The organism is Spiribacter salinus M19-40, assembly GCF_000319575.2.
Classification (GTDB): domain Bacteria; phylum Pseudomonadota; class Gammaproteobacteria; order Nitrococcales; family Nitrococcaceae; genus Spiribacter; species Spiribacter salinus.
In genome coordinates this window covers 850,191-1,075,278 of the sequence record NC_021291.1, presented here as the reverse complement: position 1 = coordinate 1,075,278, position 225,088 = coordinate 850,191, and the positions used below count along the sequence as shown (strand labels likewise).

The following is a 225,088-nucleotide window of genomic DNA, read 5'->3' as shown; positions in this document are numbered from 1 at the left end:
CCCCACGGTCGCATGACGGATGTGGGCATCGCGATGGGCGAGGCTGGCAAGCACGACCAGTAGCGCAATGATACTGAGGTAGGCGAACAGCATTTAAACGCCGTCCGGCTCGGTAAGCCACTGGGTGAGGAGCCCGGCAATTAGTGGAAGCGGGAGTGAGACCAGCAGTCTCAGCACAACGAAGTCGAGTCCGAAGAAAGGAAGCTCCCAAATCAGCACGCGCTGAATGCCGAGTACCGACCAGGCCGTGAGATACGTGGTACAGATCGGTAAAGATGCCCCGACCCCACGGAGGCCCAGGACCAGCGGGAAAGCCATGAAAGGCCCACCGGGCGTAACGGCGCCGGCGAGCGTGGCGAGGCCGATGCCTTTAAGCCCCGCCCCACGCCCCAGCCAGCGCTCTGCGAGATCGCGCGGGATGAGCGCCTGCGCATAAGCCGCCATGAGGACTGCGATAACCACCAGGGGCAGCACGACGAGCATCAGCTCACCAGCGCCAAACAGGGCCTCGACGACGGCTGGCAGGCCTTGGCGATAGGCGAGTAGGGCGCCGGCGGCAACCCCCAGGACCAGAAAAAAGCCGGTCATGGTTGAGCCTGGTTGCTGTCAGCCCCGCCGGTTTCGGTGATCAGGCGGCGCCAGTTCATCAGCCGTTGGGGGTCAATTTGCCCCTGTTTGATGGCTGACTGAACCGCACATTGTGGCTCTTCGAGATGGTGGCAGTCCCGAAACCGGCATGCGTGGGCCTTCTCCGTGATATCCGGAAATCCCGCGGCCACATCCCGCACGCTCAGATGGTCGAGCCGCAGCGTGCGGACGCCGGGAGAGTCGATGAGACAGCCGCCTTCGGGGCGCGGGAAAAGCCGTGTGTCGGTGGTGGTATGACGGCCTTGGCCGCTGGCTTCCGAGATCTCGCCCGTTCGCAGTGCAAGCGCGGGGATCAGGTGCTGGGTCAGTGATGTTTTCCCCACGCCGGATTGTCCGACCAAGATCACGGTTTCGGCATGGATCCATGTCTTCAGGGCCTCAATACCTGCACCGGTTTCAGCGCTTCCGCGCAGCATGGGAAGCCCCAGCTCGGTCTGTTGGTCGGTCAGTCGCTGTAACGGCTCCGAGCCAGCGCCCTCAGCCCGATCCGTCTTGTTGATCCATATCATCAGGGGGATATCGGCAGCGCCCGCCAATACGCGATAGCGATCGACAAGCAGTAAATCCGGCGTGGGTGCCGGGGCGACGACCAGGATCAATCGGTCAATGTTGGCGGCGAGGGCCCGCGGGCGGCCGCGGAAGTCCCCGCGCTCGATGACATTGCGCCGGGGGTGAATCTGTTCGATATACGCGGTGCCGTCATCGGCATGCCAGTCGACGCGATCGCCGCAGACGGGGCGCGCCCCTTGTCGGTGACGCAGTTGGCAGCGCTGCAGCGTCCCAGCCTCATCGGCGACGACGCAGTGATTACCGGTGCTGCTGACAACACGGCCGGTGTGCAGCTGACTCATTGGCCCACCGCGGCACGATACTGGCTCTGATAGACTTTCGGATTTGGTTTGACTGGCATGAAGGGCATGACATGAGCTATTCGGACAACAACCTGATCTGGATCGATCTGGAGATGACTGGCCTCGATGTCGATCATGACCGGATCATCGAAATTGCCACGATTGTGACTGATCCCGAGCTCAACATTCTGGCGGAAGGCCCCGTTCTCGCCATTCATCAACCCGAATCGGTGCTGACGGCCATGGACCAGTGGAATCGAACGCAACACGGTGGCTCCGGGCTCTGGCAACGGGTGGTTGACAGTGATATCGACGTGGCTGAGGCCGAGCGCCAGACGCTCACCTTCTTGCAGGACTGGGTGCCCGCCGGTGTGTCGCCCATGTGTGGTAACAGCATCTGTCAGGATCGGCGTTTCCTGCATCGCGGGATGCCGCAGTTGCTGCGGTATTTCCATTACCGGCATATCGATGTCAGCACACTCAAGGAGCTCGCCCAGCGGTGGACGCCCCGGATCGCGAATGGGTTGACCAAACAGTCGTCTCACCTCGCGCTGGACGATATTCGCGATTCCATCGCGGAGCTGCGCTACTACCGCAGCCATTTCCTCTGCGCCGCGGCTCAGCCAGCCTCATAATCACTCGGGGGCAGCGCCGGTCACCACGGGTGTGTCCGTGCGGTTGCCCCACTCCGACCACGAACCATCATAGCCGCGGGCGCGGTCATAGCCCAGATAGCGCAGCACGACATAGCTCAGCGCAGAACGATGGTGGGTCTGGCAGTGGGTAATGACTTCCTGGCCTGGGCTTAGACCGAGGGCCTCGTACATTGCTCTCAGGGTTTCTTTGGGGCGCAGTCTGGCGGCATTATCCACGTCGATATTCTCCGTCCACTCCAGGTTAACAGCCCCGGGAATATGACCGCCGCGAGCAGCGCGCACATCATCGCCTTGATACTCGCCCGGGGACCGGGCATCCAGAATGGCGACGTCCGGATCGCCCAGATGCGACTGCACATGGGCCAGATCAGCGCGGGCCGATGAGGCGTTGACGTCGACGGGGTAATCCGCCACCGCAACGTCGGGGCCTGGCCCCTGCTCGAAACGCAAGCCATCGGCTTGCCAGGCAATGACGCCGCCATCGAGAAGTGACCAGTTGTGGTGTCCGATGCAATCGAGTGTCCACAGCAGGCGTGAGGCCCGACCGTTTCCCTCGGCATCACAGGCCACCACGTGGGTTTCCGGCGTGATGCCGGCTTGACCCAGCAGACGGGCCAGGCTTGTCGGGGAGGGCAGCTGACCCATGGCGGGTGGGCCACCCGCATTGAGCGCAGCATATTCGATCTGCGTGGCCCCGGGGATATGGGCTTGCTCGTAAAGGGCCCGATCGCCCACAAACACGATGCGGAGCCCTGGCGACCCCAGTCGTTCGGCGAGCGTGTTGGTATCCACGACCAGTAGCAGATTCTGTTGCGCCATGGCTTGCTCCGGCGGCCTGGACATGACCGCACAGTATAGCAGCCTCAGGTCTGCTCAGGCCGCCTGAATGAGCTCCAGCCAGTGACGTACCGGGATATCGGAGGCCTCATCAAGATGGACCAGACAGCCGATGTTCGCCGTGGCAATCAGCTCCGGTGCGCCGCTGGCGAGGTTGTCCAGCTTTTGCGTTCGCAATTGCTCGGCAAGCTTGGGCTGGAGCACGGAATAGGTCCCCGCTGAACCGCAGCAGATATGGGAATCAGGCACCGGGGTGAGCTCAAAGCCGATGCGCGCAAGGAGCTTATCGACCCGTCCGTTCAACTTTTGGGCATGCTGCAGGGTGCAGGGCGTTTGGAAAGCCACGCGCCGGGGCGTGCCGTCCGCCGGTGCCAGGGCGTCGGCGTGACGCTCCAGAAGCTCGATGGGATCAACCGCCAGTTCTGTGACCTTCGCCGCCTTGTCGGCATAGTCGGAGTCATCGGCGAGGAGGTGGGCATAGTCTTTGACCTGTGCACCGCATCCGCTGGCGTTGACCACAATGGCTTCCGCGCCGGCCTCAATCTCGGGCCACCAGGTGTCGATATTAGCGCGGATTTGGGCCTTGGCCGCATCAGGCGCGCCCAGATGCTGGTCGATTGCGCCACAGCAAGTCACCGCGGGTGTGCGGTGCACGCCAATCCCCAGGCCATCCAGGATGCGCGCGGTCTGCGGGTTGATCGGCGGCTCCAGGGCCGGTTGTACGCAGCCCTCGAGCATCAGGACGAAACGGCTTTGAGTCGTATCACCGGGCCAGTTCCCCGGACGCCGACGCGGCCGGATTTTCTTGCGCAGGATGCCGGGCGTCAGAGGCCGCGCCAGGCGGCCAAGCGCCAGCAGCGTTCCGAACAGCCGTGGCCGCGGCAGGACGGTCCTCAGCGCCGTCCGCAGCCAGCGCTGGGTCGGTGGCCGAGGCACCTGCTGCTCGACGATCTCCCGACCGAGATCGGCCAGTCGTCCATACTCCACACCCGAGGGGCACGTCGTCTCGCAGGCCCGACAGGTCAGGCAGCGGTCCAGATGCAACTGCGTACTCTTTGTCGGCGTTTCGCCTTCGAGCACCTGTTTGATCTGATAAATCCGGCCCCTCGGGCTATCCAGCTCGTCCCCGAGCAGTCGGTAAGTCGGGCAGTTGGCCAGGCAAAAGCCGCAGTGCGTGCATTTGCGCAGAATGGCATCGGCTTCCTGCCCGGCCGCTGTGTGTTTGATGGGTTCAGCCAGTTGGGTCTGCATGCTCAGGCTGCCTCCAGCATGGGATACAGCCGCCCGGCATTGAGAATGCCGCGCGGGTCAAATGCCGCTTTCAGTGACTGATGGAGCCGCATTTTAACGGCGTCCAGCGGATGAAAAACGCTGACATTGGGGAGTTCGCCACGAAAGAGGGTCGCACTGCCGCCGGCCGCTGTCGCCGCTTCGCGGATGGCATGGGCGTCGGCGCGCTCTCGCACCCAGAGCTGCTGGCCGGCCCACTCGATCAGGCTGGGTGTGCCAAAGGGGGTCAGATCGGCGCCAGGCGGCAACGAGAGGCGCCACAACGGCTCGGCTGAGGGGTCAAAAAACGGGTGCGTCTGATCGCGCAGGGACTGCCAGAACGCCCGGGCTGTCGACTCGGGCAACGGCTCACCGCCAATATCGCTCACCGCATCGGCCACGGCGGATGTGGTACCGGACAGGCGCAGGTAGAGACGCTCGCCATCATGGGCAACAGCGCTGACTGGACGGCCTGATCGCAGCCAGGCCTCGGTGCGGGGATGACACTCGCTGGCCGGTATCTCGAGCGCCAGGGTGGCCGTGGAGGCCGGCGCCGGTAGGACCTTGAGAGAGACTTCCGTGATCACGCCCAGCGTGCCCAGTGCGCCCACATTGAGCCGGGCCACGTCATAGCCCGCCACATTTTTCATGACCTCACCACCAAAGCGCATCAGTTCACCCTGACCATTGATCAGGCGAAGGCCGAGCACCATGTCACGGACCGATCCGGCATAGGGTCGGGCGGGGCCGGCCAGTCCGGCCGCAATCGCACCGCCAAGCGTGCCAAGACCACTGAAATGCGGTGGCTCGAAGGGCAGCTGCTGTCCCTGCTCGGCCAGCGCGGCCTCTATCTCGGCCAGCGGCGTACCCGCCCGGGCAGTGAGTACGAGCTCGGTCGGTTCGTGATTAACGATCCCGGTATGACCTGTCACCGAGAGCGTCTCGCCCGGGGTGGCGTGGCCGTAAAACGCTTTAGAGCCGCTGCCGACAATCGACAGCGGCGAGTGGCGGTCATGGGCCGCGACGACCTGCTCGACCAGCGCGTCAGCCTGATCCTTGCCCGACACTACAGTCGCTCCAGCTCGGGGTGCGGCAACTCGCCATTGTGCACGTGAAGTCGTCCGAACTCCGCGCAGCGATTCAGCGTGGGAATGGCCTTGCCGGGATTCAGAAGTCCAGCCGGATCAAATGCCTGTTTGATCGCATGGAACTGCTCGATTTCACTGGTTGCGAACTGCACACACATCTCGTTGATCTTCTCAACACCCACGCCGTGCTCGCCCGTGACGGTGCCGCCCACCTCCACGCAGAGCTGGAGAATTTCGCTGCCGAGTGTCTCTGCGGCCTCGAGTTGCCCAGGCTTGTTGCCATCAAACAGGATCAATGGATGGAGGTTGCCGTCGCCGGCGTGGAACACGTTGACTGTCTCCAGGCCCTGCTCGGCGCTGAGCTCGCTAATGCGGCGCAGGACATAGGCGAGCTGTTTGCGTGGAATCGTGCCATCCATGCAGTAGTAGTCTGCAGAGATCCGTCCCACGGCGGGGAAGGCAGCCTTGCGGCCAGCCCAGAAACGCGCCTTGGCTTCATCATCCTCAGCAACCTGAATGCGCGTAGCGCCATGTTCGCGTAGGCAGTCCTGAACGGCCGTCATCTGATCAGCGACTTCCGCTTCACTGCCGTCGAGCTCACAGATCAGGATGGCTGCGGCGTCCGTGTCATAACCCGCATGGACGAAATCCTCAGCCGCCTGAATGGCGGCCCCGTCCATCATTTCAAGTCCGCCCGGGATGATGCCTCGGGCAATGATGCCCGCCACGGCGTGACCGCCATGCTCGACGTTGTCGAAAGAGGCCATCAGGACCGCTTTGGTCAACGGGTGAGGTAGCAGCTGAACCTTTACCTCAACGATGACGCCAAGCATGCCCTCAGAGCCGTGCATAAGCGCGAGTAGATCCAGGCCCGGGGCATCGAGCGCTTCGCTGCCGATCGTAGTCAGCTCGCCTTCCATGGTCACCACGGTCAGCTCGAGGACGTTGTGTACCGTCAAGCCGTACTTCAGGCAGTGCACGCCCCCGGCATTCTCACCCACATTGCCGCCAATGGAGCAGGCGATTTGCGAGGAGGGGTCGGGTGCGTAATACAACCCATACGGGGCAGCCGCCTCCGAGATCGCCAGATTGCGAACGCCTGGGTCAACGCGGGCAATGCGGCGGTCGGCGTCAATATCGTGGATTCGGTTGAACTTGCCCATGGCCAGCAGCAAGCCCTGCGGGTGGGGAAGGGAGCCGCCTGACAAGCTGGTGCCCGAGCCCCGGCTGACTACCGGTACGCCGGCTTCATGACATAGCCTGAGTACGGTCTGTACCTGCTCGATGGTCTCGGGTACGGCGACCAGCAGCGGCAGCTGCTTGTACGCGGAGAGGCCATCACACTCGTAGGCCCGCCTGCCGGCTTCGTGGACGATCAGCCCCTCGTCGGGCAAGACCCTCGTGAGCTCGGCGATGAGCGGGTCGACATCCACCTCGAAGCGGATGTCCTCCGGCCGGAACATGGCATGCGCGGGCATGGTTCGCTCTCCTCACCAAATTGGTCTGACCAAGTTAAAGGAGAATGCGCGCCGACTCAAGTCAGGCGTCGGCATGCTCCTTGCCCAGGTAAAGCCAGGTTTCCACCACGCTGTCGGGGTTCAGTGAGACGCTCTCGATGCCCTCATCCATGAGCCAGCGAGCGAGGTCCGGATGATCGGATGGCCCCTGGCCACAGATACCGACGTATTTGCCTTTGCGCCGGGCCGCCTGAATCGCCATGTGCAGCAGCGCCTTCACCGCCGGATCCCGCTCTTCGAACAGGTGCGCAATTAGACCTGAATCACGGTCGAGTCCGAGCGTCAGCTGGGTGAGGTCGTTCGATCCAATGGAGTAACCATCGAAGATATCGAGGAACTCATCAGCGAGCACCGCGTTAGAGGGCAGCTCGCACATCATGATGACTTTCAGGCCATCCTTGCCTTTTTCGAGGCCCTGAGCGGCCAGCAGATCGACGACCTGACGGCCTTCGGCGGGTGTACGCACGAAGGGGATCATGATCCAGACGTTGGTAAATCCCATGACATCCCGAACGCGACGCAGTGCCTCGCACTCAAGCTCAAAGCACGGGCGGAAGTCTTCGGAGACGTAGCGCGAGGCGCCGCGGAAGCCGATCATCGGATTTTCTTCCTCGGGCTCGTAGGCGGCTCCACCGATCAGGTTCGCGTACTCGTTTGATTTGAAATCGGACATCCGCACGATGACGGGCTTATCGGGGAAACTCGCCGCCAGGGTGCTGATGCCCTCGGTCAGCTTCTCAATGTAAAAGCCGACGGGATCGTCGTAGCCGGCAATCTGGTTGCGGATGACCGCCTTCAGGTCATTGGGCTGCTGGTCAAACTCCAGCAGGGCACGCGGATGGATGCCGATCATACGGTTGATGATGAATTCAAGCCGCGCCAGGCCAACCCCCGCATTGGGCAGCTGGGCGAAGTCAAAGGCCCGGTCTGGGTTGCCCACGTTCATCATAATTTTGAACGGCAAGGCCGGCATATCTCCCAGCGCCACCTCACGGATTTCGAAGTCCTTCAGTCCGCGGTAGATATAGCCGGTGTCACCCTCAGCACAGGACACGGTGACCTCGGCCCCGTCGCTGACATGCTCGGTGGCATCGCCAGTGCCCACCACCGCCGGAATACCCAGTTCCCGAGCAATGATGGCCGCATGACAGGTCCGGCCGCCGCGATTGGTCACGATGGCGGCGGCGCGCTTCATGATCGGCTCCCAATCGGGATCGGTCATGTCGGTTATGAGCACATCACCCGCTTCGACCTGGTACATATCGTCAATGGAGTCTACAACCCGCGCTTTGCCCGCGCCGATGCGCTGGCCAATGGCGCGCCCCTCCACGAGGACCTCGCCCCGCTCGTGTAGCTGGTAGCGCTGCAGACTCTGGCCCCCGTCACGGCTTTTAACCGTCTCAGGCCGAGCCTGGAGGATGAATAACCGGCCTGTTTCGCCGTCCTTGCCCCACTCAATGTCCATTGGGCGGCCATAGTGGCGTTCGATGATCATGGCCTGGGCAGCCAGCGCCTCGACCTCCTGATCCGACAGACAGAAACGCATCCGGTCGGCCTCGTCAGTTTGGACGATCTCGACGGTTTCGGTGGCGTTTGGATCGGTGGCGTAGACCATCTTGATGGCTTTCTCACCGATCATCCGGCGCAGTACGGCGGGACGGCCCGCATCCAGCGTGGATTTATGGACGTAGAATTCGTCCGGGTTGACCGATCCCTGCACAACCGTCTCGCCCAGGCCGTAAGAGGCGGTCACGAAGACGACATCACGGAACCCGGACTCGGTGTCCATCGTGAACATGACACCGGACGCGCCGGTGTCGGAGCGCACCATCTCCTGAATGCCGGCAGACAGGGCGACCTGTTCGTGTGCAAAGCCGTGATGAACGCGATAGGAGATCGCCCGGTCATTGAACAGCGAGGCGAACACTTCGCGGATATGATGCAGAACACTGTCCAGGCCGCGAACGTTCAAAAACGTCTCTTGCTGGCCAGCAAACGAGGCATCGGGCAGATCCTCAGCCGTGGCGGAGGAGCGCACGGCCACGGAGAGGTCCTGCTTGCCGGCACGGGTCAGCAGCTGCTCCCAGGCCTCAGCGATCTGTTCGTGCAAGCTGGCGGGAAACGGGGTCTCGACGATCATTTGACGAATGCGAGCGCCTGTCTCGGCGAGCTGACGCACATCCTCCACGTCCAGTCCTTCCAGTGCGGCCTCGATCCGCGCCCGCAGCCCGCTCTCGTCGAGAAACGCCCAATAGGCGTCCGCGGTTGTGGCAAAGCCGCCAGGCACCTGTACGCCGGCATCGGCGAGGTTGGCGATCATCTCGCCCAGCGAGGCATTTTTGCCGCCCACGCGCTCGACATCGTTCATGCCGAGCGACTCGAACCAGACTACGTACTCACTCACTTGCGCTCACTCCTACAAAGATGATGGCTGACCGGTAAACTTGTGACCCGAGTTCCGACACCAGAGTAACGAACGCCATGTCCAGCGCCCGCAGCGTTTTCTTCATTTCCGACCGCACCGGCATTACCGCTGAAACCCTCGGGCAGAGCCTGCTTACGCAGTTTCCGCTGGATTGCCTGCCGATCAGCCTGCCGTTCACGGACAGTCCTCAGGCAGTTGATGATGCCATTACTCGCATCGAGGCGGCAGGTGAGGCGAGTGGTGAGCGGCCGATTGTCTTTAGCACCATTATTGATGCGGGACTGCGAAATCGGTTGCGACGGGTCAACGCGGTGGTGTTCGACTTCTTCGATACGTTCATCGCCCCGCTGGAGAGCGAACTGGGAATGGAGTCTAGTCACACGATCGGGCGCAGCCACGGCATGGCCGACCCGGGGGCCTACAATCTGAGAATTGACGCGATGAACTACGCGTTGTCGGCGGACGATGGTGGTGTGGTGCGCCATTACGAACAGGCGGATGTCGTGCTGGTCGGGGTTTCGCGCTCCGGCAAGACGCCGACGTGTATCTACCTGGCGCTGCACTACGGGATTTTCGCTGCCAATTATCCGTTGACCGACGATGACCTGCTCAGCGGCCGACTGCCGGAGGTGCTGAGGCCTCATCGTCATCATCTGTATGCCCTCACCATCAGGCCGGAACGGCTTGCGCAGATCCGGGCCGAGCGGCGACCGAACAGCCGCTATGCCTCATTACGCCAGTGTCAGTACGAGACTGCACGGGCCGAGGGGTTGTATCACCAGGAAAAGCTGCCCTGGTCGGATACCACCACCATGTCCATTGAAGAGCTTGCAGCCACAATCATCCAAACCTGCAAACTGCCGCGCAGACTCTATTAGAACCGAGGCGGAATTTCCACTGCCGACAGGGGATGCGCGCTACCAGGCCTGTGCTACCATTTCCGCATGGTTTTGCAGACGCGTGCCAACCCCCTCGAGTCTCCTGATCAGGGCAGTTTCGCTGCCCTGATGGAGCTGTACGAGATGAATTACATCTACTTGCGTCGACTCGTCCCTCAGCTCGATGGGCGCCGAGACGCGCAGGTCTCGAGCGTCGATCGGGGGCCTGATCTTCATTTGGAAGTGACCGAGCGCTGTCCGTATACCACTAGCCTGCTGCTGACACATCGCTTCGAGGCACGCGACGGTGAGGAATCGCTGCCCGACCTCCGGGTGCGGATCTATCACGATGCGCGTGTCGCCGAGGTCATGGCCGAGTTCCCGCCGGCAGCACCGGCGTTGCTCTGGCGCTGGGAGTCCAATCGCTTCCTGAATCGCTGGCTTCGCTATTGCCTTGGTGAGGGGCATGCCTTCGATGCGAATAACGATCGTCCCGTCGTCGAGCGACCACAGGCTCGTCGCTGGGCTGTCTAAGGGGCGCCGATGAGGCTGTCCACCAAGGGTCGATACGCTGTCACCGCCATGATGGATCTCCACCTTCACGAGGGGGTGGGACCCGTCACGCTCGCTGAGCTCTCTGAGCGTCAGCATCTTTCACTGTCTTACCTGGAACAGCTGTTCGCCTCGATACGTCGCCATGGGTTAGTCAGCGGGGTTCGCGGGCCAGGGGGTGGGTATCGGCTCGCGCGTGGGGCGGATCGAATCAGCGTCGCCGACATCATTCTGGCTGTGGATCAGCCTGTGGATGCCAAACGGGTTCAGGACGGGCAAAGCGATGAGACGGGTGGGCACTGCGTGACTCACGATCTCTGGGAGGAGCTCTCCAGCCAGATACAGGGCTTTCTTGGCGAGATCACCCTGGCGAATCTGGCCGCAGAACCCGCACTAAGTCTCCACCGGCACGAGCCCTAGCCTGACGGCGGCGAGGGTAGCCTCAGCCCGCGTTGAGACATCCAGCTTGAGGTAGATCGATTTGATGTGTCCCGCCACCGTGGATGGGCGAATACTGAGCGCCTCGCCCACGTGATAGCGATCCTGTCCCAATGAGAGCAGGCCCAGCACTTCGATCTCGCGCCCGGTCAGCCCGATGGCCTCGGCTTTCGCCAGCGAAATGGGGTGATGATCTCCGCTGGGGTCGACACGGGCAACGAACTGCCGGAGCACTTGTCGGGTAATCTCGGGAGACAGCCCCGGCTCGCCTTTGCCAATCCCGCGGAACAGCGTCTTGATACTGCCATCGCTCTGATCTTTCAGGATATAGCCGTCGACGCCGCGCTTCAGTGCCGCGAGCACGTGCGGCGTGTCGTTATGGCGGGTCAGGAGGACACAGGGTGTTGTGGGGTCCAGGCGCCTGGCCTGTTCCAGAAGATCAAGCCCGGAGCCATCCGGGAGGTAGAAGTCTGTCACCAGCATGCTGGGCATCATTTGACTGAGCTTGGCAGACCCGTCGCGCAGAGACGCCGCAGCCGTGCTCACCAGCGCAGGCCAGATGCTGGTGAGAATCTGGGCGAGTCGGCTCTGCTCGCTCGGATCAGGATCGATGACGAGTGCGCGGTTCATGGCGTGATCCTTGCCGTACCGTTAAATTTTGCGCTTTAACGAAAGGGGGGCGCGTAAAGAATGCCACCTTCCGTCCACAAGGCATTAATGCCTCTTTCCAGGCCCAATGGCGTGTCCGGGCCGACATTGCGATCGAACATCTCACCGTAATGACCGACCTGCGAGATGACGTCGACCATGAAGTTGTCTTCAAGCCCAAGGATCTCGCCAGTGCGTGCGTCACGGCCGATGAGCCCCTGAATCGCCGGGTTGCTCGAATCCCGCATCGCCTCGATGTTCTCGGAATCGATGCCATGCTCTTCCGCGTTGATTTGCCCGTATAGCACCCATTTGATGATGTTGAACCACTCATCATCGCCCTGGCGGACGACTGGCCCGAGGGGTTTTTTGGAGATCCGATCCGGCAGAATCTCGGTATCGTCGGGATTATCCAGTTGCTGGCGCAGCGCGGCTAGCTTAGAGATATCAGCGCTCAGCACGTCACACTGGTCACGCTGAAATCCCTCTGCGCTGGCCTCGAAACTGTCGGTCATGACCGCCTCGTAGCGCATGTCATTTTCACGAAAATAATCCGCGATATTGAGCTCGGCCATTGAGCCGGATTGCATACAGATAGCGGTGTTATCAAGCTGGTCAGCGCGTTCAGCGCGTTCAGCGCCCAAGGCTGCTTTGACCATAAAGCCCTGACCATCATGGAAGTTGATCCCAGTGAAGTTGAGTTCAAGGGCGCTGTCACGGGTAGCCGTCCAAGCGCTGCTTCCGGTGAGCACATCGATCTCGCCTGTCTGGAGCGCTGTGAACGCTTCCGCCTCAGTTAGGGGGGTAAAGTTAACCGCGTCAGCATCACCAAAGAGGGCGGCGGCAAATGCCCGGCACGTATCGACATTCAGCCCTGCCCAGCGACCGTTGCGGTCTTTCTGAGAGAATCCGGGTCGATCGTCGCTCACGCCACACTCGAGTTCGCCAGCGTCGAGAACCTTATCCAGCGTAGCGGCTTGCGCTTGACTGCCGAGGACCATCATTCCTAAAACCGCCAGTTTGGCGGCGATGAGCGAGCGCGTTTTCATCTGTGGTTATCTACTTCTTAAGTAATCGATGATCAATTCACGCATTTATGTCACGAATGTGCCTATATGAACAAGTGCTGCAGGGGTGAAACCCTCGGCGGCCCGTTACACCGAGACCACCAGCGGAAAAACCCATGAAATCTTCACCCTTTCGTCTCAACTTGCCCTCGTCCATTGAGTTTGGGCGTGGCTGTGCCAACGGCGCCGCCGCCGCGATTCGCTCGCGCGGCCAGCGAATTCTACTCGTGCATGGCGGCCGCTCCGAGCGCGCTGGCTGGTTGGTCGAGTCACTTGCAGCCGAGGACGCGGCCCTCGAGACCATGGCCTGCCCAAGAGAGCCGGACCTCGCGCTCGTGGAAGCGGGTGTCGAGGTCGGCCGCGCGCAGGGTGCGGAGGTGGTCGTTGCGCTAGGCGGTGGGGCGGCTATTGATCTAGCGAAGGCGCTGGCTGGCCTGATTCCGGCTCGCGGGGCGGTCCTAGACTATCTCGAAGTGTTGGGCAGCGGTGCCGCCCTGGATGCGACGCCGCTGCCATGGGTCGCCCTGCCAACGACGGCTGGAACTGGCGCGGAAGTCACCGCGAATGCCGTGATCGGTGTGCCAGAGGCCCAGCGCAAAGTGTCTCTCCGGGATCCTCGATTGCTGGCGGATCTGGCGCTGGTCGATCCTGCGCTCACGGATGACACGCCCCGGTCTGTCACGCTGGCAAGCGGGCTGGATGCGATCACTCAGGTGATCGAACCGTACATCAGTCGCGAGGCCAATCCGTTCACTGATCTGCTGTGCCAAGATGCAGCGCCGCGTGGTTTGCGGGCGCTGCAAGTCCTAATGGAATCTGAATCGTCCGCCGCTCGGGATGGGATGGCCTGGGTCAGCTTGTGCGGTGGGCTTGCGCTCGCCAATGCCAAATTGGGTGCCGTCCATGGCCTTGCCGGGCCGCTCGGCGGTGTGTTGAGTGCGCCGCACGGTGCGATCGCTGGCGCCCTGCTGCCGCCGGTCCTCCAGGCCAACCGAGAGGTCTGCCAGGGCGAGTCAGCGCGGCGCATTGACGAGGCCCTGGACTGGATTGGCGAGGCGTTCGATGTCGACCGCCCAGGTGCCCTTGAGGCATTGACGCATTGGTCCCGTCGCCATGGTTTGCCGGGCCTGGAGGCCATGGGGCTGCGCGTCGCGGATCGACGCGGCATCGCTGAGGCTGCGACGGGTTCATCGTCAATGCGCGGAAACCCCGTTGCGTTGTCGGTCAGCCGGCTGATTGAGGTTATGGAGGCCGCCGCCTAGGCCCACTGGCTTGTGGCCGACGGGGCGCATCGCCATACTTTGCGCCTTATGACTGCACTCCGGGCGTTCAGCCATTGTATTGACGCGATCAGCGAGGCTGTCGGCCTGGGACTGCGCTGGGTCGCGTTGTTGTTGATCGCCCTCGGCGTGGTGAACGTATTCGGTCGTTATCTGGGTGCGCAGATCGGCTTTCAACTGAGCTCCAATGCCTTGCTCGAGGCACAGACCCAAGCCTTTGCTGTGCTCTTTTTGCTTGGGGCGAGTGACCTGCTTCGCCAGGATGGCCACATCCGTGTCGATATCGTGCATAGCCATCTCAGCGCTCGGGCGCGAGGCTGGATCGATCTGATCGGCGGACTGCTTGTGGTCATCCCGTTTTCACTCGTGATGCTTGTGTTCGGCCTGGATTATGTCGAGCGCAGCTGGTCTCGGCTCGAGGTCAGTCCCAACCCTGGGGGGCTGCCGCTCTATCCGATTAAAACCCTGATCCTGGTGGGCTTTACGCTGTTGCTGTTGCAAGGCCTGAGTCAGGTCATCAAGGCAGCGAGCTGGCTGCGGGGTGAGACGTGATCGCGGAGTTTCTGCCCCTTGGCATGTTCGCCGTGCTGCTGGTGTTTTTGCTAACCGGTTATCCCGTGGCCTTCGCCCTGGCGGGCACAGGGCTTTTGTTCATTGTGATTGGCAGCGACTGGCTGCCCTCGCTTGGCGTGGCGTTGCCCTGGGAGCCGAGCTTCCGCCTTGCTCGGCTGAATATCCTGCCCCAACGGCTCTATAGCTCCGTGATGGATAACTACACGTTGGTGGCAGTGCCTTTTTTCATTTTCATGGGCACGATGCTCGAGCGCTCGGGCCTGGCTGAGGATCTGTTGCAGACGATGGGCCGGCTGTTCGGCCGTCTGCGGGGTGGTCTGGCCATCTCGGTGGTTCTGGTGGGGATGTTGCTGGCCGCCGCTACGGGTGTAGTGGGCGCCTCGGTGGTGACCATGGGCGTCCTCGCGCTCCCGGTGATGCTCAAGTACGGCTACGACACCCGTCTGGCGACCGGGACCATTGCGGCCAGTGGCACGCTCGGACAGATCATCCCCCCGTCGATCGTGCTGATTATTCTCGGCGATCAAATGGGTGTGAATGTCGGCGATTTGTTCCTCGGCGCCATGGGCCCGGGCATCCTGCTGGGTATTGCCTACATGGTCTGGGTGTCGCTGGTTGCCTGGCGACGCCCCCTGGCCGCGCCGGCTTTGCCCCCTGGCGCGGAGGATATAGGGACCACGGGGCCGCTTCTGGGGGCCGTGGTGCGCTGTCTGCTACCACCGCTAGGGCTGGTCGCAGCGGTACTCGGGACCATCTTTTTCGGGATTGCGACGCCGACGGAGGCCGGCGCCATGGGGGCGCTGGGCGCCACGTTGCTGGCGCTCGCCTACGGCAAGCTCAATATGACCAACTTGATGTCTGTTGCCGAGACAACGGTACGGCTTACGGCCATGGTGTTCACCATCCTCGTGGGCGCAACGGTTTTCGCCACGGTTTTCAGCGCCATGGGCGGGAAATGGTTGGTCGAGGATTTTCTGATGGCACTGCCTGGTGAAACGGCGGGGTTTGTGCTGTTTGTGATGCTGACGATCTTTTTGTTGGGCTTCTTTCTCGACTTCATCGAGATTACGTTCATCGTGGTGCCGCTGGTTGCTCCGATGGCCTCGGCGTTCGGCCTTGACCCGATCTGGTTCGGCGTATTGATCGCGATGAACCTGCAGGCCTCGTTTCTGACGCCGCCATTCGGGTTTTCTTTGTTTTACCTGCGCGGTGTAACGCCCCCGGCGATTCCGACAGGGGCGATTTACCGGGGCATCGTGCCCTACATCATCATCCAGCTGCTCATGCTCGGGCTCATTATCGCTGTGCCAGAGATTGTCACCTGGTTGCCTTCGCTCTCCGCGAATTAGCGGTGGATGAACGCGCGGTACCGGAAGCTGTTCGCCGCATCCCAGTCACGCGTCAGATCTCGAAAGGCCTCCCATTCCGGATAGATGCGCGCGTAGTCCGCGTTGTCCATGTCCTCGTCGTGGACCTCTGCCGCGCCAGTCTGGAAGGCCTCCAGCACAGAGTCCGGGAAATATCGGACCTCGACGCCCTGGTCCTGCAACTCCTGTAGGGCCACCGGGTTCCGGGAGAGATAGCGCGCCGCCATCCAGGCATTGGCCTCGGCGCAGCAGGCGCGGATCTGGGCCTGGATATCGGCCGGGAAGGTGTTCCAGACATCGAGGTTGAAATAGAAGCCGAGCATGGCGCTCGGCTCTGCCCAACTCGGCATGTAGTAATACTGGGCGACGTCCTGCATTCCCAGGATCTGGTCGTCGTATGGGCCGACCCATTCGGCGGCGTCGAGTGCGCCGCGCTCCATGGCGGTGAACACTTCACCACCCGGCAGTTGCTGGATGTTGACGCCAGCCTTGGCCATCACCCGACCGCCGTGCCCCGGGAAGCGCATCCGCAGTCCATTGAGGTCATCCGGGCTGTTCACCTCGACGTTAAACCAACCACCGCACTGTGCGCTGGTATTGCCGCCCGGGAAGGCGATGAGGTTGTCCTTGGCATTCAGCTCGTCCCAGAGCGCCTGACCGCCGCCGCTGACCATCCAGGCGTTCTGGGCTTCCATGGTCATGCCAAAGGGCAGCGCCGTGAAAAAGCCATGTGCCGGGTTCTTGCCAATGAAGTAGTAAGGCGCGGTGTGACAGCATTCGAATGCGCCATTCGACACGGCGTCGTAGACCTCGAGCGCGCCAACTTCGGCTCCACCTGGCGAGGTTCGCGCCTGCACGTCCCCATCCGTCATTGCCTCGATACGCTCGGCGAAGTACTCCGCTGTGCCGTACAAGTTATCGAGTGCGGCCGGCCAGGACGTGACCATGTTCAGCCTAAACCGGGTGGGCTGGGCAATCACAGCTGGGGCATTGACGGCGCTGGCGGCGACGAGTCCGGTGCCGGCGCCTTTGATAAATCCACGACGATCCATGGGTTTCTCCTGATAGGTATTTACGACCAAACAATTCGCTGCGCAGATTAAGGCGGTGGCGTCACCGCGGCAAGACCACACAAGGCCAGGCGGGTAGGTTGCTGACGGGGTCGGCCAGCTCTGCTATTTTCGGCCAATAGAAATACGTACAAGGGGGATTTAATGAACACTGCAACCCACGCCGTTATCGGCCATTGGGCACAGGCGAGTCTGACGCGCCAAGTCGTCTCGGTGCTCGCCGGGACGCTGCTGCTCGCGCTCTCCGCGCGCGTCGAGATTCCTTTCTGGCCGGTCCCGTTCACCATGCAGACCTTTGTCGTCCTGGCACTCGGCATGGTCTACGGCCCGGTGCTGGGTGCGGCCACAGTGTTGACCTATCTGGGTCAGGGGCTCATGGGCTTGCCCGTTTTTGCCGCTGGGGGTGGTCCGGCGTATCTCGCAGGTCCCACCGGTGGCTACCTGCTCGGAATGGTGCCGGCGGCCTGGATCGCGGGTCATCTGGCCTTGCGCGGCTGGGCGCGCAATCCCGTATTCGCCATCGGGGCGGCCGGGCTGGCCAACCTGGCGGTTTATGCACTCGGTGTGGCGTGGTTGTCCGTGTTCCTTGGTAGCCTGGAGCAAGCCGTCATGGCCGGCATTCTGCCGTTTCTGCCAGGCGCAGCAGTCAAGATCACGGCGGCTGGATTGATCGCCTGGGCGCTGACCCGCTTTAGCCAACGACGCTGAAGCGCCACGGCCAAGGGCCGGACAAAAAGGAGGAGAGCGCATGATGGCCAGCGTAGCCGGGCATGCATTGGAGCTCATCGCCCCGGGGCTTTACCGGTTCGATACGGGCTACCTGCGTAAGAACCACACGGCGGTCTATCTGCTCGTCGACCAGGGACAGGTCGCTATCCTGGATACCGGTGTGCCAGCCAACGTGCCCGGCCTGCTTGAGGTGATTGAGGTACTGGGCTGTTCGGCCGATAACGTCGCCTACGTCATCCCAACCCATGTCCATCTTGACCATGCCGGAGGTGCCGGTGCGCTGATGCAGGCCCTTCCTCAAGCGCGGCTTGGCGTTCATCCCTCGGGCGCTGATCACATGGTGGATCCGTCTCAGCTCGAGGTGGGCGTGCGCGCGCTTTACGGTGATGCATTCTTCGACCGCGAATACACCCCCGTCACCGCGGTGGCGGCGGATCGCGTGGAGCCGCTGGATGATGGCCGCGTACTGCAGATCGGTGGGCGGACGCTGGAGGTGGTCTACACCCCGGGGCACGCCTGGCACCAGCTCGGGTTGCTTGATCACGACAGCGGCAAGTTCATTGCGGGCGATGCCTTCGGGGCTGGCTATCCGGGGTTTGGAGACGAGGGCGCTCCCTTTGTTGTACCGGTGGTACCCCCGCCCCAGTTCAAACCCGAGGCCTACCGCGACACGCTCGCGCGCATCGTCCAGTCTGCCCCCGCCCAGGTGGCCCCAGCGCATTTCCCCCTGATTACGGAGGTGGCCAGCGTCGCCGCGACGCTTGAGGCCATGCTGGATGCCGGCATCGAGGCTACCTGGGCCGCGGACTCGGTAGACGATCTGGAGCGTCGACTGCAGACAGTCTGGTACGACTGGCTAACCACTGGAGCCGACTGGTCGGCCTACATTAAAGCCTACGGAAAGGACATCTGGCTCACGGCCGAGGGCATGTGGCTCTGGCGTGAGAAGCAGCGATAACGAGGAGAGGAGACGGCCATGACCAAGCGCTACGATGAGCTGTATGAGCGCTCACTCAAAGACCCGGAAGGCTTCTGGGGCGAGCAGGCACAGGCCATTGACTGGGACCAGCCGTGGGATCGGGTGCTGGATGATAGCGATGCGCCGTTCTACCGCTGGTTTGCGGGGGGGCGCCTCAATACCTGTTACAACGCGATTGACCGGCATGTGGCGGCTGGTCGCGGTGATCAGACGGCGCTGATCTGGGATAGCCCGGTGACCGGGCAGAAGGCCCAGTACACCTACAGTGACTTGCAGGATCAGGTGGCTCGACTTGCCGGTGCCCTAAGGGATTTGGGGGTTGAGGCCGGTGACCGAGTGATCGTCTACATGCCAATGGTGCCGGAGGCAGCGATGGCGATGCTGGCCTGTGCGCGCATCGGAGCCATCCACTCGGTGGTCTTTGGCGGCTTTGCCGCGCCCGAGCTTGCCAAGCGCATCGATGATGCAACGCCGCGTGTCATCTTGTCGGCCTCCTGTGGTGTCGAGCCCAGTGGGGTGGTGGATTACAAATCGCTACTCGATCAAGCCATCGAGCTTGCCGATCACCGGGTGGAGCAATGCCTGGTGCTGCAGCGGCCCACCCAGCCCTGCACCCTTGTGGCGAATCGCGATCACGATTGGGAGGCGGCCGTTGGGGCGGCTGCACCAGCGCAGTGCGTGTCAGTTGATGCCAACCATCCGCTCTACATTCTCTATACCTCAGGCACGACCGGTCGGCCCAAGGGCATCGTGCGTGATCACGGCGGCCATGCGGTGGCGCTGCAATGGACACTCCCGAATGTCTATGGCGTGGCCCCGGGAGAGGTCATGTTCACGGCCTCCGATGTGGGCTGGGTTGTCGGGCATTCCTACATCGTCTATGGCCCGCTGATTAATGGCTCGACGACCGTGCTCTATGAGGGCAAGCCGATTGGTACGCCCGATGCCGGCGCATTCTGGCGTGTCGTGGAAGAGACCGGTGCCAAGGCATTGTTTACGGCACCCACGGCACTGCGGGCCATTAAAAAGGAAGACCCTGAGGGCGAGGGCATTGCTGCACATAACATCCAGTCGCTGCGGGCCTTTTTCCTGGCGGGTGAGCGCTCTGACCCCGACAGCGTGCGTTGGGCCGAGCGCACGCTTGGTGTGCCGGTGCTCGATCACTGGTGGCAGACCGAGACTGGCTGGGCGATCGCCGGCTATCCATTCGGTGTTGAGTCGCTGCCGGTGAAAATTGGTGCCGCGGGCCGGCCCATGCCGGGCTATGACGTGCGCGCGCTGGATGAGGCTGGCACGGATATGCCCGCGGGTGAGCTAGGCAACATCGCCATACGCCTCCCGCTGCCACCGGGCACATTGTTAACGCTCTGGGGTAATCGAGCGCGTCATCGCGACGGTTATCTAAGCCACTACCCTGGGCACTATTTGACCGGTGACTCGGGGATTATCGATACCGATGGCTATGTGCACATCATGAGCCGCATCGATGATGTGATTAATGTCGCCGGACATCGTCTGTCCACCGGCGGCATGGAGGAGGTGCTCAGCAACCATCCCGAGGTGGTTGAGGCCGCGGTGTTTGGGGTTAAGGATGACTTCAAGGGCCAGATACCGATGGGCCTGGTGGTGGTGAACAGCGGATTCAGCGGTGATGAGTCTGCACTCGTGGCTGAGCTTATCCAGTGTGTGCGTGACCAGATCGGCCCCGTGGCAGCGTTCCGACACTGCGCGGTCGTCAAGCGTTTGCCCAAAACGCGATCTGGCAAGACCCTACGTGGGACCTTGCGGAGCATGGCAAACGAAGAGGCCTGGAATATGCCCGCCACCATCGATGACCCCAGTGTGCTGGATGAGGTGGCAGCCGAGCTCGAACGCCTGCGCAATCGCTAAGGCGGCTAGGTTACGCCGAGGATCCAGCCCTCGATATTCGCGATGCGCGCGGTCTCTGCGTCCAGTTCAGGCTGGAGTAGTGCGGTAAGTGTGCCGTTGCGATCGGCCGTCTGCAGAGCGGCGGCGACCACGTAGGCGTCGTGCTGATCGCCGGTGCGGTCCTCGCGGGCATAGTCTGCGCTCCAGATGGCCGGGTAAATCTCGGCAATCGCCGAGCGCCCCGCCGGGATGGTCCAGCCGTCGAATGGCCAGCAGTGCAAACGCGTGCCAGCCCGTCGGCGCACATGCTGTATCCAGGGCAGGCCGGCATGGGTTGATTTGGCAACCGAGCCGGGGACGTCGAAGTGGAAGACGGATTTCGCGCCGATGCGCTGCTCGGCCAGGCGTCTCCAGCGCGGGTTGCCCGCCCTTTCGACGCCCGCGCCAGCGCTCCCATAGCGCACCTGATCCACGCGTAGTCCGGCGCGATCTGTGGGCCAATGGGCACAGAAGTCCTCGATGAAACTTGGCCAGTTCGCAGGCAGGCCATGCGTTTCAAAATAGATCTCGGGAAACGAAAAGCCGTGGTCGATGCCGACCAGCGTAGGCACAGGCTCGGCCAGGCGGTCGGCCAGCCACTCCGCGAGGGCCGCCCGGTTCCAGTATTTGCTGCCGCCGGAGTCCGGATGAATCTCCTCGGGCAGTGCAGCGAAGCCGGCGCGATAAACCCGTAGCCCGGTCAAACCAGTCTGTGGTGTGCCGGCCCCGGAGTAGTCGATGCCGATATAACGGGCGAAGGCGGGGGCTGCCGGGGTCATGGACTTCCTCAGGCCGGGCGACATGAAAGCATACTGCTTTATACAGCATGCGCTATGGCGTCACCGCGGGTCGATCCCTACACTCTGCGCCACAAACTGAAAGCAGGAGACCGTTCATGAAATCACGTGCTGCCCTGGCATTCGAGGCGGGTAAGCCCCTGGCCCTCGAAGAAATCGATGTTGAAGGACCGCGGCAGGGTGAGGTGCTCGTCCAAATCGCGGCGACCAGTGTTTGCCATACCGATGCCTACACACTGTCGGGCGCTGATCCGGAGGGGCTCTTCCCGTCCGTACTGGGTCATGAAGGCGCTGGCGTCGTCCAGGAAGTCGGGGAGGGCGTGACCAGTCTGCGGCCCGGTGATCACGTGATTCCGCTTTACACAGCGGAGTGTGGCGAGTGCAAGATGTGCCGGTCGGGCAAGACCAACCTATGCAGTGCGGTACGCGCCACGCAGGGTAAGGGCGTTATGCCCGATGGCACGTCGCGCTTTTCACTGAATGGCAAACCGTTGCATCACTACATGGGCACCTCGACGTTCAGCGAGTACACCGTCCTGCCCGAGGTCTCGCTGGCGAAGGTGTCCGAGAACGCGCCCATGGACAAGATCTGTCTGCTCGGCTGCGGTGTGACCACCGGCATCGGCGCGGTCATGAACACGGCCAAGGTCGAGGCCGGGTCCACTGTGGCCGTGTTTGGTCTGGGCGCGATCGGACTGGCCGTGATCCAGGGGGCGCAGATGGCCGGGGCGGAGCGCATCATTGCGATTGACGTCAATCCGGACAAATTCACGCTCGCTGGGCAGTTCGGCGCCACTGATTTTGTGAACCCGAAAGACTATGACGACCCCATCCAGCAGGTAATTGTCGAGCTCACCGATGGCGGGGTGGACTACTCGTTTGAATGCATCGGCAATGTGAATGTCATGCGCCAGGCGCTGGAGTGTTGTCACAAGGGCTGGGGAGAGTCCGTGATCATCGGTGTCGCCGGAGCCGGTGAGGAAATTGCGACGCGGCCGTTCCAGTTGGTGACCGGCAGGGTCTGGCGTGGATCGGCCTTTGGTGGCGTGAAAGGCCGCAGTGAGCTACCGGGTTATGTGGATCGTTACATGAACGGTGAAATCCGGATAGATGAGTTCATTACCCACGATATGCCCTTCGAGCAGATCAACGAGGCATTCGACCTGCTCCACGCAGGCGAGAGCATTCGTACGGTCCTGCATTACTGATAACTGGGAGACTGGACTGCATGCCGTCTGATGCGCTTGAACTGATTGCCGAGAACCGCAGCTTTGGTGGCTGGCATCGGCGCTATCGCCATCGCTCGGCGGTGCTCGATTGCGAGATGATCTTTGCCGTGTATCTGCCACCCCAGGCCGAAAGCACGCGAGTGCCTGCACTCTGGTGGCTCTCGGGGCTGACGTGTACCGACGAGAACTTCATGCAAAAGGCGGGGGCGCACGGCGTTGCTGCGGAGTTGGGCGTGGCCATTATCGCCCCGGATACGAGCCCACGCGGAACCGATTTACCGGGTGAGCATGATCGCTATGACTTTGGCTCGGGGGCCGGGTTTTACGTCAATGCAACCCAGGCGCCGTGGAACGCGCACTACCGCATGTACGACTACGTGACAGAAGAACTCCCCGCTCTGGTGGGTGAACACCTGCCGCTGAACGGGCGACACGCCATTAGCGGTCATTCCATGGGCGGTCATGGTGCACTGGTCTGCGCCCTGCGCAATCCGGGGCAGTACACCAGCGTCTCGGCGTTTGCGCCCATCGCCAACCCGACTCAATGCGCCTGGGGGCAGAAGGCATTCAGTGGTTATCTGGGCGACGATCCAGCGGCCTGGACAGCCTGGGATGCGAGTGAATTGATTCGCGAACACGGGAGCGAGTTGTCCTTGCTGGTCGACCAGGGGGAAGCGGACAACTTCCTGGCGGATGGCCAGCTGCGTCCCGAGGCACTGGAGACGGCCTGTCGGGAGGCCGGCGTGCCACTGACGTTACGTCGACAGCCTGGCTATGATCATTCGTATTTCTTTATTGCGACGTTTATTGCTGATCACCTGCGGCATCACGCCGCAGCCCTGCGCTAGCCGCGTGACCGGCGGCTTCGCCGGCGAGTAGCGCGCCTTCGATGAGTCCGGGGCTCTGTGCGGCGGTCTCTGCAGCGCAAAACCAGAGTCGATGATCCAGATGCCCGCTGCGGAGGCGCTCGGAGCCGACATTGGGATGCGCTTGCGGGCCGGTGCGATCGGCCTCACTGCAGATCCATTCGTCCTTGGCCCAGTCCTTGACCCGCAATTCGACGGGTCGGCCACCCTCTGGGCCCAGGCAGCGCTCAAGCTGAGCCAGGATGGCCTGTTCGAGTAACGCCGGGTCGCGATGCCCCACCGGGGTACCGACAAAGCCGAAAAGCGCGGCATCACCCCGGGCGCTGGTGTGGTCATGGGCTTCGAAGAGCGGTCCCTGACGGCTTGCAATGCGCCCGGATAGGCCACGCTCACGCCAGAAGGGCCGCTCGTAACGAACGACAGCCTTGGCCTGCGCGGCCATCCAGGTCGGCGTTTTCTTTAGCTCCTCGCGCAGGCGATCTGGCAAGGCATCGGGCAGGATGATGCGCTCGGCGGCCAGACGAAGCGGTACCGCCAGGATGACCCGATCAGCACTGAGGGCCAATCCGTTGTCGCCTTCAATGCGCAGTGATCCATCGTTTTGCAGACGCACCGCCGACACCGGGCTCTGTGTTTGCACAACGCCATCGGATAAACCAGCGGCCATCGCCTTGACGAGGGCGCTCGGCCCACCGACGAGGCGGGCCATGCCGTACTGTCCGGGCAGCGGCTGTCGGATCGGGGTGTCCTCGAAGCCATCCAGAATGGCATCGCCCGCGTCGTACTGATCAAACGATTCGACCGCCAGAGCGTCCAGCCAGCGCGGCACGGCGGGTTGAAAGGGTGGCCAGACCCAGGACGGGCCGAGGTCAGCCAGGGGTTGCCCATCCTCGGCGCGGAGCGAATCGATTCGCCCACCCAGGCGATCAGACGCCTCGAGTACGATGGGCTTAATGCCGGCGGCCTGGATGGTGCGGGCCGCGGTAAGGCCGGCGAGGCCGGCGCCTATGATAACGATTGGGGTATCGGTCATGATGCAGCGGGTGTTACGCCGGGGACTTGGTATTCACGCCGCAGGGCTCGCAGCAGGCTGAAGCAGCACACGATCAGGATCATGGCCACGGGGAGCCCAGCGGTCAGGGCGCCGGTCTGCAGGCTTTCCAGGGCCTGCTCGCCGCCCATAATCAGGAGTGTCGCCGCCACTGCCCCCTCCGTAATGCCCCAGATCACCCGCTGGCGTCGCGGTGATCGCCGGGCGCCGCGCGAGACAAGCGCGTCGACAACAAACGTGCCTGAGTCCGATGACGTCACAAAGTAGGTTCCAATTAGCAGGGTGGCCAGTCCGGACGACAGTGTCGACCAGGGCAATTCCGCCAGTGTGACATAGAGCGCCACCGTGGTATCCCGGTTCACCGCCTCGGCAATGCCGGCGCCCTCACTGAACAATTCCAGATGCAGTGCCGTACCGCCAAACACGGTAATCCAGGCAAACACGAACAGACTCGGCAACGCCAGAACACCGACGATGAACTCACGAATCGTGCGCCCGCGGGAGATCCGGGCAATGAAGATTCCGACAAAGGGTGACCAGGCAATCCACCAGCCCCAGTAGAACATGGTCCAGTTTTCCTGCCACGCCGAGCCCTCGACGGCGCCGGTGTGCAGGCTCATGCCGATAATCTGCTGAAAATAGCCACCGACGGAGTCCAGGAAAAACCGAATCAAAAACAGGGTCGGCCCCACCGCGAAGACAAAGGCCATAAATGAAAGCGCGAGGCCTAGATTGAACAGGCTAAGCCATTTCAGCCCGCGATCCAGGCCGGAGAGGACCGAGATAACGGCCAGGCCCGTGATCGAGCCGATGATTCCCACCTGGATCCAATGGGAAACGGGCAGGCCAACGAGCACATTCAACCCGGTATTGAGCTGCATGGCACCGAAGCCCAGTGATGTCGCCAGTCCAAATAGCGTGCCGAACACCGCCAACACGTCAATGACATGGCCGATGGGACCGTAGATGCGATCGCCCAGCAGCGGGTAGAAAATCGAGCGAATCGTGAGCGGCAGTCCATGCCGAAAGCTGAAGTAGGCCACGGACAGGCCCAGCACCACATAAACCGCCCAGGCGTGGAGCCCCCAGTGGAAGTAGCTGTAAATCATCGCCTGTCGGGCGGCCTCTGGCGTGCTGCCCTCCCCAGTCGGTGGGTTCTGATAATGCAGGACCGGCTCGGCGACGCCCCAAAACACCAAGCCGATGCCCATACCGGCACTGAATAACATCGCAAACCAGGCACTGAAACGAAACTGGGGCCGGTCACTGGGTTGGCCAAGGCGTATCGAGCCGAACCGACTGAATGCCAACCACAGCAAAAAGCCCAGAAAGAAGGTAACCGCGAGCAGATAGCTCCAGCCAAAGTATTCTGTGATCAGGGCGTGCAGGCGGCTGAACAACTGCTCTGCGGTCTCTGGCGCCAGGATCCCCAAGGCGACGAATGCCCCAATGATGAGCGTCGAGGCGATGAAGACCGTCGGGTTAACCGTGGCAAAGAACGCGTTGGCTCGGCGTGTCTCAGCCATCCGTTAGCCCTGGCTACCGCTGCGCTCGATACTGCCCTCGAGCGTCGCCCAAGCCATCACATGATTTTTTGCCGCCGCTTGGAACTGCTTGCGGGTGGCTCCCTGAGGCAAGTCCAGCATGCAATCAAGCGCGGAGAGCGTAAAGCGGTAGATATGGCGCCCCTCTGGGGGTGTGGGGCCGAGATAGCCGATTTTGCCGAAAGCGCTCAACCCAATGCGCCCATGCCCGGGAAACGTCAGGGCATCGAGATGGGTGGTGTCGGGTGGCAGGTTCCAGGCGAGCCAATGCGTCAGCGCACCCACGGGTGAGTCCAGGTCTTCCAATACCAGTGCGAGACTTTCTGCGCCTTCAGGCACCTCATGGAGTTCGAGCGCCGGCATGCGATTTTCATTCGCCGCGGACATAGTCCACGGCAGCTCGCCACCGTCACTGAATTCGGGACTGGTCAGTCGCATACCCCATTGTGGGGTCAGGCCCGGATGTATTGCCAGCCGTTCGCTTGGCACCGGGCGAGCTCAACAACACCAGCCGCCACTTCAGGGAGGCCACGGGTGTTTTCCAGGCCCAATGTCTGCAGCGTGTTCAAACACACACGCAGGTAGGGATCCGTCTCGGGATCCGGAATATCCAAAGCCGCCGGGACGGCTGGGCCATTGGCGATGAGTCGCAGCCTGGCATCAGGCTCGGCGGCTCGAAAGTTCAACAAATTACGCCGGGCCCGCGTGAGGGCCTCAGCCGTAGGGGCGTGAAAAACGACCTGCAGTGTCATTGGCCTGGTGCTCCGAATAAGCGGTCGATGCGCGAGGTCCCGTGCGAATGAGCGCCTCTATCTCCTGGATCAATGGCCGAAAGCCCGAGTGGTCTCGCCGCGCCTCAAGGGGCAGTTCGACCGCTTGCTGCGCACGGACATGAGCCGGCCCGCCTTGCGGATGATCACCGAGTACGATGATCCGATCGCTGAGCACGGCAGCCTCCTCGATATCATGCGTTACAAAGACGATGGCCGCTGGTGTCTGCCGGCGCAGATCCACCAGTGCCTGTTGCAGTCGCCGGCGGGTGATCGCATCCAAAGCCGAGAAAGGCTCGTCCATGAACAGGACCTTCGGCTGCACGGCCAGCGCCCGAGCCAACCCGACACGCTGTTGTTGTCCGCCCGAGAGACTGTGTGGCCAGCGATCCGCATAATCCGCAAGGGCGACTTGCTCGAGGTAGCGCTCAGCGCGTTGGCGGCGTTCCTCCCGACTCAGCGCCAAGCCCTCGAGGCCCAGCTCGACATTGGCTCGAACCCGCCGCCAGGGCAGCAGACGCGGCGACTGAAAAACCATGGACCAGGGCCGCGTGCCCGGGTCGCTGTCGGGTGGGCGATCCACGGTGCCCGCCAGTGGCGGGAGCAGGCCAGCCAGGGCGCGCAGGAGCGTGGATTTGCCAACACCAGAGGGTCCGACGACGGCGATGAGGGACTGTGCGGGCAAATCGAAGGTGACATCCGTCAATACGGACTGATTATCAAACCCAACGGCAAGCCCGTGGGCACGCAGTACCGGCTGAGCATGGTGATTCATGGCTGCCATCTCAGCAGATAGCGTTGAATCGAGACGAATAGCGCATCGATGAGGGCATAGAGTCCAGCGATCGTGAGCATGTAGACAACCACCACATCGGTGGCCAGCAGACTTGACGCCTCCATCATGCGTTGACCGATGCCCGTGATGCCAAACAGCTCGGCGGCAACGACGGTCATCCAGCCCTGTCCGAGGCCAGCCCGCAGCCCACCGAGGATGCCTGGAGCGGCGGCTGGCAGCGTGATTTTGAACAGTCTGGCAAATAGACGGACCTGCCCAAATGCAGCCGCGACTTCGTCATAGCCCGGGTCAATGGCCTCTACGGCGCTGTAGCTGGCGAAGTAATTAATCCAGAACACACCGATGCTGATGATGAAAGCCGCGGCCGTCGGCGTAATGCCGAACCAGATGATCGCGAACGGAATCCATGCAAGTGGTGGGATAGGTCGAAGTAGACGCGCCAGCCAGGCATGCAGCGCATTAAACGTGGGCAGTAGTGCTGCGCAAACCCCGACCAGGATGCCCAGGCTGGAGCCAATCAGCAGCCCGATGCCGTAGTGCTGAAAGCTCGAAAACACCATGGTCTGCCAGATGCCATCGTTGATTTCGGCCACGAGAACCGCGGGGATCGCTGAGGGCAGGGGCACCAGCGCCCCCGGGAGCAGCCCGGCACGGAGCGTCAGTTCCCACAGCGCAAGGAACCCGACCAGTCCAGTGAGGCTGGCCAGTAGACGCCGTCGTCTAGTCATCATCCGGGGTCGCTTCCAGGGCTTGCTCGTAGAGGGAAATTTCGAATAAGGCATCGAGATTGACGGCGCGGCCAAGACTGCCCTGAGCAATCTGGAAATCATGCATCCGCTGCGTTCCCTCTCGAATGGCCTCCGGGTCGGCCACGTAGTTGGATGCGGGTGAGCGCAGGGCGCGTGCCACGGTGGCCTCGGGAATAAGACGTTGGCCAACGAATGCACGTACATAAGGCGCCGTCTCGTCCGGGTGGGCATTCAACTGTTCAGTTGCCCGAATGTGCAGCGCGAGCAGATCGACTAGCGCGTCACGATGCTCACGGATCGCCGCTTCCCGAGCGGCGAGAACGGCACCGGGTTGGCCGGGGAGCATGGCATCCGCCCGGGCGACAACCCGAGCACCGTCTACACGCTCTTGTACCGTGGTAAGAATCGGCTCGAGGATTGAGGCGCCATCGACCGCACCGGCCAGCAGCGCCTGCTGAACTCGATCAGCCCCCATGGACACGATATCGACGGCATCTGTCCCAATCCCCAGCACCTCGATCAGCCAATGGCGAAGAACGGTATCTGGCACAGATCCTTGGGGAAAGGTTGCAAGGCGCGGGCGTTTGCCTTCGGATTCGGTGAACGCCGCGATGGCGGCTTTGGCATCACCGTTGTGCGCTGCAAAGCTGTCAGCGAGCGTGCCGCGCGCCACCAGGCCGATCTGCTCTTGAATGCTGGCCGCGAGGACTCGAATTGGGACGTCCTGTGAGCGCGCTACCATGGCAGGCCCGATGCCAAAATACATCACGTCCAGCTCCCCCGAGGCCAGGGCCTGGACCATTGCTGGGCCGCTTGAGAATCGGGTCAGTTCAAGCTCGAGCCCAGCGTCCTCGGCCCAGCCAGCTTCCTCCAGCACGAAGAGTTGGGCAACCGGCAAGATCGGCATGTAGCCCACCTCGAGCCGCGTCTCATCCGCCTGCGAGGCGACCGGGTTACTGATGAAAAGCGCGGTCAGGAATAAGCTGACCATGAGCTTGGCGTGATGCATGGAAAGACCAAAGGTTGCTGTCATCGCCTTATAGTGTGAGGCGATGAGCCGAGGAGCCTGAAATATTTTCTGGCTATATCCTTATGACGAATCCGTGGCGTATTGGCGCAGGATGTCGAGATCGATCACGGCCAGGGTCTCTTCATGCGTGGCGGCGAGGTCAACGAGTGGCGCAACCCCCGCCTGATACGCCTCGAGCCAGCGGCCGGCACAAAGACACCAGCGATCACCTGCGCTCAGGCCCGGGAAATCGGCAAGCGGCACGGCGCGCGTCAAGTCGTTGCCTTGGTTGCGGGAAAACTCGAGGAAGGCATCGGTGACGACGGCGCATACGGTATGCATCCCGCCATCGGCATGACTGGTGTTGCAGCAGCCATCCCGGAAAAACCCGGTGATCGGGTCCATGCCGCAGGGTGTCAGCGTCTCTCCGAGAACGTTAATGCTGTGAAATTTATCCATGCCCGCAGTCTATGAGACATACGCCCCGGACAACAGGGCCCGTTGTGCCGGCTCCCAACATCGGCTTAGACTGTCGTGTCTTGGCGATACAGCAGGACAAAGTATGCCCATTCCACGCGCAGCCGCCGTCGCAATCACCATGGCCTTTGGCCTGATGATGGCCGTGCCGCCTGCCCTCGGGCATTCCGAGCAGCAGGTGACGCACCCGGAAGCGGGGGAGCAGCTCGATACCACACCTGATGCCATTACGGTGGAATTTGATGCGCCAATGCGCATCACAAGCGTGACCCTGAAAGATGGGGATGGCACGGCGTTTCCGGTCGAGGCCGCGAGTGGCCGTGATGCGGTGACCACGCTCGAGGTGCCGCTACAGCCCCTGCCGGATGCGGCGTATACGTTCTCCTGGCGCGGGTTATCGGAAGATGGCCACACGATGTCTGGGGAGCTCTCCTTTTCGATCGAGGCACGCTGATTGATTGAATCACTGCTGTCACTATCGGTGATCGACCTCACCGCTATTGCGGTGAAGGCGGCCGGTTATCTCGCTTTCTTGCTCGCAGCGGGCTCGGCGCTTGTGCTGATGGCTCTGGCCGGATTACCAGGCAGTGAGGTGCGATTCCTGCGGCGACTGGTTCCTGCCATGGCGTTGCTGGCAGCGGTTCTCGCGGCTGCTCGACTTGGTGTTGAAGTGGTCATCCTGGCGGGCGACGACTGGGGAGCCATTTTCGATTTCGAACTCATGATGTTAATACTCCAGGGGTCTACCGGGCTTGCTCTTGGTGTCCAGGGCCTTGGTTTGCTGCTGCTGATGGGGGTGATGTTGCCCGGCGTGATTGGCCTGATCGCTGGGTTTCTGGGCGCGCTTGCCGTCGCGACAGGGTTCGGGCTCACCGGTCATACCGCAAGCGTGGATGGGTGGTGGCTGAACGCTTTGATCATCGTGCACCTACTCGGGCTATCGTTCTGGGTGGGTATTTTTATCCCGTTATACCGGGTCGCCCGTTACGATCTGGGGCATGCCGGTCAGGTTGCCGCTGCGTTTGGGCGAATCGCCATCTGGGTAGTCCCCATTTTGGTGGCCGCTGGCGTCCTGACTTTTCAGCAACTCACGGGCGGTGTCGGAACGGCAATCAAAACGTCGTACGGGCAACTTTTTGCCATCAAAATCGCTTTGTTCAGTGGTGTTTTGCTCCTGGCGGCGATCAATAAACTCTCGTTGACGCCCGCACTGGCGCGGGGTGAGCGTTTGGCGCCAGCAAAAATGCGTCGCTCGCTGATGCTGGAGTCTCTATTGATCGTTGGGATCCTGGTGGCAACCGCCAGCTTTACAACGCTCACCGGCCCGCAAGGCTGACATGAACGCGGCAGTCAGCGTAGACTCGTTAACACGCTATAGCGGGAGAGTTCGGTTCGACGCAGCGCGAATCGACGCCGAAGGAGCAACGGCCCCGGAATCTCTCAGGCAAAAGGACCGCTGGCGCGTGATCAATTCCGAAAAGAAGCTGACACAGGCGTCTGTCGGCTCACCGAAGGAGCAAGCGGCCCCCCGAGTGGCGGTTCCGTGAATCTCTCAGGTACCAGGACGGAAGGGGAGATCGCTGCCGCATTGCGGCAACCGTAACCCGACGCGCCTGGAGACAATCGGATGCAACACATTGCTGTGATCGGTGGTGGGATTACAGGTGTCACCACCGCTTATGCCCTGCAAAACCATGGCTTCGACGTCACGCTCTATGAGCGCAACCGCTACGCCGCTATGGAAACGTCCTTTGCCAATGGTGGGCAGCTGTCGGCCTCCAATGCCGAAGTCTGGAACCACTGGCCGACCATTCTGAAGGGGCTGCGATGGATGCTTCGTGCCGACGCCCCGCTGCTGGTTAATCCCAAGCCCTCCTGGCACAAGCTCAGCTGGTTTGCCGAGTTCATGGCGGCGATTCCGCAATATGCCCACAACACCACTGAGACGGCCCGACTGGCGATTGCGGCGCGGGCCTACCTTTTTGATTGGGCGCAGGCAGAGGGGATTGATTTTGATCTGCAGCGCCGCGGCATCTTGCATATTTACCGCGATCGCAAGGGCTTTGAGCATGCCGCGGAGGTCACCCGACTACTGGCTGCCGGTGGGCTTGAACGCCAACCGGTAACCCCGGATGAAATGCGAGGCATCGAGCCCAATCTCGCCGGTGAGTACTACGGTGGCTACTACACGGAAAGCGACGCGACGGGCGATATTCATCAGTTTACGAAAGGCCTTGCGGATGCGGTGGCGCGCCGTGGCGGACAGATGCGCTTCGGCGAAGCCGTGTCGGAACTGAGCGCCAATGGCAAGGCGACCTGGGTGGCCACTGAGGTTGACCGCCAGGTCTATGACGGCGTGGTCGTGTGCGCTGGCGTAGCGAGTCGCTATCTCGCCGCCCAGCTGGGTGATCGCGTGAATGTTTACCCGGTGAAAGGCTACTCCATCACCGTCAATCTTGAGGATGAGGCGTCTCGCCAGGCGGCACCGCAGGTAAGCCTGCTGGATGATGAGACCAAGCTTGTTTCAAGCCGACTGGGCCCAGAGCGTTTTCGAGTGGCCGGTACAGCCGAGTTCAACGGCTACAACCGAGATATTCGCAATGATCGGACGCGACCGATCATCGACTGGGTAGAGCAGTGCTTTCCCGGCGTTGAGACGCGCCAGGTTGTGCCCTGGGCTGGCCTTCGGCCGATGATGCCGAACATGATGCCGCGCGTGGGTGAGGGTCGTCGGCCTGGCGTGTTTTATAACACGGGTCATGGTCACCTCGGCTGGACGTTGTCAGCCATCACCGCTGAGCAGATCGCTCAGCAAGTCGCTCACGCCCGCGTTGAGGCTCCGATAAGTGCGCCGACCGTCTCTGGCTTTAACCATCATGGGGACGGTGATACCAGAACCAGGTCAGGCGCTTGAATCGACCGGCCCAAGGGAAGAACAAAAATGTAAGCAGTACGATCGCGTGCTGCCAGGGCCTGAACCATGTGATTTTTCGAGATGAACTGACGACGGGCTGTATATCGAGGATACGAAAGGCTCGGCCCTGATGCTGGGCGAGGCGTTTAAGTGCGCGTGAATAGGCAATCTCTTCCCCGGCATACACTGCTTCGCTGAATCCGCCCACAGCGCGGTGCAAGTCCGCACGCGCAAAAACAAAGCAGCCCGCGGCCCAGTGGGCTCGGCGTGAGAGGGCATTCCATGCCCGAAGTCCGGCCCTTTGCAGGGCGCCTTCAAGGTGGTCGAAGTCGATGGGCACGCCGCCACCCGCAAGGCCCGCCCTGAGTCCTGCGACAACCGCTGTAAGGTGAGTAGCACGGATGCGCGTATCTGCATCCAGAAACACGAGCCCGTCGCCTTTGGCGGCCTCTGCGCCCGCATTTCGCACGCGGGCAATGCGGCGTTCTGGCTCGAAGATCACGCATGCGCCCCGAGATAGCGCAATCGAGCGGGTATTATCGCTCGAGGCGTTATCAACCACGATCACCTCGCAGGCCACCTCATTGGGCAGCGACTGGATGGCATGTTCGAGCGAGGCGAGCGTATCCGGCAGATAATCACCCTCGTTCCACGCGGGGATAATAACGGACAAGGTAAACTGATCGGATGACATTGATGGTCAGGATACGCATGGGACGGTGCCGGCATAAGGGGCTGATGGCCACCTTGCTGTACGCGGTCTTGTTGACGGGGTGTGGTGGTCAGGGCGAAGCCGAAGGAGAGGGGCTGGCGCTGGTGGGTGAGCCACGCACCAGCCAGGGGCTGGCGCTCGATACGCAGGCGCTCGCCGAACCCCGAGGCGTCCTTAGCAATCTCGCGATTGAGACCGGCCCGACACCTCACCAGGTCGTTATGCCGGATGGGACGCCCCTGCCGCTGCGGCGGTGGGGGCCAGCCCCGGAGGCAGGCGAGGCGCCTTCCGCCGTTGTGATCGGCGTTCACGGCTTCAACGATCATGCTGGCTCTTTCCTGCCAACGGCTGCGGCGCTGGTGCCCGATGACGTGGCCGTTTACGCCTGGGATCAGCGTGGCTTCGGTGCTAGTCACCAGCGTGGCCGCTGGCCTGGAACAGAACAACTACTCAGTGATGCACGCTGGGTCATTGATCAGGTTCGCGCGCGCTATCCCGATACCTCCGTCCACTTGGTAGGACTGAGCATGGGCGGTGCGATTGTTGGCTTGTTGCAAGCCAGTGAGTCCCCGCCACCGGTCTCCAGCGGCGTGTTGGTGGGCCCTGCGTTCTGGGGTACGCAGGCCATGCCCTGGTACCAGCGCGCAGGCTTGTGGATTGTCAAACGGCTCGCACCCGGTCTGACGCTGTCAGGGCGCGACCTGGGCGTGGAGCCAACAGATGATTCGGCGGTCATGCGGCAGCTAGCGAGCGATCCGCGCCGGATCTGGGAGACACGGGTTGAGGCGGTAGCGGGCGTATCGGATTTAATGGATGCTGCGCTGGCGGCGGTCCCCGATTTGCGGGGGGCGCCCACGTTCATCTTGATCGCTGGCGAGGATGAGGTGATTCCGGCGTCGGCGGCCTGCGCCATGTTCAGGCGCCTCCCACCAAGCCAACGCTGGCGTACTGCCTATTACCCGGCGGGCTACCACATGCTCACCCGGTTCAGTGGCTCTGATGCGGTGCTTGCGGATGTGCGCCGCTTTTTGAGCGACGCCGACGCCCCGCTACCCTCCGGAGCAGAGGTCGATCGTGACGAGGGGCTGGAGCAGACCTGTGCCGGATCTAGCTGAAGAGCTGGCTCTGTCGGGTTACCTGACGCTGAATCGCCTGGGTTAGAACCCGGTCGCTGGCGCATAGCAGGGTGAAGCGCTCCCGGGCGCGCGTCACGGCCGTATAGATCAGCTCGCGCGTCAGGACGGGGGGCGCGGTGTCGGGGACGATCAGCGCGGTGTGCGCAAACTCCGAGCCCTGGGATTTGTGCACCGTCATGGCATAGACCGTTTCCACATGCTGCAGTCGGCTTGGCAGCACCCACCGGACTCGGCCCTCGCTGCGGAAGGCCACGCGCAGATCCTCCCCTTGTTCTGGATCGCCAAAGGGGGCCGGGACGCGCAGGGTGATCCCGATGTCGCCGTTCATTAGCTTCAGGCCGTAGTCATTGCCTGTCACCATCACGGGCCGGCCCGCGTACCAGCGACCGGGCGGCCCTGCTGATCCCAGCTGGCCAGTCCGGGCCAGCGCCTGCTCGATCTGCTGATTCAGGGCATCGGCACCAAAAGGTCCGCGGCGTAGGGGTGTGAGCATTTGGAACTGGCCTGCCGTCTCGAGAATGGCGGTCGCCCACGCATCCCACTCGGCGCGTTCGGCATCGGCTGCCGGTCGCATCGGATAATCCGCCCGGCTGGTGATCAGGCGCGCCACGGTCGGGTCGTCAGCGCCGTGCAGGCCGCGGTAGTCCAGATCGTCGTGATCCTGGGCCTTGAGAATATTCAGGGCGGTCTGCGCGTCACCGGTATTAATGGCGCGTGCGAGCTGGCCGATACCCCCGCCCGCATCGAATCGGAATGAGTGGCGAAGCATGGCGATGGCCTGATCCAGTGGCCTGCCCGTGTCATCGCGCAGGCTCGAGTCGACGGCCTCACCGGTGGCGGCTTGCAGCCACTGGGCCGTCTCGGCCTGGTAATGACCGCCTTCTGCCTGGGCACATAATCGCCCGAGAACGGCGCCCGCCTCGACGGAGGCCAGCTGGTCACGGTCACCCAGCAGCACCAGGCGAGCGTGCGCAGGCAGGGCATCCAGCAGAGCGGTCATCATTTCGATATCGACCATGGACGCCTCATCAACCACCACCATGTCCAGGGGCAGTGGATGACCGGCATGGTGTCGAAAGTGTCGGGTCCCTGGTCGGGCCCCGAGCAGCCGATGCAACGTGGTTACCTCTCTTGGGATAGCCTGATGCAACGCCTCACCGCCGGGCAGGTCGAGCGTGCGCAGCTGATCAATCTGGCCACCGATCGCTTCATCAAGCCGCGCAGCCGCCTTACCGGTTGGCGCGGCGAGGCGGATGCGCAACGTGGGGTGGCCCGCATCAAGCGCACTGGCCTGCAACAGGCCCAGCAATCGAATCACGGTATTGGTCTTGCCGGTTCCCGGGCCACCGGTGATCACGGCGAATTGGGAGCGCGCTGCCAGTGCACAGGCCATTTTCTGAGTGGCATTCGCTGCCGCCTCGGCCGGATGATCGGCAGGCGGAAAGAGGCGATCGGCGATTGGACGGACCGCATCCGCCGACAGGCGCGGTGCCTCGGCCAGACGATGCGCCACGGCCTCGGCGACCGCGGTCTCGTGACGGTAATAGCGGCGCAGGTACAGGGCATCATCGATCAGCACCAACGGCGTTGAACCGGCGCCATCAGTGACGGCCGCCCAGGCCGTCAGTTGACTGGCCCAGGGCTCAACCAGTGCATCAATGAGCGCCTCGGGGGTCGGCCAGTCCGGGCGGTCGGTGTCTGGATCGACGGCAATCACAGCGCGCGGCCGTCGCTGGGTGTCGGTCAGGTTAAGCAGCAGATGGCCCTGGCCGGCCTGGTGGCTGACCAGCACACTGGCCAGCAGGCAGCTACTGCAGGGGGCAGGCGCCAGGGTGTGCAGCTGTTCGGCAAGGGCCACGTCAAGCGCTCTGACCCAGCCGAGATCAGCCCAACCGCGGGCAATTCGCAGGAACTCCTCCGGGGCAGGCAGGCTCACGATATGGCCTCCGCGGCGCCGGCGAAGGCGTTATCCAGTGCCTCGATGAACGCCTTCGATGGCTGAATGGCGGCAACCCCGCGCGAGGGGGCCTGTATTCCGCGTAAAAAGACCAACTGAGCACCGCCGACGTGACGTTCGTAGTCGTAGTCCGGCAGGGTTTGGCGCAAGTGGCGATGCAGGGCCAGTAAGTAAACGGCGAGCTGCAGGTCATGGCGTTTTTCGAGCATGGCCTGCCGCAGGGCGTCGGTTGAATAGGCGGCATCATCCGGGCCCAGCCAGTTCGATTTCCAGTCAATAATCCAGTAGCGCCCCGCATGCTCGACAAGCAGATCGATAAATCCTTTCATCAGGCCGTTGAGTGTCTGATAGCCGAGGGTAGGCCGAGGTGCGTCAGGATGAATGGCTGTTCTCACCAGCCGGTCGATGGCGGGTGTTGGCGTCTGATGGGTGGTAAACCAGAAATCTGGTTCGGCGCGGTAGCGCGTGAGCTGACCGAGGACAAGCCCACTGTTGTCGGGCGCCAGCGGGGTGGTGAGCCATGCCTGCAGCCCCGCCTGAAGCGCGTCGCTGTGCTCGCCCCAACCCCGTCGTTCACAGCGTTGCACCATACGCCGCTGGAACCCCGGGTCTGCCAGTGCCTGGTTAAACCCAATGCTCGCTGCGGCTTCCAGGACACCATGAAGGAACGTGCCCGGCTCGGGCCCCCGAGGGAAATCATGCAACGTGCCTGCCGCTGGACGCTGGTCGATGAGCGGCGATGATGCGGCCTCGAGTGCCTCGTGCTCCTCGCCGCGGATCTCAGCGGCCACGGTGTCTGGCGCCCCCGTACCGAGTTGTTTGAGCGCTGAGTAGCTGGCGATCCACCATGACAAATAGGCCGGCGGCTTTGGTGTGAGCGCGGTGCGCAGCGAGTGGGGGGGCTCCGTGGGCTGATGGGTGGTCCACTCGCTCTCTCCCGGGGCGACCGTGATCGCGGGGCACTGGTCGGCGTGTGCCTGCCAGAGGCGGCGCAGGGTCGGGGCATCCGGGATGGCCTCGCCACCGCCCAGCAAATAACCGAGCGCGGATTCATGAAGGGTTGAGGTCTTCTTGGTGCCTTTTACGATGGGGGCAATGCCGAGGAATGTCGCGTAACGCGCTCGCGTGAGCGCGACATACAGAAGACGAAGTTCCTCGGACAGGCGCTCGCTGTCCGCGGCCTCGACGCTCTCCTCGGCGAGCGTGTTTTTGGGTGCGAGCTCGAGCATGGGTTGATCGCCGGCATGGAAGAGGCCGCCGCCCTTGCTGAGATCAGTCGATCTATAGCTGCAGACAAAAGGCAGGGCGACCACCGGGTACTCCAGGCCCTTTGACTTGAACACCGTGACGACCTGGATCAGGTTCGCGTCACTCTCCAGGCGCAGGATCTGCTCATCTCCAGCGGGGTCATCAATGTGCTCGCTGAGTACTCGGACCAGCGCGTGTTCGCCATCAAGGGAATCGCTGGCTTGCTGGGCCCATTCGGCCAGATGCAGGAGGTTGGTCAGGCGCCGCTCACCGTTGGGACGGGCAAGCAGGGCGGCCGGTACTTCATGGTCGTGCATCAACGCGCGAAGGGCCGGCAGAACGCCATGGCGCTGCCAACGCTGGCGATAGTCGACGAACCGGGCCTGGGCTGCTTCCCAGGCCAGCTCATCCTGCTGGAGGTTGTCTAGCGTATTGAGTGACTGGGCGAGTGAGGCGCTCGCCATTGCGCTACGTACCCGGGAGACGGACTCCGGGTTGGCCATGGCCTGTAACCAGGCCATCAGGTCCCGAGCCTCCGGTGTCGCGAAGACACTTTCCCGATCCGAGAGATAAACACTCGAAAGCCCGCGATCTGACAGCGCCTGCCGGATGCTATCCGCCTCCGCTCGATCGCGCACCAGGATAGCGATGTCACTGGCCTTCAGTGGCTCGAGTGGGTTGTCGTCAGGTTGCTCAAAACCCGCTTCACCGGCCTCAGCGGCATTGAGCCAGTGCGCGATGCGGTTGGCACAGTGCGCGGCGGCTGCATCGCGATAGGTCTCAAAGTTAATGACGCCCCTGTCGTCCTCCGGTTCGAGTATCCAGCCAATGATCCCGGCAGCGGGCTCCTCACCCAATTGAAGCCGCTCGCGGCGGCCTGCTGCACTGACCGTCTCAAAGGGTAGGGCGTCTCCCAGGCGAAAGGCGCGTTGTGGATGGCGAGCCTCGGCGTGAGCGAAAAGCTGGGTGACGGCCTCGACCGCCTCGACACTCGAGCGGAAATTGCGATCGAGGCTGTGGTGGCGCCCCGCGGTGGCGGCCCGGGCTGCGAGGTAGGTGTGGATATCGCCTCCTCGAAAGCCGTAGATCGCCTGTTTCGGGTCGCCGATCAGGATCAGTGCTTGATCGGCATCGTCTGCAGACAGGTCATAGATCCGCTTGAAGATCCGGTACTGTGCCGGGTCGATATCCTGAAACTCATCGATCATGGCCAGCGGGAATTGCTCACGGATGCGGGCGGCAAGGGCATCACCCGAGGGGCCCTCAAGCGCATCGGCAAGATCGCTGATCATGTTGTCAAAGCCCATCTGGGCGTTGGCCTCCAGGGTTGAGGCCATGCGCTCAGCGACCCACTGTCGGGCATCGGCCAGGCCGCGGGGTGGGAGCGCCTCGCGGGCCGCTTCCCAGTGCGCCTGGTGGTCATGCCAGACTTGAAGGTCATCAAAAAGGGCAAGCGGCGGGCACTCGTAACCTTTGTTCAACTTGAGTCGGTCGCGGGCGAGTTTTTGCACAAACGTTGCCTCGGTGAGGGGCAGATCGCCCTGGCCCCAGGCCCGAAGCGTTTGCAGATAGCGCTCGAATTCCGCGTCATCTGCCTTATTGCGAAAGACACTGGCGTTCATGCCGGGACGGAGCGCTTGCAGCGCTTGTTCAATGCCCGCCGGATCCCGCTGCCAGGTCGCTCGCGCCCGGGTCTCGGCCTTTTCCATGTCCGCCTTGCGGTCGGTAATGGCTTGCAGGGCGTCCGTTAAGCTGCCCTCGGTCAGCGGCGTCCCCTTGAAAACGGGCAGCGCGTCGGGTCGGTCCAGGAGCTTTTTCAGTTGTTTAGCCAGTTTAGCGGGCCCGCCAAACGCGTTGACCATTTCGGCAGCGTGAGACTCGTCGAGGGGGTAGACCCGTGTGCGCCAGTAGTCGGTAACCGCCTCTAGCTGCAGATCACGCAGATCTTTTACCAGCTCCCGGTGGAATAGCTGGCCGCTGTCAAAGGCGTGTTCGCGCAACATGCGCTGAGCCCAGCCATGGATCGTTGAAATGGTGGCATCGTCCATCCAGTCGGCAGCCAATTCCAGACGCCGGGCACAGGCCGGCCAATCGGCCTCGGGGTAGCGGTCGCGCAGGGCCAACAGAAGCGCGTCATCGGCGGCGGATTCCGTTTCAAGCGGTTCGCGGAAGGCCAGTGCGGCCTCCACCAGGCGCTGGCGAATGCGCTCGCGTAGCTCCAGGCTGGCGGCCTCGGTGAAGGTCGTCACCAGGATGTCCGGTGGGTCGAGCGGGGGCAATACGGCGTCGGCGCCTCGCCCCTGTCCCAGGATCAATCGCACATAGAGCAGCGCGATTGTGAAGGTTTTGCCCGTGCCGGCGCTGGCCTCAATGAGCCGCGTGCCCCGCAATGGAAGATCGAGGGCGAGCGTCATGTCCTGACCACCTGTCGGCGCTCGAGGTGGGCATGGAATGCGCCGTATAGGCGGTGGCTGAACGCGTTAAACGCGTCGTCCTGCACCAGGCTGTCGAGGCGCGGGTATTCCCGAACAAACAACGGGCTGCGCTCGCGAAGTGTGTCGTAGGCGTTCTCCCAGTCCCGGGGGCACTGCTTCGAGCCCACAAGCAGCGGCCGCGCGAGATCGGGATGCGTCGGGGTCGGTTGATGCATACCGAGGAGCCATTGCTTGATGAGCGCGGACAGGGCCGCACGCGCCTCGGCTGCGGGCAGACCCGGCAGCGTCAAGGTGCTGCCCGGAGAGACCAGATGGGTGTCCGTGGCAGGGTAGAGGCACTGCGTGGCCAGATGCGCTGGCCAGTGCTTGAGGAGCTGCCGCCAGTGCAGCTTGTCCTTGTTGCCCAACAGTGGGCTGGTGACCAGGGCAAGTCGGGCCCGGCGGGGCTCACCGGTCATCGTTTCTGCCATGCTGATCCCCTCAAGGCTATCCTCAAGCATGACGGTGTGCGTCTCGCCTTGCAGGGCCACTGAGACACGCAGTTCGATACGGGGTGAAGTTGTGGGCCGTTCAGGATAGTCCGCGAGCAAGGCGCGGTAGCGCATCAGTGTCTCGGGGACCCGATCGAGCAATCGGCCGCGGATCGCGTTTGCCACGGGGGCTGGCGGATAGTCACCCGCACGCTGGTGGCGGTCGATGCGTCGCTCAAGCTCGGCCATCGGATCGATGTCTACGCCGTGGCCAAGCGACTGGCTGATCGGCTCCAACAGGGTGTTACGGGCTTGCCAGCCGCCGAGGGCATCAAATTCAAATGGCTCCTCGTCGGGCGTGACGGCGGCGTCTTCCCCGGCGTAAGTGCCCAGACGCTGCTGGAACAGCGCGGTGACCGGGTCGCGTAGAAATCGAACCAGGTTCGTGAGCGTGATCGGCCCCTCCGGTATCCAGAGGGATAGCGGGTTGGCCTCGATTTCAGGGATCGCTGTACGCAGGGAGCGCCACTCATTGGCATAGGAGAACAAGGGGGATCCATCGCGAAAATAGGCTTCGGCGAACGGCTGCAGTGGGTGATCGGTGGTCAGTGCCTCGGCGACTGAGGCATCCAGCTCGTTTGTGTCCAGCCGCCAGCCGCGATCCAGATGATCCCGTAACTGCCCAACGAGGACGCTGGGGGGCTGTTCACTGTTGTCGCGAACGCTGCGGGCACACCAGCTAATGGTCAGGCGGTCACGGGCGGAGAGCAGGGCCTCGAGGAACAGATACCGGTCGTCATCGCGGCGGGCGCGGTCCCCGGCTCGATAGTGCCCTCGGCGCGCCATCAAATCGAAGTCCGGGGCCTCCGCTCGGCGGGGGTAGGCGCCGTCATTCATCCCGAGTAGCACCACGTGCTTAAAGGGGATCGCCCGCATGGGCATGAGCGTGGCAAAGGTGATGCCCCCCATCTGAAAGCCCTGCGAGAGAGCCGGCTCGTCGAGCTGCGCGAGCCAGCTCTCGCGGACCACTGCGAGCGGGAGGTCGTCGTCCACCGCCGCTTCCTCGATTTCTTGCTGCCAGGTTTCCAGGCCGGTCACTATTTGTCCCAGCAGGGCCTGCTCGGCTGCCGTCTGAGGGGTCAGTGTCGCGTCGATCATGGTCCGCACGGTCAGCGCCCAGTCGGCGGCTGGCTTGGGCTTGGCCAAGTGCACGCGGTAGTCGTCGAGGGTGGCGATGAGCTGATAGAGCGGGCCAACCAGCCCGGCATCCAGCCCTGCCACTTCGTCATAGGGCACGATGTCCTGCCAGTCGGGCTCAGACGGATCACCTGAGCCCACCGCATAGCCCATGAGCATTCGTTCAAGGCCGAAGCGCCACGTGTGCAGGGCATCCTGATGAGGTAGGCCCAGATCGGCGCGCTGCTCCGCGCTAAGGCCCCAGCGGATATTCGCGCCCTCGATCCAGCGCTTGAGCGTGTCCAGATCACCCTCTGCCAGGCCAAAGCGCGCGCGCAAGGGTGGAATGTCCAGCAAATCGAGGATCTCGCTGGCACGAAACCGTGAGCGTGGAAGGGACAGCAGGGCCTCGAGTGCCACCAGCAGTGGTTCGCGATGACGTCGGCCCTGATCCGCGATGTGATAGGGCACATACCGGCGGTCGCGATAGGTGAACTGACCAAACACCGCATCGATTATCGGAGCGTATTCATTAATGTCGGGCACCATGACCATGACGTCCCGGGGCGTTAGCTCGGCATCCTGGTCGAAGGCCGCCAGTAGCGTGTCATGCAGTACTTCAAGCTCGCGCTGCGGGCTGTGGCAGCGGTGGAACCGGATGGCGTTGTCCTGGTCGGCGCTCACTGGCGGCCAAGCGTCACGGGTCTCGTCTAAGGGCCGGAGGTTGAGGATGTCTGACTGAAGTTGGCCAAGCAGCGTGTCCGTCGTCGGCTCACTGAAAAAGTCCACGGGCTGCTGAAGCGCCTGCATCGCGGTGAGATCGGTGTGATCGTGCTCGCTGAGAAGCTGCAGGTAGTCCCGGCCTTGCTTGCCCCAGGCCGCGAGCAGTGGATGGGCATGAAGATGCAGCTGCTCGGGTTGACGATGCAGGCCCGTCGGCATGCCCTGACGGCGGCGGAGTCTGCGCTGCTGGCGCAGAACCTCCTGTGTCTCGATAATCTCGCTCCAGTCGTACTGGCAGGGGTTGAGAAGGCACAGGATGACCTCGCTTACCCCGGACAGCGCGCCCAGCGTCTCCAGCATTGGCTGCGGCAAAGAGGAGATCCCGAACACGACAATGCGCTCAGGGAGCGCCTCGGGACGTTCACTGAGGTGATGCGCCGCACCCAGGAACCGCTGATGGATTGCCGCACGGTGCGTGTCCGCACGCCCAGTGCCGAGCGACTCCCCGATTCGTCGCCACAGCGCCGGTTGCCAGCGCTGCTCATCAGGTACCGGTGTCGCGCGGCCGCCTGCGAGGCGGAGTTGATCCCGCCCCGCATCCCAGTCGTTCAACCAGTCGGCGCGATAGACCTGATACTGGTCGAACAGGTCGGCGAGCTGCTCCGCCAGCTGAAATTGCCGGCTTTTTTCCTGATCGTTGCGCAGGTAATGGGCCAGGGGCGCAAACAGCGGCTCGGTGAGCAGCGTGGGCAGTAGCGCCATGATGCGCCAGCGCAGTCGATTTTTGTCGTACGGGGAGGTGACGGGCACGGCGCCCACGCCCTCGTTGGTCTCGATAACGCTGCGGTAGGCCTGCCACTGAAAGCGCGCCGGCAGGCTGACCTCAATGCCCAGGCACACGCCATGACCGTTGCCGTCGCCTGTTGTGGCAATAGAGGTTTTCAGCCACTGAGCAATGCCATTGCTTTGCACCAGGAACAGGGTGCGCCCGAGCGGGTGCAGCGGATGTCGCCGGATCCACTGCAGGGTGAGATCGCGCAGATCCTCCATGCGGTTGCTCTGCAGCATGATCGGGCCATTGGCAGTGTGCGGCGTCATGCCCGTTAGCGTATCAACATCGGCGGTTAGCGCCCCGGATGCAGCGTTATGCCGGCGAGGCGCTGACGCAGCGGGCGTATCCCGAGGGTAAGTAACGCCAGGGCTGCCGCCACCTGAATCCATACGGGTAGCAGCTCCCCGGCGGTGCCGCTCTGGGCAGCCACATTGAGGCCCGTACCAGCGATCAGGCCATCCGTTGCCAGCCCGAGCAGGACCGTGGTCACGATGATGCTCGCGAGATACCCGGTCAGCGCGCGCACACCGAACTCGCGGCGCAGGACGCCGAGGGTGGCGAGGCTGGTGACTGGTCCAGCAACGAGAAAAACCAGCGCGGTGCCCGGGGAAACACCAGCGAGCAGCATCCCCGCGGCAATGGGCGTGGCGGCCGTCGCGCAGATGTACAGCGGGATACCAATCACGGCCATGAGCAGCATGGGCCATACGCCGCTGCCAATGCCCGCCAGTGTCTCCGCGGTGGTTAGCCCGGTCAGGACGCCCGCGAGCAGCAGTCCCACGGCGAGCCACGGTGCAATGTCATCCAGGATGTCCACGAAGGCGTAGTGCATTCCATCGCTGAGCCGAGCGCCGAGCGACGCGCGTTCGCGGTTGGCGGCTGTGCGGTTTGGGTCCGCCCCGCAGTCTTCGTTGCAACCGGCGTTACACGGCGTCGATGTCGCTGCTTGCGTTGCCGGCCGCCGGTCCGCCCCGGTGAGGGCGACGGTAATGCCTGTGCTGATTGCCGTAGCGACCGCTGACGTGGCGCGTGCCAGCATCATAAAAGGCCCGAGCAATGCATAGCTGATCGCGAGCGAGTCAACGCCGATGCCCGGCGTGCCAATGAGGAACGCGGTGGTCGGTCCGCGCCCTGCGCCACCGCGGTGCAGGGCGATGGCGGTGGGGATTGCTCCGCAGGAGCACAGCGGCAGCGGCGCACCAATCACGGCGGCCCGTGAGATCCCTGCGAAGCCATCCCCGCCAACCAGACGCTGGAGCTGGTTCGTTGGCACCAGTGCCCGCACCAGCCCGGCCATCAGCAAGCCTGCAACCAGCCATGGCGCGGCCGTCAGCGTCAGCTCAACAATCGCCTCGACGATTTTCATGTCTCCACCGTAACGCCGGTGGCCCTCACCTGGCGAGCGATTCAGATTCCCCGTGATCCTGATGCAGCATCAGTCAGGCCAGGCGTAGGCCTCGATCCCATCGAGGGCCTCTGCCATGTGCTCGAAGCGGTGACTGCCGCCGTCGAACACGAGGGGCGGCGCAAGATGCCCATATTCTCGCAGGGTGGCTCGTGCATCGAGCAACTCGTCTTCCAAATCCAAGACGAGCATCGGCGGAACCGCGTAATCCACGGCCTTCGCGGAGAGTGCATGACCGGCGTACGACGCCACCGTTGCCCGATCCAATGCGCGCAGTGGAGCCTCGGGTAGCTTCGGGTTGGCCAGTGACCGGTCCAGATATTTGCCAAGACCCCAGTGCGGGTCGCCGCTCGGATTCACCATGATGGCGGGCCGGGCCGTGCGCTGACCCATCACCGCCGCAAAATAGCCTCCGAGTGACGTGCCGATGAATGCAACGTCAGCCCCCGAAACCGACTGCGCCTCGATCTGTTCAATGATCGCCTCGCGCGAGGCGAAGCTGTCGTAGTTGATCAGATTGACGTTGAAGCGGCGCCGAAGATCCTGGACCTTCGTATCGCTGTCGAGTGCGGCCGAGTTAAAGCCGTGCAGGTAGTTCAGTGTTTTCGCCATCACTGGAGAATAGCACCGCGCAATGGAGCGCCCAATTGCTTTGACTTCACTGCACTGAAACTCGATACTCGAAATAACGGCAGGAGAGAGAAAAGGCGCTGAATATGAGCGACCATCGCCACGGGGATATTTACCCCGACGAATTCGTTCGCGAGATCCTCGATTCGGTCAAAACGATCGCGTTGGTTGGCGCCAGTGCTAACCCGAATAAACCCAGTCATGCCGTTTTAAAAGATCTGCTTTCAAAAGGCTATCAAGTCCTTCCCGTTAATCCCCGCCCCGATGTCACCGAGATTGCTGGGCTGCCGGTTTACGACACGCTCGCTGCAATCGACCGATCGGTTGATATGGTCGATGTCTTCCGTCCGGCAAACGAGCTGGCCGGTCTTGCCCGTGAAGCCGTCGCGATCCAGGCCCGCGTTCTTTGGGGCCAGCTCGATATTGTCGATGAGCAGGCGGCAGCCATCGCACGCGCTGGCGGACTGCAGGTCGTCATGGATCGTTGCCCGAGCATTGAACTGGCCCGAACACACTGACAGGAGCTTCGAGATGGCCTCACAGAACGCCCCGGAGACAGAATCGATTCTGCGTCGCGCCCCCATCGAGTCGGGTGTGCTGCGGCTCACGCTCAACGATAGCGCCCGACGCAATGCGCTGTCTGACGACATGCTGGATGTGCTCTCGAAGGCACTCGCGGATGCCCAGTCGGACCCCTTGGTGCGAGTGATCGTGCTTGCCGCCACCGGTCCAGCCTTCTGCGCGGGCCATGACCTCAAGGAAATCACTCGAGCACGGCAATCCGACGATCGCGGACGGGCGTTTTTTACCTCCACGCTAGAGCGCTGCTCGGCCATGATGCAGGCCATCGTGAATCATCCCAAACCGGTCATTGCCGAGGTGGCTGGCGTAGCGACAGCTGCCGGCTGCCAGTTGGTGGCCAGCTGTGACCTGGCCTACGCCTCCCCCCAGGCGCGTCTGGCTGTTCCTGGCGTGAACATTGGGCTTTTCTGCTCGACGCCGATGGTCGCGCTCTCTCGCAATGTCGGGCGCAAGGCCGCCATGGAGATGTTGCTGACCGGCGAGCTGATCGACGCTGCGCGCGCGGTCGAGATCGGGCTGGTTAATCGGGTGATCGACGAGGACGCGCTGACCGAGCACACAATGGGTATGGCCCGCCAGATCGCCGGGAAGTCGAGCATGACACTGGCAACGGGTAAGAAGGCCTTCTACCACCAGCAGGAGCTGCCGCTGGACGAGGCTTATGCCTACACAGCGGCGGTGATGGTCGACAACCTGCTTAAAAAAGACGCTGAAGAGGGGATTGGCGCGTTTATCGAAAAGCGCCCGCCTCAGTGGTCAGATCAGTGAATCTGTTCAATCAGGATCTCGACAAGAATCCGGCCAACCACCAGCCGCTGACGCCCCTGACGTTCCTGGAGCGCGCGGCGGCGGTCATGCCGGATCACACGGCCATCATTCATGGCACTGAGCGCATTGCCTATCGCGATTTCTATCGGCGCGCCTGCCAGCTCGCTTCCGCCTTGGTGCAGCGGGGATTCGGGTCCGGTGACACGGTCTCGGTGCTGCTGCCCAACGTCCCACCGATGCTCGAGGCCCATCATGGCGTGCCAATGGCCGGCGCGGTCATTCATGCGATCAATACACGCCTTGATGCGGCAACGATCGCATTTCAGCTCGATCATGCCGGCGCCTCCATGCTCATCGTTGATCGGGAGTTCCTCGACCTCGCTGAGGCTGCCCTTGCCCTTACCGAGGTCGAGCCGACACTGGTGATTTACGATGATCCGCAGCATCCGCACTCAGCGGCTGGGCAGTTGCCCGCCGAGACGTATGAATCGCTGCTCGCAGCGGGTGATCCCGATTTTGATTGGGCTCTGCCCGCCGATGAATGGGATGCGATTTCGATCGGCTATACCTCCGGGACCACTGGCAATCCCAAGGGGGTCGTCTCCCACCATCGCGGTGCGTACTTGCTTGCCCAGGGCAATGCGCTAATCGCCAACATGCCACGGCACTCGGTGTATCTGTGGACCCTGCCGATGTTCCACTGCAACGGCTGGTGTTTTCCTTGGACGCTGTCGGTGGTCTTCGGTACGCATGTGTGTTTGCGTCAGGTTCGCGCCGAGCCGATCTGGGAGGCGATTCACGCGCATCAGGTCACGCACTTGTGCGGGGCCCCACCCGTCATGGCGCTCCTGGTCTCTTCCGAGGCGGGGGCGGGGCAGCAGCTGGACCACGCAGTCGATTTTTTCACGGCCGCCGCACCCCCACCCGAGCGGGTGCTCGCCGATATGGAACAGGCCGGTTTTACCGTGACCCAGCTCTATGGGCTCACCGAGACGTACGGCCCAGCCGTCGTCAATGAGTGGCACGCGGAGTGGGATGGGTTGGATATCGAGGCACGCACCCGCCAAAAGGCGCGTCAGGGGGTGCGCTATCTGCCACTCGAGGCGCTGAGTGTAATGGATCCGGATGCCATGACGCCCGTGCCGAAGGACGGCGAGACCATCGGTGAGGTGATGTTCCGTGGCAATGTGGTGATGAAGGGCTACTTCCGCAACCCCAAGGCCACCGAGGAAGCCTTTCGCGGCGGGTGGTTTCGCTCCGGTGACCTCGGCGTCATCCATCCCGATGGCTACATTCAGCTCAAGGATCGCTCCAAGGACATCATTATCTCCGGCGGCGAGAATATCTCGTCTATCGAGATCGAGGATGTCCTCTACAAACACCCAGCAGTCGCCGTTGCCGCAGTGGTCGCCATGCCGCATGCGCGCTGGGGCGAGACACCTTGTGCGTTCGTAGAGTGTCTTGCTGGTGTCGAAGTCGACGCAGAAGAACTAACACGCCACTGCCGAGACAATCTAGCGGGCTATAAAATACCGCGGCATTTTGTCTTTGAATCGATCCCTCGAACGGCGACGGGAAAGATACAGAAAAACGAGCTGAGAAAACGCGTTAATTAAGTTGAATTGCATCGCCTTTGATATCGAAATCTCCCCGCGTGACTGAGCAGGCCCAGGCGGCGGTTTTTTCGAAATTCCCGAAGGAATAAAAATGGAATCCGGCGACGCTTTTCTCCGCGTTAACTAAATGCGCAAGGCTCGCCACGAGTACCTCGGTGGTGTCATGGCCCATCGCTGTTTTTGCCAACCGTCGTCCGCTTTTTCGAAGCATGCCCAGACTGCCGGATAGCCCGCAGGAGCTGGCAAGCTGAAGTAGTCGTCGGGTGCTGACCACACCGGGTACGCCGATTTGCAGCGCGGTCTCGCCAGCGGCCTCGCGGTATGTCTGGGTGTGCCAGTCCACGACGGCGTCCGGCTCCAGAACAAACTGAGAGACCACGCGAACGGCGATGCCTGCCTGCTGGGCGAGGGCGATTTTCTCCTGGAGAACCCGCGCGGGCTCATCGCCCTGCATCACGGGGTGACCCTCCGGATGACCCGCGATGTCCACGGCCTCAATCCCGAAGGCACTCAGCACACCGGATGTCAGCAGGCTGCTCGCATCGGGGTAAGGCCCGACAGGCGTATCCGGATCACCGCCAAGCAGCAGGAGGCGCTTGACGCCCGCTTCTTCGGTCAGGCGCTGGACAAAGTCCCGCAACACCGCTTGGGACTCCACGCGCCGGGCGGCTACATGCGGGATCGGAATCATCCCCTGTTCATGCAGCTTGGTGGCGGCCTGAATCATCTCATCAAGATCAGCTCGGGGTGGCCAGGCGATGTACACCTCCGTGCCCACCGGAAGATGATCCCGAAAATCCGTGATTCGCGCGGCATCCCGGGGCATGGACTCAATGGAAAAACCCAGTGCGGCCTGAGCGATTTCCGCCCGGCGATCAGATGGCAGCATGAACAGGCTCCGTTGTTGCCAGTGGCTCCGTGGCGCGGCCGCGGGGTATGTCGCCGGCCTGATCGTAAAGGGGCAGGCTGCAGACCTCGGCGGCGTGGGTCTGCCCATCGGTGCAGAGTACCTCGAGCTGAGTGCCTGGGCCGGCTTCAGGGTCGTCCAGTCGGACAATCGCGATACCGGTGCCAAGCGTAGGCGACCAGGCGCTACTCGTCACTCGGCCAGCCGGTTGTCCGGCCTGACTCACCGTGAGCCCGTGGCGAGCGGTCCCGCCCGGGCAGGTCAGGCCCCAGGTTCGACAGCGGCGATCGGCGGTGCGTAGGGCCTCACGGCCGGCAAAATCGCCTTTTTCCAGGTCAACAATGCGACCAAACCCCGCCTCGAATGGCGTAATCGTCGCATCGAAGTCAGTGCCCGCGAACAATAGCCCACCCTCAATGCGCCGGGCATTGGTCACCTCGGCCGGCGTTGTGCCCATCTCGTACTGCTGACCAACCTCGAGAATGCGATCCCCGATGGCCTCGGCGTCTGCGCCAGGCTCCAGGTAGAACTCCCACCCGAGCTCGTTTGTAAAACCGGTCCGGGTAATGACCAGGGGCTGGCCGTTGACTTGGATGGTCGCCATGTCGAAATAACGGAACCGCTCGGGCATGCCCTCATCGGCGACTTCGGCCAGCACATCCATGGAACGGGGGCCCTGAACCTGGCTTATCCAGGTATCGGTCACCCGCACTTCGGCGTCAAATTGCCCGGCATGCGCTCGAAGCCAGCCATGGAATTCGCCATCGCTTTGCACATACCAGAAGTGATCGGGCGCAAACCGCATCAGAACCCCGTCCATCATCACGCCACCATCGTCGTAGCAGGCAATTTGATAGCTGCAACGCCCAACCCGGACAGCGGCAATCGAGCGGGTGAATACGCGCTCAAGCAAGGCCTCGGCCTGCGGTCCACGAATTTCAGTGGCCAGCTCACCCGTGTGCGAGAGCATGACCTGACGGCGTAAGCGCCAGTAGAGGTCTTCCATGGGCGCGTTGCCATACGACAGCGAGCGCAAGCGGCCATTGTAGATCCCGAAGTGCGGATCATGTGCCAACTCCTGGTAGACCAGCGGATGCGGGGTCATGCTCTGTCGAAACTCGCTTGCCCCTCCTGTACTGGCAACAGGCTTGACCACGAATTCAACGCCGTCCGTCTTCCGTGTCATGGCTCCTCCGGTCCGTGCCGCGGGCACGTTTATTGTTCTGATCTTGGATGCTAGCCCCGGTACTGGCATGACACTAATGACGATTGTTCTGCATTTTTAAAATTTCTGTCATGCTCGGGCTATGAGATTAGATACGGAGTCATTGCGCGCCCTGAAGCTCGTTATCGAAACGGGCGGGGTGACTGAAGCGGCCGAGCGACTGTCGCTCACGCAGTCGGCGGTCAGCTGGAAGCTACGTCGCCTTGAGGGACGAGTCGGACACTCACTGCTAAAGCGCGAGGGGCGCGTGCTACGGCCAACGCGGCATGGCCGTGAGCTGCTTGAGTTTGCTGATCGTATTCTCTCCGCTCACGACGCGGCGGTGCAGCGTTTTCGGGGCTCGGCGCTCACCGGCTCGATCTGTCTTGGCGCCACAGATGATTTTGCGACCACGCGGGTGGCTGGCATCGCGGGTCGGTTTCGCTGGGCCCACCCCGGCATTCGTCTGCAGGTAAAGGCCGGATCTTCGCTCTCCGTTGCTGCATGGGCCGAAACGGGTGAAGTGGATCTGGCGGTCATGCCAGTCGAGGCCAACCAGGTGCGTCATGACGACCTGCCCCTGTGGACCGATCAGCTGGAGTTTATCCAGGCGATCGATGCCGAACCGCTCGGTGACCAGCCTGTCCCGCTCGTTACGTTCGGGGAGCACTGCTTTTACGGTCGTATTGCGAGCACGCTGCTGGACGAGGCGGGCATTGCCTACGAAGAGGTTTTGCAGAGCGCAAGCACCGCCGGCGTCCGTGCGGCGGTGAGCGCTGGGTTTGGTATCTCCCTGATGAACCGGGGGTTCATGACGCCCGACCAATGTCTTTGGTCTGGTAGCGAGCGCGTTGCCACGCCTCCCGCGGTTCATTACGTGGTGCGGGCGGCCCGCTTACCGCTGACCGCGGCTGAGCAGTCGCTTGTCGCAGAGCTGCGAGGCTCGGTGCCACCGGTCTGGGATGAAATGACAGAGCCTGGCGCGGCAATGATCGAGCCCTGAGTGGGCGAGTCGAGCCGATCCGACGGCTTAGTAGGCTAGCGCGCTGTCAGCATTGAGCGGGTCAGGGCAGCGCCGAACAGCAAAATCAGTGATGTGCCGTAAATCCATAGCAGCACCAGGACCAGCGATCCGGCGGCGCCATAGGCTGAGGCGGGCGCGGCGATCGTTAAATAGCTCGCCATCAAGTATCGGCCTAGCATGAACAAAACGGCGGTGATCGCCGCGCCTGGTACGACATCCCGCCAGCTCAGAACCACGTCCGGGAGAATCCGGAAAATCAGGGCGAAAAGTGCCGTGATTAGCGCAAGGCTGACGAGACTCTCCATCCCGGTCATGATCGCCGCTTCAAACGGCAACCACTGCTCGGCAAATCGGATAACAGCCTGCAGGGCAATGGTCGCCAGGAGCGAGGCCAGCATGATCAGGCCAAAGACCAGCGCGATCAGCAGTGATAAAAGCCGATTGCGGGCAATGATGAGCAGACTGCTGCGACTGGGCTGGGCGGTAACACCCCAGATTGCATTCAGCGAGCGCTGGAGTTGGGCGAAGACGGCGGTTGCACCAATGACCATTGCTGCCACACCGGCCAGCGTTGGTAGCCATCCCGCGCTCTCAAGCCGGGTGCCAGCGACCGTTTGCTGAATGGCCCGTGCGGCCTCGGGGCCAATGCCGGCCTCAAGCTGCGCAACGATCCGGCCCTCAGCGGCATCGGGGCCGAGGACGACCCCAGCCACCGCAATCACCAGGATCATCACGGGCGCAAGCGAGAACAGCGTATAGAAGGCGAGTGCGCCGGCATTGCCAAAGGCATTCTGCGCAAGCCAAAGCCGCACGGCGTCAATGAAGATCCGACAACCTGCGCGGATCATGTGAGCGGGTCTGCTAAGCTTTTCGCCATGGTCACTCAACCGTCTCATGAAGCGCATCTCTGGGTCGATGCAGACGCCTGTCCGGTCGTGATCCGGGAGATCCTGTTCAGGGCCGCGCAGCGGGTTGGCGCGCGACTGACGCTGGTGGCCAATCAACCGATCAGCAAGCCGCCTTCTCCGCTCATCGATGCGATTCAGGTCAAGGCCGGTTTCGATGTGGCCGACGACGAAATTGTCCGACAGGTTGTGTCGGGCGATCTTGTCATCACCGCCGATATCCCGCTTGCTGCTGAGGTGCTCGAGAAGGGCGCCGTTGCGATCACACCCCGTGGCGAAGTCCATACCCGCGAGAACATCCGCAGTCGACTGCAAATGCGCGACTTTATGGAAACGCTGCGCAGCAGTGGTGTTCATACCGGTGGCCCGCCTACGCTGAATGCCACGGATCGAAAGCGGTTTGCCGACGCCCTTGATCGATTTCTTGCCAATGGTGGCTGAGTGAAGGTGTTCCCCGACCACCCGCCGAGGTTAGACTCCTCGTTTGTCCTGCAACACGACTGATCATAGGAAAACCCATGCGTCCTTTTCTGATTGCTGCTGGTCTGCTCGGACTGCTCTCCGTCGCCTTTGGTGCGATGTCGGAGCATGCGTTCAGGCCCAACGTCGATGCAGAATCCTTTCGCTTCCTGATGACGGCCGTGCGCTATAACCAGGTACATGCGGTGGTCGTGCTTGCGCTGGCATTCGGACTGGCGTTGCCGCTTAGTGCAGGCACGCTCAGCCGGCTTCGGTTTGCCGCGTGGGCGATGGTGATAGGGACCGTGCTGTTTAGCGTGAGCATCTATGCGGCGGTGGCGTTGGATACGATTGCGCTGACCTACATCACACCGATCGGTGGCACGATTCTGATGGTCGCCTGGGCGAGCCTGATCTGGGCAGGCTGGAAAGCACGAGCCGACCTGATTTAGGCGGTTGCGGTGTCGGCTTCCAGCGCCTCGCTCAATCCAACGCCGGGCAAGGCCTCCGCCTGAAATCGCTGCCATGCCTCCAGCACGGCGTGTTCAGTCAGAAGCCGCTCGCGGGCACGATTTCGAGGGTTGAGCGGGTCAACGCGCTTGCGGGATGACTCGCACCAGTCGGCCGTTCGGCTGATCAGTCAAAACGAACAACCGGTCATCAGGGCTACGCTCTACCGCGCGAATTCGCCAGCCTCGGTCCTGCAACAGCCGCTCCTCGTTGACGACCTGATGGCCGTCGAGCGTTAGCCGGGCCAGGTGCACTTTGGCCAGCGCACCGACGTATAGCTCGCCGTTATGGAAAGCCATGCCCGAGGGCGCAATCGAGGGTGTCCAGTGATGAAGGGGCTGGATGGTTCCCGGTTTGTTATCCGGTGCGATCTCCGGTCCCCAGTACTCACGGCCATAGGTGGTCTCAGGCCAGCCGAAGTTCTCACCAGGCTGGGGGATATTGATCTCATCGCCGCCTTGCGGCCCGTGCTCGTGGATCCACACGGCGCCAGTCTCCGGATGCTGCGCCGCACCCTGAGGGTTGCGATGTCCGTAGCTGAAGATGGCCGGTTCGGCCTCATTCTGGCCAACAAACGGGTTGTCCTCGGGGATGCTGCCATCGTCATTGAGCCGGATGACCGAGCCATTGTGATCGGAAAGATCCTGCGCACGGTCCCGTTCGCCCCGATCGCCGGTGGTGAATAGCACATGACCGCCATCATCAAACTGGATACGGGAGCCGAAATGCTTCGTGCTCCTCACACAGGGTGTCGCAATAAACAGGGTCTCGAAGTCGGCGAGCTGCTGGTCATTGGTCAGCCGGCCCCGTCCGAGGTGGGTGGCATTGCCGCCCTCACACTGACCGGCCCAGGTCAGGTAGACCAGCCGGTTATCGGCGAAATCCGGGTGCAGTTCGATATCCAGCAGCCCGCCCTGGCCCCGGGCGTCTACCGTCGGCACGCCAGTGACGGGTGTCCGGGTGCCGCTTGCGAGGTCCAGATACAGCAATCGGCCGGGCCGTTCGGTGACCAGTACTTCACTGTCGGTGACAAACGCCATGGCCCAGGGGTGTTCAAGATCCCTGGCGAGCGTCTTGATGTCAGCGCTCGCGTGAGCCTGCCCAATCAACAGGCTTAATCCGATCGCCACCCAAGCGCTTGCGCGCCTGTTCATACCCACCTCATCGGCCACTCGTGTCATCCTGTGCGGTTCAAGCATACGGAGCACATCGAGCATGCCAAAACTCACGGGTTTGCTTCGCCTTGCCGGATACCTGAAGCCCTACTTACCCCAGGCCACGTTGGCCGGCGTGGCGCTGATCGTGGCGGCTGGCAGCGTGCTGGCGATCGGTCAGGGACTGCGCCTGCTCATCGACGAGGGGTTTGCCTCCAGCACCCCGGCCACGCTGGACCGCATGTTACTGCTCACCACGGGCGTCGTGCTCGTCCTGGCGCTCGCCTCAGCCATGCGCTTTTACTGGATTATGTGGGTGGGGGAGCGGGTCGCCGCCGACCTGCGCCAGCATGTCTTTAACCGTTTGCTGGCACTTGAGCCCGAGTTCTACAAGCGCAACGGCGTGGGCGAGATCCAGTCGCGCATGACCACGGATACCGCGCTGCTCCAGACCGTCCTTGGGTCGACGTTTTCCATGGCCCTGCGCAACTCGCTCATGCTGGTCGGCGCGCTGGTCATGCTGGTAGTGACCAGTCCGGGGCTCACTGGCCTGGTGGTGATCGGCATCCCTGTTGTGATTGCCCCTATGTTTTTCTATGGCCGCCGGGTGCGCCGTCTATCGCGTCTGAGTCAGGATCGCATCGCTGAGGTGGGCAGTTACGCCGGCGAGACCCTGGGCGGTATCGAGACCGTTCAGGCGTTTGTTCACGAGGGCGAGGATCGTCGTGCTTTTGGAACGCGGGTTGAGGAGGCCTTTTCGACGGCCGTGCGACGCATTCGGCAGCGAGCGGGACTGAATGCAGCGGTCCTGCTCCTTGCTTTCTCTGGGGTGGCGTTCATCTTGTGGCGCGGCGGCCATGCCGTACTGGCCGGTGACATGACCGCCGGCGAGCTCTCCGCCTTCGTGTTCTATGCCGTGCTCGCAGCGAGTGCCGTCGGCGTGCTGTCGGAAGTGGCCGGTGAGGTCTTTCGTGCCTCGGGGGCGGCCGAGCGCCTGTTCGAATTGCTCGATGCTGAGCCCGAGGTCGTTGCCCCCGCGTATCCGCAGCCGCTGCCGGAACCCGCCGAAGGCGAGGTGGAGATCGAGCAGTTGACCTATCGCTATCCCTCGCGCCCGGAGCCCCCGGCGCTGGCAGGCCTCGACCTGACGGTGCGCGCTGGCGAAACGCTGGCCCTTGTCGGCCCGTCAGGCGCGGGCAAAAGCACGCTGATCTCGCTGCTGCTTCGCTTTGCTGATCCGCAGACGGGGGCAATTCGCCTGGATGGTGTAGACCTGCGCGATGCCGATCCGACGGATCTGCGCCGACGCATGGCCTTGGTGGCTCAGTCACCGATTCTGTTTACCGGGACGGTGCGGGACAATATCCGTTTCGGGGATCCAGATGCTACGCACACGGCTTTGCTGGCGGCCACTGAGGCGGCGAACTGCACGGCGTTTGTTGACGCGCTCCCGCAGGGCATGGACACCCACATCGGCCCGAATGGCGTTCAGCTCTCGGGTGGGCAGCGTCAGCGGATTGCGATCGCCCGGGCCATACTCCGCGACCCGGCGTTGCTCTTGCTGGACGAGGCCACGAGCAGCCTGGATGCAGAAAGTGAACGGCAGGTGCAGTCGGCGTTAGCTCGGCTCATGACCGGCCGCACAAGCCTGGTGATCGCCCATCGGCTGGCGACGGTGATCCACGCCGACCGGATTGCGGTCCTTGAAAACGGCCATCTGCGCGCCGTTGGCACCCACCAGGCCCTACTAGAGCACGATAGCCTGTATGCCCATCTCGCCGGCCTGCAGTTTCGCGAGCCGGCCATCGCTTCCTGATCGTGCTTTTGTCAGGTGGCCCGCACCGGCAAAATGCGGGTTTGCTTGTCGATTAGGGAGTCACAATGACGACGGACCACTCGCATGCGGGCCTCACGCAGCTGGGCCAGGATACGACGCTGCCAAACTCACCCGAGGAGGCCACGCTCGAGCGCGTCCCGAACCCTCAGGCGGGGTTCGGCTACGTCGCCCGGTTCACGGCGCCGGAGTTCACCTCTATCTGCCCGATGACCGGCCAGCCGGATTTTGCCCAGCTGGTCATCGACTACGTCCCCGGTGACTGGCTTGTGGAGAGCAAGTCTCTGAAGTTGTTCCTGTTCTCTTTCCGCAACCATGGTGCCTTTCACGAGGACTGCACCATGACGGTGGCCCGGCGGCTGGTGGATCTGCTCGAGCCCCACTGGCTGCGGATCGGCGGCTACTGGTACCCCCGGGGTGGGATTCCCATCGACGTTTTCTATCAGACCGGCGAGCCACCAGCCGATGTTTGGATTCCGGAGCAGGGTGTGGCCCCCTACCGCGGCCGAGGCTGAGCCGGGCTAGTCGTCGGCGAGGACCGTCTCGATCAAGATCTCGGACTCCAGCGTCCGGTGCACCGGGCATTTGTCGGCGATCTCAAGCAGTGTCTGCCGTTCGTCGGGGCTCAAGTCGCCGGCGAGATTAATACGGCGATGAAAGACGTCCACTCGGGCGCCTTTCTCGCCGCAGCTCTCGCAGTCGGTCCGATGTTTCTTGTCGTGGGTGACATCGCAGAAGACATGCTCAAGGGGCAGATCCTTGCGCCGTGCGACCATGCGAATCGTCATACTGGTGCACGCGCCAAGGCCGGCAGCCACGAGCTGATAGGGCGTGGGGCCCAGGTCCGTTCCGCCCATTTTCGGCGGCTCGTCCGCGGTCAGCATGTGTTTTCCCGAGACGTTAATGTCCTGCCGGAAGCCCTTGGCGCTCGCCTCTGAGACGCGGGTGACGCCCTCGGGCGCGCCAGGCGTGGCTGGCTCGTCGGCGAGGTCGAGATAGCGTGTGCCCCAGGCCCCAATCACATCCGCCACGTACTCGGCATCGGCTGGTCGGGTGATGAGGTGATCGGCGTTATCCAGGGTGATGAAGCTTTTCGGGTGCATCGCGCCCTGGAATAGGTCTGCCGCGTTGCTCACGCCAACTGTTGTGTCCTGGGGCGAGTGCAGCACCAGCAGCGCCGCATCCAGGTTTTTCAGTGCATCGTCCAGCTTGGCCTCGGTGATGTCTTCGAGGAACTGGCGCTTGATGGTGAAGGGCCGGCCGGCAAGATCCACCTCGGCTTCACCAGCGGCTTGAATGGCGTCGATCTGGGCGGCGAAGTTCTTTGAGACATGGCTGGGGTCGGACGGCGCCCCGATCGTGACGACCGCACGAACGCCCGAGATGTCGGGCGCGGCCTTGATGACCGCGGCACCGCCCAGAGAATGCCCGATCAGAAGTTGGGGTACGCCCACGGTTTCAGTGAGGTGGCGGGCTGCCAGGCGCAGATCCTCTACGTTGGAAGTGAAATTCGTATTCGCGAACTCGCCCTCGGAATGTCCGAGCCCAGTGAAATCAAAGCGCAGCACGGCAATGCCCTGAGCCGCCAGCCGGCCGGCAATGCGCCGGGCCGCCGGGATGTCCTTCGAGCAGGTAAAGCAGTGGGCGAAGAGCGCGACGGCGCGGATCGGTCCATCAGGCCGATCGAGGCGGGCATGCAGCGCATCGCCGTTATGCCCCGTGAAGGTGATTTTCTCGGTGGCCATGGCGAGATCTCCTAGCCGCTGCAGCTGGCGCCGCCCAGCACGCAGAATTGCGCACAGTGCGGGTGATTGAGGGGAACGGTCTGCTGGGCATCGGTGAGCGTGTGGCCCAGCTCGAAGCGCTCGTCATAGGGCAGCAGCGTGCAGGCGATGACACTCGGGCGCTCGGCGCCCTTGCGCTTGACGATCATCCGCGAGCTCGAGCACATCATCTGGTCCGGATGCTTACCGAGCTTTTGCCAGCACGCCGTCGTGACCTCGGGGGCGTCCAGTCGGGCATCCATTTCCGGAAAGAGCACCAGTTTGCCGGGATCCTCGGCGTTCAAGGCAATGCCCCGGTCCTGGAACAGTCGCGTGTAGCCCGCGCGCATTGTCGCTTCGTCATCACCCGCGAACAGCCGCCCGGCGATATCGATTTGAAAGCCCTCATCGGTCAGCCAGCGCAACCCCTCAACCACCGGCTCAAAGGTGTCTGTGCCGCGCTCGAGTTCATGCCAGTGCGGGTCGAAGTGATCGATGGACACCCGCAGCGTCAGGCGCTCGCCATGCGTATCCCGCAGCGCTTTCAGTCCGCGCTGCACCCGCGGGCGCATGATGGGTTTGGTGGCGTTGGTCAGCAGTAATACTGTATAACCGCGCGTCAGACAGGTCTCAAGGATCGGCAGCATATCCGGGTTGAGGAACGGCTCACCCCCGGTGAAGGCGATCGTGGTGGTGCCCAGTGACTCGCGCTCGATCTCATTGAGGTAGTCGCAGACCTCCTCATGGGTGATGTAGACGAGTCGGTCATTGCTTGGTGATGACTCGATGTAGCAGTTACGACATTCGAGATTGCAAAGGGTGCCGGTGTTAATCCACAGCGTCTCAAGGGTGCGCAGTGTAACGGTCGCGCGGGGCTGACCATCTGCGGTGACGTTCGGATCGCGGAACTTGTCGGGGTTGAGGAAATAGCGTTTCTGCTCGGCGGGCTGGTTCATCGATCGGTTCGCTCCCTGTCCGGCGGGTTGTCGGGGGCATCGGGTGCCGCGGGCTCAACTGGCCCGCGCAGGCTGCGGATCAGCCGTGGGATGAAGGCAATGGCGGCGATAAGCCCCAAAGCGATCCCAATACTCTGAAGAACGTTCCCGCCCCCTGCAACGGCCTGGCGCCCCGCATGGCCCACCCAGACGTAGGCCAGCGCTCCCGGTGCCATGGCGATAAAACTTGTCAGCACATAGGTGCCAAGGCGCAGTCGGGTGAGGCCAAGGGCGTAGTTCAGCAGGTTGAATGGGACGATCGGCACCAGTCGCACCAGCGCAACGAAACGCCATCCCTCGCGATCAATACCGGCCTGCAGTCGGTCAAGGCGTTTGCCGGTGCGCTGGGCGACCCAGTCGCCCGCGCCATGCCGAGCCGCCAGAAACGCCAGCGTGGCACCGGTTGTTGCACCCACCAGACTGAATAGGGTGCCCAGAACGGGCCCGAACAGCGCACCGCCTGTAATCGTGAACACCAGCCCGGGCAGGAAGGCCACGGCACCCGCCGCGTAGGCCAGCATGAATACGGCACCGGCCCAGGGCCCCAGTCCATCCAGCCAGCCAGAGAGCGCCTCGCGGCTGAATTCATCGCGCAGCATGATGCCGGTGACAATCGCAATGGCCACGCCCGCGAGCAGCGCGTAGCGGCCCCAATGGCGCACCTTGGCCGTGGGCGGGAGTGCATCGGTCATGGCAGCAGCCGGTTAATCCATTTCACCAGCCAGCGTGTCCTGGCCGAAAAGAGCTGTGGACTGTAATGCGCGCCAGCAGCTCGCTTGGTTATCTGCGCAAGTGTCGGGTAGGCGTGGACCATACTGGCGAGTTTGCGCAGCGGAATTCGCTCAGTGACGGCAAGGGCCAGTTCATGGATCAGCTCACCCGCATGGGGCGCGAGCAGGCTTGCCCCAATGATGCGGCCTTTCGCTATCCGCAGACGCAGCTCACCCACAGTGCAGCCCTCAGCAATCGCACGATCGACGTCCGCTACCGGGAAAACCGCCAGCTCGTGTTCGATGCCCGCGCGCTCGGCCTCAGCCCCGGTCATGCCGACATGGGCGAGTTCCGGATCGGTGTAGGTCACCCACGGCACGGCACGGTAATCGACCTTGCGAGGCAGACGAAAGATCGCGTTGCTGATGATGATCCCGGCCTGATATTCGGCCATGTGCGTGAACGGAAATGGCCCCACACAATCACCGCAGGCATAAATATGGCGCTGGCTGGTGCGAAGACGCGCGTCAACCTGCAGCGTGCCATTGGCATTCAGATCAAGCCCGGCCGTTTCCGGGTCGAGTGCGCTGATGTTCGGCTGGCGTCCTGCCGCAATGAGGACTTCATCGACCTCGAGCGTCTCACCGGTTTCGCCCAGCTCCAGCATCGCGGTCCTCGCGCTGGCACCTGGGCGCGCACCGGTCACCGGCGTGGCCGTGTGAATCGTGATGCCCTCGCTTTGCAGGTGGGCTTGCAGCGCCTCGGTGAGCATCGGGTCATCTTTGGGCAGGATGCGCTCACCGGCCTCAATGACCGTGACCCGACTCCCGAGCCGGGAGAATGCCTGCGCCAGTTCGATACCGATGGCCCCCCCACCGACCACCGCTAGGCGCTCAGGCAACGTCTGCGCCTTGAACACCGTCTCGTTGGTCAGGTAGGGAATCGTCTCGATGCCCGGGATGGGCGGTATTGCTGGCTTGGACCCGGTGGCAATCACGAATCGCCGACCGCGGACCCATTCCCCTTTTACCGCCACCGTGTGGCTGTCGACAAAGTGGGCCTCGCCAAAGCGCACGTCCACGCCGTATCCGCGGAAGCGATCCGGATCATCGTGGTGCTGGATATGCGCAATAACCTCGTGCACGCGGGCCATAACCCGAGTCAAATCGACATCGCCAACAGTCGCGTCTACACCGAAGCGCCCGGCCTCGCGTGCCGTGTGGGCCACGCCAGCGCTTCGGATCAATGTCTTGCTGGGGACACAGCCAGAGTGCAGGCAGTCACCGCCCAGGGCCGGCTCGCGCTCAATCAAAACCACATCCAGACCGAGCTGCCCGGCAACACTTGCCGTAACAAGCCCGCCGACGCCGCCGCCGATAACCACCAGGTCATGCGGTGAATCCATGTTATCTACTCCGGGCGTAAGCGAATGGTGCCGTACTGCGCCCGAGCGGTCTCACCCGTATCGTCGCAGTCGGTCATGATGGCAAGCGCCTCAATGGTGTCGACCTCCCGGTCATGAAAGCGCTGGAAGTCTTCGCGCAAGTTGCGCCGATGCGTCTGCCAGCCATCGGCCTGCCCGCCAGCATTGTCCACGGCGATCATCCGGGCCTGACTCGCGTAACGGTTCGCCCAGTCTGCGCCTTTTGGCTGACGTGTGGTTGAAACATAATTCAGGGCACGAGTTCGCCAGCGCAGGATCGCATGCTCGTCAACGGCATAAATCCGTGCTGCATAGTCATCACCGGCCTTGGTCTCCGGGTCACCCGCACTGATTGGGTCCAGGACTCGCCAGCGCCACTCGATCACCGGGGTTTGGGTCAGATCAATGGACTCCCGGTAGAACAAGCCCGAGGCCGTGCCCTCGCGACAGTCGGCGACCAGTACCTCGCCTTCTCTCGTCTCCTCGAGGGCATAGTCCGTGTCGCCCGCGAACGAATGAGGCGCCCAGTGAGCGATGTCGGCGGGCTGGAAGACCTGCTCATCGGCCGCGATTGCTGTGCTCCCGAGCGCCATGGCCATGCATATCAGGCTCAGGCCGGTTGGTCGATGCATGAAATACTCTCGCTGATCGGTCGTGTCTGAATGATCTGACAGCGACTTCTCGCGGATGTCCGCAACGATTTGGTGCGCGTCGCGAGGAGTAGCCCGGCGAAGATCAGGCTGCCGCCAGCGGCGTGAAACACGGCCAGTCGCTCATCGAGGATGAAATACCCCAGCGCCGCGGCAAAGACCGGAATCAAATACAAAAACAGCGCCGCCCGGGAAGCGCCGATGCGCCGTACGCCGTTGTTCCAGAACTGGTAGGCGAGGAGGCTCGGGCCAATCGCGATGATCAGATAAATCCACAGGTTCTCGAACCGGGGCAGGTGCAGGCCGCCAAGGGCACTTTCCGCCAGGAAAAATGGCGCAATTACGGGAATGCCCAGGCCGATCTGCAGGGTGAGAAACGCGAGGGTCCAGCGCCAGAACGCCAGCGCCACCGGTGGGATTTCACCAACGGTGCCTCGACCAATAACGGTGTTCAGGGCCCAGAAAAATCCCGTGGCGGTGAGCCCAGCGCAAGCGAGCTTGGTGCTTGAGCGCTCTGTCACCCGGCTCTCTCCACGGGCCGGGGCTCGGCCGGTGCGCCAAAGCGCAGCCAGCTCGTGGCCAGCAGTGTGATCAGAACGAACGGCAGCACGCTCAAGTTCAGTCCGATCCAGCCCAGGTGATGCAGCAGGGCCCCAGCCATGAGCGAGCCAAACGCTACCAGGGAGAAGATCACCAGATCGTTCAGGCCCTGGACTTTTCCGCGCTCGGCCGGCGTGTGGGTCTGTGTGAGCAGGGTGCTGCCGCCGATGAACAGGAAATTCCACCCCACCCCGAGCAACAGCAGGGCGAGCCAGTACTGCGGCACGGCCTGGCCGCTGATCGCAACCGTGGCGCTCAGCGCAAGCAGCAGGCCGCCGGTCAGCAGGATATTGAGCACGCCAAAGCGCGCGATCAGCGTGCCCGTGAAAAACGACGGTGCGAACATGCCAAGGACATGCCACTGCATGACCAGCGCGGCATCCCCCATCGAGTAGCCTGCCTGCTGCATGGCGAGCGGCGTGGCGGTCATCACGAGGATCATGACGGCATAACCAATGGCCGCTGCAATCAATGCCACCCGAAAGGCGCCTTGGCGGGCGATCTGCCCGAGATCGCGCTGTGGCTCCGCCGCGCCCGGTTCACTGGCCGGCGGCACGCGCAGCCCCCCGACGAGCAGTGTAGCGATCAGGGTCAGACCGACCAGGATGAGGTAGGGGCCCGCCTCGGGATGAGCCCCCCAGAGCAGTTGCCCGTGGTTGGCGTTAATGGGCCCGAGGATCGCCGCGATGACACCACCGGCCAGCACCAGTGAGATCGCCCGACTGCGAAAGCTCGCACTCGCGCAGTCGGCTGCAGCGAAGCGGTAGTACATCGCAAATGCCTGGTAGACCCCAAGTAGCAAATTGCCCAGGTTAAAGAGCAGGAAGCTGCTCTCGGCGATCCCGTAAGCCGCGAGGGCGGCACCCGTCACGCCACCGCCACCGGCGCCCAGCATGAATCCGGTACGCCGCCCGATGCGTTTCATCAGCATTGAGGCCGGGAAGGTGGCGACCAGCGTGCCGACCTGCATCAGTGCAATCGGCAGGGTGGCGAGTGCCGGACTCGGTGTGAGCTGCTGGCCGACCATGCCACTCAGGGTCATCACGGTGACCGCAGTCATCAGGAACAATGCCTGACTGGCGGCGAGGATGGCGACGTTCATCCGTTCACGGGGTGTGGAGACGGCCATTTCGATCACCCTCCCAGGCACAGTGGTAAAATAAAGGGTTATTAACGCGCAGGAGTGTACATGAGCCTCATCCGTCTTGAGGGCATCGAATTGTCGGTGGGTGGCCCCCCATTGCTTGCCAACGCCGAGCTCGCCATTGAGCCGGGTGAGCGGATCTGCGTTGTCGGGCGGAATGGCGTGGGCAAATCCACGCTGCTTCGGCTCATTGATGGCTCCATCGAACCCGATGCCGGGCGAATCCGCTGTGATGAGGGCGTCATCGTCTCGCGCCTCGAGCAAGCGGTGCCCAGCGGCTTGGGCGGGAGTGTCTTTGAGGTGGTCACGGACGGCCTGGGTGAGCTGGGACGCTTGCTGGCGCGCCATCATGCCCTGGCGGAGGCCATGGCGGCCGGCGGCGCCGATGCCACCGATGCCACCGAGATGGCGGATGTCCAGGCGCAAATCGAGGCCGGCGGCGGCTGGGAGGTTGAGCAGCGTGTCGAATCCGTTTTGAGCCGTTTCGAGCTTCCCGCCGATGTCCCGTTTGACTCACTGTCGGGCGGTTTACGCCGGCGGGTGCTGCTGGCGCGCGCAGCGGTGCGCAACCCGGATGTCCTGCTGCTTGACGAGCCGACGAACCACCTGGATATCGAGGCCATCACCTGGCTTGAGGGCTTTATTCGGGACTTCCCCGGTAGTGTGGTCTTTGTCACCCATGATCGGGCGTTCCTGCAGGCCGTGGCGAGCCGGATCGTCGAGATCGACCGTGGTGAGCTCACCAGTTGGCCGGGCGATTACGCCAACTATTTGCGCCGCAAGGAAGAGCGCGCCCACGCTGAAGCGGTTGAACAGGCGCGTTTTGACAAGAAGCTCAAGCAGGAAGAGGCCTGGATCCGGCAGGGCATCAAGGCCCGGCGAACGCGCAACGAAGGCCGTGTACGTGCCCTGCAGGCCATGCGGGCCACCCGCGCCGAGCGCCGCAGCCAGCCAGGTAACGCCAAGCTGACCATGGCGGAGTCCGAGCGCTCCGGCAAACTCGTCATCGAGGCCGAGCACGTGGACTACACGGTCGCTGGGCATGTGCTGGCGCGCGATTTCAGCACCCGCATCCTGCGGGGCGATCGGGTGGGCATCATTGGCCCCAACGGTGCGGGTAAAACCACCCTGTTACGGCTGCTACTGGGCGAGCAGACGCCTGATGCGGGTCGGGTCCGACTGGGTACCGGGCTGCAGGTGGCGTACTTCGATCAGCACCGGGCGGCGCTGGATGACACGCGTACGGCCCGGGAGAACGTCGCCGGAGGAGATGAGTTCATTGATCTGGGCGATGGCAAACGCCGTCATGTGATGGGATATCTGCAGGATTTTCTTTTCTCGCCCGACCGGGCGAATGCGCCGATCACGCGCTTATCCGGGGGCGAGCGTAATCGCCTGCTGCTCGCGCAGCTGTTTGCCAGGCCCTCGAACCTGCTCGTGCTTGATGAGCCGACCAACGATCTTGATGTCGAAACCCTTGAGCTGCTCGAAGAGCGCCTGACCGACTATCCCGGCACGTTACTGCTTGTCTCCCATGACCGGGCATTTCTCGACAATGCGGTGACCAGCGTGCTGGTGCCTGAGGGCGGCGGGCAGATTGGTGAGTATGTCGGGGGCTATACCGACTGGCTGCGACAGGGCCGTCAGCGCAACCCGCGCAAGGCGACCAGTCACGGTCAAGAGGCGGGCGGCACCAGCGGATCCGAGCGGCCGGCGGCGGGTAAAAAGCGCAAGTTGAGCTACAAAGACGCCCGGGCACTCGAGACGCTGCCCGGCGAGATTGAATCACTGGAGGACCAGCTTGCAGCAGCCACCGCCCGGGTTAATGACCCTGCGCTGTATCAGGAAGAGGCGGCAACGATTGAGGCGGCGACGCAGGCCGTCACCGACATTGAGGCCGAGCTTTCCGCAGCCTATAGCCGCTGGGAGGCCCTTGAGGCGCAGCGAGACTCAATGGGTCAGTGATTTCTGGCGGTTTTGATCGTCGACAAACACCAGCGTGGGCTCCCAATCCTGCGCCGCCGCGGCGCTGACCTGGGCGTAGGCCGCAATGATGACCTTGTCGCCGGCGCCGGCGAGGTGGGCTGCCGCGCCGTTGATCGTAATCTCACCCGCACCGGGTGTGCCCGTGATGATGTAGGTCTCAAAACGGTTGCCATTGGTGATGTTGTAGACATGCACCTGCTGAAACGCCACAAGCCCGCTGGCCTCGAGCAGGATCGGGTCAATGGTGATGCTGCCTTCGTACGCCAGATTGGCATCGGTCACCGTGGCCCGATGGATCTTTGCCTGCAGTACGGAAATCGTCATCGTATCCATTCATCCTCGCCAGTTAGCGGTGGTGCTGTTCAAGCCTGACGGCGCGGACTCGCGATGAGTTCCAGAATCATGTGTGGCACCGTCAATGCCGCCAGTGTAATAAAGACGAGCCGCAGAAGCATTGCATCCATGGGTAGTCCGATCAGAAAAGGGACAGCCGCTGCCACGAGCGCATAGGTGGCGAGTGTCGTGGGCGCCACCGCGGCCAGACGGTCACGCCAGCTGTAAAGCCCCAGGTCACGGGCTGCCAGCTCCAGATGCCGCGGGCTGTGAAGAAAACAGAAATACGCCACGAAGTAGGCGAGGGGGTGAAGCATCGCGGCCCCCAGCGCGAGCAGAGCCGGGTCACGCCAATCACTCATTGCACGATTTGGGCTTTGATAAAGCCCGACGGCCAGCAGGATGCCCCCGATACCCAGGGCCCAGGGCGCAGTTGCGAGGATGACCGGCGCGTTCCCTGCGCCCAGTGCCTCGAACAGCGGCAGGACATCCGCCGGCCGGAGCACCAGCGGCAGCGAGAGGAGCCAGAGGCCGTAACCTGTTGCCCCTAGCCGACCGAGGCGGGCACTGACGTCATCGCCGAAATGCACGGCGGAATAAAGCAGGAAGGCGGCGAGCGCCACTGTGGGGATCTGCCACCAGATAGCCAGCACCAGGGCGCCAAGGCCGAGGTAGGCCGCAAAGAACAGAGCAAGACGCGCCGGTTGGGTGACACCCAGATGCTGTTTGGCGACGGCGGTATCGAGGCTGCCATGGGGCAGTCCAAACACCATCACCCCAATGGCGAGCACGGCATAAAGCGGCCATTGACCGGGGAGTGATGAGAAACCCAGTGCCAGTACCAGTCCCACCGGGAATAGCCAGAATGCCGGTAGGCGCTCGGTTGCGCTCATGTCCGTCTCCATCCCCGCCGAAAAGCGGCTTTCAGCATCGGGCGCATGGGTAATGCGCGCAGCACCTGCAGTATATCAAGGGCACTGGCCCGAGCCATGAGAAAGCGAGTGAGCGCGGCTGGGGGCGTTCGCTGGAAAAGCCGGGTAAATCGCTGTCCAGCGACGTCGGGCGCTTGCCAGAGTGATTCCAGAAAGACACCGTCGAGCCAGTCGAGTAGCGCGGCACGTCGGGGTGGTATCGGTTCGCCGCCCTGGCGCATCGCCGCGGCACATTGATCAGCCCAGGCCTGGATGGCGTGAAACGCATAACCGGTCGCCGGGCGCATGCTGCCCCCGGCCGTCCCGATCCGAATCCACTGATCATGGGCATCCGGCGGTATGGCGGCCATGGGTAGGTGACTTTGTTCAACCCGCTCGATGTGTGCGCGATCCCAACCCCGCTCAGCGAGCAGACCATCCAGCTGGTCACGGAGATGCTCGAGATTCGCTGGCTCCGGGGTGAACCGAGTGAGCTCCACCAACCGCCGATCACGGGCAATGGGCAGTTCATAGACGAATGTGGCGAGCGGCGCATCGTCGTTCACAAAATCCATGAGCCGCACGATGTGATCCTCCCCAAAGTCATGCCCACTGAGCTCAAGGCCCACAAAGCTTTGCCATACCCACGGGCGGCGTAGCGTAAGGGCGGGCGGTCGGGCATCGAGCACCCAGCGCGCCTGGATGGTCTCGCCGTTATCGAGCACCAGCACCCAGCCGTCGGTTTGGCGGTGCGCCTCGACCATCGCGCGGCCGGTCAGGATGGCCCAATCCTCGCGTTGGGCGATGGCCGCGTGGGCATGGGCGCGCACCTCACTCACGCGCAGCATTTCATAAGGGATGTCCGGACGGCCGGTGATCACCGTCTCACCTTCAGCACTCACCGCCCAGCCGTACCAGCGGCGTGTGACGCGCTCGGAGAAGGGGTGATCATTTGGTCCCCAACCACACCAGGTGCGGTCATCGCCGGGGTCGGCATCGGGTTCAATAAAAACAGCACTGGCGCTGTGACCGGCGTCGGCCAGGCGTGTGGCCAGACTCATTGCCGCGGCGCCAAGGCCAATAAAGGCTAAATCAACGGATTTCATACATCCTGGGGGTCAGGTCGCCGAGCCAGGCCGGCGAGTGTGCCAAACGCAAGCCGGGTGCGCTCGCGACCGCTCAGCGAGACGCGCCCCTCCCAGTAGCGACAGCCCTGATCACGCACGCGCACGCCAATGGCCCGGTAAAGCCGTGCGGCGATGCGAATGGCCTGGCGGTTGCGCAGGGGGATGAGTGAAAGCCCGGCTTCTGCGCGCTGGTAATACGATTCGGCCAGGTGAACGGTTTGCTGGATGGCGGCCCGGACCGGCTCGCGATGGATCGGCCGGGCCTCGGCAATCGCTGCTGGTGAGAGGTCACCTACCCATTCACCGGGCAGATACCGTCGGCCGGCGCGCGCGTCTTCGAGTACGTCTCGAGCGATATTGGTCAGTTGCATGCCGATACCCAGGGCGACCGCGGGATCACGGCCGCGCTGTGGATCCGCTCCGATGAGCGGGCACATCAGCTCACCCACGGTGCCTGCCACCCCATAGCAATAGTCGATGAGCGTGGCCTCATCCGCGATGAGCCGTGGCGTCGCCGCCTCTTCCCAAGCCGTTCGGGCGAGGGTGATGAGCGGTTGTGGATCGAGATTGCGCCGCTGCATCAGATCAGCAAAGCCGTCTACGGGGATCGCCTGAAACGCCTTTTCTTCGAGGGCGTTGATAAAGCCCTCGATGGTGGCGGATTCGTCATGGCGCTCGTCGGCGAGGTCATCGATCAGCCGACAGACCGCGTAGAGCGTGGTCACATCGGCGGCGTCACCCGGGCGCAGAAAGCGGCTGGCCAGATGAAAACTGCTGCCGTGGCGGGCAAGGACTTCGGTTGGCTTCATGCCGCAGGGACGATCCGATCCAGCACTTTCGCGCTGGAGAGCACACCCGGCAGCCCCGCACCGGGATGGGTTCCGGCGCCCACCAGGTAGAGATTACGCAGGCCTTCGGCGCGGTTATGAAAGCGGAACCAGGCGGACTGTCGGAACAGCGGGGCGATGCTGAACCCACTCCCGTGCACGCTTTGATAATTCTCCCGGAAGTTCTCGGGGGTCATGAAAAACGCGGAGCGCACGTTCTCGCGCAGTCCGGGCATGATGGAGTCTTCCAACGCCTCGATAATCCGCTCCTGCAGGCGCGGGCCCTCAACGCGCCAGTCAATATTGCCCTGCAGATTGGGGACGGGGGCGAGCACGTAAAAGCTGTCATGGCCTTCAGGCGCAAAGCTCGCATCCGTGGCAGTTGGCCGGTGCAAATAGAGTGAGAAGTCCTCGGAGAGGATCTTGCGATCAAAGATATCGGCCAGCAATTCCTTATACCGCTCACCAAGCCAGATGGTGTGATGCGCAACATCGGGGTATTGCCGGGCGGTACCGAAGTACAGCACGAACAGGCCCATAGACGTGGTCGCGAGCTGGCGTTTGATGCGCGAGGGTGCGGGTGCCGGGTCAAGCAACTCGCCATACAGATGCATGGGATCGAGGTTCGAGACAAACTGGTCCGCTGTCAGGGTGCGCCCGTCATCCAGGCCCACCTGGCGAATCGTGCGCCCGTCGCGCTGGATGCTCTCAATGCTTCGGCCGCTCTCTACCTGAACGCCGTGGCGCTCGAGCAGACCAGCAAGGGCATCGACCAGGGCGCCCGTGCCGCCCATGGCGAAATGCACGCCCCATTCACGCTCAAGGTAGTGGATCAGCCCATAGATACAGGTGGTGTGAAACGGATTACCCCCCACGAGCAACGGTTGCAGCGAGAGGGCGCGGCGCAGATACGGGTGCTCGATGTGGCTCGAGACCATGTCCCAAACGCTACGATCAATCCGCAGCCGGATCAGGCGCGGGATCTGCTGGAGCATGAACGACAGCCGGTGAAATGGCTGATCGCCCAGCTCGCGAAAGCCGATCTCGAAGAGCTCGCGGGATTCGGCGAGTAGGCTGTGATAACCCGGTACGTCATCGGGGTTAAAGCGGGCGATTTCCGCTTCCATGGCCTCGATGCCCGGGCCGTAATCGAATTGGCTGTTGTCAGGGAAGCGGAAGCGATACCACGGATCCAGCGGCGTGAGCGTGACGGTGTCACGGATCTCTTCGCCGAACAGCGCAAAGAGCTCAGCGAACAGAAACGGCGCCGTGATCACGGTCGGCCCAGCGTCATGCCGGTAGCCACCGCGCTCGAACACCTGCGCGCGACCACCCAGTCGCGGGCAGCGATCAACCAGGGTGACCTCGTGCCCGCGGGCGCGCAGTCTCAGCGCTGCGGCAATGCCGCCAAATCCACCTCCCATCACCAGTGTGCGCATCGGGGCGGGTCTCCTGTTATTTGTCCATCCAATACAGGGCGCAGCCGGCCTTGTTGCCGGGCACCGTTCAGGGCAGTGATGGCCGAAGGCGGTTGTCTAGCGGCGGGTCGCCCCGTCGAGTGCAACGGGCTTGCGCTCAGCTTTGCGCTCCAGCGACTCAATCAGCCCGGCAACACAGCCCATCAAGGGCTCAGGCAGCGCGCGGGCCAGTCGGTCAGCGCGGCTGAGTGCAGCTCGGACGTGTGCGAGACAACGCTGCTGGACCACGAGTGGTTCGGCCCCTGCACCTGGTCGTTGATGATGCCACCAGGCATGCAAGGCGTGAAGCGCCGGCGCGGGGGATTCGCTCGTGTCTTGTCTCAGATCATCCAGGTCATCGAGGATTTGGTAGGCAAGGCCGATGGCCTCTGCAATCTCGCGACAGACTCGGGGGTTGAATCCATCAGACGGAGCGTCTGCAAGCCCGACACTAAGTGGGAGCTCGATCAGCGGCGCTGTTTTGGCGCGCGTTGCCACCAGGTAATCGCGCCGGTTGGGCACTTGGCCGATGGCGTCATCGGCGAGTTCGATGCTCTGGCCACCAATGACACGGGAAGCCGTGCGCGCCATCGTGCGCACCAGGCGCTGGCTTGCCGCCGCATCCGAGAGATCCGTGGCGGCATTGAACGCCGCGGTCATGAGCAGATCGCCCGTACAGAGGGCAACACCGGTGCCGGAGCGAGACCGCACGGTCAGGCTGCCGCGGCGATAAAGATCGCCATCGGTGATGTCGTCATGGACGAGCGAGGCGTTATGAAGAAGCTCGCAGGCCGCTGCGGCCGCGATGCTGTCGGTATTGTTCAGTCGAGTCGCGCCACTTGCCAGGGCAAGCCGGCTGCGCATTCGATGTCCACCCGTGTGGAGATGATAGAGGGCCGCTTCCTGTGCAGGCGTAGCGCCCATATCCGAGACGGCCGCGATCATGTACTGATCAACCGCCTGGAGAGAAAAGGTAGATTCAGGGTTGGTAGCCCGACCCTTGGCTGGGGCCCGGGTATCGACCTGGGACTGGAATGGTTTCGCATTCGTCGCGGCCAACTGGGTCACCCTTCGATCTAGGCCAGTCCGGGTGCCTGCCCAACCTGCGGTTGGACAGACACCCGTATGGCGTTGGCTAATTCAAGCGAATCGACTCGTCGATTATTACGCCTGAGCGCCACCCTCGGCTTCCGACTTGCGCAGGGCAATCGTGAAGATGAGGATGCCGAAGACAGCCTTGGCAACGATATCAGCGATGGTGTAACCCACCTCGACCGCTGTGATCGCACCGCCGCCCGTGAACCCGATGAGCGGGAACAGGAAGACGATCGGATAGAACAGCCAGGAGATAACCACGAGGGTTGCCGCGCCGTTGATCAGGCCACGAACGTTCTCAGGCTGCTTGGCGATGGAGCCCTTCAGGCCAACCACGAGCTGGTAGACGATGTAGATGAACGGAATCATCGACAGCACCCAGAACGTGAAGCGCGTGCCGGCGTCCTCTGCAACCTCACCCGGATAACCCAGGATGATCATCAGAGCAGCAGCGCCACCCAGCCAGACACCCTTGGAAACCGTCTCGCTGCGGGACAGGCGCATCACGAGGATGAGCTCGATGAGCAGCAGCGGCACCGTCAGCAGCCAGTCGACATAGCGATAGGCCTGGTTGAACGGGTAACCGGTCTCTGAGATCGAGTTGTTGGTGACCGAGAATGCGGCCTCCCATGACAGCATGATCTGCAGATAGTGGTAAGCGGCAATGGCGGTGACGAGACCACTGATCGTGATCGCCATCCGGTAAGCCGGGGCTACATTGCTACGGGACAGCCACAGGAACAGTGACGCGGCGGCCATAACAGCCAGCCCGAAGGAAAACGCGTTCTGAATGAACGTGTACTGACCGAGGCTGATAGTTGAGAGATCCATGGATACTCCTCCGGTTGAAAATTGATGCAAACTTACGCGCCGATCTGGTGCCGGTCAACCTCACGCAAAATGGCCTCAACATCGACCGCGTGGCGCGTATCATGGCGCAAACTACACGCAGAGTTCAAGGTTTTCTGTGGCGCTTGCACCAAAACGCGGCAGGGCTTGATCAGGGTCAATCGAAATTGGCGGGCGTACCGTAAAACGAGTAATTCCACAATGAATTGTGGATAAAAACATCGCCTTATTCTTGATCAAATAAATGGGCCATGTCGTTGAATCGCTCGATTCGACACGTATATGGGCTGAGCCCGGCTGGCGTGTTCCGTGATTCCCGATGTGCTTCAGCGGTCAGATCAAATTCAAATACCGAGGTATTGCCCGGGCGAAATCCCCAGATGCGCTCGGTACGCAACACGGCCGCCACCAGGTATTGCATGAATCCGCCATGGGTAACACAAATCACACGCTCATTGCCCGGGTGATGGGCAATTAGGTGATCGAGCACGGCCTCTGCTCGATGCGCTCGCGATTCCACCGTCTCGGCCTGCGGCACGGTGTTCCAATTCCGGTCCTGATAAAACGTGGTGGCAATGTCAGGGTGTTGTGTGCGGATCTCTTCTCGCGTGAGCCCCGAGAAAACGCCCACATCATATTCCTTGAGCAACGCCCACGGTGTTACCGGCACATTGAGTACGTCACTGATCGCCTGCGCTGTATGGGCTGCCCGCTCTAACGGCGAGGCGTAAAGCAGCGTCGTCCCATGCCCGTCATCATCAACGTCAGGCTGAAAAGACGCCGCGACCCGACGGGCCTGCTCATGGCCTAATGCACTGAGCGGGTAGTTAGCATGACCCTGCCAGCGCCCTTCATGATTGCCCGTCGACTGGGCGTGGCGAACCAGAACTAAACGCATGCGAGATGAGTTCGGGCATACCCCGCGTTGGCCAGACGCTGGTCTACGCGGGCGATGTGCGCTGGGCTGACCTCGCAGCACCCACCCACAATCTGCGCACCCTGGTTGATCCAGTCCATGACATGCTCGGCGTAGCGGGCCTCGTCCAACTCCTGACGGGCCTGAAGGGCATCGACCGTGCCGCCGGGTTTCAGCGGCTCGACTGAGGTAAATCCGTTCGCGTACCCGCCATAGGGGATCGTGAGGTCACTAAGCGACGAGAGCCCCGCCGTGATGACTTCGGGTCGGGAACAATTGAACATCAACCCGGCCAGGTCGTAGTCGGCAACGGATGCAATCGCCTCGGCGATGGACTCGCCCGATCGCAGTTGCCCCAGCGCATCATCCGACAGTGTCCAGGCCAGTAGCACAGGCTTACCCGCCTCCAGCGCTGCTTCAGTGGCCGCCTGCGCCTCGGCAATCGCCGACATCGTCTCAATCAAAAAGAGATCCACGCCAGCTGATTGGATCGCCACGATTTCCCGATATTCGGCTTTCAGTGTTTCAAAGGGCCGCGTGTCGGGGACATAGCTGCCGGTGAGCGGTGGGAGGCAGCCCGCGATTTGAACTGCGTTCGTGTCGGCCTCGGCCGAGCGCCGGGCCGCGTGAGCAAGCGCTAAAGCCCGCGTCTGCAAATCTTCAAACCAGGCCCTCTGGCCATCGCGCGCCAGACGCGTCGGCGTCAGGGCATACGCGTTCACGGTAAGGATCCGCGCCCCGGCGTCGATGAATTCACGCTGGACGGTTTCGACGAGCTCGGGTTGATCCTGCATGACCTTGCCGGACCACATCGGGTGCGCTGGTTGACCAGCCCGTCGATAGAGCTCCTGGCCCAGGCCGCCGTCAAGCAGGGCAATATGGCCCGTCATCGCTAGTGTAAGGATCCCGTTGCGCCAGGCTCTGCCTGCAGGGCCTGAGCGCGGCTGCGCATCTCCTTAACCATCGCGACAAAGCCGTCCCGTCGGTTGGGCGTGAGCTGTTGGGCGAGGCCGAGCTGGTTGAACAGCCCCTCAATATCCACTTCGAGGATTTCCTCGGGCGTCCGCCCCGAATAGGCCTTCAGCAAAATGGCGACCAGGCCTTTGACGATAAACGCATCACTGTCTGCCTTGAACTCCAGGCGCGGCGGCGTGCCCGCGTTGACATCGCTGACCAGCCAGACATTGCTGACGCAACCCTCTACCCGGTTGTCCTCGGTTTTGGCCTCTTCCGGGAATTCCGGCAGGCCCTTGCCCAGATCGATGAGCAATCGATAGCGGTCTTCCCAGTTATCGAGGAACTCAAAGGTATCGACCAGCCTCTGCAAGTCCATCACGGCTCCTGCGCTCATGTGTGCCCACGACGATAACACGCCCTTCGGGCGCTATGCCTGGTAAACGAAGCGTCATTCCAAGTGTCTAAATTAATACGGCGACAAGTCGTGCAATTGGAAGGAGATGCCTCATGAAAGCCTTGGTTTTTCATGGCCCGAACGCCCGCCAGTGGGAGGACAAACCCCAGCCCGTTGTCGAAAAGCCGACCGATGCGGTCGTGCGGATGACACACACCACAATCTGCGGGACTGACCTGCACATATTGAAGGGCGATGTCCCCACTTGTGAGCCCGGCCGGACCTTGGGTCACGAGGGCGTGGGCATTGTCGAGTCAGTCGGTGATGGCGTATCCACGTTGCAGCCGGGTGATCGTGTGCTGATTTCGTGCATCACCTCCTGTGGACGCTGTGATTACTGCAAACAAGGCATGTACTCGCAGTGTCGAGATGGCGGCTGGATTCTGGGCCACCGGATTGACGGCACCCAGGCCGAAGCAGTTCGGATTCCGCATGCCGATAACAGCCTGTACAAGCTGCCGGAAGGCCTTGAGGACGAAGCCGCGGTGATGCTGAGTGACATCCTCCCGACGGGGCACGAGATTGGCGCACTGAACGGCGAGGTCAACCTTGGGGATACCGTTGCCATCGTCGGTTCCGGGCCCATTGGGTTGGCAGCGCTGTTGACCGCACGCTTTTACTCACCCGCACGGCTCATCATGATTGACCCCGATGAAAACCGCCTGGCGACGGCCAAGGCGCTCGGGGCAACCCACACGATTAGTGCGGACCCGGTTGATCGGATCATGGAGATGACCGATGGCGAGGGCGTTGATTGTGCGATGGAAGCCGTTGGCATCCCTGAGACGTTTGACACCTGCCAGAGCATCGTCAAAGCCGGCGGGCACATCGCCAACATTGGCGTCCATGGCACCAGTGTCGAATTCCACCTCGAAAATCTATGGATCAAGAACGTCACGGTGCGTACCGGCCTGGTGAATACCAACACCATCCCTGTGCTGATGCGCACACTGGAGGCTGGCGGTGTCGATGCGAAAAGTCTCATTACGCATCACTTCCCGCTGGATGACATCGAGAAGGCCTATGACGTCTTTGGCGATGCCGCCAATGAAAAGGCTATCAAGATGATTTTGACCGCGGCCTAAGCGCTAGCCGTCCATGCGGACGAAAAAGCCGGCCCCTGTGTCTTCAAAGGCGCCGCCGGACTGCTGGATGTTCACTGTATCCTGCAGTTCGGCGTCGTAGAGCAGGTGTGCGGTGTCATCCACGATCGCGGCCGGGGCGATCAGACGCGATGAACGCCCGGTGACCGCCAGCGTGGTCGGATGGAATTCAGCGAGATCAAGGGCAAAGTTAACCGAAGCGAGCGCGGACTGAAGCGCGGCAAAGGCTTCACCCGTCTCCAGGGCAACGCGATGAAAGCCGCCCAATGACGTCGACTCGGTGAACGACAGGAAATAGGCGTGCTCGGCACTGCGCGAGGTCACTACCGGTAGTTCGGCCGTCACCGTGACGCGTAGCCCGCCATCCACGTTCTCTCGTGTGAAATCCGAAATGGTCAGATAGCGCCCGACCGTGCTCCAGACATCGTCCACCTGAGCGCTCTGCTCGGTGTTCAGCGGCCGGGGATGCGTGAACGTGGCTTCGAACTCGACAACGGTGTCATTGCCGGCCGCCGCGGAGCGCAGCTGCGTCAGGTCAATTTGCAGAGTGACCTCATCGGCCTTGCAGCCGACCAACACCGCACTGGCGAGCGCGAGCGTGGCCAGGCGCTTGAGACTCTGGCGGGGAAGTTTGAGCAATGGTCGCCTCCTTGTTATGCGTTAGACCACGAATCGGTCAAGATAGTGTCAGGCAGTGTCACATGGAATGGGCCCATGGGGTTTTTGAAGGTTGGCGACAAGGATGCCGACGGCCGCCAGAAGCGCATTGAGCATAGCGGTCGCTATCTGCGCGCGAGCCGCACAGGGGGTGTGTCGTTGCGCGCGCAGACCCGAGCGGCCGGCATCAACCTGACCGGCAACACCAATCATGGGGTGCGGGTGTCCACCCGATTGGCTAAGAATACCCAGGTCGCGTTTCAGAATGGCCGCTTTGTGCTACGCGGCCGCTATGGCTCGGATGCCGCCAAGATTAATCTGTCCAAAACCGGTGTCACGGTTTCCAGCAAAACGGCGCTGGGCAGCTTTAACTGGATCAAGCCGGGCCGGTCGTCTGCGAAATTTGCCGGCGTCCAGTTGCGCGGGCACAAGGCCGCCACCATCCAGATGGTGTATCTCGCCTTAACCGCGGTCGCCGGCGGGCTGCGGCTGCTCGCCCGCGGCACCGTGATGATGGTCGATGGCCTCGCTCGGTTGACGGGCTGGGGGCTGGCCCGCATCGAACAGGCCCGGCAGGACCGTGTTCGACTGAATCTGGGCACTGACGAGATCAAGCGAGCCGGCGCCGCCGTCCTCGCGGAACAGGGCATCGACTTAAGCGCTGAACCGCGGCGGGATCTCTTTGCCGGTTTGCTCTTTACCCTGACGGTGCTGGGCCGCGGCGACGATCGATTCGTGCCCCGTCGAGCCGGCCTTGATGACACGGACAGTGCCGTGGCTGTCGCACTGATCGATGATCTCGATACCGTGGGCGCGCAGATCACCATGTGGCTGGGCGCGGATCGTGAGGCCCGCGCGCCAACGGCCGTGCTGGGCGTGTTGTTTGTGCTGGCCGCCGCCTGGGCCGAGAAAATGGCACCCCCACAGCGCGCTGAAGCCCTCCTGGCCCTGGATGACGCCTGCCTTGCCGCCGGGCCGCGCACCATTTTGCAAGAAGAAATGCTCGATGCACTGCCCAGAGCCCTGGGCGTCGAGCTTCAGCTGGAGGGGGAGTCGTGATGCGCTCGTATGGTGGGTTTGACGGCGTCATCGCCCTCTATGAGGAGCTCGTGAGCGCGCCCGATCAGGCGGCAACCGGCGACGCCCTGTATCCTGGGTGGAACCAGCCGGCCCACGCCTGGGCGCCCGATTTGGGCGTGATCACGCCTTATGTTGCCGTATCGCCAGAGACCCTGGCGCTGGACGGGTTCGGGGATTTTCACGCGATTCCCGAGGACCGGCTAAAGGCGGCCATTGAGTGCACGGTTGCAGTAGAAGGCCCAGTGCATTTTGAGGTGCTGGCGGATCGGCTACTGAACGCTGCGGATGTCGGCCGGCTGGGTCGGCGCATTCGCGAGCGCATTCAGACCATTCTGGATGCGCTGGCGCAGGCGGGACGGCTTGAGCAAGCCGGGCCCTTTGCGGGCACGCCAGCGCAGTATCGCCAGCCCCGATATCGAGACTGGTCCGAGGCGCCAGAGAAGACCCGGGTGCTCGATTATGTGAGCGACGCTGAGCTCAAGACCGTGCTTTTTCGGGCGGTCCTGGCTAACGCGCCGGTCGCGCCGGAACAGGCCATGAATGACGGGCTTGCCGCGATCTGCTTTCCGCGCCTTACAGAAGCAGCGCAGGCTCGTCTCGCAGAACCGCTTAATGCCCTGCGTGCGGCAGAATTCGTCGAAACAAAAACCGACGTGCTGCACCCTGGGCCTCAGGCCTTTCAACGACGCCGCGAATCGCCTGAGCGTCACAGTGACGATCATTCAGGTAATTAAAGGTATTAATACGGGTTGCCCGTCAGTCATTATTACGATCTATTTAAAATATTTTTCGGAGTGAGAGCGCCCATGCAAAGCCAAAACCCGATTTTTATTCCGGGGCCCACCAATATCCCGGAGCGTATTCGTTTGGCCATGGCCCGGCCGGCGTGGGATCACCGAACGGAGGCGTTCGAGGCGTTTTTCGGTCCGCTGCGCGAAGACCTGAAAACGGTATTCGGCACCGAACAGGGTGAGGTTGTGCTGTTCACCGGCAGTGGCACCACGGGCTGGGATGTTGCGCTCAGTAATCTGCTCGCTCCGGGGGATCGGGTGCTGGCCACCAGCCATGGCATGTTCTCGCAACGCTGGATTGATCTGGCCCGCAGCCTGGGCTTGGTCGTTGATGTGATCGAGGCGGAGTGGGGCGAGGGCATCCCCATGGATGCAATGGAATCGGCCCTTGCCGAGGACACACAGGGCGCCATCAAGGCCGTTCTGGCGGTGCATAACGAAACCGCGACCGGGGTCACCAGTGATATTGGCCGAGTCCGCCAGGCCATGGATCAGCAGCAGCATCCGGCCTTACTGTTCGTTGATGGGGTGAGCTCGATTGGCTCCCTGCCTTTTCATATGGATGACTGGGGCGTGGATGTGGCGGTCAGCGGATCGCAAAAGGGCTTCATGCTCCCAACGGGCCTCGCCGTGGTCGCGATCAGCGAGCGCGCGGAGCAGGAGGCGGCAGCGCGCACTCATCCCCGCGGGCATCTGGATCTTGGCCCCATGCTGAAGGCCTCACGAGCCAACAGTTACCCGTGGACACCGGCGATTGGGCTGATTGGCGCGCTGCGTGAGAGCGTCGATATGCTGATGGAAGAGGGGCTGCCGGCGGTGTATGCCCGGCACACGCATCTCGCCGGCGGCGTGCGGGCTGCGGCTGAGGCCTGGGGTTTGCCGATTTGCGCGAAACACCCGGCGCTTTACTCCGATACCGTCACGGCCATTCATGTGCCGGCGCCGCACAGTGCCGCTGAGCTGGTTGCCCATGCGAACCGGCGATACGGCGTTAGCTTTGGGGTGGGCCTTGGCCCACTCAGCGATCGGGTGTTCCGGATTGGTCACCTTGGCCAGCTGACCGAGACCCTGCTGCTGAGCGGCCTGGCCACGGCCGAAATGGCGCTGCTGGATCTAGGCGTGGCGATCGAGCCGGGGTCGGGTGTCGCCGCGGCGCAGGGGCATTTCCGAGCCGTGATTGCTGAGAGCCAGGAGCAGATCGCCTGACGGCTGTTTTTGCCGGGTTCACTGCAATGCTGGGTTTTCGCATAGGGGTCCTGGTGATCACCGCTTTGACGGCCCTGGCCACGGCGACAGCTGTCGCGGCAGCTGATTGCCGAGTGAATGACGCCGAGCTCACCGCAGCGGCGACGTCGGCGAGCCGGTTTGAGAATCTGCGCACGCTGCACATCGCCCTGAATGGCCAAACCCGGGTCGCGGAAGGGTTTCACGGCGCATCACCACATGCCGCGACCAATGTGAAATCCGCCTCCAAGACGTTGCTGGCTGGGGTGGTGGGCGCCGCCATTCAGCGTGGCGTAATCGATGGGGTAGATGAACGCGTCCGCTCGGCCTTGCCCGAGTCATTACCGCCTCAGCCCGACCCCGCACTAGATGTGTTGACGATCGGCCACCTGCTATCAATGCAAGCGGGCCTGGAGCGCACGTCCGGGCAGAATTATGGGGCCTGGGTAGCCAGCCCGAATTGGGTGGAGGGCGTGCTCAATCGGCCAATGAAAGGCCGCCCCGGCGGACAGATGCGCTATTCCACCGGAAACAGTCACTTGCTCTCGGCCATCCTGCAGCGCCGCACCGGCGAGGCCAGCTATACACTCGCCAATCGCTGGCTGGCGCCGGCTGGGGTTGAGGTAGCCAACTGGATGGAAGACCCGCAAGGTATTGCCTTTGGTGGTAACCAGGTTTCCATGCGGCCTGCGGCCTTGCTCGCGCTCGGTGAGCTGTATCGTCGCGGCGGGGTGACCGCGAGTGGTGAACGCCTGCTGCCCGATGGCTGGGTAGAGGCCAGCTGGCAGATAAGAGGGCGCTCGCGCTGGACCCATGATGGGTACGGCTATGGCTGGTTCATTCGTGACTTTGGGGGGTTCACCGGGTATTACGGCTGGGGCTATGGCGGGCAGATGCTCTATGTCATTCCTGAACTGGCGCTGAGCGCGGTGATCACTTCCGACCCCAACCAGCCCTCGGGGCGGACGGGTTATCGAGACGCCTTGCACGGGTTTATGGAGGAACTGGTGCGAGCTGGTATAGAGGAAGAGGGCTCTGCCGAACTGCGATGCTCGGCTGTGCTATCCGGTTGACCCGCGCGGCGATTGATGCGCTGATTCCCCAAGCAGCAGCCGCCGCTCGATGGCCCGCTCACGGGCATAAATACCAATGCCCGAGGCCATGATGATCACGATGCCGGTCATCGCCCAGGGGTCGGGCAAGTCATCGAATATCCAGTAGCCAAGCACCGCCGCGGCCACAATCTCGAGGTACTGAATAGGGGCAATGATGCCCGCCGGTGCCATGGACAGCGCAAAGCTCACAAAGATGTGCGCCACGGTCGAAGCAACGCCCACCCCGAGTAAGAGCCAGTAGACCACCGGATCGGGCCAGCGCACGGTGAGCGCCTCCACGCCTATCCCGTGCCCGGCCGCAAGCAGCGGCAGGATCAGCAGACTCGCCGCAACAGCGGTATAGGTCTGCAGGGTGACCGGGTGCATGCGCCGCGCCATGGCCCGGGTGAGCAGCATGTAGCAGGCAAAGGTGACCGCAGTGCCCAGCGGCAGAAACGCCGCTGGACCCAGGGCGGCGAAGTTCGGCTGGATAACCAGTAGTGCACCACCCAGGCCGATCAGGCACAGCACCAGGCGCTGCCAGCCCACCGGCTCGCGCAGAAACGCCGCACCGAGCAGGATCAGGATGAACGGCTCGACAAAGAAAATGGCCACCGCATCAGCCAGCGGCATTACCGCCAGGGCGGCCACGAAAAACCCCGTAGCAATCAGGATCAGCGCCGCGCGGGCGAACTGCAGCGCCACCTCACGGCCGGCGGGGCGGTGCGCCCAGCCAAACACCCCGCTCATGGGCATTAGCAGGGTGGCCTGAATCACAAAGCGCGCCGCGACGATTTGCGCGACCACGACGTAGGCTGAGCTCAGTTTTGCGAAGGTGTCGATCATCGGCGCGCAGATGGTGAACCCCACCATCAGCGCGATGCCCAGCGTGACCCGGTCCGGCCGCAGGCCCGTGTCTTTTGCGGCTATAGCCATCGCCGGACCCGGCGGCAGTAGTCGCGATAGGCCTCACCGAACTTCAGCGCCAGGGCCTGCTCCTCGGGGCGGATCTGCAATCGGGTGAGCGTGCGCATAAACACCGGCACCATGAGCACTCCGGCGCCGTTGCCGAGCCACAGCGCCCAGGCAAGAAGCAGAGCCGCATCAGCGAGGTAGATCGGGTTACGGCTGATCGCATACGGCCCGGTGGTGAGCAGGTGGCTGGCGCGCTCCGGGTGCAGGGGATTGATCGTGGTCTTTTGCCGGGCAAACCACACCGCTGCCACTAGCACCACAGTGCCAGCCGCGGCGGCCAGCGCCAGAGCGCTCGTGCTTAGCCACGGTGCGTTAACCCGCGCCGCCGGCACCAGCCAGTCGATCCCCCAGACGGCACCGGCGGCGAGCAGCAGGATAATGGGGGGTGGCAGCCGGGTATTCACGGCTGGAGCGATCCGACGACGCGGACTGAGCCCTCGTCATCAAGCTTTACGATCAGGCCTTCGCCGGATCGCACACCCTGGCCGGTGATCGCGCGGATATTCACCTGGTGGGTGACAAGCACCGCGGGTGGGCCATCGGCGAGTTCGGCGAGCAGATCCCGTAATTCCGCAACGATCTCATCGCGCCGCTCGCGGTCCTGGAAAAAGCTATTGAGCCCTGGGTGGGGCTCAGCTTCGGTCAGATCCATCTCGGCCGCGGTCTCCCGGCAGCGGCACCACGCGCTGGTGTAAACCGCTACGTCACTCAAGCCCGCGCCGCGCAGGCGCTCGCCAATCGACCTCGCTTGTGCCCGGCCTTCCTCGGAGAGGTTGCGTTGCGTTGTGCAGTCGTTGATATCGAACTCAGCCGGGTCGCCAAAGCCCGGGGCAATGGCATGCCGCAGCATCAGCACATGGCCGTCATCGCGTAGGGCCGTGACCGGATCGTTCTGGGCGAGGGCGCTCGCGGTGATCAGGATCAGGCCAAGGATTATCGAAACCCGTTTCATTCACCTTCCCGGTTTGCTGACGGAACATCTGGCTGATCCGAGCTTACCAGGCCGCGGTAAAAGGGCCTGCAAGCCCGCCTTCCATGGCAGGCCTGCAGGTTGGGTTGCCGGCTAAAAGTTGAAGTTTGCTCCAACCGTTACCCCGGTGATCTCGTAGTCCGACTCATCAAAGTACTGTGCCCATTCGACGAAAGCGGCGACGTTATCCGAGACATCAAATTGACCGCCAACGCCATAGGAGAAGTCGGTGTCATCGTCATCGAGACTGAAGCCATCGACGGATGCTGACAGCTCGCCATAAGTGAATCCTGCCAGGCCATACAGCGAAAATGTTTCTGCCAGGGGCAGATGGGCGACGCCGTAGACCCCGGCAAGCTGATCAACGTCCACATCGACCCGGGTACCCAGTAGCTGGATATCATCGTCGCTCATGCCGAATCCGAGTCGGCTTTCGATCGCGAAGTTATCGGCGAAGAAATAGCCCAGCCGGCCAAGAATTGCGGTGGGTTCTGCCTCCTCGGCGCCGTCCGCATCATAGTTAACCATGCTGAATCCGCCACCAAGGTAGGTGTCGCCCTGCTCCATGGCAAGGGCGGGGGTGGCCAGTCCGGCAAGGATGAGTGAAAGCGGGGCAATCTTTGCAATGCGCATACCTGCATCTCCTTTTGCATTGGTTTGGGTGAACGCCGGGATGATGGTGGAGATGCAACGCGACAGTCTGTGACGGAAGTCGGTTAATGCACCGGGAACGAGGCCCGATACAATAGAGACGACGACTGGCGGGTACCGTCGCTCACCATCCGAGGACACGATGTTCAACCACCCTGAAGCCCATGCGCTGGATTAAGCTCAAACCGATCACGCGATTCGCGGCTGCACTGCTGGGCGTGATCGTCATCACGGCGTGCACAGTCGGTATGGAGGACCCCATGGCACAGGCCAACACCGGTCCGGAGGGCCAGTTCGTCACGCTGCCACAGGGGCAGGTCCATGCCATCGTAAAGGGCGAGGGCCCGGATCTGGTGATGATCCACGGGGCCAACAGCAACGCCCGGGACTTCAGCTTTGATCTGATTGACCGGATGGCCGATGAATTCCGGGTGATCGCCTTTGATCGGCCGGGCTTTGGGTATTCAGACCGCCTCGGCTCGCCGCTGAGCCCGATGGAGCAGGCCGAGCGCCTGCAAGCTGCGGCGCGGGCGCTCGATGTCGACAACCCGATCGTGCTGGGCCATTCCTACGGTGGGGCGGTGGCTTTGGCGTGGGCGCTTAGTGCGGATGAGGACGTCGCGGGCCTGACGCTGTTGGCGCCGGCCTCGCACCCGTGGCCGGGTGGGCTTGGGTTCTGGTATCAGCTCTCCGCATCGGCGGTGGGGCAGCATGTGGTCCTGCCCATGGTTGCCCAGTTTGCTCCCCGCGTCCTGGTTGAGGGCACGCTCGAGCGCGTGTTCCAGCCCGACCCGGTGCCCGATGGGTATCTTGATCATCTTGGCTTTGACCTGACGATGCGCACCCGCCAGCTGCAAATCAACGCCCGGCAGATCGGCAGCCTTGAGGGTTATCTAAAAGGCATGGTGCCTGACTACCCGACCTTGACGCTGCCGATTGAGATCGTGCATGGGGAGGCGGATCGCACCGTTGGCCTGCCGTACCACGCCGAGCGCCTCGAGGCCGAGGTGGACAGCGCCAACCTCACCCGCGTTGAAGGGATGGGTCATATGCCCCACCACGCGGATCCTGAACTTGTCGCCGAGACCATCCGCCGCACGGCCGAGCGGGCCGGGGTTCGGCAATAAACGGTCGATTGGACGTCGAGACGTCAAGACGTTTTAATGCTACGCTAACGCCTATCGCCAATTAGGAGGTGAGTCATGACGGACTCCGCGCGGCGCTCAACCATTTACTTCGATCCACAGCTGCACGCTGCCCTGCGCATCAAGGCGGCTCATACCCATCGAACCGTCTCAGAAATTGTTAACGAGGCCGTGCGATCGTCTCTGGCGGAAGATCAGGAGGACCTCGCCGCTTTTCAGGACCGAGTCGCGGAACCGACGATGTCCTATGAAGCCCTGCTGGATGACTTGAGGGCGCATGGAAAAATATGAGCTGCAGTTCAAGCGCTCAGTCGCAAAGGATCTGCGGGGAATTCCCAAGCCCGACGTTGCAAGAATCCTTGAGCGCATTAGCGCGCTAAGCAATGAGCCCCGACCACCAGGGAGTGAGAAGCTCACTGGCGAGGATCGGTATCGGATCCGGCAGGGCGTCTATCGGATCGTTTATGAAATTGCTGACGCTGCTTTGATTGTGACAGTCGTCAAAGCCGGGCATCGGAGGCAGGTCTGCCGACGCTGAGAGGCAACGCTTTCAGCGGTGTTGCCTTTGGTCAGCTGTACGGTATTATGTACCTGTTCGTTATCTCGTACAGGAGTCACTTATGGACGCCATCAGCTACACGGCGGCTCGATCGAATCTCGCAAAGACCATGGAGCAGGTGTGTGAAGACCACTCGCCGGTGATCATTACCCGCAGCAAGGCCGAATCCGTGGTCATGATGTCTCTGGCTGACTACGAAGCGCTACAAGAAACGGCCTACCTCCTGCGGGCGCCGAAGAACGCTCAGCGTTTGCTGGAAGCCGTTGCCGAGCTGGAGCAGGGCGATGGGCAAGAGAAGGCGCTGATTGAATGAAGTTAGTCTTTGCCGAGAACGCTTGGGAAGACTATCTGCACTGGCAGAGAACCGATCAAAAAATCCTGCGACGAATCAACAAGCTGATCAAAGAGACCCAGCGTGACCCCTTCGATGGGATTGGTAGGCCCGAACCCCTTAAGCACAGCCTTGCCGGATACTGGTCCCGACGCATCAACGATGAGCACCGAATCGTGTACAAGGTCACCGACAATGCCTTGCTCATTGCTCAGCTGCGTTATCACTACTAAAGCAGCCCCTGGTCTACCGAACTTTGACGGCTGTCCCTTCTCGGCGCGGATCGGCGCCTCCGTGGATAACGCCATCGGGCAAGCGCTCAACGCCATGCAGTCCGCTCGTTAAAGGGCCCACCTCGATCTCATGGCCCAGTGCTTCAAGGCCGGCGCGCAACGCCTCGGCCGGCGTCTCGGCCTCCAGCTCGGTCACCCCATTGCGGTTAATGACACTCCCGGCCTCGATGGCGGTCTGGAGTTCCTCGCCCGCCATCAGGACATCAGCGACGCGCTGGGCCACATAGCCGATGATCCGCGTACCTCCAGGCGAGCCAATGATTAGACGGGGCTGATCATCGGTATCCAGCGCAATCACCGGCGACATGGACGACAGGGGCCGCTTGCCGGGCTGAACGCGGTTGGGGTGAGGGCGGCCGTCCGCTGCTTCGGGATCAAATCGAAAATCCGTGAGCTGGTTGTTCAGCATAAAGCCGCCCACCATGAGGCGGGAGCCGAAAGGCATCTCAATGGAGCTGGTCATGGAGACCGCATTGCCCCTTGCATCGAGCACGCTGAAATGGCTGGTGGAGTGATTGATGCGCTTGGCGCTGCTCATGGCACTTTCCGGATTAGCTAGGCCCGGCGAGGCCGTGCCGAGCGATTGCGTCGGTGAGATCAGCGCCGCGCGCTCGGCCAGGTAGTCGTTGCTGAGCAGGGTCTCGACGGGCACATCGACAAAGTCCGCATCACCGAGGTATTCGTTGCGATCGGCAAAGCCCAGGCGTGAGGCCTCGAGCAGTAAATGCCGCCGGGTCAGGCGTGTGGTGGCTTCAACCTCGGCGCTCGCCATTTCCAGCAGGCTGAGAATCTGCAAAACGGTCATGCCACCGCTGCTCGGCAAGGGCATGCCGCAGATCGAATGGTCGGCAATGGATCGGCAGACCGGCTCCCGCTCGAGCGCCTGGTAGCCCGCCATGTCCTCGCGCGTGAGCTTACCCCCGTTGCCCTGAACCGTTGCAACGATGGATTCCGCGATGGGGCCCTCATAAAAGGCCTCCGCGCCTCGGTTGGCAATCCGGGTAAGGGTGTCGGCGAGGTCGGGGTTGGTCAGTGTCACCCCGGCGCTAATCGGTTCACCCGCGGGGAAGAAATACCCCGCCATCGGCTCGAAGGCATCCAGTGGCAGGTCAATCCGCAGCATGTCGGCGAGGCGGGGTGTGACCTCAAAACCCTGCTCAGCCAGGCGGATCGCTGGCTGGAAAAGGGCTTCCCAGGGTAGGGCGCCGTGTTCCTCGTGTGCCAGCTCCAGCATCCGCAGCGTGCCGGGCACGCCGACGGCCTGACCGCCGGGGACAGCGTCCAGAAAGTCCATCGGTGTGCCGGATTCGGTGAGAAAGTGATCGGGCTTGATCGCCGAGGGGGCTGTTTCCCGGCCGTCATAGGCCTGAACTCGGGCTGGCTGGTTGGCGTAATGCAGCAGAAAAGCCCCGCCCCCAATGCCGCTCGACTGCGGCTCTACCAAGGTCAGGACGGCCTGTATGGCAATCGCTGCATCAATGGCACTACCACCGCTCTCGAGCATTTCGACACCCGCTTCAGTGGCCAGCGGATGGGCTGCGGCCACCATGCCGGGCTGCGGAGTCTCGTCCGCCCGGGCAGTTGCCAAGACGAGCAGTAAGCTCCAAAAGAGAACAAGGAGATGCCAGAAGGCAATGGGCTTCGAGGTCATAGGGACTGCCAATAAATAACCGGATCGACCTGGCAAGTTACGCATGAATCGCCTTCTAGAACAGCACTCTCCCTCCGACACAATTTGACGGCCTGAACCAATAACGTGGGGGCGGCATGGACTGTGCCGGTGCGAAATACCGGATTCGGCCAGGGACGGCCGGCATACAGCATCCAATCACCAGGGCAATTGCAGGAGGGGGTCATGAGCGACACCCAGCGGCAGGGCAAACGCAACCCGCTCCACTACACTACATCCTTGCCTCGGACCGGCTAATCCGGCTCGGATACTCGCTGGATGAGATCAATGCTTATCTGCGCGAGACCCCATTTCATGCCCTCGTTCAGGCGAATCTCGACGCGATGGAAGCACGCTTCGCCGCCGAAGAGGCAGCCGGCAGCGAAGAGGCCAGGGAGAGACGCGAGCTGGCTGAGGCCATGATGCGCTCGGCGGCCGGCCCGGAGTTCATGGGGCGGTCTGAGGAAGATTGAGTGGCCGGTGGGCGAAATGATGCGCACCGCACTAGTAGGGGTTCCATCGCCCCCGTCGTGAAAACGGCTGGGCTGATCCTGTTCCTCGTTGCATCCGGCCACCGCTCTCTCCGGGCCTCACTGGGATAACACGCGGTAGGTGCACATCTTGCACGTGTTGCCTTCCTCAAGCTGATAAGGCGTGTCATAGAAGCTCACCAGCTCCCAGGCATCGGCCGTCTCCAGCTCGAGCATGCGACGACGGTAGCCATACTCCTCGTACGCCCCCTCACGAATGGTGAACACGATCATTCCGCCGGAGCGGGTAATACGCACCAGCTCATTGAAGGCATCGCCGGTGGCATGGCCGTAGGTGAAGGTGCCCGTGCACCACTGCGTCATAGGCATCGTCATCAGTGGGCAGACGCCGCTTCATGTCGGCTTGAGTCATCGTCCCATAGATTTGCTTGCGTTCTGCCTGAGCCAGCATATCCGGGGAATAGTCGAGGGCGTCGATGTGGCGATAGCCGAGCTTGGTGAGCTCGTCCCCCACCAGCCCGGTCCCGCATCCGGCATCCAGAACACGCGCCTGGGTAGCGCCCTGCAGGGCCTCGTGGAGGGCTTTGGCGGTGGCGATGTGGGCGACATAGCCAAACCGTTTCAGCAAGTCGCTGTCATAGCGGTCGGCCCAGTCACGATAAGCTCGCATCAGGGCCTCGTGATCCGTGGCGTTATAAACCTGGTTGAGGATTTCCGTCTCGGTAATCTTCCGCTCGCTCATACTGCCCCTGCTTATCACCGCGGTCTCACCTACCCTAGCGTGATTCGCCGGGCCAATTCACGGGGCATATCGGGGGGCAGGCATCCAAACGTTGGCGCGTCAAAGTGATAGATCGACAAATGCTGCCTGGCTTAAGAAAGTGGACTGGGATAGCCGCCTGATCATGACCCGCACCATCGACGAGCACCGATTCGTCTATCAATCCACTGTTATTGGGCAAGATCAAATCGTCTCGATCAAAGCCGTGCAAAAGCGCCGCTAACCCTCACCGCGGCATCCCGCGTCTCCAGCGTTTGCCCATTCAGGTCATAGCGCACGGCCTCGTCAGGCGTGTAGTTGATGATGAACCCGGTGACCGGGCCATAGAGCGGGACACCCTTTGGGGCCTGCGCCTGGCAATAGGCGATAAAGTCTTGAGTGGACAAATCCGGGGGAAATAACAGCACGAGCCGCGCCGGGGCGTTGATGAACCCGGCCATGGCCGTCGAACTCGGCTGACTGCGAACGGTGGTCCAGACTGCGTGGGGTTGGAACCGCGCGCGATAGTCTGCGTCGGCTCTGGCTTCTATGGCCTCCCGGGTTGCCCGTGCCGCGGTCACCAGCTCAGCCTCGGACACCTCCAGCACAGCGGCGAGGCGATCAGGCAGATCGTCACTCGGGCGCACGCCGTGGGAAGTAAAGTCGTCGAGACGTCGGAGCGCCTTGCTTGGGTTGGCCGGGCTCAGGCGCTGGCCGACACCGCCGCGTGACAGACCCAGAGCGGCCATACGTTCCTGCAGCAGGCGCTCAAGCGCGGTCGCCTCAGGCATTGGTGTCCACCGTGGTGGCGTCTTGGCCGGTGAGCGTCCCTTCACCACTACTGGCCAATCTGCTGACAGTGATAACCGCGGATGCGTCGGGCGAGCAGGGCGCTGACTCGGGCGTAAATAGCCGCTTTGCGCTGGGTGTCTGGAGAGATGATGAAGTAGCTTGGCCGCGTCCGATTGATCCAGCCGTTGATGCGCCCGCGCACCTCGCGCATCAGCCGGAAGGCGTTAATGCCGATATCGATGTCATCGAGGAGCTCGACGCCGGGCTCATAGTCCTCCCATTTCTCAAAAGGGTCGTGTTCGCGGTATAGCGCTGTCAGTGAACCGCGGTTGGGGAGATGGCCGCCGGTGAGCGCCAATGCCAGGTTGCCGGCCTCTGACAGGACGAGGACGTACTCGAACCCATCGACGTTGAACTCGTGGCGCCCCGCGGATGGCATACCAGGCATGGGTGAGCCTCCGTTGTGGCTGGGGAAGGATGGACGGTGACCGCCCATTGCAAGTGCAGTGTAAGGCGGAGATACGACAAGACCTGTCGGAAAAGGCGGGATGATGTGTGACATTGAAGGTCAATACCCGACGTCGTCGAGCCGTTCGAGCCGCCCGTCGCGGTGATCGTCTCCAGCGGCGCCCAGGGCGTCGATGCGTTCGCTGAGCGCCTGGCCGAGGAGGGTGGGCTGACCATCGATGTCATCCCGGCGGACTGCCAACGCTACGGTCGTGGGGCCGGCCCGATCCGGAATAAACAGATCGTCGAGTAGGCGGATCTCGTTATTGCGTTCTGGGATGGTAAGTCCCGAGGCACGCGCTCGGCGCTAGCGCATGCGGACTAGGTGGCTGGAGCTTTGCCAGAGAGAATAGAAGGGCCATCTTCGAGGAGATGATTTGGCGTCGGCCCGGAATCCCTTCGTCCGTGATGCTGGGGGCAACAGAAAGGTATGTAGAGCATCTCAGTACAATATATAGGGTCATCCTTGCTAACGAGGCCATCCAGGTAGATCTAGATAACCTGCCCCTTATCTAGCAGCGGTTGAGGAATCGGTTGCTGGCGAAAGGCATACCGGCCGATTTGTATTGAGACTGTTCCGTATGGCCTCAAGTATTGCCCAGCCTGAACGCTCCGACGCCAACGCCGACGGAGTATGCTCTCAGCGCATAGGTTTGCTGGGCGGAAAAATCCTTTGCGGTATGCCTTGGCCTTTCCACTACGGGTGTGGACATGGCCTAGTGGCGCCGATAGGTTGGCAGCACCAGCATGGAGGATTGGTATGTGGCCATTTGCCAAGCGAGGGAGTCGCTTCGATGGGGATGCCGATGAGCATTTCCCCAGTGACATCAAACCGCGGGACTTCAAGGACAACAAGGCGACGATCAAGCTCTGGCTGCCGGGTAAGATCCTCGCCGGGGTCGACATCATCGGCCAGCGTCATCATGCCGGCCGCCCTGATGTTCTCCGTGCCATTCTCTTCGAGCATGTCTACGGCCGAGCCGAACTCGTTCATCTGGAGATCCGTGAGCGCCGACGCCAGAGCAAGCTTACGGCGCGATTGCCCGATGTTCGCTTCATGCTGCGCGAACCGGACACCTACGATACCGCCCGTGCCGCGACGGCCGGGCTGATCGGCAAGGCAGAGCATGATTTCAAACTTGAGCTTCCCACCCGGTTGCGAAATGAACTGGTTCAACTGGCAGAAGCCGCTGATCAGGCGGTCTCGGAGTACATCCGCGGCGTGTTGGTGCGGCAGATACTCGGTGAGGCGCTCTACCAGCGTTGGATGCAGGCGTTGGAGGCGGTGGAGTGACCTGGCTCAATTGCCTGGCAAGCTTTCGCTCGGAGTCGTCTAGGTTGGCTAAGCCTGCCGACGCTGACATTTATCATCCCACTGCGAAAGGTCGGCGTCGTATTAAAGTAGGTACCATGGCGCCGCCCGCCCTCAATGTCATCTGCATGCGGAGACCGGCAAATTATGTGTCGACACTACGAACAGTAAGAGAATACGTATGACCGTCGCACAGCCAATGGATCCACGCACGCGGGTCGGAAATCCGGCAATTGACAGCATGGGGATTAGAGATCGCCTGGGGGGAGCGCATGCAGCGCGGACTCTGATGTTTCGGGAGCTTGATGCCCTTGTTCGGTACTGCGGTACTACGCCTCAGCCGCGGGATGCATACCGCCTCGCAATCGTTGATGCTAACTGCCTAGCGAAGCGATCGGCGAAGTCGCGCAGTCTAACCTTTCGTTATCTTGTTGATCTGTATGGCCTTGAGGACACGCAACTTGTGTTCGTATCCCTGATGCACTTCTGGCAACGAGACCCTGAATCTGGCCCGATATTGGCGCTGTGTGCCGCGTTGGCGCGTGATGGTTGGCTCGCCAGACTCGCTGATTACATCCTCAATTTGAAAGTAGGCACATCGGTGAGCCGGAGCACGGTTGAAGATCAGATCGAGCGGGTTGCTCCAGAGCGATTGAGCGACGCTACCCGGAAATCGCTCGCACAGAACATCAATAGCACCTTCACACAATCAGGGCATTTGAAAGGCCGCAGCACAAAACATCGTATCCGTGCAAAGCCGACTCCAACGAACGCAGCCTTCGCTCTCCTAATCAGCTACGCCTCTGGTGCACGAGGGCCGGCCCTGTTCGAGACTGTCTATACGAAATCCCTGGACTGTAGCCGTGAAGAAGCCATGGCTATGGCCGAGGCCGCTAGCCGTCGCGGTCTGATGCGTTTCAATCGGGTTGGTGATGTGATGGAGGTCGCCTTCCCGGATATCATCAGTCGCGCGGATTTGGAGCGTATTCGTGAGCAAAATTAAGCAGCTCCTGCGCAACTACTCCAAGCATATCGCGATTCCCTGGCGCACAGACGCCGCGCCAGCGCAGCGGGTTATTTTCTGTGTCTATAACGAACAACACGAGCGCGCCCTGCGTGCGCGCATCGACGAGTTCGAGCTGGAAACGACACGGGCCGGCCATTCATGGTTCCGTTTCGATCTGAGCGATACGTTTGCGGAGTGGCTGGCCGGTGAGCGTTACGCGAGGAAGTACTTTCAAGCGCCCGAATTAATCGACAATCTGTTACCCAAATACCAGGACCATCTGACCAAGAGATTCGGTGAGTTCATCGAGGTCGAATGCCCGGATGCTGACAGCGTCGTGGCAGTTTCGGGTGTCGGTTCGCTATTCGGTCTACTCAAGGTGCGCAACGTCGTGGACGAGTTTGCGCCGCAGGTATCCGGGCGCCTTCTTGTGTTTTTCCCCGGGAGCTTCGAGAACAACAACTATCGCCTCCTTGATGGGTACGATGGCTGGAACTACCTCGCTGTCCCAATCACCGCAGATAAAGAGATTTAGATGAGTTCAAGCACGGCAATGAGGAATCGCGACGTCTACCAGAAGGATCCGGCAACTCGGAATCTGGCGAACAACGGGGTTGCCAATGTCAACGACGACACCTCGACCCCAGCTTTGGATGTCCTGCGCTATGAGTTGGAGACCTTCGTCTGCGACGGTGAGTATGAGCGCGGTGTCGCCCACATCTTGGATACCTACCTGAAGAATCTGGGGAAAGAGGAGCAGCCGGCAGTCTGGATCAGCGGGTTCTATGGCTCCGGTAAATCCCACCTCGCCAAGATGCTCCGTGCACTGTGGCTTGATAAGCCCTTCTCTGACGGTGCTACGCCTCGTGGCATTGCGCACCTGCCATCATCAGTGCAGGAGCATCTCGCTGAGCTGAACAGCCAGGGGAAGCGGCACGGCGGCCTACATGCTGCGTCCGGAACTCTAGGGGCGGGCGCCAGCGGTAGCGTGCGCTTGGCGCTTCTTCGCATCATTTTCAAGTCGGCCGGGCTACCGCAGCAGTACCCGCTGGCGCGGTTTGTCATGTGGCTGCGTGAAGAGGGCGTTCTCGAATCGGTTCGAGAGGGGGTAGAAAGAAAGGGGTACGACTGGCGGGAGGAGCTGGACAACTTCTATGTTGCAGACGGTCTTGCTGAGGCGCTCACGGAGCTAATGCCCAAGCGATTTGCCTCGCAGAGTGCCTGCGTGGAAACGCTAAACAACATGTTTCCCAACGTGAAGGACGTCTCCAACGACGAGATGCTGGATGCCATCAAGCAAGCGCTGATGCGGGATGAAAAGCTCCCGCTCACGCTTGTCGTTCTCGATGAAGTTCAGCAATACATTGGCCCTGACGCGCAGCGCTCCCAAGACGTGCAGGAAGTGATCGAAGCCTGCTGCAAGTACCTCGGCGCGAAGTTGCTCTTTGTGGGCACAGGGCAGACGGCGATTACCGGCACGGCGAATCTTGCGCGGCTGCAGGGACGGTTTACCGTGCGAGTGCAACTCTCCGATGCTGATGTGGATACCGTTATTCGGAAGGTCATCCTCGCGAAGAAACCGGAAGCAACCGACGCTATCGACCAAGTCATGACAACCAACCTGGGTGAGATTTCTCGTCACCTTAGTGGTAGTAGCCTCGCGCACCGGCAGGACGATCGCGCCTATTTCGTGCAGGACTATCCGATACTGCCAGTTCGGAGGCGCTTCTGGGAGACAGCGCTGCGTGTCCTGGATCAAACCGGCACCGACAGCCAGCTCCGTAACCAGCTCTCAATGGTTCACAAGGCGATCCAGAGTAATCTCGACGAAGGGTTGGGCCACGTCGTGCGCGCCGATTACATTTATTTCGACGGCGCCGAAAAGCTGTTGCAGGCCAGGGTGCTGCCGAAAAAACTCTACGAGGCCATCCAGACCTGGTCGCGTGGCAGCGAGGACCAACAACTGCTCGCACGTGCCTGCGCACTGATCTTCTTGATTAACAAAGCTGTTAGCGGCCAGCCGAATATAGGGATTGAGCCAACCGTTGATACCCTCGCAGATTTGCTGGTCGAGGATCTCCCCACCGGCTCTGCCAGCCTGCGCAGCAAGCTGCCGGGCCTGCTAGAGGATTGCCAGCTCCTCATGAAGGTAGGCGACGAGTATCGCATCCAGACGGAGGAAAGCACCGCGTGGAACGACGCTTTTCGCAACCATCAAGCCAACATCGCGAACCAGCAGCATGTGGTCGAGGATGAGCGCGATAGCCGAATCCGCAAGTTGTTCGGCGAGATAGCCCGGCGCCTGACGCTGCAACAGGGCAAGTCTCGTGTCAGCCGTGATACGGCGACATGTTTTGACGCGGAGCTGCCCAAAGACGCGGGTAGCCGCATTTACCTCTGGCTGCGGGAAGGCTGGTCATCAGACGAAAACTCCGTGCGTGTCGATGCTCGTCAGGCTGGCAGTGAATCGCCCACGGTCTTTGTCTTTCTACCGAAGCGCCACGGCGACGAGCTCCGTGAGCAACTCATGGAGTACAAGGCCGCCAAATACACCTTAGACGAGCGTGGTTCCCCCAGCACCCCAGACGGTAGCGAGGCGCGTGAAGCCATGGAAACCACAATGCGGCGCGCCGAAGGCCGCATAGAGGGCCTGCTCCAGGAGTGCTTTGCCGACGCTCGAGTGTTCCAGGGTGGCGGTAATGAGGTCAGTGGCAACAATCTGCTCGATATGTTGCAGGAGGCGGCGGAGGCTGCGCAGATCCGGCTCTATCCACAGTTCGATGCCGCCGATCACACGGGCTGGGGCAAGGTGCTGGAGAAGGCCAAGCAGGGCGCGCCGGATGCGCTGAAGGCTGTTGGGGACGAAGGCGAGCCAGGCAACAATCCCGTCTGCAAGGCCATTCTGGGCTTCATCGCTGGCGGCAAGAGCGGTGCTGAGATTCGTGATCGCTTCGAAGGGCCACCCTACGGTTGGTCCGGCGACGCGGTGGATGGGTCGCTGCATATCCTGATGGTTTCTGGCCAGGTCCGGGCCCAGGATGAGCGCGGCAACCCCGTCGAGCCGGGAAACTTAAATCGCAGCGCTATTGGCAAAACACACTTTCGTGTCGAGTCAGCGACCATCACCACCGCCCAGCGCATCCAGATCCGCAAGCTCATGCAGAAGCTCGGTATTCAGGCGAGGTCGCATGAAGAACTGCGATCCGCTCCTCAATTCCTCAATGTCCTACGCGAACTGGCTGAGGCTGCTGGCGGCGAAGCCCCACAGCCGGAGCCGCCGGATATCACTTTCATCGATGAGCTGCGCCAATGTGCCGGCAACGACCAGTTACTCACGCTTTACAATCAGGGCAAAACAATAAGCGACAACATTGAACAGTGGAAGGTTGTTCGCGACAAACTCAAAGAGCGCTTGCCGCGATGGCGAATCGTGAAGCAGCTTGCTCAGCACGCCGAGTCGCTAAAGGACACCGAGGCGCTGCGCAAGCAGGTTGAGAGCATCGAGGAGCACCGCAAGCTCCTGGCTGAACCGGAGCCCTGTACCGAGTTGGCCAATAACCTGGCCCAAGCGCTGCGTGAGGAACTAAATAGGCTCGATGCCAGATACAACGCCGAGCATGAAACCGGCATGGAGCGCCTTGAGCTGGATGCCAACTGGCAGGCCTTGGAGCCGGAGCAGCGCAACACCTTGCGCGCTGCCCAGCGACTAACCACCGGTGATGCGCCGGACATCAAGGTACAGACCACGAATGATGTGTTGGCCACCTTGAATCGGACGGGTTTGACGACTCTGGCCGATCGTGTGGCCGCAATGCCAAGTCGCTTCAATCAGGTCTTGGAAGAGGCTGCGCAGCTTTGCGAGCCGAAGGTCCAGTTCATTGACTTGTCCCGTCCTACGCTGCAGTCCGAAGCCGATGTCGATGAATGGGCGGAGCAGGCCAAGAAGCAGCTCAAGGCGGGACTGAGCAAAGGTCCGGTGATGCCGCGATAGGTCACCACGGATAATCGCAGCACGTCACGCATTGCTACCGCGGAGATGTTTCTGAATGGCTGATCAACACAAAAAGAATCCGTAATGATGCAACCTCTCGACAAACGCCTGCGCAACCAGCTCGAAAACATCGTCGTCGAGGCCCGTGAGCTGGCAGAGAGGGCCGCCCGGGCCGCGCTCGAAGAGCTAGGTGTGGAAGAAGCGAGTCCTTTCCCGGAGCAAAGTGCAGCCCAGCGCGAGCTGCGTCGGCGGCTGCGCCTGCACGGACGTCAGCTTGGTGATCCTCTCAATGGTGGCAAAGCCCAAGGCATAGACCGCCTTGTAGAAGAGGTCGCCTACGAGCACTGGCACCGCATGCTGTTTGCGCGATTCTTAGCCGAGAACGCATTGCTCATGTACCCGGATCCGGACGGGCCGGTGCCAGTGACGCTTCAGGACTGCGAAGACCTCGCCGCCGATGAGGGGGGCACTAACGGCTGGGAGCTGGCCGCACGCTACGCGGCAAAGATGTTGCCCCAAATCTTCCGCGTGGACTCGCCGGTCTTCGAGCTGAAGCTGCCCACAAACTTCCAGCGCCCGCTGGAACGCCTGCTGGCAGACTTGCCCAAAGAGGTTTTCACCGCCTCCGATGCGCTCGGCTGGGTCTACCAGTTCTGGCAGACCAACAATAAGGAACGGATCAACAAGTCCGAGGTGAAGATTGGTGCGCGCGAGCTGCCCGCCGTGACACAGCTCTTCACCGAGCCCTACATGGTCAGCTTCTTGCTGGATAACGCCCTGGGGGCTTGGTGGGCGGCGCGACGGCTCAGTGACGAGGATCTGCGCACCGCACCGGATGAGGAAACCCTGCGCCGTAAGGCCGCAATCCCCGGCGTGCCGTTGGAGTATCTGCGCTTTGTGAAGGAAACCGACGAGCAGGGTGATACGTGCTGGTACCCTGCCGCCGGTAGCTTCCCCGGCTGGCCAGAGGATCTCGGCGACCTGAGGACGCTGGACCCCTGCTGCGGCTCCGGCCATTTCCTGGTGTCCCTGCTGCTGATGCTGGTGCCCATGCGTATGGAGATGGAAGGTCTGGACGCCCGCCAGGCAGTGAACGCCGTGCTGCGCGACAACCTGCATGGCCTGGAGATCGATCAGCGTTGTGTGGAGCTGGCCGCTTTTGCCCTTGCACTGACGGCATGGCGCTATCCGGGCGCGGGCGGTTACCGCAAGCTGCCGGAAATTCAGGTGGCCTGTTCCGGCCTGTCCGTGAGCGTGGCTAAGGAGGAATGGAAACAGCTCGGACTAGGCCGCAAGAATCTCACCATTGCCCTTGATTGGATGCACGACGCTTTCCGGGACGCTCCGGTGCTGGGCAGTCTGCTGAATCCGGCTAAGACCGAGGCCGCCAAGGTCGTGCAATGGGACGAGCTGTCCACCGTGCTGGACGAGGCCCTGCAGCAGGAAAGCACGGACCAGCAGCACGAGGTCGCCGTGGTGGCCCAAGGCCTGGCCAAGGCCGCTACGCTGCTGGCTGGGCAGTACCACTGGGTGGTCACTAACGTGCCGTACTTGACGCGTGGCAAGCAGAGCGAGCGCCTGCGCGATTTTTGCGAGAAGCACTATCCGGCCGCCAAGAATGACTTGGCCACCGTATTTCTCGATCGCTGCCTGGAGCTATGCGCTGAGGGTGGCAGCAGCAGCGTCGTGCTGCCGCAGAACTGGCTGTTCCTCAGCAGCTATAAGAAGTTCCGTGAGAAGCTTCTGAAGCAGGAAACCTGGAACCTGATTGCGCGCTTGGGCCCAAAGGGGTTTCAAACTCCTATGTGGGACTTCAATGTGCAGTTAATCACCCTGACCCGTGGCCAAGCCAGCCGGGCACACGGAGCGCTTTTCGATACCCATGGCGACACCCATCGGCTGCGCGGTCTGGATGTCTCCGAGCCCAAGACGGCTGTTGATAAGGCTGCGGCTTTGCTTAGTTCCGAGGTCAAGAGCGTGGACCAAGCGGGGCAGTTGGGGAATCCGGATGCCGCAATCAAGACTGAAGAATCGTCGGGCGTTGGCCTAGTATGCGATTACGCAGATTGTTTTCAAGGCCTCACTACCGGTGATGATCCGCGCTTGAAACGGTTTTTTTGGGAGCCCGGACGAGGGAGCTGCTGGAAGCGATTGCAAGGCCCAAGCCAACTGAAGGGTGTGTTCGCGGGGCGCGAGGCTATCTTTGATTCAAGAGTCTGCAGTGGAGAGCTTCGCTTTGGCGCGCTCCGAGGGCGCGACGCATGGGAAAAGCGCGGTGTGGCGATTGACCGTGTGGCGTCGCTTTCTCCAGCGCTGTATTCCGGAGATTATTTTCACAGTCTTGTGCCAGTGCTCATCCCTAAGCATGACGGCGACTTATTAGCAATTGTTGCTTTCGGTATGTCAAGTCACTTTCGAGAGGTGGCGCGAGCCTCGAACCAATCATTGAGCATCGACAATGGTTATTTTGAGAAGCTCGAATTTGACATTTCGCATTGGAGGTCCGAGGGGGCAAGGCTGTATCCGCACGGCCTCCCGCAGCCTTATACCAACGACCCCACCCAGTGGATCTTCCACGGCGACCCCTGCGGCTCGGTAATCTGGGACGAGGACAGCAGATGGACGGCCCATGGCCCGCTGCGCACGGACGAGACGGTGCTGCAGGTGGCGGTTGCTCGTCTGCTCGGGTACCGCTGGCCTGCGGAGCTGGATTCTGAAATGGAACTGGCCGCCGAGCAGCGCGAGTGGGTAGATCACTGCGAGGCCCTGCTGCCCCATGCCGACGACGACGGAATCGTCTGTATCCCGCCAGTCCGTGGCGAGGCCGCTGCCGCCGATCGGCTGTTGAGTCTGCTAGCCGTTGCCTATGGTGAGCAATGGTCCAACGAGGTGCAGGCCAAGCTGCTGAGTAGCTCCGGCCACGCCGGCAAAACGCTCGAAAGCTGGCTGCGCGACAAGTTCTTCGCGCAGCACTGCAAGCTGTTCCAGCACCGCCCCTTCATCTGGCACGTCTGGGACGGCCTGCGCGACGGGTTTTCAGCATTGGTGAACTATCACAAGCTGGACCACAAGAACCTGGAGACGCTGGTCTATACCTACCTCGGCGACTGGATTAGCCGCCAGAAGCGGGACATCGACAATGGCGTCGATGGCGCCCGTGAAAAGCTCGCGGCCGCCGAGACTCTGAAACAGCGCCTGGAGCTGATTCTGGGAGGAGAGACCCCGTACGACATCTTCGTACGCTGGAAACCGCTTGCCGAGCAGCCCATCGGCTGGAACCCAGACCTCAACGATGGTGTGCGCCTGAACATCCGCCCCTTTATGACCGTGCCGGATATCAAGAAGAGTGGGGCGGGGGTGCTGCACGACAAGCCCAACATCAAATGGGCCAAGGATCGTGGCAAGGATGTCGAGTCCGCGCCCTGGTATCACGTCTTCGGTGGCGAGCGGATCAACGATCACCACCTCAGCCTGGTCGAAAAGCTTGAAGCACGCGGTCATGGCGGCTGAGTTGGGGCCATAGTGGATTATCAAGGCATATTTCCTGCACAGCTCAACGGCACTGTCGATGAGAGGGGTGTTCAAATCCATCCTCTGTCGGCCTGTGTCTTCGGAGTCCACGAATGAGCATTCAGCCGCCGATTGAGCAGCCACTGACTGTGGCGCAAGCGCTCATTGCTGCCGTGCGACGCGCGGCACGGCATAACACCGACACCGAGAGCGCGCCGCATTGCATTTTGTGGACTGATCGCGATCAGCAGTGGCAGAGCGTCATTCCGCAATTGCAGGGCGACATGCCTGAGCTTTTGGTGTTGGGGGGTTACGATCCTGAAAGACGGAGTGGCCCGGCGATTTGGCTGCGCTGTGCGATCGCCCGAGTGCTCGACGAGGTCTACCTGTCATCGGATGCGACGCCCGTGCTCTATTTGCCGGGCGTAGGGCGCCAGGATCTTCGCGCGGTGGAGAGCTGCCCGCAGTTCCTGAAGCCACTGGCAGAACTGCAATATCGCGGTGTGACTTGGTCACAGGTCAACGGTAAGGATTGGACCGTGACGGCATTTTTGAAGTCCGACCAGGGTGGCCTAGGTCTAGATGTGCCGCGGGACGATGATACCAAGCGGGCGATGCTCCTAGCGCTAGATAGTTTGGTCGATGAGGACGTGGCGTTACTGCGTGGTAAGCGGTTGGACGCCACCTACTTTAATACCCTGCTGGCAGGGGGCGATCCAACGCGAGATTTGCTGCAGTGGTTGAACGACGCTGAGGTTTTCAGCGGAGAGCGCGACAAACAGCAATGGGCGGCCTTTCGTGAAGTCTGTCGAGCCCAATTCGCGTTTGATCCGAACGACGGACCGATTGCCGGGGCTGCTAAGCTGGCGGATCGCAATGGGCCGTGGGCACTCGTGTGGCAGCGCTACAGTGAGTCTGCGCACCGATACCCGCACATCCCAGCGCAGATTCGGCGCAGCAAGGCGCCGGATTTCGGTCTGTTTTCTGATGCCGTGGACGTTGGCGGCTGGCCACAGTGGAACGATAGCCGAGAGAGCACATTGCGCCATCAGCTAACTGCGCTGGCTGATACGCCAGCCCATCAGGCGAGGGAGCGGATCCATAAGCTCAACAAGGAACATGCCGCTCGGCGTGAGCTTGTTTGGGCGGAACTTGGGGAATCGCCGCTGGCTTGCGCACTGAAACCGCTGAGTACTCTAGCAGAGGTGACGAGTAATTCGCTTGCGGCTGGCGGCATTGCGGAGATTAAGGCCGCCTACACCACATTCGGCTGGAAAGCGGATGATGCTGTTTTGGCAGCACTGGCTTACCTGCGCGCGCAACAGGACCTAGATGCTGTCACGGCCGCAATTCGGGCGATGTATCTGCCATGGTGCGAAGATTCGGCACGCCACCTGCAGACAATCGCCGCTCAACAGTCGCCACCCCCCGGTGGCGTTCGCAGTGAGAGCCCGCCTCACTACATTCGTCACGACCAATGCGTGTTGTTCGTAGATGGGCTGCGTTTCGATACAGGTAAGCGTCTCGCCGCGCGCCTGGAAGGAATCGGGCTGACCATTGAAGAGGTACCGACATGGGCTGCATTGCCTAGCGTGACAGCGACCGGCAAGGCCGCGGTCACGCCGGTCGCAGACAAGATCGCGGGAGAAGCAGGCAGTACGGATTTCGAACCGAGCGTTGCGGCGACAGGAACAGCACTGAGTGGGTATCAGCTCAAGAAATTGCTGAAGGATGCAGGTTGGCAATGCCTGCGTGGTGACGAGCTCGGCCGGGGCGAGGGACAGGCATGGTGCGAGTTTGGCGACATCGATCATGAAGGTCATTCTCGTGGCTGGAAGTTGGCTCAGCACCTCGACACCCTCCTGAGTGAGGTGCAGGTTCGAGTGGAAGAGTTGCTCGCGGCGGGCTGGGAGGAAGTGCGCGTGGTCACCGATCACGGTTGGTTGCTGCTGCCCGGTGGGCTGCCGAAGATAGAATTGCCCCGCGCGTTGGCGGAATCAAAGTGGGGGCGTTGCGCGGCCATGAAGGAGGGCGCCCGAACGCAGGAGCGGCTTTTCCCTTGGTACTGGAATCCCCATCAGGAGTTTGCCCTGGCGGACGGCATCAGTTGCTATAAACACGGTGAGGATTACGCCCACGGCGGCTTGAGTCTGCAGGAATGCCTCACGCTCCATTTGGTCGTGAAGGGGACTGCGGCCGGTGCGACTGCACACATGGAAATCGCTGACGTTACGTGGCGCGGGCTACGTTGCAACGTGGCGCTGGAGCAGGAGGGCGTCGAGGCGACAGCGGATCTGCGTGAGCGTGCTGGTGATCCGGAGAGCAGTATCGTCACGGCGCCGCGCGTTCTCAAGGATAACGGTACCTGCTCGCTGGTAGTCGAAGACGAAGGCTTGCAGGGCAAGGCAGCGATTCTGGTGCTTTTGGATGGTACGGGCCATTTGATTCAGCAGCGCGAGGTACGGATAGGCGGGGACTCATGAGCATAGAACTTGATGCGATCGATAACGTGGCTGTCGGTGCACTGGATGGCTATCTGGTGCGCAAGGACCTCGTGCGGACCTTTAGTCGCCAGTTCCCGGTGCCGACCTATGTCGTGGAGTTCCTTTTGGGGCGCTACTGCGCAAGTGCGGACCCGGATGAGATCAATGAGGGCCTGGAGATTGTTCAGCGGCAGTTGCAGTCCCGAACAGTTAAGGCGGGTGATGAGGAGTTATTTAAATCTCGAGCGCGTGAGCAGGGCGAGATCAAACTGATCGACATGATCACCGCCCGACTCGACACCAAGACGGATACCTACATTGCATCCCTACCAAGCCTGCGGATCAAGGATGCTCGGATTTCCGCTGATTTAGCGAATGCACACGAGCGTATGTTCACTGGCGGCTTCTATGCTGAGATCACTTTGAGCTATGACGCTGCCATTGCCGTGGAACAAAACGGCCGGCCCTTCGCCGTAGTCAACCTGCGCGAGATCCAGCTCTCCAGCCGCGAGGTCCTTGAAAAATTCGGCGAGGCCCGTAAGCAGTTCAGTACCGCTCAGTGGAAGGATTTCCTGCTGCGCTCTACCGGTATCGAGCCCGAGGCACTGAGCGAGCGTGAAAAGGATGCGCTCATGTTACGTATGGCTCCCTTCGTGGAGCGCAACTATAACCTTGTGGAGCTCGGCCCCCGAGGTACTGGTAAGAGCCACCTGTTCCAGCAAGTCTCGCCCTACGCACACCTGATTTCTGGCGGCAAGGCCACGGTCGCCAAGATGTTCGTCAATAATGCCAATGGCCAGCGTGGATTGGTCTGTCAATACGACGTTGTCTGCTTTGACGAGGTCTCCGGCATCTCCTTTGACCAGAAAGATGGTGTGAACATCATGAAGGGCTACATGGAGTCTGGGGAATTCAGTCGCGGGAAGGAGAGCATCCGCGCTGATGGCAGCATCGTCCTGGTTGGTAACTTCGAAGTGGATGTCGAGCATCAACAGCGCATTGGTCACCTCTTCGGACCGATGCCGCCAGAGATGAAAGACGACACAGCCTTCATGGATCGCATCCACGCCTTTCTGCCAGGGTGGGATGTGCCCAAGGTGAGTAGTGAAATACTCACTGATCACTTCGGATTGGTGAGTGACTTTCTCTCCGAGTGCTGGAGTCAACTGCGCGCCCAAAGCCGGCTCGCGACGATTCAGGATCGCGTGCATTACGGCGGAGCTTTGTCTGGGCGTGATACGAATGCCGTCAATAAGACTGTCGGCGGCTTGCTTAAGTTGCTGTATCCGACCGGTGGGGAGATTTCCGACGAAGACTTGGAATGGGCTGTGCGCATTGCCCTCGAAGCTCGGCGTCGGGTAAAGGAACAGCAGAAGCGCATCGGTGCAGCCGAGTTCCGGAATACCCACTTCAGCTACACACTCGGCGCGGACGGCGTCGAAAAGTTCGTGTCCACGCCCGAGTTGCAGAGTGGAGGCGGCATCGGCGATGACCCTCTGGAGCCCGGTCAGGTATGGGCGATCAGCCCAGGTGCCGAGGACGAACATCCTGGTCTGTTCCGCATAGAGGTCAACGAGGGGCCGGGGTCGGGCGTTAAGATCTTGAACAAGCCTGTGCCGCCCTCATTTATAGAAAGCATGGGCTTCGCTGAGCAAAACCTCTACGCACGCTCCCACCAGTTCGTTGGTGATAAGGATCCGCGTCAACACGAGTTTACAGCGCAGATACGGGGCTTCGACGCTGCTAAAGCGGGCGCCAAGGTCGGCGTTGCATCAGTAATCGCGCTCTCAACCGCTCTGCTAAAACGCAGCGTTAAGGGCGGCCTTGTTGTCGTCGGGGAACTCAATCTGGGTGGCTCGATTGAGCCAATTCACGACGCTGTCAATTTGGTGGAGATAGGTGTTGAGAAGGGAGCTAGCGTGGTCTTGATGCCCGTGACCTGCCGAAAGCAGCTACTCGATTTGTCAGATGACATGGCGACTAAGGTGGATATTCAGTTCTTTTCTGATGCCCGGGATGCGCTTTTGAAGGCTGTCGCGGATTAGTCCACGAAAACCCGGGTCTGAGAGGGGGCTGGGTGCGTTGCCGTGCGACACTCTGGGAGAAATCAGTTGTATTGGGTTGCAGGCTTGGCCATCACAGTTAAGGTGACCCGAGTGCCCGTGTAACGGATGACATCCCTTCAGCGTCCCAGTTTTTGGGCGAGCTGAGCGGCTTGGGAGGGCCATTGATGGCCAAGTACGAAGTCAAACAGACCGCAGTGAGTCAGGTCCTCGCTGATGTGCGGAGCGATAAGATCGCGATCCCGGAGCTCCAGCGCCCGTTCGTATGGAAGACACCCCAAGTCCGGGATCTGGTGGATTCACTGTATCACGGCTACCCGGTGGGCTACCTCATCACCTGGCAATCGGTGGGGGCCAAGCTCAAGGGCGGGGAGGTCGCTGCCCACCAGCAGATTCTCATTGATGGGCAGCAACGGGTGACGGCGCTTCGAGCCGCGATCGCCGGTCAACCGGTGGTGGGCCGGAACTATCAGCGAAAGCGCATCGCCATATCGTTTAATCCGGTCACTGAGGTGTTCGCAACCCGAACACCCGCCATCGACCGGAGTAGTCAGTGGATTCATGATATTGCAGAGTTCTTCTCCGGGACTCGACAGCTCACCTTTCTGCGGCACTATTTCGAAAAGAACCCTGGCGTGGATGAGGACACGGTGGAGATCGCCATCGGCAAGCTCGCCGCCATCGAACACGCCCAGGTGGGGGTGATCTCACTGGCCGATGACCTCGATGTCGAGACGGTGGCGGAGATCTTTGTGCGCATCAACGCCAAGGGCGTACCGCTCTCCAGTGCCGATTTCGTGATGAGCAAGATTGCCACCTACGGCGAGGAAGGGCGAAACCTGCGCAAGCTCATCGACTACTTCTGCCATCTTGCGGTGGCGGGGCACGCCTTCGAAGATATCTCCGCGAACGACCAAGAGTTCGCCGTCACCGATCATCTTAAGAAAATCAGTTGGTTGAAGAACCAATCGGATGAACTTTTCCAGCCTGAGTACACGGACATCATTCGCGTGGCGGGACTGGTTGGTTTCTCTCGGGGCAAGGCCGGTGCGATCGTGAGTGAACTCTCTGGCCTTGATCCAGAGACTCGCAAAGTCGATGAGTCCCGCATTCCAGGAGCTTATGCCCGCCTTAGCGAAACACTAAACGAGATGGTCCGGCAGACCCACGTCGAGCGGTTTGTGATGATGATCAAATCAGCGGGGTTCATCGATGCCAGCATGATCGGCTCCAAAAATGCGCTGAACTTCGCCTACGCGCTCTATCTGCGCACCCGTCAGAACGAGGCAATGACCGAGGGTGAGCGGTCCCGTCTGGTCAAGCGTTGGTTCGTGATGAGTTTGCTGACGGGCCGGGCGGTGGGCAGCTTTGAGTCGATCTGGGAGACGGATCTGCGCCGCATTGAGGAGCACGGTGCGCCTCAGTACCTATCGATGCTCGAGCAGTCTGAGCTGGGTGAGGGCTTTTGGACCGGCGCCTTGCCGCAACTGCTGATGACCCCAAGTCGCCGCAGTCCCGCCTTTCAGACCTATCTTGCCGCGCGTGTTCACAGCGGTGGGCGCGGTTTTCTGTCCAAGTCTATCGGGGTCGCGCACATGATCGAGGGCCATGGCGATATCCATCACATAGTCCCGAAGAATCACCTCATCAAGAACGGCTTCCCCAAAGCCGGCGATTACAATCAGGTCGCGAACTTCGTCCTCACAGAGACACCGATTAACATCGGCATCAAGGACTACCCACCCTGTGAATACATGCAATGGGTCGATGAGCAGGTCCAAACCGGTGAGCTGCGCCTTGGAGAGATCAATGACCCTGAGGACCTTGCCGAGAACCTAACGGAGAACGCGATCCCTGCGTTCATCCGTGAAGTGACCGCAGAAAACTATGAAGACCTCCTCCGAGAGCGGCGGCGGTTGATGGCGGACATAATCAGGCAGTATTACGAAGCATTGTGACGAAGGAGGGGATAGTTATGGCCCCCGCAGACGAAGACTTCCGCGCCGCCGGCTTCGCCCATGTCGCCGCGCTCACGGCACAGCACGGTGTCCTGAGCTCCCGCATCATCGCGAACGGCTTTCAGTTCCAGGGGCAGCGCATCCCGCTGGTCAATCCGCAGCAGGGCCTTTTTCAAGCCCCGGCAGATGCGCTATCTGCTGTCGATCCGCACCGTGATTCCCCGAAAGGGCGCGAAGGTCTGGTATGACGACCGGCGGCAGGTTCATGACCAGATTTACGCCGGTGACGAGTGCGTCGATTATGCCTTTATGGGTGAAAATCCCGACGCCCGGAACAACATTTGGCTACGCGAGGCGTGGGAATCCGGTATCCCGTTCATCTATTTCCTCGGTGTCGCGCCCGGACGATTTCAGGCGGTGATGCCCGCATTTATTGCGGACTGGGACCCGAAATCTCTGTCCGTTTCGGTAACTTTCGGCGAGGAGCCAAATGTCACCTCGTCGCAACCCAGTGATGCGATCGAGCGGCGTTACATCCTTCGCCAGGTCAAGCAGCGCCTGCACCAATCGCAATTCCGCGAAGCGGTGCTCTCAGCCTATGACTGCCGCTGCGCGATTTCCAACCTGCCAGAGGGGCGCCTGCTCGATGCCGCACACATCATCGCAGATGGCCATGAGCGTCTGGGACAACCAGAGGTGGTCAACGGGTTACCGCTTTCCAAAGTTCACCATGCCGCCTTTGATGGTCATTTGATTGGTATCGACCCGGATTATCGCTTGCATGTTTCGGATGCTCTGATGGCGCAGAACGATGGTCCCACTCTCGAGGCCCTTAAGCAGAGTGATGGCCAACTGCTACACCTGCCGCACCGCAAACGGGATTATCCGGACCAGGAGCGGTTAGCTCGGCGATTTGAGGTCTTTAGGAAAGTTTCTTGAAGAGGCACTCGGTCATTCTCGGATACGCATAACCCCCGGAGCCCCCATGAACCTGCGCCAAAAATCCCGCACCACCTCCGCGATCCTGACGTTGTTGTTTGGTCCGCTTGGGGTGTTCTACTCGAGCGCGGCGGGGGCCATCGTGTTGATCCTGGTCGCGATTGCGAGCGCGGGAACGATCATTGGCCCAATCCTGTGCTGGCTCGCGGCGATCATCTGGGGCGACCACACCGTCAGGCGCCATAACGAGTCCGTGGACCGACTACTGAATCGTTCCTCGGATGATGACGCGTAGTTGATCGTTTCAAAGCACTGACAGCACATCGGTCCTGGCAAAATCGTCGCCAATGAAGAGCAGCGGCAGATTGTTGGCCTTGGCAGAGACGTAGGCGAAGCAATCACCGAAGTTAAGCCCCGCTGGATGGGCGCCTTTTCCCCATCTCGCGTAGGCATCAGCGGCGGCCACTGCTTTGGCGGCGTCCAGCACGCCAACTCCTGCGAACCCATCGCTTTCGGATTTGTTGAGCAGTAGCGCCACCAGAACGAAGGTGACCAGGACGATCATTCCGGCTGCCCACCTTTATCGTACAGGAAGTCTTGGCTTCGGCTTGCGCTTGGCCCCGGGAGGACTTTTTCCGCCGCCCGAGCGCGGATAGCGGCGATCTGTGCGGCTCTGTCCTTGACCGAGGTGCGAGGACGTATTGCAACCAGTCGCGCAACGGCATGCCCGTGCCGGGTCAACACAATGTCTTCGCCGGCCTCGGCCCTGCGGACGAGATCAGTCAGTCTTTCTTTGGCATCGGTGATGGTGAGTTGCATACTTCCTTTGATTGCATCCTTATCTTAGACGATGAAATGGTTCAAATTCAGCGGTAATCCTTGTGTTTTCCACTCTTGGTGTTAAGTTGGTTAACGTTGCGCAACACGCGACACTTTGAATGATGATCCTGTCACCCAAGCACAAAGGATTACGCCGTTACCACTGATGGCTATGCATAACCCTCCACATCCCGGCGAGTTCATTCGGGCGACGTACATGGAGCCTCACGGACTGAGCTGCCGTTATCTGGCCGAGCGATTGGACGTGTCCCCGTCCACCTTGAATCGGATCTTGAAACAGCAAAGCGGCATTAGCCCGGAGATGGCGTTAAGGCTCTCCAAGGCACTCGGCCGTACCGCCCAGAGTTGGCTGGCCATGCAGGATGCTTATGATCTCTGGCATGCGGGTAAGACCATAAAACTGGATAAGGTCCATAAAGTGGAACTCATTGAGGAGATTGGCAGCGCGGAAGAGGGTGCATCTCAGACCGGCCCAGAGGCTGCACGATGAGCGATCTAATCATCTTCGAAGACGATGCCCAGCAGGTAGAAGTGCGGCTGGTCATGCACCTGCTTGCCCCGGCGCAACCGAGCCACACGCCCAATGACTGACTTTTTCGCCACCGCCCCGCGCGGATTCGAAGAGCTGCTGGCCGCTGAGTTGCGCGAACTCGGCCTGGTGAGCGCGCGGGTGCAGCGCGGCGGGGTCGCTTTCACCGAATCGCTGGCGGGTGCCTACCGCGCATGTTTGTGGTCACGGCTCGCCAACCGCATCCTCCTGCCCATCGCACGCTTTGAGGCGTCAGACGAACAGGCCTTGTATACCGGCGTGCAGGGCATCGACTGGTCAGCACACCTGGGGGTGGAGAACACGCTGGCGGTGGACTTCACCGGCGTGCGGGCGGGCATCGCCCACAGCCGATTTGCCCAGCAGCGCGTTAAGGATGCCATCGTCGATCAGCTGCGGGATGCCAGTGGCGCGCGCCCGACCGTGGACACCGATCAGCCCGATGTGAGGGTGAACGCCCACATGATGGACGCGGCGGTGACGGTGGCGATTGATTTATCGGGCGAGAGCCTGCATCAGCGTGGCTATCGGCGCCAGGGCCGCGGCGCACCGCTAAAAGAGAACGTGGCGGCCGCGATGCTGCTGCGGGGCGACTGGCCTGCACTGGCCGGCCAAGGCGGGGCGTTGATTGATCCCATGTGTGGCTCGGGCACGCTGTTGATCGAGGCGGCGTGGATGGCGACCGACACCGCGCCGGGTCTGTTGCGTACACGCTTTGGTTTTCATCACTGGCGTGGCCACGATGATGCCCTGTGGAAACCCCTGATCGACGAAGCGCTGGAGCGCCAGGAGCGCGGTGCCGAAAACCTCCCGACCATCCTCGGGTTTGATCAGGATAAGGAGGCGGTCGCTGCCAGCCGCGATCACCTGCGTCGAGCGGGTTTGGCCGATGGGGTAGAAGTGGAGTGCGCCGAGGTAGGCCAACTGCAACGACCGGCCGATCGGCCAAGCGGTCTGGTTATCACCAACCCACCTTATGGCCAGCGCCTGGCCGAGCAGCATGAGTTGGTGCCGTTGTACCTGAGCCTCGGCCAGACCCTGAAGATGCGGTTTGCGGGCTGGCGCGCGATGGTGCTCAACGGCTCGGGCTGTGCGCTTGGCTTGAAACCCGAGCGCAGTTGGCAGGTGTTTAATGGTCCCATTGAGTGCCGCCTCGAGCGCTTTGAGTTGCAAGCCGGAGGCGGGGACGCGACACCCGCGCAGGACCTGGTCAACCGCCTGCATAAAAACCAGCGGCAATTGAAGAAATGGCTGGCGCGTGAGGATGTGTATGCCTATCGGGTCTACGATGCGGACATCCCGGAGTACGCCCTGGCCGTGGATGTGTACAACAGCGAGGACGGCCGATGGCTGCATGTCCAGGAGTATGCCGCCCCCGCCACGGTGGATACCGGCAAGGCGCAGGCCCGCTTGCGCGCCGCGTTGAGCGTGTTGCCTGGCGCACTCGACACGTCAACGTCAAAGCTCGTTTATAAAGTCCGTCAGCGCCAGCGCGGCGGGCAGCAGGTTCAGCGCCTGGCCGAACAAGGCCAGTATCTGGAGGTGCAGGAAGGGCCCTGCCGCCTGCTCGTCAACCTTACTGATCACCTGGACACGGGCTTGTTTCTGGATCATCGGCCGGTCCGGCAGTGGATTGGTGAGCAGGCCAAAGATCAGCATTTTCTGAACCTGTACGCCTACACGGGCGCCGCCACGGTGCATGCGGGGCTGGGTGGCGCGGCCAGCACCACCAGTGTCGATTTATCAAAGACTTATCTCGCCTGGTTGCAGCAAAACCTCAATCGCAATCAACTCAACAGCCCCGTGCATGCGCTGGTTCAAGCGGATGTGATGGGCTGGCTGCAGCACTGTGATCAGCGGTATGACCTGATCTTTTTAGACCCACCGAGTTTTTCCAGATCAAAGCGCATGGCCGGTCAGTTGGATATTCAGCGCGATCATGTGGCGCTGATTCAGGCGGCGGCTGCGTGCCTAAGTGAGGACGGCTTGCTGATTTTTTCGATCAACCGCAAAGGCTTCAAGCTCGACCCGGCGCTGCACGAGCAGTTCAGCATCGAAGACCGCACGGCGTGGTCCATTCCGAAAGACTTTCAGCGCCGCACCTGGGTGCATGGGTGTTGGTTTATTCGTCTACCGCGCGGCCACCGTCTCTAGATCGCCGCGGTACCCGGCAAGGCGCTCGCGGGCGCTGTTGCGCTGATCTGGGGTCAGGCTGGTGATCAGGGTATGGGTGCAGCGCCCCCAGAGCGCTCGGCTGGTGGCCCGATAATCCTGTAGGGCGGGGGAGCGCGCCTCGTCCTCAAGCAGCCAGGCCTGAAGGAAATCTTCGACCTTCTCCTGAGGGGCGTCGTCGCGCAGCAGAGCGAGGAAGTCCTCCTCGGTTTGCTGACGCCAGGCCGACCACTCGTTGGCGACATCCGGCATGTCGGCCACACAGCCCTCGAGCGTTTGCGTCTGCGCCTCGGTGAGCGTGCCCACCCAGGATTCGGTGCGCTCGATGACCTGCGCCTCGCGCCCGTTGGCCATGCGATCGAGATAGTCTTCCCGGCCCTCGGCGAGGGTGCCCTCCAGGGCATCGATTTGGGCGGCATCCAGATCCCGCAGGATTTCCGCGGCTAGCGGAATCATGTCGCTGACCGTGGTCCGAAGGATCTGCTCACTGTCGACAAACACCTGCTCGACGTCCGCTCGCGCAGGATCGGGGTCTGCGATGAGGGCTTCCACGGTATCGAGTTGCCCATTCAGCGTGGGCAGTCGGTGATTCCGGTGAAAGGCCTGGTAGGCAGCCATGCCCTCACGCAGCCGGCCGCGTTGTTCGCGATCCAGCTCAAGATAGCTCCCCACCCGCCAGGCGCCGAGCCAGTCGGCGTTCTCATAGGCAAGCTCCACCCGCGAACAGGCCGCGAGGGTGAGCGTAAGCAGCAGGGCGGTGAGTGTGCGGGTCATCGCATCTCCGTGTAATGCGCAGGGGCGGTGTCATAAGATAAGCGCAAGATATTCACCGGTGCAGACTGTCAGACCAATGTGCGGCCGCTACGTTCTAAACGCCAAGGGCGCGGACATCGCCCAAGCCCTCGGCACATCCGAGGCGCCCGATGTGACGCCGTCCTTTAATATCCCACCCGGTACTCGGCAGTGGGTCGCGCATGCGGACGGCGAGGGCGATGTGGCGTTGGATCAGCTGGCGTGGGGATATCGGCCAGTCTGGGCGGGGGATGACGCACCACAGCCCATCAACGCCCGGGCCGAAAAGGCGGCGGTGTCACCGTTTTTCCGGGATGCGTTTGCCCGGTATCGCTGCGTGGTGCCCGCTTCGGGGTGGTACGAGTGGCAAAAGGCGGAGGGCGCGAAGACACCGTATTACGTAACCACCGCGGCCCCGCTGCTGTTCTTCGCCGGTCTCTATGACCCGCCGCGGGAGGATAGCGGAGGGTCCTTTGCCATCATCACCCAGCCCGCCGCGCCCTCAATTCGGCATATCCACCCGCGTATGCCGGTGGTGCTGGATCAGGCCTGCCTGCGGCATTGGCTGGACCCCGCTCGTAAAACGCGCGATGAGGTGAGGGCGGTGACTCGCGCCCTAGACCCCAGTGCGCTCACGGCCTGGCCCGTGGATACGCGGGTGAATAAGCCGGCGAACGACGACGCCGAATTGATTGCCGAGGCGCAGTGAGCTTGGGCGCCATTTGGCGCCAGTTTGTTAGGCTGGCCGAATGAACCCAGTCAACGGCCTTCACCACATCACTGCGGTTGCTGCCGATCCACAGCGCAATCTTGATTTCTATGCCGGCGTGCTCGGACTGCGTCTGGTGAAAAAGACCGTCAATCAGGACGATCCGTTTACCTATCACCTGTATTACGGGGATGCCCTAGGCCGCCCGGGCACGGCGATGACGTTTTTCCCCTTCCCCGGTGTGCCCGCGGGGCAGCCCGGGCGTGGCCAGCCGCTTGAGACGCGGTTTGCGGTGCCGGTGGCGGCGCTGGATGACTGGCGTGCGCGACTGGCGTCGGCCGGGGTCGCTGTGGAGCAGGCATCGGCCGCAACCGGCGCGCCAATGGTGCGGTTTCGCGACCCGGATGGCCTGCCGCTGGCGCTGATGGGCCAATCAGAGGCGGGCATCGAGCCGGGCATGGCCATTCGGGGCTTCGCTGGGATGACGCTCTCGAGTCATCGCCCGGAGGCGACGGCCCGCGTGCTCACCGAGCTGCTTGGGTATACCGAGGCACAAGCTGACGACGAGGGACGCGTCTTTCACAGCGCGGACGGTGGCCCGGGCGATCAACTCCACCTGCTTCATGACGTTGCGCCAGGGCAGCCGGGATACGGCACGGTCCATCATGTGGCCTTTCGGGTGCCGGATCGCCCGGCGCTGCTCGAGATGGTCGAGCGCGTGCAGGCCACGCGGATGCCGTGCTCGGGCGAGGTGGACCGGTTCTATTTCCGCTCGGTGTATTTCCGGGAACCCGGTGGGATGCTCTTTGAGATTGCCACCGATGATCCGGGCTTTACCGTCGACGAGCCTGCCGAGTCGCTCGGCGAGGCACTCAAGCTTACTGAGGCGCATGAGAGCATGCGCGAGGCGATCGAATTACAGTTGCCCCCGCTGAGCAGCCCCTGAGTAGGTTTTGATCCTACCGCCCAGGCTGGGCTGTTCAATTTCAACGGTTTGTGAGAAGTTAAGCCTTATCCTGATCAAATAATCCGTTTTTTGAGCAGTTTTTGCAGACTAAGGGAGCGGGTGATGGCTTTAGCGATCGATGAATACTTTCCGCCCCGACAGTCACTCGAGACATTGCCGGTCATGCGCGCGCTTGTGGCGGCCCATCGAAGCCTCGCAGAGTTGAAAGGGGTGGCCAAGACGATTCCCAACGAAGGTCTGCTTGTCTCAACGCTCTCTCTTCAGGAGGCGCAGAGCAGCTCCGCGATTGAGAACATTATTACGACTCAGGATGCGCTCTATCGCCAGCAAGTCCAGCCGTCACAAGCGGACCCAGCGACCAAGGAGGTGGCGCGTTATGTCGATGGCTTGCTGGTCGGTCTGCAGGCGGTACGCCGGACAGGCCTGTTAACCGTCAACACGATCATCGACATTCAGGCTGTCCTCGAGGGGAACACCGCGGGCTTTCGAAGAACACCGGGCACTGTGCTTAGGAACGAGCAGACCGGCGAGGTGGTTTATCAGCCACCATCGCCAGAGCGGGTTCCTGAGCTGATGTCTCAGCTTGAGAGCTATCTCCATGATGAGGCACCTTCCGATCCGTTGATCCGGATGGCGGTCGCCCACCATCAGTTCGAGCGCATTCACCCGTTTTACGATGGTAATGGCCGGACCGGACGCATCGTTAATGTTCTGGCACTGGTTCGTGAAGGGTTGCTGGACTCTCCAATCCTCTACCTTAGCCGTTATATCAACCAAACCAAGGTGCGGTACTACACGGAGTTGCAGCATGTGAGTAACACGGGTGACTGGGAACGTTGGCTGGTTTACCTGCTAGAGGGCGTCGCAGTAACGGCGAGCCATACAACCCGACTGGTGGAGGCGACTGGGGACTTGCTGCATTCACATAAGCACATTATTCGACAGCGGCATCGCTTCTATAGCCAGGATTTGATCAACAACATCTTTCGACATCCCTACACGAAGGTCGCGTTTCTCGAGCAGGATTTAGGGGTGTCGCGGGCAACAGCCACTCGGTATCTGGATGCGTTGGCCTCGGACGGCATCCTCGAGAAGCATCGGCTTGGCCGACAGAACTATTACGTGAACCGAGATTTGGTATCGCTGTTATTTAACCTGCCAGCGCTCGAGGAGGCAAAGGAATGACCGACACGCTGTTGCGTCACTGGGTTATGTTGCGGCGTATTCCGCGGCATCCGAGAAAGATTACTGTCCGTGAGCTGCTGGCTTACCTGAAGGATCAGGGTTATCCGACCACTGAGCGGACCGTTCAGCGCGATCTCACCCGGTTGTCCGGTCAACTCTTCGGGTTGATGCAGGACGATCGTTCCCGGCCGCATGGCTGGTGCTGGCGTGCTTGCGACGGGCGATTGAGGACGTCGTCATGGTGCAGCCGGTAGTCAACAGATGGATCGTGGGGCAGGCCGCTCCTTGAGTCAGTCGATTTGCATCAATTTGGTGCCAAATGAGCCGGTTTGGTGCAAAAAACTGCACCGGTGGTGATTGCTGTGCGAGTTTCTGCCCCGATCTGATGCTTGGCAAGCGAATTGCATATTGCGAGGCGTTACTCAATCACCACGATCAGGGAGTCAAGCATGCATCGGAATCCACTCGTCGTCTTCCTTGCCGGGCTGCTCGCCAGCTCGGCGACGTGGGCCCACAGCGCTGAGCAGACCGGCCACGGCCTGATGTTCTTCCACTGGCACATCGCCGACACCGGCCACGTGCTGGGCATGTCCCCGGCCATGCTCGGAGTGGGCGCGTTGCTGCTGGCCATCGTTGCAGTGGTGGGCAGTGCCCGGTTCCGGCACGCCCGTCGTGCGCCGGCGGCGTTGTCGCTGGCCGGTACCGCGGCGGCGTTCGCTTTGATTGGCACCGGGCTGATCGCAGGCGCCGTTTAAATGGCGGCGGTGGCACCGGCAGCCCCCGATCCAGGATGGCGGGCGCGGCTCGATCTCGCCTTCGTGCCCACCCCCGCCCGCACCGTGCTGGCGCGGCGGCGCCATGAAGGGCCGTTGCGGGTGCAGCGAAGCTTTCACCCTGAGGGCGCCCCCTGCCATAGCTATGTCCTGCATCCCCCCGGTGGTGTGGTGGGGGGTGATCGGATCAGCCTCGACGCCGATGTCCGGGAGGGGGCATGGGCCCTGTTGACGACGCCCGGTGCCACCAAGTTCTACCGCAGTCTGGGCCGCACGGCGACGCTGCGCCAGAACCTGCGCGTCGCCCCCGGGGCGACACTGGAGTGGCTGCCCCAGGAGCAGATCGTGTTCTCGGGGGCGATCGTCGAGGCATTGACCCGTATTGATCTGGGTGCTGACAGCCGCTGCTTTGCCTGGGAGCTGAACTGCCTGGGCCGTCCGGCCGGCGGGCTGCCGTTCGAGTCGGGATCGCTCCGCCAGCGTCTCGAGGTCTGGCGCGAGGGACGGCCGGTGCTGCTGGAACATGCCCGTATCGAGGGCGGTCGCCGCGCGGTGGACGCGCCTTGGGGCCTTAACGGCCAGCCGGCCTTCGCCACCCTGGTGGCCGGCCCGGCGGATGCCGATGCACTGACGGCGGCGCGTGGGGTGTTGGCCGCAATGCCGGGCGAGGCCTCGGCGACCCGACTGGAGGATCTGCTGGTCGTACGCTGGCGGGGGGCGGGCGCGCTTGAGGGATATGCCCTGCGCGAGCGCCTCTGGGCGGCGTTGCGCCCCTTGTTGATGGGGCGGCCGATGTGTCGGCCCCGAATCTGGAATACCTGAGGAGGACGCATGCAACTCACGCCGAGAGAAAAGGACAAGCTGATGCTCGCCACCGCCGCGATGGTCGCCGAGCGGCGCCTGCATCGGGGGGTTCGACTGAACTACCCGGAATCGATGGCCTACATCGCCAACGCCATCGTCGAGGGCGCGCGCGATGGCCGCAGCGTGGCCGAACTGATGAGCGAGGGGACGCAGCTGCTGAGCCGCGAGCAGGTCATGCCCGGCATCCCGGAAATGCTCAGCGAGGTCCAGGTCGAGGCGACTTTCCCCGACGGGACCAAGCTGGTGACGATTCACGACCCCATTGCTGAAGCGGCCGATGACGGCCACGCGGTGTCATCATGATTCCCGGCGAGGTGATCACGGCGGCCGGCGAGATCGCGCTCAACGCGGGGCGGGAGACCCTGACCGTCCGAGTGGCGAACGCCGGTGACCGGCCGATTCAGGTCGGATCCCACTACCATTTCCACGAAGTCAATCCGGCGCTGGAGTTTGATCGCGACGCCGCGCTCGGCCACCGGCTCAACATCCCGGCCGGCACCGCCGTGCGGTTTGAGCCGGGGCAGTCCCGCGAGGTCGAGCTGGTGGCCTACGCCGGTGATCGCGCGATCTATGGCTTTCGCGCCGCAGTCATGGGGGAGTTGGAATGACCTCGATTGAGCGATCGGCCTATGCCGAGATGTATGGCCCGACCACCGGCGATCGCGTCCGGCTGGGGGATACCGATCTGTTCGTCGAAGTCGAGCGGGATCTGACCTGCTACGGCGATGAAGTGAAGTTCGGGGGCGGTAAGGTCATCCGCGACGGCATGGGCCAGAGTCAACGTGATAATGAAACCGCCGTCGATCTGATCATCACCAACGCCCTGATCATTGACTACACCGGTGTCTATAAAGCTGACATCGGGGTCCGTGACGGCCGGATTGCGGGCATCGGCAAGGCCGGCAACCCCGATACCCAGCCCCACGTCGACATCGTGATCGGCCCCGGCACTGAGGTGCTCGCCGCCGAGGGCAGCATCGTGACGGCCGGGGGCATTGATGCGCATATCCACTTCGTCTGCCCACAGCAGATTGAAGAGGCGCTGATGTCGGGCGTGACCACCATGCTGGGCGGCGGCACCGGTCCGGCGACTGGTACCAATGCCACCACCTGCACGCCGGGCGCGTGGAATATCCACCGGATGCTGCAGGCCGCCGAGGCCTTCCCGATGAATCTCGGTTTCATGGGCAAGGGCAACGCGAGCCTGCCCGAGGCGTTGCATGAGCAGATGCAGGCCGGGGCGATGGGGCTCAAGCTGCATGAGGACTGGGGGACGACGCCGGCGGCGATCGATAACGCGCTCGACATCGCGGAGCAGTACGACGTCCAGGTGGCCATTCATACCGATACCCTGAACGAGTCCGGGTTCGTCGAGGACACCCTTGCGGCTTTCAAAGGACGGACCATTCACACCTATCATACGGAAGGCGCGGGCGGCGGCCACGCCCCCGACATCATCCGCGCCTGCGGGCAGTCCAACGTTCTGCCGTCGTCCACTAATCCGACGCGCCCGTACACCCGCAACACCATCGATGAGCATCTGGACATGCTCATGGTCTGCCACCATCTCGACCCGGCCATCCCCGAGGATGTCGCCTTTGCGGAATCGCGGATCCGGCGCGAGACTATCGCCGCCGAGGACATCTTCCACGACCGCGGTGCGTTCTCGATGATCGCGTCCGACTCGCAGGCCATGGGTCGGGTCGGCGAGGTGATCACCCGCACCTGGCAGACCGCCCACAAGATGAAGGTGCAGTTCGGGCCACTCGCTGAGGACAACGATCGGCATGACAACCTGCGGGCCCGGCGCTACGTCGCCAAATACACCATCAATCCGGCGATCGCACACGGTATCGCCCACGAGGTGGGATCGCTGGAGGTGGGCAAGCTGGCTGATCTGGTGCTCTGGAAGCCCGCTTTCTTCGGCGCCAAGCCGGGCACGATCGTCAAGGGCGGCATGATCGCCGCCGCGCCGATGGGGGATCCCAACGGGTCGATCCCCACGCCGCAGCCGGTGCATTACCGGGGCATGTTCGGCGCCCATGGTGCGGCGGTGGCCGAGACCGCGGTGACTTTCTGTTCCCAGGCCGCGATCGAAGCGGGCATCGGCGGGCGACTGGACCTCGACAAGCGCCTGGTGGCGGTCAAGGACTGCCGCGACGTGGGGAAGGCCGATATGAAGCTCAATGACTGGCAGCCCGAGGTCAGTGTCGACCCGCAGACCTACGAGGTCCGCGCCGATGGCGAGCTGCTGACCTGCGAAGCGGCGGTGGAGCTACCGCTTGCACAGCGCTATTTCCTTTTCTGAGGGGCTGTCATGGAGACACTGACACAACGGCTCGGGGCCCTCGCGGCGGATCAGGATGTGGTCGGCACGCTGGTCCTGACCATCGAGCAACGTGAGCGCTCGCGGTTTCGGGCCACGCTGGATAATGGCGAGGTCATCGGCGTGATCCTTGAGCGCGGGGGGGCGGCCCTGCGCGCGGGTGATGGACTGGCTGACGACACCGGCCGGATCTACCGCGTCGAGGCCGCGCCCGAGCCGGTCAGCACGGTGCGCTCGGACGACCCGCTGGTGCTGCTGCGGGCCGCCTATCACCTGGGTAATCGGCATACGCCATTGGAAGTGGCCAAGGGCTACCTGCGCTACCGCCATGACCATGTGCTCAATGAAATGGTGCGCGGGCTCGGCGCTGAGCCCACTCATGAAACCGCCCCTTTCCAACCCGAGTCCGGGGCCTACGCCGGCGGTGGTCACCATCATGGTTGAGGGCGTTGATGCCCGAACGCTGCGGCTTTGGCAGCTGCTGAGCCCGACACTGCCGGTGGGCGCCTACGCTTATTCGGCGGGCCTGGAAACCGCCATTGAGCAGGGCTGGGTCGGCGATGAGCCGTCGCTGGTTGATTGGGTTGGCGGCCAGTTGCAGAGCGGGATCGGGGCGCTTGATCTGCCCGTACTGGCGCGTCTGCAGGCCGCCTGGCAGCGCGACGACCGCCCGGCGGTCGAGGTCTGGACCGCTCGTCTGCTCGCGGCCCGGGAAACCGCTGAGCTGCGCGCCGAGGATATTCACATCGGCCGGGCACTGATGCGGCTGCTCGGCGAGTTCGGGATCAGCGAGGCGCTCACTTTCGACCGTGACCGCAATGTCACCTGGGCCACCGCCTTCGCACTGGCCACCGCGCGCTGGTCCATCGGCATGGATCAGGCGGCTCTCGGCTATGCCTGGGCCTGGTCCGAGAATCAGGTGGCGGCGGCGGTCAAGCTCGTCCCCCTGGGGCAGAGCGCCGGTCAGCGTGCGCTGCTTCGTATCGCGGACGCCATCCCCGGGGCCGTCGACAACGCCGCTGCCCTCGATGATGAATCCATTGGTGCCACCACCCCAGGCGTCAGCCTGGCCAGCGGCTGGCACGAGGTCCAGTACTCACGGCTGTTCCGCAGCTGAACGATCATAATTCCGGAGGATGACCCGTCATGACAGATAATCCCACTCCGCTGCGCGTCGGTATCGGTGGACCGGTCGGATCCGGCAAGACCGCCCTTACGCTGGCGCTGTGCCGGGCGCTTCGCGAGCGCCTGTCGCTTGCCGTGGTCACCAATGATATCTACACCCGCGAGGATGCCGAGTTTCTCTCGCGCCACGAGGCATTGCCCAGCGGGCGCATCGTCGGCGTTGAAACGGGTGGGTGTCCGCATACCGCCATCCGCGAGGATGCGTCAATGAACCTCACCGCGGTCGCCGATCTGCAGGCGCGCTTTGGTGATCTCGATGTGGTGTTCATTGAAAGTGGTGGCGACAACCTCTCGGCCACGTTCTCGCCGGAACTCTCCGATCTGACCCTGTACGTCATCGATGTATCGGCCGGCGACAAGATCCCGCGCAAGGGCGGCCCCGGTATCACACGCTCTGACCTGCTGGTCATCAATAAGACCGACCTCGCGCCGCAGGTGGGGGCGTCGCTCGACGTGATGGCCCGTGACAGCCGCATGATGCGCGGCGAGGCCCCGTTCCAGCTTGCGAGCATCGCCGCCGGAGAGGGCGTTGAGGGCATCATCGAATTCATACTGCGGGAGGGCATGCTGGCCCGCTCGGTGGCCTAGCCTGCACTACGAGCGGGAATCGCCGGTCGCGGCCGCACCAGTGTGGCGCATGCGACACCGGTTGACGCCTGCCGGGCGGTGCCCCGAACAGCTGGCACGTTAATTGCTATCCAGTGAACAGGCCGATGGTCGGCCTGATGATTCACTTCAAAGGAGTTCACGCATGTACGCAAAGAAGCGACTGCATAACGGCGTGGCAAGTACGCTTGCCGCTGGCGTTCTGGCGCTTGGGCTGGGAGGCAACAGCGCACTGGCCCAGGAGGAGGATCCGATCAAGGTCGGCATCCTGCATTCACTCTCCGGCACGATGGCGATCAGTGAGACGGCCCTCAAGGAAACCGTCGAGATGCTCATCGAGCAGCAGAACGAGAACGGCGGCCTGCTTGGACGCGAAATTGAACCGGTGGTCGTGGACCCGGCCTCGGACTGGCCGCGATTCGCCGAGCAGGCAAGGCAGCTGCTGGCGGACGATGAGGTTGATGTGGTTTTCGGCACCTGGACATCGGTTTCGCGAAAGTCCGTCCTGCCGGTGTTCGAAGAGCTCAATGGGTTGCTCTTCTATCCGGTGCAGTATGAGGGCGAGGAATCCTCCGAGAACGTCTTCTATCTGGGCGCATCGCCCAACCAGCAGGCCATTCCCGCGGTTGATTACCTGATGGATGAGCTTGACGTGGAGCGCTTCGCGCTGCTGGGGACCGACTATGTCTATCCCCGCACCACCAACAAGATCCTCGAGCAGTACCTCATGGATAACGGGGTGGCCGAGGAAGACATCATGATCAACTACACGCCGTTCGGGCATTCCGACTGGCAGAGCATCGTCTCGGATGTGCGCGACTTTGGTGGCCAGGGTGAGAAGACCGCCATCGTCTCGACCATCAATGGTGACGCCAACGTGCCGTTCTACACCGAGCTGGCCAACCAGGGCGTCTCCGCCTCGGATATTCCGGTCGTGGCCTTTTCGGTGGGTGAGCAGGAGCTTGCCGGAATCGATACCGAACCGCTGGTCGGTCACATGTCGGCGTGGAACTACTTCATGAGCGCGCCGACCACGGAGAACGTCGAGTTCATCCAGGCGTGGCATGAGTTCAAGGACGATACCTCGACGGTCACCAACGATCCGATGGAGGCCCATTACATCGGCTTCAACATGTGGGTCGAGGCCGTGCGCCGGGCCGGTACAACCGACGTTGAAGCGGTGCAGGACGCGATCATCGGCGTGACCGTCCCCAATCTCACCGGCGGCTACGCCACCATGATGCCCAACCACCACATCACCAAGCCGGTGATGATCGGCGAGATCCAGCCTGATGGGCAGTTCTCGGTGGTCTGGGAAACCAACGGCGAAGTGGCCGGTGATGCCTGGTCAGACTATCTCCCCGAGAGCAGCGACATCATCGCCAGCTGGCGGGCACCGTTGCTCTGCGGCAACTACAACGTCGAGACCGGCGTGTGTTCAGGTCAGGACTACGGCGACTGACCATGGTGACGCTGCCCCGCCGCCGGTGGGGCAGCGCCTTGAGGGATCATTCATGAAACGCTTTGCCCGATGCATGCTGGTCAGTCTGCTCATGGCCCTGGGTCTGACGGCGTCGCCCGCCGGGGCGGCGGATGACGAGGCGTTGGTCTCGAGTCTGCGCCAGCTCAATGAGGGAAGTTTTGATGACAAGGCAGCGGCGGTCCGCACGATTGCTGAGAGTGGCCACCCGCGGGCAGTGCCCGTGCTGCAGGCCCTTCTCGACAGCCGGCTGTACTTTCGGATCGGGGGTGGTGAGATCGTCATCGCCGACAGCCTTGATTCGGGGTTTGCGGTGACCGATCCGCTCAGTGGCGATCGGGTCGGCGAGGCCTCGCAGTACGAAATCCGCCGGGTGAGCATCAACAACGCGGTTCGCACCGAAGCGCGCAAGATGCTGGCGCTGGCGGGACTCTCCAGCCCCGATCGCCAGGCGCGCAGCGAGGCGGTCGAGCGTCTGCTGGAATCCTCCGACCCGGCGATTGCCGAGCGCATGGAGGGCCTCGTCGCGGAAGAGCCCGTCGATGCGATTCGCCGGGATATGTCGTTGGCGATTGGGCTGGCGCGTCTTGATGCCCCTGAGGCGGCGATCCGGCTGGAAGCGCTGGAGACACTGGATGGCTCGCTGCGCAATCGGGTGCGCAATGAGGTGCGCCGGCTGGCGGAAAACGACCCCGATCCGGCCGTCCAGGCCCGTGCCGCTGAGATCCTCACCGGCATAGAGGAGCGGCGGGATCTCTGGGGACTGGGCGAGCAGATATTCTTTGGTCTGTCGGCGGGATCGGTCCTCATGCTCGCCGCTTTCGGGCTGGCCATCACCTTCGGGGTGATGGGCGTCATCAACATGGCGCACGGCGAACTGATCATGCTCGGCGCCTACACCACCTATGTGGTCCAGCTGCTGATGCCCAATGCAATCGATTATTCGCTGTTCGTCGCGATTCCGGCGGCCTTCCTGGTCACCGGGGTGTTTGGCGTGGCCATCGAACGCGGAGTCATCCGGTTTCTGTACGGGCGGCCGCTCGAGACGCTGCTCGCCACCTTCGGTATCAGCCTGATCCTCCAGCAGCTGGTGCGGACGGTGTTCTCGCCACTCAACCGCCAGGTGAGTACGCCAGATTGGATGAGCGGCGCCATCGAGGTCAATGCGGCCCTCAGCCTGACGCTCAACCGGCTCTATGTGATTGCGTTCGCGTTTCTGGTGTTCGGGTTGCTGCTGTTGCTGTTCAAGCGCACCACGCTGGGCCTCAAGGTGCGGGCGGTGTCACAGAACCGCGCCATGGCGCGGGCCGTGGGGGTCAGTTCATCGCGCATTGATGCACTGACCTTCGGCCTGGGGGCGGGGGTCGCCGGCCTTGCCGGTGTCGCGCTGTCGCAGATCACCAATGTCGGCCCCAATATGGGTCAGGCCTACATCATCGACTCATTCCTGGTGGTGGTGTTCGGGGGCGCCGGCAGTCTCTGGGGCACGCTGGTCGGCGGGCTGTCGCTGGGCGTGCTCAATAAGTTCCTCGAGCCCGAAACCGGCGCCGTTCTCGCCAAGGTGCTGGTTCTGGTGTTCGTGATCCTGTTCATCCAACGCCGCCCGCAGGGACTGTTCCCCCAGCGTGGTCGCGCGGCATCGGAGGGCTGAGGCATGGCGACCCCGCAATCCTCGGCCACCCGGCTGATTCCCGAGCGCCCCTGGCGGCGGCTGCTGCATGGCGACATGGGTGGCCGGATACTGCTGGGTGCGCTCGCGGTACTGATTGTCGTGATACCGATCCTCAACCAGGGGGTATCGCCGTCGTCGCCGTTTCATGTGAGCGACTACACGGTCAATCTGCTCGGCCGCTATCTGTGCTTCGCCCTGCTGGCGCTGGCCCTCGATTTGGTGTGGGGCTATGCGGGCATTCTCAGCCTGGGGCATGGCGCGTTCTTTGCCCTGGGTGGGTATGCCATGGGCATGTACCTGATGCGCCAGATCGGCGACCGCGGTGTCTATGGCGATCCGGTGCTGCCGGATTTCATGGTCTTTCTGGGCTGGGAGCAGTTGCCGTGGTTCTGGTACGGCTTTGATCAGTTCTGGTTTGCCGCACTGATGGCTCTGCTGGTGCCCGGTGTGTTCGGCTTCATCTTTGGCTGGCTCGCGTTCCGTTCGCGGGTCACCGGGGTGTATCTGTCCATCATCAGCCAGGCGATGACCTATGCCTTCATGCTGGCGTTTTTCCGTAATGAGATGGGATTCGGCGGCAACAACGGCCTGACCGACTTCAAGGATATCCTGGGGTTCAGTCTCTCCGATCCCCAGACACGCCTGGCGCTGTTCGTGGCCTCAGCGCTCGCGCTTGGACTGGCCTATCTGCTCTGTCGCATGGTGGTCCGCTCGCGGGCCGGCCGTGTCGTCCGTGCCGTGCGCGATGCCGAGCCACGCACACGCTCGCTGGGCTATCGCACCGATCACTACAAACTCTGGATCTGGACCCTCTCGGCGATGCTGGCCGGAGTGGCCGGGGCGCTTTATGTCCCCCAGGTGGGGATCATCAATCCGAGCGAATTCTCACCGCTCAACTCGATTGAGATCGTGGTCTGGGTGGCGGTGGGCGGTCGCGGCACGCTTTACGGCGCGGCACTGGGGGGCGCGCTGGTCAATTATGCCCAGACGCTGTTGACGGCGATGATCGCCGAGCTCTGGCTGTTCGCCCTGGGTGGGCTGTTTGTCGCGGTCACCATGTTTTTCCCGCGTGGACTGGTGGGGCTTTTAAGGCGCCGGGAGGATCGCTCATGAGCCTGCTGGACAGACCGCGCGAGGTCATGCGCCGGGATCGGGTATTTGACTTCATGATGCCGGACCCCCTCGAGGCGGGGCGCGTGGATACCCGCCACGGCCCGATCCTCTACCTCGAGGACATCACCGTCAGCTTCGACGGGTTCAGGGCGCTGGATGCCCTGACCCTGTACATCGATGTCGGCGAGCTGCGCTGCATCATTGGGCCCAATGGCGCCGGCAAGAGCACCATGATGGACGTCATCACCGGCCGCATCCAGCCCGATCAGGGGCAGGCTTGGCTGGGCCAGCGCCTGGATCTGCTGCGCATGCAGGAGACAGACATTAGTCGTGCCGGCATCGGCCGGAAATTCCAGAAACCGACGGTATTCCCTGAGCATCGGGTGGTCGAGAACCTGGAACTGGCCATGGCGGGCCCGCGCGGTGTCTGGTCCACGCTGCGCCAACATCTCGACGGTGAATCGCGGGATCGTATCGATTCGGTGCTCACCGAGATCGGGCTGCAGTCGGCGGGGCATTCGCGTGCCGGGCAGCTCTCCCACGGCCAGAAGCAATGGCTGGAGATCGGCATGCTGCTCATGCAGAACCCCCAGGTGCTGCTGGTCGATGAGCCGGTCGCCGGCATGACGCATCAGGAAATGGACCGCACCGGCGAGCTGCTGCAGCGTCTTGCGGGTCGCCACTCGGTGGTGGTGGTTGAGCATGACATGGACTTTGTGCGCTCCATCGCTCGCACGGTTACCGTCCTTCACCAGGGCTCGGTCCTTGCCGAGGGGTCCATGGATACCGTCCAGGCCGACCCCCGCGTGGTCGAGGTGTATCTCGGAGACTAGCGCATGCTGTCGATACGCAAGCTGAATCAGTACTACGGCGAGAGCCATACCCTCTGGGATGTGGACTGCGAGGTCCCGGCCCAGGGCTGTACCTGCCTGATGGGCCGGAACGGCGTCGGCAAGACTACGGTGCTTAAGACGGTGATGGGCCTGCTGCCGGCAGCGTCGGGGGAGATCGAGTTCGATGGTCGCCGCATCGAGTCGCGACCTGCCGAGCAGCGCGCCCGTGGGGGCATCGGTTATGTCCCCCAGGGCCGCGAGATCTTCCCCCTGCTCAGCGTGGAAGAGAACCTGCGGGTCGCCCGGACGTCGGTAGGGCGCCGTGACATCCCGACGCTCGTCCATGAGCTGTTTCCGGTGCTCCATGATATGCGCCACCGCCGGGGTGGTGATCTTTCCGGCGGCCAACAGCAGCAGCTGGCGATTGGGCGGGCATTGTGTCTGGAGCCCCGGCTGCTGATCCTCGATGAACCCACCGAGGGCATTCAGCCCAATATCGTCCGCGAGATCGGTGAAGTGATTCAGCGATTGAACCGCGATCAGGCGATGACCGTGCTGTTGGTTGAGCAGAAGCTGCCCTTCGCCCGTCGCACCGCGGATCAATTCGTCATCCTCGACCGCGGTCGTTCGGTGGCGGACGGCCGTATGGACGAGCTGGGGGACGATCTTGTCCGGCGCTACCTGACGGTGTAGCCGATTGGCGTTAGAGTAGGCGGGTAGAAACCGATTCACGGATGGAATCGCGATGACCGACACGCTGTTGCGCCATTGGGTTATGTTGCGGCGTATTCCGCGGCATCCGAGAAAGATTACTGTCCGTGAGCTGCTGGCTTACCTGAAGGATCAGGGTTATCCGACCACTGAGCGGACCGTTCAGCGGGACTTGATGCGCCTGTCTGGCCAGATCTTCGGCTTGATGCAGGATGACCGCTCTCGGCCCCACGGCTGGTGCTGGGACCGGGATGCAGGTCAAATGGACATCCCCGGCATGGAGCCGCAAACGGCGCTGGCCTTTAAGCTGGCTGAACATTTTTCGGGCCGACTCATGGCACCGTCTACCCGCAGCACGCTTGAGCCTTATTTCCGGCAGGCCGAGCAGGTGCTCGCTGAGACGCCCAGCCCGGTCAGCGCCTGGCCGGAAAAGATCCAGTCCATCACCCGCGGCCAAAGCCTTATCCCGCCGGCGATCGACCCCGAGATCCTGCACACGGTCTATGACGGGCTATTTAATGACCGCCAGTTCCGCGCGCGCTATCACCGCCGCTATGACGGGGAAACGCGTGACTATGTGATCAGCCCGCTGGGTATCGTTTTCCGCGACGGGGTGGTGTATCTCGTCTGCCAGCGCAATGGCCGGGACGACGTGGTGCATCTGGCCATGCACCGGTTCCTGGAGGCCAAGGGTCTCGATCAACCCGTGCATCGCCCCGCGGATTTCGATCTATCCGCTTACGTGAACCACGGCGGGCTCAACTTCAAGCTCAGTGATGAGCCCCTCGCCATTGAATTACAGGTCACCGCCGAGACGGCCGTGCACCTCGAGGAAACGCCGCTCAGCACCGATCAGCGCATAACGAATGCCCAGGACGGGCGGCGACGGATTACCGCCACCGTCCCCGACACCGCCCAGCTTCGCTGGTGGCTCCTGGGCATGGGGGATCAGGTCGAGGTCACCGCCCCCCAGGCTTTGCGTGAAGAGCTCGTCGAGCGCTTGAACCAGGCGCTCGCGCAATACCGCTAGACCCGGTAACCCAGCACCTCGGGCAGCCACAGGGCAATGGCGGGGAACAGCACGATCAGGGCGAGCGCCACGATCATGCTCAACACGAACCACAGCGTCCAACCGAGGGTGGATTCGATGCTGACGCCGGCGATGCGTGAAGTGACCAGCAGATTAACCGCCACCGGTGGCGTGAACTGACCAATCGCGATGGTCATCGCCATTACGATGCCGAACCACACCGGGTTCCATTGGAAGGCGCTCACGATGGGCATCAGAATCGGGATCAGAATGATATAGATGGATACCCCGTCCAGCACCATGCCGATCAGGATCAGGAAAACGAGCACCAAAAAGAGCACGACAGCCGGATGATCAGACACGGACAGGACCGCCTCGGCCGCCTGATCGAAAGCCCCCAGCGTACTGCCTGCCCAGGCGAAGATACCGGCCATCGAGATGATGAGCAGTATGATGCCGGACATCATCGCGGCATCGACAAGGGCTGAATAAATGGCCCGGGCACTGAGATTGCGATAGACCACCAGGCCGATGAACAGCCCATAGGCCACGGCAACGACAGCGGCTTCGGTGGGGGTGAAAAGCCCACTGCGCAGCCCGCCAAGAATCAGCACGGGCGCGAACAGGGCGGGTAGGGCGCGTACAAACGCCTTTTTAAGATCCGGTCGTGCCTCCGACTCCCCGGATTCGAAATGATGTCGCCGCGAGAGCCAGAGGGCCGGTAGCAAAACCGCGCCGCCGGCCACGAACCCCGGGAGGAGGCCGGCCGCGAAGAGGGCACGAATATCCACCGACGGCACCAGGATGGAGTAGATGATGAGCGCCACGGAGGGCGGGATCAGAATGGCGGTTGAGGCGGAGGCCGCGATCACCGCCGAGGAGAAGGCCTTGGGGTAACCCGCGCGCATCATGCTCGGGATCATCACCGTGGCCACGGCGGCGGCGTCGGCCGGGCCCGAGCCGGACATGCCGCCCATGATCATGCAGACCACCACGGCCACCGTGGCAAGCCCGCCCCGGCGCACGCCCACAATCGCGCGCGCAAATTCGACCAGGCTGGCGGCCACGCCGGATCGCTCAAAGATAATGCCTGTCAGCACAAACAGCGGAATGGCGACCAGCGGGTATTTGGCGATGGCGTTGAAGGTGTTGGTGCCCAGCGTGGCCAGCATGGCGGGGGGCAGTCCCACCACAATGCCCGCCACCCCAGCGATACCGAGCGCGGTCGCGATGGGCGTGCCGATCACGATGGCGGTGGCCATCACCACAAAGATCAGCAATTCCGGGGCCATCAGTCCGGCACCTGTTGCCGGACCTGGCGCTGAAATCGGCCGATCAGCCGGGCAATGATGACCAGCGCGGCGATGGGCAGCCAGATGGAATACCACCAGGCGGGAATGCCCAGCCCCGGTGTTGTGGCATCGAAAAGCCACTCCTCGTAGGCGAAGCGCCCGCCAAACCAGACCACCAGCGCGAAGATCGTCAGGTTGGCGATGAGCGTGGTGAGCGTTGCCGCCCAGCGCACACGCGTTGGCATGCGCTCAAGAAAGAAGCTGATGCGGATCTGCTCGTCGCGGGCAAAGGCAACGGCCGAGCCGAAAAAGGCCAGGATGACCAGCATGAAAACGGAAATCTCCTCGGTAAAGGCAAAGGAGAAATCCGTGAAGTAGCGCACCAGCACGTTGGCAAAGCTGATCAGACAGATCAGTGCCAGCGCGCCGGCGATAATGGCTTTCTCAATGGCCAGCGGCACGCGGGGTGACGCGTGCCGCTGGTCGATTTCTCGTTTCATGAAAAGATGATCAGCGTGGGTTAACGATCAGCGATCGCCTCGCGGGCTGTGTTCACCAGGTCTTCACCGATCACCGGTGTCCACTCTTCGTAGACGCTGGCGGTGGCCTCACGGAAGGCCGTGCGCTGCGCATCGGTGAGCTCGGTGACGGTGACGCCGTGGCCCTCAATGCTCTCTCGCAGTGAGGGCACCGCCGAGCGCGACCCCTCGATCTCCCAGAGGCCTGCATCGATCGCGGCCTGCTCGATCATCGCCTGATCCTCGGGGCTGAAGCTCGCCCAAATGTTGCGGTTGGCCGCAAAGATCAGCGGGTCGGCCATGTAGTGCCAGCGCGTCAGGTAGGTCTGGCCCACTTCGTGGATGTTCGCGATATCAAAGACAGAAAGCGGGTTTTCCTGGCCGTCAACGGCACCGGTGGAGAGCGCGGGTTTGGCATCCGCCCAGCTCATCTGTGTCGGGTTGGCGCCCAGGGCGTTGAATGTGTCCTCAAACAGCGGTGAGCCCACGACACGGATCTTCATGCCCTCAAGATCCGAGGGCTCGGTGATCACACCCTTGGAGTTGGAGAGCTCGCGAAAGCCGTTCTCACCCCAGGCCAGCGGCACCACGCCCTTGCCGCGGACGGCCTCGAACACCATCTCACCGGCCTCGCCCTGTGTGAGTGCATCAATGGCCTCGTAGTCGGGCATCAGGAAGGGCAGCGAGAACAGATTAAGCTCCGGCACCTGGGGTGACCAGTTGATGGTCGAGCCAATGGCAAAGTCGATCACGCCACTGCGCAGCGCCGGGAATTCCCGGGTCTGATTGCCGCTGACCAACTCGGCGTTGGGGTAGACCTTGAAGTTGATCTCGCCGTCACTGCGCTCGGCGACCAGATCGGCCCAGCGCTCGGCGGCCTCACCCCAGGGGAAGGGCGTTGGGAGCACGGTCGAGACCGTGTATTCATCCTTGTACTGCGCAAACGCCTGGGCGGATGTCAGTGCCATGAGTGCGGCACTGATCAGCGCCAGAAGGGTGGTTTTTTTCATGGTGTCCTCCTCGTTATTGAAATTATTCACGCGATCCTATCCTGACTTGCGCTTTTCTGCACCATGCGCTGAGCCACAGATCGCAAGACCTGATCCGGATCAAGCAAGCCGCGGGTTTGAGCGGCGTAACCCCCAACCCCCTGCTATGTTGGCGCCAATGCAATCGTGACTCACTGCCTGGGGAGAATGCGTCATGGAAACCGTTGAGCGTCCGCCGGCCTTTTGGCTGTTTCCGATCGGGCTGTTGCTGGCCGTGGGGGTCTCTCTGCTGCCGGGGCAGTGGCCTTTGTATACCGTCCTCGGGGTCGCAACCGCTTTTCTGGGCCTGCCGCATGGCAGTCTCGATACGGCGGTGGCGAAGCGGTATCTGCCACTGCAAAGCCCGCTGCGCCTTGGCGGTTTTTTTGCAGCGTACATGGCGCTCAGTGCTGTGGTGCTGGCGGTGTGGTGGCAGGCGCCGGATGCCGCGCTGGTCGTCTTTTTACTGTACTCAGCCGTGCATTTCGGTGATGACGTCGCGGCCCGCATCGGGCGAATCGGCGGCTCGGGTTATGGGCTGTGGATTGTCTCGCTGCCGGTGGTGTTTCAGCCCGAGGTGGTCGTGCCGCTGTTTGAAATGCTTGGCAGCACGCAGCCGGGGTTCATCGTTCAGGCGGCGCCGTGGTCGCTGGCGCTCGGGGGTGCGTTGTTGTTAACCGGGCTTGTGACGCATTCCACTCGGCAGCTCAGCGACTGGCGCGATCCTCTGCTGCTGGTGCTTGGCGCCTGGCTCCTGCATCCGCTGGCGTATTTCATCGCCTACTGGTGCTTTTTGCACAGCCCGCGGCATCTTGAGGTGGCGTCTCGGGACCTGGGTCTTGAGAGCTGGGGAGAGAAGCTGCGTGCGGTTGCGCCAACCACGTTGGCCACGTACGCCCTGGCGATTGCGGCCATTCCCTTTCTGGTTGGCCTGCCGGCGGATGCCGTGCTGCTGCGGGTGATCTTTGTGGGCCTGGCGGCGCTGACGGTGCCGCATATGGTGGTGGAGTTCATTGCCGAGGCGCGGGGTGCCGGGCGGGAGCCGCAGCCGGCCTGAGCCGCTAGCGCAGCTGACTGTCCTTGCTGCCGCGGCGGTTGTAACCGCTGGTGTGGGCCTGAGCCTGGTCTTCAGCCTCCTGGCAGGCAACGCATAGGCGTACACCTGGCATGGCCTGTTGCCGGCCTTCAGGGATCGGGGCGTCACAGGCTTCGCAGTGAGTCAGGCTGACGCCCTGCGGCAGGGCGCTCTGCGCCCGCCGCACGGCGTCGTTCACGGCGCTTTCGATTTCGTCCTGCGCCGCATCCTCACTGCCAAATCCCTTAGCCATTGCCCTTCAGCGTGGCCATATCGATGACAAACCGATATTTCACATCACCCTGCTTAACGCGCTCGTAGGCGGCATTGATGTTGTGAATATCGAGCATTTCCACATCGCAGGTGATGTCGTGCTTGGCGCAGAAATCCAGCACTTCCTGCGTCTCGGGCATGCCACCAATAAGCGACCCGGCCAGAACGCGACGGCCAAAGATCAGGCTGCCGGCGTGCAGGGCGGGCTCGATGGGCTCCACCAGCCCCACCAGAATATGCGTGCCATCATGGCGCAGTAGCGCGAGGTAGGGGTTGAGGTCGTGCTGCACCGGAACGGTGTCGAGCATGAAGTCAAACGAGCCAGCCGCGGCTTCCATCTGGGCCTCGTCGGTAGACACGATGACGTGCTCAGCACCCTGCGACTTCGCCTCATCCACCTTGTTCTCGGAGCGGGTGAACACGGTCACCTCCGCCCCCAGCGCCTTGGCGAACTTGATGCCCATGTGGCCAAGGCCACCCATGCCGATCACGCCAACCTTGTCGCCCGCCTTGACACCGTAGTGCCGCAACGGCGAGTAGGTGGTGATCCCGGCGCAAAGCAGGGGTGCCGCGGCGGCCGGGTCCAGCTGCTCGGGGATATTCACCACAAACCGGTCGCTCACCACGATGGCCTCGGAGTAACCGCCGAAGGTGATGGAATGGTCGTGGCGATCCTGGCCGTTGTAGGTGAGGGTAGGGCCCTCGATGCAGTACTGCTCGAGGCCCTCCTGGCAGGGCTCGCACTGCCGGCAGGCATCGACCATGCAGCCCACGCCGACCACATCGCCAGGCCTAAAGCCGGTCACCGCGTCGCCGACCGCTGACACTCGCCCCACGATCTCATGGCCAGGAACAACAGGGTACTGCGTCATGCCCCAGTCGTTCTGCGCGAAGTGGATATCGGTGTGGCAAACCCCGCAGTAGTCGATGTCGATGGCGACATCATCGGGGCGGAGCGCGCGGCGCTCCAGGGTGAACGGTGCGAGGCCGGATTGTTCGGAGTGGGCGGCAAAGGCTTGGGCTTCAGACATATAAAACGCTCTATGCAGTGTGTGAAAAAGGGGTGTAACCCGCAAGCGTTGATCCTACGTGACTTTTCTCCCGACCGGGGCAGTTACCGAGAGTTCCCACTGCTTCGATGTAAATTAGAGTCAGCCGCTGATGCCGGCTGAGTAGGCCGAGCGCGCTAGGGCACGACCCACTGCCCGGCCCACCCATCGCCGCGGTGGTAGCGCGCACGGCGGTGCTGATAGCCCAGGTGCAGGATGTCCATGTGCTTAATGGTGAGCTCGAGCACGGCGAAGGCGGTGAGATCGGGCCATTTCTCGTAAGCCAGTCCATCAGCGATGGCGCCGCCTGAGGCCGGGTGGAAGCCATAACAGCTGCGTGCGTGGTCGGTGAGCTGTGTCCACACGGGTGCTAGCGTCTCGCCGGTGAGGATCTCCACCTCGGCGCCAAGGCGCATCTGCAGGTGGGCGACATTGTCCCAGACATGCACGGCAGCAAACGGGTGAGCCTGCACGTCATCGACCTTGTCGGCATGGCGGTCCGTGTAAATGCGGAGTTGCCCGGTGTCCGGGTCGGCGCTGCGCAGCACGACCGTGCGTGCCTGGGGCAGGCCGGCGTGATCAACCGTGGCGAGCGTCGGGTGCCGAGCCGGGGCGCGCCGATCGGCGACACCGCGCGCCAGGCGCTTCCAGGTCTGATCAAGCAGCGTATCGAGGGATCGGGCCCACTCGTGCAGTTCTTCAGTCATCCCGCCATTCTATCGAATCGCCCTGCGTTGGCGTGAATTCCGCTGGGCTATCGGTGTCCGATCCGGTACATCCGCGAATAGGAAGCAAGGTAATGACTGCACCGTTTTTTATCATGGGCGCCCACGGCGGGATCGGTGAGGCGCTGGCGAGGCGCCTGGCGGCCGCGGGTTATCCGCTGGCGCTATCGGCACGCGAGCCATCGAGCATCGAATCGCTCGCTGAAGAAACGGGCGGGACCGTGGTCAGTTGCGATGTCATGGATAGCGATTCGATTAAGGCCGCGGTCGACGCGGCGCAGACGGAGGAGGGGCTTGCTGGGCTCGCCTACTGCATCGGGAATATCGTGTTAAAGCCGCTCAAGAGCATCAACGCGTCGGATCTGATCGATTGCTACCGGCTGAATACGGTGGGCGCAGCACTGGCGGTGCAGGCCGCCGCGCCGGCGCTTAAAAAGGCGAAGGGCAGTGTCGTGATGTTCTCCACGGTTGCCGCCGAACAGGGCTTTGGTAACCACGCAGTGATTTCTGCGGCCAAAGGGGGCGTCGAAGCGTTGGCGCGGTCACTGGCCACCGACCTGGCCCCGGACGTGCGGGTCAACTGCATTGCCCCGAGCATTAGCGAAACAGGCATTGCCAGTCAGCTCCTGTCCAGCGAGCCAATGGCGGAGGCACTCGCCGCGGCCCATCCGCTGAAGCGGGTTGGTGCAGCGGACGACCACGCGGCGTTAGCGGCATTTCTGCTGAGCCCTGACGCGGGCTGGATCACCGGTCAGGTATTTCCGGTCGATGGCGGTCGGGGCGCGCTGCGGACGAAAGGTCAGTAGGGCCGTCAGGACCGGCGCCTCGCATTAGCAGGCTTGCGCCCTTTGCGACTAACGTCATGAAAACTCGGTATTAATCAGAAAGCGCGCCGACTGATACGGTCACGCATCAATCAAGATAGCGAGGAGCTTACCGTCATGAGTCGAGCCGATGAGTTTGTTGAAGCGAATCACGCATACGCCCGGGACTTTGATCAGGGTAATCTGCCCATGCCGCCTGGGCGTCAGGTTGCGATCGTCGCCTGCATGGATGCGCGGCTGGATGTTTATCGTCTGCTTGGCCTCGGGCTTGGCGAAGCGCATGTCATTCGGAATGCAGGTGGCGTGGTCACGGACGACGTCGTTCGCTCACTGCTGATCTCTCAGCGGCTGCTCGGCACCACCGAGATTGTCCTGATTCACCACACCGACTGCGGCATGGTCACGTTCAAGGATGATGCCGTGAAAGCTGAGGTCGAGAAAGAGACCGGGCATCGGCCGGCCTTCGCGCTGGATGCCTTTGATGACCCTTACGAAGATGTCCGTCAGTCGATCCGCCGATTGAAAGCCGTCCCGTATCTCCCCAATGGCCAGGCGATCAGTGGCTTTGTGTACAACGTCAGTACAGGCGAGTTGGAGGCGGTTCCCGCAGACTGACCAGTTGAAGCCTTCGTTTTAGCGGTCGAGGTCAGCTAGCATGCAGGATTGATTTGCAGCGAGCCCAGTCCATGTCGCTTTCCTCGAACGGCCCCCATAATCGCGATGGCCTCAGTGTCGCCATCATTGGCAGTGGCATTGCCGGTGCCTCCGCGGCGAGAGGGCTGGCATTGTCAATGCCAGAGGCACTGAGTCGCGTCACGCTCTATGAGATTGGCCGGGGCCCTGGCGGACGCGCCTCCACCCGAAAAACACGCGCGATTCCCGAACTGCGGATCAATCATGGTGCGCCCTATGCGGACATCTCCACGCCGGAGGGGTTGGCCGTATTGTCCTCGCTCGGCGACGCCGTTGCCCCTTATCTCGGTGACCGCGTGTTGATTGATGGCAAAACGGGCGAGCTCCGCCCGCGCGAGGCCGGTAACGGCGAAGCGTTAATCACCGGGGGCAATGGCGAGATGGCGGAGTTCGCTGACAGGCTTCTACGAGATCGCGATAACACCGTTCTCTCACCGATCGTGTCCGCGTATTCAACGATGGTCAGAGGCCTGGCCCGCGGTGAGGATGAGGGGGCGCCGTGGGTGCTGACGGACAAGAGCCAGGACGAGGTGGGACGGGCGGACTGGCTGGTCGTCGCTGGGAGCGGTGTGGCGCACCCGCGCTGGTCGGACACGTTTGGCGGTGAAGCGCCGCTGGTTCAAGCCACATCAGCGCTGGAGGATCCCCGCCTGGATGCGGCCCTTGAGTGCATCGGGCAGCAAACGGCGGCCCCGGTACTGACCGTGTTGTTCTACTGCACGGGCGAGGCCGCCGCGCACTGGCAGCGTCTCGGCTTTAATGATGGCCTCATCGAGGGCCATAGTGTGCTCGCAAAGGTGTCGATACAGCCCTGTGGTGACTCGGGTTGTGCGATTGTTTTGCACTCGACAACCGCCTATGCCCGGGACAATGCCGGGGTTCACGGGTCGTCATCGAGTGCCGCGCGGGTTGGCGATGCCGCTTCGGACACCACCCGCGAGGATGGGCTCATTGAGGAGATGCTCGCAGCGCTTGCCGAGATTCCGGGGCTGCCTGCGATTGAGCGATCGCAGTGCGCGTTCGGGCCGTTACTGCACCGGTGGGGTAACGCGTTTCCCGAGGGTGAGCCGTTGCCGGCGGCGCTGTCGGTCTGCCCGGACGCTCGGGTCGCCTTCTGCGGTGATTACATCAGCACAGCGGCCCGGATGGGCAGTTGCGAGAGTGCCTTGCTCTCGGGCGTGCATGTGGCAGACGCGCTATCGCGTCTAAGTTGACGGGCCCGGTGATACCGCAATAAGGCTGTCGCATTTCCGCCATAGGCTGGAAATGGTTTTGAAACGGACCCTTATAACGGAGTGCCGACCATGATTCAGCCACTCAATGCGAGTGCCCGACGTTCCTACATCCTTGACACCAACGTCCTCATCCATGACCCCGCCGCCGTTCTGAAATTTGACGAGCACGAAGTGCTTATCCCGATGACCGTTCTTGAAGAGTTGGACGGACTGAAAACCGGTCGGTCTGACACGGCCCGCTCGGCGCGGCAGGCCACCCGAAACCTGAGCCAGCTACTCGAGGGGCATAGCCCGGCCGAGGTTCATGCCGGTATTCCTATCCACAAGGCCAGTGGTGTGGGTGGAACCCTGCGGTTCCTGCCGACACCGGATCTGTCGAACAGCGACACATTCCATCAAGCCACGCCGGATAATCTCATTCTGGCCGCGGCGATTGCCGCAGGGCAGGCGCCTTCCTCATCAACGCCCATTGTGATCAGCAAGGACGTCAACTTGCAGGTCAAGGCGGCTGCGCTTGATCTTCGTGTAGAGGACTATCGCCACGACAGCGTGCTGCGCGACAGCGACTCCATGAGCGATGGCGTCTGGCGGACGGGTCGGGTCTGGGGTGACCTCGAGGCCTATGAGTTGGGTGGTGAGAGCGCCTCGGGGCGTCCGCGTTATGCGGTAAGAGGCGATGCGGTGGCTGAGTGGCATCCGGGCATGCTGGTTCGTGACGACGAGGGGTTTGAGGCGATTGTCCGGCGCCATGATGACCGTGAAGCCGAGGTTGAGACCTGCTCGAGCTACCGAAACGGCCGCAATCTCTGGGGCGTGAATGCACGGGATGCCCATCAGAACTTTGCGATGAACCTGCTCATGGATGACACCATTGATCTGGTGAGTCTTGCGGGTGCCGCTGGCACGGGGAAGACGTTCATCGTGATGGCGGCTGCCTTATCGCTGGTTTTTGACGAGCGGGCGTTCGAGCGGGTGGTGATTACTCGAGAGACCACACCGATGGGTGAGGAGATCGGTTTTTTGCCTGGCACGGAAGAGGAGAAGATGAACCCATGGATGGGCGCCTTTCAGGATAACCTCAACGAACTGCTGCGCGTTCAGGACGAGAATGTCTCAACCGCCGCTCGGCATTTTCTTGAATCCCGCGTGCAGATGCGATCGATGGGATTCATGCGCGGGCGGACGTTCACCGATACCCTGTTAATCATTGATGAGGCGCAGAATCTCACGCCTCGGCAGGTCAAGAGCTTGGCAACGCGGGCTGGGCGTAATACCAAATTGATCTTTATGGGCAATGTTGGCCAGATTGATACACCGTATCTCACCCCGTCGACCTGCGGACTGGCCTATCTGGTCGAGCGATTCCTCTTCTGGCCGCATGCGGGTCATGTCACGCTCCGCACTGTCGAGCGCTCGCGCCTTGCCCAGACCTCCGAGGAGGTGCTGTAACCCGAGTACAGACATAAAAAAACCCCGCCAGGGCGGGGTTTAAGGGGTGTTGGTGGAGACGGCGGGAATCGAACCCGCGTCCGAAGGACCTCCGCCCCAGGGTCTACATGCTTAGCGCCGTTTTTATTTTTAGTGGTCACCAACCCAACGGCCAGGGTGCAGCAACCACGATCCCGTTATGTTTCGCCGAGCGAGTCCGGGCTCCCCGCTGGGCTAGCCTGTGTAATATGCCTGTCCTAACACCCACCACAGGCGATGAGGTGCGGACAGCTCACGGGTGTTTAGGCCGCGAGTGCGTAGTTGTCGTCGTTGGCAACTATCTTTTTTGTCACATGATTAACGAGGTTGAGTGACATCCTCGGCATGCACCTGGAGTTTCGCGACCTGCGTCGAAGCCATGTCGTCCCCAGTACGTGAATAGACAGAATATACCCGTTCAGGATCCGCGAGAAGTCTAGACCTCGTGCTTCATGATGCGGGCCCGCTCACGCTGCCAGTCGCGCTCTTTTTTATCAGCGCGCTTGTCGTGCTGCTTCTTGCCTTTCGCGAGCCCGATGCTGAGCTTGGCCTTGCCCCGTGACCAGTGCAGGTCAAGCGGCACGATGGTGTAGCCACGCTGCTCGGTGGCGCCCACCAGTTTGGCAAGCTCGCTCTGGTGTAAGAGCAGTTTGCGGGTGCGGGTGGGGTCCGGGTTGACGTGTGTGGAGGCCGTTGGCAACGGTGGAATGCTGCAGCCAATGATGTACGCCTCGCCATTGCGCAAGATGACGTACGCCTCTGAGAGGTTAATCCGACCAGCCCGAAGGCTCTTGACCTCCCAGCCATGCAGGACGAGTCCTGCCTCGAAGCGCTCTTCTACGAAAAACTCGAAGCGGGCCTTGCGGTTAATCGCAATGCTCGCGCTATCGCCTGTGTGTTTCTTTTTGCCGGCTTTCTTGCTCACTGCGGCATTCTAACAGCCATGAGCGCAGGGCAACTCTCTGGTAATCTTGGCCGTTGTCATTGTTTTGCCATGGAGCCTGACTGCCACATGACCACGGTCTCACGATCAGCCCTGGTCCGACACTCGGCCGAAGAGATGTTTGACCTGGTCGACGATGTTCGCAGTTACCAGGAGTTCCTGCCGTGGGTGAAGCGCTCGCGCGAGATCGAGCGCAACGAGGACATGGTCTGTGGCGAGCTGTTGTTCTCCAAGGCAGGCTTTGAGAAATCCTTTGTGACGCGCAACCGCCGCCAGCCCGGCAAGATGATCGAGATCCGTCTGGTGGAGGGGCCATTTCGTCAGCTTGAGGGGTTCTGGCGTTTCCAGCCGCTGGGTCATGGTGGTTGTAAAGTCTCGGTGGATCTTGAGTTCGAGTTCTCGAGCCGGCTGCTTGGCGCCGCGTTCGGCCGGGTCTTCACGCAAGTGGCAGGCACATTGGTCGATTCGTTTGTGCGACGGGCCAATACCGTCTACGGCCGCGGGTAGTCAGCGGCGCCATGCGTGTGGAAGTGGCCTATGCCCGGCCGGATACCCAGCATCTCGTGGCGGTCGAGGTTGCGGAGGGGACGAGCGTGGAAGCGGCCATCATCGCCTCGGGTCTTCTCGAGGCGTGTCCAGAGATTGATCTCACACGCCAGTCGGTGGGGGTTTTCTCGCGAATCGTGCCGCTTGAGACACCCTTGGCTGAGAACGACCGGGTGGAGATTTACCGGCCTTTACAGGTTGATCCGAAGGCCCAGCGGCGGGCGCGGGCCAAGGCGCAGCGCGACAGGCGCTAGCAAATGGTCGGCTTATCGGCTGTTGTGCAGCGGATGCCCGTCTTCGATGAAGCTGCCCTCGGCAGCGACTACCTGCTCGTTGTCAAAGTAAACGGTGAGCCGTCGAGAGACAGGCTCAAGATCGCTGCTGCGTGGTTCCACCTCGTACAGATAATCCCACCGGCCTTCGCTGAAAGGATCCTCAATCGTGGGCGGGCCCAGCAAAAATCTCACCTGACGCGGCGACATGCCGGCCTCAAGTTGCTCGACAGCAGCTTCGGTGATGGCTGTGCCCTGACGCAGCTCAGGTTTGTAGACGATCGGCAGGCGATCGATGGTGCCCGCACAGCCAACCAGACTGGCCATGATCAAAAGCAATGTTGCTGCGCGCACGCCGGTGTATACTGGAATCATTGTAAACAGGCCGCCTCGAACCGGTTACAGGAGCATGCATGGTAACTCAGCCAACGCGACCTGGGCACGTCCCCTGGGAGATTAGTCAGGAGTCGGACGAACTGCGCCGCGCCGGACTGAAAGTCACGATGCCGCGCCTCCGTATCCTGCGCATGTTGGCGGGCCGGGCGCGGGAGCATCTGTCTGCTGAGGAGGTGTATCAGCGCTTGCACGAGGCCGGCGAGGATATCGGGCTTGCGACGGTGTATCGGGTATTAACGCAGTTCGCAGAGGCCGGCATCGTCATCAGCCACAACTTCGATGGGGATCGGGCGGTTTTCGAGCTGAATTCCGGTATCCAGCATGACCACCTCGTCTGCGTGGATTGCGGCCGGGTAGAGGAGTTCAAGGACCGGATTATCGAGCAGCGCCAGGCCGATGTGGCCGCGGTGGCGGGTTATGAGTTGATGAGTGATTCGCTGATTCTCTACGGCCGTTGCCCGGAATGTGCCAAAGCCGCCCGCCAGCAGCGCCTGGCTGAGGCCTCGAGCTGACTTAGCCCGCGCGCTCCAGCATCTCCCGCGCATGGCTGAGGGTCTGATCCGTGATCTCGACCCCGCCCAGCATGCGGGCGATCTCCTCGGTTCGCTCGCTATCAGCAAGATGACGCACCTGCGTGGTCGTGCGCCCTTCAGCGTCTTGCGATTTTTCCACCTGTAATTGATGGCGGCCCTGGGAGGCGACTTGGGGTAGATGCGTGATGCAGAGCACTTGATGGTGCTCGGAAAGGGCACGCAGCTTACGCCCGACGACCTCGGCCACCGCGCCGCCGATACCGGCATCGGCCTCGTCAAAAATCAGGCAGGGGAGCTCAGCGGTGTGTGCGGTGGCTACTTCCAGCGCGAGGCCGATGCGTGAGAGCTCACCACCCGAGGCGATGCGGTTCAGGGGCCCAGGGCGCTGATCGGGGTTGGTGCGCACGTCAAAGCGGACTTGGTCCTGGCCGTGGCGGGCAGGTTCGGCCTCGCGGTCAGGCTCGACGCGGATGAGCAAGGCTGCGCCAGGCATCCCCAGTTCGGCAAGGGTGGCGTTGACCTCGGCCATTAACCCGTCGGCGGCGCTCTGACGGGACGCCGTCAACTGCTCGGCGGCCTCGCGATAGGCTTTTTCGGTTTGTGCTTGCGCCTCGGCAAGCTCGATCAAACGTTGGTCTGCAGATTCCAGTCGTTCGAGTTCGCCACGAAGCTGTTCGGCGTGTTCGGCCAGGTGTTCCGGCTCGACGTGATGCTTGCGGGCCAGGTCGTGCAGGGTGCTGAGCTGGTGTTCCACTTCCGCAAGCCGGGCCGGGTCCATTTCCAGATGATCAGCAAAATGCCGCAGGGTCTGGCAGCCTTCCTGGAGCTGGACCTGGGCTGTGGCGAAAAGCTCAGTCGCCTCACCAAGGGCGGCATCGGTATCCAGATGCTCGGCGAGCTCGCGCTCGGCAGCGGCTAACAAGCTTTGCGCGGCGTTGTCGCCGTCATACAGCCAGTCGAGACTGCGCTGACAGGCCCCCAGGATCTGCTCAGCTCCAGCCAGGCGCCGTTGCTCACGCTCGAGCTCGGCAAAGGCCGCTTCACTGATCGCCGCGGCGTCCAGCTCTTCCAGCTGATAGCGCAGCAGGGCAATGCGGTCCTGGTGATCGTCGCTGCCCCCCGCCAGTTCGGCGCGCTCGCTGACGATCGCCCGCCACTGGCCGTGCAGTGTAGCGACAGGCTCGAGCAGGCTGGGATGGGCGGCGTAGCCATCAAGGGTTCTTCGCTGCACTTCGGCGCGGGCCAGGGCCTGGTGGGCATGCTGGCCGTGAATACCCACCAGCCGCTGACCCAGCGCTTCGAGCTGTGCCCGGGTTGCGGGGCGGCCATTAATCCAGGCCTGAGAGCGTCCATTGCTGTGAATGACGCGGCGCAGCAGGCATTCGCCGTCCTCTGCCAGGTCCTCAGCTTCTAGCCAGTCCCTTGCCCGCGGCGCGTCACTGACGTCAAAGCCGGCATGAATCTCACTGCGCTCGGCATGCGGGGGCACCATGTTGGTATCAGCCCGGTCACCCAGGCACAGGCCGAGGGCATCCAGCAGGATGGATTTGCCCGCCCCGGTCTCGCCGGTGAGCACGCTCAGGCCGTTGGACAGTGACAGTTCCAGACGCTCGATGATGGCGAAGTCGCGGATCCCGATCTCGTTCAGCATGGTGGTGTGGTGTCTCCCCAGCGCAGCTTCGCCCTGAGGATATCGAAATAACGGTGTCCGGGTGGGTGCACAAGTCGCAAACGGTGAGGGGAAGCGGCAATTTCAACCCAGCCGCTTTCAGTCAGGCCCAAATCCGCCTGGCTGTCGCAGCTCACATGCACGTGCTCGATCGCCGCCTGTTCGAGGCGGACCTGAACCCGACTGTCCGCACTGACCACCAAGGGCCGATTGCTGAGTGTATGAGGGCAGATGGGGACAAGGGCGAGGGCGTTGATCCCCGGATGCATGACGGGCCCGCCGCCGGACATGGCGTAGGCGGTTGAGCCGGTGGGTGTGGCAATGATCAAGCCATCGGAGCGATGGCGGTTACACGGCTCGTCATCAATCCAGGTCTCGAACTCGATCATCCGAGAGGTGTTCCACTTCTGAAGTACTACCTCGTTGAGGGCGAGTGAACGGGCAACAATCTCGCCTTCGTGGACGATGCGTGCCTCAAGCATCAGGCGCTCGTCCACAATGGCGCTGCCATCGAGTACAGCGTCGATCTCGTCAAATCGGTCAGGAGAGACATCGACCAGAAAGCCGAGTCGGCCACGGTTGATCCCCAGGACGGGGATGTCGTTGGTCGCGATACGCCGGGCGGCATGCAGAAGGGTGCCGTCGCCCCCCACAACGATGAGCAAGTCAATGTCGCCAACCAGCTGCTCGAGCGGTGCATGGGCCGGGACGCCGGGCAAGTGCGTGCCCATGCCGGCGTCGATCTGTACGGCGCGATCGCGGGACTCCAGGTGCCGAACCAGCCGGCCGATGGTGTCGATAACCGCGGTGTCATTGGGCTTGCCGGTGATGGCAATGCGTTGGAACGGCTGCATGCGGCCCCCCTCCAGGATGGCGCCCAAAGTAGCATGCTGTCCGCAAATTGACAGCCATGGAGGGCATTGTTAGCTTCGTTTGGCACTCTAGCCACGGGAGTGCTAAATCCACGGAGGTTCACATGGCTCAGCGATCGGCCGAGGCGCCGCTGAACGAGCGTGCCCAGCACCTGCTGAGGGCGCTTGTCCATCGCTATATCCGCGATGGTCAGCCCGTGGGATCCCGAGCACTGACACGGGACGCGGGGTTGGACCTGAGCGCGGCGTCCATCCGCAACGTGATGGCGGATCTTGAGGATGCGGGCTACGTGCAGTCACCGCACACCTCGGCCGGCCGTATCCCGACAGATCGGGGTTATCGCTTTTTTGTGGATTCGTTGCTGAAGGTGCGCTCATCTCATGGGCTCGACGCGGAGAGCCTGCGAATCCGCCTCGATGGTGGGCAGGATACCGACTCCCTGGTGGATTCCGCCTCGAATCTGCTCTCGGGCCTGACTCATCTCGCAGGCGTGGTCATGCTGCCAAAGCGCGATGCCGGGGCGATTCGCCACATCGAGTTCTTGCCACTGAGCGAGCGGCGCATTCTCGCGATCCTCGTTCTCAACGACCACGAAGTGCAAAACCGCGTGATCGAGGCGGATCGCGATTACAGCGCCGCGGAGTTACAGCAGGTCTCGAACTATCTGAGTGCCGAGTTCACGGGTAAGAGCATCGGTGATGTCCGCCGCGGTTTGCTGGAGGCGATGCAAGCTGATCAGCAGCACATGAACACACTGATGACCTCGGCCATTGCCGTGGCCCGGGAGGTCTTCAGCGAGCAGGACGAGACCCGTGACGATTTCGTGATGGCGGGTGAGACCAACCTGATGACCTTCGCCGAGCTCTCGAGCGTCGAGAAACTCAAGGAGCTGTTCGATGCGTTCGGCCGCAAGCGCGACATCCTGCATCTGCTCGATCGCTCGCTCTCCGCGGACGGGGTGCAGATCTTTATTGGCCAAGAGTCCGGCTACCGGGCCTTTGATGGCGTGAGTCTGGTGACTTCGACCTATCAGACGGATGACGAAGTGCTGGGCGTCCTCGGCGTGATCGGGCCAACCCGCATGGAATATGACCGGGTGATCCCGATTGTGGATGTTACGGCTCGACTGTTGGGGCATGCCTTGAAAACCGGACATTGAACCCCACATCACCCGGCAGGGACGGGTACGCACTGAATTTTCGGAGAACACGATGAACGAGGACGACAAGCGCAAGGACTCGTCGAACGACGAGGAAGAAGCCGCAGAGCAGGCTAAAGCGCAGCCGGCAGAAGCGGCCGAGCAGGCTGAGCAGGGCGAGCCGGATACGGAGACGGCCCTAGCCGAGGCCGAGGCGCGCGCCGAAGAGAACTGGAATCAGTTCCTGCGGGCGCGGGCTGAGATGGAGAATCTGCGCCGGCGCGCCGAAAAAGACGTTGCACAGGCCCGGCAGCAATCGCTGGAGAAACTCGCCGGTGAGCTGCTCGCGGTTAAGGACAGCCTTGAAATGGGTGTTCAGACCGCGCGCTCAGAAGGGGCGGATATCACCCAGATTGCGGAGGGCTCGGAGCTAACGCTGCGAATGTTCAACCAGGCCCTCGAGAAATTCCGTATTGAGGAAATCAATCCGGAAGGCGAGCGATTTGATCCGGCCTGTCACGAGGCGATGGCGGCGCAGCCAGCCGCCGATGCTGAGCCGAATACCGTGCTGAATGTTGTGCAAAAGGGCTATCGCCTAGGCGAGCGACTGTTGCGTCCAGCCATGGTCATTGTCGCCAAGGCACCGGAAGAAAACGGCGGCGAGGGTTGAAAAATCCTGCCCCTGCCTACACTTCAGGCAATGAACTGAATTTGTTTTTGAGGAGCGATTAATCATGGGCAAGATCATCGGAATCGATCTGGGAACGACCAATTCCTGCGTCGCCGTCATGGAAGGGGGGTCGTCTCGGGTTATCGAAAATGCCGAGGGTGATCGGACCACGCCATCGACCGTGGCATTCAGTGAAGATGGCGAGGTGCTCGTTGGGGCTGCCGCCAAGCGCCAGGCGGTCACCAACCCGGAGAACACGCTGCACGCCATCAAACGGCTGATCGGGCGCAAGTTCGAGGAAGACGTGGTCCAGCGCGACGTCAAGGAAATGCCGTACAGCATTGTCAAAGCGGACAACGGCGACGCCTGGGTGGAGGTGCGCGACAAGAAAATGGCGCCACCGGAAATCTCGGCCCGCGTGCTCCAGAAAATGAAGAGCACCGTCGAGGATTATCTGGGTGAAGAGGTGACCGAGGCGGTCATCACGGTGCCGGCGTACTTCAACGACTCACAGCGTCAGGCGACCAAGGATGCCGGGCGGATTGCCGGCCTTGAGGTCAACCGCATCATCAACGAGCCCACGGCGGCCGCGCTCGCCTATGGTCTCGACAAAAAGGGTGGTGATCGCAAGGTGGCGGTCTACGACCTTGGTGGCGGCACGTTTGACGTGTCGATCATCGAAATTGCCGAGGTTGAGGGTGAGCATCAGTTCGAGGTGCTTTCCACCAACGGTGACACCTTCCTTGGCGGTGAGGACTTTGACCGCGCAGTGATTGATTATCTCGTTGCTGAGTTCAAGAAAGACCAGGGCATTGATCTGTCGAGTGACCGGCTTGCCCTGCAGCGACTGAAAGAGGCGGCTGAGAAAGCCAAGATTGAGCTGTCCTCCGCCCAGCAGACCGAGGTCAACCTGCCGTATATCACGGCGGATCAGACCGGGCCGAAGCATCTGAACCTGAAGCTGACGCGGGCGAAGCTCGAGAGCCTGGTTGAGAACCTGGTGAGTCGCACGATCAAGCCCTGCGAGGTCGCGTTGAATGACGCCGGGCTCAAGGCAAGCGAGGTTGACGAGGTCATTCTGGTGGGTGGTCAGACCCGCATGCCCAAGGTCCAGGAGGCGGTGAAGGACTTCTTTGGCAAAGAGCCGCGCCGGGATGTGAACCCCGACGAAGCGGTGGCGATTGGCGCCGCAATTCAGGGCGGTGTGCTGGGTGGCGACGTCAAGGACGTGCTGCTCCTCGACGTGACCCCGCTGTCGCTGGGCATCGAGACGCTCGGTGGCGTGATGACCAAGCTGATCGAGAAGAACACCACGATTCCGACCAAGGCGAATCAGGTCTTCTCGACGGCTGAGGACAATCAGAGCGCGGTGACCGTGCATGTGCTCCAGGGTGAGCGTGAGATGGCGGCGGATAACAAGTCGCTTGGCAAGTTTGATCTGTCGGACATTCCGCCCGCACCGCGGGGCGTGCCGCAGGTGGAGGTCACCTTTGATATCGACGCCAACGGCATTCTGCATGTCACGGCCCGTGACAAGGGCACCGGCAAGGAGCAGTCGATTCAGATTCGTGCCTCCAGTGGCCTATCCGAGGACGAGATCGAGCGGATGGTCACCGACGCCGAGTCGCACGCCGAGGAGGACCGCAAGGCCCGTGAGCTTGTCGAGGCGCGTAACCAGGCGGATAACCTGATTCATGCGGCGCGCAAGAGCCTCGAGGAGGTCGGTGACAAGGCTTCTGACGAGGAGAAGAAGGCCGTTGAAGACGCCATCGGCGAGGTTGAGGAAGCCATGAAGGATGGCGACAAGGACACCATCGAGACCAAGACGCAGGCACTGGCGGAGGCCTCTGGCAAGCTTGCCGAGAAGCTCTATCAGGATGCCGGTGGTGCCGATGGCGCGGGCGATGGCGCGCAGGCCTCGGGTGAGGGTGAGTCTGCCAATCAGGACGATGTGGTCGACGCCGAGTTCGAGGAAGTGAAGGACGACGACAAGAAGTAACCGCGGCCGGCGAAGCGGGCTTCGCCAGGCAGGGCGCAGTGGGCTACCCACCGAGTGACGGTGTGGCTGGTCGCTGCGCCTTTGCCGTTGCGGCCGCGCCGGTTAACCTGCAACCAATTCGAACAGTACGGGCACCATGGCGAAACGCGACTATTACGAGATCCTCGGGGTATCCCAGAACGCCTCTGAGAGCGATATCAAAAAGGCGTATCGACGCCTGGCAATGAAGTATCACCCCGATCGCAACACGGGGGATACGGACGCGGAAGTCCGCTTTAAAGAGGCCAAAGAGGCCTACGAGGTGCTCAGCGACGGGCAAAAGCGCGCGGCCTATGACCAGTTCGGGCATGCCGGCGTGGATCCGAGTGCCGGTGGTGGCGGTCGCGGCGGCTTTGGTGGCGGCGGCGCAGACTTCTCCGACATCTTCTCGGATGTTTTTGGCGATATCTTTGGTGGTGGCCGCGGCGGGGGCGGCCGGGCCTTTCGCGGAGCGGACCTGCGCTATCGTATGGAGATCTCCCTGGAGGAGGCGGTCGAGGGCGTTGAGCGGGATATCCGCATTCCGACGCAGGTGCGCTGTGAGGCGTGCGATGGAAGTGGCGCCGCACCCGGCAGCACACCGGAGACCTGCCCAACCTGTCATGGGCATGGTGATGTACGCGTCCAGCAGGGATTTTTCTCGATCCAGCAAACGTGCCCGCGCTGCAGCGGCACCGGGGAGGTCATCGCTGATCCCTGCGTGCAGTGCGGCGGCAATGGCACTGTCCCCGATCAGAAAACGCTCAACGTTCGCATTCCGGCGGGTGTGGATACCGGTGACCGAATCCGGCTGAGTGGCGAAGGGGAGCCAGGTGAGCAGGGTGGCCCCGCCGGTGATCTGTACGTCGAGGTGGCTGTTAAGCCTCACCCCATCTTCACGCGTGACGGGTCTGATCTGCGTTGCGAAATCCCGCTCGCGTTCACGACAGCGGCACTGGGTGGCGAAATCGAGGTGCCGACGCTGGATGGGCGGGTGACGCTCAGGGTGCCGAGTGGCACGCAGTCCGGTAAGGTCTTTCGGATCCGTGGCAAGGGTGTGAAGCCCGTGCGGGGGGGTGCCCAGGGCGATTTGCTGTGCCGGGTGAGTGTCGAGACGCCGGTGAATCTCACCGGACGGCAGAAGGAATTGCTCGAAGAGCTCGCCGAGACACTGGAAGATGGCGGTGAGCACCATAACCCGCGGGGTAGCTCCTGGCTGGATTCGGTGAAGAAGTTCTTTGAAGGGATGAAGTTCTGATATGACCACCGTGGGAATTCTCGGGGCCGGGGGGCGCATGGGCCGTGCGCTTGTTGCTGCGCTGGCAGACGAACAGGGCTTGACCCTGGGGGCGGCGACGTTGCGGCCAGGGCATGCTGAGCTGGACGGCGATGCTGGGGTGCTCGCGGGCGTTGGCGCACTGGATATCGCGCTGACGGATGATCTCGCGGCGGCGGCGGCAGCGGTTGATGTGCTCATCGACTTCACACTGCCTGCGGCGTTTGAGGACAACTTGCAGGCGGCTGTCAGCGCTGGCACCCCCATTGTCATCGGTACCACGGGGTTGGATGCCGAGGCGGAGGCGGCGCTCGATGGCGCGGCTTCACATATTCCGATTGTCCAGGCGGCAAACTACAGCAGCGGTGTAACACTGATGCGCCGCCTCGCCGAGCTGGCCGCCGGGGCACTTGGCGATGATTATGATGTCGAGATACTAGAGGCGCATCATCGGCTGAAGAAAGATGCGCCGTCCGGCACGGCCCTTGCCTTGGGCGAGGCGGTAGCGGCGGCCCGTGGCGTCAACCTGACGGAGCAGTCGGTGCGCAGTCGAGACGGAATCACCGGTGAAAGACCGGTGGGTGCGATTGGTTTTCAGACTTTGCGGGGCGGCGATATCGTGGGCGAACACACCGTGATGCTGGCGGGCCAGGGCGAGCGCATCGAACTGACCCATCGGGCATCAAGCCGGGACACTTTTGCGCGTGGCGCCCTGCGGGCCGCGGGTTGGCTGGTTCATCAGTCCGCGGGGCGCTTCGACATGGAAGACGTGCTTGGGTTGAGCGCCTGAGCGGATTCGACCGATAGAGAGACCGTCATGCGCATAGCGATTATCGGCGCCGGCATCGCGGGACTCGCGGCAGCGCGTACGCTGCAGGCCGCCGGCATCGAGGCGGTCGTGTATGACAAAGGCCGGGGCCCGGGCGGGCGGACCGTCAGCAAGCGCACTGAGCACGGTTCGATCGATCTGGGGGCACAGTATTTCACCGCGCGGGACCCCGCGTTCCAGGCGGTTGTGGCCGAATGGCAAGCTGCAGGCGTTGTTCTGCCCTGGTCAGTGACACCGGTCGTCCTGCCTGAGCGACAGCCCGCGCGGCCCGAGACCCGTCTGGTGGGGGTGCCGCGGATGTCATCCCTGGCCAAACACTTGAGCGATGGGCTTGATCTGCACACCGAGGTACAGGTCAGTGAAATCACTCGGGAGCTCACCGGGTGGGTCTTGCGAGAGCGCACGGGCGAAACGCTGGGGGAGTTTGATCAGGTGCTCCTGACCGCCCCGGCGCCCCAGAGTCAATCCTTGCTGGCAGAGCCGAGTCCGCGGCTAGCAACGGAGGCGGCTGCCGCTCACATGCAGCCATGCTGGTCGGTCGGTCTGGTGCTGGAGCGTCCACTTGAGGTTGATTTTGACGCCGGTTTCCCGAGCAGTGGGCCGCTGGGATGGGTGGCACGTGCCGGCTCACGCCCGGATCGCCCGCATTTGCCTGAGATCTGGATACTGCACGCGACGGCCGCCTGGAGTGAGGCGAACATTGAGTGGTCGCCGGAGGCGGTGAGTGAATTCCTTGCCCAGGCCTTTGGTGATCTGTTGCGACGCCCACCGGCGATTGCCGAGCGCGTCGCTCACCGCTGGCGCTTTGCACGCGCACGGGGCGCGCTCAAGGCAGCGGACGGCTATCTTGAGCATGAGGACATCCTGTGTGCGGGCGACTGGGTGTCGGATGGCCGGATTGAGGGGGCCTGGCACAGTGGATGCGCCGCAGCACGGCGATTGATCAGCGCAGCTGAGCGCTCGGGCTCGCCGCAAGGCGGCGAATAATCGCTTCGTAAAGCTCGCTCAGGGCCTCCAGTTCTGCGATGTCGATGGATTCGTCGACCTGGTGGATACTGGCATTCACCGGGCCGATCTCCACCACCTCAGCGCCAAGGGGCGCGATAAACCGTCCATCAGACGTGCCACCCGCCGTATTGCCCTGGGGCGTCAGGCCGAGCTGTGCTTCAACACACGTGGTGATGGCCTCGCGCAGGGCGCCTGGCTCGCTGGAGAAGGGCTCCGCTGAGAGGTGCCAGTCGATGCGGGCGCCGGGGGCATGTCGATGCACGATGTCGGTGATGCGGGCCTGCAGCTCGGTCGCTGTAGAGGCGGGCGAGAAGCGCAGGTTGAACCGTGCACTCGACTCGCCGGGGATGACATTGCTCGCATCCGTATCTGCGTCGATGTCGGTGACCTGCAGTGTTGTTGGGGGAAAGGCCGGGGTGCCATGATCCCATTCTTCTGCGACAAGCTCGGCGAGGAGAGCGGTCAGTCGATGCAGCGAATTATCGGCGAGTGCCGGGTAGGCAACATGACCCTGGCGGCCGGTGACGGTCACGGTGCCGCTGAGTGACCCCCGCCGACCAATGCGGATGGTATCGCCGAGAGTGTGCTCGCTGCTGGGCTCGCCGACCAGGCACCAATCGATTGGCCCCGTCAGCCCCGTGAGTGTTGGGGCGATCGCACGAATGCCATCGTTTGCCGGGCCCTCTTCGTCACTGGTCAGAAGGATCCCCAGGCGCAGGCCACCCAGGGCCTCTGACTCAAGCAGCCGTTCACAGGCCGTTACCCACGCCGCCACACTGCCTTTCATATCGGCCGCACCACGGCCGTAGAGGCGGCCGTCGCGAATGCTTGGTGTAAACGGTTCGCTCTGCCAGGCCTCTACCGGGCCGGTGGGCACGACATCGGTGTGGCCCAGAAAAAGCAGCAGCGGTGTGCTGGAATCCGTGGCCCCGGCGCTGTCGGGTGAGCGCAACGCCAGCAGGTTACTCACCTCACCCTGAGGCAGTGAATGGAGGGCAAAGCCGAGGGCCGCCAGGCGCTCGGCGAGCAGGGCCTGGCAGCCGGCATCGTCTGGCGTGATGGAGGGCCGGGCGATCAGCGCCTCGGCAAGGGCGAGCGGTTGGCCGTGCATGATCAGGGGCGCAGCAGCTCGTTGATCCCGACCTTGGCGCGCGTTTTGGCGTCCACCTGCTTGATGATCACCGCGCAGTAGAGGCTGTGGCTGCCATCAGCCGCGGGTAGGCTACCGGAGACAACCACGGCACCCGGCGGCACCTCGCCAAACGTGACTTCGCCCGTCTCGCGGTTATAGATCTTGGTGCTCTGGCCGATGTACACGCCCATGGAGATCACCGCACCCTCGCCGACAATCACGCCCTCGACAATCTCGGAGCGGGCGCCGATGAAGCAGTTGTCTTCGATAATGGTGGGATTGGCCTGCAAGGGCTCCAGCACGCCACCAATGCCCACACCACCCGACAGGTGCACGTTGCGGCCAATCTGGGCACAGGAGCCAACGGTGGCCCAGGTGTCCACCATGGTGCCGGTATCGACATACGCGCCAATGTTGACGTACGAGGGCATTAAGACAACACCGGCAGCAATGTGCGCGCCACGCCGGGCTGCCGCCGGTGGCACCACACGCACGCCGTCCACTGCGAAATCGGCACTGTTGTAGTCGGCGTACTTGAGCGGGACCTTGTCGTAGTAATCGGTCGCGCCGCCGCGTATCCGCGTATTGGGCTGCAGCCGGAAGGACAGGAGCACGGCTTTTTTGAGCCACTGGTTGACCTGCCACTGGCCGTTCACCTTTTCAGCGACCCGTGCATCACCGCGATCAAGCTGACCGAGGGCCTGTTCGACCGCTTCACGAACCTCCGTCGGGGCGCTCTCGGGGGTTAGTTCGTCGCGTTGCTCAAAGGCGGTCTCAATAATGCTCTGGATCGCGGCCATGGGGGGTCTCCGTCAGTCGGTCTGTTCAATGAATTGGCGAATGCGCCCGAGGGCATCCTCGCAGATGCCTGTCTCTGCCACCAGCGCCAGGCGAACTCGGCCCGCCCCCGGGTCACCCGCGGCGGTGGGCCGCGAGAGATAACGCCCGGGCAGAACCGTGACGCCCGTGGCCGCGTAGAGATCGCGGGCAAATGCTTCGTCGTTGCCACGGGGCACGGGTAACCAGAGATAAAAACCGGCCTCGGGCTCGCGATAGGGGACGACGTCCTGCAACAAGCGGCTGGCGATTTCGAACTTCGCTCGATAAGCCGCCCGGTTGTCCCGCACGTGGGCCTCGTCCTGCCAGGCCATGAGGCTCGCCTGCTGGGTGTGTAGCGGCAGCGCGCAGCCCTGGTAGGTTCGGTAGGCCGTGAAGTCACGAATGAGTTGTGCGTCACCGGCGATGAACCCCGAGCGCAAGCCCGGAACATTAGAGCGCTTGGACAGACTGTGAAAAACGAGACAGCCGCTGTAATCGGGTCGTCCGGCAGCCTGACAGGCGGCCAGCAGGCCCAGCGGTGGCGCGGCTTCATCCCGGTAGAGCTCGCTATAGCATTCGTCGGCCGCGATGAGGAAGCCGTGGGTGTCCTGCAGCTCGAAAAGGCGGGCCCAGAAGCTTTGCGGGAGTACGCGCCCGCTGGGATTGCCGGGGCTACACAGATAAATCAGGCCACAGCGGCGCCAGGTGGCTGCATCAATCCGGTCAATGTCGGGCAGTTCATCCGAAGCGTGATCGGTGTTCAGGTAGATCGGCTCGGCCCCGGCGAGGAGGGCGGCGCCTTCATAGATCTGATAGAACGGATTGGGCATGATCACGCCCGGGCGTTGAGCCGGGTCGATCAGGGCCTGGGTAACGGCGAACAGGGCCTCGCGTGTACCGGCGGCCGGGAGCACCTGCGTGGTGGGATCCATGCCGCCCGATGGCAGATTAAAGCGCCGGGTGAGCCACTCGGCGATGCCTTCGCGCAGTGACGCACTACCCAGGGTTGCCGGGTAGCGGCCGATGCTCGAGTCGATGGCCTGGCGCAGGGTCTCGGCGATGAAATCAGGGGCGGGGTGCTTGGGCTCACCAATCGACAGCGGAACAGGCGTAACCCCGGCAGGGGGTTCGACGCCCTCCAGCAACGCCCGGAGGCGTTGGAACGGATAGGGTTGCAGGCGCGCAAGGCCGGGGTGGCTGTGATGGCTCATGCTAAACCCCATCTCCGCGGCGCATAATGTCGCTATCGCCCTCAAACAGCTCGAGGAGTTCACTGCGCAGTTGCTGGCGCAGCGCTGGTGTCAGCGGCGCGTTATCGGCATCGGTCAGAAAGAACACATCCTCGGCGCGCTCGCCAATGGTGGCGATCTTGGCGTTTTGCACCCGCAGGCTGTGGCGCGCGAATACGCTGCCCACGCGGGCAAGCAGGCCCGGCTGATCGCCGGTAATGAGCTCGACCGCGGTGCGCCCGTTACCCGTGTCCTCGCTGAAATCGACCTGGGTTGGCGTGTTGAAGTGGCGTAGGCGTCGCGGCAGGCCGCGGTGCCCGGGCTCTGGTGGCTTTCGGGTCTCGCCAAGGACCTCGGTGAGCGTCTCGCGGATCATGGCTGTCCGGGCGTCACGCTCGAGGCCCTGATCCGTTTCTTCGAGCACGAGAAAGCTGTCGAGGGTATAGCCATTGGTGGTGGTAATGATGCGCGCGTCCTGAATATCCAGACCGAGCTGATCCATCGCCGAGACCGCCAGGGCAAAGATGTTGTCGCGATCGCGGGTGTAGATAAAGACTTCGGTACCACCGCGACGGGTTTGCGGGTCAATCAAAATCAGCGGGACATGGGCGGCACTGCCGGCGGAATGGATGGCGGCGGTGTGCCAGGCGACCTCGTCGGCGGTGTAGCGCAGGAAATACTCGGGCGTGAAGTGCCGCCAGATAGAGCGCACGGTCATGTGATGCAGGCCCTGGTCGCGCAATAGATCGCGGGCGCGGGTTTGTGCTTCACTGACCAGCTCTTCTTCATCAACCGGGGCACCCAGCCCACGGCGCAGGGCCCGGCTTGCCCGGCGGTAGAGCTCGAGGAGCAAGGCCTCGCGCCAGCTGTTCCAGAGTTTGGGGTCGGTTGCCCGGATATCGGCCACCGTCAGTAAGTACAGGTAATCAAGATGCGTCAGGTCGCCCGCCTCGGCAGCGAACTCGTTGATCACCGCTGGGTCGCTGATATCACGGCGCTGTGCGGTCATCGACATCAGCAGGTGCTTGCGCACGAGCCAGGCGACAAAGCGGCAGTCATAGCGTGACAGCCCGTGCTGCAGACAGAACGCGTAGGCATCTTCCGCACCGAGTTCGGAGTGGTCGCCACCGCGGCCCTTGGCGATGTCGTGAAACAGACCGGCCAGGTAGAGCAGCTCCGGTTTGGGGATGCGCCCGTGGATCTGGCTGAGTAGTGGGAACTCTCCCCGGTGCTCTGGCATGGCTAACCGGCGCAGATTTCTCACAACCATCAAGGTGTGGGTGTCGACGGTATAGACATGAAACAGGTCGTACTGCATCCGCCCGGTGATCTCGGCGAAGGCGGGGATGTAGCGGCCGAGGATGCCGTGGCCATGCATGCGGCGCAGTGCGTGGGTGATGCCTTCAGGCTGACGCAGGATTTCCATGAACAGGCTGCGCACCCGCAGGTCCTCACGAAAGCGCTCGTCGATCAGATAGCGGTGCTCACGTAACTGTCGCACCGTGGCCGCGCGAATCCCTCGTACTTCGGGGTGCTGCTGCATGAGCAAAAAAAGCTCAAGAATGGCAATGGGATAGCGCTTAAAGATGTTGCGGTGGGTGACCTCAATAAAACCCCGTTTCACCTGAAAACGTTTGTTTAGCAGCCGCGGTTTTTCATCAACATCGCCGTACAGAATGGACTCCTGGTAGAGCTGCAGGAGCATTTCATTGAGGCGGTTGAGTCGCATGATCATGCGGTAGTAGCGCTGCATGAACTGCTCGACGGCCAGGGTGTGCTCGGCGTCTTTGTAGCCAAACTGGCGAGCAAGCTCGGTCTGGTATTCAAACAGCAGCCGATCTTCGCGCCGGCCCGCTTGCAGGTGCAGGGCAAAACGCAGGTCCCAGAGAAAGTGCTGGCCTTGCAACAAGGCATCGTACTCGCCGTCGGTCAGAAAACCGAGATCCACCAGGTCGCCGAGCGAGTTCGCATTGAAATGCCGCTTCGCCACCCAGCCAATCATGTGGATATCCCGCAGCCCGCCCGGACTCTCCTTGAGGTTCGGCTCCAGGTTGTAGGCGGTGTCGTGATAACGCTCATGACGGCGCTGCTGTTCGGCCCACTTCGCCTCGAAAAAGGCGGGACCAGGCCAGATGCGGAAGGGGCTGGTGGCCGCTTCCATGTCCTTGAACAGGGTGGAATCGCCCGCCAGTGGGCGAGCCTCCATCAGGTTTGTGGCAACCGTAATGTCCTTGTCCGCCTCGGTGACGCAGTCATCGATGCTGCGCACGCTATGCCCAACCTCGATGCCGACATCCCAAAGCGCCGTGATAAACCCGGTCAGCCTGGCATCAAGCCCCTCCACGGGTGTGGCTGGCACAAGCACCATGAGATCGGTGTCGGAGGCAGGGTGGAGCTCCCCGCGGCCGTAACCGCCCACCGCCACAAGACAGCCGATGTCCGCGAAATCCCCCATGAGGCGTTGCCATAATCGGATGACGATGGCGTCCATGAGTGTCGCGCGTAGCGGGACCAGGGTGGAAGCCGGTGTGCCCTCCTGAAACCGGGCGGCCAGCGTCTCGTCTGCATCGCGAAGTGTCTGGCGCAGCCGTATGGCCGGGTTCGGATCGCCGTCAAGCTGGCTATCCAGTGCGTCGAGGTCGAGCAGCTGACGGTCGAGGCCTTCGTCGTCCAGGGCAGGCGCCATAGCCACCATGTTAGTCGGGCGCACTCAGCGTGAGGATGTCGACGCCATCGTCGGTGACAGCAACGGTGTGCTCCCATTGCGCTGACGGGCTGTGATCCTTGGTGACCACCGTCCACTGATCACCGAGCAGCCGGGTGTCGGGGCGGCCGGCGTTGACCATGGGCTCAATCGTGAACGTCATGCCAGGCTGCAGGGTCATGCCGGTGCCAGGTTTGCCGTAGTGAAGGACCTGGGGCTCTTCGTGGAAGCCGCGGCCAATACCATGGCCACAGTATTCGCGGACCACGGAGCACCCCTCACCTTCAACCAGCGTTTGAATCGCATGGCCGATGTCGCCAAGGCGGGCGCCGGGCTGGACGGCACGGATGCCCGCCTCAAGGGCGGCCTGGGCAATCTCCGTGACGCGGCGGGCCTGAATACCGGGCTGACCTGCAAAGTACATGCGGCTTGTGTCGCCATGCCAGCCGTTATAAATCACGGTCACATCGATGTTGAGGATGTCGCCCCGTTTGAGTTTTTTGTCGCCTGGGATGCCATGGCAGATCACGTGATTGACCGAAATGCAGGTGGCCTTCGGGAAGCCGCGGTAATTCAGGGGGGCGGGGACGCAGTCGATGGAGTCGATGTAGGCGTGACAAAGCCGATCGAGCTCGCCGGTGGAAATGCCCGGGCGCACGTGTTCGGTGATCATGTCCAGAACCGAGGCGGCGCGGCGGCCAGCCTCGCGCATCTGTTCGATCTCGGCGGCCGTTTTTGTCGTGATGCTCATGGTGTATCCGTCTGCAGGGTCGAATAACCCCGGAAATGGCGTTTTGCGCGGCATCCGAAATTGTCGCTGCAAGCCGTCTATGGTATAAACGCGACGCCCTCAGGGCAATGCAAGAGAAAACTTCACACATGCACCGACACGACTGGCGGGGTGCCCCAAGGGGTTGTCAGTTGCGGGTGCATGGAGGCTTAACCCGATACAAGGAGATTTCACCATGGCCAAAGTGACCATGCGACAGATGCTGGAGGCCGGCGTTCATTTCGGCCACCAGACCCGTTACTGGGACCCGAAGATGGCGCCGTACATCTTTGGCGAGCGCAACAAGATTCACATCGTTAACCTCGAAAAGAGCCTGCCGCTGTATCAGGACGCCCTGAATTACGTGGGCAAACTGGCCGGCAACGGCGGTCGGATCCTGTTCGTTGGCACCAAGCGCGCGGCACGGGATGCCGTACGTGAAGAGGCCTTGCGCTGCAAGATGCCTTACGTCAACCACCGCTGGCTCGGTGGCATGCTGACCAACTTCCGTACCGTCAAGCGCTCGATTCGCCGCTTCAAGGAGCTCCAGGAGCAGAAGCAGGACGGGACGTTCGACAAGCTCGGCAAGCGTGAGGTCCTTTCCCTGCAGCGTGAGATGGACAAGCTCGAACGCGCCTTTGGCGGCATCGTCGATATGGAGTCCTTGCCGGACGCCCTGTTCGTGGTTGACGTTGGCTTTGAGAAGATCGCGATCCAGGAGGCCCGCAAGCTCGGTATTCCGGTTGTGGCCGTGGTGGATACGAACAACAGCCCGAAGGAAGTTGACTACGTCATTCCGGGCAACGACGACGCGATTCGTGCCATTCGGCTGTATCTGCACGGAGCAGCGGATGCCATTGTGGATGCGCGGATGACGACAGCGCCCGGCAGCAGCGGCGAAGATGAATTCGTCGAGATGTCGAGTGGGGCCGCTGAAGCCCCGGCTGAAGCTGCGACCAAGGCAGCGCCGACCGCGGCGGCCGCCGAAGCACCCGCAGAGACACCGGCGGAGGCGCCAGCAGAGGCACCGGCAGAGACACCCGCAGAAGCGCCTGCCGCTGAGCCGGAGCCGACCGACACACCGGCGGCCGACGACGACGCGGCAAAAACTGACGGCTAGACCGAACCGAACAGGGGAACGTACTGATGGCGATTACCGCACAACTCGTCAAGGACCTGCGCGAGCGCACGGGTGCCGGCATGATGGAGTGCAAAAAGGCGCTGGTTGAAACCAGCGGTGATATGGACGCGGCCGTTGAGTACATGCGCAAGCGTGGACTCGCGAAGGCGGACAAAAAAGCCGACCGCGTGGCAGCGGAAGGGGCTGTGGTGGCCTCGATTGCTGATAACGGCAAGGTGGGCGCGATTGTCGAGATCAACAGCGAGACGGATTTCGTCGCCAATGGCGATGACTTCAAGACCTTTGCCCGGCAGGTGGTCGAGCGCATCCTGATCAATGATCCGGCGGATCTCGGCGCACTGATGACGCTGCCGCTCGAAGCCGGTGGCCCGGATGTCGAAATGGCTCAAAAAGAGCTCGTGGCCAAGATCGGCGAGAACATCCAGGTCCGTCGCTTCCAGCGCTTTGAGACCGAGTCAGGTGCCGTTCATCACTACCTCCACGGTGGACGCATCGGCGTACTGCTGGAACTGGAAGGTGGCGATACTGACCTTGGCCGCGACTTGTGCATGCACATCGCAGCCAGCCAGCCCGTCTGTGTCAGCGTAGATGATGTATCCGAGGAGCGGGCGCAGCATGAGCGCGAGATTCTGATTGCCCAGGCGCAGGAGTCGGGTAAGCCGCAGGAAATCATCGAAAAGATGGTCGAGGGGCGGCTGCGCAAGTGGCTTGCCGAGATCACGCTGCTCGGTCAGCCGTTCGTGAAAGATCCTGATCAGACCGTCGAGGCGCTGCTGAAGAGCCGTGGCGCCCGGGTGGTACGGTTTGCCCGCCTTGAGGTGGGTGAGGGCATCGAAAAGCGCGCGGAGAACTTCGCCGAAGAGGTGGCGGCTACGATTCAAGGCAGTTAAGGGGATCCCCATGGCCGAACCGGTTTACCAACGCATCCTCCTCAAACTCAGCGGGGAGGCGCTGCTCGGCGAGGCCGATTACGGCATCGATCCTCTGGTATTGCGTCGGCTCGCGGCCGAAATCCACGCGTTGGTTGACCGCGGTGTGGAGGTTGCACTGGTCATCGGCGGGGGCAATATCTTCCGGGGTGCCGGGCTCGCTGAGGCCGGCATGGACCGGGTGGGCGCGGATCACATGGGCATGCTTGCCACGGTCATGAACGGCCTGGCGATGCAGGATGCCCTGGAGCGCGAGAATGTCTTCACCCGCGTGATGTCCGCGATCAAGATTAATCAGGTCTGTGAGGATTACATCCGCCGCCGGGCTGTTCGCCATCTCGAGAAAGGCCGGGTCGTGATCTTTGCCGCGGGAACGGGTAACCCGTTTTTCACCACTGACTCGGCAGCAAGCCTGCGGGCGGTGGAAATCGGTGCGGATCTGATGTTGAAAGCGACCAAGGTGGACGGTGTCTATTCCGCGGATCCCATGACCGATCCCTCGGCCTTGCGCTACGACCAGCTGACCTACGATCAGGTGCTCGACGATCGGTTGTCCGTGATGGATGCCACGGCGATCGTCATGTGCCGTGATCAGAACATGCCCATCGTGGTTTTTGATATTAACGAGCCTGGCGTGCTGGCGCGTATCGTCGAGGGCGAGCGTGTGGGGACCCGGGTCGAGCGGGGATGAGGCAATGATAGACGAGATTGCAAAAGACGCGGACCAGCGTATGGCGAAAAGCGTCGAGAACCTGAATCAGGATCTGCACAAAATCCGCACCGGCCGAGCGCATACGAGCCTGCTGGACCAGGTGAGTGTGAGTTACTACGGCACGGAGGTGCCGTTGAATCAGGCGGCTACGGTCTCCGTGGGTGATGCGCGCACGCTGGTTGTGACGCCCTTCGAGAAGAGCATGACCGGGCCGATTGAAAAGGCGATCATGGAATCCAATCTGGGTTTGACGCCGAACACGGCGGGCCAAGCGATCCGGATTCCGCTGCCGCCGCTCACCGAGGAGCGCCGGCGCGATTTGGTCAAAGTGGTGCGCAGCGAGGGCGAGCAGGCCAAAGTCGCAGTGCGCAATATCCGACGCGATGCGAACAGCGACTTCAAACAGCTCCTCAAGGAAAAAGAGATCACCGAAGACGAAGAGAAGCAGGGTGAGGATCGCATCCAGAAGCTGACGGACAAGCACATTCAGGCGATCGATGAGCTGTTGGCTGGCAAGGAAGAGGAGCTGATGTCCGTTTAAGGCCATCAGGTCGATAGACGCCGCCATGAACGCTGCAGGCAAACCCGTGCCCGCCCACGTGGCGATCATCATGGATGGTAATGGTCGGTGGGCGGCACACCACGGCGAGCCCCGTCATCAGGGCCACCGGGCTGGGGCGGACTCGGTGCGTGCGGTGGTCGAGGCGGCGGCGCGCGCGGGTGTGAGTGCACTGACGCTCTTTGCCTTTAGCAGTGAGAACTGGCGCCGGCCGGCCAACGAGGTCGGTATGCTCATGGAATTGTTCCTGCGGGTGCTTGACCGCGAGACCGATCGACTCCACGAGAATGGCATCCGCCTGTCGGTGATCGGTGATCGCGCGCAATTGTCCGACAAGCTTCAAAGACGCTGCGCCGCTGCCGAATCGCTGACAGCGGCTAACACCCGTATGGACCTCAATATTGCGGCGAGTTACGGCGGCCGCTGGGATCTTGCTCAAGCCGCGCGCACGCTGGCTGAAGAAGTGGAGCGTGGCGAGCGCGATGCGGCGTCCATTGATGAGGCGGCCCTTGGCCAGACCGTCTGTCTTGGACACGCCCCTGAGCCTGATTTGTTCATCCGCACCGGCGGCGAGCAGCGGATCAGCAATTTTCTGCTTTGGCAGCTCGCCTATACCGAACTCTATTTCACCGATACGCTCTGGCCCGATTTCAAGGCTCCCGAGTTGCAAACCGCACTTGACTGGTTTGCGAGCCGGGAGCGTCGCTTCGGTGGCCTTGCCGGCGCTAGCGAGGCGGCACCGGATGCTTAGGGCGCGTTTGCTAACCGCTTTGCCACTGGCCGCTGGCGTCCTTGCGCTGATCTGGTTTGCGCCCAGCACATGGGTGAGTGCGCTTTTTGCGTTGGTCGCGCTGCTCGGCGCCTGGGAATGGGTCGCGTTGTGTGGTCGACAAACGCTTGCGGTGCGGCTTTTGTATGTCTCACTTTTTGCTGCCGTTCTCGCGGGGTTGAACGCCGCAGGGGCCGCCGCGCCCCGGTTTCAGGAAGTGTGGGGTGTGCCCGCGTTAATCTGGTGGCTTGCCGTGCTGGTGCTCTTGCTTGCCCAGTCACGCCGCCCGGATGCGGTGTTATTACCGCCAGCCGCGCGCATGGTGGCGGGCCTGATCACGCTGAGTCTGGCGTGGCTTGGGCTCGTCGCGATCCATACCCGTCCTGATGACGGAGCGTTCTGGCTGACCGTGCTATTCAGTCTGGTATGGGGTGCCGACATCGGGGCCTATTTTGCGGGTCATCGATTTGGCCGACTCCGGCTTGCGCCAGCGATCAGTCCCGGTAAAACCTGGGAAGGCGTTGCGGGGGGCATTGTGACGGGTCTAGCGCTTATGGTTTTGCTCATGGTCATGGGGAAGGGCCTTGGCGAAGCGTTTCCGTCTCTCGGCTGGCTTGTGCCAACGGCGCTTATTGTCATGGCGGCTTCGGTCGTTGGTGATCTCGGCGAGAGTGTGCTCAAGCGCTGGGCGGACGTAAAAGACAGCGGCCGGTTGCTGCCGGGTCATGGCGGTGTCCTGGATCGTGTGGATGCGTTGCTGGCTGCTGCGCCCGTTATGACGACCGCGTTGATGCAACTGGCATGACCAAGACGATCATGAGTCAGCGGCTCTGTCTTCTTGGTGCGACGGGCTCCATCGGGACCAGCACGCTCGACGTCGTGGCGCGTCATCCCGATCGGTATCGCATCCAGGCACTTACTGCCCTTCGCGATGTGGCCTCCATGACAGCGCTTTGCGAGCGCTTCCGCCCGGCGATTGCGGTGATGGCGGATGCCTCGGCAGCTGCTGCGCTAGCCGATGCACTCGGGCCTGATCACCCGACACAAGTGCAGGCGGGGGAAGCAGCGGTCGTTGAAGCCGCAGCATATCCGGAGGTGGACACTGTCGTGGCCGGGATCGTTGGCGCTGCAGGACTCGCGTCTTGCCTGGCGGCGGTTGAGGCAGGCAAGCGGGTATTGATTGCGAACAAAGAGGCGTTGGTTGTTGCCGGGGATCTGGTCATGGCAGCGGCACGTCGAAGCGGGGCGGTGGTGTTGCCCATCGACAGTGAGCACAACGGGCTTTTTCAATGCCTGCCTGAGACGGCACCCGGCCGCGCTGAGCGGTCTGTGAACGATGTTGATCGTCTGGTGTTAACAGCCTCTGGTGGTCCATTCCGTACTCGCCCAGTGGAAACGCTGGCAACGGTGACAGTGGCGGAGGCCTGTGCGCACCCGAACTGGTCCATGGGACGAAAAATCTCGGTAGACTCTGCAACCATGATGAATAAAGGCCTGGAAGTCATTGAGGCTTCTAGGTTTTTTGAAATGGAGTCAGAGCGGGTTGAGGTGGTGATTCACCCGCAAAGTCTGGTGCATGCGCTGGTGCAATATCGAGATGGCTCCACCTTGGCGCAGCTTGGGCGGCCTGATATGCGCACACCGATCGCGGCGGCACTGGCCTGGCCCGCGCGGATTGAGGCCGGCGTCGAGGGGCTGGACATGACGCGGCTGGGACAACTCGATTTCGAGCCCCCCGAGCCTGGCCGGTTCCCCTGCCTTGGATTGGCACGCGCCGCATTGGAGTCGGGCAGTGCCAGTACCGCGGCCTTGAACGCAGCGAACGAAATAGCCGTGGCGGCGTTTTTGTCTGGAGAGATTGGTTTTCATCGCATCGCACCGGTGATAGAGGCTACTCTGGAGGGCATGACACACGCACCCATGAGCGACCTCGAGGCATTGCTTTCTCATGAGCAGTCCGCGCGCCACGTTGCCGGTGAGCACGTCCGGCGTTGGAGGCAGTGATGGGCGTGCTGACTAATATTCTCGGATTCCTGCTGGTCATCGGCGTACTGGTGGCGGTGCATGAGTTCGGGCATTTCTGGGTAGCCCGGCGGGTTGGTGTGCGGGTTTTGCGGTTCTCTATCGGATTTGGTCGCCCTTTGCTGCAGCGTACAGGCGCGGATGGCACGGAATACGTTATTGCGGCCATCCCCCTTGGCGGCTACGTCAAGATGCTGGATGAGCGTGAGGGCCCGGTCGACCCGGCTCACCAAAGTCAGGCGTTTAACCGCAAGCCGCTCTGGGCGCGCAACGCGGTGATCGCCGCGGGCCCTGTGTTCAATTTCGCGCTGGCGATTTTGGCCTACTGGGCCGTTTTTGTGATCGGGGCCACCGAAATGCGACCCGTGCTCGGCGAAATCCTGCCGGATACCCCAGCGGAAGCGGCAGGGTTTCAGGCGGGTGATGAACTCAAACAGGTCGCTGGCAGCGATATTCAAGCCTGGGATGAGGCGGTGTTGACGCTAATACGCGCCGCCGATAATCCCCCGATACCCGTGGTGGTCGAGCGACAGGATGGTACGCAGACGCAGCGTGAACTGGACCTGTCAGACGAGCGCTTGCTGGATGATCAGGGTGAGGTGCTTAACAAGATTGGGTTTCAAACCTGGCGGCCACGGATCGATCCGGTCATCGATCAGGCGGTCGATGGGGGTGCCGCGGCCGAGGCCGGGATCCAGTCTGGTGATCGGATCGTGGCGGTCGAAGGCGAGCCGGTCGAGCGCTGGGGGGCGTTGGTTGAGTCGATCCGGCGCTATCCCAACGAAACCGTGGATTTGACCGTGATACGCGGCGACGAGCCGCGTCAGTTAACGGTTAATCTGCAGGCACGCGGCGGGGGCGACCAGCAGATCGGCGTGCTCGGCGTGACGCCACGTGTGCCGGACGGGTTGTTTGAGGACATGCGCCATCAGGTCCGTTACGGCCCAGTGGCTGCAATACCCAAGGCGACTGAGGCGAGCTGGCGAGCCGGCGCGCTCACCGTGGAGGTGTTGGCCAGCATGGTCATTGGGGAGGCGTCGGTGAAAAACCTCAGCGGTCCGATCAACATTGCCCAGTATGCCGGTGATAGCGTCTCGCTCGGGATAACGCCATTTCTCAAGTTCCTGGCGATTGTCAGCATCAGTCTTGGTATCCTGAACCTATTGCCTGTGCCGGTGCTGGATGGTGGGCACCTTTTGTACAACACGATCGAGTGGGTCCGCGGGCGGCCTTTGTCCGAGGCAGCTCAGGGTATCGGCCAGCAGATTGGTCTCGCACTGCTGGTCATGCTGATGGCGCTGGCTTTTTACAATGACCTGCACCGAATCTTCGTGACCGGGGGCTGATTAAAAAGGCTGATGATGCGCAAGAAATTTGCAGCGCTTTTTCTGATGTGTGGGGCCGGTGCAGCCCAGGGATTTACGGTCGAGGACATCGATATTCGCGGTATCGAGCGTATCGCCGAGGGCACTGTGCTGAACTATTTGCCACTTGAGCGTGGTGACGAGATCGATGCCACAGCCAGTGCCGACGCCGTTGAGTCCTTGTTCGAGACAGGATTCTTTGATGATGTTCAGCTCCTGCGCGATGGCGATACGCTGATCATCGAGGTGGACGAGCGCCCTGGCATTGCGCAGATCGAATTCACGGGCAATGACGAAATTCCGGGTGATCGGCTGCGAGATGGCCTATCGGGCGCCGGTCTGGGTGAGGGGCAGAGTTTTGATCCATCGCTGCTCTCAACCATCGAGCGTGAGCTCGAGCAGCAGTACTTCGCGCTTGGATACTACGACATCGATATTGAGAGTACCGTCTCTCCGCTGCCCCGAAACCGAGTCAGCCTTCGCCTGGACATTGAAGAGGGCGAACCGGCTTCCGTACAGCCTATCCAGTTCATTGGTAATCAGGCCTTTGACGGCGATACGCTTCGTGATGAGTTCGAGATGGGCCCGCGGGCCTGGTGGGCTTTTCTATCAGACCGCGATAAGTATTCGCGTCAGCGGCTCTCCGCCGATCTAGATCGTCTGCAGCGATTCTACCGCGATCGCGGCTACGCCAATTTTGCCATTGACTCGACGCAGGTGGCGATCAGCCCGGATCGCCAGCGAATTCATATCACCGTCAATCTGAATGAAGGCCAGAGGTACAACGTCGGCGAGATCGAACTCGCGGGTGATCTGATTTTTGATGAAGCGGAACTGCGTGAGCTGCTCACCGTAAAAAGCGGCGAGGTCTATAATCAGCGGCGTATCGGCGAGACGGTGGATGCGCTTCGGGACAAGCTGGGCGAGCGCGGCTATGCGTTTGCACGGATCAACCCGGTCCCAGAGATCCGGGCCGCTGATGAAGCGGTGGATTTGACCTTTTTTGTCGATCCGGCCGATCGCGTCTATGTTCGGCGTGTCCGGATCAGTGGTAATGAGACCACGCGAGATGATGTGATCCGCGGTGAGATGCGCCAGTTTGAGGGGACATGGCTCTCAACCTCTGATCTTGAGGAGTCTGAACGCCGTCTTGGCCGGACCGGCTTTTTTGGTGATGTGCGGGTCAACACGCCGCGGGTGCCAGGTACCAATAACCAGGTCGACGTTGAAGTAGAGACCACCGAGCGCTTGTCAGGCAGTTTGCGCGCGGGTGTCGGCTTTGGCAGTGACCAGGGCGTGATCCTGAATTTGGGTGTTCAACAAGACAACGTCTTTGGTACCGGTGATCGCGCCGAGTTCGTGGCCAACAGCAACGACGCGGATACGGAATACCGGCTGTCCTATTTGGAGCGTAATCACACGCTCAGTGGCATCGATCGTCGCTACGCCATCGCCTTCCGCGACCGTGAAGCCGATGAATTTGATTTGAACGACTACGGTCTTAAATCGGCGACGGCATCATACGGTTACCGTTTGCCGGTCTCATCGAATGATCGTGTTGGTGCGGATCTGGAGTTCGAGGAGACGGATATCGATCTTCCCGCGGACGCCGATTCTTATCTGGTGGATGAGATTGCCCGCGAGGGGCGCAGTAATGCCGTTGTCCGCGCGAATATCTCCTGGACGCGGGATACGCGCAATCGGGCTGTTTTCCCGACGCAAGGGGGCCGGCAGCAGTCTCGCCTTGAGGTGTCCCTTCCCGGCGTCTCGGATTTCGAGTACTACCGGCTGAGCGTTGATCAAACCCGCTATGCCGCACTCAACGAGCGATTCACCCTCATGCTTGACGGGACGCTCTCGTACGGTGATGGCTACGGCGATTCGGAAATTCTGCCCTTCTACGAAAACTTCTATGCCGGTGGTATTCGTACTGTTCGAGGCTATGATCGCAATTCACTGGGCCCGACCGACGACAGTGATGAGCAAGTGGGTGGCAACCTGCGCGTGCTCGGCCGCGTCGAGATGCAGGTTCGCCCATCGCTGGATGACGACGCCAATAACCTGAGATTGAGTGCCTTTGTTGATGGCGGCCAGGTTTGGGATCTGGAGCGCGAGGGCCTGGGTGGCTTTGATCAATTCGACACGGCGGATTTGCGCTTCTCGGCGGGTGCCGGGCTGACTTACTACTCCCCGATTGGTCCGCTGACGATGAGTCTGGCTCGGCCACTCAATGATGAACCAGGCGATGAGACGCAATTTTTCCAGTTCACGATTGGAGCGACCTTCTGACATGGCGATGAATTCACCTGAGACGGCGATGCGCGCCAAGAGGGCATGCCACTCGCTGCTTTTAATGCTGATTTTCTTCCTCGCCGTTTCTGCCAACGGTGTGTCAGCCGATGAGTCGTTGAAAATCGGTTACGTGAATCCAGGCCGTGTTTCGGATGAGGCCCCACAGGCCGATGCGGCGCGTGAGCAGTTACAGGAAGAGTTCGCGCCTCGGGATGAAGAAATCCTCTCAATGCAGGACTCGCTGCGGGCGCTTGAGGACCGGCTGGCAGAGCAGCGCCTCAGCCTGGGTCAGGATGAACAGGAGGAGATGCAGCAGCAAATTGTTGTGCAGCGCCGCCAGATTCAGCGCCAACAAGAGGCCTTCCGAGAAGATTTCAACATGCGCCGCAATGAGGCACTGGGAGATCTTCAGCGCCGAATCCTGCGAGTGGTAAGTGAATTTGCCGAGGAGCAAAGCTTTGACCTGGTCGTGAGTGATGGCGTGGTTTACGCCAGTGACCAGGTCAACATCACCGATCGGATTATCCAGCGTCTCCAGCGCCAGTACGAGCGCGATCAAGGCGCTGAATAGCAGGGGGCATCGGCTTGCAAGGACAGTCATTCACGCTGGCAGAGTTAGCCGAGCTCACGGGCAGCGAGCTCTCCGGTGATGGCAATCTTGTAATCGATTCGGTAGCACCACTCGAGACGGCGGAAAGTGGTTCGATCAGTTTTCTTGCCAATCCACGCTATCGCCGTGCCGTTGCGACGACCCGGGCCAGTGCCGTCATCCTTCCGATGGACATGCGCGCCTCGGCGCCGGCCGTCCCGGCAGTCTTCTCCAACAACCCGTATCTTGCCTTCGCGCGGGTGGCCCGTGCGCTGAACCCGCAGCGTCCTGCACAGCCTGGGGTTGACCCCAGTGCCTGGGTGGCTCCTGGTGCTTACGTTGACCCGGCAGCGGAAGTCGCCCCACACGCTGTGGTTCATAATGAGTCCCGCATCGGTGCTGGCAGTGTGGTTTGCTCCGGTGCGGTTATCGGCGTGGGTGCAGTTCTCGGCGCTGACTGTGTGATCGGTCCAAACGTGACCATTGCGGAGGGCTGCCAACTAGGTGACCGGGTGCAGGTCAGTGCAGGTGCGGTGATTGGGGCTGATGGCTTTGGCTTCGCGCAGGATGGTGAGCGCTGGGAGGCCGTGCCACAGCTGGGTACCGTACAAATAGAAGATGACGTCAGCATTGGCGCCAATACCACGGTTGATCGCGGCTCCCAGGGAGACACGCGAATCCGTCAGGGCTGCAAGATCGATAATCTGGTTCAGATTGCCCACAACGTGGAAGTGGGTGAGCACACGGTGATTGCTGCGTGTACCGGTATTTCGGGAAGTACGCGGATTGGACGGTGCTGTATTATCGCGGGTTCGGTCGGAATTGCCGGCCATTTGAACATCGCCGATGGCACCACTTTCACCGGCATGGCCATGGTGACGGGCAACGTCCGTGAAGCCGGGGTTTATTCGTCCGGTATCCCGGCGATGCCCGCGCAGGATTGGCGGCGAAGCGCGGTTCGCTTCCGCCAGCTTGATGCCATGGCGAGACGGATTGATGCGCTCGAAAAGGCGCTTGAAAGGATGAATGATGACAACAACGAACACACTGGACCTTGAGGGCATCAAGCGCCGGTTACCCCACCGCTATCCGTTTCTGCTGGTCGATCGAGTGGTGGATTATGTGCCGGGGGAATCGCTCCACGCACGCAAGCAGGTCTCAGCGAATGAACCCTGGGTGACGGGGCACTTCCCGGGGCAGGCGATTATGCCGGGTGTGCTGCTGACTGAAGCGATGGCGCAGGCGTGCGGTTTGATGGCTTTTGTCACGCGGGAAGCCGAGCCTGGCTCTGAGCTGCCACCCGAGGCACCGTTATTTTTCCTGGTGGGCGTCGATAACGCGCGGTTCAAACGTCCGGTTGAACCGGGGGATACGGTGGATCTTCGGATTAGTCTAGGCCGTGTCGTCCGCGGTATCTGGCTTTTTGAGGCGCGTGCCGAGGTCGACGGCAACCTCGCTGCTAGCGCGGGGATTCGCTGCACGATGAAGGAAATGTGATGGAGATTCATCCGACAGCGATCGTCGACCCACGGGCAAAGATCGGCGAAGGGACCGTGGTGGGACCGTACTCGGTGATTGAGGGTGAGGTAACCCTTGAAGGCGGCTGCTGGGTTGGCCCTCACGTCGTTATTCGCGGGCCTGCGTCGATTGGCTCGGGTACGCGCATTTTCCAGTTTTCGTCGATTGGTGAGGAGCCACAGGATAAAAAGTTCGACGGTGAGCACACCTGGCTGGAGATCGGCACGGATAACACCATTCGCGAGGGCGTGACGATTAATCGCGGGACTGGCGAAGGGGGCGGGGTCACTCGGATCGGAGATCGCAATTGGATCATGGCCTATGTGCATATCGCTCACGACTGCCTGCTCGGCAATGAGGGTGTCTTTGCCAACGGTACATCGCTCGCCGGTCATGTCTGCGTTGGCGACGCGGTCACTCTGGGTGGTTTCACGCTGGTCCATCAGTTCTGCCAGCTCGGCGAGGGTTGTTTTACCTCAATGGGCAGCTGTATTCGCCGTGACGTCCCGCCTTGGGTGATGGTGTCTGGCGACCCGGGTCAACCGCACGGGATTAATAACGAGGGTTTGAAGCGCCGCGGGTTTGACAGTGAGGCCCGTCAGCGCGTGCGGACTGCCTATAAAATGCTCTATCGGCAAGGACGCGCGTTTCACGATGCGATTGACTCGATCGAGGCACTCTCGCCCGATGATCCGGTGCTGAACGGAATGGCCCATTTCCTTCGAGCCTCGTCCCGAGGCGTTGTGCGCTGAGCGGTGCGCGGCTGTGAAAATCGCGGTCGTGGCAGGCGAGCCTTCCGGAGATTATCTTGGCGCTGGGCTGATCCAGTCGTTATCCAAACGCTACCCCGGTGCCTGCTTTGAGGGGATTGGCGGGCAGCGCATGACGGCTGCCGGGCTCTCCTCGTTGTTCCCGATGGATGCGTTATCGGTCATGGGGATTGGCGAGGTGCTCTCCCATCTTCCTCAGCTTTTAAGAATCCGTCGTGGGCTTGCCGAGCGCTGGCTTGATGATCCGCCGGACCTATTCATCGGTGTCGATTCGCCCGATTTCAATCTCCCGCTTGCTAAAAGATTGAAGCGCGCTGGTGTGACCACGGTGCAGTATGTGAGCCCGAGCGTTTGGGCCTGGCGATCGGGTCGGGTCAATGGTTTGAGGAAGGCCGTTGACTGCGTGCTGTGTATTTTGCCGTTCGAACCTCAATTCCTTGCTGAACATGGCATTGATGGGCGGTTTGTTGGCCATCCGCTGGCCGATGATATCCCGTTGCAGCCAGATCGTGCATCAGCCCGGGAGCGATTGGGGATAGCGGACGCCCAGACCATGGTGGCGTTGCTGCCGGGAAGTCGAGCAAGCGAGATCAAGCGGCTGATGCCGCTGTATCTGGATGTGGCAAAACGTCTGCAAGGTTTTAACCCAGGCTGTCGGTTTGTGTTGCCAGCCGCTACGCCCAGCCTTGAAGCCACAATCACACAGATGACAGAGCAGGCGACAACGCCGCCCATCCAAGTGATTGCGGGTCAGGCGCGCGAGGTACTGGCCGGCGCAGACGTCGCGCTGGTGGCGTCGGGCACGGCAACGTTTGAGGCCATGCTGGTGAGGGCACCGATGGTCATGGCCTACCGAGTGAATCCATTAACGGCCCTGGTGGTCCGATTAAGTCTTAAAACCCGTTATTTCGCGTTGCCCAATATTCTGGCGGGCCATGCGCTAATCCCGGAGTTCGTGCAAAGCGAGGCGCGCGCCGCGCCGATCGCGACGGCGCTGATTGAGATGCTTGCGAACGGCGAGACGCGGGCGGCGCTTCAGCGTCGCTTCGCGAGTCTCCATGCCAGCCTCCAGTGTGATGCAGCAGAACGAGCGGCCGAGGTGGTCAGCGAGCTTTTGGACAAGGACACGGCATGAGAGCGCCTGGGCATGCCGAGCGCGTCGCGGGTATTGACGAGGTTGGCAGAGGGCCGCTTGCCGGGCCGGTGATCGCGGCAGCGGTCGTGCTCTCGTCTGACAGTGATTGGTCTCATCTTCGGGATTCAAAACGCCTGTCGGTTAAACGCCGACATGCGTTGACAGATGAAATCAAGGCAAAGGCGAGCGCCTGGGCGATCGGTGAGGCGAGCGTTGAGGAAATCGACCAGCTGAATATCCGCCAGGCCTCGCTCCTGGCAATGAAAAGAGCCTTTGAAGGGCTCGACCCCCGCGCAGACGAGGCCCTGGTTGACGGTCAGGACCTGCCGGACCTCGCCTGTCCGGCGCAAGCAGTCATCGGAGGGGATGCAACGGTTTTATGTATTTCCGCGGCATCCATCATCGCGAAAGTGCACCGGGATGAGGCGATGCTGGGCCTGCACAAAGCCTATCCCGTGTATGGTTTTGATCAGCACATGGGGTATCCCACGGCGATGCATCGTGAACAGCTGCGCCTGCATGGCCCGTCGGATGCTCATCGCCGCTCGTTCAAACCCGTTCGCGATCTCTAGTGCAGGGGCCCTTGGGCGCCTATCATCCATGACCGGTTCCGCAGTATCCTCAGCGGGCAGGTCAGGCAAGGCGATTTCATGGCATCCGGCTTCATCCATCTCAACGTCCATACCGAATTCTCGCTGATTGACGGCACGGTGCGGGTCAAGCCCCTGATCCAGGCGGCGGTCGCGCAGGGGATGCCGGCGGTGGCCGTGACGGATCAGGGCAACCTGTTCGGGATGGTGAAGTTCTACGAGGCGGCGCTAAAGGCCGGGATCAAGCCGCTGATCGGGGCGGATCTGCGGATTGCCAGTGAAGACGGCAGCCGCCACCACATCCTCAGTTTCCTGTGCATGAATGATGCGGGCTATGGCGCGCTGACCCGGCTGATTACCGCCAGTTATCTCGACGGCCAGGCCCAGGGCGTGCCGGTGGTGGAGCGGGCCTGGCTCACTGAGGGTACGGACGGCTTAATCGTCCTGTCCGGCGGCGCCCGTGGCGATGTCGGCGAGGCGCTGCTCGCCGGTGATGAGGCGCTCGCTCGCGACCGCCTGGCCTTCTGGCAGGGCTGTCTGGGTGATCGTTACTATCTTGAACTCCAGCGGACGGGACGGCCCGGTGACGAGTCGCATGTGCATGCCGCTGTTGCACTGGCGGGCGAAGCGTCCTGTCCCGTCGTGGCCACCAATGCCGTTCGCTTTCTTGAACCGGATGACTTCGAGGCGCACGAGGCGCGCGTTTGCATTCATCAGGGTCGGATTCTGCATGACGAGCAGCGCCCGCGTGACTACGCCCAGGCGCAGCACCTGCGCAGTCCCGCTGAGATGATGGAGCTGTTCGCCGACTTGCCCGAGGCCATTGAAAACACGGTGGCGATCGCTCGGCGCTGTAATCTCTCTTTGACGCTGGATCAGAACGCGCCGCCGGATTTCCCGGTGCCAGCGGGGCGCTCGATCGAGGCGCACCTGAGGGCGGAGTCGGAAGCGGGTCTTGCGGAACGGATCGAGGCCTTGGGTACCCCCGGCGGCACGCCCGAGGCGTATCAGGAACGGCTCGATTACGAGCTGGCCGTGATCGAGCAGATGGGTTTTCCAGGCTACTTCCTCATCGTGGCCGACTTTATTCGCTGGGCGAAATCACGGGACATCCCCGTTGGACCGGGGCGTGGCTCTGGTGCCGGCTCACTCGTCGCTTATGCGCTGTCAATAACTGACTTGGATCCATTGCGTTACGATCTTCTCTTCGAGCGCTTTCTAAACCCTGAGCGTGTCTCCATGCCCGACTTTGATGTCGACTTCTGCATGGAAAAACGCGACCAGGTCATCGATTACGTGGCGGAGCGCTACGGCCGGGAGAAGGTCTCCCAGATCGCGACGCACGGGACGATGGCGGCCCGAGCCGTCGTGCGCGACGTGGGCCGTGTGCTCGGCCATGGTTATGGCTATGTCGACCGGATCGCAAAGATGATTCCCTTCGAGCTGGGGATGACGCTCGATAAGGCCCTTGCGCAGGAGGCTGATCTGCGTGAGCTGCGCGAATCAGACGAGGATGTTGCGTTCCTGCTGGATTTGGCCGGACGTCTGGAGGGGTTGTCGCGCAACGTGGGCAAGCACGCCGGCGGGGTCGTGATCGCACCCTCGGATTTAACCGATTTTGCGCCGCTGTTTTGTGAGCCTGGCGGTGCTGGGCTGGCCACACAGTTCGACAAGGACGATGTCGAGGCGATTGGTCTGGTCAAGTTCGACTTCCTTGGCCTACGGACGCTCACCATCATCGACTGGACGGTCAAGGCCGTTGCCGCCATACGCGCTGAACGCGGTGAGCCGGCGCTTGAAATTGACAAGATCCCGCTGAATGACACGAAGACCTTCGCGCAGTTGCAGGCCTGCCATACCACGGCGGTCTTTCAGCTGGAATCTCGTGGCATGAAGGATCTCATCCGGCGCCTGCAACCGGATTCGTTCGAGGACATTATCGCACTGGTGGCGTTGTTCCGGCCCGGCCCGCTGCAGTCGGGCATGGTGGAGGACTTCATTGACCGCAAGCATGGCCGCAAGCCGGTGGCCTATCCCACACCGGAGCTCCATCACGATGCGTTAAAGCCGATTCTCAAGCCCACGTACGGCGTCATCCTCTATCAGGAGCAGGTGATGCAGATTGCGCAGGCGGTGGGCGGCTACAGTCTCGGCGAGGCCGATTTGCTGCGCCGGGCCATGGGCAAGAAAAAGCCCGAAGAGATGGCCAAGCAGCGCAGTATCTTCCTGGAAGGCGCCATGAATCAGGGGCTGCGGCGCGAGCACGCCGAAGGCCTGTTCGATCTGATGGAGAAGTTCGCGGGGTACGGATTCAACAAATCCCACTCCGCGGCCTATGCCCTTTTGTCCTATCAAACGGCTTGGCTGAAGGCGCATTACCCAGCTGCGTTCATGGCGGCGGTGTTGTCCTCGGATATGGATAACACCGACAAGGTCGTGACCCTGATCGATGAATGTCGAGCGATGCGTCTCGCTGTGGATCCGCCGGATATCAATCGCTCGGACTGGATGTTCCAGGCGGCCGGGGATGAGCGGGCCATCTACGGTCTGGGGGCGGTCAAGGGAGTCGGCTATTCTGCCGTGGAGGCCATTGTCGAGGCCCGCCAAAGCAACGGTGAGTACACGGATCTCTACGATTTATGCCGACGCGTGGACTTACGCCGGGTGAATCGACGAGTGCTGGAGGCGCTGATTCGCTCGGGCAGCCTGGATACCGTGACACCCAACCGGGCCAGCGCGATGGCCATGCTCGCCTCGGCATTGCAGGCGGCCGAGCAGCAGAGCCGCAACACCGAGTTGGGTCAGGATGATTTGTTTGGCCTGGGTGATGGCGCTGCATCCAGCGCGCCGGACCACGAGGTCGAACCGGTTGCGGAGTGGGATGAGCGTGAGCGGCTGACGGCAGAGAAGGAGACCCTGGGGCTTTATCTTACCGGCCACCCGATTAGCGAGCATGAGGCAGAGCTGTCCGGGTTTATCAGCTGCCGCCTGAATGAGGCGACCGGCGGTCGTGACAAGGAACGCCGAGTCATCGTGGCCGGGCTGGTCGTGGCCGTGCGCACGCGCATTACCCAATCAGGGCGGCGTCTGGGGTTTTTGACGCTCGATGACCGCACCGCTCGACTGGAGGTGATCCTGTTTGGTGATGCCTACCAGCGCCATCGTCATCTTCTTGAAAAGGATGCGTTGGTCGTTGTCGAGGGGGATCTTGGCTATGACGAGTTCAGTGATGGCTACCGCGTGTCAGGTGAGCGGGTTTTTGACCTCGCCGGCGCACGCATGGCTTTCGCTCGGCGGCTCGTCCTGCGTGTGGATGCGGGTCAGGCGGGCAACGGGTTCGTCCCCCGGCTCCAGGAGACACTGGCGCCGTATCAAAGCGGTGAGTGCACGGTGTGTATCGACTATGAGGGGCGTGGGGCCACAGCGCGGCTGCGCCTGGGCGAGGCCTGGCGGGTGAGGCCGGATCCGGACTTGCTTGAGCGCCTGGGCCAACTCCTTCCCCCCGACCGGGTGGCGGTCGACTACCGTCGATAGGGCGATGGCCGGGGCCGGCCAGCGTGATACGATAAAACGTTGTGTGGTCAGGGAGCATCTGTCTTGGCGTCCATGGATCTGAACTTCCTTGAATTCGAGCGACCCATTGCCGAGCTCGAGGCGAAGATCGACGAATTGCGGCACGTCAGCGATGACGCGGAAGTCAGCATCAGCGACGAGCTGGTGCGGCTGCAGGCGAAAAGCCGTCAGCTGACCGAGCAGATTTTTCGCAACCTGACCCCGTGGCAGGTCTCTCAGCTTGCGCGGCATCCCCAACGGCCCTATGCCCGGGATTACATCGCGGCAATCTTTACCGAATTTGAAGAGCTTCATGGCGATCGCGCCTACGCGGACGATGCTGCTGTTATTGGCGGCGTTGCTCGACTGGACGGGCGCCCGGTCATGGTGATTGGTGAGCAGAAGGGCCGCGATACCCGCGAGAAGATCCAGCGCAATTTCGGGATGCCCCGGCCGGAGGGCTATCGCAAGGCCAAGCGGCTGATGGAGATGGCCGAGCGCTTTGGGCTGCCGATTTTTACCTTCATCGACACACCCGGCGCTTATCCGGGTGTTGGCGCTGAGGAGCGCGGTCAGAGTGAGGCCATCGCCCGTAATCTCGCCGTGATGTCGCGTCTGCGGGTCCCGGTGATCTGCACGGTCACGGGTGAGGGCGGCTCCGGGGGCGCACTCGCGATTGGCGTGGGTGACCGACTTTTGATGCTCGAATACAGTACCTACTCCGTCATTTCCCCGGAGGGCTGCGCGTCAATTCTCTGGAAGAGTGCCGACAAGGCAGCCGATGCCGCTGAGGCAATGGGGATTACCGCCACGCGCCTGAATGAACTTGAGCTGGTGGATGAGGTGATTGAAGAGCCTCTCGGTGGTGCGCATCGCGACTGGGCGCTAGCCAGCAGCCGGGTTGCTGATGCCCTGCGCCGGCAGCTGGCGGAGGTGATTGACCTTGAGACAGAAGCCCGCCTCGAGCAGCGCTATCAGCGGCTGATGAACCTCGGACACTTCCGCGAGTAAGCGGTTGTCGCCATGACACTGCCCACACCGGCGGATGTGGTTGCCAGCCTGCCTTCCGGTGTCCAGCGCCTGGTGGTCGCCTTCAGCGGCGGTCTCGACTCCACCGTGCTTCTCGATCTCGCTTGCGCGAGCGGCCGCCCTGTTTTGGCTTGCCATGTTCACCATGGATTAGCCGCGGCGGCTGATGACTGGGTGACCCACTGTGAAAGCGTCTGTCAGGCGGCGGGCGTCGATCTGCGGGTAGAGCGCGTGCACGTGGACGCCCACAAGGCGGGTGTTCAGGCAGGCGCGCGTGCCGCGCGTTATGCCGCGCTGGCTGACTCGCTGCAGGCGGGGGATGCGCTGCTGACCGCGCATCACGCGGAGGATCAGGCTGAAACGGTGCTCTTGCGCCTTTTACGTGGAACGGGTGTGGATGGCCTCGGGGCGATGTCGCCTTGCCAGTCGTTCGGTGTGGGTTCGTTGATACGCCCGCTACTCGCGTATCGCCGCGCCGAGTTGGCGGCTTACGCCGAAGCCAGGGGGCTACGCTGGGTGGATGACCCCGGTAACGCATCGCTTCGCTACGATCGCGTGCGTGTGCGCCAGCATCTTTTGCCAACGCTTGAGTCGGAATGGCCAGGCGCGGTTCATGCCCTCAATGCGCTTGCGCACGACGCGCGTGCGGATCGCGAGGCCCGGGGCCTATTACTCGCACCACGGCTGGAAGCCGCGTTGCTCGAGCAAGACGGCCCGATGCGCGTGTCCTGTCTTGCAGCCGAACCGCCGGTTATTCAGTGTCTGATGCTGCGGGAGTGGCTCAGATCCGGCGGAATTCGGCCGCCCGGCCGACGTCGGCTTGAGGCATCTATTGCCGCGTTTGTCCGCGCAGCACCGGACCGAGCGCCGGAGATGAGCTGGCCAGAGGGACGCGTGGCCCGCTTTGGCGATCAGTTGTATCGTCTGCCGGTTGGTTGGCCGTCTGTACCAGACAACGAAGTCGTGAAGGGACCTGAGCCGCGAACCTGGCCAGGGCTGGGAACGCTGTCGTGGAGGCCGGATGCGGGCCAAGCAGGCCTGGTGCCGACCTGGCTGGATGCAGGGGTAACCGCGCGCGTTATGCGCCCCGGCGATCGACTGCAGATCCCCGGGCGTCCGCGCCGGGCGCTTAAGTCGCTGTTCCGTGAGGCCAACATGCCCCCCTGGTGGCGGCTGCATTTGCCGATCCTGGTGGATGCAGCTGACGAGCCGCTAGCGGTACCAGGTATCGGCGTTGATGCCCGCGCAGCAGCGTCAGGCAACGCGGTCGCACTCGCGCCCGTCTGGGCGCCAGCCGAGCGGCCCGACGCCCCGGATTGGCATTATTTCCAGAGGGAGCCTTAAACCGCCGCGGGCCGTTTTCATTGTGCCCCCTCGCGGGTTCTGCTACCTTTTCAACCCGTCCTGCGGGGGCCTCCCGCCGCCGCAATCCGCCAGCAGGCCGACGGGAACAATGACTCGATTTATCTTCATCACCGGCGGTGTCGTGTCCTCTCTGGGCAAGGGCATTGCGGCCGCCTCATTGGGCAGCATCCTTCAGGCGCGGGGACTCGAGGTGACCATGGTCAAGCTCGATCCCTACATCAATGTCGACCCGGGCACCATGAGCCCTTTCCAGCACGGCGAGGTGTACGTCACTCACGATGGTGCGGAAACCGATCTTGATCTCGGACATTACGAGCGCTTCGTGCGCATGCGGGCGAGCCAGGACAACAACTACACCACAGGGCGTATCTACGAGAGTGTCATCCGCAAGGAGCGCCGTGGTGACTATCTGGGCGGCACTGTTCAGGTCATTCCGCATATCACCGATGAGATCAAGTCGTGCATTGAGCGGGGCGCAGGCAGTGCCGATATTGCGCTGATCGAGATCGGTGGCACGGTCGGTGATATCGAATCCCTTCCGTTTCTGGAGGCGATTCGGCAGATGGGCACGGAACTCGGCCGAGACCGCTGCCTGTTTATTCACCTCACGCTGCTGCCGTGGGTAGGGGCTGCCGGGGAGATGAAGACCAAGCCCACACAACACTCCGTCAAGGAGCTGCGCTCCATCGGCATCCAGCCCGATATCCTGGTTTGCCGTGCCACGATGCCGATTCCGGCGGAGGAGCGACGCAAAATCGCGCTCTTTACCAACGTCGAATCGCGGGCGGTTATTTCGGCGCTGGATGTCGATAACATCTATAAAGTCCCCGCCATGCTGCATGACCAGGCGCTCGACAACATCGTCGCCGAGAAGCTGGGTCTGGAGCTTCCGCCCGCCAGCCTGTCGGACTGGGATCATGTCGTGGAGGCCATGGAGGCACCGCAGGGCGAGGTGACCGTGGCGATGGTCGGCAAGTATGTTGATCTGGCTGACGCCTACATGTCCCTGAATGAGGCGCTTCGCCACGCGGGCATTCAGCAGCGCCAGCGGGTGTCGATTCGCTATATCGATTCCGAGGCGATCGAGCGGGATGGCACCTCGCTGCTGAACGACGTCGACGCCATCCTGGTGCCCGGCGGCTTTGGTGAGCGGGGTATCGAGGGCAAGATCGCCGCCGCCGGCTATGCCCGACGCGAGGGCGTGCCTTATTTGGGTATTTGCCTTGGGATGCAGGTGGCGGTGATCGAATATGCCCGTCACGTGGCGGGGCTCGAAGGGGCGCATAGCACAGAGTTTGTCACGCATCCGCGGCATCCGGTCATTGGCCTGATCACCGAGTGGATGAACGCCGAGGGATTACGCGAGTATCGGGATGCCGAATCCGATTTGGGCGGAACCATGCGGCTCGGCGGACAGGCCTGTGATCTGGTCCGTGGCACGCGCTATCACCAGATCTATGGCAAGGACCGGATTGTCGAGCGTCACCGCCATCGCTACGAATTCAATAATGGCTATGAATCAGCGCTCGCTGACGCCGGACTGGTGATTTCGGGTTGGTCGAGTCACGGCCATCTCGCCGAGGCCGTTGAGCTGCCGGATCACCCTTGGTTCCTGGCCTGTCAGTTCCACCCGGAGTTCACCTCAACGCCCCGGGACGGGCATCCGCTGTTCGGCAGCTTTGTGGATGCCGCTCGGGCCCATCGCGCCGAGCAGGCGGAGGCATCCGGGTGAGCGTGCACGTCGCTGGGCGGCCCGTGGGTCTGGATCAGCCCCTGTTTTTGATCGCCGGGCCCTGTGTGGTGGAGTCTTCCGCGCTCACCCTCGAGATCGCGGGCAGCCTGGCGGAGATGGCACAGGCCCGGAATATCGGCTTTATCTTCAAGGCATCCTACGACAAGGCCAATCGCTCTTCGGCCGGGAGTTATCGGGGGCCTGGGATAGAGGCGGGGCTGCGTGCGTTGGAGACCGTACGCTCAGCGCTGCAAGTGCCGGTGCTCACCGACGTCCACGAGGCCTCGCCCCTCGATGAGGTGGCTGCTGTCGTTGACTGGCTTCAAACGCCGGCGTTTCTCTGCCGTCAGACCGATTTTATCCAGGCGGTTGCGAGTTGCGGCCTACCCGTAAACATTAAAAAAGGCCAGTTTCTTGCCCCATGGGACATGCGCCATGTGGTGGACAAGGCCCGCGCCACGGGCAATTCGCAGGTCACCGTATGTGAGCGGGGCGTGTCGTTCGGGTATAACAACTTGGTCTCGGATATGCGCGGGCTGGCGGTGATGCGCGAGACGGGTGCACCGGTGGTGTTCGACGCAACCCATTCCGTGCAGTTACCGGGTGGGCAGGGGCACGCCTCGGGCGGGCAGCGCGAGCATGTACCGGTACTGGCCCGAGCCGCGGTTGCGGCCGGGGTCAGCGGGCTCTTTATGGAAACCCATCCGCGGCCTGCTGAGGCGCTCTCTGATGGCCCGAATAGCTGGCCACTCGATCAACTCGCCGATCTGCTTGATACGCTGATCGAGCTCGATGCCGTGGTGAAGCGCCACGGCTTTGCCGAAACGGCACTCTAACAGGAGGCAATTTATGCCAACGATTAGCCGCATCCATGCCCGGGAAATCCTTGATTCACGGGGTAATCCCACTCTTGAAGCCGACGTTACGCTGAGTGATGGCAGCTTTGGGCGGGCGGCTGTGCCATCGGGCGCGTCGACCGGCGCCCGCGAAGCGGTGGAGCTGCGGGATGGCGAGGCCGATCGCTACCTCGGCAAGGGCGTTCAGCAGGCCGTTGCCAACGTCAACGGAGAGATTCAGGCCGCGCTCAGTGGCATGGAGGCGACCGCTCAGCGCGCCGTCGACGAACGACTGATCGAGCTGGATGGCACGCCCAACAAGAGCCGGCTTGGCGCCAATGCCCTGCTGGGCGCCTCACTGGCCGTGGCGCAGGCGTCGGCCAATGCGGCAGGGCAGATGCTCTACCGCTACCTGGCACCGAATGCAGCGCCCGTCCTCCCGGTGCCGATGATGAATATCCTCAATGGCGGCGCGCATGCCAGCAACAGTGTGGATATCCAGGAATTCATGGTGATGCCAGTGGGCTTTGAGCGCTTCAGTGATGCGTTGCGATGCGGCACTGAGATCTTTCATGCGCTCAAGAAGGTTCTCGGGGCACGAGGCTTGTCCACCGCCGTTGGCGATGAAGGCGGGTTCGCGCCGGATTTACCGTCCAATGAGGCGGCCATCGAGGTGATCCTCGAGGCGATCACAGCAGCAGGTTATGAGCCGGGTCGAGAGGTCTGGCTGGCGCTGGATGCGGCCAGCTCGGAGTTTTACGAAAACGGGGAATACTATCTGGCCTCGGAGGACCGGCGGTTCAATGCCGAGGGGTTCGCCGAGGTGCTGGCGGACTGGGCCAACCGTTATCCCATTCTCTCCATCGAGGATGGCATGGCGGAGGACGACTGGATGGGCTGGGCGGCGCTGACGCAACGAATCAGTGAGGGCGTTCAGCTTGTTGGCGATGATCTGTTCGTTACCAACACCGAGATTTTCCGCCAGGGCATAGAGCAGAGTATCGGTAATTCGATTTTGATTAAATTCAATCAGATCGGAACGTTAACTGAGACTTTGGATGCGATCGCAATGGCAGACGAAGCGGGCTATTCCGCGGTGGTTTCGCACCGCTCGGGGGAGACCGAGGATACGATCATTGCCGATTTGGCGGTCGCCAGTACAGCGACCCAAATCAAGACGGGGTCGCTGTGTCGGTCCGACCGGGTCGCAAAATACAACCAGCTGTTGCGCATTGAGGAAGCCCTCGGCGATGGCGCCCGGTATGCCGGCAGCCAGGCATTTCCGAATCTCAAGCGGCTGGGTGCCTAGGAACGCGGCATGCGGATCGTCGCAGCCCTTCTGCTCCTGGTGTTGTTCCTGTTGCAGTCGCGTCTGTGGCTCGGGGATGGCTCGATTCCGGAGGTTTGGCGACTCCAGCACGCCGTTAAAGAGCAGGCGTCGCAGAACGAAGCCCTGGACGAGCGCAATCGCGCATTGGCGGCTGACGTTGCCGATCTGCGTCAGGGCCAGGAGGCCATCGAAGAGCGAGCCCGTCGGGAGCTTGGCATGGTCGGTGCTGACGAGCAGTTTTACCTGGTGATCGAGCCTGATGAGCGCTAGTCCACTGTGGGGCGTGATTGCGGCGGCGGGCGCAGGGCTGCGCGCCGGTGACGAAATCCCGAAGCAGTATCATGTGGTCGCGGGGCGCTCGGTTCTGGCCTGGTCGCTGGATGCCTTACTGGCCGTTCCCGGGATGAGTGGTGTGATGCTGGCGGTGGCCGCTGAAGATACCCGTGCAACGACGCTGCCCGCGGCGGAAGACAGCCGCGTGCATTTTTGTTCTGGCGGGGCGGAGCGCGCGGCCAGTGTGCGCTCCGCGCTGCGCGCCCTGGCAGCGATTGGGGCAGGCGATGAGGACTGGGTGCTGGTCCACGATGCGGCCCGGCCTGCAGTGGCGGTGTCAGACATTGAGCGTCTGGTCGACGCGGTTGGTGATGAGCCGGATGGCGGGCTGCTTGCCTGCCCTGTGCGCGATACGCTCAAACGCGCTGATGCCAATGGGGCTGTCGCCGAGACCGCTGCGCGCGAGGGCTTATGGCAAGCGATGACGCCGCAACTCTTTCCATTGGGTCGCTTGCGCGACGCCCTGGATGCCGCAGATGACCGTGTAACCGATGAAGCCGGTGCCATGGAGCGCATGGGTGCGCGGCCCATCCTGGTTGCCGCGAGCCTGTCAAACATCAAATACACCTATCCCGAAGATGCGCCATTGTTGGCGCGATGGATGATTAGCACGGGCGGTGAGGGCGCGTGAATTTGCGCATCGGCCAGGGCGTGGATGCCCATCAGTTGGTGGCTGGGCGGCCGCTGATCCTCGGTGGGGTAGCGATTCCTTTCGATTACGGACTTGCCGCACACTCCGATGGTGATGTGCTCCTGCATGCGATCACCGATGCGCTGCTTGGTGCGGCTGGTGCGGGGGATATTGGGCAGCACTTCCCTGATACGGATCCCACCTATGCCGGTGCGGACAGCCGTGGGCTGTTGCGTCAGGTGGTTCGGGAGGTGCTTGACCCGACCTGGTCGGTGGTGAATATCGATGCAACGCTCATCGCCCAGCGCCCCAAGTTAATGGAATATCTCCCGGCCATGCAGGCCCATCTCGCCGAGGATCTTGGTGTGACACCGGGGCGCATCAATCTCAAGGCCACAACGCTGGAGTGGATGGGCTTTACGGGCCGGGGCGAGGGGATTGCGGCGATGGCCGCTGTCATGCTCGAGTCCAACGCTGACTCGTGAGTGAGCCGACGGCTGGCCTGACGGGGCCCATTAGCCCGATAACGCCGGTAAACGCCTGGGGCGCACCGCTGGGACAGGCCCGGGTGGCGGCCTCTCCCGCAGATTTTCAGGTGACCGAGGTGCTTGGCTATCGTGCGGATGGCGAAGGCCCGCATCTGCTCGTTGAGATCGAAAAGTGCGGCTTGAGTACCGCGGACGCGATGCAGCAGCTTGCGCGCGCGTGGGACTGCCCGCGGCGTGAGATGGGTTACGCCGGTCGTAAAGATCGACAGGCCGTGACGCGGCAATGGCTCAGTGTGCCCTGGCCAGTGAATGCCGCATTACCGGAGACCGGGCCAATCGGTGAGGGTCTGGTGGTGTTGAGCGTTGAGCGCCACCGCCGCAAGCTGCGAATCGGTGCCTTGCAGGGCAATCGCTTTCGGCTGACGCTGCGCGAGGCGAGCCTGGACCCGAGAGCGGTGAGTAGCCGGCTTGCCAGGGTGGCGCGCTGTGGTGTCCCCAATTACTTTGGCCCGCAGCGGTTCGGACGCGGCGGTCGCAACCTCTCGGCCGCGGTTGACTGGTTAACCGGGGGTAGGCGCCCCCGGGGTCGGAGTGATCGCAGCATGCAGCTCTCGGCGCTGCGTAGCGAGGTCTTTAATCGGGTGCTAGCGGCGCGCGTGCTCGATGGCAGCTGGAATCAAGCCATAGCGGACGACCTGATGGTCCTCGATGGGCGCGGCAGTCTGTTCCCGGCAAGTGAGGAGCCTGCGGACTCACTGGCGCGGCGTATGGCCGGCTTGCACGTTCACGCCACGGGCCCGTTGCCTGGCCGTCGGGCGGATGCCCTGCGGTTGCCGGCGGCGCTGGCCGACTGGGAAGACAAACAAACGCCTTGCCTGGCAGCGGCTGTGGACGGCCTGACCGCCCAGGGGCTTGATGCCGCCCGACGTGCGCTTCGGCTGAGTGTTGGGGAGCTCGCCTGGGCCTGGCCTGCGCCACAAACGCTGGTGATCACCTGCAGGTTGCCGCGTGGGGCCTATGCCACCACCGTGTTACGGGAGCTGGTGACCTGGTCAGCGCCTGAGTAGGACATAGAGGGCGCCCGTTCCCCCGTCCACGGGCCGTGCGGAGCAAAAGGCCAGCACGTCATCGCGCTGGCGTAGCCAGCGGTCGACCTGGCCTTTAAGCACGGGGCCGGCATTGGAGGAGCGTCGGCCCTTGCCATGAATTACGCGCACGCAGCCCAGGTGGCGACGATGGCACTCGTTAATGAAGTCATGCAGCAGGCGTTTTGCCGGTTCAACCGTCTGTCCATGGAGATCCAGCTCGGCCATGACGCTGAACTCACCGCGCCGCAGTCGCTTGAGGGTGCGTTTTTGCAGGCCGGGGCGGGCATAGGCAAGTGCTTCGCCCAGCTCCACGCCAAGCGGATTGCCATCGGGGTCGCCCTCAGCGAGTTCCCGCAGCACGGCGCGGTCATCGGCATGCCGCTGTCCGGGCACGGGTGGCGGGCGCCGGCGTTTTAGCTCGGCAGTCTGGCGTGAGCGCATGGGGCGGACATCCGACATGGCGGCACGAAACAGTGCGGTATCCGGGTCGTCATCCTGCATCACTGGCTCCCGCAACGCTCATTGATCGGTATAGTACACGGGCGATGTTCAAGGATAACAAGAGAGCGCTATGAGGATTCTCGTCAGTAACGACGATGGCTATGACTCCACCGGTATTCAGACGTTGGCGACGGCCCTGGCCGAGCGCTCGGAGGTCACGGTTGTAGCGCCCTCACGCGATCGCAGTGGCGCGAGCAACTCGCTGACGCTGGAGTGGCCGATTCGGGTGTCGCATGAATACGGTGCCGTCTATCGGGTGGAAGGGACGCCAACGGACTGCGTGCATCTCGCCATTACCGGATTGCTGGAGCAACTCCCCGACATGGTGGTTTCCGGGATCAACGCGGGGGCGAACCTCGGCGACGATGTGCTCTACAGCGGCACGGTGGCAGCCGCCATGGAGGGCCGAAGTTTAGGCCTGCCGGCCATCGCGATCTCGCTGGCCAGTCACGAGCCCACGCATTACGACACCGCGGCCGAGGTAGCCAGACGGGTCATACGGCGGCTGAGTGACGAACCATTGCCGGCCGATACGATTCTGAATATCAACGTGCCCGATGTGCCCTGGGCGTCTCTCGAAGGCTTTGAGGCCACGCGGCTGGGTCAGCGGCACCGCGCCGAGGCCGCAATTCGCACGCAGGATCCGCGAGGCCGGCCCATCTACTGGATTGGTCCACCCGGGGCGCAGCAAGATGCCGGGCCAGGGACGGACTTCAACGCCGTCTCGCGCGGCTTCGTCTCAGTTACCCCCATCCAGGTCGATCTCACCCGGTATCCGGCGCTCGATCAGATCTCGGGTTGGATTGGAGGCCTTGGCTGATGGATGCCCGCCGGCGTGATGGTATCGGCATGACCTCGCAGCGGACGCGTGAGCGGCTTGCCAGGCGGCTTGGCGACGCCGGTATCCGTAATGTCCATGTGCTGAATGTCATTCGTCAGGTGCCCCGCCATTTGTTCGTGGACGAGGCGCTGGCCTCCCGCGCCTACGAGGACAGCTCGCTGCCGATTGGTCATGGGCAGACGATTTCGCAGCCATTTGTCGTGGCGCGCATGACAGAAATTCTGATTCGCGAAGGGATACCGGAGCGCATCCTTGAGATTGGCACCGGCTCCGGCTATCAGGCGGCCGTTCTCGCGGCGCTGGTCGGGCAGGTCCACACTATTGAGCGGATTCGCGCGCTCCATGAACGCAGCCGAGCGCTGTTTCGGCAGCTGGGGCTTTCCAACATCCGGCAACGGCTCGGCGACGGCCATGCCGGCTGGGCCAGTGCGGGGCCGTTCAATGCGATCATTTTGACGGCGGCGCCCACGGTGATCCCCGAGCCGCTCCTTGAGCAGCTGGCCGAGGGCGGAGAACTGCTTGCACCGGTCGGTGATAGCCAGGCGCAGGAGTTGCGCATTTACCGTCGCAGCGGCGACACCGTGGTGGAGGAAGGGGTTGAGGCCGTGAGTTTTGTGCCGATGATCGCCGGGACGGAGTAATGGGCGTGTTCACACGGCTGTACGATGCGGTTCTGCGCTGGGCTCGACATCGCCGGGCCCCCTGGTTTCTGGGCGCGCTGAGCTTTGCAGAGTCCTCATTTTTCCCGATTCCCCCGGATGTGATGCTGGCGCCGATGAGTGTGGCGCGCCCGGATCGGGCCTTGCACCTGGCGGGGCTGACAACGCTGACCTCCGTTGCCGGTGGTTTGCTGGGTTATTTGATCGGCGTGGTGGGCCTGGAGCTTGTCATGCCGGTGATTGTGGACACCGGCCATGCCGGCGCCTATGAAATGGCGCGCAGCTGGTTTGTTGACTGGGGATTCTGGGTCGTGCTCGTTGCGGGCTTTTCACCGATTCCTTACAAGATCTTCACGATCGCGGCCGGTGCAATGGCCATCGCCTGGCTGCCGTTCGTGCTGGCCTCGCTGTTGGGGCGCGGGGCCCGCTTCTACCTGGTGGCAAGCGTGCTGGCCTGGGGTGGGCCAAGGGCGGAACCCTGGCTGCGGCGCTACATGGAGCGGATCGGTTGGTTGACCGTGCTGGCTCTGGTTGTGGTCGTCCTCGCGGTCTCGCTATGAAGGTTCGCGGCGGCGTCCTGCTGGCTGTGGTGATGATCCTCGCTGGCTGCACGGAATTCGACTATGCGAGTGATCGGGCGCTGCGTCAGGCGGACACTGACGTGGTTGCGGGCGACGTGCATGTGGTTGAGCGAGGCGAGACGCTCTATCAAATCGCCTGGCAATACGGCCTCGACTTTCGGGATGTCGCCCGCTGGAACGATCTGCGCTCGGCAGATCTGATCTTCGCAGGCCAGGAACTGGTGCTGAGTGGCCCAGCTGATACGGGCAGCGGTCAAACACAGTCCAGCGCGCAGAGCAGCGGGCTGAGCGGGCCGATTGCCTGGCAGTGGCCTGTGGAAGGGGAGATTGTCGGGGCGTACGACGCCAATGCGATCGGCAAGCGGGGGATTCGCATTGGCGCGGAGCCGGGTAGCGTCGTCGCGGCTGCCGGTGGCGGCGATGTGGTCTACAGCGGCAGCGGACTGCGTGGCTACGGTAATTTGGTGATTATCAAGCACAACGACCAGTTTCTTACAGCCTACGGCTATAACAGCGAACTGCTCGTGGGCGAGGGTGAGCGGGTCGAGGGCGGCGATGCGATCGCCCGGGTGGCCACTGATGGTGAGCGCGCGGGTCATCTGCATTTCGAGATCCGCCAGCAGGGCGATCCCGTGAATCCGGCGAGCTATCTCCCCTGAGTGCCAGTAAGCTCGCCACCATCCAAGATGAGCGCGGCGACCACGCGACGGCCCTCTGACATCAGCAGGTTATAGGTTCGGCACGCGGAGGCGGTGTCCATGACCTCTAGACCGATGCCACCGCGCATTAGCGAAAGCATGAGCTCCCGGCCCGGGAAACTCTGCTGGGCGCCCGTCCCGAGCAGCACCACTTCGGGCGCCAGCTCGCTGACGGTCTGTAGATGATCGCTCGTTAGAGCCTCGAGGCTCGTCGGGCCCCACTCAGTGACCAGGGTATCCGGGCTGACCAGGAGACTGGCGCTATATCGCGCATCGTTGATCCGGATCTCGCCATCGCTGTAGCCGAGGATGCGGTACGCACCCTCCGCGCTGTCCATACTCATTTTCATTAGGCAACGATAGCCGCCGGCTTTGGGGTTGAGCAAGGAGCGTCCATTTGACACGCACAGGGGGCAAATTTAGCGTTCACCGGTTATCATATGGACATCGCAACCCAGGGGATCGGCTTGAACGAGGAATTCCAGCGCATCAAGCGCCTGCCACCTTATGTTTTCAACATCGTGAACGAGTTGAAAGCGCAGGCCCGGGCCCGGGGAGAAGACATCGTCGACTTCGGTATGGGCAACCCGGATCTGCCCACGCCACCGCATATCGTCGAGAAGCTGGTGGAGGCGGCCCAACGGCCGGATACCCATCGCTACTCCATGTCTCGAGGCATCCCGCGTCTGCGCCGAGCCATCACGCGCTGGTACCACCGACGCTACGATGTCGCGCTTGACCCAGAGAGCGAGGCCATCGTCACCATCGGGTCCAAGGAAGGGCTAGCTCACCTCGCCCTGGCGACACTGGGGCCCGGCGATGCGGTGTTAGTGCCCAACCCGGCGTATCCCATTCATCCTTACGGCATCGTGATCGCGGGCGCGGACATCCGCCATGTGCCCCTGGTGCAGGGGGGGGATTTCTTCACGGAGCTGGAAAAGGCCATTAAGGACACCTGGCCGAAGCCGAAGATGCTGATCCTCAATTTCCCGGCCAACCCGACGGCGCAATGCGTTGAGCTTGAGTTCTTCGAGCGCGTGGTCGCGATCTGTCGGGAGCACGGCATCTGGATCGTTCATGATCTGGCTTATGCGGATCTGGTCTACGACGGCTACGAGGCGCCTTCTATTCTTCAGGTCGAGGGCGCGCGGGAGGTGGCCGTGGAGTCCTTCTCGCTATCGAAGAGCTATAACATGCCGGGTTGGCGAGTCGGCTTTGTTTGCGGCAATGCTCAGGTCATTGCCGCGCTGGCCCGAATGAAATCGTATCTCGACTACGGCATGTTTACTCCCATCCAGGTGGCAGCGATCCACGCGCTCGAGGGTCCGCAGGAATGCGTCACTGAGATTCGGGATACGTATCAGGCGCGCCGGGATGTGCTTTGCGACGGGCTGCAAGCCGCTGGCTGGCCAGTCGAAAAGCCCAAGGCGACCATGTTCGTCTGGGCGCAGATCCCCGAGCCATACCGCGACATGGGCTCGCTCGAGTTCTCGAAGAAACTGCTGCGGGATGCGGGTGTTGCTGTCTCGCCCGGTATCGGTTTCGGTGAATACGGGGATGAGTATGTCCGCTTCGGGTTGATCGAGAATCAGCACCGCACACGCCAAGCCGTCCGGGGCATCAAGCAGATGTTCCGGCGGGATGGTCATGTTCATAACACGGGAGAGTCCAGTTGCAGCCGGTAAAGGTAGGCCTGCTTGGCCTAGGCACAGTAGGCGGAGGCACCGTCAATCTGCTTGAGCGCAATCGCGATGAGATCACGCGGCGTGCCGGGCGGCCCATTGATGTGGTTCATGCAGCAGCCCGTCACCCGGATCGGGCGCGGACCTGTAGTACCGAGCACATGCGCCTTGAATACGATGCCTTTGCCGTGGTGGATGACCCTGATACAGAAATCATCGTTGAGCTCATTGGTGGCGTTGACCTCGCCAAGGAACTCACTTTGCGGGCGATCGAGCGCGGCAAGCACGTCGTGACAGCCAACAAGGCGCTGATTGCGCTGCACGGTAACGAGATTTTTGCCCGGGCCCGAGACAATGGTGTCACGGTCGGGTTCGAGGCGGCGGTAGCGGGTGGCATCCCGATTATTAAGGCCGTGCGCGAGGGCCTGGTAGGTAATCGGATTGAGTGGCTAGCCGGTATCATTAACGGCACCAGCAATTTCATTCTCTCCGAAATGCTGTATGCAGGCCGTGAGTTCGGTGAAGTCCTCGCCGAGGCGCAGCGTCTCGGGTACGCCGAAGCCGACCCGACGTTCGATGTGGAGGGCGTGGATGCGGCGCACAAGCTCACCATCTTGGCCTCTATCGCTTTTGGCATCCCCTTGCAGTTCGACAAGGTCCACATGGAAGGCATCGGCCAGATCAGCACCGATGACGTGGCCTACGCCAGTGAGCTGGGTTTTCGTATCAAACACCTTGGGATCTGCCGGCGGGAAGGGGACGGCATCGGGTTGCGCGTGCACCCAACCCTGCTACCGGAGCGCCAGTTGCTCGCAAACGTGGATGGCGTGATGAACGCAGTGATGGTGAATGCCGATCCGCTGGGGCCCACGCTGTATTACGGTGCTGGCGCCGGCGCGGACCCGACCGCATCAGCCGTGGTTGCGGATCTGGTGGATGTGGTGCGCGAGTTCACCCTGGAGCCAGAGAACCGGGTGCCTTACCTGGCATTCCAGTCCCACTCGCTCTCTGATGAGCCGGTGGTGGGTATGGAAGCGGTGGACACCGCCTACTACCTTCGGCTTGAAGCGCAGGATGAGCCTGGCGTTCTCGCAGAGGTCACCGGCGTACTCAGTCAGGCCGGCATCAGTATCGAGGCGGTGATCCAGAAACAGCCTGCCCCAGGGGCCGAGACGGTGCCGGTGATCCTGCTGACGCATCGGGTCCGCGAGTCCAAGATGGATGCAGCCTGTCAGGCCATTGAGGCGCTGGATGCAGTGCACGGCAGCCTGGTGCGTATTCGTGTGGAGACGCTGGCATGACCGACACCAAACGCTACACCGGGTTAATTGGGGCCTACGGCGATCGCTTGCCGTTAGCGGCCGATGCGCGGCCCATCAGTTTGGGCGAGGGCAACACCCCGCTGATCCGACTCGATAATCTGGTGTCTGATCTGGGTCGCGAGGTCGCGCTCTACGTTAAATTCGAGGGCCTGAACCCCACCGGTTCATTCAAGGACCGCGGGATGACCGTCGCGGTCACGCAGGCGGTTGCCGAGGGCAGCCAGGCCATCATCTGCGCCTCGACCGGTAACACCTCGGCCTCGGCGGCCGCGTATGCCGCCCGGGCCGGTATCCGGGCGTTTGTATTAATTCCGGATGGCAAGATCGCCATGGGCAAGCTGGCCCAGGCCATCATGCATGGTGCCGAGGTCATGCAGATCCGCGGCAATTTCGATGACGGTATGCGGATCGTCAAGGAAATGGCTCAGCAGGCACCGGTCAGCCTGGTCAACTCGGTCAACCCCTATCGGTTGCAGGGCCAGAAAACCGCGGCGTTCGAGATTTGCGAGGCGTTGGGCCGTGCGCCGGACTACCACTGTCTGCCAGTGGGCAACGCGGGTAATATCACCGCGTACTGGATGGGGTATACGGAAATGGCCAAGGCGCCTGGAGAGGCCGGTACGGCTGCCTGCGCCTTCTGTGCTGGCGACTGTCAGTACCATCAGGCGGCCGTGTCGTCCCGGCCCGTTATGTTGGGCTATCAAGCAAGTGGCTCAGCGCCATTTTTGCGCGGGGGGCCGGTGAGCCATCCCGAGACGATTGCGACAGCCATTCGGATCGGTGCCCCCCAGAGCTGGGATTACGCCAAGTCGGCCTCGGAAGAGTCGGGCGGCTGGTTTGATGAGTTTACCGATGAGCAGATCCTGGAAACACAGTGGTTGCTCGCCAGTCGTGAGGGGGTGTTCTGTGAGCCCGCCTCTGCCGTATCGGTTGCGGGCGCGCTGCGGGATATCCGCGCCGGGCATATCGAGCCGGGTAGTACAGTGGTCTGTACCCTCACGGGACATGGTTTGAAGGATCCGGATGTGGCTCAACGCCGGGCCGAAGCAGCAGTTTCCACGGTGGATGCGAATTCGACCGCGGTGCGCGAGGCAATCCTCCGTCGGTTGGACTAAGGCGGTGCCCGTGCCCCAGCAGATTGAGTGCATTGCGCCACGCCTGCTCGGGCCGGTCCCCGGCACCCTGGCTGATGCACTTTCCGATGCTGGCCCCTTCCCGCAGCTTGAATGGCTGGTGGCGCACGCGCGGCGTGAGCCGGCAGCGGGCGTGGATACCGAAACCCTACTCGCCTCAGTCCACCCATCGCTCCCCGCGCCCGGTCCGCTGGTCGCCGCAGGGCAGGGTCTTCCTTTATCCGGCTACGGCTATCGCGCGGCACCCGTTCATCTGCGGCCAGATCGTGATCGTCTTTTGCTGTTCGCTGGGCCGGAGTTTGAACCCTTACCGGAAGAGTCGACCCAGCTCGTCGACGCGTTCAACCACACGTTTGGGGCCGATGGCTTAACGCTGTGGAGCAATGGCGCGGACTGGCTGTTGCTGGTGGATGAACCGCCCGGGCCCGATTTGCCAGCCCTGGCGCAGGTGGCCGGTTATTACCTGGATACGGTGCTGCCCGACGAGGTGGCGTTCCGCCGCTGGCGACAGCTTCTTAATGAGATGCAGATGTTTTTGCATGACCATCCCGTCAATCAACAACGGGAGGCACGCGGCGAGGTTGCAATCAATGGATTATGGTTCTGGGGTGGTGGGCCATCCGCAGCCCCAAGCGAGCTCGCATCCGACCGGGTGGTGGGTGACGACGCCCTGAGTCAGGGACTGGCCACCTTAGGTGGAACCGCACTCGAGGGGGTCGACACGGGCCTGGGTGCCGACAACGGTGAGATAACACTGATCTGGACTGACGCCGAAGCCGCGCTCGTTGCTGGTGATGCCGCGGGCTGGATGGCCGCGGTTGAGCGGTTTGAGACATTGATCGCCCCCAGACTGGTCAAGGCGGCGCAGGCGGGTAGTGCGCGCATCAATCTCTATTCCGGCAACAGTGAGCGTTTGAGCTTGGGCCCCTGGGCCCATTGGCATTTTTGGTGTCGGCGGCATCCATTGTCCCGGCGGGTGACGCGACGCGGATGAATAGGGGGGATAGCATCCGGTTTACCGATCGGCCCGTGCCCACGCCGTGGCCGGTCCTGCCCGATGGTCTGCCAGGGCTGTTACAGCGCCTCTATGCTGCGCGGGGCGTCGACGGGGCGGGTGATCTGGATTATCGCCTTGCCCAGCTGCCGCACCCGGATACGCTTAACGGGTTAGAGGCGGCCGCGGCAATCATGGCGCAGGCCATCATCACCGGCCAACGCATACTGGTGGTTGGCGACTTTGATGCCGATGGCGCGACGAGCTGCGCGGTGGCCTTGCGCGGCCTGCGGGCTCTCGGTGCGGCCTCCGTTGATTATCTGGTGCCGAATCGCTTTGAGTTTGGGTACGGCCTGAGCCCGGAATTGGTTGAGGTCGCGCGAGGCCATCACCCGGACTTGATCCTGACCGTTGATAACGGGATCTCCGCGCATGCGGGCGTTGAGGCCGCCAGTGCGGCTGGCATCCCCGTAGTCGTCACGGATCACCATTTGCCGGGGCCAACGCTGCCGGCTGCGGCGGCCATCGTTAATCCACAGGTGGCTTCTGCCGAGTTTGCCGGGCAGGGGCTGGCGGGAGTAGGGGTCTGTTTTTATCTGCTGCTGGGGGTGCGGTCAGCCCTTCGCAATCAGGATTGGTTTACGACAGGGCGACCTGAGCCTGGGTTGGTCGATCTGCTGGATTTGGTGGCCCTTGGCACCATTGCCGATGTGGTGCCGCTTGATCGGGTCAATCGTGTGCTGGTGGCACAGGGTCTGCGGCGCATCCGAGTCGGGCAGGGTTGCCCAGGGGTGCAGGCGCTGCTCAAAGCCAGTCGTCGGGAACCAGCGCGGGTCAACGCCGCCGATTTGGGGTTTGGTGCCGCCCCCCGCCTGAATGCGGCCGGCCGACTGGGCGACATGAGTCTTGGCATTGAAACGCTGCTCGCTGAGGATACGGCGAGCGCGGAAGCCCGCGCCAAAGAGCTGGAGACCTTGAATCAGACACGCCGCGAGCTCGAGCATGGCATGCGCGATGAAGCGCTCGCCGGTATTGAGGCCGCCCAGCTTGCCGCTGACGGCGCACTTGAACCGGTGTTGTGTTTATACGACGAGCAGTGGCATCAGGGGGTTGTCGGAATTGTTGCCTCTCGGATCAAGGAGCGTTTTCAACGCCCGGTGATTGCTTTTGCGCCGGCGGAGGATGGGCTACTCAAAGGCTCTGGGCGCTCCATTGCCGGTGTTCACCTCCGCGATCTGCTGGAGGCGGTCGATACGCGAACCGAGGGAGCGGTCATTCAGCGCTTTGGTGGGCATGCCATGGCCGCGGGGCTGACGCTGCCTGCGGCGCAGTATCCCGCGTTCCAGTCCGTTTTGCAGGGCCTTGTGCGCGAGCGCATGGGCGACCACCCGCCCGGTGAGGAAATCGTCACTGACGGTGAGCTTGAGGCGGCGGAATTCAGTCTCGAGCTGGCACGCCAGATTCGAGAAGGCGGCCCCTGGGGGCCAGGCTTTCCTGAACCGTCCTTCCGCGGCCTGTTTCACGTTCGCAGCCAGCGTGTCGTGGGTGAAAATCATCTCAAGCTGATGCTCTCGCCAGCATGCGCACCGAATCAGCAGCTGGATGCTATTGCCTTTAACGCCCTCGACCGTGGTTGGAGCTCAGACACCAGGCAGATCACCGGCGTTTTCCGACTCGACGTGAATTACTATCGAGGCCGTGAGCAGCTTCAGCTGGTTTTTGACTATCTCGCGGCAGCTTGAGCCACGGTGCCGTCTTCGCCTATGAGTTCTGCGAGATCGACCATCACCTCGGCGGTTTCATCCAGTAGCGCATCTGGCAGTTGATCTCGATCGAGGTCATCCAGATCCTCAATGGTCTCCCGGCCGTAGGCCGCGAGCTGTGCGTTGACTGCTTCCAGCCGAGCCGCTTCCTGTTGCTCCTGGGCCGCGCGTCGACGGTCTTCGTTTAGAGAGACTTCGGTGCGGGCCTCCGCTTCGCGCAGCCGTTTCGCCTCGGCACTGACACTCATCAGCGCAGGATCGGTGAGCATGCGCCGGTCATGACGGCGGCGAAGTTCTGATAGATAACGCGCCAGCTCCCCCTGTTGCCGGTATTCCGTTGAGCGAATCGTATCCCAGGGCAGGGCACGCTCAGCCGAGCGTTCGCCGCTCTCATCGCTGCTCTGCGGGTAGGGGAGATGGAGATCGGGTTGAACGCCCTCGAGTTGCGTGCTCTCGCCATTGATGCGGTAGAACTTGGCAATGGTGAGCTTGAGCCGCCCAGTGGCCGCATCTTCAACGCCCGATCCAACGCCGAATTGGTCAAGTCCGATCAGGGTCTGGACCGTGCCCTTGCCGAAGGTTTGGTCACCAATCACCACACCACGGCCATAGTCCTGCAACGCGGCGGCGAAAATTTCTGATGCCGAAGCGCTGTTGCTATCCACCATCACGCCAAGGGGGCCATCGTACTCGGCGGGTTCAGCCGCTTGATCCTCGAGGACCTCGCGCTGGCCGTTACTGCGATTCACCTGCACCACCGGCCCCTGATCGATGAATAGTCCGGTCATTTGCACAGCCTCTTCGAGCGACCCGCCGGCGTTGCCACGCAGATCGATCACCAGGCCGTCGATGTCGGACAGTGTCTCGGAGTCCAAAAGCCGGGCGACATCATCGCTGGTGTTCCGGTAATCCTCGGCGCCGGCGTTGGCTGCGCCCAAATCCGCATAAAAAGCCGGAATATCAATAACGCCGATGCGGTGATTTTGCCCGTCACGTTTTACCTCGCGGACCTCCGCCTGCGCCGCTTGTTCCTCTAGCTCGACGGTATTGCGGGTGAGGGTAATGGTCGTCTCGTGCCCATCGCGGCCTTCTGGCATGACGCGCAAGTGCACTTCAGAGCCTTTCGGTCCGCGAATCAGGTCAACCACGTCTCCGAGGCGCCAGCCCACCACGTCCTGAATCGCGTCTGGATCATCGCCGACGCCGGTGATCTGGTCACCCGGCGACAGATCGCCACTTCCCGCCGCAGGGCCACCCGGGATGAGCTCGACAATCTCAACGAAGTCTCCCTCGCTGGTCAGCATCGCGCCAATACCCTCCAGCGAGAGGCTCATGTTGATGTCGAAGTTCTCGGACGTCCGCGGGGACATGTAACTGCTGTGCGGGTCGAATTGCGACGCCCAGGTGCTCATGTAGCTCTGGAAGACGTCCTCGGCGCTGGATTGCTCGAGGCTGCGGACCAATCGCTCGTAGCGCTTGGTCAGCGACTCACGCACCTCGGTGCGGTCCCGGCTATTCAGGCGCTGGATCAGTGCATCATTGATGACCCGTTTATCCCAGATTTGATCGAGTTCACTGCGACTGGCGGCCCAATCGGCATCGCTGCGATCGAGATCAAGGCGCGCCTCCGTGTCGAATGCGAGTCCTTTCTCCAGTCGATCCAGGGCATGTTCACTGCGGTCTTCAACGCGTTCCCGATAGCGGGCGAAAATGTCGAAAGCGGTGTCCAGCTCGCCAGCGCGGAGTTCATCATCCAGTTGATCCGCCCGATGGCGGAACGCCTGGATGTCGGCCTCAAGGAAATAATAGCGATCCGGGTCCAAGGCTTCGAAGTACGCGTCATAGACCGCTTCGGATAAGGCATCATCGATGGACTCATCGCGGTAGTGATACCGCGACAAGAGCTCACCGATGACCTGGGAGGCCCGTGGGTGTATTTCCGATGGCGTGAGTCGATCTGCGGCTGCCGTCGAGCTGATCCCGATGGCCAGGGCCAGCGCCAGCGCGATGTGGTGACATAATGAATACCGTGACACTGAATGCCCTCGCATACGGGTTGAGTCCTCATTGTGACACCGGTGATCACAGGAATATCCTGCTGGATCTGTTAGCGTAGCCCCCCTGAGCAAAGAGGGAAACCAATGTTCGCTGAATTCGTCTGGCCCTACGGCCGATCCGGTACGGCCCCCGCGCTGGAAATCCTGAGCGCGAACCCGTCTGTGCGCACACAGACCCGGAGCACGCCGGTGGTGTTCGTGCATGGTGCCTTTGTGGGGGCGTGGTGTTGGCAGGAGCATTTTCTGGACTATTTTGCTGAGCGTGGGTTTCGTGCCATTGCGCCGAGTTTGCGGGGTCATGGCGCCAGTGAGTCGGCAGGCGCCCTGTCGCATGCGGGTATCAATGAATATGTGCGGGATCTGGAGCGCGTCATCGCTGATCTGGCCGGTCCGCCGCCGATTCTGATTGGCCACTCGATGGGGGCGCTGGTTGTTCAGCGCTACCTGGAGCGCCATCCGGCTTCAGCGGCCATCCTGCTCGCGCCGGTGCCGCCGCAGGGGCTGATGCCCTCAACGCTGCGAATGATGCTGGGCGATCCCATGCTTTTTGCCCAGTTCGGACTGATGCAAACCATGGGTGCCCGGGTCGTTGATGCGGACATCGCACGGCGTGCCGTGTTCTCGGACCGTATGGCGCCTGAGGATCTCGAGCGCTTTGCGCGTTTCGTGCAGCCGGAGTCGCAGCGCGCGCTCTGGGAGATGTCGATGCATGGCGCAGCGCGACCCTGGCTAGTGGATCCCAAACCGCCGGTGCGGGTCATTGCAGGGGCGGAAGATACCCTGTTCTCCGCGCCGGAGACCCAACTGACTGCAGGTCTCTGGGGCGCGGACTGGCAGGCCATGCCGGGTATGGCACATGCCATGATGCTTGAGCCGGGTTGGGAGGCTGTCGCCGAAGAGATTGTCCGCGGTCTGTGGGCGAGCGGGATTTAGCTACCAGCGGTATTTGTCCCAGAGCTCAGGATTAGCCCAATGGCGGGCGTTGAGCCAGTCTGGCGTGACTTTGTAATGCGCCATGTCAAATTCATACCAGCGCCGGCGACGGCTGCCGTGATCAGCGCTGATGCCGCGGCGGTGGAAACCCAGCCCAATCAGGGCCTGACGCGATAATATTGTGCCCTCATCGGCTGCCGCAATCACAACGACACGCTCGGCATGGACGTCGCGCAAGCGACTGACGAGCGTTGTTGCCGAATCAGCGGGTAGGTTCGCTTCCCCATCGACAATGGCTAACTCGAGCCGGGCATCTGGCAGGCGCTCCGCCTCGCTATCGGCGCCGGTGAGTGACTGACCGCCGTGTGCCAGCACCTGGCTCGTCAGCGATGATTGATCGCTGATGAGCAGGACCCGCTCAGACGCGCATTCGGCAACCAGCTGCCCAAGCATCGCTGAAGTGTCGACCAGGGCGTCCGTTGTCATGCCGACTCCAGGCGCTGATGTAATGCCTCATATTCTGCGGTGAGCTTGTGTCTTGGTGCCAGATGAACCAGGGGTTTGGAGACCTGATGAGACTCCCGCACTTTGACCGAGGCAGACAGAAAAGGCTCAAGCACGGTGTTGCCATCGGCCTTGAGTGACTCCACAAGGGAGGCCGGCAAGCGCGCACGCGACTGGAACTGATTAACGATGACGCCCTCAACTTCGAGCGCGGGATTATGATCGGCCTTGAGCTCCGCCGCGCTCGCCATCAGCTCATCAAGTGCCTGGCGAGCGAAGGCATCGCAATCAAATGGGATCAGGCAGCGATCCGCGGCGATCAGCGCTGACAGCGTATAGAAGTTCAACGCCGGCGGTGTATCGATGTAGACCCGATCAAAGCCCTCAAGCGCTGCGAGCGAGTCCCGTAGCTTGTAGATTTTGTAGCGTGACTCCAGCCGCCCCTGAAGCGTCTCAAGCGCAGGGTGAGACGGCATAACAGACAGGTGTTGAAACGGGGATCGCCACACAAAGGCATCAGGCCCGCGTGAGTAGATCCGGTGGCTTAGCGTATCCTCGAAATAACCAGCGAGTGTTTCGTCAGCTGACTCGGGATTCTCGCCGAGGAGATAACGGGTTGCGTTGCCCTGGGGATCCAGATCGAGCACCAGGGTGCGTAAGCCCTGGTGTGCGGCCATCGCCGCCAGATTGCTGGCGATGGTGGACTTACCGACTCCACCTTTTTGATTGAATATCACCCGGCGCATCGGCGCTCTCCCTGCTATGATTTCTCAACAGCTGTCGGATCAGTCTAGGCAGGTGGTCAACGCAGGTCGAGAGGCATCATGTTTGGTGTAGCAAGACGGGCTCTATTCGCACTTCCTCCTGAGCGGGCGCATGACGTGGCGCTTGGCACGCTTGACTGGGTTATGCGTGTGGGCCTGGCGCGGCGCCTGATCGGGCAGGTTCGTGACCCCAGGCGCCTCATGGGGCTGACGTTCGCGAACGCGGTTGGCCTTGCGGCGGGTCTCGACAAGGACGGGGACCATATCAATGGCCTGACCGGGCTGGGTTTTGGTTTTCTGGAGCTGGGGACGGTGACACCGGTGGCCCAGCCGGGTAATCCCGCGCCACGGTTGTTCCGCATACCTGACCATGAGGCACTCATTAACCGACTCGGCTTTAACAATCAGGGCGTTGATCACCTGGTGGAGCGCGTTGAGACCGCGCAGGCGAATGTCCCGATTGGCATCAACATCGGCAAAAATCGGGATACCCCCCTCGAGCACGCGACGGATGACTATCTACGTTGCCTCGAGGCGGTCTACGACTCGGCCGACTATATTGTTGTTAACCTTTCCTCGCCCAACACACCGGGGCTGCGCCGCTTGCAGGAAGGCCAGGAGCTCACGGGTTTGGTCCAGACACTCATTGCACGCCGTGACGCGCTAGCCGACGCGCGAGGTCGGCGTGCTCCGTTGCTCGTCAAAATCGCGCCGGATCTGGATGATGACCCCATTCGGGCATTGGTCGATGCGCTGCGTGAATGCGGTGTCGATGGCATCACGGCGACCAATACCACGATCGGGCGCCCCGACGTGCGAGAAGATCCGGTGGCGGAGGAGGCAGGGGGGCTGAGTGGCGCTCCGCTGCGGGATCGCGCAACGGCGGTGGTTCGCCTTGTGCGTGAAACCGCCGGCCCGGACCTTCCCATTATCGCAGTGGGTGGAATTCTCAATGCCGCCGACGCTGTGGAGAAGATGCAGGCCGGTGCGGACCTCGTCCAGATTTATACGGGCTTTATTTATCGCGGACCAGGCTTGATTCGAGATGCTGCCAAGGCCATTGCCACGGCATCGCCGACTATGACTCACTTGTCCTGATTGATTTGGCAGGTGACAATGAGCAGCTTGGAGAGGTGGCAGAGTGGTCGAATGCGGCGGACTTGAAATCCGTTGAGCCTAAGGGCTCCGGGGGTTCGAATCCCTCCCTCTCCGCCAAATACAAAAATGGCCCCCGAGGGGCCTTTTTTGTATTTGACAGTTGTTGGGGTGCGACCCATCGGCGCGAGCCGATGGGGACGGCGAGCGTAGCGAGGCGCCCGAAGGGTGAGGCCCGCAGGGCCGAATCAATCCCTCCCTCTCCGCCAACTGACTAAGAAGAACGCTCTGCATGACAGGCCCTAATACCAATCGACCTATTCTGGTATTCGACGTCAACGAGACACTGCTCGATATAACGGCGTTGGCGCCAATCTTCGAGCGCGTGTTCGGTAATGCGGATAGTCTGCGCGAGTGGTTTGCTCAGTTGATCCTCTACTCCGAGGCGGTTTCTCTGTCTGGTGGCTATACGCCGTTTAATATACTGGCTGCCGGGGTATTCAGAATGCTCGGTAAGACAAAGAGCGTCGGCATTCAGGACGTCGATATAGAAGCCCTGTCCACTGCAATGGCAACCTTGCCTGCGCTGCCGGACGTCCATCCGGCGCTGAGCGCACTCAAACAATCAGGTTATCGTCTGGTGACCTTGAGTAACTCACCACCCGGCTCAGGGGAAAGCCCGCTTATGCGGGCCGGCCTTGCCGAGTTTTTCGAGCAGAGCTTTTCGGTCCATACCGTCGAGCGGTTCAAACCCCATCCGGATACCTATCAGCAAGTTGCTGAGGCCCTAGACGTCTCTCCGAGCGCACTTTGCATGGTGGCCTGTCATGTTTGGGATACGATTGGCGCAGGGGCGGCGGGCTGGCAAACGGTGCTGGTACGTCGTGCGGGCAATGCGGAAATACTGGCTCCAGGTGTTAGGCACCCAGACTGGATTGTCGATGATCTGAACGGACTTCTGGAGATCGCAACAAGCGAGTGGACTTAGAAGCGGTATTCAACGCCAGCAGAAAAGCTCGGTGTGTAACGGAAACTCTCGAAACGGCTGCCCAGTTCGGCATCTTCGAGATCGTCATCATCAAGTGCATCCATTGAGCTGCCGGAAACACTGTCGAAGGTCAGGCCCATGTCGAGCGATAGGCCCAGGCGCCCATTGGTCCCAAAGTCGTTGTCATAACCCACACCGACGTACGTCTGCATGTCATCGGTGCTGATTTCCGGGACCGGCACAGAGGACTCGCTAAAAAGCTCCTCTCCATAAACGGCACCGCCGGTCATGCGGAACCCACCGTCATGAACCGACCAGTCGACCATCGCCGAGAGAACGGGCGTCTGCTCTGAACCATCCAGTGTTAAGCCATGCGTGTTGATGACATGATGCTCGTCATTGACACCAAACCGGATGTCGAGGCGGTCATTGAGATGCGAGGTCAGCTCGAGCCCGGGGCTGACCCGCGAACTCCAATCAGCAGGTTGGGCAAACGCAACGCACGGCGCCAACAGGCTGAATAGCCCGATGGCGACCATGATCCTTGACCGTTGACCGTTAACGATGAACATGGCGATATTATTGCTTAAAATCCCCCAAAAGCGAAGGGGGTTTGCCCTACCTTTGGTGGTTTTTCTTCCATTCTTCGTACGGCATTCCGTAAACAATCTCTCGCGCGGTGTCTCGATCCATCGGAATTTCTCGCGTCTCAGCAGCCTCGGCGTACCAGCGCGACAGGCAATTACGGCAGAACCCGGCAAGATTCATCAGGTCCAAATTCTGCACATCACTGCGCTCACGCAGGTGGTTTACAAGCGCGCGAAAAGCGGCTGCTTCCAATTCGATTCGAGTTTGCTCGTCCAACTGTCTTTCCTCCGACACGGCTTCTGGCGGATACTGTGCCTCATTATGTCAGGGTATGAGTGGCAATGAACGAAACGATCAGAGCAGTCATGGGATGGAGGGTACAGACCATCGGTGCGCTTGCCGCGGGCTTATGGCTGTCCCTTGCGTCGGGGACGGCTAGTGCGCTGATGTTTCCGCTACCACCCGAGGACACCAATGTCATTGGCGAAGTGCAGGTCATTGCAGCGGACGAGGAGGATACCCTGCTGTCTCTCGGCCGGCGTTACGGCATTGGGTATGAGGAGATGCGCCGTGCCAACCCGGAGGTGGATGTCTGGTTGCCCGGCGAGGGGACGCAGGTGACCATCCCAAGTCGGTTTATCCTGCCTGAGGCGGCTCGTGAGGGCATCGTGATCAACCTCGCGGAAATGCGCCTTTACTACTACCCAGGGGCGGAAAGCGATAATACCGGGATGGTGGAGACCTACCCAATCAGTGTTGGGCGAATGGACTGGTCGACACCGCTTGGGAAAAGCCAGATCACCGAGAAAACCGAAAATCCCTACTGGTTCCCGCCTGAGTCAATTTTGACCGAACGGCGGGAGCAGGGACGCCCGCTGCCCGAAGCGGTGCCACCGGGGCCTGATAATCCACTGGGGCGCCATAAGCTGCGCTTGGATATTCCTGGGGGGGCATACCTGATTCACGGCACCAACGAGCCGCGGGGCATCGGTATGCGCGTCACCCACGGGTGCATCCGAATGTTCCCGGAAGACGTCGAGTCGCTATATGAGCGGCTGCCATCCGGATCGTCGGTAGAGATTGTGAATCAGCCGGTAAAGGCCGGATGGCTGGACGATCAGCTGCTGGTTGAGGTGCACCCGATTTTGCCGCCTGAGGCAGAGAATGCCTTTGACAACGTTGAGCCGCCGTCGATCATGGAAGCGGTACTTGCGGTTGCGCGGGTGCTGGAGCAGGGAGATGTGCGAGTTGATCACGAGCGCCTGGCGGGCGCGGTTAATTCGGCGGACGGCCTCCCCGGCGCGGTCTCACGGTCAAACACCCACCAAATCGCCTTGGACGAGGCAAAGCTACCGACGCTGTTGTACTAAGCTCAGCGTGAGCCCATAAAAAAGCCCCGCCGGAGCGGGGCCTGTCGCAGTCGCGAAGCGCTTCTGCTTATTTGTACATCGAACGCTCGAACATGCGATCGATCTTCTCGGCGTTGTCATCCGCGGTGCGCTGCGCGCCCTCAGCAGTCGCCGTGGCGCGGCTGGCCTCATCCATGGCGGCGTCGATCTGTGCCTGCAGGTCCTCGGTGGAAGCCTGGGTGGCGCAGCCAGCCAGAATACCCAGCGAAGCGCCGGCGATAGTCAGTTTGAGTAGCGTTTTCATTGACTGGTTCATAAATTGAACTCCTTTAAAGCCTGTGCGATTGCAATCGTTAGACCCCGGCAACAGCCCGTTTAAAGCCGTCACGAACGTCTGGCGCATGATTGCTCGCTTACCGGCGACTTTCAACCCCCCGAGAATGGCTACTCGATACGAACCGGCGTACCCACAGCAACCAGTGATTCGAATGTTTCAATTTGGTCGTTGGTCAAGGCAATGCAGCCCTGAGTCCAATGGAAATTGTCATGAACGTCTGGATCGCCATCGCCAATTCCGTGAAATCCGATATAGCCACCCAGTGGCCCGTCTTGGGGGAATTCGCCGTGCCTTGCGCCATGATCGATTGATCTTTTGTACTCGGCGTCACTGATCAGGCCACGTTTGCGGGCCCGGTCAATATGCTCGAGGCGCGGATAATCAATACCGAGGAAAATATGAAAGGGGCTATTCTGGTTGACGCGAGTAATACGAAATTCCCCGAGCGGTGTCTTGTCTCGCCCCTTTAGCCGCAGCGGTGAGACGCCGCCACGGCCGAAGGCGACATGCTCAAATTGTTCTACCACTTTGGTGCCGCGGAGCACGGTGGCCATCGACCGATCCGTGTCGACGTGGACCCAGAGCCCGTCGTGAGGTGGCAGGCTTGTGCTTGCCCAGGTCAAAGCGGGGAGGGCCAGTGATGCGCCGAGCAGACTAGTCAGAAGACGTCGTCGGGTCGTCCTCATGCCAGGTACCGGTAAATTGCAGCGGCGGAGAAGGGCCATTCAAGTACCGCATCCTGGTCCATTCGGTGAATGACGGGAATTCGCTCACCGTAAGTGGCCTCTGTGTCCGGATCATCCATTATTTCAATAATCTGCAGTCGAAATTTCAGGCGCTCTATAATTGGACGGGCCACATTGAATGCCTCGTCGCACAGACGACATCCACTTGTGGTGTAGAAGCGGACGAGAGGCATGAAGTGCACGCTCCGTGATATCTTTTCAAAGTGATAAGGATACCGCGCAATCGCTGATATGCGACAGACCCCCAACCCCAAGCTAAGTGTGGCGCCGATGATGGACTGGACCGATCCAGCCTGTCGGTATTTGTTGCGGCTAATTACGCGACACACGCTCCTTTATACCGAGATGGTACCTGCCCAGGCCCTTTGGCATGGGCGGGCCGAACGGTTTCTTGCCGGTGATGCCAGCGAGCACCCAGTGGCCGTTCAGTTAGGAGGGAGTGACCCGCAGCAGTTGGCTCACGGGGCGCATTTGGCTCAAGTGTGGGGCTACGACGAGGTTAACCTGAATGTGGGCTGCCCCAGTGATCGGGTGCAGTCGGGTCGCTTTGGCGCCTGCCTCATGCGCGAGCCAGATCTGGTTGCAGACCTCGTGCGCGCGATGCGGGAGGCGAGCGATCTGCCGGTCACTGTGAAATCGCGGATTGGGGTCGATCATGATGATCACTACGACCAGCTCTGCGCGTTCGTCGACACCGTGGCAAGCGCTGGGGCTGATGGACTGATCGTGCATGCTCGTAAAGCTTGGCTGAGCGGTCTATCACCCAAGCAAAATCGCGAGATCCCCGCATTGCGGCACGACATGGTCGCGCAGCTCAAAGCGGATTTCCCCCAGCTCACGATTGTTCTGAATGGCGGTATCAAGGATCTTGCCGCGGCCGAACACTGGGGCGAGGCAGTCGACGGGGTCATGATCGGCCGGGAGGCATACCATAACCCCTGGCTGCTTGCTGAGGCAGACCAGCGGATTTTCGCCGCGCCAGGGGCGCCGAAAGCCCCGGATCGAGCCAGCGTCGCTCGGCAGTACCGCGATTATGTCGCGTGTCGGCATTACGCTGGGGTGCCAATTTCCCGGTATACACGGCATTTAATGGGGCTGTTTCAGGGGCTTCCCGGTGCCAGGGTGTGGCGGCGGGCGCTCAGTGAGGCGGCCGCTCGACCCGGCGCTGGCTCCGAAATCATTGATGAGGCGCTTGATCAGTGGGCGGAATGTGCCGCCTCGGTGCGTTTTGAAGCGAGTGTGGCGAGTGCTTAGAGGCTGAAAAAGGCCTCACTGTTCGTCGCGGTGAATTCGGCAAGTCGGCTGGGATCTTGCCCGCGAAGTCGGGCCACGCTCTCAAGGACATGCGGCAGGAAAGCGGGTTCATTGCGGCGGTCGGCCGGTTTCTCTGGCATATCTCGGGGTAGCAGAAACGGCGCATCGGTCTCGATCATCAGGCGATGATCCGGGATATCCGGCACGCTCTCGCGTAAGGTACTGCCACGCCGCTCGTCGCAAATCCAGCCGGTGACGCCGACATGCAGGTCCAGATCAAGGCAGCGGTGCAGAAAGGCACGGTCGCCGGTAAAGCAGTGGATGACCGCGGCGCTTATCTGGTCCCGATAATCCCGAAGGATAGCCAGAAAATCGTCTTCGGCGTCTCGCTGATGGAGAAAGGCGGGATAACCGCTCTCGACAGCAATGGCCAGTTGCGCCTCAAACGCCTGACGTTGTGCTGATCGCGGTGAGAAATCGCGGCAATAATCCAACCCGGTTTCGCCAACGGCAACCGCGTTAGGATGAGCCAGCAATGCGGTGAGCGCCTCCGTGCTCTGAGCGGTCCATTCACTTGCGTGATGCGGGTGAACACCAGCGGTAGCGACCATCACGCCTGTATGGCTCGATGCCATCTCGAGGGCCTCGGACGACTCGGTGAGGGTGACCCCGGTGAGGACCATGCGGGCAACGCCCGCGTCCATCGCACGTTGAATAACCGCTTCACGGTCGACGTCAAAGCGTCCATGCGTCAGATTGACGCCGATGTCGATGAGTTCGTGATACCCCATGGCGGCATTTTGCGGGAATTTTGACACCTTATGAACAGTCACCTCGATCCTGACCGACAGCCGATGTACTGGGTGGGTGATTGGGCCGGCCGACGGCGGGCGCTCACCCCTGATCGGCTTGCCGTTATCGAACCCCATACCGGAACCAGGCTCGATTATCGCGCGCTCGACGATCGGGTGTGCCGGCTGGCCGGCTGGATGCAGGCGGTAGCCGGTATACGCGCGGGTGATCGTGTGGGTCTGGTCACGACGAATCGCCTCGAGGCGATCGAGTTGTATCTGGCCTGCGGCAAGCTGGGCGCCGTGCTCGCGCCGATCAGCCATCGGCTCACTGCCGATGAGGCGAGTCAGCTACTCGCCCGTCTGCGCCCAAGCTGGCTATTTTATGACACGACGTTGCGCGAATTTGTCGCAGCGCTGCACGGCACGGCAACGCAATGCCCCCAGTTCAGTTTTGGCGGTCCACAAAGTGATTACGACCGCGTCCTGCCCGGCTACCCCGCCAATGCGGTCAATACCGAAGTCGCGCTCGCCGATCCGGCGCTTATCGTCCACACCGGTGGCAGTACCGGCTTGCCAAAGCTCTGTGTCATCAGCCATCGACAGATGGTCTGGAACGCTTTTGAGCTCTTGAGTGCAGCGCCGGATGGACTAGGGCGGCGACGCGAACTGGTCCTGTTTCCGCTCTTTCATATCGGTGGCTGGAATACGGTGACGCCCATCCTGCATGCCGGCGGTTGTTTGGTCCTCCAGCCGGCTTTCGATGCAGCCGAGGCGCTGCAGCTCATTGAGACACACGCGGTGAATCACTTCGGTGCGGTTGAGGCGATGCTCAAAGCAATGACGCAAGCCCCGGCATTTGCATCGAGTGACCTGGCGAGTCTTGAGGGCATCACCACAGCCGGCGCGCCCTGTGCGCCGGCCACCATGGCGCCGTTCTTCCGCCGTGGTATCCCCGTCAGTCAGTCCTATGGGCTCACCGAGGCGGGCCCGTCTAATTTCCTTCAACCGCGCGCTGATCAAAGCCTGGAGACGCTCGAGGCGCGGCAGCAATCGATTGGGACGAGCTTGTTTCATTGTGACTATCGGATCGTTGACCCAAAAACCGAAACCGAGACAGCGCCGGGGGTACCGGGAGAGTTGCAGCTACGCAGTCAGCACACGTTCGACGGCTACCTGGATGATGCCGATGCAACACAGCAGCGCGTTCGGCCAGATGGCTGGGTGCGCAGTGGGGATTTGGCGGTTACCGAGGAGAATGGGCAGGTCCGGGTGATTGGTCGACTGGATCATGTGATCATCACCGGGGGTGAGAACGTGGCGGCTGAGGAGGTAGAGGCTGCCCTTGTCGCACATGAGGCCGTACAGAGTGCCCTCGTATTCGGCATTCCGGACGAGCGCTGGGGAGAGCGGCCGGTTGCCTGGGTAACCGGGCCTGAGGAAAGCGAGATACCGGCGGTCATGGCGTCACTCGACGACAAACTCTCGCGCTTCAAGCAGCCGGTGGCCATCGAGTTGGTCGACACCCTGCCGCTTACCGGGGCGGGCAAACCCGATCGGCGTTCGGCACAAGCGCATTATCTTTCCAAGCATCACGGAGATCCGACATGACGCCCGCACGCATTCTGATTGTGGCCGGGTCTGACGCGGGAGGCGGGGCCGGCATCCAAGCGGATATTAAAACGGTTTGCGCCCTCGAGGGGTATGCCATGACCGCAGTGACCGCGCTAACGGCGCAAAATACCCTCGGTGTACAGTCCGTCATGGGAATCCCTGAGGCGTTTATTCGCGCACAGATGGACTCTGTACTGGATGATCTGGGCGCTGATTGCATTAAAACCGGCATGCTCCATGCGCCGGCCGTGATCGATGCGATTGCGGATTGTCTGACCGCGCGGGCGCCCAATGTGCCGCTCGTTGTTGATCCGGTCATGGTGGCGCAAAGCGGTGATCGGCTGGTGGATGACGCTGCCATGAACCGGCTGCGTGAGCGCCTGATCCCGCAGGCGAGCGTGATTACTCCCAATATTCCTGAGGCGGAAGCGCTCTTGGGCCAACGCATTCAAAGCGCTGATGAAATGCAGGACGCCGCCGATGCGCTGCGGGCCCTGGGCTGTGACGCCGTTTTGCTCAAGGGCGGGCATTTATCCAGCGATGACCTGGTTGATGTGTTCGCCCACGCTGGGGGTTACCTGAGGCTGCATCATCCTCGCATCGCCACCACCAGTGACCATGGCACCGGCTGCACCCTGGCCTCGGCGATCGCTGAGGGCATTGGCCGGGGGATGGCTCTGCCTGCTGCAGTTGAGCGAGCGCGAGATTATCTCCAGCAGGCGCTTGAGACGGCGGTGCCGCTTGGTACCGGACACGGTCCTGTGAATCATGGACACACCGTGATTCCGTTTGCGGCCCCACAGATCGCTCGCTGATTGGCATACTACGCAGATGATCCGTCTGTCTGCGAAAAGCCGTTATGCCGTCAGCGCACTGATGCATCTGGCCGTCCACCAAGACACGGGTGCGGTGCCGTTGGCGGAAGTGTCTGTCTGTCAGGGCATCTCCATGTCCTACATCGATCAGATTTTCTGGCGCCTTCGTCGTGAAGGCCTGGTGCAGGGCACACCGGGGCCAGGGGGTGGCTATCGGCTGGGTCGAGCCGCGGAGGCCATCTCCATTGGCGAGATCACGACGCTCATGGACGGTGCCAGTGGGCCCAGACGGGTGGGCTCGGCGCTGGATGAAGCGCTTTGGTCACATCTTTCCAGCGAGATCGAGGCATTTCTTCGGAGGTTCACCCTCGCTGACTTCGTGGCACGCCCGCAGATTCGCGAGACCATCCTTCAGCAGTACGCGGGCCGTGAGTGGCGCTGCGAGGTGTGTGGCGCCCTGGCGACTCGGCGCCATGCACCCAGCGGGGAGACCGGTTCATGACCTATGTCGTCACCGAGCCCTGCATCCGCTGTCGCTATACCGACTGTGTCGAGGTCTGCCCGGTCGACTGCTTCCACGGCGGGCCCAATTTTCTGGTGATCGACCCGGTGGAGTGCATTGATTGCGCAGTGTGCGTCGCGGAATGCCCCGTGGATGCCATTTACCCGGATGACGAGGTGCCCGCTGATCAGCAGGACTTCATTGCCCTGAACGCACGGCTTGCCAACCAGTGGCCGGTGATCAGTCGGGCTGAGCCACCGCCAGATGATGCCGATGACTGGTCAGTGGTGACGGCGAAGCGAGAGCAGCTTAGCGAATGACTCAGCGGGTTGTTATACCATTGCCGTAACGACGTTCCACATAGCGCTCCACCACCGCCTTGAAATCCTCAGCGATGTTATCGCCCTTGAGGGTGACGGTCTTCTCGCCATCCTCATACACGGGAGCGACCGGCTTTTCTCCCGTGCCTGGCAGGCTGATGCCAATGTCGGCCTGGCGGCTCTCACCTGGCCCATTAACCACGCATCCCATAACGGCAAGGCTCATCTCTTCAACGCCCGGGTACTGCGCTTGCCACTCGGGCATGCGGGTCCGGACGTGGGACTGGATCTCGTCAGCCAGTTCCTGGAAGAAGGTGCTAGTGGTGCGGCCACATCCCGGGCAGGCGGCGACAAGCGGCGTGAAGCTGCGCAGCCCCATTGTCTGCAGGATTTCCTGGGCGACCACGACTTCCTGGGTCCGGTCGCCACCTGGCTCTGGCGTGAGTGAAATGCGAATGGTATCCCCGATCCCTTGCTGGAGCAGCACCGACAGGGCGGCCGTGGACGCCACAATGCCTTTGGAGCCCATCCCGGCCTCAGTCAGCCCCAGATGCAGCGGGAAGTCACAGCGGTTGGCGAGATCCTGGTACACGCTGATCAGATCCTGGACCCGGCTCATTTTGCAGGAAATGATGATGCGGTCATGGGGGAGGCCGAGCGCTTCAGCACGCTCAGCACTCTCCAGTGAAGACGTTACGACCGCGTCTTTCATGACCACCTCAGGCGGTCTGGGATTCGCGAGACGGGCGTTGTCATCCATCATGCGTGAGAGCAGATCCTGATCCAGGCTGCCCCAGTTCACACCAATGCGCACCGGTCGATCGAGATCGCGAGCGATTTCGATGACCTCGGCGAACTGGGGGTCACGGCGACTGCCTTTACCAACATTGCCGGGATTGATGCGCAGCTTGCCCAGCGCTTCGCCACAGGCCGGTACCGCCTTGAGGAGCCGGTGGCCGTTAAAGTGGAAGTCGCCCACCAGCGGAACGTCGACGCCCATGTCATCCAGACGCTGTCGTATCCGCGGCACGGCCCGGGCCGCCTCTTCGTTGTTCACCGTAATGCGCACAAGCTCCGAGCCAGCCCGCGCCAGATCGGCCACCTGGATGGCTGTGCGGATCTCATCCACGGTGTCCGTGTTGGTCATCGACTGGACAACGACGGGTGCATCGCCCCCTACCGTGACGTGGCCCACCTTGACCGGCACACTATATCGACGCTGATATCCGGGAATCTCATTCATACGGCAATCATAAAGGATGGTAACGGCATGATCGATCTCTATACCTGGCCGACACCGAATGGTCACAAAGTTCACATTGCGCTCGAGGAGCTCGGTCTGAGCTATGACGTGCATCCGATCAATATCGGTCAGGGCGATCAGTTTACCGAAGAGTTCCTGCGCATCAGCCCGAACAACAAGATTCCGGCGATGATTGATACGGACGGCCCCGGCGGGGAGCCCATTTCGGTGTTCGAATCCGGCGCTATGCTGATGTATCTCGCAGAAAAAACCGGTGAATTGATGCCGACTGGGCCGCGTGGTCGCGTCGAGACCCTGGAGTGGCTCATGTTCCAGATGGGAGGCCTCGGGCCGATGCTGGGCCAGGCCCATCATTTCCGCCAGTACGCACCCGAGACGATCGACTACGCCGTTAATCGCTACACCAATGAGGCCGCTCGGCTCTATGGTGTGCTCGATCGGCGCCTGGCTGGGCGGGAGTGGCTCGCCGGCGAGATGTACAGCATCGCGGATATTGCCTGCTTCCCGTGGATTCGGCCTTATGAAAACCAGGGCCAGGTACTCGCCGATTTCCCGAACCTCAAGCGCTGGTTTGACGTCATTGCAGCCCGGCCAGCCGTGGAGCGGGGTGTTGCGGTGCTTGCCGACGTCCGGCCACCAAAACTCGATGACGAGGCAAAAGAGAAGCTCTTTGGCGCGAGTCAGTACCAAAAACGATGAGTGCGCTCGATGATCTGCTGGCGGTTATGGCCCGGCTTCGGGATCCCGCTGAGGGTTGCCCATGGGATCTTCAGCAGACCTTCGCCTCGATCGTGCCGCATACCCTTGAGGAGGCCTATGAGGTGGCTGACGCCATCGAGCGGGATGATCGCGAGGACATGCGCGACGAGCTCGGCGATCTGCTTTTTCAGGTGGTGTTCTATGCACGCCTGGGTGAGGAAGAGGGCAGCTTTGACTTCGACTCAATCGCGGCGGGTGTGCGGGATAAGTTGATTCGGCGTCATCCGCATATTTTTGGCGAAGCCGGCCCGATCACGGCTGAAGGCCAGCGCGCGAGCTGGGAGGCGATTAAAGCGGACGAGCGGCTCGCACGGACCTCGGGCACAGACCGTCCCGGGGCACTAGATAGTGTGCCACTGGCACTGCCTGCGCTCACGCGCAGTCGCAAATTGCAGGGCCGCGCGGCGCGCGTCGGGTTTGAGTGGCCGGATCCCCGGCAGGTCATCGATAAAGTGCGCGAAGAGCTCGATGAACTCGATGAGGCACTCGCGGATGAGCCGCGCGATCAGGCGCACGTTGCAGAAGAGATCGGGGATTTGCTCCTCGCCTGCGTTAATCTGGCGCGGCAGGCGGGGGTCGACGCTGAGCACGCGCTACGCGCCGGTAACCGCAAGTTTGAGAGGCGCTTCAGGGGTTTGGAAGCCGTTCTTGCCGAAGCGGGCGAAACGCTCGAGGAGGCGAGTTTCGAGCGCCTCGAGGCTGCCTACCAAACCGCAAAGGCCCGTGAAGGCGAGGAACCAACCGGCACTTAGGCGTGCCTAGAGATAGGAGCGCCCCAACCCGGGACATCTTGTTGAACGAAGACCAAGGAGATCGCATGAGCTTAACTGAGAAACAGTGCACGCCCTGCCAGGGCGGGATTGACCCGATGACCCGCGAACAGGCCCAGGCCTACCTCGCTGAAGTGCCTGGATGGACACTGAGCGATGATGCATCCCGCATCACTCGTCGGTTCAAGACAGGCGACTTCGCGGCTGCGCAGACCGTGGCGAACCAGGCCGGAGAGGTTGCCGAAGATCAGGATCATCACCCCGAGATCACCTTTGGCTACGGCTACTGCGAGGTGGAGATTTTTACCCACGCCATTGGCGGGCTGCATGAAAATGACTTCATCTTCGCGGCAAAGGTCAATCAGGCGGTAGACGCCTAACGCGACCAGTCGCCGGTGCGCCCACCGCGCTTGTGGGTGAGTGCTACACCATCGATTTGCATGCCGCGGTCCAGCGCCTTGCACATGTCATAGACGGTGAGTAGGGCGGTCTGAACCGCGGTGAGTGCCTCTATCTCAACGCCCGTCTGGCCGCGGGTTTCCGCCTGAACTTCACAGTGCACGGCCAGATTCTCAGGCTCGGGGGTCAGCGTAACCTCCAAGTGGGTGAGCGGCAGGGGATGGCAGAGTGGGATGAGTTCGGCAGTGCGCTTCGCGGCCATGATGCCGGCAATCCGCGCGGTCCCAAGGGCATCGCCTTTTTTCAGGTCGCCCTGCCGGAGCGCCTCCAGGGTGGCCGCTGCCATGTGAATCCGCCCCTCAGCGATCGCCACTCGCTGCGTTGCGGGTTTACCCCCGACATCGACCATGTGGGCCTCACCCTGCGGGTTGAGGTGGGTGAGGTCGCTCACTGTCCATCCCGCAGCGAGTGCTTGCTCGTTACCGCTAGATGGTCATCGAGGGCATAGACCAGCGGATCGCCCGTTGCGATTTCGACCCCCGTGATGGCCTCATCCGATAGCCCTTCCAGGTGTTTGACGAGCGCCCGCAAGCTATTGCCATGGGCTGCAATCAGCAGCGTGTCGACACGCTTTAGGGCAGGGGCAATATCCGATTCATAAAACGGTAGAACGCGTGCCAGCGTGTCTTTAAGCGATTCGGTGCCTGGCAATGTGGCCGCGGGCAAATGCGCGTAACGAGGGTCATGGACCGGATGGCGTGGATCGTCGGCGTCCAGTGGCGGTGGCGGCGTGGCAAAGCTGCGTCGCCAGACGTGCACCTGCTCATCGCCGTATTGCTCGGCTGTTTCAGCCTTGTCTAGGCCAGTCAATGCGCCGTAATGGCGCTCATTCAGGCGCCAATCTTTCGTCATCGGGATCCACAGCCGATCCAGAACATCCAGGCTCATAAAGGCGGTGCGAATCGCGCGGGTCAGCACGGAGCTGAATACCGCCTCGGGTGCCAGGTCAGCGTTCTCCATCAATCGCCCCGCCTCAGTGGCTTCCTGGCGGCCGCGCTCACTCAGGTCAACGTCATGCCAGCCGGTAAACCGGTTCTCGAGATTCCAGGTGCTCTGGCCATGGCGAAGCAGTATCAGGCGTTTCATGGATCGATCCGTCCCCGTCTTGCAGTGTGCCGAAAGCCGATAGCGTATCATTGCAGCAGGTTTATTCAGGAGTTGCCCGGTGTCACAGGGTCACTGGCTGTCTATCTCGATTGCCCGACAGGTCCTCGAGTTAAGAAAAGCGGAGCGCTGTCTGGGTGCCTGGCCCGTTTCCACGGCCGCGGCAGGGGCGGGTGAGTGCAATGGCAGTGGTCAAACGCCGCGCGGGTGGCATCGGATACGGCTTGGCATCGGCGCGGGGGCGCCTTTGCGATCCGTTTTTGTCGGCCGCCGTGCGACGGGTCAGACGTGCTCCCCGGAATTGATGGCGGCTAACCCGGGTCGTGACTGGATCCTGACCCGCATTCTCTGGCTCACGGGGGCCGAGTCCGGCCGTAATCGCGGGGGTGATGTCGATACGCTGCGACGCCTGATCTACATCCATGGCACCTCTGATGAGGACCGACTCGGTGAGCCGGTCTCCGCGGGTTGTATTCGCATGGGCAATGCCGATATCTGCAGCCTGTTTCCCAAGTGTTATCCCGGCATGCCGGTGCTGATCAGTGAGGATTCATCATGCTCGGGCCACTGATGCTGGGGATTGCTGGCACTGAGTTGCTCGGTGAGGAGCGTGAACGGCTGTGTCACCCAGCGGTCGGCGGTGTGCTGTTATTCGCCCGTAATTACCGCGACCCGGCGCAGCTCGCTGGGTTAACCGAGGTAATTCGCGGGCTCAGGAACCCGCCCCTGCTTATTGCGGTGGACCAGGAAGGTGGGCGCGTTCAACGCTTCCGAGCTGGGCTCACCGAACTCCCGGCGGCTGAGCGCCTGGCTCGATCCTATGCGAGTGCGCCAAGCCTGGCGCAGGAGGCCGCGCAGCGTGCCGGTTGGCTGATGGCCATGGAGCTCCGAGCGCTGGGTGTCGATTTCAGCTTCGCGCCGGTTCTGGATTTGGATCATGGGATCAGTCAGGTGATTGGTGATCGGGCGCTTGGCGCCGATGCGCAGACGGTGGCCACGCTCGGTCTGGCCTGGCAGCGCGGGGCGCGTGAGGCAGGGATGGCCTGTGTGGGTAAGCACTTTCCCGGGCATGGTGGCACGGCCCCCGACTCCCATGAGGCGAGCGCTCGTGACCCGCGATCAGTGACGGATCTCGAACACCAGGATTTGTTGCCCTTCCGGCGCCTGATCGACAACGGCCTGGCTGGTGTGATGATGGCGCATGTGGCTTATCCAGCCATGGAAGACTGCCCAGCGGGGTTTTCGCCGCGCTGGATCCAGTATCTCCGGGAGACGCTGAGATTTGAGGGCAGCATCTTCAGTGATGACCTCGAGATGGCGGGAGCTGCTGGGGCCGGCAGTCTCCAGGCCCGCGTCCAGGCGGCGCTTCAGGCGGGCTGCGACATGGCGGTACTGGGCAATGCAGCGCGTGAGGCGGATGCCATTCTTGCCGAGGTGAGCGGACACTCAAGCGGGCGGGGCCTGCGCCTTGCCCGGCTGCATGGGCGGGGTGGAGAACCCCTGGCGACGCTGCAGGCGCGCGCCGACTACCAAGCAGCGCGGGAGCTGCTGGCCGCTCTCTAGCGCCGTCGCTATACTGGTGGATTGATCAGCCATGCGGAGTCGGGGATGTCACAGGGCGTTGAATTGGATGCGACCGAGCTGGCGGGTGTCATGGCCCGTGCGGAATGTCTGCACGATGCACCGGCCATTGAGGCCGCGCTCGATCGCATGGGCGAGGCGATTTCAACGGCGCTCAGTGGCACGCGTCCGTTGCTGCTTGGCGTGATGACTGGCGCCATCGTCCCGCTGGGTCGCTTGCTCTCCCGGCTCGATTTCCCCCTCGAGGTGGATTACATCCACGCCACTCGGTATCACAAGACCACGACCGGCCGTGAGCTGGTATGGCTGGCCCGCCCTCAAACCCCCCTCAGAGGCCGGCATGTGCTCCTGGTGGATGACATTCTCGATGAGGGGCACACCTTCCGCGGGTTGCTTGAGGCCTGTCAGGAGGAGGGCGCGGCGAGTGTTCAGACCGCAGTGCTCGCGGATAAGCCTAATCCCGCTCGAGTCCCTGGCTTGAAAGCGGACTTCGCGGGGCTAACGGTACCCGAGCGCTATGTGTTCGGCGTGGGTATGGATTACAAAGGTTATCTGCGCAACGTGAATGCGATTTACGCAGCGCATCCGGATGACGAGGACTGAGTATGACGCTGGCGATCATCGGGGGAAGCGGGCTGACGGAGCTCGAGGGCCTGGAGATCGAGCGCCGCGAGATGGTGCATACGCCCTACGGTGAACCGTCCGGGCCGCTCACGCACGGGCGCCTGCACGGGCAACCGGTGATCTTCCTGGCGCGCCACGGTTATGGCCACACGATCCCACCCCATCGAGTGAACTACCGCGCCAACATCTGGGCCATGCAGGCGGCCGGTGCGAAGCAGGTAATGGCGGTGGCTGCCGTTGGGGGGATTCATGAGGCACTCAGCCCGGCCCGGCTGGCCTTCCCTGACCAGATCATCGACTACACCCATGGCCGTGCCAGCACCTATCACGATGATGATCATGATGCCGTCGTTCACATCGATTTTACTCAGCCGTACGATGCAGCGCTTCGCGACCGGCTGATTGCGGCAGCGCATGAGGCTGGCGTGGATGCGCAAACTCAGGGCTGCTACGGGGCAACTCAGGGACCGCGGCTTGAGACCGCCGCCGAGATTCAGCGCCTCGCCCGAGATGGGTGTGACATGGTGGGAATGACCGGCATGCCGGAGGCGGCGCTCGCCCGGGAACTCGAGATCCCTTACGCGACCTGCGCTGTCGTTGCGAACTGGGCGGCCGGCGTGGGGCGGGATGAAGTCATTGCGATGGAGCAGATTCACGAGACGCTGCAGACCGGAATTCAATCGGTCCGGCAGGTTTTACAGGCCCTTATCTCGGGTCTGGCACCTCCGTTACCTCAATAATCACACCAAGCGCGGGGTGATCGACGTAGTGACGCTCGTCGCTGCGCATGCGCCGGGCATCTGACATGACCCAGGTGCGGTCGTCGTCAGCGGGCGCACGCAGCTCGATTTCTGCGTGCAGGTAGCGACTGCGATAGACCCGCAGCATACCGCGCGGGGCATCTGCGCCCAGGTCGGCAGGGAGCGCAACAGACTGCGCCCGATCGGCATCGAGGCCTGGCTGCTCCCAAGCGGTATGCCAGTAGACCGTAAACCCTTCACGATCGCGAAGACGCCGAGCGATAGTGTTCAGTGCGCGTTCTGACTCGGGAACCCGTGTATACCCGAGGCCCTCTTCGCCTGGATCCTGCAATGGCCAGGCAAAGCGAACGGGCAGTGGTGGGGGCGTCTCGCTGGGGGCCTCCGCAAACGTCTCGGCTATGGGTGGCTGACCTAGCAGGATGACCTCGACGCGGTAGTATTGAGGCGAGTCTGAGTTGTCCTGTGCAGGCGCCTGGCCAGTCAATGCCAGTCCCAACAGCAACAGCATGGGCAAATAAAACCGGTACGGGCGCCTTTTCACGTTGGCCTCCATGGGGGTGATTCAGGCGGCCTCGCGCAGTGCCATCGCCTGCAGCATCTGCTCAATAGCCTCAATACGCGCCTCAGGGGTTTCCGTTTCCAGGCGAAAGCGCAGCCGCTCCTGTCCTTCCAGACGATACACCGCTGGCTGTTCCTGAACCATCCGAACCAGTGCGCCGGCATCCACTTGAGGCGCGTCACTGAATTGCACCAGCCCGCCGCCGGGGCCCGCTTCGATCCGCTCGATTCCCATGGCCTGAGCACGTTGGCGTAACTGCGCAATAGCCATCAGGTTTTTGGCCGGCTCAGGGAGCAGGCCAAAGCGGTCGATCATCTCCACCTGCAGCTCACGTAGCCCATCCGCCCCCTTCGCACTGGCAATTCGCTTGTACATGACCAGCCGCGTATGAACATCCGGGAGATAGTCAGCGGGCAGTAGGGCGGGGATGTGGAGATCCACTTCGGTGGCCTGCTCCAGCGGTTGCGTGAGTGCGGGTTCCTGGCCGGCCTTAAGTGACTGCACAGCGCGGTCGAGGAGGTCGTTGTAGAGCGTGAAGCCCACCTCGTGGATCTGCCCGCTTTGTCCCTCGCCCAGCAGTTCGCCTGCACCCCGTATTTCCAGGTCATGACTGGCAAGAGCGAATCCGATACCCAGGTCTTCAAGCGAGGCGATGGCCTCGAGCCGTTTCGCCGCATCCGGGGTTTGGCTGCGACGGGGTGGTGCCAATAGGTAGGCATAGGCGCGGTGGTGTGAGCGTCCAACCCGGCCACGCAGCTGGTGAAGTTGGGCGAGGCCCAAATGGTCCGCGCGATTGATAATGATCGTATTGGCGGTTGGTACATCGATTCCGCTTTCGATAATCGTTGTGCAGACCAGGATGTTGTAGCGCTGGTGGTAGAAGTCGAGCATCACGCGCTCCAGCTCACGCTCTGGTATCTGGCCATGCGCCGTTCGAACGCGAGCTTCCGGTAACAGCTCCGCCAGAGCCTCGGCCGTTCGCTGGATGCTCTGAACATCGTTGTGCAGGAAGTACACCTGTCCACCGCGGTGAAGCTCTCGCAGGCACGCTTCGCGAATAAGCGCGTCGTTCCATTCATTCACGAAGGTCTTGACGGCCAAGCGCCGGGCGGGCGGTGTGGCGATGATCGACAGGTCACGCAATCCCGCGAGCGACATGTTCAGGGTACGTGGGATGGGCGTCGCCGTGAGGTTGAGCACGTCGACGTTCGCGCGCATCCGCTTAAGCGTCTCCTTCTGGCGCACACCGAAGCGGTGCTCCTCGTCGATGATGAGCAGGCCCAGTTCGCGGAATTGGACGGAGCGCTGCAGCAGCTTGTGCGTGCCGATGACAATATCGACCTTGCCGGCCTCGAGATCAGCGAGGGTACGCGCCTGCTCATTGGCAGACTGAAAGCGGGAGAGCTGCTCGATGCGCACTGGCCAGTCGGCAAAGCGGTCACTGAAATTCTGGTAATGCTGCTGGCAGAGCAGGGTAGTCGGAACCAGGACGGCCACCTGGCGACCCGATTGCACACCGGCAAACGCCGCCCGCATGGCCACCTCGGTCTTGCCAAAGCCGACATCACCACAAACCACGCGATCCATGGGGCGTGATCGCTTCAGGTCTTGCAGCACCGCATGAATGGCCACTTCCTGGTCGGGTGTCTCTTCGAATGGGAATTGCGCGGCAAAGCGCGCGTATTCGTCCTCTGGCACGCGGTGCGGCTCACCTTGCTGGGCCTCCCGGCGGGCGTAGATATCCAGGAGTTCAGCGGCCACGTCCCGTGCCTTCTCCGCCGCCCGGCGCCGAGCTTTTTCCCATTGGCCGCTGCCGAGGCGATGGAGCGGGGCCTCGTCGGTATCCGCGCCGGTGTAACGGCTGATGAGGTGGAGGCTGGAAACCGGCACATAGAGCTTGTCGTCACCCGCGTACTCAAGGGTGAGGAATTCTGTATCGACCTGATCGATGGTGAGCGTTTGCAGGCCGCGATAGCGTCCAACGCCATGCTGTTCATGGACCACGGGCGCGCCTGGGCGAAGATCCGTCAGATCCCGGATGATGGACTCCGGGTCTCGCTGCGGCGCGGACTTGCGGCGGCGCCGCTGCTCGGCCCGCTCGGGATAGAGTGCTGCTTCCGGAATCACCGCGATATCCGAGTCCGGCAAGCGAAAACCATGGTCCAGGGGCGCCACGGTCAAGCCCACGGACGGTCGCTCCGTCAGAAAGGTGGGCCAGTCCTCCATCGCACTGGGCCGCAGGTTATCGGCCTGCAGGCGCTCGCGAAGCGCCTCACGGCGCCCGGGTGTTTCTGCTGTGAGCAGGATGGCCCCCGGGTGTTCGCCAATAAATGTGACCAGGGCATCCAGGCCATCATGCTCAGCGCTTCCCCGGGCAAGATTGGGCAGGGGCCGGCTGGGGAGACTGCGGTCCCGCGCGCGGGCTGGCTCACGGCGGTGATCCGCCGCAATATCGACCAGGGGATGCGCGTTCAGGCCTTGGCGCACATGATCCGGATTGAGATAGAGCGTGTCCGGTGGCAGCAAGGGCCGCTCGCGGTCGTGACGGCGTTGCTCAAAGCGCTCACCAATCTGATGCCAATCCGTATCCATCTGGGCGTCGATATCACCGTGGCGGATCGCGAGTGTATCCGCCGGTAGATAATCGAAGAGGCTCGCTGTTTGCTCGAAAAATAACGGCAGGTAGGCCTCGATGCCGTTAGGGATATGGCCGTCACTGACCGATTGGTAGACCGCCGAGGCCATGGGGTCGCCCTCAAAGTGCGCCCGGAATTGATGGCGGAACCGGCTAATCGCTGCCTCATCGGTCGGAAACTCATGCGCAGGAAGCAGTTCGATGGACTCCAGGCGCTCGGCGCTGCGCTGCGTTTCCGGGTCAAAGCGTCGAATCGTGTCGATCTCGGTGTCGAAGAGATCAATGCGATACGGTGCCGTCGCCCCCATCGGAAAGAGATCGAGTATGGAACCGCGCACCGTGAATTCACCATGCTCCAGGACCTCTGAAACACACCGATAGCCCGCTTGCTCCAGTCCTCGACGCATGGCTTCGAGGTCGAGCGCTTCGCCAACCGCCAGCCGAGTCACTGTCGAGCGCAGAAACTCAGGGGGTGCAATCCGCTGCATCAGCGTTGCCACGGGCAGAATGAGAATACCGCGACGGCGGCGGCTTAGACGATGAAGTGCGCGCAGCCGCTCCGAGACGATGTCCTGATGGGGGGAGAAGACGTCGTAAGGGAGGACTTCCCAGTCGGGCATCAGCTCAATTTCTTCATCGGGCGCAAAAAAACGCAGCCCACGCCGCAGTTGTTGCGCCTCGGTGCTGCCAGCCGTGACCACGAGAAGGGGGCCGTCGTGGCGTCGGCTGGCTTCGGCGATGGCGAGCGCCGACGCATCACCAGGCAGGCCAAGCCAGTCTTGGCGCTCACCGGCGCGCTCCGGCAAAGCCGGCGCGAGCAACTCTGCATCAGTCGAAGTCATGACGTCATCGGGTAACGGAAAGGGCCGCAGAGTCTAACCAATGCCGTGATCTCGCGAAACTGGGTGAAGCCCGGGCCGTGGCTCGGTAGACTCCGCGCATGGATTACGACGCACCCCTGATTCCCGCCGTCCTTGAGCGCCGCTACAAGCGCTTTCTGGCGGATGTGCAACTACGCTCTGGTGAGACGCTGACGGCGCACTGCCCCAATACTGGCTCGATGCTGGGCTGCGCGGAGCCCGGCATGCCGGTTTGGCTGTCTCATAGTGATCGGGCAGGGCGGAAATATGCGCATACGTGGGAGCAAGTAGGCGTTGCAAACGGCATCCGTGTGGGGATTCATACGGGTCGGACCAATCGTTTGGTCGGCGAAGTGCTCGATTCCCCTGAATTGATGCCCGAGACCGCTGCGGGCGGCCCGGCTCGCGCCGAAGTAACGGTGCCGGGATTACCTATGCGCGCGGATTTTTATCAGGAAGGAGACGGCCGATTTATCGAGGTAAAGAACGTGACAGCGGCGGTGGATCAAGGGTTGGCTGTCTTCCCCGATGCACGGAGCAGCCGTGGCGTGCGTCACCTTGAGGTGCTCCAGGCCCTTGTGGAGGGTGGGACGCCTGCCATGCTGGTGTTCTGCGCTCAACGCGCGGATGTGCACACGGTGAGCCCAGCCGACGACATCGATCCGGCCTATGGGCAGGCCTTGCGCCGCGCCATGGCCGCTGGCGTGGACGTCATTGCGCTGGGAGCCGAGCCAACTGATGCGGGTATCGAGGTCACGCGCCGACTTAGGGTGGTGGCATGATCCAGCCTCTGCCACTTTTCATCGGCCTGCGCTACATGCGGGCGCGCCGGCGGAATCGCTTCGTTTCGTTTATTTCCGCCAGCTCGATGCTGGGGATCGCCGTTGGGGTCATGGCCCTGATCACGGTGCTCTCTGTGATGAATGGCTTCGAGAAAGAGCTGCGCGAGCGCATTCTCGGCATGGTCTCCCACGCCACAGTGCAGGATTACGAGGGCAGCCTGCAGGATTGGGCTGGTTTGATCCCCGAGCTGGAGGGCATGCCGGATGTGACGGGGGTGGCGCCTTTTGTCCGAGGCGAGGTCATGCTCACGCGTGGCAGTGCGGTGACCGGGGCCTTGTTGCGGGGGGTCGACCCTGAGCGGGAGGCAGCGGTTTCAGAGGTGGCTGACAACGTGGTGGCCGGGTCACTCGCCAATCTCGAAGCCGGCAGTTGGCAGATTGTCCTGGGCAGTCGGCTTGCCCAGGAACTTGGTGTCGGCCTGGGCGACCCGCTCAATCTGGTTACCCCGGAGGTGCGGGCATCAGCCGCCGGCATTCTGCCGCGCATGCGCCGGTTTGAGGTGGCGGGGATCTTTGATGTCGACATGGCTCAGTACGACGGATCGCTGGCGCTGATTCATTTGACCGATGCCCAGCGTCTGCTGCGCCTGGAGGAGGGCATTAGCGGCATCCGTCTGGAGTTCACGGACCTGATGATCGCCCCCGAACGGGTGCGGGGTATCGCGCGCTCCCTGCCGGGGGATTACCTGGTCAGTGACTGGACCATGCAGCACCGCAATTTCTTTCGAGCGGTGGCCATGGAGAAAACCGTGATGTTCATCATTCTGATGCTCATCGTCGGAGTTGCGGCCTTCAATATCGTCTCAACGCTGATTATGGCGGTTCAGGACAAGCAAGCAGATATCGCTATTCTTCGCACACTCGGCGCTCGGCCGGCGACGGTCATGGCGGTCTTCGTGATTCAGGGCTCTCTCCTGGGTCTGCTCGGCACATTGGTCGGGACGGGGGCGGGGATCGGCCTGGCCTTGAATGTCGAGACCATCGTCCCGGCCATCGAACAATGGCTTGGGCTGGAGTTTATCTCCGGCGATGTTTACTGGATTAGCGAGCTCCCTTCCGATCTGCGATGGCCTGATGTCTGGCGTATCACGGGTTCGGCCGTGGTGTTGAGCCTATTGGCTACGCTCTACCCCGCCTGGCGGGCGGCGCGGACTGCACCGGCGGAGGCATTGCGCTATGAGTGATGCGCAGCCGGTCATTGCCTGCCAGGGCGTGCGCAAGGGCTTCAACGAGGCCGGTCTGGCCGTGAATGTTCTGCAGGATCTCGATTTTCGGGTGGCGCAGGGTGAGCAGGTCGCCATTCTCGGGCGCTCCGGATCGGGTAAGAGCACGCTCCTGCAGTTGCTTGGCGGCCTGGAAGACCCCGACGCGGGCACGATTGAGGTGGATGGCGTAGCGCTGAATGGGCTTGGCGCGGTGGGGCGGGGTCGCCTGCGTAACCGGGCGCTGGGGTTTGTTTACCAGTTTCACCATCTCCTCGGCGAATTCTCCGCCATGGAAAACGTCGCGATGCCGCTGCTCATTCGCGGATTGAGGGCCAGCGAGGCCCAGTCGCAAGCGGAGGCTATGCTGGACCAGGTTGGTCTTAGCGCGCGCTGGGCTCACAAGCCGGCCGAGCTATCGGGCGGTGAACGCCAACGGGTGGCGATTGCCCGAGCGCTCGTCACGACACCGCGCTGTCTGCTGGCCGACGAGCCCACGGGCAATCTCGACGGGCAAACCGCGGAGTCCATCCTTGCGCTGTTTCAGTCATTGAACCGGGCCAACGGCACGAGCGTGGTGCTGGTAACGCACGATCTCGATGTCGCCGGGCGGATGGATCGACGGTTGAATCTCTCCGACGGGGTGCTCCAGCCGCTCTGATACCGCCTGCTAGCCTTTCAAAGGTGAAGCGGGCGACTGAGGGAATCAGCGTTGGGTGACTATGGGCTAGGCGGGCGTCTGCTCGCCTTTTTACTCGGGTTACTCGTCGCGGTCTGGCTCCCAGCCCATCTCGGCCCGTGGGTCCTGACCCTTGTTCTGCCCCTTCCCACCCTGGCGTTGAGTGCATCACGGTCGCTCCCAGGCTGGTTGGCGGCCGGCGTGCTCACCGCGCTTGTCTGGCAGGCCTGGGCGTTGTCATTACGCCCCGCCTTGGAGCTGAGTAGTCCAGTGGCTGTCACCGGTCAGGTCGTGGACCTCCCGGACAATCATGAAGACCGCCAGCAGTTCCTGTTCGCCGTAGAGGCCATCGAGAATTGGCGTGGGCCGCTGCCAAGGCGCATCCAGGTGTCGATCTATGATCAACGCCCGCGCGTTCAGGCCGGTGAGCGATGGCGGCTATGGGTTCGTTTGCGACGCCCACGGGGCTACATGAACCCCGTTCGTTTTGATTATGAACGCTGGCTGGCAGCAGATGGGATTGATGCCCGGGGGACGCTGAGCCGGCCGGACGAGGCAGAAAGCAAGACACCCGCGAGCGGCTTACCCGCCTGGCGCGCCCGCTTGAGCGATCACATCGGCTCCTTGGCAGGGTCAGGACAGGGCAGTGCGCTGCTGCAGGGGTTGATGGTGGGTGACCGTCGAGGGTTTAGCGAACAGACATGGGAGATTCTGCGGGCGACAGGCACAAGCCATCTCATGGCGATCTCCGGGCTGCACATTGGGCTGGTTGGTGGGCTTGGGGTCATGTTGGGGCAATGGCTCTGGGCACTCGCCCGGATACCGGGTGCGCGGCACTGGAGCGGGCTGGTCCTCGGGGGCATTGCCGCCACAGGCTATGCGGCACTTGCAGGCTTTGCGCTGCCGACCCAGCGCGCGCTTATCATGTTCGCCGTGGTCGCATCCGCAGCGGCCGTCGCGCGCCGTCTTCTCCCTGGCCGTGCATTGCTGCTGGCGGCCATGCTGATTCTTACGCTCGACCCCGCCGCTGGGTTATCGCCAGGCTTCTGGCTGTCGTTCAGTGCGGTGGCATTGATCATTCTGGTCGCCCGGGGTCGCCGGCCGGGCGGTCCAGGCGCGCTGCTGCGTATCCAGGCATTACTGACATTGGGCCTTGCGCCCGTGTCGGCGCTGTTTTTCGGCACCTGGAGCCCGCAGGGCTTGATCGCCAATTTGCTGGTGATTCCTGTTTTCTCGTTTTTTATCGTACCGGCGGCGCTTGGCGCGACCCTGTTGGACCTAATGACTCCGGGCATCTCAGCTTGGGGGCTTGGTGCGCTTGCCCGACTGCTGGAGGCACTGCTGATAGCGGGGGAGTGGCTGGATGGGGTTGGCCCAGGCCTTTTATCGCTGGGCGTTGGCGAGGCTGTTGGCTCGATGGGCGCTCTGCTCGCTGTTGGGCTCATGCTGCTTCCCCGCGGGCTGCCCTTACGCTGGCTTGCGGTACCGCTGTGTTTCCCTATCGCGCTCGCGGCACCCTTACGCCCGGATCATGGCGAAGCTTGGATCGATTGGCTCGAGGTTGGACAAGGGAACGCCGCGGTTCTCCAGACCCGCGCCGGCGTAACGGTCATTGATACCGGGCCTGCCTGGTTCTCGGGCGGAAACGCGGCGACATTCACGCTGAAGCCGTTTCTTGAGGAGCGTGGCATCCGTCGGCTCGATCGGTTGGTGGTCACGCATGCGGATCGTGACCACCGAGGCGGGGTCGAGACACTGCGCGAGGCCTTTTCCATTGACCAAGTCATGACGGGTGAGCCGATAAGTGCTTTACCGGGTGCTCGCCAGTGTGTTTCCGGTCAAAGATGGTCGGCTGACGGCGTCAATTTCGCTATTCTGGCGCCGGAGCCTGGCCGGATCGGCACCGGCAATGAGGCATCGTGTGTGGTGCTCGTTGAAACCCGGGGTGGCCGAGTGCTCTTTACCGGCGACACAGAGGGCCAGGCGGAACACGCGCTTGCCAGGCGCCTGCAACAGCCGGTAGACGTTATGGAAGCCCCGCATCACGGTAGCCGACACAGCACGACCTCAGCTCTTCTGGAGGCCGCAAAACCAGACCAGGTGGTGGTGGCTGCAGGCTACCGCAATCCGTATCGGATGCCGGATGCCGGGCTGATTCAGCGCCTTCGTTGCCGAGGACTTGCGATTCATGACCTGGGCCTTCGTGGTGCGCTCCATGTAAAGCTGACGGCTACCGGGGTGGAGATTGGCCCTGGCGCACGCGTCCGCCACGGTCGATGGCTGAACGAGTCGCATCGAGTCGGTCGCTTTCAGGGCGGTAAGCAAATCCATTATCATTCCCGATTACCGTGCGCGCGCTGATCAGCGCCAGCGGACTGTGGAAATCGCCCACCAACCTGGCGGCAGGATATGGGGAAACCATAAGGAATATGCCATGAACGTGGCCCGCGAGGGTGCTCCCCAAGTCGAAGGCTGGGCAATTTATCAGCGTCTGCTGGGTTATGTGCTCGAGCACTGGAAGGTTGCCCTCATCGCGGTGCTCGGCATGGTTATTACCGGTGCGACTGAGGCGGGTTTCGCCTGGCTGATCAAACCGATGCTCGACTCGGGCTTTGTCGAGCGGGACATGGCGATTTTGCGTCTTATCCCCGTTGGCATCCTCAGCATTTTCATTATCCGTGGCGTGAGTAGTTTCGCTGCGCAGTACGGCACAGCCTGGATTAGTCGTCGGGTTATCGCGCGCTTGCGGGAACAGGTATTTGATCGCTTTTTAACGCTGCCGCGACGCTATTTCGACGAAGCCTCCTCCGGGATGCTCCTCTCGCGGCTCACCTACAATGTCGAGCAGGTGGCACAGGCTGGAACGAACGCCGTTGTCATCATTATTCGCGACTGTGCAACTGTGATCTTCTTGCTTGGCTACATGGCCTGGCTCAGCTGGTCGCTGACCCTTACTTTCACGCTGCTTGGGCCGGTGGTGATCGGTGTCGTCTGGTATGTCAGCAAGCGCTTCCGGCGTCTGAGTCATACCATTCAACGCTCGGTCGGCAATATTGCCTATGTGGCGGAGGAGGCCATTGAGGGCAGTGATGAGGTCCGCATTTTTGGCGCCCAGCAGATCGAACGAGACCGCTTTGCCAAGGCAAACGTGCGCAACACCCGGCAGTTCATGAAGTTCGCAGCAACCCAGGCGCTCAGTACCCCGGTCGTACAGTTTTGTGCGGCGCTGGCATTATCGGTCGTCGTCTGGTTGGCCACGCTCCAGGGCAGCATGACCACAGTGACCGTTGGGACGTTCGTTTCTTTCGTGACGGCCATGCTTTTGCTGCTGCAGCCCCTAAAGCGATTGACTAAAG

Annotated in this window: 228 protein-coding genes, 1 tRNA gene, 1 other RNA gene, 1 pseudogene and 1 riboswitch (2 of these 232 only partly in view); of the genes and pseudogenes, 139 read left to right on the top strand and 92 right to left on the bottom strand. The window is 62.2% G+C overall.

The features are described from left to right. The 3 genes in view from SPISAL_RS05360 to rsgA are tightly spaced (each overlapping or abutting the next) and all read right to left on the bottom strand, a layout consistent with a single transcriptional unit that may run on beyond the window. A protein-coding gene (locus tag SPISAL_RS05360; protein ID WP_016353457.1) for a hypothetical protein crosses the window boundary here: on the bottom strand, positions 1–93 show its 5' portion. Its footprint begins 405 nt before the window's first position; the window shows 93 of its 498 coding nt (coding positions 1–93); it begins with the start codon at positions 91–93; the stop codon falls past the left edge of the window. Next, entirely contained in the window at positions 94–588 is a 495-nt protein-coding gene (locus tag SPISAL_RS05355) for a permease (RefSeq protein ID WP_016353456.1), read from the bottom strand. Beyond that, positions 585–1,499, bottom strand: coding sequence for a ribosome small subunit-dependent GTPase A (gene rsgA / locus SPISAL_RS05350; protein WP_016353455.1), 915 nt, complete (start codon positions 1,497–1,499; stop codon positions 585–587). Before rsgA ends, SPISAL_RS05355 begins: the two co-directional genes overlap by 4 nt. 71 nt (positions 1,500–1,570) lie before the next feature. Between rsgA and orn the strand changes: the two genes are divergently transcribed. Further along, positions 1,571–2,134, top strand: a complete 564-nt coding sequence (gene orn / locus SPISAL_RS05345) for an oligoribonuclease (protein ID WP_041389242.1) — start codon at positions 1,571–1,573, stop codon at positions 2,132–2,134. Here the strand turns inward: orn and SPISAL_RS05340 are convergent, their stop codons facing one another. From SPISAL_RS05340 to ppsA, 5 genes are all read right to left on the bottom strand, one after another. Next, on the bottom strand, positions 2,135–2,974 hold the full coding sequence (locus tag SPISAL_RS05340; RefSeq protein ID WP_016353453.1) for a sulfurtransferase: 840 nt from the start codon (positions 2,972–2,974) through the stop codon (positions 2,135–2,137). It lies immediately after the preceding gene. A 54-nt stretch (positions 2,975–3,028) separates the two neighbouring features. Then, positions 3,029–4,243 (bottom strand): glycolate oxidase subunit GlcF, encoded by a 1,215-nt coding sequence (gene glcF, locus SPISAL_RS05335; protein ID WP_016353452.1) that lies wholly within the window; start codon positions 4,241–4,243, stop codon positions 3,029–3,031. Positions 4,244–4,245: 2 nt separating this feature from the next. Further along, a complete protein-coding gene (gene glcE, locus SPISAL_RS05330; protein ID WP_016353451.1) occupies positions 4,246–5,328 on the bottom strand; it encodes a glycolate oxidase subunit GlcE in 1,083 nt (360 codons plus the stop codon). After that, positions 5,328–6,827: an FAD-linked oxidase C-terminal domain-containing protein gene (locus tag SPISAL_RS05325; protein ID WP_016353450.1), complete on the bottom strand. Its 1,500-nt coding sequence runs from the start codon at positions 6,825–6,827 to the stop codon at positions 5,328–5,330. Before SPISAL_RS05325 ends, glcE begins: the two co-directional genes overlap by 1 nt. 61 nt (positions 6,828–6,888) lie before the next feature. Continuing rightward, positions 6,889–9,270, bottom strand: coding sequence for a phosphoenolpyruvate synthase (gene ppsA / locus SPISAL_RS05320; RefSeq protein ID WP_016353449.1), 2,382 nt, complete (start codon positions 9,268–9,270; stop codon positions 6,889–6,891). 77 nt (positions 9,271–9,347) lie between these two features. Here ppsA and ppsR point away from each other — a divergent pair, with 77 nt between their 5' ends. The 3 genes from ppsR (at position 9,348) to SPISAL_RS05305 (ending at position 11,141) form a co-directional block, all read left to right on the top strand. Beyond that, complete coding sequence (ppsR, locus tag SPISAL_RS05315) at positions 9,348–10,169, top strand: posphoenolpyruvate synthetase regulatory kinase/phosphorylase PpsR (RefSeq protein ID WP_016353448.1); 822 nt, start codon at positions 9,348–9,350, stop codon at positions 10,167–10,169. Positions 10,170–10,235: 66 nt separating this feature from the next. Then, positions 10,236–10,703: a DUF1249 domain-containing protein gene (locus SPISAL_RS05310; RefSeq protein ID WP_016353447.1), complete on the top strand. Its 468-nt coding sequence runs from the start codon at positions 10,236–10,238 to the stop codon at positions 10,701–10,703. A gap of 9 nt (positions 10,704–10,712) precedes the next feature. After that, positions 10,713–11,141 (top strand): Rrf2 family transcriptional regulator, encoded by a 429-nt coding sequence (locus tag SPISAL_RS05305; RefSeq protein WP_016353446.1) that lies wholly within the window; start codon positions 10,713–10,715, stop codon positions 11,139–11,141. On the opposite strand, the gene SPISAL_RS05300 is transcribed toward SPISAL_RS05305, so the two are convergent. Both SPISAL_RS05300 and SPISAL_RS05295 read right to left on the bottom strand, forming a co-directional pair. Next, positions 11,115–11,789 carry a response regulator transcription factor gene (locus tag SPISAL_RS05300; RefSeq protein ID WP_016353445.1) on the bottom strand — a complete coding sequence of 225 codons (675 nt, stop codon included), beginning with the start codon at positions 11,787–11,789 and terminating at the stop codon, positions 11,115–11,117. The two genes, SPISAL_RS05305 and SPISAL_RS05300, sit on opposite strands and share 27 nt — an antisense overlap. A gap of 35 nt (positions 11,790–11,824) precedes the next feature. Continuing rightward, on the bottom strand, positions 11,825–12,856 hold the full coding sequence (locus SPISAL_RS05295; protein ID WP_016353444.1) for an amino acid ABC transporter substrate-binding protein: 1,032 nt from the start codon (positions 12,854–12,856) through the stop codon (positions 11,825–11,827). Between the two features lie 134 nt (positions 12,857–12,990). Here SPISAL_RS05295 and SPISAL_RS05290 point away from each other — a divergent pair, with 134 nt between their 5' ends. From SPISAL_RS05290 to SPISAL_RS05280, 3 genes are read left to right on the top strand one after another with little or no spacing between them, the layout of a single operon-like run. Then, complete coding sequence (locus SPISAL_RS05290; protein ID WP_016353443.1) at positions 12,991–14,136, top strand: iron-containing alcohol dehydrogenase; 1,146 nt, start codon at positions 12,991–12,993, stop codon at positions 14,134–14,136. A gap of 48 nt (positions 14,137–14,184) precedes the next feature. Next, positions 14,185–14,706, top strand: coding sequence for a TRAP transporter small permease subunit (locus SPISAL_RS05285; RefSeq protein WP_016353442.1), 522 nt, complete (start codon positions 14,185–14,187; stop codon positions 14,704–14,706). Further along, positions 14,703–16,076: a TRAP transporter large permease gene (locus tag SPISAL_RS05280; RefSeq protein ID WP_016353441.1), complete on the top strand. Its 1,374-nt coding sequence runs from the start codon at positions 14,703–14,705 to the stop codon at positions 16,074–16,076. The genes SPISAL_RS05285 and SPISAL_RS05280 overlap by 4 nt, the downstream gene beginning before the upstream one ends. Here SPISAL_RS05280 and SPISAL_RS05275 read toward each other — a convergent pair. Further along, positions 16,073–17,146, bottom strand: a complete 1,074-nt coding sequence (locus tag SPISAL_RS05275) for a TRAP transporter substrate-binding protein (RefSeq protein WP_016353440.1) — start codon at positions 17,144–17,146, stop codon at positions 16,073–16,075. The two genes, SPISAL_RS05280 and SPISAL_RS05275, sit on opposite strands and share 4 nt — an antisense overlap. Before the next feature lie 162 nt (positions 17,147–17,308). Between SPISAL_RS05275 and SPISAL_RS05270 the strand changes: the two genes are divergently transcribed. The 3 genes from SPISAL_RS05270 to SPISAL_RS05260 are packed head-to-tail and all read left to right on the top strand — an operon-like array spanning position 17,309 to position 20,762. Further along, positions 17,309–17,872 (top strand): biotin transporter BioY, encoded by a 564-nt coding sequence (locus SPISAL_RS05270; RefSeq protein ID WP_016353439.1) that lies wholly within the window; start codon positions 17,309–17,311, stop codon positions 17,870–17,872. Positions 17,873–17,912: 40 nt separating this feature from the next. Then, positions 17,913–18,851 carry an MBL fold metallo-hydrolase gene (locus tag SPISAL_RS05265; protein WP_016353438.1) on the top strand — a complete coding sequence of 313 codons (939 nt, stop codon included), beginning with the start codon at positions 17,913–17,915 and terminating at the stop codon, positions 18,849–18,851. A gap of 18 nt (positions 18,852–18,869) precedes the next feature. Next, complete coding sequence (locus SPISAL_RS05260; RefSeq protein ID WP_016353437.1) at positions 18,870–20,762, top strand: propionyl-CoA synthetase; 1,893 nt, start codon at positions 18,870–18,872, stop codon at positions 20,760–20,762. A gap of 5 nt (positions 20,763–20,767) precedes the next feature. Here the strand turns inward: SPISAL_RS05260 and SPISAL_RS05255 are convergent, their stop codons facing one another. Then, complete coding sequence (locus SPISAL_RS05255; RefSeq protein ID WP_016353436.1) at positions 20,768–21,559, bottom strand: hypothetical protein; 792 nt, start codon at positions 21,557–21,559, stop codon at positions 20,768–20,770. Positions 21,560–21,675: 116 nt separating this feature from the next. Here SPISAL_RS05255 and SPISAL_RS05250 point away from each other — a divergent pair, with 116 nt between their 5' ends. Further along, on the top strand, positions 21,676–22,785 hold the full coding sequence (locus SPISAL_RS05250) for an S-(hydroxymethyl)glutathione dehydrogenase/class III alcohol dehydrogenase (protein ID WP_016353435.1): 1,110 nt from the start codon (positions 21,676–21,678) through the stop codon (positions 22,783–22,785). A gap of 20 nt (positions 22,786–22,805) precedes the next feature. After that, entirely contained in the window at positions 22,806–23,654 is an 849-nt protein-coding gene (fghA, locus tag SPISAL_RS05245) for an S-formylglutathione hydrolase (RefSeq protein ID WP_016353434.1), read from the top strand. Here the strand turns inward: fghA and SPISAL_RS05240 are convergent. From SPISAL_RS05240 to SPISAL_RS05205, 8 genes are read right to left on the bottom strand one after another with little or no spacing between them, the layout of a single operon-like run. Beyond that, positions 23,611–24,705 (bottom strand): flavin monoamine oxidase family protein, encoded by a 1,095-nt coding sequence (locus tag SPISAL_RS05240; RefSeq protein WP_016353433.1) that lies wholly within the window; start codon positions 24,703–24,705, stop codon positions 23,611–23,613. The two genes, fghA and SPISAL_RS05240, sit on opposite strands and share 44 nt — an antisense overlap. Then, a complete protein-coding gene (locus tag SPISAL_RS05235; protein ID WP_016353432.1) occupies positions 24,702–26,249 on the bottom strand; it encodes a BCCT family transporter in 1,548 nt (515 codons plus the stop codon). Before SPISAL_RS05235 ends, SPISAL_RS05240 begins: the two co-directional genes overlap by 4 nt. Before the next feature lie 3 nt (positions 26,250–26,252). Beyond that, on the bottom strand, positions 26,253–26,705 hold the full coding sequence (locus tag SPISAL_RS05230; RefSeq protein ID WP_016353431.1) for a YbhB/YbcL family Raf kinase inhibitor-like protein: 453 nt from the start codon (positions 26,703–26,705) through the stop codon (positions 26,253–26,255). A gap of 14 nt (positions 26,706–26,719) precedes the next feature. After that, a complete protein-coding gene (locus SPISAL_RS05225; RefSeq protein ID WP_016353430.1) occupies positions 26,720–27,019 on the bottom strand; it encodes a DsrE family protein in 300 nt (99 codons plus the stop codon). After that, the gene (locus SPISAL_RS05220; protein ID WP_016353429.1) at positions 26,982–27,812 is read right to left on the bottom strand and encodes an ABC transporter ATP-binding protein; all 831 of its coding nucleotides are present in this window, start codon (positions 27,810–27,812) and stop codon (positions 26,982–26,984) included. The genes SPISAL_RS05225 and SPISAL_RS05220 overlap by 38 nt, the downstream gene beginning before the upstream one ends. Beyond that, a complete protein-coding gene (locus SPISAL_RS05215; protein ID WP_016353428.1) occupies positions 27,809–28,564 on the bottom strand; it encodes an ABC transporter permease in 756 nt (251 codons plus the stop codon). The genes SPISAL_RS05220 and SPISAL_RS05215 overlap by 4 nt, the downstream gene beginning before the upstream one ends. Beyond that, positions 28,554–29,615, bottom strand: a complete 1,062-nt coding sequence (locus SPISAL_RS05210; protein ID WP_245539890.1) for an ABC transporter substrate-binding protein — start codon at positions 29,613–29,615, stop codon at positions 28,554–28,556. The genes SPISAL_RS05215 and SPISAL_RS05210 overlap by 11 nt, the downstream gene beginning before the upstream one ends. A gap of 57 nt (positions 29,616–29,672) precedes the next feature. Continuing rightward, the gene (locus SPISAL_RS05205; RefSeq protein WP_016353426.1) at positions 29,673–30,050 is read right to left on the bottom strand and encodes a DUF2237 family protein; all 378 of its coding nucleotides are present in this window, start codon (positions 30,048–30,050) and stop codon (positions 29,673–29,675) included. Positions 30,051–30,153: 103 nt separating this feature from the next. Here SPISAL_RS05205 and SPISAL_RS05200 point away from each other — a divergent pair, with 103 nt between their 5' ends. From SPISAL_RS05200 to SPISAL_RS05190, 3 genes are all read left to right on the top strand, one after another. Continuing rightward, positions 30,154–30,522 (top strand): copper resistance CopC family protein, encoded by a 369-nt coding sequence (locus tag SPISAL_RS05200; RefSeq protein WP_016353425.1) that lies wholly within the window; start codon positions 30,154–30,156, stop codon positions 30,520–30,522. Beyond that, positions 30,523–31,404 (top strand): copper resistance D family protein, encoded by an 882-nt coding sequence (locus SPISAL_RS08680; protein WP_016353424.1) that lies wholly within the window; start codon positions 30,523–30,525, stop codon positions 31,402–31,404. It abuts the gene before it with no gap. Positions 31,405–31,436: 32 nt separating this feature from the next. Continuing rightward, positions 31,437–31,534: riboswitch (glycine riboswitch) on the top strand. A 161-nt stretch (positions 31,535–31,695) separates the two neighbouring features. Beyond that, a complete protein-coding gene (locus SPISAL_RS05190) occupies positions 31,696–32,982 on the top strand; it encodes a D-amino acid dehydrogenase (RefSeq protein WP_016353423.1) in 1,287 nt (428 codons plus the stop codon). Here SPISAL_RS05190 and SPISAL_RS05185 read toward each other — a convergent pair. Beyond that, positions 32,936–33,676, bottom strand: a complete 741-nt coding sequence (locus SPISAL_RS05185; RefSeq protein ID WP_016353422.1) for a glycosyltransferase — start codon at positions 33,674–33,676, stop codon at positions 32,936–32,938. The genes SPISAL_RS05190 and SPISAL_RS05185 overlap by 47 nt on opposite strands. A 44-nt stretch (positions 33,677–33,720) precedes the next feature. Between SPISAL_RS05185 and SPISAL_RS05180 the strand changes: the two genes are divergently transcribed. Then, positions 33,721–34,809 (top strand): alpha/beta hydrolase, encoded by a 1,089-nt coding sequence (locus SPISAL_RS05180; RefSeq protein WP_051111892.1) that lies wholly within the window; start codon positions 33,721–33,723, stop codon positions 34,807–34,809. On the opposite strand, the gene recD is transcribed toward SPISAL_RS05180, so the two are convergent. From recD to SPISAL_RS05155, 5 genes are all read right to left on the bottom strand, one after another. Then, entirely contained in the window at positions 34,802–36,766 is a 1,965-nt protein-coding gene (gene recD, locus SPISAL_RS05175; RefSeq protein ID WP_016353420.1) for an exodeoxyribonuclease V subunit alpha, read from the bottom strand. The two genes, SPISAL_RS05180 and recD, sit on opposite strands and share 8 nt — an antisense overlap. After that, positions 36,763–40,449, bottom strand: coding sequence for an exodeoxyribonuclease V subunit beta (gene recB / locus SPISAL_RS05170; RefSeq protein WP_016353419.1), 3,687 nt, complete (start codon positions 40,447–40,449; stop codon positions 36,763–36,765). Before recB ends, recD begins: the two co-directional genes overlap by 4 nt. After that, positions 40,446–43,937, bottom strand: a complete 3,492-nt coding sequence (recC, locus tag SPISAL_RS05165; protein WP_016353418.1) for an exodeoxyribonuclease V subunit gamma — start codon at positions 43,935–43,937, stop codon at positions 40,446–40,448. The genes recB and recC overlap by 4 nt, the downstream gene beginning before the upstream one ends. A gap of 26 nt (positions 43,938–43,963) precedes the next feature. Then, the gene (locus SPISAL_RS05160) at positions 43,964–45,037 is read right to left on the bottom strand and encodes an SO_0444 family Cu/Zn efflux transporter (protein WP_016353417.1); all 1,074 of its coding nucleotides are present in this window, start codon (positions 45,035–45,037) and stop codon (positions 43,964–43,966) included. Positions 45,038–45,106: 69 nt separating this feature from the next. Beyond that, the gene (locus SPISAL_RS05155) at positions 45,107–45,688 is read right to left on the bottom strand and encodes a YqiA/YcfP family alpha/beta fold hydrolase (protein ID WP_016353416.1); all 582 of its coding nucleotides are present in this window, start codon (positions 45,686–45,688) and stop codon (positions 45,107–45,109) included. A gap of 104 nt (positions 45,689–45,792) precedes the next feature. On the opposite strand from SPISAL_RS05155, the gene SPISAL_RS05150 reads away from it, so the two are divergent. Genes SPISAL_RS05150 through SPISAL_RS05140 form a run of 3 tightly spaced genes read left to right on the top strand, consistent with a single transcriptional unit; the run spans position 45,793 to position 48,672 of the window. After that, complete coding sequence (locus SPISAL_RS05150; protein ID WP_016353415.1) at positions 45,793–46,224, top strand: CoA-binding protein; 432 nt, start codon at positions 45,793–45,795, stop codon at positions 46,222–46,224. Positions 46,225–46,237: 13 nt separating this feature from the next. Beyond that, the gene (locus SPISAL_RS05145; protein ID WP_016353414.1) at positions 46,238–47,056 is read left to right on the top strand and encodes an enoyl-CoA hydratase; all 819 of its coding nucleotides are present in this window, start codon (positions 46,238–46,240) and stop codon (positions 47,054–47,056) included. After that, positions 47,053–48,672 carry an acyl-CoA synthetase gene (locus SPISAL_RS05140; RefSeq protein ID WP_016353413.1) on the top strand — a complete coding sequence of 540 codons (1,620 nt, stop codon included), beginning with the start codon at positions 47,053–47,055 and terminating at the stop codon, positions 48,670–48,672. Before SPISAL_RS05145 ends, SPISAL_RS05140 begins: the two co-directional genes overlap by 4 nt. Here SPISAL_RS05140 and SPISAL_RS05135 read toward each other — a convergent pair. Continuing rightward, on the bottom strand, positions 48,665–49,561 hold the full coding sequence (locus tag SPISAL_RS05135; RefSeq protein ID WP_016353412.1) for a methylenetetrahydrofolate reductase: 897 nt from the start codon (positions 49,559–49,561) through the stop codon (positions 48,665–48,667). The two genes, SPISAL_RS05140 and SPISAL_RS05135, sit on opposite strands and share 8 nt — an antisense overlap. Further along, positions 49,548–50,765, bottom strand: coding sequence for an aminomethyl transferase family protein (locus tag SPISAL_RS05130; RefSeq protein ID WP_016353411.1), 1,218 nt, complete (start codon positions 50,763–50,765; stop codon positions 49,548–49,550). The genes SPISAL_RS05135 and SPISAL_RS05130 overlap by 14 nt, the downstream gene beginning before the upstream one ends. 121 nt (positions 50,766–50,886) lie before the next feature. On the opposite strand from SPISAL_RS05130, the gene SPISAL_RS05125 reads away from it, so the two are divergent. Then, positions 50,887–51,786 carry a LysR family transcriptional regulator gene (locus SPISAL_RS05125; protein ID WP_081633216.1) on the top strand — a complete coding sequence of 300 codons (900 nt, stop codon included), beginning with the start codon at positions 50,887–50,889 and terminating at the stop codon, positions 51,784–51,786. 35 nt (positions 51,787–51,821) lie between these two features. Here SPISAL_RS05125 and SPISAL_RS05120 read toward each other — a convergent pair whose 3' ends face one another. Continuing rightward, positions 51,822–52,655 carry a YihY/virulence factor BrkB family protein gene (locus SPISAL_RS05120; RefSeq protein ID WP_016353409.1) on the bottom strand — a complete coding sequence of 278 codons (834 nt, stop codon included), beginning with the start codon at positions 52,653–52,655 and terminating at the stop codon, positions 51,822–51,824. Positions 52,656–52,682: 27 nt separating this feature from the next. Here SPISAL_RS05120 and SPISAL_RS05115 point away from each other — a divergent pair, with 27 nt between their 5' ends. Further along, positions 52,683–53,153 (top strand): YaiI/YqxD family protein, encoded by a 471-nt coding sequence (locus SPISAL_RS05115; RefSeq protein WP_016353408.1) that lies wholly within the window; start codon positions 52,683–52,685, stop codon positions 53,151–53,153. A 77-nt stretch (positions 53,154–53,230) separates the two neighbouring features. Continuing rightward, a complete protein-coding gene (locus tag SPISAL_RS05110; protein ID WP_016353407.1) occupies positions 53,231–53,623 on the top strand; it encodes a DUF423 domain-containing protein in 393 nt (130 codons plus the stop codon). Positions 53,624–53,761: 138 nt separating this feature from the next. Here the strand turns inward: SPISAL_RS05110 and SPISAL_RS05105 are convergent, their stop codons facing one another. Next, a complete protein-coding gene (locus SPISAL_RS05105) occupies positions 53,762–54,835 on the bottom strand; it encodes a PQQ-dependent sugar dehydrogenase (protein ID WP_041389665.1) in 1,074 nt (357 codons plus the stop codon). Between the two features lie 61 nt (positions 54,836–54,896). Here SPISAL_RS05105 and SPISAL_RS05100 point away from each other — a divergent pair, with 61 nt between their 5' ends. Beyond that, the gene (locus SPISAL_RS05100; RefSeq protein ID WP_016353405.1) at positions 54,897–56,651 is read left to right on the top strand and encodes an ABC transporter transmembrane domain-containing protein; all 1,755 of its coding nucleotides are present in this window, start codon (positions 54,897–54,899) and stop codon (positions 56,649–56,651) included. A gap of 65 nt (positions 56,652–56,716) precedes the next feature. Continuing rightward, positions 56,717–57,184, top strand: a complete 468-nt coding sequence (gene queF, locus SPISAL_RS05095) for a preQ(1) synthase (RefSeq protein ID WP_016353404.1) — start codon at positions 56,717–56,719, stop codon at positions 57,182–57,184. 6 nt (positions 57,185–57,190) lie between these two features. Here queF and SPISAL_RS05090 read toward each other — a convergent pair whose 3' ends face one another. From SPISAL_RS05090 to SPISAL_RS05060, 7 genes are read right to left on the bottom strand one after another with little or no spacing between them, the layout of a single operon-like run. Next, complete coding sequence (locus tag SPISAL_RS05090) at positions 57,191–58,414, bottom strand: bifunctional alpha/beta hydrolase/OsmC family protein (protein WP_016353403.1); 1,224 nt, start codon at positions 58,412–58,414, stop codon at positions 57,191–57,193. A gap of 11 nt (positions 58,415–58,425) precedes the next feature. Next, positions 58,426–59,388, bottom strand: coding sequence for a radical SAM protein (locus SPISAL_RS05085; RefSeq protein WP_016353402.1), 963 nt, complete (start codon positions 59,386–59,388; stop codon positions 58,426–58,428). Then, entirely contained in the window at positions 59,385–60,119 is a 735-nt protein-coding gene (locus tag SPISAL_RS05080; protein ID WP_016353401.1) for a TVP38/TMEM64 family protein, read from the bottom strand. Before SPISAL_RS05080 ends, SPISAL_RS05085 begins: the two co-directional genes overlap by 4 nt. Further along, on the bottom strand, positions 60,116–61,543 hold the full coding sequence (locus tag SPISAL_RS05075) for a dihydrolipoyl dehydrogenase family protein (protein ID WP_016353400.1): 1,428 nt from the start codon (positions 61,541–61,543) through the stop codon (positions 60,116–60,118). Before SPISAL_RS05075 ends, SPISAL_RS05080 begins: the two co-directional genes overlap by 4 nt. A 5-nt stretch (positions 61,544–61,548) precedes the next feature. Beyond that, positions 61,549–62,193 (bottom strand): DUF3047 domain-containing protein, encoded by a 645-nt coding sequence (locus SPISAL_RS05070; RefSeq protein WP_016353399.1) that lies wholly within the window; start codon positions 62,191–62,193, stop codon positions 61,549–61,551. Further along, positions 62,172–62,732 (bottom strand): DMT family transporter, encoded by a 561-nt coding sequence (locus tag SPISAL_RS05065; RefSeq protein WP_016353398.1) that lies wholly within the window; start codon positions 62,730–62,732, stop codon positions 62,172–62,174. Before SPISAL_RS05065 ends, SPISAL_RS05070 begins: the two co-directional genes overlap by 22 nt. Then, complete coding sequence (locus SPISAL_RS05060; protein WP_016353397.1) at positions 62,729–63,940, bottom strand: MFS transporter; 1,212 nt, start codon at positions 63,938–63,940, stop codon at positions 62,729–62,731. The genes SPISAL_RS05065 and SPISAL_RS05060 overlap by 4 nt, the downstream gene beginning before the upstream one ends. Positions 63,941–64,000: 60 nt before the next feature. Between SPISAL_RS05060 and SPISAL_RS05055 the strand changes: the two genes are divergently transcribed. Beyond that, positions 64,001–65,920 carry an ATP-binding cassette domain-containing protein gene (locus tag SPISAL_RS05055; protein WP_016353396.1) on the top strand — a complete coding sequence of 640 codons (1,920 nt, stop codon included), beginning with the start codon at positions 64,001–64,003 and terminating at the stop codon, positions 65,918–65,920. Here the strand turns inward: SPISAL_RS05055 and panD are convergent. The 7 genes from panD to SPISAL_RS05020 form a co-directional block, all read right to left on the bottom strand. After that, positions 65,906–66,265 carry an aspartate 1-decarboxylase gene (panD, locus tag SPISAL_RS05050; RefSeq protein ID WP_041389659.1) on the bottom strand — a complete coding sequence of 120 codons (360 nt, stop codon included), beginning with the start codon at positions 66,263–66,265 and terminating at the stop codon, positions 65,906–65,908. The two genes, SPISAL_RS05055 and panD, sit on opposite strands and share 15 nt — an antisense overlap. A gap of 38 nt (positions 66,266–66,303) precedes the next feature. Continuing rightward, positions 66,304–67,167, bottom strand: coding sequence for a Brp/Blh family beta-carotene 15,15'-dioxygenase (locus SPISAL_RS05045; protein WP_016353394.1), 864 nt, complete (start codon positions 67,165–67,167; stop codon positions 66,304–66,306). Further along, positions 67,164–68,291 (bottom strand): lycopene cyclase family protein, encoded by a 1,128-nt coding sequence (locus tag SPISAL_RS05040; RefSeq protein WP_016353393.1) that lies wholly within the window; start codon positions 68,289–68,291, stop codon positions 67,164–67,166. Before SPISAL_RS05040 ends, SPISAL_RS05045 begins: the two co-directional genes overlap by 4 nt. Then, positions 68,288–69,121: a phytoene/squalene synthase family protein gene (locus SPISAL_RS05035; protein WP_016353392.1), complete on the bottom strand. Its 834-nt coding sequence runs from the start codon at positions 69,119–69,121 to the stop codon at positions 68,288–68,290. The genes SPISAL_RS05040 and SPISAL_RS05035 overlap by 4 nt, the downstream gene beginning before the upstream one ends. Next, the gene (crtI, locus tag SPISAL_RS05030; protein WP_016353391.1) at positions 69,118–70,578 is read right to left on the bottom strand and encodes a phytoene desaturase family protein; all 1,461 of its coding nucleotides are present in this window, start codon (positions 70,576–70,578) and stop codon (positions 69,118–69,120) included. The genes SPISAL_RS05035 and crtI overlap by 4 nt, the downstream gene beginning before the upstream one ends. 96 nt (positions 70,579–70,674) lie before the next feature. Beyond that, positions 70,675–71,541: a polyprenyl synthetase family protein gene (locus SPISAL_RS05025; RefSeq protein ID WP_016353390.1), complete on the bottom strand. Its 867-nt coding sequence runs from the start codon at positions 71,539–71,541 to the stop codon at positions 70,675–70,677. Between the two features lie 219 nt (positions 71,542–71,760). Beyond that, positions 71,761–72,522: a bacteriorhodopsin-like gene (locus SPISAL_RS05020; protein ID WP_016353389.1), complete on the bottom strand. Its 762-nt coding sequence runs from the start codon at positions 72,520–72,522 to the stop codon at positions 71,761–71,763. Positions 72,523–72,536: 14 nt separating this feature from the next. On the opposite strand from SPISAL_RS05020, the gene SPISAL_RS05015 reads away from it, so the two are divergent. Then, positions 72,537–72,725, top strand: coding sequence for a hypothetical protein (locus SPISAL_RS05015; protein WP_016353388.1), 189 nt, complete (start codon positions 72,537–72,539; stop codon positions 72,723–72,725). 41 nt (positions 72,726–72,766) lie between these two features. Here SPISAL_RS05015 and SPISAL_RS05010 read toward each other — a convergent pair whose 3' ends face one another. From SPISAL_RS05010 to SPISAL_RS05000, 3 genes are read right to left on the bottom strand one after another with little or no spacing between them, the layout of a single operon-like run. Next, complete coding sequence (locus SPISAL_RS05010) at positions 72,767–73,438, bottom strand: histidine phosphatase family protein (protein WP_016353387.1); 672 nt, start codon at positions 73,436–73,438, stop codon at positions 72,767–72,769. Further along, the gene (locus tag SPISAL_RS05005) at positions 73,429–74,346 is read right to left on the bottom strand and encodes a homocysteine S-methyltransferase family protein (RefSeq protein ID WP_016353386.1); all 918 of its coding nucleotides are present in this window, start codon (positions 74,344–74,346) and stop codon (positions 73,429–73,431) included. Before SPISAL_RS05005 ends, SPISAL_RS05010 begins: the two co-directional genes overlap by 10 nt. Before the next feature lie 2 nt (positions 74,347–74,348). Then, on the bottom strand, positions 74,349–74,789 hold the full coding sequence (locus tag SPISAL_RS05000) for a SufE family protein (RefSeq protein WP_016353385.1): 441 nt from the start codon (positions 74,787–74,789) through the stop codon (positions 74,349–74,351). Positions 74,790–74,920: 131 nt separating this feature from the next. Between SPISAL_RS05000 and SPISAL_RS04995 the strand changes: the two genes are divergently transcribed. Beyond that, entirely contained in the window at positions 74,921–75,952 is a 1,032-nt protein-coding gene (locus SPISAL_RS04995; protein ID WP_016353384.1) for a zinc-dependent alcohol dehydrogenase family protein, read from the top strand. Between the two features lie 3 nt (positions 75,953–75,955). On the opposite strand, the gene SPISAL_RS04990 is transcribed toward SPISAL_RS04995, so the two are convergent. After that, positions 75,956–76,609, bottom strand: coding sequence for a hypothetical protein (locus SPISAL_RS04990; protein ID WP_016353383.1), 654 nt, complete (start codon positions 76,607–76,609; stop codon positions 75,956–75,958). Positions 76,610–76,684: 75 nt separating this feature from the next. On the opposite strand from SPISAL_RS04990, the gene SPISAL_RS04985 reads away from it, so the two are divergent. From SPISAL_RS04985 to SPISAL_RS04970, 4 genes are all read left to right on the top strand, one after another. Next, a complete protein-coding gene (locus SPISAL_RS04985; RefSeq protein ID WP_016353382.1) occupies positions 76,685–77,686 on the top strand; it encodes a hypothetical protein in 1,002 nt (333 codons plus the stop codon). Then, positions 77,686–78,441 carry a DUF3320 domain-containing protein gene (locus SPISAL_RS04980; RefSeq protein ID WP_016353381.1) on the top strand — a complete coding sequence of 252 codons (756 nt, stop codon included), beginning with the start codon at positions 77,686–77,688 and terminating at the stop codon, positions 78,439–78,441. Before SPISAL_RS04985 ends, SPISAL_RS04980 begins: the two co-directional genes overlap by 1 nt. 72 nt (positions 78,442–78,513) lie before the next feature. Further along, positions 78,514–79,704, top strand: a complete 1,191-nt coding sequence (locus SPISAL_RS04975) for a pyridoxal-phosphate-dependent aminotransferase family protein (protein ID WP_016353380.1) — start codon at positions 78,514–78,516, stop codon at positions 79,702–79,704. A 26-nt stretch (positions 79,705–79,730) separates the two neighbouring features. Next, a complete protein-coding gene (locus tag SPISAL_RS04970) occupies positions 79,731–80,795 on the top strand; it encodes a serine hydrolase domain-containing protein (RefSeq protein WP_016353379.1) in 1,065 nt (354 codons plus the stop codon). On the opposite strand, the gene SPISAL_RS04965 is transcribed toward SPISAL_RS04970, so the two are convergent. The 4 genes from SPISAL_RS04965 to SPISAL_RS04950 form a co-directional block, all read right to left on the bottom strand. Continuing rightward, positions 80,784–81,752: a DMT family transporter gene (locus SPISAL_RS04965; RefSeq protein ID WP_016353378.1), complete on the bottom strand. Its 969-nt coding sequence runs from the start codon at positions 81,750–81,752 to the stop codon at positions 80,784–80,786. The genes SPISAL_RS04970 and SPISAL_RS04965 overlap by 12 nt on opposite strands. Further along, entirely contained in the window at positions 81,743–82,195 is a 453-nt protein-coding gene (locus SPISAL_RS04960) for a methyltransferase family protein (RefSeq protein WP_016353377.1), read from the bottom strand. The genes SPISAL_RS04965 and SPISAL_RS04960 overlap by 10 nt, the downstream gene beginning before the upstream one ends. Beyond that, a complete protein-coding gene (locus SPISAL_RS04955) occupies positions 82,192–82,743 on the bottom strand; it encodes a histidine phosphatase family protein (protein WP_016353376.1) in 552 nt (183 codons plus the stop codon). Before SPISAL_RS04955 ends, SPISAL_RS04960 begins: the two co-directional genes overlap by 4 nt. Positions 82,744–82,854: 111 nt before the next feature. After that, positions 82,855–83,394 (bottom strand): porin family protein, encoded by a 540-nt coding sequence (locus tag SPISAL_RS04950; RefSeq protein WP_016353375.1) that lies wholly within the window; start codon positions 83,392–83,394, stop codon positions 82,855–82,857. A 182-nt stretch (positions 83,395–83,576) separates the two neighbouring features. Between SPISAL_RS04950 and SPISAL_RS04945 the strand changes: the two genes are divergently transcribed. From SPISAL_RS04945 to SPISAL_RS04925, 5 genes are all read left to right on the top strand, one after another. Continuing rightward, complete coding sequence (locus SPISAL_RS04945) at positions 83,577–84,539, top strand: alpha/beta fold hydrolase (RefSeq protein WP_016353374.1); 963 nt, start codon at positions 83,577–83,579, stop codon at positions 84,537–84,539. A gap of 75 nt (positions 84,540–84,614) precedes the next feature. After that, positions 84,615–84,848: a hypothetical protein gene (locus SPISAL_RS04940; protein ID WP_016353373.1), complete on the top strand. Its 234-nt coding sequence runs from the start codon at positions 84,615–84,617 to the stop codon at positions 84,846–84,848. Then, positions 84,835–85,095 carry a type II toxin-antitoxin system RelE family toxin gene (locus SPISAL_RS04935; RefSeq protein ID WP_016353372.1) on the top strand — a complete coding sequence of 87 codons (261 nt, stop codon included), beginning with the start codon at positions 84,835–84,837 and terminating at the stop codon, positions 85,093–85,095. Before SPISAL_RS04940 ends, SPISAL_RS04935 begins: the two co-directional genes overlap by 14 nt. An 82-nt stretch (positions 85,096–85,177) precedes the next feature. Then, entirely contained in the window at positions 85,178–85,429 is a 252-nt protein-coding gene (locus SPISAL_RS04930) for a type II toxin-antitoxin system Phd/YefM family antitoxin (protein ID WP_016353371.1), read from the top strand. Next, positions 85,426–85,680 carry a Txe/YoeB family addiction module toxin gene (locus tag SPISAL_RS04925; protein WP_016353370.1) on the top strand — a complete coding sequence of 85 codons (255 nt, stop codon included), beginning with the start codon at positions 85,426–85,428 and terminating at the stop codon, positions 85,678–85,680. Before SPISAL_RS04930 ends, SPISAL_RS04925 begins: the two co-directional genes overlap by 4 nt. Before the next feature lie 13 nt (positions 85,681–85,693). Here the strand turns inward: SPISAL_RS04925 and ggt are convergent, their stop codons facing one another. After that, positions 85,694–87,391 (bottom strand): gamma-glutamyltransferase, encoded by a 1,698-nt coding sequence (gene ggt, locus SPISAL_RS04920; RefSeq protein WP_016353369.1) that lies wholly within the window; start codon positions 87,389–87,391, stop codon positions 85,694–85,696. A 362-nt stretch (positions 87,392–87,753) separates the two neighbouring features. Here ggt and SPISAL_RS09025 point away from each other — a divergent pair, with 362 nt between their 5' ends. Next, positions 87,754–87,882, top strand: a complete 129-nt coding sequence (locus tag SPISAL_RS09025) for a hypothetical protein (protein ID WP_281166692.1) — start codon at positions 87,754–87,756, stop codon at positions 87,880–87,882. Between the two features lie 117 nt (positions 87,883–87,999). On the opposite strand, the gene SPISAL_RS08975 is transcribed toward SPISAL_RS09025, so the two are convergent. The 4 genes from SPISAL_RS08975 to SPISAL_RS04900 form a co-directional block, all read right to left on the bottom strand. Continuing rightward, positions 88,000–88,167 (bottom strand): hypothetical protein, encoded by a 168-nt coding sequence (locus SPISAL_RS08975; protein ID WP_222821392.1) that lies wholly within the window; start codon positions 88,165–88,167, stop codon positions 88,000–88,002. Positions 88,168–88,201: 34 nt separating this feature from the next. Beyond that, entirely contained in the window at positions 88,202–88,642 is a 441-nt protein-coding gene (locus SPISAL_RS04910) for a class I SAM-dependent DNA methyltransferase (protein ID WP_016353367.1), read from the bottom strand. Between the two features lie 236 nt (positions 88,643–88,878). Continuing rightward, positions 88,879–89,451: a hypothetical protein gene (locus SPISAL_RS04905; protein WP_016353366.1), complete on the bottom strand. Its 573-nt coding sequence runs from the start codon at positions 89,449–89,451 to the stop codon at positions 88,879–88,881. 47 nt (positions 89,452–89,498) lie between these two features. Continuing rightward, entirely contained in the window at positions 89,499–89,900 is a 402-nt protein-coding gene (locus tag SPISAL_RS04900; protein ID WP_016353365.1) for a hypothetical protein, read from the bottom strand. Between the two features lie 162 nt (positions 89,901–90,062). Here SPISAL_RS04900 and SPISAL_RS08895 point away from each other — a divergent pair, with 162 nt between their 5' ends. From SPISAL_RS08895 to SPISAL_RS04845, 12 genes are all read left to right on the top strand, one after another. Next, a complete protein-coding gene (locus SPISAL_RS08895; RefSeq protein ID WP_016353364.1) occupies positions 90,063–90,212 on the top strand; it encodes a hypothetical protein in 150 nt (49 codons plus the stop codon). 507 nt (positions 90,213–90,719) lie between these two features. Next, positions 90,720–91,253 (top strand): hypothetical protein, encoded by a 534-nt coding sequence (locus SPISAL_RS04890; RefSeq protein WP_016353363.1) that lies wholly within the window; start codon positions 90,720–90,722, stop codon positions 91,251–91,253. Between the two features lie 199 nt (positions 91,254–91,452). Further along, complete coding sequence (locus SPISAL_RS04885) at positions 91,453–92,274, top strand: hypothetical protein (protein ID WP_016353362.1); 822 nt, start codon at positions 91,453–91,455, stop codon at positions 92,272–92,274. Next, positions 92,261–92,812 (top strand): BREX protein BrxB domain-containing protein, encoded by a 552-nt coding sequence (locus SPISAL_RS04880; protein ID WP_016353361.1) that lies wholly within the window; start codon positions 92,261–92,263, stop codon positions 92,810–92,812. The genes SPISAL_RS04885 and SPISAL_RS04880 overlap by 14 nt, the downstream gene beginning before the upstream one ends. Continuing rightward, positions 92,813–96,268: a BREX system P-loop protein BrxC gene (gene brxC / locus SPISAL_RS04875; RefSeq protein ID WP_245539889.1), complete on the top strand. Its 3,456-nt coding sequence runs from the start codon at positions 92,813–92,815 to the stop codon at positions 96,266–96,268. Positions 96,269–96,355: 87 nt separating this feature from the next. Beyond that, entirely contained in the window at positions 96,356–99,778 is a 3,423-nt protein-coding gene (locus SPISAL_RS04870) for an Eco57I restriction-modification methylase domain-containing protein (RefSeq protein ID WP_041389643.1), read from the top strand. Between the two features lie 113 nt (positions 99,779–99,891). Next, positions 99,892–102,261, top strand: a complete 2,370-nt coding sequence (gene pglZ, locus SPISAL_RS04865; protein ID WP_016353358.1) for a BREX-1 system phosphatase PglZ type B — start codon at positions 99,892–99,894, stop codon at positions 102,259–102,261. Then, positions 102,258–104,306 carry a BREX system Lon protease-like protein BrxL gene (gene brxL / locus SPISAL_RS04860; RefSeq protein WP_016353357.1) on the top strand — a complete coding sequence of 683 codons (2,049 nt, stop codon included), beginning with the start codon at positions 102,258–102,260 and terminating at the stop codon, positions 104,304–104,306. Before pglZ ends, brxL begins: the two co-directional genes overlap by 4 nt. Before the next feature lie 185 nt (positions 104,307–104,491). Further along, positions 104,492–106,282 (top strand): GmrSD restriction endonuclease domain-containing protein, encoded by a 1,791-nt coding sequence (locus SPISAL_RS04855; protein ID WP_016353356.1) that lies wholly within the window; start codon positions 104,492–104,494, stop codon positions 106,280–106,282. A 17-nt stretch (positions 106,283–106,299) separates the two neighbouring features. Beyond that, entirely contained in the window at positions 106,300–106,530 is a 231-nt protein-coding gene (locus tag SPISAL_RS08970) for a hypothetical protein (protein ID WP_222821391.1), read from the top strand. Continuing rightward, positions 106,496–107,221: an HNH endonuclease gene (locus tag SPISAL_RS04850; RefSeq protein WP_222821390.1), complete on the top strand. Its 726-nt coding sequence runs from the start codon at positions 106,496–106,498 to the stop codon at positions 107,219–107,221. Before SPISAL_RS08970 ends, SPISAL_RS04850 begins: the two co-directional genes overlap by 35 nt. Positions 107,222–107,267: 46 nt before the next feature. Then, positions 107,268–107,516, top strand: a complete 249-nt coding sequence (locus tag SPISAL_RS04845; RefSeq protein WP_016353353.1) for a hypothetical protein — start codon at positions 107,268–107,270, stop codon at positions 107,514–107,516. Between the two features lie 9 nt (positions 107,517–107,525). Here SPISAL_RS04845 and SPISAL_RS04840 read toward each other — a convergent pair whose 3' ends face one another. Beyond that, positions 107,526–107,786 (bottom strand): type II toxin-antitoxin system VapC family toxin, encoded by a 261-nt coding sequence (locus tag SPISAL_RS04840; protein WP_016353352.1) that lies wholly within the window; start codon positions 107,784–107,786, stop codon positions 107,526–107,528. Next, the gene (locus SPISAL_RS08825; RefSeq protein ID WP_016353351.1) at positions 107,783–108,040 is read right to left on the bottom strand and encodes a type II toxin-antitoxin system Phd/YefM family antitoxin; all 258 of its coding nucleotides are present in this window, start codon (positions 108,038–108,040) and stop codon (positions 107,783–107,785) included. Before SPISAL_RS08825 ends, SPISAL_RS04840 begins: the two co-directional genes overlap by 4 nt. Before the next feature lie 166 nt (positions 108,041–108,206). Here SPISAL_RS08825 and SPISAL_RS04835 point away from each other — a divergent pair, with 166 nt between their 5' ends. Continuing rightward, the gene (locus tag SPISAL_RS04835; RefSeq protein WP_051111889.1) at positions 108,207–108,551 is read left to right on the top strand and encodes a HigA family addiction module antitoxin; all 345 of its coding nucleotides are present in this window, start codon (positions 108,207–108,209) and stop codon (positions 108,549–108,551) included. Positions 108,552–108,644: 93 nt separating this feature from the next. Next, positions 108,645–110,762, top strand: coding sequence for a bifunctional 23S rRNA (guanine(2069)-N(7))-methyltransferase RlmK/23S rRNA (guanine(2445)-N(2))-methyltransferase RlmL (gene rlmKL, locus SPISAL_RS04830; RefSeq protein ID WP_016353349.1), 2,118 nt, complete (start codon positions 108,645–108,647; stop codon positions 110,760–110,762). Here the strand turns inward: rlmKL and SPISAL_RS04825 are convergent. Continuing rightward, a complete protein-coding gene (locus tag SPISAL_RS04825) occupies positions 110,739–111,554 on the bottom strand; it encodes a DUF6279 family lipoprotein (protein WP_016353348.1) in 816 nt (271 codons plus the stop codon). The genes rlmKL and SPISAL_RS04825 overlap by 24 nt on opposite strands. Positions 111,555–111,630: 76 nt before the next feature. Here SPISAL_RS04825 and SPISAL_RS04820 point away from each other — a divergent pair, with 76 nt between their 5' ends. The 18 genes from SPISAL_RS04820 to SPISAL_RS04740 all read left to right on the top strand — a co-directional run bounded on the left by SPISAL_RS04820 (position 111,631) and on the right by SPISAL_RS04740 (position 127,026). Beyond that, positions 111,631–112,281 carry an SOS response-associated peptidase gene (locus tag SPISAL_RS04820; RefSeq protein WP_016353347.1) on the top strand — a complete coding sequence of 217 codons (651 nt, stop codon included), beginning with the start codon at positions 111,631–111,633 and terminating at the stop codon, positions 112,279–112,281. Positions 112,282–112,321: 40 nt separating this feature from the next. Beyond that, complete coding sequence (locus SPISAL_RS04815; protein ID WP_016353346.1) at positions 112,322–113,227, top strand: ring-cleaving dioxygenase; 906 nt, start codon at positions 112,322–112,324, stop codon at positions 113,225–113,227. 123 nt (positions 113,228–113,350) lie between these two features. Continuing rightward, on the top strand, positions 113,351–114,433 hold the full coding sequence (locus SPISAL_RS04810; RefSeq protein WP_016353345.1) for a Fic family protein: 1,083 nt from the start codon (positions 113,351–113,353) through the stop codon (positions 114,431–114,433). Beyond that, a complete protein-coding gene (locus SPISAL_RS08890) occupies positions 114,430–114,687 on the top strand; it encodes a hypothetical protein (RefSeq protein WP_187287959.1) in 258 nt (85 codons plus the stop codon). Before SPISAL_RS04810 ends, SPISAL_RS08890 begins: the two co-directional genes overlap by 4 nt. Positions 114,688–114,882: 195 nt before the next feature. Continuing rightward, on the top strand, positions 114,883–115,188 hold the full coding sequence (locus SPISAL_RS04805) for a hypothetical protein (protein WP_016353344.1): 306 nt from the start codon (positions 114,883–114,885) through the stop codon (positions 115,186–115,188). Then, positions 115,189–116,028, top strand: coding sequence for an urease accessory protein UreD (locus SPISAL_RS04800; protein ID WP_016353343.1), 840 nt, complete (start codon positions 115,189–115,191; stop codon positions 116,026–116,028). 9 nt (positions 116,029–116,037) lie between these two features. Then, entirely contained in the window at positions 116,038–116,373 is a 336-nt protein-coding gene (locus SPISAL_RS04795; protein WP_016353342.1) for an urease subunit gamma, read from the top strand. Then, a complete protein-coding gene (locus tag SPISAL_RS04790; RefSeq protein ID WP_016353341.1) occupies positions 116,370–116,678 on the top strand; it encodes an urease subunit beta in 309 nt (102 codons plus the stop codon). The genes SPISAL_RS04795 and SPISAL_RS04790 overlap by 4 nt, the downstream gene beginning before the upstream one ends. Then, positions 116,675–118,378 carry an urease subunit alpha gene (gene ureC, locus SPISAL_RS04785; protein ID WP_016353340.1) on the top strand — a complete coding sequence of 568 codons (1,704 nt, stop codon included), beginning with the start codon at positions 116,675–116,677 and terminating at the stop codon, positions 118,376–118,378. Before SPISAL_RS04790 ends, ureC begins: the two co-directional genes overlap by 4 nt. Positions 118,379–118,387: 9 nt before the next feature. Continuing rightward, positions 118,388–118,840, top strand: a complete 453-nt coding sequence (ureE, locus tag SPISAL_RS04780; protein WP_016353339.1) for an urease accessory protein UreE — start codon at positions 118,388–118,390, stop codon at positions 118,838–118,840. Next, positions 118,776–119,513: an urease accessory protein UreF gene (locus tag SPISAL_RS04775; protein ID WP_245539888.1), complete on the top strand. Its 738-nt coding sequence runs from the start codon at positions 118,776–118,778 to the stop codon at positions 119,511–119,513. Before ureE ends, SPISAL_RS04775 begins: the two co-directional genes overlap by 65 nt. A gap of 29 nt (positions 119,514–119,542) precedes the next feature. Further along, positions 119,543–120,169, top strand: coding sequence for an urease accessory protein UreG (gene ureG, locus SPISAL_RS04770; protein WP_016353337.1), 627 nt, complete (start codon positions 119,543–119,545; stop codon positions 120,167–120,169). Positions 120,170–120,332: 163 nt separating this feature from the next. Beyond that, a complete protein-coding gene (gene urtA / locus SPISAL_RS04765) occupies positions 120,333–121,649 on the top strand; it encodes an urea ABC transporter substrate-binding protein (protein ID WP_016353336.1) in 1,317 nt (438 codons plus the stop codon). Between the two features lie 52 nt (positions 121,650–121,701). Next, on the top strand, positions 121,702–123,318 hold the full coding sequence (gene urtB, locus SPISAL_RS04760; RefSeq protein ID WP_016353335.1) for an urea ABC transporter permease subunit UrtB: 1,617 nt from the start codon (positions 121,702–121,704) through the stop codon (positions 123,316–123,318). Between the two features lie 3 nt (positions 123,319–123,321). After that, complete coding sequence (gene urtC, locus SPISAL_RS04755) at positions 123,322–124,452, top strand: urea ABC transporter permease subunit UrtC (protein WP_016353334.1); 1,131 nt, start codon at positions 123,322–123,324, stop codon at positions 124,450–124,452. Beyond that, positions 124,449–125,285, top strand: coding sequence for an urea ABC transporter ATP-binding protein UrtD (gene urtD, locus SPISAL_RS04750; protein ID WP_016353333.1), 837 nt, complete (start codon positions 124,449–124,451; stop codon positions 125,283–125,285). The genes urtC and urtD overlap by 4 nt, the downstream gene beginning before the upstream one ends. 3 nt (positions 125,286–125,288) lie before the next feature. After that, positions 125,289–125,978, top strand: coding sequence for an urea ABC transporter ATP-binding subunit UrtE (gene urtE, locus SPISAL_RS04745; protein WP_016353332.1), 690 nt, complete (start codon positions 125,289–125,291; stop codon positions 125,976–125,978). 52 nt (positions 125,979–126,030) lie between these two features. After that, complete coding sequence (locus tag SPISAL_RS04740; protein ID WP_016353331.1) at positions 126,031–127,026, top strand: helix-turn-helix transcriptional regulator; 996 nt, start codon at positions 126,031–126,033, stop codon at positions 127,024–127,026. On the opposite strand, the gene SPISAL_RS04735 is transcribed toward SPISAL_RS04740, so the two are convergent. The 3 genes from SPISAL_RS04735 to SPISAL_RS04725 are packed head-to-tail and all read right to left on the bottom strand — an operon-like array spanning position 127,023 to position 129,846. Beyond that, positions 127,023–128,318, bottom strand: a complete 1,296-nt coding sequence (locus SPISAL_RS04735) for a TRAP transporter large permease (protein WP_016353330.1) — start codon at positions 128,316–128,318, stop codon at positions 127,023–127,025. The genes SPISAL_RS04740 and SPISAL_RS04735 overlap by 4 nt on opposite strands. After that, positions 128,318–128,818 (bottom strand): TRAP transporter small permease, encoded by a 501-nt coding sequence (locus SPISAL_RS04730; RefSeq protein ID WP_016353329.1) that lies wholly within the window; start codon positions 128,816–128,818, stop codon positions 128,318–128,320. Before SPISAL_RS04730 ends, SPISAL_RS04735 begins: the two co-directional genes overlap by 1 nt. A gap of 20 nt (positions 128,819–128,838) precedes the next feature. Further along, positions 128,839–129,846 (bottom strand): DctP family TRAP transporter solute-binding subunit, encoded by a 1,008-nt coding sequence (locus SPISAL_RS04725; protein WP_041389632.1) that lies wholly within the window; start codon positions 129,844–129,846, stop codon positions 128,839–128,841. A 193-nt stretch (positions 129,847–130,039) separates the two neighbouring features. On the opposite strand from SPISAL_RS04725, the gene SPISAL_RS04720 reads away from it, so the two are divergent. Then, a complete protein-coding gene (locus SPISAL_RS04720; RefSeq protein ID WP_016353327.1) occupies positions 130,040–130,921 on the top strand; it encodes a Brp/Blh family beta-carotene 15,15'-dioxygenase in 882 nt (293 codons plus the stop codon). Positions 130,922–130,925: 4 nt separating this feature from the next. Here the strand turns inward: SPISAL_RS04720 and SPISAL_RS04715 are convergent, their stop codons facing one another. The 3 genes from SPISAL_RS04715 to SPISAL_RS04705 form a co-directional block, all read right to left on the bottom strand. Then, entirely contained in the window at positions 130,926–131,192 is a 267-nt protein-coding gene (locus SPISAL_RS04715) for a DksA/TraR family C4-type zinc finger protein (protein ID WP_016353326.1), read from the bottom strand. Then, positions 131,185–132,243 (bottom strand): NAD(P)-dependent alcohol dehydrogenase, encoded by a 1,059-nt coding sequence (locus SPISAL_RS04710; RefSeq protein ID WP_016353325.1) that lies wholly within the window; start codon positions 132,241–132,243, stop codon positions 131,185–131,187. Before SPISAL_RS04710 ends, SPISAL_RS04715 begins: the two co-directional genes overlap by 8 nt. A 155-nt stretch (positions 132,244–132,398) precedes the next feature. Further along, on the bottom strand, positions 132,399–132,968 hold the full coding sequence (locus SPISAL_RS04705; protein ID WP_016353324.1) for a pyridoxamine 5'-phosphate oxidase family protein: 570 nt from the start codon (positions 132,966–132,968) through the stop codon (positions 132,399–132,401). Between the two features lie 92 nt (positions 132,969–133,060). Here SPISAL_RS04705 and SPISAL_RS04700 point away from each other — a divergent pair, with 92 nt between their 5' ends. The 4 genes from SPISAL_RS04700 to SPISAL_RS04685 all read left to right on the top strand — a co-directional run bounded on the left by SPISAL_RS04700 (position 133,061) and on the right by SPISAL_RS04685 (position 137,187). Next, positions 133,061–133,792, top strand: coding sequence for an SDR family NAD(P)-dependent oxidoreductase (locus tag SPISAL_RS04700; RefSeq protein ID WP_016353323.1), 732 nt, complete (start codon positions 133,061–133,063; stop codon positions 133,790–133,792). Between the two features lie 135 nt (positions 133,793–133,927). Continuing rightward, a complete protein-coding gene (locus tag SPISAL_RS04695) occupies positions 133,928–134,425 on the top strand; it encodes a beta-class carbonic anhydrase (protein WP_016353322.1) in 498 nt (165 codons plus the stop codon). 71 nt (positions 134,426–134,496) lie between these two features. Then, positions 134,497–135,717: an NAD(P)/FAD-dependent oxidoreductase gene (locus SPISAL_RS04690; RefSeq protein ID WP_016353321.1), complete on the top strand. Its 1,221-nt coding sequence runs from the start codon at positions 134,497–134,499 to the stop codon at positions 135,715–135,717. A 90-nt stretch (positions 135,718–135,807) separates the two neighbouring features. Next, on the top strand, positions 135,808–137,187 hold the full coding sequence (locus SPISAL_RS04685; protein ID WP_016353320.1) for a PhoH family protein: 1,380 nt from the start codon (positions 135,808–135,810) through the stop codon (positions 137,185–137,187). A gap of 50 nt (positions 137,188–137,237) precedes the next feature. On the opposite strand, the gene ssrA is transcribed toward SPISAL_RS04685, so the two are convergent. Both ssrA and smpB read right to left on the bottom strand, forming a co-directional pair. Next, positions 137,238–137,595: a transfer-messenger RNA gene (ssrA, locus tag SPISAL_RS08820) on the bottom strand. Positions 137,596–137,641: 46 nt separating this feature from the next. Continuing rightward, a complete protein-coding gene (gene smpB / locus SPISAL_RS04680; RefSeq protein WP_016353319.1) occupies positions 137,642–138,130 on the bottom strand; it encodes an SsrA-binding protein SmpB in 489 nt (162 codons plus the stop codon). A gap of 87 nt (positions 138,131–138,217) precedes the next feature. Between smpB and SPISAL_RS04675 the strand changes: the two genes are divergently transcribed. Next, entirely contained in the window at positions 138,218–138,655 is a 438-nt protein-coding gene (locus tag SPISAL_RS04675; RefSeq protein ID WP_016353318.1) for a type II toxin-antitoxin system RatA family toxin, read from the top strand. 11 nt (positions 138,656–138,666) lie between these two features. Beyond that, positions 138,667–138,948 carry an RnfH family protein gene (locus tag SPISAL_RS04670; protein ID WP_016353317.1) on the top strand — a complete coding sequence of 94 codons (282 nt, stop codon included), beginning with the start codon at positions 138,667–138,669 and terminating at the stop codon, positions 138,946–138,948. 12 nt (positions 138,949–138,960) lie between these two features. Here the strand turns inward: SPISAL_RS04670 and SPISAL_RS04665 are convergent, their stop codons facing one another. Next, a complete protein-coding gene (locus SPISAL_RS04665; protein WP_016353316.1) occupies positions 138,961–139,341 on the bottom strand; it encodes an outer membrane protein assembly factor BamE in 381 nt (126 codons plus the stop codon). A 38-nt stretch (positions 139,342–139,379) separates the two neighbouring features. On the opposite strand from SPISAL_RS04665, the gene fur reads away from it, so the two are divergent. Then, on the top strand, positions 139,380–139,874 hold the full coding sequence (gene fur, locus SPISAL_RS04660; RefSeq protein WP_016353315.1) for a ferric iron uptake transcriptional regulator: 495 nt from the start codon (positions 139,380–139,382) through the stop codon (positions 139,872–139,874). A gap of 1 nt (position 139,875) precedes the next feature. On the opposite strand, the gene recN is transcribed toward fur, so the two are convergent. Together recN and SPISAL_RS04650 are read right to left on the bottom strand one after the other, a co-directional pair. Then, entirely contained in the window at positions 139,876–141,546 is a 1,671-nt protein-coding gene (gene recN, locus SPISAL_RS04655) for a DNA repair protein RecN (RefSeq protein ID WP_016353314.1), read from the bottom strand. Next, the gene (locus SPISAL_RS04650; protein ID WP_016353313.1) at positions 141,540–142,418 is read right to left on the bottom strand and encodes an NAD(+) kinase; all 879 of its coding nucleotides are present in this window, start codon (positions 142,416–142,418) and stop codon (positions 141,540–141,542) included. The genes recN and SPISAL_RS04650 overlap by 7 nt, the downstream gene beginning before the upstream one ends. A 122-nt stretch (positions 142,419–142,540) precedes the next feature. Here SPISAL_RS04650 and hrcA point away from each other — a divergent pair, with 122 nt between their 5' ends. From hrcA to SPISAL_RS04620, 6 genes are all read left to right on the top strand, one after another. Then, the gene (gene hrcA / locus SPISAL_RS04645) at positions 142,541–143,596 is read left to right on the top strand and encodes a heat-inducible transcriptional repressor HrcA (protein ID WP_016353312.1); all 1,056 of its coding nucleotides are present in this window, start codon (positions 142,541–142,543) and stop codon (positions 143,594–143,596) included. A 52-nt stretch (positions 143,597–143,648) separates the two neighbouring features. After that, a complete protein-coding gene (grpE, locus tag SPISAL_RS04640) occupies positions 143,649–144,245 on the top strand; it encodes a nucleotide exchange factor GrpE (RefSeq protein ID WP_016353311.1) in 597 nt (198 codons plus the stop codon). A 64-nt stretch (positions 144,246–144,309) separates the two neighbouring features. Continuing rightward, positions 144,310–146,244 carry a molecular chaperone DnaK gene (gene dnaK / locus SPISAL_RS04635; RefSeq protein WP_016353310.1) on the top strand — a complete coding sequence of 645 codons (1,935 nt, stop codon included), beginning with the start codon at positions 144,310–144,312 and terminating at the stop codon, positions 146,242–146,244. Positions 146,245–146,380: 136 nt separating this feature from the next. After that, the gene (dnaJ, locus tag SPISAL_RS04630) at positions 146,381–147,520 is read left to right on the top strand and encodes a molecular chaperone DnaJ (protein ID WP_016353309.1); all 1,140 of its coding nucleotides are present in this window, start codon (positions 146,381–146,383) and stop codon (positions 147,518–147,520) included. A gap of 1 nt (position 147,521) precedes the next feature. Continuing rightward, the gene (dapB, locus tag SPISAL_RS04625; RefSeq protein WP_016353308.1) at positions 147,522–148,328 is read left to right on the top strand and encodes a 4-hydroxy-tetrahydrodipicolinate reductase; all 807 of its coding nucleotides are present in this window, start codon (positions 147,522–147,524) and stop codon (positions 148,326–148,328) included. A gap of 27 nt (positions 148,329–148,355) precedes the next feature. Then, positions 148,356–149,354, top strand: coding sequence for an NAD(P)/FAD-dependent oxidoreductase (locus tag SPISAL_RS04620; protein ID WP_016353307.1), 999 nt, complete (start codon positions 148,356–148,358; stop codon positions 149,352–149,354). Here SPISAL_RS04620 and dapE read toward each other — a convergent pair. The 5 genes from dapE to map are packed head-to-tail and all read right to left on the bottom strand — an operon-like array spanning position 149,311 to position 156,010. Next, positions 149,311–150,486 carry a succinyl-diaminopimelate desuccinylase gene (dapE, locus tag SPISAL_RS04615; RefSeq protein WP_016353306.1) on the bottom strand — a complete coding sequence of 392 codons (1,176 nt, stop codon included), beginning with the start codon at positions 150,484–150,486 and terminating at the stop codon, positions 149,311–149,313. The genes SPISAL_RS04620 and dapE overlap by 44 nt on opposite strands. Before the next feature lie 2 nt (positions 150,487–150,488). Continuing rightward, the gene (dapD, locus tag SPISAL_RS04610) at positions 150,489–151,307 is read right to left on the bottom strand and encodes a 2,3,4,5-tetrahydropyridine-2,6-dicarboxylate N-succinyltransferase (protein ID WP_016353305.1); all 819 of its coding nucleotides are present in this window, start codon (positions 151,305–151,307) and stop codon (positions 150,489–150,491) included. 12 nt (positions 151,308–151,319) lie between these two features. Beyond that, positions 151,320–152,537, bottom strand: a complete 1,218-nt coding sequence (dapC, locus tag SPISAL_RS04605) for a succinyldiaminopimelate transaminase (protein ID WP_016353304.1) — start codon at positions 152,535–152,537, stop codon at positions 151,320–151,322. A gap of 1 nt (position 152,538) precedes the next feature. Beyond that, positions 152,539–155,250, bottom strand: a complete 2,712-nt coding sequence (glnD, locus tag SPISAL_RS04600; protein ID WP_016353303.1) for a [protein-PII] uridylyltransferase — start codon at positions 155,248–155,250, stop codon at positions 152,539–152,541. A gap of 1 nt (position 155,251) precedes the next feature. Next, positions 155,252–156,010 (bottom strand): type I methionyl aminopeptidase, encoded by a 759-nt coding sequence (gene map, locus SPISAL_RS04595; protein WP_016353302.1) that lies wholly within the window; start codon positions 156,008–156,010, stop codon positions 155,252–155,254. Positions 156,011–156,224: 214 nt separating this feature from the next. On the opposite strand from map, the pseudogene rpsB reads away from it, so the two are divergent. The 25 genes and pseudogenes from rpsB to truD all read left to right on the top strand — a co-directional run. Continuing rightward, positions 156,225–157,037: pseudogene (gene rpsB / locus SPISAL_RS04590) on the top strand (30S ribosomal protein S2); the annotation flags it as partial. A gap of 137 nt (positions 157,038–157,174) precedes the next feature. Further along, positions 157,175–158,059, top strand: coding sequence for a translation elongation factor Ts (tsf, locus tag SPISAL_RS04585; RefSeq protein ID WP_016353300.1), 885 nt, complete (start codon positions 157,175–157,177; stop codon positions 158,057–158,059). 10 nt (positions 158,060–158,069) lie between these two features. Next, positions 158,070–158,789 carry a UMP kinase gene (gene pyrH, locus SPISAL_RS04580; protein ID WP_016353299.1) on the top strand — a complete coding sequence of 240 codons (720 nt, stop codon included), beginning with the start codon at positions 158,070–158,072 and terminating at the stop codon, positions 158,787–158,789. 4 nt (positions 158,790–158,793) lie between these two features. After that, complete coding sequence (gene frr, locus SPISAL_RS04575; RefSeq protein WP_016353298.1) at positions 158,794–159,351, top strand: ribosome recycling factor; 558 nt, start codon at positions 158,794–158,796, stop codon at positions 159,349–159,351. A 25-nt stretch (positions 159,352–159,376) separates the two neighbouring features. After that, entirely contained in the window at positions 159,377–160,120 is a 744-nt protein-coding gene (gene uppS, locus SPISAL_RS04570) for a polyprenyl diphosphate synthase (protein WP_016353297.1), read from the top strand. Beyond that, positions 160,113–160,943, top strand: a complete 831-nt coding sequence (locus SPISAL_RS04565) for a phosphatidate cytidylyltransferase (protein WP_016353296.1) — start codon at positions 160,113–160,115, stop codon at positions 160,941–160,943. The genes uppS and SPISAL_RS04565 overlap by 8 nt, the downstream gene beginning before the upstream one ends. A gap of 8 nt (positions 160,944–160,951) precedes the next feature. After that, entirely contained in the window at positions 160,952–162,142 is a 1,191-nt protein-coding gene (locus tag SPISAL_RS04560; RefSeq protein ID WP_187287982.1) for a 1-deoxy-D-xylulose-5-phosphate reductoisomerase, read from the top strand. Next, a complete protein-coding gene (rseP, locus tag SPISAL_RS04555) occupies positions 162,142–163,506 on the top strand; it encodes an RIP metalloprotease RseP (protein ID WP_016353294.1) in 1,365 nt (454 codons plus the stop codon). The genes SPISAL_RS04560 and rseP overlap by 1 nt, the downstream gene beginning before the upstream one ends. Positions 163,507–163,518: 12 nt before the next feature. Beyond that, positions 163,519–165,813, top strand: a complete 2,295-nt coding sequence (gene bamA, locus SPISAL_RS04550; RefSeq protein WP_016353293.1) for an outer membrane protein assembly factor BamA — start codon at positions 163,519–163,521, stop codon at positions 165,811–165,813. 1 nt (position 165,814) lies between these two features. Further along, a complete protein-coding gene (locus SPISAL_RS04545) occupies positions 165,815–166,387 on the top strand; it encodes an OmpH/Skp family outer membrane protein (RefSeq protein WP_245539887.1) in 573 nt (190 codons plus the stop codon). Between the two features lie 14 nt (positions 166,388–166,401). Continuing rightward, positions 166,402–167,463 carry a UDP-3-O-(3-hydroxymyristoyl)glucosamine N-acyltransferase gene (gene lpxD / locus SPISAL_RS04540; protein WP_016353291.1) on the top strand — a complete coding sequence of 354 codons (1,062 nt, stop codon included), beginning with the start codon at positions 166,402–166,404 and terminating at the stop codon, positions 167,461–167,463. Continuing rightward, the gene (gene fabZ, locus SPISAL_RS04535) at positions 167,435–167,902 is read left to right on the top strand and encodes a 3-hydroxyacyl-ACP dehydratase FabZ (protein WP_016353290.1); all 468 of its coding nucleotides are present in this window, start codon (positions 167,435–167,437) and stop codon (positions 167,900–167,902) included. Before lpxD ends, fabZ begins: the two co-directional genes overlap by 29 nt. Then, complete coding sequence (gene lpxA / locus SPISAL_RS04530; RefSeq protein WP_016353289.1) at positions 167,902–168,675, top strand: acyl-ACP--UDP-N-acetylglucosamine O-acyltransferase; 774 nt, start codon at positions 167,902–167,904, stop codon at positions 168,673–168,675. Before fabZ ends, lpxA begins: the two co-directional genes overlap by 1 nt. A 13-nt stretch (positions 168,676–168,688) precedes the next feature. Beyond that, on the top strand, positions 168,689–169,828 hold the full coding sequence (gene lpxB, locus SPISAL_RS04525; protein ID WP_016353288.1) for a lipid-A-disaccharide synthase: 1,140 nt from the start codon (positions 168,689–168,691) through the stop codon (positions 169,826–169,828). Beyond that, a complete protein-coding gene (gene rnhB / locus SPISAL_RS04520; RefSeq protein WP_016353287.1) occupies positions 169,825–170,400 on the top strand; it encodes a ribonuclease HII in 576 nt (191 codons plus the stop codon). Before lpxB ends, rnhB begins: the two co-directional genes overlap by 4 nt. Positions 170,401–170,478: 78 nt before the next feature. Then, complete coding sequence (gene dnaE / locus SPISAL_RS04515) at positions 170,479–173,952, top strand: DNA polymerase III subunit alpha (RefSeq protein WP_016353286.1); 3,474 nt, start codon at positions 170,479–170,481, stop codon at positions 173,950–173,952. 72 nt (positions 173,953–174,024) lie between these two features. Then, positions 174,025–174,981 (top strand): acetyl-CoA carboxylase carboxyl transferase subunit alpha, encoded by a 957-nt coding sequence (gene accA / locus SPISAL_RS04510; protein ID WP_016353285.1) that lies wholly within the window; start codon positions 174,025–174,027, stop codon positions 174,979–174,981. Positions 174,982–174,993: 12 nt separating this feature from the next. Then, positions 174,994–176,343 (top strand): tRNA lysidine(34) synthetase TilS, encoded by a 1,350-nt coding sequence (gene tilS / locus SPISAL_RS04505; protein ID WP_016353284.1) that lies wholly within the window; start codon positions 174,994–174,996, stop codon positions 176,341–176,343. Between the two features lie 109 nt (positions 176,344–176,452). Beyond that, positions 176,453–178,096, top strand: a complete 1,644-nt coding sequence (locus SPISAL_RS04500) for a CTP synthase (RefSeq protein ID WP_016353283.1) — start codon at positions 176,453–176,455, stop codon at positions 178,094–178,096. A gap of 2 nt (positions 178,097–178,098) precedes the next feature. Next, complete coding sequence (gene kdsA / locus SPISAL_RS04495) at positions 178,099–178,932, top strand: 3-deoxy-8-phosphooctulonate synthase (RefSeq protein ID WP_016353282.1); 834 nt, start codon at positions 178,099–178,101, stop codon at positions 178,930–178,932. A 13-nt stretch (positions 178,933–178,945) separates the two neighbouring features. Continuing rightward, positions 178,946–180,241 carry a phosphopyruvate hydratase gene (eno, locus tag SPISAL_RS04490; protein WP_016353281.1) on the top strand — a complete coding sequence of 432 codons (1,296 nt, stop codon included), beginning with the start codon at positions 178,946–178,948 and terminating at the stop codon, positions 180,239–180,241. 9 nt (positions 180,242–180,250) lie between these two features. Then, positions 180,251–180,532: a cell division protein FtsB gene (ftsB, locus tag SPISAL_RS04485; RefSeq protein ID WP_016353280.1), complete on the top strand. Its 282-nt coding sequence runs from the start codon at positions 180,251–180,253 to the stop codon at positions 180,530–180,532. Next, positions 180,522–181,226, top strand: a complete 705-nt coding sequence (gene ispD / locus SPISAL_RS04480) for a 2-C-methyl-D-erythritol 4-phosphate cytidylyltransferase (RefSeq protein ID WP_041389219.1) — start codon at positions 180,522–180,524, stop codon at positions 181,224–181,226. Before ftsB ends, ispD begins: the two co-directional genes overlap by 11 nt. Before the next feature lie 2 nt (positions 181,227–181,228). Beyond that, on the top strand, positions 181,229–181,711 hold the full coding sequence (gene ispF, locus SPISAL_RS04475; protein ID WP_041389617.1) for a 2-C-methyl-D-erythritol 2,4-cyclodiphosphate synthase: 483 nt from the start codon (positions 181,229–181,231) through the stop codon (positions 181,709–181,711). Next, on the top strand, positions 181,708–182,781 hold the full coding sequence (gene truD, locus SPISAL_RS04470) for a tRNA pseudouridine(13) synthase TruD (RefSeq protein WP_016353277.1): 1,074 nt from the start codon (positions 181,708–181,710) through the stop codon (positions 182,779–182,781). The genes ispF and truD overlap by 4 nt, the downstream gene beginning before the upstream one ends. Here the strand turns inward: truD and SPISAL_RS04465 are convergent. Then, the gene (locus SPISAL_RS04465) at positions 182,767–183,303 is read right to left on the bottom strand and encodes a Smr/MutS family protein (protein ID WP_016353276.1); all 537 of its coding nucleotides are present in this window, start codon (positions 183,301–183,303) and stop codon (positions 182,767–182,769) included. The two genes, truD and SPISAL_RS04465, sit on opposite strands and share 15 nt — an antisense overlap. Positions 183,304–183,373: 70 nt before the next feature. On the opposite strand from SPISAL_RS04465, the gene surE reads away from it, so the two are divergent. The 4 genes from surE to SPISAL_RS04445 are packed head-to-tail and all read left to right on the top strand — an operon-like array spanning position 183,374 to position 186,043. Beyond that, positions 183,374–184,123 (top strand): 5'/3'-nucleotidase SurE, encoded by a 750-nt coding sequence (surE, locus tag SPISAL_RS04460; protein ID WP_016353275.1) that lies wholly within the window; start codon positions 183,374–183,376, stop codon positions 184,121–184,123. After that, positions 184,123–184,785 (top strand): protein-L-isoaspartate(D-aspartate) O-methyltransferase, encoded by a 663-nt coding sequence (locus tag SPISAL_RS04455; RefSeq protein WP_016353274.1) that lies wholly within the window; start codon positions 184,123–184,125, stop codon positions 184,783–184,785. The genes surE and SPISAL_RS04455 overlap by 1 nt, the downstream gene beginning before the upstream one ends. Continuing rightward, positions 184,785–185,363 (top strand): YqaA family protein, encoded by a 579-nt coding sequence (locus SPISAL_RS04450; RefSeq protein ID WP_016353273.1) that lies wholly within the window; start codon positions 184,785–184,787, stop codon positions 185,361–185,363. Before SPISAL_RS04455 ends, SPISAL_RS04450 begins: the two co-directional genes overlap by 1 nt. Continuing rightward, a complete protein-coding gene (locus SPISAL_RS04445; RefSeq protein WP_016353272.1) occupies positions 185,360–186,043 on the top strand; it encodes a peptidoglycan DD-metalloendopeptidase family protein in 684 nt (227 codons plus the stop codon). The genes SPISAL_RS04450 and SPISAL_RS04445 overlap by 4 nt, the downstream gene beginning before the upstream one ends. Here the strand turns inward: SPISAL_RS04445 and SPISAL_RS04440 are convergent. Beyond that, a complete protein-coding gene (locus SPISAL_RS04440) occupies positions 186,031–186,420 on the bottom strand; it encodes an Mth938-like domain-containing protein (protein ID WP_016353271.1) in 390 nt (129 codons plus the stop codon). The two genes, SPISAL_RS04445 and SPISAL_RS04440, sit on opposite strands and share 13 nt — an antisense overlap. A 102-nt stretch (positions 186,421–186,522) precedes the next feature. Here SPISAL_RS04440 and alaC point away from each other — a divergent pair, with 102 nt between their 5' ends. From alaC to recJ, 5 genes are read left to right on the top strand one after another with little or no spacing between them, the layout of a single operon-like run. Beyond that, on the top strand, positions 186,523–187,767 hold the full coding sequence (alaC, locus tag SPISAL_RS04435) for an alanine transaminase (protein WP_016353270.1): 1,245 nt from the start codon (positions 186,523–186,525) through the stop codon (positions 187,765–187,767). Continuing rightward, on the top strand, positions 187,755–189,065 hold the full coding sequence (locus SPISAL_RS04430) for a homoserine dehydrogenase (RefSeq protein WP_016353269.1): 1,311 nt from the start codon (positions 187,755–187,757) through the stop codon (positions 189,063–189,065). The genes alaC and SPISAL_RS04430 overlap by 13 nt, the downstream gene beginning before the upstream one ends. After that, the gene (thrC, locus tag SPISAL_RS04425) at positions 189,062–190,201 is read left to right on the top strand and encodes a threonine synthase (RefSeq protein WP_016353268.1); all 1,140 of its coding nucleotides are present in this window, start codon (positions 189,062–189,064) and stop codon (positions 190,199–190,201) included. Before SPISAL_RS04430 ends, thrC begins: the two co-directional genes overlap by 4 nt. A gap of 10 nt (positions 190,202–190,211) precedes the next feature. Further along, positions 190,212–191,213 carry a 2,3-bisphosphoglycerate-independent phosphoglycerate mutase gene (locus SPISAL_RS08675; RefSeq protein ID WP_016353267.1) on the top strand — a complete coding sequence of 334 codons (1,002 nt, stop codon included), beginning with the start codon at positions 190,212–190,214 and terminating at the stop codon, positions 191,211–191,213. After that, positions 191,210–192,955, top strand: coding sequence for a single-stranded-DNA-specific exonuclease RecJ (gene recJ, locus SPISAL_RS04415; RefSeq protein WP_016353266.1), 1,746 nt, complete (start codon positions 191,210–191,212; stop codon positions 192,953–192,955). The genes SPISAL_RS08675 and recJ overlap by 4 nt, the downstream gene beginning before the upstream one ends. On the opposite strand, the gene SPISAL_RS04410 is transcribed toward recJ, so the two are convergent. Continuing rightward, positions 192,937–195,012, bottom strand: a complete 2,076-nt coding sequence (locus SPISAL_RS04410; RefSeq protein WP_245539886.1) for a carboxy terminal-processing peptidase — start codon at positions 195,010–195,012, stop codon at positions 192,937–192,939. The genes recJ and SPISAL_RS04410 overlap by 19 nt on opposite strands. Positions 195,013–195,117: 105 nt before the next feature. Between SPISAL_RS04410 and SPISAL_RS04405 the strand changes: the two genes are divergently transcribed. Continuing rightward, positions 195,118–195,966, top strand: coding sequence for an alpha/beta hydrolase (locus SPISAL_RS04405; protein ID WP_016353264.1), 849 nt, complete (start codon positions 195,118–195,120; stop codon positions 195,964–195,966). Here the strand turns inward: SPISAL_RS04405 and SPISAL_RS08670 are convergent, their stop codons facing one another. Both SPISAL_RS08670 and SPISAL_RS04395 read right to left on the bottom strand, forming a co-directional pair. Beyond that, the gene (locus SPISAL_RS08670) at positions 195,967–196,452 is read right to left on the bottom strand and encodes a DUF6231 family protein (RefSeq protein ID WP_016353263.1); all 486 of its coding nucleotides are present in this window, start codon (positions 196,450–196,452) and stop codon (positions 195,967–195,969) included. It abuts the gene before it with no gap. After that, positions 196,449–197,216: a ParA family protein gene (locus SPISAL_RS04395; RefSeq protein WP_016353262.1), complete on the bottom strand. Its 768-nt coding sequence runs from the start codon at positions 197,214–197,216 to the stop codon at positions 196,449–196,451. Before SPISAL_RS04395 ends, SPISAL_RS08670 begins: the two co-directional genes overlap by 4 nt. Before the next feature lie 78 nt (positions 197,217–197,294). Here SPISAL_RS04395 and SPISAL_RS04390 point away from each other — a divergent pair, with 78 nt between their 5' ends. The 3 genes from SPISAL_RS04390 to SPISAL_RS04380 all read left to right on the top strand — a co-directional run bounded on the left by SPISAL_RS04390 (position 197,295) and on the right by SPISAL_RS04380 (position 199,317). Further along, complete coding sequence (locus tag SPISAL_RS04390; RefSeq protein ID WP_041389215.1) at positions 197,295–198,332, top strand: quinone-dependent dihydroorotate dehydrogenase; 1,038 nt, start codon at positions 197,295–197,297, stop codon at positions 198,330–198,332. 29 nt (positions 198,333–198,361) lie between these two features. Beyond that, positions 198,362–198,449: transfer RNA gene (locus SPISAL_RS04385), tRNA-Ser, on the top strand. 172 nt (positions 198,450–198,621) lie between these two features. Beyond that, positions 198,622–199,317 (top strand): haloacid dehalogenase type II, encoded by a 696-nt coding sequence (locus tag SPISAL_RS04380; RefSeq protein ID WP_016353260.1) that lies wholly within the window; start codon positions 198,622–198,624, stop codon positions 199,315–199,317. Here SPISAL_RS04380 and SPISAL_RS04375 read toward each other — a convergent pair. Next, positions 199,314–199,889 carry a hypothetical protein gene (locus SPISAL_RS04375; RefSeq protein WP_016353259.1) on the bottom strand — a complete coding sequence of 192 codons (576 nt, stop codon included), beginning with the start codon at positions 199,887–199,889 and terminating at the stop codon, positions 199,314–199,316. The genes SPISAL_RS04380 and SPISAL_RS04375 overlap by 4 nt on opposite strands. A gap of 46 nt (positions 199,890–199,935) precedes the next feature. Then, the gene (locus tag SPISAL_RS04370) at positions 199,936–200,181 is read right to left on the bottom strand and encodes a DUF1244 domain-containing protein (protein WP_016353258.1); all 246 of its coding nucleotides are present in this window, start codon (positions 200,179–200,181) and stop codon (positions 199,936–199,938) included. Positions 200,182–200,246: 65 nt separating this feature from the next. On the opposite strand from SPISAL_RS04370, the gene SPISAL_RS04365 reads away from it, so the two are divergent. Then, positions 200,247–201,275 (top strand): L,D-transpeptidase family protein, encoded by a 1,029-nt coding sequence (locus SPISAL_RS04365; protein WP_016353257.1) that lies wholly within the window; start codon positions 200,247–200,249, stop codon positions 201,273–201,275. 67 nt (positions 201,276–201,342) lie between these two features. Here the strand turns inward: SPISAL_RS04365 and SPISAL_RS04360 are convergent, their stop codons facing one another. The 3 genes from SPISAL_RS04360 to SPISAL_RS09055 form a co-directional block, all read right to left on the bottom strand. Continuing rightward, the gene (locus tag SPISAL_RS04360) at positions 201,343–201,570 is read right to left on the bottom strand and encodes an alanine-zipper protein (RefSeq protein ID WP_016353256.1); all 228 of its coding nucleotides are present in this window, start codon (positions 201,568–201,570) and stop codon (positions 201,343–201,345) included. A 128-nt stretch (positions 201,571–201,698) separates the two neighbouring features. Beyond that, positions 201,699–202,277 (bottom strand): L,D-transpeptidase family protein, encoded by a 579-nt coding sequence (locus SPISAL_RS04355; protein ID WP_041389210.1) that lies wholly within the window; start codon positions 202,275–202,277, stop codon positions 201,699–201,701. Continuing rightward, entirely contained in the window at positions 202,274–202,510 is a 237-nt protein-coding gene (locus SPISAL_RS09055) for a glutaredoxin family protein (RefSeq protein WP_016353254.1), read from the bottom strand. Before SPISAL_RS09055 ends, SPISAL_RS04355 begins: the two co-directional genes overlap by 4 nt. A gap of 58 nt (positions 202,511–202,568) precedes the next feature. Between SPISAL_RS09055 and dusA the strand changes: the two genes are divergently transcribed. Next, positions 202,569–203,591, top strand: coding sequence for a tRNA dihydrouridine(20/20a) synthase DusA (gene dusA, locus SPISAL_RS04345; protein ID WP_016353253.1), 1,023 nt, complete (start codon positions 202,569–202,571; stop codon positions 203,589–203,591). Here the strand turns inward: dusA and SPISAL_RS04340 are convergent. After that, complete coding sequence (locus SPISAL_RS04340) at positions 203,588–204,382, bottom strand: TatD family hydrolase (protein ID WP_016353252.1); 795 nt, start codon at positions 204,380–204,382, stop codon at positions 203,588–203,590. The genes dusA and SPISAL_RS04340 overlap by 4 nt on opposite strands. A gap of 30 nt (positions 204,383–204,412) precedes the next feature. On the opposite strand from SPISAL_RS04340, the gene SPISAL_RS04335 reads away from it, so the two are divergent. The 4 genes from SPISAL_RS04335 to fdxA are packed head-to-tail and all read left to right on the top strand — an operon-like array spanning position 204,413 to position 207,633. After that, positions 204,413–205,993, top strand: a complete 1,581-nt coding sequence (locus SPISAL_RS04335) for a class I adenylate-forming enzyme family protein (RefSeq protein ID WP_016353251.1) — start codon at positions 204,413–204,415, stop codon at positions 205,991–205,993. Then, positions 205,990–206,811: a bifunctional hydroxymethylpyrimidine kinase/phosphomethylpyrimidine kinase gene (gene thiD / locus SPISAL_RS04330; protein WP_016353250.1), complete on the top strand. Its 822-nt coding sequence runs from the start codon at positions 205,990–205,992 to the stop codon at positions 206,809–206,811. Before SPISAL_RS04335 ends, thiD begins: the two co-directional genes overlap by 4 nt. A gap of 16 nt (positions 206,812–206,827) precedes the next feature. Beyond that, a complete protein-coding gene (locus SPISAL_RS04325; RefSeq protein WP_016353249.1) occupies positions 206,828–207,313 on the top strand; it encodes an Rrf2 family transcriptional regulator in 486 nt (161 codons plus the stop codon). Then, on the top strand, positions 207,310–207,633 hold the full coding sequence (gene fdxA / locus SPISAL_RS04320) for a ferredoxin FdxA (protein ID WP_016353248.1): 324 nt from the start codon (positions 207,310–207,312) through the stop codon (positions 207,631–207,633). The genes SPISAL_RS04325 and fdxA overlap by 4 nt, the downstream gene beginning before the upstream one ends. Position 207,634: 1 nt before the next feature. Here fdxA and ispG read toward each other — a convergent pair whose 3' ends face one another. Then, a complete protein-coding gene (gene ispG / locus SPISAL_RS04315; protein ID WP_016353247.1) occupies positions 207,635–208,876 on the bottom strand; it encodes a flavodoxin-dependent (E)-4-hydroxy-3-methylbut-2-enyl-diphosphate synthase in 1,242 nt (413 codons plus the stop codon). A 27-nt stretch (positions 208,877–208,903) separates the two neighbouring features. Here ispG and SPISAL_RS04310 point away from each other — a divergent pair, with 27 nt between their 5' ends. The 3 genes from SPISAL_RS04310 to SPISAL_RS04300 all read left to right on the top strand — a co-directional run bounded on the left by SPISAL_RS04310 (position 208,904) and on the right by SPISAL_RS04300 (position 210,806). Next, positions 208,904–209,596: a glutathione binding-like protein gene (locus SPISAL_RS04310; protein WP_016353246.1), complete on the top strand. Its 693-nt coding sequence runs from the start codon at positions 208,904–208,906 to the stop codon at positions 209,594–209,596. After that, positions 209,593–210,408, top strand: a complete 816-nt coding sequence (gene mazG / locus SPISAL_RS04305) for a nucleoside triphosphate pyrophosphohydrolase (RefSeq protein ID WP_016353245.1) — start codon at positions 209,593–209,595, stop codon at positions 210,406–210,408. Before SPISAL_RS04310 ends, mazG begins: the two co-directional genes overlap by 4 nt. 65 nt (positions 210,409–210,473) lie before the next feature. Further along, positions 210,474–210,806 carry a 4a-hydroxytetrahydrobiopterin dehydratase gene (locus SPISAL_RS04300; protein ID WP_016353244.1) on the top strand — a complete coding sequence of 111 codons (333 nt, stop codon included), beginning with the start codon at positions 210,474–210,476 and terminating at the stop codon, positions 210,804–210,806. On the opposite strand, the gene moaC is transcribed toward SPISAL_RS04300, so the two are convergent. Beyond that, positions 210,803–211,276, bottom strand: coding sequence for a cyclic pyranopterin monophosphate synthase MoaC (moaC, locus tag SPISAL_RS04295; protein ID WP_016353243.1), 474 nt, complete (start codon positions 211,274–211,276; stop codon positions 210,803–210,805). The two genes, SPISAL_RS04300 and moaC, sit on opposite strands and share 4 nt — an antisense overlap. Beyond that, positions 211,273–211,962 (bottom strand): 2,3-diphosphoglycerate-dependent phosphoglycerate mutase, encoded by a 690-nt coding sequence (gene gpmA, locus SPISAL_RS04290; RefSeq protein ID WP_390622282.1) that lies wholly within the window; start codon positions 211,960–211,962, stop codon positions 211,273–211,275. Before gpmA ends, moaC begins: the two co-directional genes overlap by 4 nt. 88 nt (positions 211,963–212,050) lie before the next feature. Here gpmA and SPISAL_RS04285 point away from each other — a divergent pair, with 88 nt between their 5' ends. From SPISAL_RS04285 to SPISAL_RS04270, 4 genes are read left to right on the top strand one after another with little or no spacing between them, the layout of a single operon-like run. Next, positions 212,051–212,560 (top strand): L,D-transpeptidase, encoded by a 510-nt coding sequence (locus SPISAL_RS04285; protein ID WP_016353241.1) that lies wholly within the window; start codon positions 212,051–212,053, stop codon positions 212,558–212,560. Then, the gene (nagZ, locus tag SPISAL_RS04280; RefSeq protein ID WP_041389207.1) at positions 212,542–213,552 is read left to right on the top strand and encodes a beta-N-acetylhexosaminidase; all 1,011 of its coding nucleotides are present in this window, start codon (positions 212,542–212,544) and stop codon (positions 213,550–213,552) included. The genes SPISAL_RS04285 and nagZ overlap by 19 nt, the downstream gene beginning before the upstream one ends. Before the next feature lie 45 nt (positions 213,553–213,597). After that, positions 213,598–214,173 (top strand): hypoxanthine-guanine phosphoribosyltransferase, encoded by a 576-nt coding sequence (locus SPISAL_RS04275; protein WP_016353239.1) that lies wholly within the window; start codon positions 213,598–213,600, stop codon positions 214,171–214,173. Between the two features lie 2 nt (positions 214,174–214,175). Then, on the top strand, positions 214,176–214,934 hold the full coding sequence (locus tag SPISAL_RS04270) for an S-methyl-5'-thioinosine phosphorylase (RefSeq protein WP_016353238.1): 759 nt from the start codon (positions 214,176–214,178) through the stop codon (positions 214,932–214,934). Here the strand turns inward: SPISAL_RS04270 and SPISAL_RS04265 are convergent. Next, complete coding sequence (locus tag SPISAL_RS04265) at positions 214,900–215,496, bottom strand: CsiV family protein (protein ID WP_187287978.1); 597 nt, start codon at positions 215,494–215,496, stop codon at positions 214,900–214,902. The genes SPISAL_RS04270 and SPISAL_RS04265 overlap by 35 nt on opposite strands. Positions 215,497–215,517: 21 nt before the next feature. Then, entirely contained in the window at positions 215,518–218,991 is a 3,474-nt protein-coding gene (gene mfd, locus SPISAL_RS04260; protein WP_016353236.1) for a transcription-repair coupling factor, read from the bottom strand. 98 nt (positions 218,992–219,089) lie between these two features. Between mfd and sfsA the strand changes: the two genes are divergently transcribed. From sfsA to msbA, 5 genes are all read left to right on the top strand, one after another. Next, positions 219,090–219,791: a DNA/RNA nuclease SfsA gene (gene sfsA, locus SPISAL_RS04255; RefSeq protein WP_016353235.1), complete on the top strand. Its 702-nt coding sequence runs from the start codon at positions 219,090–219,092 to the stop codon at positions 219,789–219,791. Continuing rightward, a complete protein-coding gene (locus SPISAL_RS04250; RefSeq protein WP_016353234.1) occupies positions 219,788–221,035 on the top strand; it encodes a lipoprotein-releasing ABC transporter permease subunit in 1,248 nt (415 codons plus the stop codon). The genes sfsA and SPISAL_RS04250 overlap by 4 nt, the downstream gene beginning before the upstream one ends. Continuing rightward, entirely contained in the window at positions 221,028–221,714 is a 687-nt protein-coding gene (locus SPISAL_RS04245) for an ABC transporter ATP-binding protein (protein ID WP_016353233.1), read from the top strand. The genes SPISAL_RS04250 and SPISAL_RS04245 overlap by 8 nt, the downstream gene beginning before the upstream one ends. 51 nt (positions 221,715–221,765) lie before the next feature. After that, positions 221,766–224,093, top strand: a complete 2,328-nt coding sequence (locus tag SPISAL_RS04240) for a DNA internalization-related competence protein ComEC/Rec2 (RefSeq protein WP_016353232.1) — start codon at positions 221,766–221,768, stop codon at positions 224,091–224,093. Positions 224,094–224,166: 73 nt separating this feature from the next. After that, on the top strand, positions 224,167–225,088 hold the 5' portion of the coding sequence (gene msbA / locus SPISAL_RS04235; protein WP_016353231.1) for a lipid A export permease/ATP-binding protein MsbA. Its footprint extends 863 nt past the window's final position; only the first 922 of its 1,785 coding nucleotides appear in the window; its start codon is at positions 224,167–224,169; its stop codon lies beyond the right edge, outside the window.

Coding starts and splice junctions, on each gene's coding strand:
- SPISAL_RS05355 (WP_016353456.1), bottom strand. CDS start 588: ATGACCGGCTTTTTTCTGGTCCTGGGGGTTGCCGCCGGCGCCCTACTC.
- rsgA (WP_016353455.1), bottom strand. CDS start 1,499: ATGAGTCAGCTGCACACCGGCCGTGTTGTCAGCAGCACCGGTAATCAC.
- orn (WP_041389242.1), top strand. CDS start 1,571: ATGAGCTATTCGGACAACAACCTGATCTGGATCGATCTGGAGATGACT.
- SPISAL_RS05340 (WP_016353453.1), bottom strand. CDS start 2,974: ATGGCGCAACAGAATCTGCTACTGGTCGTGGATACCAACACGCTCGCC.
- glcF (WP_016353452.1), bottom strand. CDS start 4,243: ATGCAGACCCAACTGGCTGAACCCATCAAACACACAGCGGCCGGGCAG.
- SPISAL_RS05325 (WP_016353450.1), bottom strand. CDS start 6,827: ATGCCCGCGCATGCCATGTTCCGGCCGGAGGACATCCGCTTCGAGGTG.
- ppsR (WP_016353448.1), top strand. CDS start 9,348: ATGTCCAGCGCCCGCAGCGTTTTCTTCATTTCCGACCGCACCGGCATT.
- SPISAL_RS05310 (WP_016353447.1), top strand. CDS start 10,236: ATGGTTTTGCAGACGCGTGCCAACCCCCTCGAGTCTCCTGATCAGGGC.
- SPISAL_RS05305 (WP_016353446.1), top strand. CDS start 10,713: ATGAGGCTGTCCACCAAGGGTCGATACGCTGTCACCGCCATGATGGAT.
- SPISAL_RS05300 (WP_016353445.1), bottom strand. CDS start 11,789: ATGAACCGCGCACTCGTCATCGATCCTGATCCGAGCGAGCAGAGCCGA.
- SPISAL_RS05295 (WP_016353444.1), bottom strand. CDS start 12,856: ATGAAAACGCGCTCGCTCATCGCCGCCAAACTGGCGGTTTTAGGAATG.
- SPISAL_RS05290 (WP_016353443.1), top strand. CDS start 12,991: ATGAAATCTTCACCCTTTCGTCTCAACTTGCCCTCGTCCATTGAGTTT.
- SPISAL_RS05285 (WP_016353442.1), top strand. CDS start 14,185: ATGACTGCACTCCGGGCGTTCAGCCATTGTATTGACGCGATCAGCGAG.
- SPISAL_RS05275 (WP_016353440.1), bottom strand. CDS start 17,146: ATGGATCGTCGTGGATTTATCAAAGGCGCCGGCACCGGACTCGTCGCC.
- SPISAL_RS05270 (WP_016353439.1), top strand. CDS start 17,309: ATGAACACTGCAACCCACGCCGTTATCGGCCATTGGGCACAGGCGAGT.
- SPISAL_RS05265 (WP_016353438.1), top strand. CDS start 17,913: ATGATGGCCAGCGTAGCCGGGCATGCATTGGAGCTCATCGCCCCGGGG.
- SPISAL_RS05260 (WP_016353437.1), top strand. CDS start 18,870: ATGACCAAGCGCTACGATGAGCTGTATGAGCGCTCACTCAAAGACCCG.
- SPISAL_RS05255 (WP_016353436.1), bottom strand. CDS start 21,559: ATGACCCCGGCAGCCCCCGCCTTCGCCCGTTATATCGGCATCGACTAC.
- SPISAL_RS05250 (WP_016353435.1), top strand. CDS start 21,676: ATGAAATCACGTGCTGCCCTGGCATTCGAGGCGGGTAAGCCCCTGGCC.
- fghA (WP_016353434.1), top strand. CDS start 22,806: ATGCCGTCTGATGCGCTTGAACTGATTGCCGAGAACCGCAGCTTTGGT.
- SPISAL_RS05240 (WP_016353433.1), bottom strand. CDS start 24,705: ATGACCGATACCCCAATCGTTATCATAGGCGCCGGCCTCGCCGGCCTT.
- SPISAL_RS05235 (WP_016353432.1), bottom strand. CDS start 26,249: ATGGCTGAGACACGCCGAGCCAACGCGTTCTTTGCCACGGTTAACCCG.
- SPISAL_RS05230 (WP_016353431.1), bottom strand. CDS start 26,705: ATGCGACTGACCAGTCCCGAATTCAGTGACGGTGGCGAGCTGCCGTGG.
- SPISAL_RS05225 (WP_016353430.1), bottom strand. CDS start 27,019: ATGACACTGCAGGTCGTTTTTCACGCCCCTACGGCTGAGGCCCTCACG.
- SPISAL_RS05220 (WP_016353429.1), bottom strand. CDS start 27,812: ATGAATCACCATGCTCAGCCGGTACTGCGTGCCCACGGGCTTGCCGTT.
- SPISAL_RS05215 (WP_016353428.1), bottom strand. CDS start 28,564: ATGATGACTAGACGACGGCGTCTACTGGCCAGCCTCACTGGACTGGTC.
- SPISAL_RS05210 (WP_245539890.1), bottom strand. CDS start 29,615: ATGACAGCAACCTTTGGTCTTTCCATGCATCACGCCAAGCTCATGGTC.
- SPISAL_RS05205 (WP_016353426.1), bottom strand. CDS start 30,050: ATGGATAAATTTCACAGCATTAACGTTCTCGGAGAGACGCTGACACCC.
- SPISAL_RS05200 (WP_016353425.1), top strand. CDS start 30,154: ATGCCCATTCCACGCGCAGCCGCCGTCGCAATCACCATGGCCTTTGGC.
- SPISAL_RS05190 (WP_016353423.1), top strand. CDS start 31,696: ATGCAACACATTGCTGTGATCGGTGGTGGGATTACAGGTGTCACCACC.
- SPISAL_RS05185 (WP_016353422.1), bottom strand. CDS start 33,676: ATGTCATCCGATCAGTTTACCTTGTCCGTTATTATCCCCGCGTGGAAC.
- SPISAL_RS05180 (WP_051111892.1), top strand. CDS start 33,721: ATGGCCACCTTGCTGTACGCGGTCTTGTTGACGGGGTGTGGTGGTCAG.
- recB (WP_016353419.1), bottom strand. CDS start 40,449: ATGACGCTCGCCCTCGATCTTCCATTGCGGGGCACGCGGCTCATTGAG.
- recC (WP_016353418.1), bottom strand. CDS start 43,937: ATGACGCCGCACACTGCCAATGGCCCGATCATGCTGCAGAGCAACCGC.
- SPISAL_RS05160 (WP_016353417.1), bottom strand. CDS start 45,037: ATGAAAATCGTCGAGGCGATTGTTGAGCTGACGCTGACGGCCGCGCCA.
- SPISAL_RS05155 (WP_016353416.1), bottom strand. CDS start 45,688: ATGGCGAAAACACTGAACTACCTGCACGGCTTTAACTCGGCCGCACTC.
- SPISAL_RS05150 (WP_016353415.1), top strand. CDS start 45,793: ATGAGCGACCATCGCCACGGGGATATTTACCCCGACGAATTCGTTCGC.
- SPISAL_RS05145 (WP_016353414.1), top strand. CDS start 46,238: ATGGCCTCACAGAACGCCCCGGAGACAGAATCGATTCTGCGTCGCGCC.
- SPISAL_RS05135 (WP_016353412.1), bottom strand. CDS start 49,561: ATGCTGCCATCTGATCGCCGGGCGGAAATCGCTCAGGCCGCACTGGGT.
- SPISAL_RS05130 (WP_016353411.1), bottom strand. CDS start 50,765: ATGACACGGAAGACGGACGGCGTTGAATTCGTGGTCAAGCCTGTTGCC.
- SPISAL_RS05125 (WP_081633216.1), top strand. CDS start 50,887: ATGAGATTAGATACGGAGTCATTGCGCGCCCTGAAGCTCGTTATCGAA.
- SPISAL_RS05120 (WP_016353409.1), bottom strand. CDS start 52,655: ATGATCCGCGCAGGTTGTCGGATCTTCATTGACGCCGTGCGGCTTTGG.
- SPISAL_RS05115 (WP_016353408.1), top strand. CDS start 52,683: ATGGTCACTCAACCGTCTCATGAAGCGCATCTCTGGGTCGATGCAGAC.
- SPISAL_RS05110 (WP_016353407.1), top strand. CDS start 53,231: ATGCGTCCTTTTCTGATTGCTGCTGGTCTGCTCGGACTGCTCTCCGTC.
- SPISAL_RS05105 (WP_041389665.1), bottom strand. CDS start 54,835: ATGAACAGGCGCGCAAGCGCTTGGGTGGCGATCGGATTAAGCCTGTTG.
- SPISAL_RS05100 (WP_016353405.1), top strand. CDS start 54,897: ATGCCAAAACTCACGGGTTTGCTTCGCCTTGCCGGATACCTGAAGCCC.
- queF (WP_016353404.1), top strand. CDS start 56,717: ATGACGACGGACCACTCGCATGCGGGCCTCACGCAGCTGGGCCAGGAT.
- SPISAL_RS05090 (WP_016353403.1), bottom strand. CDS start 58,414: ATGGCCACCGAGAAAATCACCTTCACGGGGCATAACGGCGATGCGCTG.
- SPISAL_RS05085 (WP_016353402.1), bottom strand. CDS start 59,388: ATGAACCAGCCCGCCGAGCAGAAACGCTATTTCCTCAACCCCGACAAG.
- SPISAL_RS05080 (WP_016353401.1), bottom strand. CDS start 60,119: ATGACCGATGCACTCCCGCCCACGGCCAAGGTGCGCCATTGGGGCCGC.
- SPISAL_RS05075 (WP_016353400.1), bottom strand. CDS start 61,543: ATGGATTCACCGCATGACCTGGTGGTTATCGGCGGCGGCGTCGGCGGG.
- SPISAL_RS05070 (WP_016353399.1), bottom strand. CDS start 62,193: ATGCATCGACCAACCGGCCTGAGCCTGATATGCATGGCCATGGCGCTC.
- SPISAL_RS05060 (WP_016353397.1), bottom strand. CDS start 63,940: ATGGCCGTCTCCACACCCCGTGAACGGATGAACGTCGCCATCCTCGCC.
- SPISAL_RS05055 (WP_016353396.1), top strand. CDS start 64,001: ATGAGCCTCATCCGTCTTGAGGGCATCGAATTGTCGGTGGGTGGCCCC.
- panD (WP_041389659.1), bottom strand. CDS start 66,265: ATGACGATTTCCGTACTGCAGGCAAAGATCCATCGGGCCACGGTGACC.
- SPISAL_RS05045 (WP_016353394.1), bottom strand. CDS start 67,167: ATGAGCGCAACCGAGCGCCTACCGGCATTCTGGCTATTCCCGGTGGGA.
- SPISAL_RS05040 (WP_016353393.1), bottom strand. CDS start 68,291: ATGAAATCCGTTGATTTAGCCTTTATTGGCCTTGGCGCCGCGGCAATG.
- SPISAL_RS05035 (WP_016353392.1), bottom strand. CDS start 69,121: ATGAAGCCAACCGAAGTCCTTGCCCGCCACGGCAGCAGTTTTCATCTG.
- crtI (WP_016353391.1), bottom strand. CDS start 70,578: ATGCGCACACTGGTGATGGGAGGTGGATTTGGCGGCATTGCCGCAGCG.
- SPISAL_RS05025 (WP_016353390.1), bottom strand. CDS start 71,541: ATGATCGCGGCCGTCTCGGATATGGGCGCTACGCCTGCACAGGAAGCG.
- SPISAL_RS05020 (WP_016353389.1), bottom strand. CDS start 72,522: ATGGATCTCTCAACTATCAGCCTCGGTCAGTACACGTTCATTCAGAAC.
- SPISAL_RS05010 (WP_016353387.1), bottom strand. CDS start 73,438: ATGCGTTTAGTTCTGGTTCGCCACGCCCAGTCGACGGGCAATCATGAA.
- SPISAL_RS05005 (WP_016353386.1), bottom strand. CDS start 74,346: ATGACGGGCCATATTGCCCTGCTTGACGGCGGCCTGGGCCAGGAGCTC.
- SPISAL_RS05000 (WP_016353385.1), bottom strand. CDS start 74,789: ATGGACTTGCAGAGGCTGGTCGATACCTTTGAGTTCCTCGATAACTGG.
- SPISAL_RS04995 (WP_016353384.1), top strand. CDS start 74,921: ATGAAAGCCTTGGTTTTTCATGGCCCGAACGCCCGCCAGTGGGAGGAC.
- SPISAL_RS04985 (WP_016353382.1), top strand. CDS start 76,685: ATGGGGTTTTTGAAGGTTGGCGACAAGGATGCCGACGGCCGCCAGAAG.
- SPISAL_RS04980 (WP_016353381.1), top strand. CDS start 77,686: ATGCGCTCGTATGGTGGGTTTGACGGCGTCATCGCCCTCTATGAGGAG.
- SPISAL_RS04975 (WP_016353380.1), top strand. CDS start 78,514: ATGCAAAGCCAAAACCCGATTTTTATTCCGGGGCCCACCAATATCCCG.
- SPISAL_RS04970 (WP_016353379.1), top strand. CDS start 79,731: ATGCTGGGTTTTCGCATAGGGGTCCTGGTGATCACCGCTTTGACGGCC.
- SPISAL_RS04965 (WP_016353378.1), bottom strand. CDS start 81,752: ATGGCTATAGCCGCAAAAGACACGGGCCTGCGGCCGGACCGGGTCACG.
- SPISAL_RS04955 (WP_016353376.1), bottom strand. CDS start 82,743: ATGAAACGGGTTTCGATAATCCTTGGCCTGATCCTGATCACCGCGAGC.
- SPISAL_RS04950 (WP_016353375.1), bottom strand. CDS start 83,394: ATGCGCATTGCAAAGATTGCCCCGCTTTCACTCATCCTTGCCGGACTG.
- SPISAL_RS04945 (WP_016353374.1), top strand. CDS start 83,577: ATGCGCTGGATTAAGCTCAAACCGATCACGCGATTCGCGGCTGCACTG.
- SPISAL_RS04940 (WP_016353373.1), top strand. CDS start 84,615: ATGACGGACTCCGCGCGGCGCTCAACCATTTACTTCGATCCACAGCTG.
- SPISAL_RS04935 (WP_016353372.1), top strand. CDS start 84,835: ATGGAAAAATATGAGCTGCAGTTCAAGCGCTCAGTCGCAAAGGATCTG.
- SPISAL_RS04930 (WP_016353371.1), top strand. CDS start 85,178: ATGGACGCCATCAGCTACACGGCGGCTCGATCGAATCTCGCAAAGACC.
- SPISAL_RS04925 (WP_016353370.1), top strand. CDS start 85,426: ATGAAGTTAGTCTTTGCCGAGAACGCTTGGGAAGACTATCTGCACTGG.
- ggt (WP_016353369.1), bottom strand. CDS start 87,391: ATGACCTCGAAGCCCATTGCCTTCTGGCATCTCCTTGTTCTCTTTTGG.
- SPISAL_RS09025 (WP_281166692.1), top strand. CDS start 87,754: ATGGAAGCACGCTTCGCCGCCGAAGAGGCAGCCGGCAGCGAAGAGGCC.
- SPISAL_RS04910 (WP_016353367.1), bottom strand. CDS start 88,642: ATGAGCGAGCGGAAGATTACCGAGACGGAAATCCTCAACCAGGTTTAT.
- SPISAL_RS04905 (WP_016353366.1), bottom strand. CDS start 89,451: ATGCCTGAGGCGACCGCGCTTGAGCGCCTGCTGCAGGAACGTATGGCC.
- SPISAL_RS04900 (WP_016353365.1), bottom strand. CDS start 89,900: ATGCCTGGTATGCCATCCGCGGGGCGCCACGAGTTCAACGTCGATGGG.
- SPISAL_RS04890 (WP_016353363.1), top strand. CDS start 90,720: ATGTGGCCATTTGCCAAGCGAGGGAGTCGCTTCGATGGGGATGCCGAT.
- SPISAL_RS04885 (WP_016353362.1), top strand. CDS start 91,453: ATGACCGTCGCACAGCCAATGGATCCACGCACGCGGGTCGGAAATCCG.
- brxC (WP_245539889.1), top strand. CDS start 92,813: ATGAGTTCAAGCACGGCAATGAGGAATCGCGACGTCTACCAGAAGGAT.
- SPISAL_RS04870 (WP_041389643.1), top strand. CDS start 96,356: ATGCAACCTCTCGACAAACGCCTGCGCAACCAGCTCGAAAACATCGTC.
- pglZ (WP_016353358.1), top strand. CDS start 99,892: ATGAGCATTCAGCCGCCGATTGAGCAGCCACTGACTGTGGCGCAAGCG.
- brxL (WP_016353357.1), top strand. CDS start 102,258: ATGAGCATAGAACTTGATGCGATCGATAACGTGGCTGTCGGTGCACTG.
- SPISAL_RS04855 (WP_016353356.1), top strand. CDS start 104,492: ATGGCCAAGTACGAAGTCAAACAGACCGCAGTGAGTCAGGTCCTCGCT.
- SPISAL_RS08970 (WP_222821391.1), top strand. CDS start 106,300: ATGGCCCCCGCAGACGAAGACTTCCGCGCCGCCGGCTTCGCCCATGTC.
- SPISAL_RS04845 (WP_016353353.1), top strand. CDS start 107,268: ATGAACCTGCGCCAAAAATCCCGCACCACCTCCGCGATCCTGACGTTG.
- SPISAL_RS04840 (WP_016353352.1), bottom strand. CDS start 107,786: ATGATCGTCCTGGTCACCTTCGTTCTGGTGGCGCTACTGCTCAACAAA.
- SPISAL_RS08825 (WP_016353351.1), bottom strand. CDS start 108,040: ATGCAACTCACCATCACCGATGCCAAAGAAAGACTGACTGATCTCGTC.
- SPISAL_RS04835 (WP_051111889.1), top strand. CDS start 108,207: ATGGCTATGCATAACCCTCCACATCCCGGCGAGTTCATTCGGGCGACG.
- rlmKL (WP_016353349.1), top strand. CDS start 108,645: ATGACTGACTTTTTCGCCACCGCCCCGCGCGGATTCGAAGAGCTGCTG.
- SPISAL_RS04825 (WP_016353348.1), bottom strand. CDS start 111,554: ATGACCCGCACACTCACCGCCCTGCTGCTTACGCTCACCCTCGCGGCC.
- SPISAL_RS04820 (WP_016353347.1), top strand. CDS start 111,631: ATGTGCGGCCGCTACGTTCTAAACGCCAAGGGCGCGGACATCGCCCAA.
- SPISAL_RS04815 (WP_016353346.1), top strand. CDS start 112,322: ATGAACCCAGTCAACGGCCTTCACCACATCACTGCGGTTGCTGCCGAT.
- SPISAL_RS04810 (WP_016353345.1), top strand. CDS start 113,351: ATGGCTTTAGCGATCGATGAATACTTTCCGCCCCGACAGTCACTCGAG.
- SPISAL_RS08890 (WP_187287959.1), top strand. CDS start 114,430: ATGACCGACACGCTGTTGCGTCACTGGGTTATGTTGCGGCGTATTCCG.
- SPISAL_RS04805 (WP_016353344.1), top strand. CDS start 114,883: ATGCATCGGAATCCACTCGTCGTCTTCCTTGCCGGGCTGCTCGCCAGC.
- SPISAL_RS04800 (WP_016353343.1), top strand. CDS start 115,189: ATGGCGGCGGTGGCACCGGCAGCCCCCGATCCAGGATGGCGGGCGCGG.
- SPISAL_RS04795 (WP_016353342.1), top strand. CDS start 116,038: ATGCAACTCACGCCGAGAGAAAAGGACAAGCTGATGCTCGCCACCGCC.
- SPISAL_RS04790 (WP_016353341.1), top strand. CDS start 116,370: ATGATTCCCGGCGAGGTGATCACGGCGGCCGGCGAGATCGCGCTCAAC.
- ureC (WP_016353340.1), top strand. CDS start 116,675: ATGACCTCGATTGAGCGATCGGCCTATGCCGAGATGTATGGCCCGACC.
- ureE (WP_016353339.1), top strand. CDS start 118,388: ATGGAGACACTGACACAACGGCTCGGGGCCCTCGCGGCGGATCAGGAT.
- SPISAL_RS04775 (WP_245539888.1), top strand. CDS start 118,776: ATGAAACCGCCCCTTTCCAACCCGAGTCCGGGGCCTACGCCGGCGGTG.
- ureG (WP_016353337.1), top strand. CDS start 119,543: ATGACAGATAATCCCACTCCGCTGCGCGTCGGTATCGGTGGACCGGTC.
- urtA (WP_016353336.1), top strand. CDS start 120,333: ATGTACGCAAAGAAGCGACTGCATAACGGCGTGGCAAGTACGCTTGCC.
- urtB (WP_016353335.1), top strand. CDS start 121,702: ATGAAACGCTTTGCCCGATGCATGCTGGTCAGTCTGCTCATGGCCCTG.
- urtC (WP_016353334.1), top strand. CDS start 123,322: ATGGCGACCCCGCAATCCTCGGCCACCCGGCTGATTCCCGAGCGCCCC.
- urtD (WP_016353333.1), top strand. CDS start 124,449: ATGAGCCTGCTGGACAGACCGCGCGAGGTCATGCGCCGGGATCGGGTA.
- urtE (WP_016353332.1), top strand. CDS start 125,289: ATGCTGTCGATACGCAAGCTGAATCAGTACTACGGCGAGAGCCATACC.
- SPISAL_RS04740 (WP_016353331.1), top strand. CDS start 126,031: ATGACCGACACGCTGTTGCGCCATTGGGTTATGTTGCGGCGTATTCCG.
- SPISAL_RS04735 (WP_016353330.1), bottom strand. CDS start 128,318: ATGGCCCCGGAATTGCTGATCTTTGTGGTGATGGCCACCGCCATCGTG.
- SPISAL_RS04730 (WP_016353329.1), bottom strand. CDS start 128,818: ATGAAACGAGAAATCGACCAGCGGCACGCGTCACCCCGCGTGCCGCTG.
- SPISAL_RS04725 (WP_041389632.1), bottom strand. CDS start 129,846: ATGAAAAAAACCACCCTTCTGGCGCTGATCAGTGCCGCACTCATGGCA.
- SPISAL_RS04720 (WP_016353327.1), top strand. CDS start 130,040: ATGGAAACCGTTGAGCGTCCGCCGGCCTTTTGGCTGTTTCCGATCGGG.
- SPISAL_RS04715 (WP_016353326.1), bottom strand. CDS start 131,192: ATGGCTAAGGGATTTGGCAGTGAGGATGCGGCGCAGGACGAAATCGAA.
- SPISAL_RS04710 (WP_016353325.1), bottom strand. CDS start 132,243: ATGTCTGAAGCCCAAGCCTTTGCCGCCCACTCCGAACAATCCGGCCTC.
- SPISAL_RS04705 (WP_016353324.1), bottom strand. CDS start 132,968: ATGACTGAAGAACTGCACGAGTGGGCCCGATCCCTCGATACGCTGCTT.
- SPISAL_RS04700 (WP_016353323.1), top strand. CDS start 133,061: ATGACTGCACCGTTTTTTATCATGGGCGCCCACGGCGGGATCGGTGAG.
- SPISAL_RS04695 (WP_016353322.1), top strand. CDS start 133,928: ATGAGTCGAGCCGATGAGTTTGTTGAAGCGAATCACGCATACGCCCGG.
- SPISAL_RS04690 (WP_016353321.1), top strand. CDS start 134,497: ATGTCGCTTTCCTCGAACGGCCCCCATAATCGCGATGGCCTCAGTGTC.
- SPISAL_RS04685 (WP_016353320.1), top strand. CDS start 135,808: ATGATTCAGCCACTCAATGCGAGTGCCCGACGTTCCTACATCCTTGAC.
- SPISAL_RS04675 (WP_016353318.1), top strand. CDS start 138,218: ATGACCACGGTCTCACGATCAGCCCTGGTCCGACACTCGGCCGAAGAG.
- SPISAL_RS04670 (WP_016353317.1), top strand. CDS start 138,667: ATGCGTGTGGAAGTGGCCTATGCCCGGCCGGATACCCAGCATCTCGTG.
- SPISAL_RS04665 (WP_016353316.1), bottom strand. CDS start 139,341: ATGATTCCAGTATACACCGGCGTGCGCGCAGCAACATTGCTTTTGATC.
- fur (WP_016353315.1), top strand. CDS start 139,380: ATGGTAACTCAGCCAACGCGACCTGGGCACGTCCCCTGGGAGATTAGT.
- recN (WP_016353314.1), bottom strand. CDS start 141,546: ATGCTGAACGAGATCGGGATCCGCGACTTCGCCATCATCGAGCGTCTG.
- SPISAL_RS04650 (WP_016353313.1), bottom strand. CDS start 142,418: ATGCAGCCGTTCCAACGCATTGCCATCACCGGCAAGCCCAATGACACC.
- hrcA (WP_016353312.1), top strand. CDS start 142,541: ATGGCTCAGCGATCGGCCGAGGCGCCGCTGAACGAGCGTGCCCAGCAC.
- grpE (WP_016353311.1), top strand. CDS start 143,649: ATGAACGAGGACGACAAGCGCAAGGACTCGTCGAACGACGAGGAAGAA.
- dnaK (WP_016353310.1), top strand. CDS start 144,310: ATGGGCAAGATCATCGGAATCGATCTGGGAACGACCAATTCCTGCGTC.
- dnaJ (WP_016353309.1), top strand. CDS start 146,381: ATGGCGAAACGCGACTATTACGAGATCCTCGGGGTATCCCAGAACGCC.
- dapB (WP_016353308.1), top strand. CDS start 147,522: ATGACCACCGTGGGAATTCTCGGGGCCGGGGGGCGCATGGGCCGTGCG.
- SPISAL_RS04620 (WP_016353307.1), top strand. CDS start 148,356: ATGCGCATAGCGATTATCGGCGCCGGCATCGCGGGACTCGCGGCAGCG.
- dapE (WP_016353306.1), bottom strand. CDS start 150,486: ATGCACGGCCAACCGCTCGCCCTTGCCGAGGCGCTGATCGCCCGGCCC.
- dapD (WP_016353305.1), bottom strand. CDS start 151,307: ATGGCCGCGATCCAGAGCATTATTGAGACCGCCTTTGAGCAACGCGAC.
- dapC (WP_016353304.1), bottom strand. CDS start 152,537: ATGAGCCATCACAGCCACCCCGGCCTTGCGCGCCTGCAACCCTATCCG.
- glnD (WP_016353303.1), bottom strand. CDS start 155,250: ATGGTGGCTATGGCGCCTGCCCTGGACGACGAAGGCCTCGACCGTCAG.
- map (WP_016353302.1), bottom strand. CDS start 156,010: ATGAGCATCACGACAAAAACGGCCGCCGAGATCGAACAGATGCGCGAG.
- tsf (WP_016353300.1), top strand. CDS start 157,175: ATGGCGATTACCGCACAACTCGTCAAGGACCTGCGCGAGCGCACGGGT.
- pyrH (WP_016353299.1), top strand. CDS start 158,070: ATGGCCGAACCGGTTTACCAACGCATCCTCCTCAAACTCAGCGGGGAG.
- frr (WP_016353298.1), top strand. CDS start 158,794: ATGATAGACGAGATTGCAAAAGACGCGGACCAGCGTATGGCGAAAAGC.
- uppS (WP_016353297.1), top strand. CDS start 159,377: ATGAACGCTGCAGGCAAACCCGTGCCCGCCCACGTGGCGATCATCATG.
- SPISAL_RS04565 (WP_016353296.1), top strand. CDS start 160,113: ATGCTTAGGGCGCGTTTGCTAACCGCTTTGCCACTGGCCGCTGGCGTC.
- rseP (WP_016353294.1), top strand. CDS start 162,142: ATGGGCGTGCTGACTAATATTCTCGGATTCCTGCTGGTCATCGGCGTA.
- bamA (WP_016353293.1), top strand. CDS start 163,519: ATGATGCGCAAGAAATTTGCAGCGCTTTTTCTGATGTGTGGGGCCGGT.
- SPISAL_RS04545 (WP_245539887.1), top strand. CDS start 165,815: ATGGCGATGAATTCACCTGAGACGGCGATGCGCGCCAAGAGGGCATGC.
- fabZ (WP_016353290.1), top strand. CDS start 167,435: ATGACAACAACGAACACACTGGACCTTGAGGGCATCAAGCGCCGGTTA.
- lpxA (WP_016353289.1), top strand. CDS start 167,902: ATGGAGATTCATCCGACAGCGATCGTCGACCCACGGGCAAAGATCGGC.
- rnhB (WP_016353287.1), top strand. CDS start 169,825: ATGAGAGCGCCTGGGCATGCCGAGCGCGTCGCGGGTATTGACGAGGTT.
- dnaE (WP_016353286.1), top strand. CDS start 170,479: ATGGCATCCGGCTTCATCCATCTCAACGTCCATACCGAATTCTCGCTG.
- accA (WP_016353285.1), top strand. CDS start 174,025: ATGGATCTGAACTTCCTTGAATTCGAGCGACCCATTGCCGAGCTCGAG.
- tilS (WP_016353284.1), top strand. CDS start 174,994: ATGACACTGCCCACACCGGCGGATGTGGTTGCCAGCCTGCCTTCCGGT.
- SPISAL_RS04500 (WP_016353283.1), top strand. CDS start 176,453: ATGACTCGATTTATCTTCATCACCGGCGGTGTCGTGTCCTCTCTGGGC.
- eno (WP_016353281.1), top strand. CDS start 178,946: ATGCCAACGATTAGCCGCATCCATGCCCGGGAAATCCTTGATTCACGG.
- ftsB (WP_016353280.1), top strand. CDS start 180,251: ATGCGGATCGTCGCAGCCCTTCTGCTCCTGGTGTTGTTCCTGTTGCAG.
- ispD (WP_041389219.1), top strand. CDS start 180,522: ATGAGCGCTAGTCCACTGTGGGGCGTGATTGCGGCGGCGGGCGCAGGG.
- SPISAL_RS04465 (WP_016353276.1), bottom strand. CDS start 183,303: ATGCAGGATGACGACCCGGATACCGCACTGTTTCGTGCCGCCATGTCG.
- surE (WP_016353275.1), top strand. CDS start 183,374: ATGAGGATTCTCGTCAGTAACGACGATGGCTATGACTCCACCGGTATT.
- SPISAL_RS04455 (WP_016353274.1), top strand. CDS start 184,123: ATGGATGCCCGCCGGCGTGATGGTATCGGCATGACCTCGCAGCGGACG.
- SPISAL_RS04450 (WP_016353273.1), top strand. CDS start 184,785: ATGGGCGTGTTCACACGGCTGTACGATGCGGTTCTGCGCTGGGCTCGA.
- SPISAL_RS04445 (WP_016353272.1), top strand. CDS start 185,360: ATGAAGGTTCGCGGCGGCGTCCTGCTGGCTGTGGTGATGATCCTCGCT.
- SPISAL_RS04440 (WP_016353271.1), bottom strand. CDS start 186,420: ATGGACAGCGCGGAGGGTGCGTACCGCATCCTCGGCTACAGCGATGGC.
- alaC (WP_016353270.1), top strand. CDS start 186,523: ATGGACATCGCAACCCAGGGGATCGGCTTGAACGAGGAATTCCAGCGC.
- thrC (WP_016353268.1), top strand. CDS start 189,062: ATGACCGACACCAAACGCTACACCGGGTTAATTGGGGCCTACGGCGAT.
- recJ (WP_016353266.1), top strand. CDS start 191,210: ATGAATAGGGGGGATAGCATCCGGTTTACCGATCGGCCCGTGCCCACG.
- SPISAL_RS04405 (WP_016353264.1), top strand. CDS start 195,118: ATGTTCGCTGAATTCGTCTGGCCCTACGGCCGATCCGGTACGGCCCCC.
- SPISAL_RS08670 (WP_016353263.1), bottom strand. CDS start 196,452: ATGACAACGGACGCCCTGGTCGACACTTCAGCGATGCTTGGGCAGCTG.
- SPISAL_RS04395 (WP_016353262.1), bottom strand. CDS start 197,216: ATGCGCCGGGTGATATTCAATCAAAAAGGTGGAGTCGGTAAGTCCACC.
- SPISAL_RS04390 (WP_041389215.1), top strand. CDS start 197,295: ATGTTTGGTGTAGCAAGACGGGCTCTATTCGCACTTCCTCCTGAGCGG.
- SPISAL_RS04380 (WP_016353260.1), top strand. CDS start 198,622: ATGACAGGCCCTAATACCAATCGACCTATTCTGGTATTCGACGTCAAC.
- SPISAL_RS04375 (WP_016353259.1), bottom strand. CDS start 199,889: ATGTTCATCGTTAACGGTCAACGGTCAAGGATCATGGTCGCCATCGGG.
- SPISAL_RS04365 (WP_016353257.1), top strand. CDS start 200,247: ATGAACGAAACGATCAGAGCAGTCATGGGATGGAGGGTACAGACCATC.
- SPISAL_RS04360 (WP_016353256.1), bottom strand. CDS start 201,570: ATGAACCAGTCAATGAAAACGCTACTCAAACTGACTATCGCCGGCGCT.
- SPISAL_RS04355 (WP_041389210.1), bottom strand. CDS start 202,277: ATGAGGACGACCCGACGACGTCTTCTGACTAGTCTGCTCGGCGCATCA.
- SPISAL_RS09055 (WP_016353254.1), bottom strand. CDS start 202,510: ATGCCTCTCGTCCGCTTCTACACCACAAGTGGATGTCGTCTGTGCGAC.
- dusA (WP_016353253.1), top strand. CDS start 202,569: ATGCGACAGACCCCCAACCCCAAGCTAAGTGTGGCGCCGATGATGGAC.
- SPISAL_RS04340 (WP_016353252.1), bottom strand. CDS start 204,382: ATGGGGTATCACGAACTCATCGACATCGGCGTCAATCTGACGCATGGA.
- SPISAL_RS04335 (WP_016353251.1), top strand. CDS start 204,413: ATGAACAGTCACCTCGATCCTGACCGACAGCCGATGTACTGGGTGGGT.
- thiD (WP_016353250.1), top strand. CDS start 205,990: ATGACGCCCGCACGCATTCTGATTGTGGCCGGGTCTGACGCGGGAGGC.
- SPISAL_RS04325 (WP_016353249.1), top strand. CDS start 206,828: ATGATCCGTCTGTCTGCGAAAAGCCGTTATGCCGTCAGCGCACTGATG.
- fdxA (WP_016353248.1), top strand. CDS start 207,310: ATGACCTATGTCGTCACCGAGCCCTGCATCCGCTGTCGCTATACCGAC.
- ispG (WP_016353247.1), bottom strand. CDS start 208,876: ATGAATGAGATTCCCGGATATCAGCGTCGATATAGTGTGCCGGTCAAG.
- SPISAL_RS04310 (WP_016353246.1), top strand. CDS start 208,904: ATGATCGATCTCTATACCTGGCCGACACCGAATGGTCACAAAGTTCAC.
- mazG (WP_016353245.1), top strand. CDS start 209,593: ATGAGTGCGCTCGATGATCTGCTGGCGGTTATGGCCCGGCTTCGGGAT.
- SPISAL_RS04300 (WP_016353244.1), top strand. CDS start 210,474: ATGAGCTTAACTGAGAAACAGTGCACGCCCTGCCAGGGCGGGATTGAC.
- SPISAL_RS04275 (WP_016353239.1), top strand. CDS start 213,598: ATGTCACAGGGCGTTGAATTGGATGCGACCGAGCTGGCGGGTGTCATG.
- SPISAL_RS04270 (WP_016353238.1), top strand. CDS start 214,176: ATGACGCTGGCGATCATCGGGGGAAGCGGGCTGACGGAGCTCGAGGGC.
- mfd (WP_016353236.1), bottom strand. CDS start 218,991: ATGACTTCGACTGATGCAGAGTTGCTCGCGCCGGCTTTGCCGGAGCGC.
- sfsA (WP_016353235.1), top strand. CDS start 219,090: ATGGATTACGACGCACCCCTGATTCCCGCCGTCCTTGAGCGCCGCTAC.
- SPISAL_RS04250 (WP_016353234.1), top strand. CDS start 219,788: ATGATCCAGCCTCTGCCACTTTTCATCGGCCTGCGCTACATGCGGGCG.
- SPISAL_RS04245 (WP_016353233.1), top strand. CDS start 221,028: ATGAGTGATGCGCAGCCGGTCATTGCCTGCCAGGGCGTGCGCAAGGGC.